Consider the following 218153-nt stretch of genomic DNA (forward strand, 5'->3'; position numbering starts at 1 on the left):
GCGCCATACCCACTCCACGATTGCGACCGGACAGGGAGGGCCCTCGGGCCCTCCCTGTCCGGCAGAGAAGAGGGGGCTCGGATCATGTGTCCTGCTTGATTGGCAGAAGAGGACAGAAAGGACACGTTATGGATGGGACCTACCACGAATTGACCCACGCGACCGGCCATTCCACCCGGCTGGACCGTAAGCTGGTGACGCAGTTTGGGACCAAGGATTATGCCCGCGAGGAACTGATCGCTGAAATGGGTTCGGCGTTCCTGTGCGCAGCGCTGGGTATCGTGCCGACCGTGCGCCATGCCGACTATATCGCCTCTTGGCTGGAGGTGCTGCGCGAGGACAGCCGCGCCATCTTCCGGGCGGCAAGCGCCGCCAGCAAAGCATCCGAATGGCTGCTTGCGAGGCATGGTCAGGCCTATGCCGACCGCATGGCGATGCTCGGGATGGGGAGCATCGCCGCATGAACCTCCTCACCGCGGACCTGCGCTATGCGCTGCGCGCCAACGCCATCATGGCCATCGCCGCCGAACGGGAGGCGCGCATGCTCGATCCTGCCCCGGTCGTCAAATTCTTCAATCCCATCGGGGCCGCGACGTGGATAGCCAGCGAACTCTACACCGATGGCGATACGCTTTTCGGCCTTGCCGATCTGGGTTTTGGCTGTCCCGAAAGGCACCTTTTCGCTGCGCGAGATCGAAGGGGTGCATCTGCCCTTTGGCTTGGCGATCGAGCGCGACCTTGGTTTTGCGACATCGCACCCGCTGTCGCGCTGGGCGCAGGCCGCGCGGCAAACCGGGTCGATCATCGCTGCCGAGCAACTTTTGCGCGCTACGCCCGGAGCTGGCCGGACCGACCTTCCCGTGCCCTCATAGGGGTGCGCGGATGACGCGCGGCGCGTGACGCCGCATCCCTAAACCGGTCCGCCTACCTAGCCAAAGACCGACGGACCGGCCCTCACGATGGAGTGCTACCCATGAAACTCGAATTTATTCCGCTCGACAAGCTTTGCGTCAGCAAGGCGAACATGCGTTACGCCAGAAAGGCGCCGGACGTGTCGGACATCCTGCCGACCGTCCGCAAGCGCGGCATCATCCAGACTCTGGTGGTCCGGCCCAATGCCCTGCCCGACCATTATGAAATTCTCGCAGGCGCGCGGCGCTATCATGCCGCGCTGATCGTAGCGGGCGAACGCATGGAGTCAGGCGATGCGGAAACCGACGCCGGTGTCGCGCTCCTACCCTGCGCCATCATCGAGGCGGATGACGATGCAGCAGCGGTCGAGGCATCGTTGATCGAAAATCTTGGACGGCTCGATCCCGACGAGGTCACCCAATGGGCAAGCTTCGTACGGCTGGTGAAGGAAGGCAGGGACGTAGCGGATATTTCCGCCACTTTCGGCCTGCCCGAACTTACCGTGCGGCGTGTTCTCGCGCTCGGCAACCTGTTGCCCCGTATCCGCGCACTCTATGGGGCGCAGGAGATCGACCGGACCACCATACGCCACCTCACCATCGCCAGTAAAAGCCAGCAGCGCGCGTGGCTGGCGCTTTATGACGATGCGCAAGCCTATGCGCCCACCGGCCATCAGTTGAAGGCATGGCTGTTTGGCGGCCAGTCCATCGCGACCCGCCACGCCTTGTTCGATGTCGCGACCTATGGCGGTCAGATCACTACCGACCTTTTCGGCGAGGACAGCTACTTCGCCGATACTGAGCAATTCTGGACTGCGCAGAATGCCGTAGTAGAGGCACGGCGCGCTGACTATCTGGAGGCAGGATGGGCCGACGCTGTGATCGTGCCGCCCACCGAGCGCTTCCATAGCTGGGAGTATGAGAAGGCCCCCAAGCGGAAAGGTGGCAGGGTCTATATCGAGATACGCTCCAATGGGGAGGTCAGCTTCCACGAAGGTTATGTTACGCGCAAGGAGGCGGCGCGGCTCGAACGCGGCGAAACGCTATCGGACGGCGCGAAACCCGTGCGACCCGAAATCACCGGCCCCATGCAAACCTATATCGATCTGCATCGCCACGCGGCCGTGCGCGCAACGCTCACGGGCTTTCCACAGGTGGCACTGCGGCTGATGGTCGCACATGCCATCGTCGGATCGCCGCTCTGGCGGGTCCAGCCCGATCCCCGGACCACGCGCAACGACCTTGTTGCCGAAAGCGTCGAGACTGCGGTCGGCGAAGCGCGTTTCGATGCCGTGCGCCGCAAGACGGTCGAGCGTCTGGGTTTTTCACCTGACGAGCCGCATGTGACGGGCGGCAACGGTGATGACTATTGCGTTTCCGGCCTGTTCCTGCGTCTCCTGCAGTTGGGCGATAGCGACATAATGGATATCGTCACGGTGGTTATGGGCGAAACCCTGTCCAGCGGCAGCGCGGCGGTGGAAGCCGTGGGCGCGGAAATCGGCATCGATATGGCTGATTATTGGGAGGCGGACGCCGCCTTTTTCGAACTTCTGCGTGACCGGGAACTATTGGGCCTGCTTGTCGCCGATGTCGTCGATCCGCAGGCGGCCAGCGTCAACGGCCATGAAAAGGCCAAGATATTGAAGTCCATCATTCGCGATGGTCTCGATGGCACGAACGGGCGAGACAGAAAATATCGCTGGGTGCCGCGCTGGATGGCCTTTCCGCCTTCCGTCTACACGCAGCGTGGCGGGGTGGGCACGGTCGCGGCCCACGCCAAGGTCGCGGCGGCGCGCGATATGCTCGCGCAGTCCGGATTGACCGACGACGTTGAGGTGCCGGAAAGCCGACTGGCGGCGTGACAGGCGCATGGGCAGCGCGGCGGCGCTGCCCAGCGTTTCATAATGGTGACCGCAAAAAAATCGCGCCACCGCCCTGTCAGGCGGCGGCGCGCGCTCGGTCCTGCGGTCGGCCGGTTTCAGCCGTTGACCTTGTCCTTGAGCGCCTTGGCAGGCTGAAAGCCTACCTTTCGCGATGCCGGGATCGTAATCGGATCGCCGGTGCGCGGGTTCTTGCCCTCGCGCGCCGCGCTCTGCTTCACTTTGAACTTCCCAAATCCGGCAATCGATACCTCCTCGCCCCTGGCGGCGGCGTTTGCGATTACGCCAAGCGCTGCATCGATGATCCGCTTGACCTCCGCCTTGGTGGCATTCTGTTGAGCGGCCACAGCTTCGACGAGTTCATTTCCGGTCATAGGGTCCTCCCGAGATATACGACAAACTGCCCACCTGCCAAAAATCTTGCTGCGGGTCGAGCGCGAACGGGACCGCTTGCCCCTCCAGGCGAGAATTGGAGGCGAATGTCGCAGCGTGCGCATACATCCATGCGTCGCCGACATAAGGGTGGCAACGGCGCGGGGCCACACTCCCGTCTGTCGGTCGCCATCCCCTCCTTGTCCTTCGCTGGAGACGCGTGACCGCCTCTCGCCGTCAACCCCACAAGGGGGTTCCCTGGCGCCGAGCGCCCGTGACGTCGGCTGTCAGCCTCTCCTTGGGCTAGGACATCGGGGACGGTCCCCGATCAACCAAGGAGATTAGCATTATGGCCACCACCGTCGCGCACCTCACCGTAAAGGGTGACAGTTTCGAAGGCACACTCACGACACTGACGATCAGTGCGCCGATCTCCCTTGTTCCCAATGCCGAGAAGGCGAAGGAATCCGAACCCGACTATCGCATCTTCAGCCGCAAAAACGGCTTCGAACTGGGGGCAGGCTGGAAGAAATTCTCCAGGCGCACAGGCGCTGAATATGTGTCCGTCGTCCTCTCGGCGCCCGAATTCGGTACGATTTACGGCACCATCGCCAACGCGCCGGGCGGCGATCCAGCCAAGAAGGTCATCATCTGGAATGCGCCGTCCTGACCGCCCAGCGCCCCGGCTCGCTTCCGAGCGGACCGGGGCGCAACGGCATCGGCGTCGATTTTCCCTGTTCACCGCGAGCGCGGCGACGTATAATTTGCGGGCAGGTTTGCGCTGTGGAGGTGGTGGGGAGCGCGTCCCTTATTCCGTCAAGGAAGGACGCTTATGACTCTGTTGCTCGTGGCTGGCCTCGCCGCCGCATTCTATGTTCTTTGGCTGCTGATGGCTTTGACCCTCCATGCGCTTCCGCTCGGCGTTGCGGTGGGATGCGGCTTCTGGTTGCTTGGCCATGGCATCAGCCTGGGTCCTGCGATCGTTGGCGCGTTCATGGCCGGGCTCGCTATCTCGTTGTGCGGGCCTTGGATCTTCGCACGGACGCATTCGCCGGTTTCAGGGCTGGTCGTGATGCTGCTGTTTGCCATTCCCGCCGGCGTCGCAGGCTACCAGATGGGCTATAGCATTGGCCGTATCATGCTCACACCGGGGCCGGCATTGTCGTTGCTGAGCATGTCAGGCGGCATCATCATTGCCGTCATGGCGGGGGAAAAAGCTGGCCCGTCATGGCAGTTCCCCGGCGATCTCGCGGGTTTGAACCGGAGGGCGGAGTGATCGGCAGGTCTCCCCAAATAGGGCCGCGCGAAACTTTGGTCGCGTACCTCTTGGCTGTCATCCGTCCTTGCCATAGCCACACCATGGCGGCCTCTTGGTGACGCGCAACTGGCAGCGGGATCGCTGATCGCTAGCCCGGCTTGCTGCAACGGCGCGGTCGCAGTTTCTTCCCCGCGGCGTGCCGCCGCTCCTCGCGGAACAAGAAACGGCGCCCGCGCCGTCCTCCACATGCGTTGCAGGCCTGCGGCTGCACAGCCGGTCACCCGCTGCCCTTCCGTGCGCATCGAGGCCGCAATGGCGCGGCTCGAGACAAAGGAAGGAATGTATCATGACGAAGATTGGCAGCTTCAAGAAGGTTTCGGGCGAATATCGGGGCCAGATCACCACGCTCAGCGTCCAGGCCAAGTCAGTCCGGATTGTCGAGGACAGCAACGCGACCGGCAATGCGCCAACGCACCGCGTGCATGTCGGTGATATCGAGGTCGGTGCCGCCTGGGTGAAGCGCTCGAACGACGACCGCCCCTATCTGTCGGTCAAACTGGACGATCCCAGCTTCGTCGCACCGATCTTTGCCCAGCTCTTCGAAGGCGAAAATGGCGAGCATGATCTCGTCTGGAGCCGCCCCGTTCGCCGCACCGCGGACTGACGCAGCAGGCCATCGCGCTACCCCAGCGGCAGCGCGATGGCTCCCCTTTTCGGGGGAGGACGCCCCCCAATTGATAGAATGGTCGGCCTGGGACTCGACCGTCAAGCTGGCCCTCCACAGGGACGGGGGCCGCGCATGGCGAAAGGCGAAACAGGAGACGAAGCGCGGCGTCAGCTTGATCTTCCCGGTTTCGCGCAGGAGTTTTTGCGGCGCAATCCGCGCTACCGATCGGACTATCGCAAGGTCACGCGCCAGTCTGCCCGCGAGGGCGGGACGCACGCGCGGGAGGTGATGGCCCGCCCCTGGGGTCTGAGCTTTCCCATGCGCGCCTGACGCGTTCGCCGCCACGCATCCGGCGCTCTGGCTCGCGTCCCAAGCGGCGGCGACCGTCGTCCTCGACGGTGCGCCAGACGCTGGCTGGGCCGCCAAGCCGATCGATGTCGATGCCTGGCCCGATATTCTTGTCGATCAGAAGCTGGAGAGCGGCCGGCATATGGTGCTGGGCGATATCGACGGACCCCATCGCCTGTGGGTGCGGGGTGGCTCCGGTAGTCCGCTCGCTTATGTGATCGTGCGCGACGACGCGATCGAACTGCGGCAGAATGTCATGCGCCGGCTCGACCGCCGCCTGACCGGCGCGCCGCCGATGCGGCCCCTGTCGGGCCTCCAGCCGACCGCCTTTCAGCGGCAGCGCCTCTCGATGCTGCTCGACATACTGGATGCCGTTCTGGGTCACGAAGGCGGCCGGATGACGACCCACGAAATCGCCCGCCGCCATGTCTACAGAGGACTGCGCATAGGACGCGGTGATGAATGGAAATCCTCCTCCGAACGTCGCCGTACCCAGCGCCTGATCGACGAAGCGATAGCGCTGATGCGGGGGGGATATCGTCGGCTGCTGCGCGGCTGAAGCGGTGCGACAAAAACCAGTCGTGCACAATAGCCGCTCCACCCTCCCTGCCCGGCTTCGCCATTCTTCTCGGCAAGGGTCCGGCGCCTGTCCAACGCCGTCCCGCAGTCGAAGGAGCCCGCCCATGAACGTGCCAGATGCCCGCGTGACGCCATATTATCTCACCACACCCGACGCCGCCGTACGACTGGGCCTTAGTCCCAGGACGCTCGAAAAGCATCGCTGCTACGGGACCGGTCCTCTGTTCCACAAGCTTGGCGGGCGCGTCGTCTATTCGATCGACGCGCTCGACAGATGGGCCGCACTGGGGCTTCGGCGCTCGACGTCCGATCCGGGCATGGGCGTCTGTCTGCCTGCCCGCCGGATTGACGGTCCGGTGCGGCGCTGACGTCATGATGCAGGACCGCTCCCCCCCCAAACGCACTGCCATCCGCGCCGCCGCCGACGGCACGCAGCTTGAGCTGTTCCGATCAGTGCGCGGTGACATCGCCCCGCGCGACGCGCAGGATCTCATGACCTGGCCTTTTTTCAGCCTCGCCAAATCCCCCCGGACCGCACCGATCGCATTTAAGATGGGTGAGACCTGGATCTCGGTCGAGGCGGTTCCCGAACATGGCATGGCTACCATCTGGGACGCCGACATCCTGATCTGGGCTGCCAGCCAGATCGTCGAGGCTCGGGACGCGGGCTGCGCCACATCGCGCCTTATAGCGACGACGCCGCATGAAATCCTGACCTATCTCGGTCGCGGAACGGGGCGCGACAATTACGACCGGCTGAAGGCAGCGCTGGACCGGTTGCAATCCACCACGGTCGCTACGTCCATCCGCCAGCAGCACCAGCGAAGGCGCCACCGCTTCTCCTGGATCAGCGAATGGAAGGAGCGCCTGGACGCCAGTGGGCGGCCCCTGGGCATCGAATTGATCCTGGCCGACTGGTTCTATGCCGGCGTCTTGGACAGCGGTCTCATCCTTACCATCGATCCAGCCTATTTTCGTCTGACCGGAGGCCTGGAGCGCTGGCTCTACCGCGTCGTGCGCAAGCATGGCGGCCGGCAAGTTGGCGGCTGGAGTTTCGATGTCGCGCATCTCCATAAGAAGTCCGCCGTGATGTCGCCGCTCAAACGCTTCGCCTTCGATCTGCGCGACATCGTCCGGCGACAGGCCATTCCCGGATATGTCCTTGAGATCGACCGCAGCCTTGGCCGCGAACGGCTGAACTTCGCGCCCGAGCCGATCGATCCCTTCATGGTCGCGACGCGTCGCGTCCGGTTGAAGTCTGCCCGATGAGAGGCCCACGACACGTCCTATCGGGAACCGGCGGACTCGTCCGATCAGGAACCGCGACATCGTCCTATCGGGAACCAAAATGTCGTTTAGTCCCTTGGAATTGCTCGCAGAATCGCCGTCTCTCTAACGGTGCTAATAGTAAAGAATCCTTCGGATTCTGCCTAACGCGCGCGGCTGCTCGCCGATCCGCCTTTTTCGGAGACCTCCTATGACGCACGCGACGCCATCAGCGCCCTTGCCGGCGCATGCGCTTACCGCTTTGCCCCACGATCGCACGGATATCGAACTGATCTGGATCGAAGGGCGGCTTGAACATTGGATACGCTTCGGCCGCGTAGCGCAGGAACGCATCCTGTCGCGCCGCAGTCGCACCTTGTCCTTTCTGCCAGACAGCATGATTGCCTTCGTCCGCTGGGCATCGAGCGACTATGGAACAGTCCATTCGCGTATCGATATCCTGCGCACCGTTCGTATCGGCGAAACCTTCAGCACGGCTCCGTTCGTACGGCCGGGCGGGGACCTCTGCCTCAGCATGGAGGGATGGCCGAAGGTCGCCAAGGTGCTTGCGGCCATTGATGCCGTGGAGGCCACCGGCGTCGATCCGTGCGACGCCGCGCCCGATCATTGGCGTCACGTCGCCAACCGGATATCCGCTGGGGAGAGCCCGCGATCCTATACGGTCGAACGGCACGAAGCCTGGCGCAAGCGCAAGGCGCTCGGACTGTGACAAGCCTGGGCTATTGTCTTGCGACGACGCTTGCCGCTGCGGTGTTTTCGCTCCTGTTCCTGCTGGTCGTCACCTTCCAGCCGCAGCCGCGTCTGCTCTGGAACGCCAGCGCGAGCGCGCCGATCGGACTCTATCGGATCCATCCCGGCGCGTCTCCGACCCCCGGCCGGTTCGCCGCCATCATGCCGCCGCCTGCCATTTCACGGCTCATGGCGAAACGGCATTATCTGGCCGAAGGCACGCCGCTGCTCAAAAAAATAGCTGCCACAGCTGGCGCGCGCGTTTGCCGCACGGGGCTGACCATCACGATCAATGGCAGGCAGGCCGCGATCGCCCGCGTGCAGGACCAGCGCGGACGGGCCCTGCCGATATGGTGCGGTTGCCGGACGCTCCAATCGGGCGAAATGTTCCTGCTCAATGCCGCGCCGGACAGTTTCGACGGCCGCTATTTCGGACCCGTCTCCGCGCGCAGCCTGATCGGCATGGCGACGCCTATCCTCACCCGCGAGACTGCTAACGCGCCGCTGCGCTGGCACGGGCCTTTATCCTGACTTCCGCCTTAGGAGACGAACCATGCACATCGGTACCTTCGAAAAAGTCGCAGACGGCTATGCCGGGCATCTGCGCACCCTGTCCCTCGACGTCGCGGTCAGGATACTGCCAGTCGACAGAAAGCCGACACTCAAAGCACCGGACTGGCGCGTCGTGCTCGCCGACGGCGAAGCGCGATCCGACATTGGCGCGGGGTGGTCGCAGGAGAGCGCGGCGGCTGGCGCCTACATTGTCCTGCAACTCGATTGCCCGACATGGCCGCGCCCGCTGCGCGCCAGTCTGCTGCAGTCAGACAGCGATCCTGCGACATTTGTGCTGCTCTGGTCACGCCGGTCGGTCCGCAGCAAGGAGGACCGGCCATGACGAAAGGTCATGCGCTGTGGCAACATGTCCGCGTACCGATGTGCATGATTTGGTGCGCGCTGGCCGGTGGCATCGTCCCCCCGGCGATCGCGCAATCGCGTGCCGATTTGGTGGCCGAAGCCGGGCAGCGCTTCGCCCTTCCGCATGCTCTGATATCGGCCGTCATGAAGGCGGAGAGCGGCAACGATCCAGCGGCGTTGTCTCCCGTCGGTGCGATGGGCCTGATGCAGATCATGCCTGCAACCTGGTCGATGCTAACGGCCCGGTACGCCCTTGGATCAAATCCGTTCGACCCGCGCGCCAATATCCTCGCGGGCGCGGCATATCTGCGCGAGATGCTCGATCGCTACGGCGAGCTCCCGCTCGCGCTCGCTGCCTATAATGCCGGCCCCGGCCGCGTCGACCGCTACCGCACGACAGGCCGCGCCTTACCGTCGGAAACCCGGACCTATGTTGCGCGGCTGATGCGTGACCACGCTCTGACCGTTCAGGCACCACCAGCCCGGCCGGTGCTCGACTGGCGGACGGGCGGGCTTTTTGCGGCGCGTTCTGTCGCGCCTGCCGATCGTGCAGCTATGGCCATATCCGACGGCCAGACAAGCGAGGTGCCGCAAAGCGAACGCGCGGCCCCCACGGTTGCACCCGCGCTCTTCGTGCCCGTTGCCAGCAGGCCCGTGCCATGACCCACAGCAACCTTTTCGATTTTAGCGGGCATCAGGTGTCGCAATTGGGTCCGCGCCAATTGGGGGAAGAAGGTGCCAATGGAGGATGGCGAGATAAAAGCGGCGCCGGACATCGGCACCTATGTGGTTGGCAAGACAGGTTTAATTCGTACGGCCCGCAAAGACGCCGTATGGCGCCTATTGTCCATTATCCCGCGAAATCAGCGGCCTGCCGTCTGGCAACGCCGAGAAAGCCGCCGCAATGACGGGCGCCGATGATGACTTCGCGGTCCAGCCCGGCAAATCCAGGGATCGGGGTCAACGGGCGGACGGACCCTCCCCGCGTCTTGCAGCGCAGGTCAAGCGCGCGGCGGCGAAAGCCGGTTTCACGCGGCGGGCCGCATCGGCTGCCAGAGGCACCGGCCGCCGCGGCCGGGGCAGGATTGCGCGGCTGCGGTTGCGCGGCGATCCGACAAAGCGCCGGGTCGTCGTCAAGGCCCGCGTCGTCCGGCACAAGGGTGCGCAGTTCCGCGCAGCGCCGCTTGCGCGCCATGTTGCGTATCTTCGCCGCGACGGCGTCACCCGCGACGGCGAAAATGCGCAGCTGTTCGATGCCGATACCGACACGGCGGACGGCGAGCGGTTCTCCGCGCGTTGTGCCGACGATCGCCATCATTTCCGGTTCATCGTCAGCCCGGAAGATGCCAGCGAGATGGAAAACCTGCGCGGCTACACGCGCGACCTGATGCGCGACATCGCCCAAGATCTCGGCACATGCCTGGACTGGGTCGCGGTCGATCATTGGAATACCGACAACCCCCATATCCATATCCTGCTGCGCGGAAGTGACGATAAGGGTGAGGATCTCGTCATCGACCGCGACTATGTGCGCGAAGGCCTACGCGCACGCGCAGAGGACCTTGCGACCATCGAGCTGGGGCCACGCAACGAACGGGACATCCATTCGGCGCTTGATCGGGAGATCGATGCCGAACGGGTGACCAGCCTCGACAGGACACTTCGTCGTCTTGCCGACGATGGCGCGGTCGATCTTCGCCCGACCCTTGACCCCGATCCCGATAGCCAGCGCAGGCTGCTGGGCCGAATGGCCACGCTTGAACGGCTCGGACTGGCCGAGCCGCTCGGGCCGGGCCAATGGTCATTAAGCGATGCGGCTGAGCAGACCCTGCACAACCTCTCGATCCGCACCGACATCATTAAGACCATGCATCGCGCGATGCTTGCCGATGGGCGGTCGTGCGATCCGGAACGTTTCGCCCTTCACACCACGCCACCCGCCGATCCGGTGATTGGCCGTCTGGTGTCGCGCGGCCTTCACGACGAACTGGCAGGCAGCGCCTATGTCGTGATCGATGGCACCGACGGCCATCTCCATCATCTGACGTTTAGCGACATGGACAGGACCGGCGATGCACTGCCGGGCGCCATCGTCGAATTGCGCAGCTGGCGCGATCAGGGCGGCAAGCATCATTCCGCGCTCGCCACCCGGTCAGACCTGTCGATCGAGGCGCAGATCGGGGCGCCCGGCGCTACCTGGCTCGACCGGCAACTCATCACCCAGGATCCGGTAGCAACGGGTCGTGGCTTCGGCCGGGAGGTGCGAGACGCGATGCGGGCGCGGGCGCGACATCTCGAACATCTTGGCCTTGCTACACGGAAGGGCGGGCGGGTCGTTCCGTCGCCTGGCCTCATAGAGCGGTTGCGCACTGGCGAGATCGAGACGGCGAGCGCCGCCATCGCCGCGCGCACCGGGCTGCCACGGCATGCGGCTGAGGCCGGCGAGCATGTCAGCGGCGTCTATCGCGAACGCGTGACGCTTGCCTCGGGTCGGTTCGCGATGATCGACGATGGCCTTGGGTTCCAGCTGGTTCCCTGGCGCCCCGCGCTGGACGCACAGCTTGGTCGCCACGTCACGGGCACGATGGGGCTAACGGGGCAGGTCGACTGGTCCTTCGGCCGCGGTCGAGGCCTTGGGCGATGATCCATCAACGCAGCGCAGGAAGGAAACGATCATGAACGCCACCCGCATATTATGGGGCCAGATCATGCTGGTGAGCCTAATGGTTCTGCTGTGCGTCTGGGGCGCCACCCAATGGACAGCCCATGCGCTGGGCTACCAGGCGGCACTCGGACAACCCTGGTTCCTGATCGGCGGTTGGCCGGTCTATCCGCCGCCCGCCTTTTTCTGGTGGTGGTTCAGCTATGATGCCTATGCACCCGATATCTTCAGCAAAGGCGCGACGATCGCGGCGTCGGGCGGCTTCCTCGCCGTCATCGTAGCGATCGCTTTGTCCGTCTGGCGCGCGCGCGAAGCGCGGACGGCGCAGACCTATGGGTCGGCGCGCTGGGCGGAAGCCGCCGAGATCCGCAAGGCCGGCCTGCTTGCCGACCGAGGCGTCGTGCTCGGTCGCTTCGGCGCGCGCTATCTTAGGCACGACGGGCCCGAGCATGTGCTGTGTTTTGCGCCGACGCGGTCGGGCAAGGGTGTGGGCCTGGTGGTGCCTAGCTTGCTGGCCTGGCCGGACAGCTGCATCGTCCATGACATCAAGGGCGAGAATTGGGAGCTGACCGCAGGCTTTCGCGCCCGCCATGGCCGCGTCCTGCTTTTCGATCCGACCAACCCGGCGTCAGCCGCCTATAATCCGTTGCTGGAGGTCCGTCGCGGCGAGTGGGAAGTGCGCGACGTGCAGAATGTCGCCGATGTCCTTGTCGATCCGGAAGGCAGCCTCGAAAAGCGCAACCACTGGGAAAAAACGAGCCACGCCTTGCTGGTCGGCGCGATCCTCCATGTTCTTTATGCCGAACCCGACAAGACGCTGGCTGGCGTTGCGGCCTTTCTTTCCGATCCGCGCCGACCGATCGAGACCACGCTGCGCGCAATGATGACCACGGCGCATCTGGGCAAGGCGGGCGTACATCCGGTGGTGGCGTCCGCCGCGCGGGAGCTGTTGAACAAGTCAGAGAACGAACGATCGGGCGTGCTCAGCACGGCGATGAGCTTTCTAGGTCTCTATCGTGACCCCGTGGTGGCGCGGGTCACCCGCGCCTGCGAATGGCGGATCGCCGATCTCATCAGCGGACCGCGCGCGGTCACGCTGTATCTTGTCGTGCCTCCGTCCGACATCAGCCGCACCAAACCGCTCATCCGGCTGATCCTCAACCAGATCGGCCGACGGCTTACAGAGGAGCTGAACCCGTCGGGTCAGCGCCGGAGGCTTCTTTTGATGCTTGATGAATTTCCAGCGCTCGGACGGCTCGATTTCTTCGAGAGCGCGCTGGCGTTCATGGCAGGCTATGGCCTCAAGGCGTTCCTGATCGCGCAAAGCCTCAACCAGATCGAGAAGGCCTATGGCCAGAGCAATGCGATTCTCGACAATTGCCATGTGCGCGTCAGCTTCGCGACCAACGATGAGCGCACGGCGCGGCGCGTGTCGGATGCCCTTGGTACAGCTACCGAAATGCGCGCCATGAAGAATTACGCCGGGCATCGCCTGTCCCCATGGCTCGGGCATCTCATGGTATCGCGCAGCGAAACGCCCCGGCCGTTGCTGACGCCAGGCGAGATCATGCAACTTCCTGCAGACCAGGAGATCGTCATGGTGTCCGGGCTCGCGCCGATCCGGGCGAGCAAGGCGCGCTACTTCGCCGATCCCCAACTGCGCGCGCGCGTACTCTCTCCGCCTGACACCGGCCTGACGGCACCGAACCCGCGACCAGCCGACGACTGGTCCACCTTGCCAGGGGTGGCACCGTCGATCGAGCCGGCCGCGCCTTCCGCTGAAGAATGCGGGAGCGAGAACGAAAGCAATGACGCGAACGCCGGCATCAGACAGGAGCCCGAACTGGGAGAGCATGAGGATATCGCGCCGTCTCCATCGCGACCAGAGTTCGATTTCGATCTGGATGACAGTGAGGAGGATGCCGTCGCGGCGCGACGGGCGGCTGACCGGATCATGACCCGCAATGCGCGCAACGCATCGCTGGATCCTGACGACGGCATCGCACTGTGACTATGTCCCGCACAAAGTTCACCGTGCGTTTGCCGCCCGACCTTCTGCGCCAGCTCGGAGACCATGCCCGCGCCAAACGAGTCTCACAGACAGCGGTCGTCGAAGCCGCGCTCCAATCTTTCCTGTCGCCCGATGGCCCGGAGCGGCTCGAAGCGGCTTTTGCCCGTCGCCTCGATCGCATGGCCCGCCAATATGATCGCCTCGCATGGAATGTCGATCTCACCACCGAAACGCTTGCGCTGTTTGTCCGCCTCTGGCTGATCCATAGCGTGCCCCTGCCCGACGCAAACGCCCCGGAGACGAAGGCGATGGGACGCAAGCGATGGGATGGTTTCGTCCAGTCGCTCATGCGAAAGATGGAACGCGGTACGAGGCTCGGCGCGGAAATCTCCCAGGACGTGGCAGCGAGGGCGGCCGCGGATAAGGATGGCTAGCCGAGAAGCCGGGGATCGAGCCTGAATGACTCTTCCCTTCGGACGGCCACGCGCACCATGTCGGGATGACGAACATTGATAAGCGCGTTCCACTCCTGCGGCACCACAACGCTGCGCACGAGCATCACTAACGCCTCACCGGACGCAAGAAATCGGTCTCCAGCCTCGATGCAGCCGGCGTCATCCCGGGGCGCGCCATCGAGCCGGAACGGGGCGATGTCATCGGGAACCTCGATTGTCAGCAACCGCAGGTCATCGGGCAGCAATTCGGCGGGCAGATCGAGGTGGACGAGCACCTCGAGGACAGCAAGGCTGGGTGTCGCTGCCGCATAGACCATCGGCATTCCGGCTGAATTCCATCGTCCGCCCCACAGGCGCGCGCCTTCACCGTCGAGCGCGACATGCGCTGCCTTGCACAATCGGTAGAGAATCACGCGGCAATGCCGTGCGCAATCCGCCCAAGTAGAGCCTCGACCGCCCGTACGCCCCTATCCGTATCCACCATGGCCAGAGGGGTCTCTCCGTCGAGCGCCCGGTTGTCCCGATGAAGCCAGGTCTGCGCCTTCTGCGCATTGCCGAAGGTCTCCTCAGCAGCCGCAACAATCCCAACCAGACGCAGGAGCCGATCCGATTCGTCCAGTTCAAGCGGCTGGGCGTTCTTCTGTCGGCGGCGGAAGGTGCGCAGATTGAGCACCGTTGGATCAAGCATGTTGAAGCTCAGACCTGCCATGCTGAGAAAATGATCGACCGACTGGGTCGAAACACCGCGGCGGATGAGGCGCACGATGTCACGCTCGTCATGCAACGGGCCCGTCATCGCCTCGCCGCCAAGCAATTCCTGTATTCGCGTCATTGCCGTCATAACCGACCTCACAAAATGCCGATCATTATTCGGCATTTTGTAGATATAGACGTGATTCGCATCCTCGGCAAGCTTTTGAGGCTCCTGCACACTGGGCGTTCATCAGGGTGGCTACGCCACCGCCTGTCTTTCTACGCCAGACTTTCCACTTCGAAAACAATGGTTGAAGCCAGTGATTTTCTGCGTCTCTTACTCATTCCCATCAGCCGGTAGACCCGTCCGGCGCCTTATGGGAATGTCGATGTCCGCCACTGTCGCACCGATCGAAACCTTGCCCCGCAGTGCTCGGATGCTCCGAACGGCGATGGGTGCCGACATCGCGCGGTGGCTGAGCGACCCTCTCATTATCGAAATCATGCTGAACCCGGATGGCCGACTCTGGATCGACCGGTTGGGCGAGGGCATGGCCCAAGGCGGTGCGTGTCTCTCACCTGCGGATGGAGAGCGGATCATCCGTCTTGTCGCCCACCATGTCGGGGCAGACGTTCACGCCGCAGCGCCACGGGTTTCAGCCGAACTTCCGACAACGGGTGAACGGTTCGAAGGTCTCCTCCCGCCCGTCGTTCAGGCGCCCATATTCGCGATCCGCAAGCCAGCGAGTCATGTTTTCACCCTGGACGATTATGTCACTTCGGGCATCCTCACCCAGAGTCAGGCCGCGCTCCTGCGCCAAGCCGTCGATGATCGGTGCAATATCCTCATCGCAGGCGGCACGGGTACCGGAAAAACGACGCTGGCCAACGCGCTGCTGGCGCAGATCGCGCATTCGTCAGATCGGGTCGTACTGATCGAGGACATGCGCGAACTGCAATGCGACGCGCCAAATAAGGTCGCGATGCGGACCAAGGACGGCGTGGCGTCCCTGCGCGATCTGGTGCGCTCTGCCCTGCGGCTCCGGCCCGATCGTATCCCCATCGGTGAGGTACGAGGTCCTGAAGCGCTGGACCTGCTCAAGGCCTGGGGCACAGGGCATCCTGGCGGCATCGCCACGATCCACGCGGGGACCGCGATGGGAGCCCTGCGCCGCCTGGAGCAACTGGTTCAGGAAGCGGTCGTCATGGTGCCCCGGCCGCTCATCGCCGAGACCATCGATCTTATCGCTGTGCTGGCGCGCGACGGATCGGGACGCCGCCTCACCGAGCTGGCCCGTGTCGCCGACATTGACCAAGCAACCGGCGACTATCGCCTGTCCCCCCATACATCTTCCCAAGGAGAAGCATTGTGACTCATTTTATTCGTCGTAACGCGCGCCGCGTGCACGGTCTTGCCGGCGCGGCATATCTTGCGCTGATGATGGCATCGGCGCCGGCACGCGCCAGTGGATCCTCCATGCCCTGGGAAGCGCCGCTCCAGTCCATCCTGGAGTCGATCGAGGGCCCAGTAGCAAAGATCGTCGCTGTCATCGTCATCATTGTCACCGGCCTCAGCCTCGCTTTCGGCGATACGTCGGGCGGTTTCCGGCGCCTTATCCAGATCGTCTTCGGCCTCTCGATCGCCTTTGCGGCATCCAGCTTCTTTCTGTCCTTCTTCAGCTTCGGCGGCGGAGCGCTGATCTGATGCGCGACGCTGGCGACATCCCGGGTTTTCGGGCGCCCGTACATCGCGCGCTTATCCAGCCCATATTGCTGGGTGGTGCGCCTAGATCCCTGGCGATCCTCAACGGCACGCTGGCAGGCGCGGTCGGGCTGGGGCTGCGGCTGTGGCTCGTTGGCCTGTTGCTCTGGGCTGTCGCCCATATGATTTCGGTCTGGGCGGCGCGCAGCGATCCCCAGTTCGTCGATGTGGCGCGGCGGCACCTCAAATATCCTGCCTGGATGCGGCCATGATATCTTTGAAAGAATATCGTTCGGGCACAGCCTGCCTTGCCGATTTCCTACCTTGGGCGGCTTTGGTCGACCGCGGGATCGTTCTTAACAAGGATGGATCCTTCCAGCGCACGGCGCGCTTCCGCGGCCCCGATCTCGACAGTTCTACTCCGGCGGAACTGGTCGCGGTAACGGCGCGGGTTAACAATGCGCTACGTCGTCTTGGTTCTGGATGGGCCATCTTCGTGGAAGCACAGCGTCGTCCCGCGTCGGCCTACCCCGACAGCCTGTTCCCCGATCCCGTGTCAGCGCTGGTCGATCTGGAGCGACGTGAGCAATTCCGGGAGGCTGGGGCGCATTTCGAAAGCGGCTACTATCTGACCTTGCTCTGGATGCCGCCGGCCGACGATAGCGCGCGGGCGGAAAGCTGGCTGTATGAAGGACGTTCCGGGGGTGCGACGGAGCCTTCGACGCTGATCAAGAGTTTCGTCGACAGGACAGATCGGCTTCTGCATCTGCTGGAGGGCTTCATGCCCGAAGCGCGTTGGCTCGACGATGCAGAAAGCCTGACCTATCTTCACAGCTGTGTCTCGACACGCCACCAGCGTGTCCGCGTGCCCGAAACGCCGGCCTATCTCGACGCGCTGCTCGCTGATGAAGGGCTGACCGGCGGTCTGGAGCCGCGCCTCGGCGACCATCATCTGCGCACGCTAACGATAACCGGTCTCCCGACCGCGACCTTCCCGGGCATATTGGACGAGCTCAACGCCCAGGCCTTCCCCTATCGTTGGAACAGTCGGGCCATCATGCTCGACAAGACGGATGCCACCCGTCTGGCGGTCCGCATCCGGCGCCAATGGTTCGCCAAACGCAAGTCGCTGGCCGCCATCCTCAAGGAAGTGATGACCAACGAACAGTCGGTGCTGATGGACAATGACGCCGCCAACAAGGCGGCGGATGCCGACCTGGCCTTGCAGGAACTCGGCGCGGACCATGCAGGCATCGCTTATGTCACGGCCAGTGTGACGGTATGGGATCGCGATCCGGCGCGCGCATCGCACAAGTTGCGGCTGGTCGAAAAAGTCATACAGGGCCGCGATTTCACCTGCGTTATCGAACGCGTCAACGCCGTTGAGGCCTGGCTCGGCAGCCTCCCCGGGCATGTATACGCCAATGTCCGCAAGCCCCCCATTTCCACGCTCAATCTCGCCCACCTGATCCCCCTGTCAGCTGTATGGGCGGGGGCGGAACGGGACGATCATCTCGGTGCTCCCTCCTTGCTCTACGGCAAGACCGAAGGATCGACCCCGTTCCGCTTTACCCTTCATGTCGGAGACGTCGGCCATAGCTTGGTCGTCGGTCCTACCGGCGCCGGCAAGTCGGTGCTTCTGGCGATGATGGCCCTGCAGTTTCGTCGCTATCGGGACAGTCAGGTTTTCGCCTTCGATTTTGGCGGATCGATCCGTGCGGCGGCGATCGCGATGGGCGGCGACTGGCACGACCTTGGCGGCACGCTCGATACCGAGCGCACGCCTGACGCCACGGTCGCGCTTCAGCCCCTCGCGCTGGTTCACGATGCAGCCGAGCGCAGTTGGGCGGCGCAGTGGATTGTGGCCCTGCTGGAAGGTGAAGGGGTTCCGCTCGACCCTGCCGACAAGGATCATGTCTGGACCGCGCTGGGCTCCCTGTCGTCCGCTCCAGTGCACGAGCGCACTCTGACTGGCCTCGCAGCGCTGTTGCAGACGCAGCGGCTGAAACAGGCTCTCTTGCCATTTTGCGAGGGCGGATCCTGGGGCCATTTGCTCGACGCAGAGAGTGAGCGGCTTGGATCACACGCCGTGCAGGCATTCGAGATTGAGGGATTGGTCGGGACCGCGGCGGCAGCCCCCGTCCTCTCCTATCTCTTTCACAGGATAGCGCGACGGCTCGACGGGCGCCCGACCCTCATCATGATCGATGAGGGCTGGCTTGTCCTCGATCACCCCGCTTTTGCCGGACAGTTACGCGAATGGCTCAAGACGCTACGAAAGAAAAATGCGAGCGTCGTCTTCGCAACCCAAAGCCTCGCGGATATCGACGGCTCCTCCATTGCGCCGGCCATCATCGAAAGCTGCCCGACACGCTTGTTCCTCCCAAACGAGCGGGCGATCGAACCGCAGATAGCCCTTATCTATCGCCGGTTCGGGCTCAACGACCGGCAGATCGAAATTTTGAGCCGTGCGACGCCCAAGCGCGATTATTATTGCCAGTCCCGACGTGGCAACCGTCTGTTCGAGCTTGGCCTCGGCGCCGTCGCGCTTGCTTTCGCCGCCGCCTCCTCGAAGGCAGATCATCGCCGGATTACCCAGACGCTCGTCCACGAAGGACGTGAGCGGTTCGCGGCGCGCTGGCTGACCGACCATGATCTTGGTTGGGCAGCCGATCTTTTGCCCAACATTGAAATCCTGCCCTCCTCCCACCCCGAACAGCCGTCCACTTCCCATGAGGCCCAAGTTCAGGAGACCCTTTTATGAAAAAATACCTTGCGCTCTGTGGCCTTGTCGCACCGCTGGCGACGTGCCTCGCCCCGCCGGCCTATGCAATCGTGGTCTATGACCCGACCAACTACGCCTCCAACGTCCTGCAGGCCGCGCGCGCCCTTCAGCAGATCAACAATCAGATCCAGCAGATCCAGAATCAGGCCAGTTCGCTCCTCAACGAGGCTAAGAACCTTGCGAGCCTGCCGCTTTCCACGCTTTCGACGCTTCAAGACCAGGTCCAGCAGACGCGTCGCCTGCTGGGTAGCGCACAGCGCATAGCCTATGACGTCCAGGATATTCAGAATGTCTTCGCCTCCCGCTATACCGGGGCTGGGCTACGCGGCGATGCGGCGCAGATGGTCGCAAATGCCGATGCACGATGGGAAGACAGCGTCGGCGCGCTGCAGGACGCCATGCGCGTACAGGCTGGCGTCGTCGGCAATCTCGAAGGCGTGCAAACCAGCGTAGAGGCGCTGGTTAATGCGAGCCAATCGGCAACAGGCGCGCTCCAGGTCGCGCAGGCAGGCAATCAAATGCTTGCTCTCCAGTCGCAGCAACTGGCCGACCTGACTGCCGCCATCGCGGCCCAGGGGCGCGCACAGGCATTGGATTCGGCGCAAAGCGCGGCCGTACAGGCAGAAGCGCGGGAGCGCTTCCGTCGGTTTCGCGGCAACTGATATGCAGCGTCCAGGCAGGCTCGTGTTCGCCACAGCGGTTGCCGGGTTCATAATGGCAGTCACGCTGGTCATGGCGATGTTGCCCGACCAGGAGCGCTCGCAACCGGACATTGATCAGACCGCCACGCCCGCGCCACCAAAAGGGGATACCGGGCATTGCCGAACGACCACCGTCCCTGATGCAGAATGCGGGGCAACCTGGGAAGAGCGGCGGCAGCGCTTTTTCGGTGGGGAAGCGGCATCATGAACGACACGGGCGTCATCGATCAGTTTCTGTCGGTCTTCACCAGCTATATCGATAGCGGTTTTGGACTTCTGGGCGGGGAAGTCGGGTTTCTCTCTTCGACCCTCATCGCCATCGACGTCACCATCGCGGCACTGTTCTGGGCCTGGGGCGCGGACGAGGACATCCTGCAGCGGCTGGTCCGCAAGACGCTCTATATCGGCACATTTGCCTTTATCATCGGCAATTTCTCGAACCTCGCCACCATATTGTTCGAGAGCTTCGCAGGCCTCGGCCTACAGGCGTCAGGCAGTGGCATGGCGATTGGCGACTTCCTGAAACCGGGCTTCGTCGCTGCAACCGGACTCGATGCCGGTAAGCCTCTCCTTGACGCTACGGCCGACCTGCTGGGCCCGGTCGGACTCTTCACCAATTTCGTCCAGATCGCGATCCTCCTTATCGCCTGGCTGATCGTCGTGCTCGCCTTCTTCATTCTCTCGATCCAGGTCTTCGTGACCATTATCGAGTTCAAGCTCGTGACACTGGCAGGCTTCGTCCTGCTCCCCTTCGCCTTTTTCGGCCGAACAGCCTTCATGGCGGAGCGCGTGCTGGGCCATGTCATTTCATCCGGCATCAAGCTTCTTGTCCTGGCTGTGATCACCGGGATCGGAACCACCCTGTTCGCACGTTTCACGAGTGCTGGCCTTGGCGCCGAGCCCACGCTCGAAGAGGTGATGGCCATCGCGCTGGCGGCGTTGACTCTACTGGGCCTTGGCATCTTCGGCCCGGGCCTCGCGAATGGCATCGTGTCGGGTGGACCGCAACTCGGCGCCGGCAGCGCCGCAGGCACGGCGGTAGCCGCAGGCGCCACGCTCGCCGGCGGCGTCGCGGGCGCACATCTGCCAGCTGGCGCCGCCGGCAACGCCTTGTCAGGCGCAGCGGCGGGCGGGGCGAGAGCCGCTGGCGCCGCTGCACAGGCTTATTCCGCTGGCGCATCCGGGAAATCGGGGATGGCTGCCGTTGCCGCTGGCACCGCCGAAGTCGCACGAAGCGCGGCCGCCACTATGTCCTCGCCGTTGCGGGCCAAGGCCAGCAGCATCCAGAAGAATTTTGCTGAAGGGCGCGGGGAACAAGGACGCGAGGCGGGGTCCCCCTCCCCCGAACACAGCGGCGCACTACCCTGGGCAGCCGCGATGAAACGCCGCCAGATGATGAGCCAAAGTACCGCTATCGCCAGCCAGACGCTCAAAAGTGGGGACAGCCACGGCGGTGGCGGCGGCCCCGACATCACTGACAGGAGCTGACCGATGTTCAACCGTTCTTCTACACATTATGGGAAATCGCCTGAACCCGTTACACCCTATCAGCGCGCCGCGCAGGTCTGGGATGACCGGATCGGATCAGCGCGGGTGCAAGCCCATAGCTGGCGGCTCGCCTTCTTCGGTAGCCTTGCCCTTTCGGCAGGGCTTACGGCAGGCCTGCTCTGGCAATCTATGCGGGGGACGATCACGCCTTGGGTCGTGGAGGTCGACAAGCTCGGCCAGACCCAGGCCGTCGCCCCGGCAACGCCCGACTATCGGCCGACGGATCCCCAGATCGCATTCCACCTCGCGCGGTTTATCGAAGAAATACGCAGCATCCCGACCGATCCCATCGTGCTGCGGCAAAACTGGCTTCGCGCCTATGACTTCACAACCGACAAGGGCGCCCTGGTGCTCAGCGACTATGCCAGGGCCAACGATCCGTTCGCAAAAGTCGGCAAGACCCAGATCGCCGTTGATGTCTCCAGCGTCATACGCGCCTCAAATGACAGCTTTCGGGTGAGCTGGGCAGAGCGCCGGTATGAGCAAGGCGCGCTTGTCGAGACGACCCGCTGGTCGGCGATCCTCACCATCGCTGTCCAGTCGCCACGTTCGGAAGAGCAGGTCACCAAGAACCCGCTCGGTATTTTCGTCAACGCTCTCAACTGGTCGAAGGAGTTCAGCCAATGACATCTACTCGCCCATCGTTTCTGGGTCTCGCCCTTACGCCGCTGCTGGCGTTGTCCTCAACTGCGTCCGCGCAGAAAATCGATCATAGCGGCGACCCGGATATGATTGCCGCGACGTCTTCCGTGCCAGCTGGCACGGCGCGGATCTTCCCGGTACCCGTTCCGCTTCCTCTCCCGGGGCAACTCAAGCCTTTGCCGCAGTTACGCGCGGACCCAGCCACAGTGGATCCGCAAAGCCGGGTGAGACGGGCCAATGCAGCGGCACGCATCCAGCCCGGCAAGGGTGGTTATCTGAATGCGATCCAGCGCTATCCTTATGCGGAAGGCGCACTGTATCAGCTCTATGCGAAGCCGGGGCAGATCACCGACATTGCGCTGCAGGAAGGAGAAGAGCTGGTCGGCGCGGGGCCGATCGCCGCGGGCGACACGGCGCGCTGGATCATTGGGGACACGGTGAGCGGCACGGGCGCAACACGCAAGGTGCATATCCTCGTCAAGCCTACCCAGGACGATATCGCTACCAACCTCGTCATCAATACCGACAGGCGCACCTATCATCTCGAACTGCACAGCACACCATCAACCTATATGGCATCTATCGCCTGGACTTATCCGCAGGACGCCCTGTTTGCCCTGCAAGGCATCGCTGAACGCGAGGCGCGCACGGTGCCAGCAGCCGGTGGCGTCGATCTGACCGCAATATATTTCAACTACCGGATCTCGGGAGACATGCCCGAGTGGCGTCCTGTGCGCGCCTTTGACGATGGTCGACAGGTCATGATTGAATTCCCTGCGGACGTCGGCGCTGGTGAAATGCCGCCGCTTTTCGTCAGCGGCGCAGGAGACACAGCGGAGCTCGTCAATTACCGGGTTCAAGGGCGCTATATGGTCGTCGACCGCCTGTTCACATCCGCTGAGCTGCGTCTGGGCGATAGGAAAAAACAAAAGGTCGTGCGTATCGATCGCGCCACACCGGAAAACCGGCGCCGGGGAAAGGCGTCATGAGCGATCCAAACCAAACAGGGCAGCCGTTGCCTGACAAGGAAGACGGACAGCCTGCTAGATCGCAGCTTCAGGATCCGCACAATATGGGCGGCACCGCCACGCCTGCGGATCCTTCGACAGATGTGCCATTTCGCTTGTCAGGCGAACCCCCGCGGATTGTTCGCCTGTCACGCAGGGGCATCGTCATTCTGGCTGCAACAGGATGTATCGGCATTGGCGGTATCGTGGTCTACGCCCTGCAACCCAAGGCAGGCAGGCTCGAACAGCTTCCCGTGTCGGAGGGGCGGACACGCGCTGAGAATATCACGTCAGCTCCAAATGACTATGCCAAGATTCCTCAACTGGGCGCACCTTTACCCGGTGATCTTGGACGACCGATCCTCGCCGCCCGGCAAAGACGCGAGACCGTTATTCCTGCCGGCTCCTCCCACGAACCGATTCGGACGGCTGCGCAATCGGCGGCGGAGCAAAAGGGCCTTGCACAAGTAGCCGCGAAAACCAGTAAGCTCTTTCTGGCCACGACACCCTCTTCGTCAGCGATCTCCGCCAGCGGCGGCTTTCTGGATCCCGACGGGCGAGCGACCATCCCATCGCTGCGCGATCCTGAAGCCTCCCCATCAAGCACGCTTGTTGCGGACAGACGCGACTTTCTCAAGTCGGGTAGGCCAGGCGAAGCGGCCAGTGCCCAAAGGATCATCTCCCCGGCGTCGCCTTACGTCGTTCAAGCCGGCACTTTCATTCCGGCCGCGCTGATCACCGGCATCCGCTCCGATCTTCCTGGACACATCACAGCCCAGGTCGTCGAGAATGTCTATGACAGTCCTACCGGCCGGATCCTCCTAATACCACAGGGGGCCAAGCTCATCGGCAAATATGACAGCGAGATTGCAGCCGGTCAGCGCCGCGTGCTGTTCGCCTGGGATCGCCTCCTCTTTCCAGATGGCGCCTCTATTCTCCTGGATCGTGCTCCGGGAACGGATGCCGCCGGTATGTCAGGCCTGCAGGATGGCATCAATCATCACTGGACCGGCATGCTGGGCGCCGCGCTGATCTCGACATTGCTCGGCGTGGGAACGGAACTGGCTACCGACAACGACGACACACTCATTCAGGCGTTACGCTACGGCACGCAGGGTACGATCAATCAAGCCGGGCAACAACTGGTCCAGCGGCAGATGGCCATCCCGCCGACACTCACCATACGGCCGGGTCATTCGCTCCGTGTGATGGTCACGCGCGACCTTGTACTGCATCCATGGGAAAGGAAGGACTAAATGGCCAAGCTGAAACTGGGGCCGATCGAAGACGATAAGCCAGTCAAGGTGACGATCGAACTGCCTGCGCTCGTGCATCGCGACCTTATTGCCTACGCCCGAGCGCATGCGGCTGACACGGGTCTCGCGCAGCCGCTGGCGGTGGAACGTCTGATAAGTCCGATGCTGGAACGCTTCATAGCGAGTGATCGCGGCTTCAAACGCAGCGCGTGAGGCGATGAGCCTGATAGGCATCAATGTGGGGGCGATTATCCTTGTCTCGATCATGGCCGAACAGCACTGTTGCGCCTTCTGCGGCATCGCTCGTAGACGTGACCGGGTGACTGCCGCGTATGTCCAGGCTTACTAGCTAAAGGCAGCAGTGCGCGCGCCCAACGCTCGCTCTCACTGCTCGGTCACGATTATTAAAAGCGCAAGTATTAGATCAGATGCGATCCAAGTTTATAATCTGATTATAAAATGGAAGATCGATGAAGACTATGAAAACTTCCAGTTTGCGACATGGAGTCGCAATCTGGAAGGAGAAATACTATGGAACGCGAAGAACATCAGCAAGACCTCGTTGACCTGGGCGATGCCCTGGACCTCACGCGCGGCGTGGCGCTGATTGGTGCCGACGATGGCAATGGCTCGCTACGGAAGGGCAATGGCATTTCCGACGACGACTGACGGAACGGGAGCACGTCACCCCAAGGGGTGGTGTGCTCCCACCACCCCTCGAGCGGGAGTTGTACATATGTATCGGCTCGCCCCCCATATTCACGCCTGCCTCGTGGGCGATACGCCTGTTCTGCTTGACACCGCGGAAGGGCAATATCGATTGGCGCGCGGCCTGACGGGGCGCCATCTCAGCGCGTTTCTCCATAATGAGGCGACCACCCGCATGTGCGAGACACTGGCTGCGGCAGGATTAGTTGTGCCGGCACCGCAGATCGACGATCGACAATCAGAGCCGGAAAAACCGCGCTATGCGCATCACCAGAATGTTCGTCTGAGCCAGGGCTGGGCATTACTCCCTTTTGCATTGATATTGCTAGTGATGGCGCGATCGCGGGTACGCCGACTGTCCCTCCAGCGCCTGTTGGAGACGCTTCATGACGAAGCGACCCGCCCGGCCAAGCTAAAGTTCGGGCGGATCAGCGAGGCGCGGATTGCGGCGGCCTTCTGCCTCGCACAACGCGTTTTGCCGCTCAGTGATCAGTGCCTCCCCAACAGCGTGGCGGCTTCGCGAATGCTGCGTCTGTTCGGCCATAAGCCAACGATCATCATCGGTGTGCGTCTTCCGATCGCTGCCCATTGCTGGGTCCAATGCCAACAGCGGCTGATTGGCGACTCGCCCGAAAATGTTGAGGGTTTTCAACCCATCCTCGCCATATGATGGCGCCTCGATTTGTCGCCTTTCTGGGCGCTGAAGAGACCAGTCCAGCGCATTCACATATGTTCGAAGGCATGTCCCGCATCGCTTTGGATGCACCTATAGAGCTGTGGGCGACCGACCATGTGCTGATGCTCGGTGACCAGGGCGCTATCATCGGCCATCTCTTCACGCGCTCGATACCGAGCGCAACTGTAACCGAACTTAATCCAGCGGAGGTCAATGCCGCTCTGGTCACGCGCGGACAAAGTCTGATCCGCGATTACTGGGGCGGTTATGTCGCGATATTCCGCGATCCCAAAGGGGATTTCGTGGTCGTGCGCGATCCGTCAGGGGCGCTACCGGCCTTCTGGCGGGATTTCGATGGGACGGTGGCGGTTGCCACACAGATCGGGGAGTACCCGTTTACCTTCGAGGACGGCGTTCGCATGGATGCAGACGGGCTGCTGGTGCATCTGTGGAACCCGCATTATGCCGGCGAGCAAACCTGCCTTGCGGGGGTAAGCGAGCTCCTGTCAGGTCAGCGATTGCAGGTGACATCCGCCAGCCGACGGACCGATGCCCTATGGAAACCCTGGTCTTTTCTGCCAAGCGATGGTGACATCGGGGTGCCGGAACCCGGCGATTTTCGCGGCATCATCCTGAATGCGATCAAAACCTGGGCCGACGCGTTTCCGGTCATCCTGTCGGGGATCTCAGGCGGACTGGATTCCTCGATCGTTACCTTCGGGATCGACCAGTCGCGCGCACAATTGCACGGCCTGCATATGAGTTGGGATGACCGAGAAGGTGATGAACGATCGTTCGCGCTAACGATGGCGAATGCGCTCGGATCGACACTGGACATCATCCCCTACGATCTCGGCATGATCGATATCGAACGCCCAATCGTAGCTTCCGTGGCGCGCCCCTTCACCGCCCATTATGCGCAGTGCACGGCGCTGGCGCAGGCCGCCGCCGCAAACCGGTTCGGCATCGACGCATTCTTCAATGGCGATGGCGGTGACAATGTCTTCTGTTTGATGTTGTCGATCGCCCCAATACTCGATCGCTTGCGCGCCCAACATAGCGTGAGGGCCCTCCTCAAGACAGCGGCAGATGTAGCGCGGCTAACTGGCGCCGACCTTCCTACGATCCTGCTGCACCTATGCCGGCGTCTGGGGCGCGATCCTCGCTCTCGTGCTACCAGCGGAGACCGCTCCTTTCTTGATCCTGCATGGCTTAAAGCCGCGATCGAAACGAGCAGGCGCCATTTCTGGTACGATCAACCCGACGGCATATCGCAGGGTAAGGCTGCGCATATTCGGGCGATTTGCCGGGCGATGGGTAACGACGGCTTTCACGATCGCCGATTTCATCCCCCATCGATTTCTCCGCTCCTGGCGCAACCGGTCATGGAGCAATGCCTCAAGATTCCGACCTGGACCTGGGTTGAAAGCGGCACCGACCGCGCAATGGCGCGCCGCGCATTCGAACATGATCTTCCCCCTTCGATCATCGGGCGTCGAACAAAAGGCGGCCCATCAGGCTTTCTCGATCGCTTCTTCTGGGAAAACGAAGGCCGGATAATCGCCTATCTGCGCACTGGGATCTTGGCCGAACGTGGAATCCTCACCGATCTGCCAGAGTCAACGTCCTCCGGCAGAATAGGACCATATGATAGATCGCACGCGCGGCGGCTGCTGGGTCTTACTGGCGCGGAGAGTTGGGCGCGCCAGTGGACGAGCTAGGGATCTTCAGTCGGGCATCAGTGCACGCATGGCCTCCCAGCGTTCGCGGCGATTCCCGTCGAGACCAGATGGTGGTGGAATATCCTTCAGCCAGTAATCGAACCACTGCACATTCTCTGTCATCGCAGCCAGTCGGTTGGATGGGATGTGGAAGAAGTGCGTTTCGTCCGATGCGATCGTCTCACCGGGATAGAGGGAGAGTTCCGCTGCAACATTCGCGGCGCGCAGAGCCTGATGGAAGTCGATCGCTGTTTCATGCGGTTCGGCTATTTGCTGCAGCACCGGCGCCCGCGCAAAACGGGCGCGATAAGAGGGCGCGAAAGCAGTATAGTTGGCCGAGGCCGCCGGATCTCCGGGAGGACCGCCAAATATCGCCTTGTAGGCGCATCGATGCGTGCGATAGGCCGCTGGCTCGAGAAAACCCCCGTCACCGCTCGATGCGGCCTTGAACAGCTTGGTCTGTGTCACCGCCACGTTGGCGATCTGCGATCCATAACTATACCCCGCAATACCAACATGATCTGCATCGATGACTCCGTCCGAGTTGAGCGCGTCGATAATACTCCGGAAGCTCTCGATCTGGTTGAACCATCCGAGACGCTGGATCTGCGCAGGCGAGGTTTCGCCGCCGCACATGTTACGATCTGCATCTGCCTTCTTCAGCAATGCGCTTTGCGAGGCGTGCGGCTCGTTCGCGAGTATAACGACATAGCCCCGCTCAGCGAACAACTGGACGGGATAATCCCATTGAAGGTCGAGCGCGCCGAACCGGTCATCGGCATCGGTGCTATGAGTGACAAGGATGGCAGGATAGCGGCGTCCCGTCCTATATTCCCGCGGAAATATAATGCGGTTGCGGGCCAGAAAGCCGAAGGCGTTGACCAGATCGCGCACTTCAGTTTTGAGAGGCGTAATCTGCTCATGGCGGGAGGACAGCGACTGGAGTGCCGATATTTTGCCATCGCCCGTCCTAACTCGGACGAACGCCGGAGCCCGCGCAATCCCTTCCCATATGCACACCCCCTCAGCAACTGATGGCGCGAAGCTGCAATGGGTAAGGCTTTCCGGCACTTCTATCCGCTTGATCCCCCCGTTTCGTTCAATCCGCACAAGGCCATATCTGCCCTCGAGTGGATAACGTACGGCGACGAGCGCAAAATCTCGATTCGGGGACAGCCAGTGTCCAGGAGATCGCCGGTCCGACAATGTTGCATTAAAAGCGCCAAAGTCGCGGGTCTTGCCGCCAGGTTGACGTTCCTTTAGCCGCGCTGCAACCCCCTCGCCTTCGACAAAGAGGTTCCCGCCCCCGGGTCCTGCAATGGCGTCTGAAAACAGCGTAGGTTCGTCATCCAAACGACGGGGCGTCTTGTCGCCGAAGTGCCATCGATAGCGCGCCACGTGAGGTGTGTTCAGATCATCTGTCTGGAGGGAGAAGTCGAGCGCATCGGAATGCCAAGCGGGCATCCCGCCCAGGAAGCGACCCACTCTGTCGGACGGTGGCACATCCGCAAGCCCGATCGGCGCCTTGCCGCCTTCTTTTACGAAAAACCGTGCGGTAACAGCCGGACCTCGTCGACGAAAAAGCGTCAGGCGCGTGACGTCCTCATCGTGCCGAACCCCATCCTTTTCTGTACCCTGCCTCAATTGCGAGTAGAACAGGCGGCGACCGTCTGGCGACCAGTCGTAATACGCAATCCCGAAGCGGACGGGTCCGGTGAAGCCGTAGCCAAATTCGCCACCATCGACGGATCCCACCAAGACGGTCTCGGGATTGACGATGATGGAGGACATCTGCGCGGCTCCATCGACGCGATAGAGTTGGACCCCCGCGCCCTGATCGGCAAGGACGCTCCAGGCCTTTTGACCCGGGACAGTTTGTAGGCGTTCCATCCAGAGTGATCGGGACACCACCTTGTCCCCTCCCGATCGAAAATCAGTGATATGGAGCTCGAACTCGGTCCGATCCGCAGCTTGGTTGGCTACCCGAAGGATGTAAGCGATAGTGCGGCCGTCGGCGGCGAGGGCCGTGTCGGTCACATGCGGAATGGAGAGCACATCCTCCAGCGTCCATGGGTGGATGGGTTCGGGAGTGGCGCACGCCACCCCCGAACCGCATAGCAATATGGCCGGGGCGATACACCGCGCAAAAGTCTGCAACCGATCCAGCATCACCAGGTCCGCCGCAACTGCACCGCGATGAAGCGCCCGATCGGGGAGAAATTCGTGGTGTCGAAAGGTGAATCATAGCCTGATCCGGTGCGGATGACGGGCGGTTTGGCATTGAGCACGTTCTGGACGATCACGCCCAGTTCAAGTCCGTCCGAAGGCTTTACGAGGGCTGTGAAATCGAACGTTGCAAGGCCATCAATGCGGTAGGTGGTCGCGGTGCGACTATCGAGCAGGCTTGAACTCAGATTGGCGAAACCCGAGAGGGTCAGCCGCGGCGTGACATAGGAAAGCCCGGCCCGGCCCTTGAGTTTCGGCGGATTGAACAAGGTGCCAGAGAGATCCGTGACCGGCAGACCTTCGAGCAATTGTCTTTTGCTGTCGATCCAGTTACAGTCAAAACTTATATCGAAGGAGTCCTGATCCGGGTCGCCAATGCGGTAGCGCAGCGACAGGCTGATACCCTTATATTTCTCCCGCGCCACATTTCGGTCGCGACGGTCAAGGATCGCGACAACGGCCGTGGGATCATAGGGCGTTGTCGTTTCATTTTCGAGGCCCAGAGCGGCGCCCGCGATAGCTGTCTGCTGCTGCGCGATGGTCGGATTGAATGTGATGAGTCCGGCATATAGCGGGTTGTTCAGCGCGCCGACCGACGAAGTCAGCGGTTCGGCTACGCGATCGGTATAATCAAAATTGAAATAGTTGATGCTCCCGCTGAATTCAGGATGCGCAACTGGCTTGAACTCGGCTGACACAGTCCAGTTCTCGGATCGTTCTGCCTTCAGGCCAGGGTTAGATCCGGTCAAGATGATAATGGTCGAGCCAGCGGGGAATCCGGTGGCGCGACCTTCTGTAGGGCCAAGGCCGGCGTAGGATATGGAATAGCGTTGGTAGAGCGTGGGCAATCGGAAGGACCGCCCCCAACTGCCCTTGAGTGTCAACCCATGCACGGGCTCGTAAATGATGCCAAGCTTAGGCACGGCAACCGAGTCTGTACCGGAGTTGGCCTCGTATCGAAAAGCGCCAGTAAGGCGCAGAGAGCGACCCAAGGGCGATTGCTGTGCAGGCGATAACAGCGGCACGAGAAGTTCGGCATAGCCATATGCATTATCGGCGCTTCGGTCGAATGCATTGCTGGTGACATCATTTGTCCTCGTCGTCACTTTGATGGCGGTACGACGATAGCCGCCGCCCATAGCCATCTGAACGGAGCCAGCCGGCAAAGCCAACAGCGATCCATTCGCGCCCAGTTCGATTGACAGAGCTTCGTTGTCATATTGACGGTAACTCGGCGGGAACGGCATGCCATCATAAAAGATCTGGGAATTGGAACGGCTCTTGTCGACGCCGTATGAAGAGGTCAGCTGGGCTGTCCACGATGGGGTCAGCCTAACAGTCAGCGACGGAGCAACGAGCCAGGACTTCGTGTCCGCCCGCACAGCGGCACCCAGAACGCTGTGCGGGAGCCCGGTGAGGAAGCCGAGCAGCATATCCTGGCGACCGCGCTTGAAAAGCATGTCGACTTTGGCCGTGACACTCGCGCCCACATCTTGATGCGCGCTAACAAGCGCACTGTGTCGACCAAGGCGCGGATAGAGGTAAGAGTCCGACGCCATTTGACTCGTATAGGAGCGACTGGCGGCAGAAATCGCGGTGTTTGCCGAGTAATCGTAGACAGCAAGGACTCCGCCGCTCGCCCATTGATGGCCTCCGGTCAGACTATATTGCTGTTGGAAATTGCCGCCATCGGACGATGCGCCGAGCCGCCCCAGCGCGCTTATGCCTTCATAGTCCTGCTTCAGCACGACGTTGACCACGCCCGCGACAGCATCCGCGCCGTAGATGGCCGACGCACCGTCCGCGATAATCTCAATGCGGTCGACAGCGATAGCTGGGATGGCAGCGATATCGACTGCAGAGTTAAGCCCGGTATAGCTGAGCCTGTTCCCATTGAGGAGCGTGAGCGTAGCATTTGGACCAAGGCCCAGAAGATTGATTGATGAACTGCCATTGACGTTCACGTCACTCGCGCCTTGGCCTTGGCCGACGCCGGGGTTCTGGCCGCCGCCAAAATTGAGTGGCGAGCTTCTCAGCGCTTCGCCCAGGTCCGCTTGGCCTGCGCGCCGCATGTCATCTGCGGTAAAAACCCGCACCGGGGCGGCCGGCGGTGCACCCGTAATCCGCGTCCCGGTCACGATGATCCCGTCTGCTTGCTCGGCTGCTGCGGTGTCTTCAGGCGCTGAGCGGTCGCTGATGATCACCGCGTCATCGAGAAAGCGCGCACGAAGGCCGGAGCCTTTGAGCAGTTTCTCGATCGCCTCTCGCGCGCTTAGCGCGCCATTTAGCGCCGGCGCTTTCAACCCCGAGACGCGCGCGGCCGGCATGTAGATCTCCCAGCCAGCGCGCCTGGCCACGGTGCTGAGCGCATCGCTTAAATTCTGCTCGGGCAAGTCAAAGATGAAGGGTGCTTTATCTTGTGCCAAGCTTCCTGGGATCGTCACGGTCGTGGCAGCGCCTAACATCAGTCCGACGATTGCTTGAAATCTCTTCCCTGTCATATTTTCCCCCTTTTTTGCTCATCGGCCCGCCGGTCGGCAGGCTCTGGGGGGTTGTTGACGTTTGATTTCGATCGACCTTAGTCGATCTTTGAATTTTTTATCGCCGCTGGAGATGAATGCCGCTTGAGCTGCGGCTTAGCGCGAGATCAAACAGGTCCGCGATGCGGGCAGAAAAGCGGTCTGCCTGGGTCAAGCGAAAGCGTCCTGACACCAGCAGGTCGCCCAATGCCGGGTCGTCCAGCACGATAGGCGGTCGCGCATAACGGTTTGCGTCCGCGATCAGGATGCGAAGCGGGATAGCCTCATATTCCGTCCAGCCCTGAGGCCAGTCGCGGCGATCAACACCATCGCGTAGCCCCGCCACGGGGCGAAAATTGCCAGCAGAGTAGACAATAGTCTGTCCAGCCTGGGCATGATGCGAGTAAGATCGGATAACCGCCGGCCGCAACAGCCGTCTGAGTTCGATCTGGCCGGACAGGACTGCAATCTCGATACGACCATCACTTTTTCGGCCAATGTCGAAACGCGCAGCCCGAGTCAGCAACTCACCCTGTCCGGCTTCAACGATAAATGGTCGACCATCGGACCTGACTGCTATGCGCGCCCTGCCCTGCTGGAACCGCAGCCGGCGTTCATTCCCTTTGATTGACACGGTGAGTCGGCTGCTTGCGTCCATAGTAACCTTGGAGCCATCGGCGAGATCGAATGTGTCAATTTGGCCCGGCAATGTCTTCAACACTGGCGCATTGTCGGACAGCTGTCTGTCGCCTTGCATCGGCGGGACGGACATGAAGCTGACGCCAATAGCAACGATAGTAATGATCGCAGCGGCTATGGCTGCGCGTGCCAACAGATTTCGCGGCCTGAATGCCCGGCGTCGGCCATGGCGACTGGATGTTTTAAGTATGATGGAGCTGTCGAAATGCCGCTTGGCCCAAGCATAGGCGCGGCGATGTTCGGCGGACTCGCGCAGCCAAGCCTTCAGTGCGGCAGGTTCCTGGTCCCCGCCGCCCAGACGCACCAGCCAGGCCACTGCTTCGTCTTCGATGGCTTCGCGCCGCTGTTCGTTTTCGCCGCCCGCATCTGTCATCGTGCCGCATCCACATGCCGGCCTATATGCGCGATCGCCTTGATCATGTGATATTCCACTGTAGCGATGCTGATCCCCAAGCGGTCATGAATTTCGCGATAACTCAAGTCATCGACCCGATGCATCAAGAAGACGCGGCGGGTCTTTTCAGGCAAGGTCTCGACGGCACTTTCATACAGGCGAAGCAAGTCGGCCGCCTCGAGGTTCCAGCTCTGCTGGGGCAGCGAGACCAGGTCTCGCTGTTCATCTATCGGAAAAAAGACGACGTTATCGCGCTTCTGTCGGCGCGCTCGATCAATGAGCAAGTTGCGCGCAATCCGCCTTATGAAGGCGGCTGGGTTGATCAGGCGCGACGCCTGATCGCTACTCGCCGCCCGCATGAACACCTCCTGGACCAGGTCAGCTGCGGCCTCATTACCTGCTCGTCTGCCCAAATATTGCAGAAGGCTGGCACGTTCAGTCTTGAACGCAACTTCAAGACCGAAGGCGGAAACCATCGGCTGCGGCGGCTCCACTGTGTCAGCAGGACTATTGTGGCAACCGGACGATGGGGATCTTGGCGGCCGGGGAGATGGACATCGCGTTCTGAAGGGAGGCACGTGGGGATCCAGGCACAGCAACGGCGGGCCGGATATTCCCGACCTTACGCCTTCCCACTGCTTTGCCGTCGTTCGACGCGATGGTTACGCGCCACATCCGATCCGGTCGCCGGTCCATCGCGGACCGACGCTCATAATGCCTGGCGGGTTTCAAGTTTGGCGAGCGCCAGAGGCCCGTCCTCAGCGAAAATGACAACCTTGCATCGGGAGCGCAAGACCCAAGTTGCTCATGGCTGCCGTTCCAAGAGACCTTCTAAAATAGTGCTATGCCGCCGTGGCAAGAGCCGTTCAGCAAGCGCACACGCCGGTGCCTCACGCGCCGTCCGCACCGAAAAGCAAGCCAGCTATTCGCTCCGAAGTGGCGTCTGCAGCGGACTGCAGGAGCTCGTCGATGTGGATATAGCCTTGTGTCACACCCCGCTTCCCATGGCCGAGAAGTGCCGCAATGGTAAGTTCCGAATATCCAAGATCGCCTGCGATACTCGCAAAGGTATGGCGAAACACATGGGGCGTAACGCCATCCAGCCGGGCGATTTGACATAGCCGGGCTACCAGGTCGGGCACTTGCTTGTAGTGGCTGTCGGTCCGGGCTGATGGAAAGAAGAAAGGACTACCGGACGTTTCGGGGTGTTCCATGAGGATCGCGAGGGCTCGACGACCGATAACTCTCACTTGTCCGTCGCTTTTGGTGTCAGGGAACGTGATGCATCCCCTATCATGATCTAGCCACTCTCGCCGGAGGCCCTGGGCCTCCATGAGCCTAAAGCCGGTCAACAAGATAAGAACGACTGCAGTAAGGCCACCAGGGTGGTCACCTTGAGCGGCTGCGGTTCTGATAGCCTGACCGATCGCGACAATTTCGGATGTGTTGAGCCGCCTTGTGCGCTGCTTGGAACCTATCCGACGCACGCCACGTGCGGGATTCGCTTCGATCTTGCCTAGCCTTACTGCATGTTCGAGTATCGAATGAAGGGTAGAAATCGAACGTGACGCCGCTCCTGCGCCGCCAATCGTATCCCGGCCTCGACCACTGCCTTTTGTTGATGCCGATTTGCCTGAAGCAATGTCGGCCTGCATTTCTGCGATCATGGGTGCACTTAGCGAACGCACCTTCTTGTTACCGACGAGCGGCTTAATATGTCGTTCGATACGGCTACGGTCCATGCGAAGTGTGGACGCCTTAATAGGGCGACGTCGGCTACCAAGTAAGCGTCCGCTCTCAGCCTCCTGAAGATACCAATCGCAGATTTCCGCTACTGTCGGTGCCCCGCGCGCATTGTTGCGATCGACAACTGGATCACCGCCTCGAGCAACAACACCTAATTTTACACGTGCTTCGGACCTAGCTTGTTCGACAGTCAAAACGCCATAGCGGCCAAGAACCATTCGCCTGCTTTGGCCATCGGCATTCCGGTACTGGAGCAGGAAGGCTTTCAATCCAGATGGTAACACCCTCACCCCGAACCCGCGCAACTCGGCATCCCACAGGTATTTTTGACCTGACTTTGGAGGCGCAAGGCTATCCACTTTGGCCTTAGTAATCTTTGACATTATGCGCCTCCTCCCCAGATATTGCTGACAATATCACCTATGCTCCAGTTTGTCAGCATATTGTCAGCAAATAGGGGCGAAATCTGGGCTACCATAGCGCAGTCCAGCGTAGTCAGTATCTCACAATATCGTTTGTTTTTAGTGATATAAAGTATATTGGGGTAAGCCGTCGTAGGTTAACAGTTATTTTGGTAAGGCTGAGGTCGGGAGTTCAATCCTCCCCGGCAGCACCATTTTCCCCTTGTTCAAATAGTATAGTTCAACGCTCCCAAGTCCAAGCGGCACGGCTATTCTGACGACGCCGCGCTCGGACGCAAATACGCAAACATATGTGCCACATAGTCGGCCTTGCCGAGATCGATCCCTTGTGCACGCAGGATCGCGTAAGCCGTCATCACATGAAAATAGAACTGTGGCAGCGCCCAGTCGCGCACATATTGCTCAGCCGTGAGATCGAACGTCATGCCTTGGGGCAATGTATGTGCAATCGTTGCCGTCGGTGCCAAATCGGATGCGTCTGCCGCTGCGGACTCTACTATGCGGATGGTTTCGGCGATCCTTGCGCGAGCATCGTCCATGGAACCCGGTCGTTCGTCGGCGTTGCGCCCCGCATCGAGCAGCACGTCGATTGACGCGGGAAAGGCCTCCTGCCGCAGTCTAAAGATACCCTCCTGCGCCTGAACGCATGCGAAGCAAATTTGAGTCGACAGCGGAAACATGTCTGCTGCGAGGCGTGCGGTCAGGAGTGGCTTCATCTCATTTTCCGGTATCGCGGTTTCGGCTTTTTCAAGCCACGCCGAAAGCGCCCGCAGCATTTGTACGTATGTCGGGACGAGAATATCTTGGAGTTTCATACTGGCGCTTCCTTGGCAATCGGACATGCAAAAACAAAACTACTGCCGAGACATCCCGGCCCATTAGTCATTGATGCAGCACGAGCTTTTTTGTTTCGCTTGGCGCTGGAGTTGCCACCAACGTCGACCCCCAACAAATTATGCTTCGGTATATTGCGATTCATTCCCAATAGCGTTATTCGCCCGTTTATTGAGATTAAATCGCAACAGGGGAACAATTATGTCTGTCACTCGCTCGATCGCTCTTTGCGGCGCGGCAATGATTGGCCTTTTCGCTACCGCAGCCCGCGCCGAAGAGCGGGTGCCCGAGGTCGCGGCCGAAACTGCGCCCGGCGGGGAAGAAGACCAGATCGTCGTTACAGCAGCCAATGCCGGAACTAAGACGGAAACCCCGCTCATCGAACTGCCCCAGCCGATCAAGGTCATCTCTGCCGAGCAATATCTCTCGCAGGGCGCGATCAGCATCAGCGACACCGTCAAATATGCTGCAGGCGTTCTCGCCGACCCCTATGGCCGTGACACACGTGTGGATGGGTTCAATGTGCGCGGCCTCAATGCCCTCCAGTTTCGAGACGGAATGCGCGACATCTTCTCTTATTATGCGAGTATCACGTCCGACCCGTATAATTTCGACCGCGTGGAGATCGTCCGCGGCCCAGCCTCGGTGCTGTTCGGTCAGGGATCGATCGGCGGTCTCATCAACCTGGTATCAAAGACGCCCGATTTCCAAACACGCGGCGAAGTCAGTCTCGTCTACGGCAGCTTCGATCGGAAGGAAGCCTTGGCCGACCTTAATCTGGCGCTGGCGGACAATCTGGCGATCCGTGCTGTCGGTCGCGTGCGGGATGCCGACACCTATGTCGACCATGTCCCCGACGACCGCGTGATGTTCGCTCCCTCGATCCGTTGGCAGCCGACGCCCGATACCGACATCGTGCTCACCGGACTCTATCAGAAGGATGAAACCGGCTCGACCTCACAATTCTTGCCGATTGTCGGCACCTTCCGTCCCAACCCCGCCAATCCCTCGGGCCGACTGGACCGATATACCTTTGTCGGCAAACCAGGGTGGGATCGTTACAATGGCCGCTCGCTTCAGGGCGGCGGTTCGGTGACCCACGACTTTTCCGACAGCATCCGGCTCAGCCTGAAGGCGCGCTATATCGACAGCGATCTGGAATATTTCACTCATTATGCTGACAGTTACACCAATCCTACCGACCCCTTCCTGGTCTATGCGGGGGCGGGCACTTATGGCCGGACCATTGGCCTGACCGCGGATGCCAGCGATGCCAGAATGAACGTCTTTTCGACCGACAATAACCTGCGCCTATCCTTCAACACCGGTGCGAATATTGAGCACAAGTTGTTGGTGGGCGTCGATTATAGCTGGAACAAGGTAGGCAAGCGCTACGCCGGCGGGTCCGAGACAGTCGATCTGTACGACATCGATGGCGATGCTTTGCGGACCTATGATCCCGGTGGTCCCTTCACCTACGCGTCGCAGAAACAGTTGGGCGTCTACGTACAGGACCAGATCCGGTTCTACGACCGCGTCTCCGTCGTGCTGGGCGCGCGCCGCGACCATGTCACCGGCTCATCGGGTCAGAAGGATAATGCCACCACCTTCCGCGCGGGGATAATCGGAGAAGTCGGAGCCGGATTGTCACCCTTCTTCAGCTATACGGAGAGCTTCCTCCTCGTTGCCGGCACTATTACCAACGCCGATGGCAGCTTTGGCAATCCCTACAAACCCCAGACAGGTACGCAGTTTGAGGCAGGGGTGAAGTGGCAGCCGGAACGCAACACACTCGTCACGGTCACCGCCTTCCACATCAAGGAACGTAACCGTGTGCGGTATCTGGCCAGCGGTGCGACGACGCAATCCGGCGAGTTAACGACCAAGGGTGTCGAGGTCGAAGCGAGCCACACCTTGCCGGGCAATTTCGAGCTGCTGGTCAACTACGGCTATAACAAGCTGCGTTCGGAAGTGAACACCGGTCTGGACTATATGCCGCGCCAGACGGCATCGATCTGGACCACCAAGACATTCGGGCTCGCGGATGGCGCGCAACTGCGTCTGGGTGCGGGAGCGGTACACAGCGGCAAAAGCAAATCGACCGGGCCGATAGACCCTTATGGTCTCAATCCGGCCATTCCCACAGGGACGCTTTACACAATTGTTACCCCGTCGCGTACCACCGTGGATGCATTGGCTGAAATCACATGGAGCAACTGGCGATTCGCGCTGAATGCCACCAACCTCCTCAACAACAGATATTACGCATCCTGCCTTGCCCGCGGCGATTGTTTCGCGGGCGCACCGCGCAATGTCATGGGTACTGTCGGCTATCGCTTCTGATCCGATGGGCACCAGCAAACCGGTATCTGGCTTCGCCGGATGCCGGTTTTCTACCTATCTCGCCCAAGGAAAAGCTAAATACGCTCGCCCGACAGACGCTGGCACAGCATGTCGAGCTGATCCAGAGTGGAGTAGCGCAAAGTAAGTGTGCCATTACCGCCAGTATTATGGGCAATCTCGACCTTCAGGCCGAGAATGTCGCCCAGATGCTGTTGCAAAGCCGTCAGGTCGGCATCCATGCCAGCGGGGTCATACTGCGTTTTGTAGGATGAACGTGCGTCGATATGCCCCGTCTTCGCCTTTCGAACGAGCTTCTCGGTATCGCGGACCGAAAGCCCCTTTTGTTCGATCGTACGGGCCAGTGTCTCGCAATCCGCCATTCCGATCAAAGCGCGCGCATGGCCCATCGTCAGGCGCTGTTCCATCACCGACGTTTGCACACTGGGCGGTAACTCCAGCAAGCGCATCAAATTGGCAACATGGCTACGCGATTTTCCTACAAGACGGCCGAGGGCTTCCTGGCTGTGGCCGAATTGTGCGATCAGCTTGCGATAGGCTTCGGCTTCTTCGATAGGGTTCAGGTCTTCACGCTGGATATTCTCGATCAGCGCAATTTCGAGTGTCTCGGCCTCATCAAAGTCGCGAACGATTGCCGGAATGCGGTGGAGTTGCGCTCGCTGTGCGGCCCGCCAGCGACGTTCCCCCGCTACGATCTGATAACCCGATCCCCGCGGACGCACGATAATCGGCTGTATGACACCCCGCTTGGCGATGCTGTCAGCCAATTCCTGTAACGCACCATCGTCGAAATGACGACGCGGCTGTTCTGGATGCGGCTGAATCAGCGCAATTTCAATGCTTTGTACAGACGATCCCTCACGTGGAGCCGAGGTAGTCGATTCTTCCTGCGCAGTGTCACCTAGCAAGGCGGAAAGCCCGCGTCCCAAGCCATGGGGCCGTTTCACAGTCTTAACGGGTACCTTTTGTGCGGTTTCCTCACTCACGCTGCAATCTCTTCCCTCTGCGGCAACCGACCGATCAATTCGCGTGCCAATTGCATATAGGCTTCCGACCCGGCGCAACGATAATCGTAGATCAGCGCTGGCATGCCGTGGCTAGGGGCTTCTGAAAGGCGGACATTCCGAGGAATGACCGTGTCGAACACCACATCGCCCAAGCATGCCCGGACATCATCTGCCACCTGATCGGTCAGCCGATTGCGGCGATCGTACATGGTGAGCGCCACGCCCATGATCGAAAGCCCCGGATTGAAACGGCCTCGAATGCGATCGACGGTCTGCAGTAACTGCGACAATCCTTCCAGAGCGAAAAATTCGCACTGAAGCGGCACCAGCAATGCATGAGCTGCCACCATAGCGTTGATTGTCAGCAGCCCCAAGGACGGCGGGCAATCGATCAGGCAGATATCCCACCGCCCCTGCTCGCCTTCACGAAGAGCCTTATCGAGCCGATGCGTCCGCTGTTCATAGTCGATCAATTCGATTTCAGCGCCTGATAGATCCTGTGTTGCCGGCATGATCTCAAGTTTCGGAACGCGCGTAGGAATAACCGCATCTTCCGCCGAACAATCCCCGATGAGCACGTCGTAGCTGGATCGGTTCCGCTCGGCTTGCGTAATACCCAGACCCGTCGATGCATTACCTTGCGGGTCCAGATCGATAAGAAGGGTGCGATGTCCCGTCGCTGCCAAAGCCGTTGCGACATTGATAGCCGTGGTGGTTTTACCCACCCCACCTTTTTGATTGGCGATCGCAATGCGCATCATCGACGGCCCTTTTTTCGTACCGACCGTGCGACCACAACGGCGCTGTCGGGATCGGTGACGCTGTGTTCCACGTGAAACGTACCATGCCATGACGGCGCAGCGTCTTCGATATCACTCTGCCAGCTTTTACCTTTGGGTAACAGCCAAAAGCTCTTCGCATCTGACAAATGATAAGCCGAGGCGAACAATTTAGGTAAAGGCGCAAATGCGCGGGCACTGATAACGGCGGCCGGTGTGCTGACAGTCAGAACTTCCGCTCTACCTCCAAACACCGAGGCATTGTCTATCCCAAGGCGGTCAATGACCGATTCCAGAAAATCGATCCGCTTGCGGCGCGACTCCACGAGGATGACGTCCCACCGCGACAGCAATGCGATCACAATCCCCGGCAATCCCGCCCCAGACCCTAGATCTATCCAAGGGCGTTGGCGTTCATTAGGTGTCGGGCCCAGAGGTAGCAGCTGCGCGGAGTCGACGATGTGCCGCGCCCACACATGGTCTCTCGTCGACTCAGCAATCAGATTCTGCCGAGACATCTCGTCCAGCAAAATAGCCACATACTCATTCAGCTTAATCCAGGTTTCACGTGAAACATCCAGATGAGTCAGCCAAGCGCGTGCTTCGTCTTCGGTCATGCCGCACGGCGCCTTACGTGAACCAGTATTGCGGCAAGAGCCGCGGGCGTTATTCCGCGTATCCGCCCCGCAGCGGCTAACGTCTCCGGTCGCGCGGCTTCGAGGCGCTCCTGCATTTCGCGGGACAACCCGCCGATCGCTCCGAAATCAAGGTGCGACGGTATCATGATAGATTCATTGGCACGCAGGTCGCGGACTTCTGCGGTTTGGCGCTCCAGATAGGGGGCATAATGGGCATCCTCCATAACCTCCCCCCGCAGGAGCGGATCAAACTGGCTCAGGTCCGGCAACAACCTATCGAGCACCGATGTAGGAACTTCGGGAAACCGCGCCCACTCAAACAGGGTACGGCGAACGCCATCCTGACGCACTGACGCACCGGCAGCGAGCATCGCGGATGCGGTAACCGGACGCTGCAGTGCGGACAATATCTCGACGCGATCTTTGCTCCGCTTTGCAAACCAATGCTGGCGGGCTGTCCCAATGAGCCCATGCGCCTCGCCGACCCCCGTCAACCGCGTAACGGCATTGTCGGCACGCAACTGCAACCTGTACTCCGCGCGCGCCGTCAACATGCGATAAGGTTCGGTAACGCCCTGCAACACAAGGTCGTCAACCATGACGCCAATGTAACTGCTGGCCCGATCCAAAATCAGTGGAGCTTCATTCAGCGCGAGCGCTGCGGCATTGGCACCCGCTATCAACCCTTGGGCTGCAGCTTCTTCATATCCAGTCGTACCGTTGATCTGCCCCGCGCAGAACAAGCCAGGTAATGCACGGACGGCCAATCGGGAATCCAATGCCCGCGGATCGATATAGTCATACTCCACCGCATAGCCAGGAACGACGATCTTCGCCCGCCCCAACCCCGCCATCGACTGCACCATCGCAATCTGGATGTCCGTCGGCAGGGATGTGCTGATCCCATTGGGATAGACCAAAGCATCGTCTAACCCTTCCGGCTCCAAAAATACCTGATGCCCATCGCGGTCGCCAAAACGGAAAATCTTGTCTTCGATGGACGGGCAATAGCGTGGCCCCTGCCCGGCTATCGCACCACTGAATAACGGAGAGCGATCAAGCCCACTGCGAATGATATCGTGCGTTCGCGAATTGGTGCGCGTTATCCCGCAGAATGTCTGCGGCAAGGGTCTGCCCGTCGACATGGGTGACATAGTCCATGGCTCCGGATCGGAAGACTGTTCTTCCAATGCGGCCCAATCAATCGTGCGACCATCGATCCGTGGCGGTGTTCCCGTCTTCAATCGCGCAATCGGCAACCCTATATCGCGCAATTGGCGCCCCATTTCGGTCGCGGCACGTTCGCCTGTGCGGCCGCCTATGCTGCGCTCCTCACCCCGAAACATCGTCCCGCCAAGGAAGGTGCCCGTTGCAAGAACGATTGCGCGTGTCGAGATAATGCTGTCATCGGCCAGCCGCAGCCCCGCCACTTCACCGTGCATAAGATCAATAGCGGTGGCTTCGCCCTCAACGATATCCAGCGTGCTATGCGCAGCCAATGCCGTCTGGATGGCGCTCCGGTATCGCCTGCGATCAGCTTGGATACGTGGCCCCTGAACTGCCGCACCCTTGCTGGCGTTCAACATGCGATAGTGAATTGCGGCCGCGTCAGCAGCTCGGGCGATCAGGCCATCCAGTGCATCGACTTCACGGACTAGATGCCCCTTGCCCAATCCGCCAATGGCTGGATTGCACGACATGGCCCCGACCGTGGCTTTATCGAATGTCACCAACGCAACGCGCGCACCCTTTCGGGACGCGGCGGCCGCAGCCTCGCAACCGGCATGGCCACCGCCTACCACGATCACATCATATTCGATTTCGCGCATTCATCGCCCATAGAACGTAACGCGCTTCCGGTCAAAATTACTGGAGATGTTTCACGTGAAACACCGCTTCACTTTCCGATGCAGAAGTTTCCAAAGAGGGCATCGAGCATATCCTCCGTTCCTGATCGGCCGGTTAGCGCGTCGATGGACTGCCGTGCACGGCGTAAACACTCGGCAACGATGAGCATGTCATGCACATGATGCGCTTGATCCAATTCGACAGCCAATAGGTCGAGAGCTTCTCGCTGGCGGGCATGCAGCGCATATTCTCCCTCTCGCGGTAACAGCCGCGCGGCTCGACCGACGATCATTTCGACAAGAGCGCTTAGCCCCTCGCCACCCTTCGCAGATACCGCGATGTCGGCCCCTTCAGGCATATTCCAATCCGGTCGATCCGATTGCGCTGCGATCTTTATCGCGTTGGAGGTGGGAGCATCTTCGGTCCTCCCCAGCCATAAAAGAATGTCTGCAGCTTCAATCGCGTCTTGCGCACGAGACATGCCGATTACCTCAATCGCGTCATCCGCCTCATCCCGCAATCCGGCCGTATCGGTCAGCAGAAATGCAACGCCGTTGAGCGCCACGGGTACATCTATCCGGTCGCGGGTGGTCCCGGCTATATCGGAAACGATGGCCGCATCTCGCCCCACCAAAGCATTCAGCAGCGTCGATTTACCTGCATTGGGCGGGCCGGCGATCACCACGCCAATGCCGTCGCGCAGTCGTTCGGCCGTCGGACGTTGACGTTCTACCATAACGGCCTCGACTAGCGCTTCGATTTCTTGAGCAATGTCCTTCTCTATTCCCTCCCCCGGTACATCGTCCTCGTCAGAAAAATCGAGCGCAGCTTCCGCCATCGCGGATAGGCGAAGTAGTTCGCTCTGCCACGACGTGACCAGTCGAGAAAAATGCCCTTGAGCCATCGCCATGGCGGCACGGCGCTGCCCCTCAGTCTCGGCCAACAGAAGATCGGCCAGCCCCTCGGCTTCGTTCAAATCGATCCGTCCGTTTTCAAATGCGCGTCTCGTGAACTCTCCAGGTTCGGCCATCCGGCATTCTGGCTGTCGGCTTAGCACGCGCAAAAGGGCTGCCGTCACGCCGCGCCCGCCATGGCAGTGTATTTCGCCCAAATCTTCACCCGTCGCAGTGGCCGGACCAGGAAACCACAGGAGCAACGCGGAATCGAGTGGATCGCCATCCTCAGGATCGCACAAAGTGGCCAATGTTGCATGGCGCGGTTTGGGCAAGCGCCCTGCCAGACGCTCAAGCACCGCCCCCGCTTGCGGTCCGCTGATACGGATCACTCCAATAGCTGCGGGAGGCTGTCCACTGGACAGTGCGAAAATCGTATCGGCCATCACGCCAGGGGCTATCCCTTTTTCGTCGTACCCATGCCGCTACTCGACAGCCCCAGATCCATCATCTGTTTGAAAAGACGCATTCCGGCATCGCCCATCGGCGAAAAACTTCGAAACAGGTTTTCCATCTGATCGAGGCTGACGGTGCCGTCCATCGTTTCAAGCATCGTTTGCACATATTTCTCGTGAATGGACGACACATCGGGCAAACCCATGAAGGCCCGCGCTTCTTCCGGCGTACATTCGACATTGACGGTAACATTCATGACCCGGCCCTTTGCGCAGTCCGTCACCTATACATATGGCGACCGGTCCCATTCATGCCGCAACCTGTCGGGAAATGCCAGTTCCCCATAATCTCAGCTATCGGCTGTCCTTGAACTGCCACGGGGATACGCCATTATGAGACCAGCACATAACGATATGGAGACGACCAATGGCTGACGGTATGACCCCTATTACGACGCTTGAAGGCGACGGCACATTCGACGCCTATTTCGCGCGCCCCAAAGGAACGCCGAAAGCGGCAATCATCGTCATTCAGGAAATCTTCGGCGTGAATGCGGGTATTCGCGCGAAATGCGATACGTGGGCCAAGGACGGATATCTTGCCTTCGCTCCCGATCTTTTCTGGCGCCTGCAACCGCATATCGAACTTGATCCCGACGTTGAACCGGAATTTCAGCAAGCTCTTGGTCTTATAGGGAAATTCAATCAGGATCAGGGCATTCGCGATATCGAGGCCACGATAAAGGCAGCGCGCGCAGCACTGGGCGGCGACGGCAAAGTAGGCTGTGTCGGCTATTGTCTGGGCGGTCGTCTCGCCTTCATGGCAGCATGCCGGACCGATGGCGATGCATTCGTAGGATATTATGGTGTCGGAATAGACAATCTGCTTGGCGAACAACATGCGATTGGCAAGCCGGTGCTGCTGCATATCCCTACTGACGACCATTTTGTCGATGCCACGGCGCAGGCCGCTATGCATACTGGCCTTGCCGACAACCGCCATGTCACGCTGTACGATTATGCGGGCCAAGATCACGGTTTTGCGACGGAAATGGGTAATCGTCGGGATGATGCCGCAGCGCAGCTTGCCGATGGCCGAACAGCCGAATTCTTCGCGAACCATTTATAAGCATGGACCCTTGGCGCCTGATCGTTCGCGCTCCGGGTGGGCCGAACGCAATCGAAAGAGAAAGCTTCGACCCAGGTGCTCCGGGACCGGATGAAGTATTGCTTGCCCATGAAGCTATAGGCCTGAACTTCATCGATATCTATGTGCGGACAGGCTTATACCCTGCAGTGTTACCCACAGGATTGGGTGGGGAAGCGGCGGGAATCGTCATTGCCGTTGGCGATGCTGTAAACACTGTCGCGGTGGGCGACCGTGTGACCTATGCATCCGCCGCACCCGGAAGCTATGCCACGCATCGCATCCTGCCTGCCAGTCGCTTACTCACGTTGCCCGACGATATTCCTTGCGACGTGGCCGCAGCGATAACGCTCAAGGGCCTGACAGCCGCTTTTCTCGCCGAGGATTGCGCGCGCATGACAAAGGGTCAAACCGCACTCGTTCATGCTGCAGCGGGGGGCGTAGGCGCTTTGCTGGTGTCGTGGCTGGCGGACATGGGCGTCACAGTTATTGCGCATAGCGGATCGCCCGAAAAGGCGGCACGCGCGCTATCGGCTGGAGCGGCCCATAGCCTGATCGGTGATTTCGATACGCTCGCGGCGCGCGTGCGCGATCTGACTGCCGGCAAGGGAGTGGATGCCGTATTCGACGGCGTGGGTGCGGCCAGTTGGAGTGAGTCGCTCGCTGCGTTGCGCCCACGAGGCCTGATGGTGAGCTTTGGCAATGCATCCGGTCCTGTGCCGCCGTTCAGCGTGCTGGAACTTAGCAAAGGCGGATCGCTGTTCGTGACCCGCCCTACCCTGTTCGATTATATTCGTGAAGATGCCGACTATCGCCGTCTGGATCAGCGCCTGTTCGACCAGCTTTCCCGAGGCGTAATAACGTCGGACATTCAACAGCGTTTTGCCCTGACCAATGCCGCCGACGCCCACCGCGCGTTGGAATCCAGGAAGACGGTAGGATCGACGGTGCTTATTCCCTAAAGTTCAGGAAAACAGCGTCATTATTCCAACATTGGTATCCGTAAAGCCTTCGTAGATCATCTTGACCGCAACGTAGACGATAACGACAAGACCAATGTAAGCAATCCACCGGAAACGCTCGATATATTTGGCGATGATATTGGCTGCAACGCCCATCAGCGCGACCGACAGGATCAAGCCGATGATCAGAATGCCCGGATGATCGCGCGCCGCTCCAGCCACGGCGAGCACATTGTCGAGGCTCATGCTGACATCGGCAACTGCAACCGCCCAAGCGGCCGCAGCGAAGCTCTTGGCAGGCTTTACGCCGCTATGCTCATCGCCTTCAATTTCCTCGGATCCCGCGCTCTGTCCTGCAGGATGCAGTTCGCGGTACATTTTCCACGATACCCACAACAGCAGCAAACCACCGGCAAGGATAAGCCCAACGATCTGCATCAATTGGCTGACCACGAGCGCAAAACCGATCCGCAGCACCAACGCCGCGATGATCCCGATCAGGATGACCTTCTTGCGCTGCGCTGTGGGTAATCCGGCGGCCAACGCACCAACTACGATGGCGTTATCGCCGGCCAGCATGATGTCGATCATCAACACCTGACCGAATGCCGCAAGCTGGCTTGGCGAGGTGATATTTGAGAAATCGTGGACGATATGCCCCCAGATGTCCGCGGGCGAACCGAGCGACGTCGCAGCGGCGCTGGCCATCATCAGCAAATCGATCAAAGCGAATCTCCGACATCATTCATGGGAAGCGCAGCTTGGCTTCCTGCGGCAAACGATATGCTTATGGAAGTGTTCCCGCCACTACGGGCCAGGACACTTCCATGTCAGCATTCTACTGATTCATTGAATCGAAGAAATCCTCGTTGGTCTTGGAATCCTTCATCTTGTCGAGCAGGAATTCCATCGCGTCGATCGTGCCCATCTGCATGAGGATGCGGCGTAGCACCCACATCTTGCTGAGCTTCGCCTTGTCGACCAGCAATTCTTCCTTGCGGGTGCCCGATTTGCCCACATCCAGCGCCGGGAAGATGCGCTTGTCGGCAACCTTGCGATCCAGCACGATTTCCGAGTTACCCGTGCCCTTGAACTCTTCGAAGATGACTTCGTCCATGCGGCTACCGGTATCGATCAGGGCGGTTGCGATAATCGAAAGCGAGCCACCTTCCTCAATATTACGCGCAGCACCGAAGAAGCGCTTGGGGCGTTGCAGCGCGTTGGCGTCCACACCGCCGGTCAGCACCTTGCCCGATGATGGGACAACCGTGTTGTAGGCACGGCCAAGGCGCGTGATCGAGTCGAGCAGGATGACGACATCCTTTTTATGCTCCACTAGACGCTTGGCCTTTTCGATAACCATTTCAGCAACTTGGACGTGGCGCTGTGCGGGTTCGTCGAACGTCGAGGAGATGACTTCGCCCTTCACGCTGCGCTGCATGTCGGTAACTTCTTCGGGGCGTTCGTCGATCAGCAGAACGATCAGGAACACTTCGGGATGGTTGTCGGTAATCGCCTTGGCGATGTTCTGCAGCAACACGGTTTTACCCACGCGCGGCGGCGCGACGATGAGCGCGCGCTGGCCCTTGCCCTGCGGCGAGATGATGTCGATGACACGGGCCGACTTGTCCTTGACGGTAGGGTCGAGCGTATCGAGATTCAGTTTCTCGTCGGGATAGAGCGGCGTCAGATTGTCGAAATTAACGCGATGACGGACGGCATCGGGGTCGTCGAAATTGACCGAGCTGATCTTGGTCAGGGCAAAATAGCGCTCGCCATCCTTGGGTGCGCGAATTTCGCCTTCAACGGTATCGCCGGTGCGCAGACCATGTTTGCGCACCTGGTTGGGGGACACATAGATATCGTCCGGACCGGCCAGATAATTGGCTTGCGGGCTACGCAGGAAGCCAAAGCCATCGGGCAGCACTTCGATCGTGCCTTCGCCCATGATCTGTTCGCCATTTTCGGCTTCCGCCTTCAAAATGGCAAACATCAGATCCTGTTTGCGCAGCGTCGAGGCGCCTTCGACACCCAGTTCCTCGGCCATAGAGACGAGTTCGGCGGGCGTATTCTTCTTGAGGTCTTTAAGGTGCATCGGGCTGATTCCGGCGAGTATGACGATAGGGAAAGCGCCTGCTCGGACAGATAACGGAAAAGAAATTCTCGCGCCCGAGCGGCAAAGGAGACTTGGCTGCGTTAGGCGGCAGCACGGATCAAGTCAAGGCGATGTGCGATAGATGGCGCGATTGTCAGAACGGCTTTACGATCACCAGGATGACGACGACGGCCACGGCTATCCCCGGCACTTCATTCAGCAAACGGAGCTTCTTGTCGCTCAATGTCCGCTGCCCACGCGCCAGTTTCTTGGCATAGCCGCCCAGCCAGCCATGATAGCCCGACAAGGCGACTACCAGCAGCAGCTTCGCATGGAACCAGCCCATCGTCCACGCGCCGATGTCGTAAGCCAGCAGCAATCCCAACACCCAGACGATGATGAGTGAGGGATTGAGGATTATTTTCAGTAACTTGGATTCGCGGTCGATCCACTTGCGATCTTCCTCGGAGCCGACTGGCACTTCCTGATGATAGACGAAAAAGCGCGGTAGCATAAACAGCCCGGCCATCAGGAAAATGACGAAAATCAGATGTGCAGCCCTCACCCAGAGATAGGCCGCTCCCAAAATTGTCATGCGTGCTTACTCATCTTCACGATCCCCGCACCAATGTAATCAGCGCCTCGACATGGTCAATCGGCGTGTCCTGCAAAATCCCGTGGCCCAGGTTGAAGATATGCGGCCGGTCCGGGAAAGCGGCACGGATGTTATCCACTGCTTCCTTGACGCCCGCCCCGCCCGATACCAGCGCCAGCGGGTCAAGATTGCCTTGCACCGGCAAGCCCTGAGGCAACACGGCGTTGGCCCAGTGCGGATCGACGGTTTCGTCCAGCCCCAGCGCATCGACGCCCGTGCCTTTTGCATAATCGGCAAGTTTGGCGCCAGCGCCTTTGGGGAATCCAATAATCGGGGTGCCAGGTCGCCTGGCTTTGACGGCCGCAACGATCTTGGCATTGGGAGCTATCACCCAACGGTCGAATTCTAGCGGGGCAAGACTGCCCGCCCAGCTATCGAACAACTGGATCGCTTCCACGCCTGCGTCGATCTGCCCACAGAGATATTCGACCGTCGCTTCGACGATCGCATTGATCAGCGCACCGAACCGCTCAGGATCGGCATAGGCCATGCGTCTGGCCGCACCCTGATCCTTGCTGCCCTGCCCCGCCACCATATAGGTCGCGATGGTCCAGGGGCTGCCGGCAAAGCCCAGCATGGTCACTTCCGGGGCAAGTTGCGCCTTAACCTGCCGCACGGTCTCATAGATAGCCTCAAACCGGCTGAAATCGGGCACCAGCGTAGAAAGCTCAGTCGTGTCGAGCGTCGGCGCCAGACGCGGCCCTTCACCTGCCTCGAACCACAGTTTCTGTCCCATGGCGTAGGGGACGATCAAAATGTCAGAAAACAGAATGGCGCCATCGAAGGCAAAACGCCGCAACGGCTGGATCGTAACTTCAGCAGCGGCGGCGCTGTCGTATACCAGTTCGAGGAACCCGCCCTTTTCTGCACGCAAAGCACGATATTCAGGCAGATAGCGCCCTGCTTGCCGCATAAGCCACATTGGTGGCGGATCGAGCCGCTCGCCGGCGACAACGCGCAACAGAGGTTTCGTCGCCGCATTGGCGAGAGGCACATCGCTATCAGGTCCGCTCATATACTCTATTCTAATAAGTTAATAAGGAATGAAGATGATGATAGTCAGTTGGCAACGGGGGTAATCCACTGCTCCACCATTTGCCAACAGTTTGACTCTGCAAAGTTCAAGATTCCGGACAGAGTCGTTCCACTTACCCCCGTTATCCACAGGCTGTGGATGAAAATATCGGCCTGTTGGGGGGCTGTGGATTGTTTTGCGGGCAGTGCGGAGCAAATCGGGCGACTTTTCCATCCACGGTTTCGTCCCTTGCTTTATCCACAGTTCCCCAACAGAGTCGCACCATGACGCGGCTGCATCTTCACCTTCTGTCGGACTCCACGGGCGAAACGCTGGAGAACATCGCCAAGGCGGGGATCGCGCAGTTCGAAAATGTTGAGGCGATCCGCCATTTCTGGCCGATGGTCCGATCCGAATTGCATCTCGACCGGATCATGGAGGAAATTTCCCACAATCCGGGGCTGGTGCTCTTTACGCTGGCGAACAGCGACTTGCGGCGTAAGCTCGAGAACCGGTGTCGCGCGCTTGGCCTTCCGCATGTAGCCGCGCTCGATACGGTAACCGACGCGATGTCCAACATTCTGGGACAGGAAACGCGCAATCGGCCTGGCCGCAAACATATTCTCGACGAAGCCTATTTCGCGCGGATCGAAGCGATCCAGTTCACCATCGCGCATGACGATGGAGTGGGGCATGAAAATTGGGAAGAAGCCGATATTCTGCTGGCCGGCGTGTCACGCGCATCGAAAACCCCGACGTCGATCTATCTGGCCAATCGCGGGTACAAGACGGCCAATATTCCCCTCGTGATTGAATCTCCGCCGCCTGAGAGTCTCTATCGGCTCAAGCATCCCATGGTGGTGGGCCTCACCATCAGCCCGGACCGGCTGGTGCAGGTGCGGCGTAACCGATTGCTTTCATTGAATCAGGCGCCCGAAACCCCTTATGTCGATCTCGACCGAGTACAAGCCGAAGTCGCCTTTGCTCGGCGGATTTTCGCGGATAATGGCTGGCCAGTGATCGAAATGACGCGTCGATCGATCGAGGAAGCAGCGGCGGCGATCATTAACCTGTTCAACGAACGTGTGCTGAAGGAAGGCGAACCGAAAACCGCATGAGTGCTTCCCTGATACTGGCCTCGCAAAGCAGCAGCCGTCGCGCATTGCTGACCGCGGCAGGCGTACCTTTCGATGCCGTGGCACCGGGTGTGGACGAAGATGCGGCCAAGGAAGCGTTGCGCGCCGATGGGCTGGATGCGCGGGCGCTTGCAGATGCCTTGGCCGAACTTAAAGCCTTGCGGGTATCGCGCCGCGCGCCGGGCGATCTCGTGCTCGGGTGCGATCAGACGCTAAGCCTCGACGATGGCGAAATGATAGACAAGGCCATCGACGAAGCTGATGCCCGACGTATCCTGATGCTACTGTCAGGTCGCACACATTATCTCCACAGCGCGGCAGTCATCGCGCAGGGCGGGACGCCGGTGTGGCGGCATATCGAACGTGTGAAGATGACCGTACGGCCTCTCTCACCCGATTTCATCGATGGCTATCTGGGAGAAGATTGGGAAGATTGCCGCTGGTGCGTAGGCTGCTATCGGATCGAAGGCCCAGGCGCGCAACTCTTCTCCCGCGTAGAAGGGAGCCAGTTCGCGATTCAGGGCCTTCCACTGCTCCCCTTGCTTGACTTCCTGCGCGTCCGTGGGTTTCTGCGTGCATGACCCAGAACATGCCCTATGCCGAAGTAATCGGCGATCCGATTCAGCACAGCAAGTCGCCTCTGATCCACAATTTCTGGCTGGAAAAGCTCGGGATCGAAGCGGAATATCGCAAGACGCATGTGAAACCCGAAAGCCTGTCGGCCTATTTCCTGCAGCGTCGCGCCGATCCCGACTGGCTGGGCTGCAATGTCACGATTCCCCATAAGATCGCAGTGATGGAGTATACTGACGATCCCGGTGGCGTGCGCGACCGGATCGGTGCGATGAACACGATTGCGAGCGAAACCGGCGGTCCGCTCATCGGCACTAATACCGATGCCGGCGGCTTTCTTCAGGCGCTGGTCGTCCGCAAGTGGAAGGGTGAGCATGCTCTGTTGATCGGGGCGGGCGGCGCGGCGCGTGCGATTCTGTTCGCGCTCTCGACATTTGGCGTCAAGACGATCACCATCATGGCGCGTGACGCGACCAAAGGGCAAGCTTTGCTGGATCGTGCCGGAATTACCGGCACAGTCATCGCAATGGACGCGATCCTTCCACCCGTCGATCTGGTTATCAACAGCACATCGTTGGGTATGTTCGGTCAGCCACCGCTCGATCTCGATCTATCGGCCCAACCGACGAGCGCCCTTGTTTATGACATCGTCTACGCACCGCTGGAAACAGGCTTGCTCACGGCGGCGAAGGCGCGCGGCCTTGCTACGGTCGATGGACTGGAAATGTTGATCGGGCAGGCGGCGCTGGCCTTCGACATATTCTTCGACGCCGACGCGCCGCGCGAGCATGACGCCGAACTGCGCGCCTTGCTGACGGCCTGATCGAGAACGTTATGGCGCAAGTCTGGGGTTTGACAGGATCGATCGGCATGGGGAAATCCGCGGTTGCCGCGATGCTGCGGCAACAGGGTGTGCCGGTGTTCGATGCCGACGCCGAAGTGCACAGGTTGCAAGGGCCGGGTGGGGCGATCCTTGCCGCGATAGAGGCGCGCTTTCCCGGCACCACCGGTCCGCAAGGTGTCGACCGCCCGAAGCTGGGCGCGGCAGTGTTTGGCCACCCCCATGAACTCAAGGCACTGGAAGCTATTGTCCATCCGGCGGTTCAGCAATCCCGAGCGGCCTTTCTGCGACGAAACCGAGCGCGGCGACTAGTCGTTCTGGATATTCCGCTGTTGTTTGAAACCCATGTGCAGGCGAAACTGGAGGGTGTTATCGTGGTCACCGCTCCGGCCTGGAAACAGCGCAAGCGCGTCTTGGCGCGATCCGGCATGACGCCGGCCAAGTTTCGTCGCATCCGACATCTGCAGACGCCCGATGCGGAAAAGCGGCGTCGCGCGGATTATCTTGTCGATACCGGTACGACATTCGATCGCACACGCGCGCAGGTCCGTCGTCTCGTCGCTTGCCTTCATGCCAAAGCGGGCCGATAGTATCCTTCCAGAGTCGGAAGGCCTATGCGCGAAATCATATTCGATACCGAAACCACGGGTTTCGACCCCGCCAGCGGCGACCGGCTTGTAGAGATCGGGTGTATAGAGCTCGTCAATCGCGTCCCGACCGGCGAAACGTTCCACGCTTATTTCAATCCGCAACGTTCCATGCCCGCCAGTGCAGAAGCCATCCACGGCTTGTCCGATACGTTTCTGAGCGACAAGCCGCTGTTCCTGCACGGCGCGGATGCGTTGCTGGAGTTTTTGGGCGATTCACCGCTGGTCGCACACATTGCCCGGTTCGATTTCGGTTTCTTGAATCATGAGCTGAAACTGATTGCGCGCGATCCGATTTCCCTGGATCGCATGGTGGACACAGTGGCGATGGCACGGATGCTGCACCCCGGTGCCAAGCATAGCCTTGATGCCCTTTGCACCCGTTACGGCATCGACCGCAGCCATCGTGTCAAGCATGGCGCGCTGCTCGATGCGGAACTGCTTGCGCAACTTTACATCGAATTGACCGGGGGAAGACAGATCGGTCTCATACTGGCCGACGAAGGTACCGGACAGGCTGACGCGATGGAACGCAGCCTTGTTTCGACCGTTCGTCCGGTCCGTCCGGCACGGCCGCATTGCGCCAGTGCCGAGGAACTGGAGCGACATGCAGCGTTCATCGCAACGCTCGACAAGCCGCTCTGGCTAAGCGGGGCAGCGGCCTGATTGGCTGCTCCGTATATATCCGGACTTGCCCTTCCTGGGTCGGTCCGGAACGTTCACCGGCCCGTCTTCCCCGACGGACCGGCTCGTAGAAGGAGAAGGCAAAATGGATATTCGTGTTTCCGGACATCAGGTCGACACGGGCGACGCGCTGAAGCAGCACGTCTGGACGCGGCTCGAAGCGGTGGCCGAGAAATATTTCGCGCGCGCCATTTCCGCGCAAGTGACTTTCAGCACAGCGCCGCATGGCGCTTTCCATTGCGATATCGTTTCCCATGTGATGACTGGCCTCATCCTTAAGGGTGCCGGCGAAGCCCAGGATGCGCATGTTGCTTTCGATCAGGCGGCTGACCGCATCGAAAAGCAGCTTCGTCGCTATATGCGACGCCTCAAGGATCGCCATACGCAGACCGCTGCCGCGGAAGACAAGCGCAGTAACGGTGTCGATGCCCTTGCGTTCGATGGTGCAGGTTACACGGTTTTTGCACAGCCTGAAGACAATGAGGAGCCTTCGGACGCGCCATTGATCGTCGCGGAAACGCGGGTCGATATTCCCGAGGCATCGGTGTCTGACGCGGTGATGATGCTCGACCTGCGCAACACCAATGCGTTGCTGTTTCTCAACGCGGGCACGTCTGCCTATAACATGGTGTATCGGCGCAACGATGGGACCATTGGCTGGGTCGAACCTCGCGTATAATAGCTTGTATGGGGCCGGGACATCATTGTTCCGGCCCACCTTTATTGACGTTCTGGCCGTCGGGGTCTACGGGCCATGCTTTGGTTCAGCGATGGCGTTCAGGATTGGTCAACACCGGTCTTTATAGAATGTGCGATTGACCCCATTAGGTACGACATGGTCCATTTTGACGATATATTAACGCCTGAAGCGCTGGCTACCAGCGTTTCGGTCAGCGGCAAGAAGCAACTTTTCCAAAAATTGGGAGACATGGCGGCCACCAATTATGGTTTGGCTGCAGACGTTGTGTTCGATCGATTGACTGAGCGTGAACGTCTGGGTTCGACTGGTTTTGGCGGTGGCGTCGGTATTCCCCATGCCAAGATTCCGGGGCTGGATCGGGTATGCGGTCTGGTGATTTTGCTGGAATCTGCCATTCCATTCGACGCGGTGGATAACGCGCCGGTGGATGTGGTGTTCGCTCTTCTTTCACCTCTCGATAGCGGGGCTGAGCATTTGAAGACGTTGGCGCGGGTGTCACGCTACCTGCGTAACGATGCACAGATTGCACGACTCCGGGGTGTCGGATCTCGTGAAGCGCTGTTCGCTTTGCTTTCGGGTAATGAGGCTCGTGACGCTGCCTGACGACGCTACGCCGCCCAGTGGGGAAGCAGCGCATTTTCGTGCGCTGGAGCAGCTCTATCGTTCGGCGCCCATCAATAGCTTGTTTCGTTCCGATTTGACGATCTCGAATGCGGGCGTATCGCATATCGACTTCGACGTTGATGAAACGCTGTTCCATGCTGCCGGTGCCGTACATGGCACCGTGTATTTCAAGATGCTGGACGATGCGGCTTTTTACGCTGCGAACAGTCTGGTCAGCGATCGTTTCCTTCTGACCACAAGTTTCAACCTACTGTTTACGCGCCCGATTCATCCGGGGCGATTGCGTGCCGAAGGGCGCTGGATCAGCGGGAAGCGCCGGGTCTATGTGGCCGAAGCGAGCCTGATCGACAGTGAAGGCGAGGAAGTCGGGCGCGGCACCGGCACTTTTATGCGGTCGCAATTTCCGCTGTCATCCTTGCCAGGATACCGCACCGCAGCATGACCGCGCGTTTGGCCACCCATATGCTGGTAGGTGCGCTTATCAGGCGGGTGCAAAATGAGGGAGGCTTTGCCATGGTCCTCCATCGCGGCGATCCGATCAGTGGCGTTATCCTGCTGCAATGTTTGGAAAAAGGCGAACAAACCGGCCTGTTTGAGCGTATTTCGGATTACACTGAGGGCTACACACTTGCGTCCTGTGGGCCAAAGGAGAGCTCAGCGCCGCACGAGATGGCAGAATATATTGCCCGTCGTCGCAGGTCCGATCCCGATCTATGGTTAATAGAGCTTGATATCGCGGATGCGGAACGGTTGGCCGCTGAATCGCTCTGTTGATCGTTGACTCCCCGGAACGGTCCATTCATAGGCGCGCCGACGCCAACGCGCAGGTTGCCGCAATTTCGTTCAATGGGGGGCGAAAACGGTAAACACGCAGACGGGGGGCGACCGGACGCAAGATAAGCTCGATACGGGCACGGTGTCCTGGCCGACTCACCGCATTATTCTGGGTTAGAATGAGTTTCCGTTTGAAGGCCGCAACACTGGCCGCATTTACTTTGTCTGCACTTGCCGCTGTAATGGCAAGTGACGCTTCCCAAGCGGCAGGATCTAACGAGACTATTCCCGTTACGCTCCGCGCGCTTCCCAATTCAACCGCTCCTCAGGCTGCAGGCGTTACCTTCGCCGCGCCGCAGGAAGTGGTTCAGCCAACCAGCACGACATCAACGTCCCAGTCGGCAAATGTTTCCCAGGACGCCCAGACTGCGTCCTCGCTTGCTGAGCTGGTCGACGAGCAGACGCTTCCCGCTGACATCAATGACGATATGCGCTGCCTGGCCAGTGCCGTCTATTATGAATCGAAAGGCGAGAGCCTGACTGGACAGCTCGCCGTAGCCCGCGTCATCATCAATCGCGCCCGCTCGGGCCGCTTTGCGGACAGCTTGTGCGGCGTCGTGCGTCAGCCCAGCCAGTTCAGCTTCGTGCGTGGCGGCAGCATACCGCAGCCGAGCACGCAGACCCGCGACTGGCACGAAGCCGTCGCCATTTCCCAAATCGCTATCAACGATGCCTGGAAGAACCCAGCCGAAGGCGCCCTGTTCTTTCATGCGCGTCGCGTATCCCCCGGTTGGGGCAAAGCACGGCTGGCCTCCATCGATAATCACATCTTCTATCGCTGAGATAGCTACCCCAGCCCGTCGCTTTTGCTGACAGTGGTCGTGGGAATGCGGGGAGAGCAAAAAAAGGCCGAGCAGGGATACCGGAATCGGCCTTTTATTTGTTCACTTCCTGTTCTAGTGTGAAGCATGGCTTCCATTCTTACAGATTGCCCTCCGGGAACGGCGCTGGCCGTCACGCGCGGGGTTCTTCGACTCTTTCAGCGCCACGACTTGTTCGGTATTTCCGAAGTGCCTTTGCCCAACGGGCGCCGCGCCGACATCATGGCGATCGATCTGGCAGGGCATATCGTCATCGTAGAAATCAAGTGCAGCCGCGCTGACTTGCTGGGTGACGCGAAGTGGGCGGACTATTTCGAGTATTGCGATCGCTATTTCTGGGCTGTACCGGCGGGCTTTGATTTGGCGCCGTTCGAAAGTGAAGTGCTATGGCCAACCCGCACCGGGTTGATCGTCGCGGACCAATATGATGCGGAAATCATCCGGCCTGCCCCGACGGAGCCGCTGGCGGCAGCGCGGCGCAAGGCGGAAACATTACGATTTGCCCGCCGAGCAGCCCGGCGCCTGACGGCACTGTCCGATCCCGATTATGCGGCCGAGATCGGCTTTTAGGACTCAGCCATGCGCGCGGCCGAAATCGGGTGCGGGATCGTCCTGCCCCTCTTCGATGATCGAACGGCGAATGGCGCGCGTGCGGGTGAAGAGGTTGAATAGTGCGTCGCCATCATTCCAGCGGATCGCGCGCTGCAAGGCAGACAGATCTTCCGAAAATCGCTGAAGCATTTCCAGCACCGCATCCTTGTTCGACAGGAATACGTCGCGCCACATGGTCGGATCGCTAGCCGCGATGCGCGTGAAGTCACGAAAGCCACCTGCGGAATATTTGATGACTTCGGATCGCGTCACGTTTTCCAGATCGCTGGCCGTACCGACGATGGTGTAGGCAATGAGATGCGGTAAATGGCTGGTAACGGCGAGCACCAGATCGTGATGCGCGGCATCCATGATTTCGAGGTCTGCACCGATTCGCTTCCACAATTCCGATACGCGCTCGACGGCGACAGGATTGGCGTCCGCTGGTGGCGTGATGATGCACCAGCGACCTTTGAACAAGCTGGCAAAGCCCGCTTCCGGTCCGCTGTTTTCGGTGCCTGCGACGGGGTGCGCCGGGATAATCGGATTATTGGGGAGCGCAGCCGTCAAAGCGGCAAGTATCTCCGCCTTACACGATCCTACGTCGGATATGATCGCATCGGCGGGCAGGTCGTCCGCAATGTCAGTGGCGACTGCCGCCATTGCACCCACCGGCACGCACAGTATCACCAAATCGGCATCCGTAACGGCTGCGCCTGCCGTATCGGTGATGTCGTCGGCCAAGCCGATCCGCCGCGCGGTCTCTCGCACTTCCGCGCTCGCATCGTGCCCGGTGAGTATTACGGTTGGCATCTCCGCGCGGATCGCGCGCAGGAGCGACGATCCGATCAAGCCCAAGCCGATGATCGTCACACGGGCAAAAGGCAACATCAGGCCGCTTCCACCAGGCTACGGACGATGCGCGCGACGTCGCGTGTCTGGTCCTCGGTGCCGATGGTGATGCGCAGACCGTTGGAAAGCCCCTGCCCCGGCAGCCAGCGCGTCGCATAGCCTTCGGCCATCAATCCGTTCAGTGCCTCTTCGGCCGTCAGCGTGCCTTCGAACAGAATGAGCAGGAAATTCGCCTTGCTCGGCACGACGCGCAGTCCATGATTGCTCAGTGCCGTCATTTCCGCCGCCAGCCATTCGCGCCAGCGCGTGTTATGTGCGCGGCTTGCGTCGATCCATGCATCGTCCGCTATCGCCGCAGCCGCAGCGGCCTGCCCAGCCGTCGTTACATTGAATGGCGCACGGATGCGATGCAGCACGTCTATCACCGGCTGCGCGGCATAACCCCAGCCGATGCGCTCTGCGGCAAGCCCATGAATCTTCGAGAAAGTACGTGTCACGAAGACATTGCCTGCGTCGCGCGCCAACGCCAGCCCGCCATCGTCCTCTTCGGGCTCCAGATATTCGGCATAGGCCTGATCGAGAACCAGCAATATGTCGGATCGCAATCCGGCATGAAGGCGCGCGATTTCGGCGACTGACGTCATGGTGCCTGTCGGGTTATTCGGGTTGGCAAGAAAGACGACACGGGTGCGGTCGGTCACCGCTGCCAACAGCGCGTCGACATCGGTCGCATAGTCCTGATCAGGTGCGACAACCGGTGTTGCGCCGACACGCCGCGCGGCGATATCATACACCGAAAAGCCATAGCGCACGTATAGCACTTCATCCCCCGGCCCTGCATAGGCGCTGGCGGCGAGGTGCAGCAGTTCGTCCGAACCGGTACCATATATGATACGCGCAGGATCCAAACCATGCTTGGCGCCTATCGCTTCGCGTAACCGGGTTGCGCCGGGATCGGGATAGGTGGTGAGGTCTACACTCGCCGCATCAAACGCGGCACGGGCGCTATCGCCGGTTCCCAGAGGATTTTCATTGGCGGAAAGCTTGATGAGCGGGCGGCCATCGGCGCTCGATGCCTTACCCGGTACATAAGCGGAGATACCCAGGATCCAGTCCTTGGGTTGCGGCGAATTCAATGTCGGTGATGGGGTCTTTGTCATGGCCCGCGCTTTAGCGGGAAAGCCTGCGCTACGCAAAGGGAGCCGAATCGGTGTGGTGCAATGATTGACAGCTTTCTCCGCGCACCCTAGCGGCCAGATATGGCTACCGTCCCTGCACCCAGCGACAGCCGCTTCGGCCTTGGCCGACAGGTGCGCTTGTCCGGCCCGCTACGGCTGGACAGCGGTGCGATGCTGACGCCGGTCGATATTGCCTATGAGACGTACGGGACGCTTAACGTGGACCGATCGAATGCGATTCTGCTGTGCCATGCCCTTACTGGCGATCAGTATGTCGCCTCACAGCATCCGCTGACCGGCAAGCCCGGTTGGTGGTGGCGTATGGTCGGCGAAGGCAAGCCGGTCGATCCCTCCCGACACTTCATCGTGTGTGCCAATGTGCTGGGAAGCTGTATGGGATCGAGCGGCCCCGCCAGCGTCGATCCGACGAGGGATGAACCCTATGCGATGCGCTTTCCCGTCATCACCATTGGCGACATGGTGCGGGCGCAGGCATTGCTGCTCGATCATCTGGGCGTAGATCGGCTGCGGGCCGTCATCGGTGGGTCGATGGGCGGGATGCAGGCGCTGACCTGGCCGACAATATTCCCCGAGCGAGTCGAATCGACGGTCGTCATCGCATCGACTGCTCGACACAGCGCACAGAATATCGCGTTTCACGAAGTGGGGCGGCAGGCGATCATGGCCGATCCACGCTGGCGCGGCGGCGACTATTATGCCGATGGTGATGTCCCAAGCGCGGGACTGGCGGTCGCACGCATGGCCGCGCACATAACCTATCTTTCCGAAGCTGGGCTGACGGAAAAATTCGGGCGTCGGCTTCAGGCGCGTCCCGATAGTCCCGGCGGGCAAAAGACGTTCGGCTTCGACGCGGATTTCCAAGTGGAAAGCTATTTGCGGCATCAGGGACTGAGCTTCGTCGAGCGGTTCGACGCGAACAGCTATCTCTATATCACTCGCGCCATGGACTATTACGACATTGCCGAGGATCACGAGGGCAGCCTCGCCCGTGCCTTTGCCAAAACGAAAGCGCGCTTTTGCGTGGTCAGCTTCGATACCGACTGGCTGTATCCCACAGCGGAATCGCGTGTCATCGTCCACGCGCTCAATGCGTCAGGCGCGCAAGCCAGTTTCGTCGAACTTGCCAGCCCTTTCGGTCACGATGCATTCCTGCTTGAGGCACCGGAACTCAATCGCGTAGTCGACGGCTTCTTACGGGCGGGGGAACAGAGATAGAGGTGCTACGCCCTGATCTGGCGCTGATTGCGCGCAATGTCACGCCCGGGGCACGGGTGCTTGATGTCGGCTGCGGCGATGGCGCGCTGATGGCGGCGCTACGCGACCAGCGCAACGTCGACGCACGCGGGTTGGAGATCGACCCGGTCAATGTGGCATCGGCGGTTGGGCGCGGGCTATCGGTGGTCCAGGGAGACGCGGACACAGACCTGCATTATTATGGCGAAGGGAGTTTCGATTATGCGATCCTGAGCCAGACGCTGCAGACGACGCGCCGCCCCGACCGGGTTGTCGAGGAACTGATGCGCATCGGCAGTCAGGCGTTTGTCAGCTTCCCCAATTTCGCGCACTGGCGCGGCCGACTGTCGCTGGCCTTTGGCGGTCGTATGCCGGTGACACGGCTGCTACCGGATACCTGGTACGACACACTCAACATCCACCACCTGACGATCGACGATTTTCGGGCACTGGTGAAGGATCGTGGCTGGTCGATCGACGGTCAGTGGTTTCTGAATGGCGTCAAGGAAACCACGCATACCAATGCGAACCTGTTCGCGCAGCATGCGGTGTTCCTGCTGCGACGTTAAGCGCCGATACCTCGCGCGAGCATGTCGTTTGCGATCCGGGCAACGTCTTCGGGAGTTTCGCTTTCGTCCCACACGCCATAGCGCAGGCCCAGAAAAACGTTCATCCCCATAATCGCCCATGCATGGACTTCGTTGACGTCTGAGCGAACTTCACCTCGTTCGGCAGCAGTTTTCAGGCGGCTCGTAATGCGTTCGGCGGTGGTTTCGTAGTGCGTTCGATAGGCCGCCTGATCAACGAACTCCGACTCGTCGATGATCCGGTAAATTTCCTTGTGCGCGCGGGCAAATTCCAGAAAGCTGAGTAAGCCTTCTTTCTCCGCTGCGATCTGATCCGGCGCGGCGGCAATGCGGGGTCCGACATAGTCGCGCACCTGTGCCGACATGTCGGTGACCAATGCGCGGAATACAGCGTCTTTCGTATCGAAATAGGTGTAGAAGCTACCCAGCGCACAGCCGGCCCGACGGGTGATCCCGCTGATCGACCCTTCATGGAAGCCCTTTTCGCCAAATTCAGCGGCGGCCGCATTCAGTATCGCACGACGTGTGCGTTCGCCACGCGCGGTGCGCGGTGCCTTCGCATCAGCCGATGGTTCCTCAACCTTCATCCGCCTTCACTCTCCCATGCGATGCGTATGTAACCGAACAGGAACGCCAGCCGGAACCTGTGCTCGTTTACACTGCGTGGCTAATTTGTCGCATTTTTCGCCCACGCGACCCCCTTTCCATTTTCAAGTTGAAAGGTGGTTCAACTTTCAGTATTGGATTTGAAAGCAACTGGCAACCCGTAACGCGCAGTTACAAACAGGGTGCCTTCAGGGAGAGGATTACATGATGGCTTTGCGTCATTCCGTTGGTATTTCGGCCGTTCGTACATTGGCTCTGGCTTCGGTGGCATGTTGCGGCATCCTGGCGTCCCCAGTCGTTGCGCAGGAAGCGGGTGTTTCGGATGACGACGGCGGCATCGTTGTTACGGCACGGCGTCGCGAAGAAAGCCTGTTGAATGTCCCGATTGCAGTAACCGCGATCTCCGGGGACACGTTGGAGCGCACCGGTGCCATCGACATCACCGACATTTCCAATTCTTCCCCTAATGTCACTCTCGAAACTTCGCGCGGCACCAATTCGACATTGACGGCCTTCATCCGTGGCGTGGGTCAGCAGGATCCTGTTGCCGGGTTCGAGGCGGGCGTGGGCCTTTATCTGGACGACGTGTATCTCAACCGTCCACAGGCTGCGGTGCTGGATATCTACGATGTCGAACGGATCGAAGTGCTGCGTGGACCGCAGGGCACGCTTTATGGGCGCAACACCATTGGTGGCGCGGTTAAATATGTGACGAAGCGGCTTGGTGACGACCCCATGCTGAAGATACGCGGCACGTACGGCAGTTATAATCAGGCGGATGGTGTCATCACGGCGAGCACGCCTGTAGGCAACGGTACGCTGAAACTGGGCGGCGCAGTCGCGCGCCTCAGCCGTGGCGGGTTCGGCGATAACCTTACGACGGGTGACGACAATTATAACAAGGACGTCTGGGCAGGTCGTCTGACGGCACAGGTCGAAGCGAAAGATGCATTCTTCCGCCTGACCGGCGACTATACCAAGGACAAGAGCAATCCACGTGGCGGGCATCGGCTTATTCCCGGCCTGTTCACCGGCGCTCCGGTTCTAAACGATGTCTATGATACACGTGGCGGGCTGCTCGATCCCAAGCAGGATATCGAAGCATGGGGCGTTTCGTTGTTCTCTGAACTGAAACCCACTGACATGTTCACGGTGCGCAGCATCACGGCCTATCGCAAAGATGACAGCGCAACCCCGATCGACTTCGATTCATTGGCGGCGGTCGATGTCGACGTCCCTGCTTTCTACAACAATAAGCAGTTTTCGCAGGAACTGCAGTTGCTGATCGACGCCGGCCCGTTCAACGGATTGATCGGGGGTTACTTCCTGGATGCCAATGCGCGCACCGCGTTCGATGTGCGCCTCCCCAATGGCGTGACGGCATTGACATTCGGCGACGTGGACACGGAAACCTTCGCGATCTTCGGCGACTTTACCTACGATCTCAGCCAGATGTTTAGCGTGTCGGTCGGCGGCCGCTATACGTGGGACAAGCGCAGCTCGACCGTTCTGCGCCGTACTTATCTGGGGGGAGGTTCCCCGTTCTTTGGGGGCAATGGCACATTGTTTGCCACCACGTCCGACTTCACCGGCGACAAGACGTTCAAGGAATTTACGCCGCGTGCATCGGTGAGCTTCAAGCCTTCGCCTGACCACACGATCTACGCCAGCTATGCCAAGGGCTTCAAGGGCGGCGGCTTCGACCCGCGCGGCGTCAGTACCGCTGCACCGGACACCAATCGCGATGGTGTGCGAAGCTATCAGGAAATTTTCGATTTCCTCTCCTTCGATCCGGAGACCGTCGAAAGCTATGAAGTCGGTTACAAGGCGTCTTTGTTCGACCGTCGCCTGACGATGGCGCTGGCGGCTTTTCATGCGGATTATAGCGATGTGCAGGTGCCGGGTTCCGTCGGCGCGATCATCAACGGGCAGCAGACATTTATCGGGGTCACCACCAATGCAGGAAAGGCGCGTATTCGCGGCATCGAATATGAAGGCAATCTAGCCATTGCCCGCGACTTCGGAACGGAAGGCGATCGCCTGAACTTCAACTGGGCATTGGGCTACATCGACGCCAAATATAAGCGGTTCATCGACTCACGCGGTATCGACGTTGCGGATCGCCGCAAGTTCCAGAACACGCCCAAATGGACGGCGAGTGGCACGCTTGCCTATTCTACGCCGATCGGCAGTGGCAACCTGAACGCCAGTTCGACACTTGCCTATCGCAGTGCTAGCCAGCAGTTCGAATTGCGTACGCCGGGTCTCGATCAGGGTAAGTTCGCCTTGTGGGACGCCAGCCTGGTGTGGAGTTCGGAAAGCGATCGATTCTCGCTGGGCGTCCACGGCCGCAACCTCACGAACAAGAAGTATATCGTGTCGGGTTATAATTTCCTCAGCCAGAACCCCGACACTGGCAACTTCAATCGGACAGGGGCCGGTGCGCTGATCCCGACCCTGGGTCGCGAAGGCGTGCTGACAGCCTATTATGGCAATCCGCGTCAGGTCTTCGTTACCGGTTCGGTCAAGTTCTGATACCGCGATCCAGTATGTATGCGCCAGGTGGGACATGTTTCCCATCCGGCGTATCTGGTTTACGCGGGGAAATTGAAGAATGAAGGCAGTCGAAATGCAAACTGCTCCGGCCATTGCCCCCAGCCGTCGCTATCGCGCAGTGGTTTTGGCAATGCTGCTGCTGGTCTACACCTTCAATTTCCTCGACCGGCAGATCTTGGGAATACTCGCCGGGCCAATCAAGGCCGAGTTGAACCTCACTGATACGCAACTGGGCGCGCTGGGCGGTATCGCCTTTGCGCTGCTCTATTCCACGCTTGGGATTCCCTTGGCATTGCTGGCCGATCGGACCAGTCGAACGTGGGTCATTACGATCTCGCTGACGATATGGAGCGGATTTACAGCGTTATGCGGTATGGCGACGAGCTTCCTCCAGCTTTTCCTGTTCCGTTTGGGCGTCGGGGTGGGAGAAGCTGGTGGCGTAGCGCCGTCCTACGCGGTCATCGCCGAATATTTTCCCAGCCATGAACGCGCACGGGCGTTGTCCATATACTCACTCGGCATCCCGCTGGGATCGGCCGCTGGCGTATTACTGGGCGGATATGTTGCCGCGCTCGTCGAATGGCGCAGCGCTTTCATCGCCGTGGGCATCGCAGGCGTTGTTATCGCCCCGCTGTTTCGCCTGATCGTGCGTGAACCGGCAAACGGGCAATTCGATACCGCTCCCGTCGAAAAGGCACCTATGAGCGCTGCGTTCGGGATACTTGCGCGAAAGCCCAGCTTCTGGCTGATTTCCTTTGGCGCATCGTGCAGCTCGATGTGCGGCTATGGCATCGCCTTCTGGCTGCCCAGCCTGATGCAGCGCAGCTTCGGTCTCGATCTTGTCCAGACATCGCAATTCTATGGCGCAGTGCTGCTGCTGGGTGGGGTCGTGGGTGTGCTTGCCGGCGGCTGGCTGGGCGACTGGATGGGATCGCGGGACAAGGCCGGTTATGTGCGTGTCCCCGCCATCGCTTATCTGCTGGCCGTTCCCTTCTTTGCAGCGGGCGTATTATCGTCTTCGGTGACGGCAGCGTTCCTGCTCTTTCTGTTGCCGCAGGCACTGTCCTATGTGTGGCTTGGCCCCGTCCTCAGCGCGATCCAGCATCTGGTCCCGCCGCAGATGCGTGCGACAGCGTCCGCGTCCTTCCTGTTCATCAACAATCTGATAGGTATCGGCTTAGGGACGATGATCCTGGGCGCGATGTCGGACGCGCTGACGGCAAGCTACGGCGCGGAAGCATTACGATACGCCATTCTCGCGGCGCTCAGCTTCTATCTGCTTGCGGCGTTGCTAATGGCTCTGGCGGCAAAATCTCTCCGCCGAGACTGGGTAGGATAAAGGCGGCGGCTATCATTCTAACCGCCGCCGCCTTTTCAGATTACAGTGCGATCCCGCCAGCTGCCAGCACAGCGAGCGTCACCAGTTCGCTGGCCGTCGAGGCCATCGTAGCGACCTGCACTGGCTTTTCCAGACCGACGAGCATTGGCCCAATCACCGAATCGCCACCAAGCTCACGCAGCAGCTTGGCCGACAGGTTCGCCGATTGCAGCCCGGGCATCACCAGTACATTGGCGGGACCGGACAAGCGGCTGAAAGGGTAATTCTTCATGACGGCCGGGTTTAGCGCCACATCGGGCGCCATTTCGCCTTCATATTCGAAGTCGACACTGCGCTCGTCCAGAATGGCAACGGCTTCACGCAGGTTGTTCAACCAGTTGCCCGATGGATTGCCAAAGGTCGAGTAGGATAGGAACGCCACGCGCGGATCATGCCCCATACGCCGCGCCACAGCTGCCGTATCTATCGCGATGTCGGCCAGTTCTGCCGCAGTGGGACGTTCGTTGACTGTGGTGTCGGCCATGAACACCGTATGGCTCTGCCCAACGAGAACGTGAATGCCAAAGGGCGTTCGGCCCGGAGCGGGGTCTATTACCCGACGCACTTCGCGCATGGTTTGCGAATAGGTGCGGGTCACGCCGGAGATCATGGCCTCGGCTTCGCCGAGCTTTAGCAGCAGCGCGCCGAAGATGTTGCGATCCCGGTTTACCATCCGCTCGCAATCGCGATACAGATAGCCGCGACGTTGCAGACGCTGATACAGCAAGTCCACCATCCTGGGCACCAGCGGCGAGTTTACGCTGTTATGCACTTCGAAGCTGTGGGGATCGCTGACGCCCAATGCGCGCAGCCGGTCGTAAACATCCTGCCGTCCGACAAGGACCGGAATGCCATAACCGCCGTCACGGAACTGGATCGCGGCGCGCAGCACCACTTCCTCTTCGCCTTCGGCAAAGACTACACGCTTGGGTTCGGCCTTTGCGCCTTCATACGCAAGCGTCAGGACCGAGGTCGTGGGGTTGAGGCGTGCCTTGAGCGACTGGCGATAGGCCGCCATATCGGTAATCGGCTTTTGCGCGACGCCGCTGTCCATCGCGGCTTGTGCGACCGCAGCAGGCACGATTTCCATCAGGCGTGGATCGAATGGCGCGGGAATGATGTAATCGGTGCCAAAGCTGTGCTGCTTGCCATAGGCTTTGGCAACTTCTTCAGGCACGGTTTCGCGGGCCAACGCGGCAATGGCCTGCGCAGCGGCAATTTTCATGGTTTCGTTGATGGCGGTGGCGCGCACGTCGAGCGCACCGCGGAAGATGAAGGGGAATCCGATGACGTTATTGACCTGGTTCGGATAATCCGACCGGCCTGTCGCCACGATGGCGTCCGGACGCGCAGCCTTGGCTTCGGGTGGCGTGATTTCCGGATCGGGATTGGCCATGGCGAAAATGATGGGCTGTGCGGCCATTTCCTTGACCATATGACCCTTGAGCGCGCCAGCGGCAGAAAGGCCCAGGAAGACGTCTGCGCCCTTTAGCGCTTCTTCCAATGTGCGGGCATCGGTTTTGGCAGCATGGGCCGATTTCCACTGGTCCATGCTCTCGGCGCGCCCCTGATAGATGACACCGCTGCGGTCGCACATGATGACCTGATCGTGCGGCACGCCCATTGCCTTGATCAGCTCCGTACAGGCGATTGCTGCCGCGCCGGCACCGTTGACGACGATCTTTACGTCCTTGATGTCGCGGCCGGTAAGGTGGAGTGCGTTGATAAGGCCGGCGGCGCAGATGATCGCGGTGCCGTGCTGATCATCGTGCATGACCGGAATTTTCATCCGTTCTTTCAGGGCCTGTTCGATAATGAAGCACTCAGGCGCCTTGATATCTTCCAGATTGATGCCCCCGAAGCTGGGTTCCATCAATGCGACGGCGTCGATGATGGCCTGCGGGTCTTCGCTGTCGAGCTCAATGTCTATGGAATCGACATCGGCAAAGCGCTTGAACAGCACTGCCTTGCCTTCCATCACCGGCTTGGACGCAAGCGCACCCAGATTGCCCATGCCGAGGATCGCAGTGCCATTCGAGATGACGGCCACCAGATTGCCTTTGGCCGTGTAATCATAAGCGGTCGCTGGATCTTCTGCGATCGCGCGTACCGGTACGGCCACACCGGGCGAATATGCCAGCGCCAGATCGCGCTGCGTCGCCATTGGTTTGGAAGCGATGATTTCGATCTTGCCCGGCCGTCCGCTCGAGTGGAAGAACAACGCTTCGCGTTCCGAAAACTCCACGTTCGATTTTTCGGTCATGTGTCTTGTTCCTTCGCCGCCGTGTTCATTGGTGCCCTAGCGGCTTTGATAGGCTTTCGACAAGCGTTGCGGCAAATTTCTGTCCCTTTCACGTCGGTGCCGGACCCGCTATCGCGTGATCATATGGCACAAAGCAGTTCTCCTCCCACGCCAATGATGGCCCAGTATCTGACGCTAAAGGCGGAAGCCCCCGATTGTCTGCTGTTCTACCGCATGGGCGACTTCTTCGAACTGTTCTTCGACGACGCAAAAGCGGCGGCGGCGACCCTTGACATCGCGCTCACTTCACGTGGAGAGCATGATGGCGCCCCCGTCCCTATGTGCGGCGTGCCTGTCCACAGTTCCGAGATGTATCTGGCGCGTCTGATCCGCGGCGGTCACCGGGTTGCGATAGCCGAGCAGACCGAAAGTCCCGCCCAGGCCAAGGCGCGTGGGTCGAAATCGCTCGTAGCGCGTGCTATCGTTCGCTACGTCACGGCAGGGACTCTGACCGAAGATGCGTTATTGGATGCCCGAACCGACAACATGCTGGTTGCGGTGGCGCAGGTCGGCCAGGAATATGGCATAGCCGCCGCTGACATTTCGAATGGTCGTTTTGAAGCTGTAGCCGTTTCGGCGGCGCAGCTTTCAGCCGAGATCGCTCGGCTTCGGCCCAGCGAACTGATTGTACCTATCGGCTTTTCGCTTGACCTTTCCGTGGTCGCACATCCGTTCGACCGCGCCGCGTTTGACAGCAGCCGGGCCGAGACCCAGATGAAGCGGCATTTCGGCGTCGCTACGCTGGACGGCTTCGGCACTTTTTCTAGAGCGGAACTGGCGGCGATGGGCGGCCTGCTGGGCTACCTGGATCATGCGGGTAAGGGGACGCTGCCTTTCCTCTCGCCGCCGGTGCACCGCAGTATGGACGCGCACATGGCGATCGATGCGGCAACGCGCGAAAGTCTGGAAATTGTTCAGACGATGGCGGGGCAGCGGGCCGGCAGTCTGCTGGCCGCGATCGATCGTACTGTTACGGGCGCTGGTGCGCGGTTGCTCGCTGCTGATCTTGCGGCGCCGCTGCTTGATCGTGGGCAGATCGATGCGCGGTTGGCGTTGGTGGCATGGCTGCACCGCGATGGGGGGACGCGGGATCACCTGCGCAGTGCGTTGCGGTCGTTGCCCGACATCGGTCGTGCGCTCGGGCGCGTAGCAATGGGTCGTGGGTCGCCGCGTGACCTGGGCCAACTTCGGGATGGACTGGGCGAAGCGCGCCAGTTGCGCGAACGTCTGATGCGATCGATGGACCGCCCTGCCCTGCTCGACGATCTTCTCCCCGCGCTGGATGGCCATGCTGCACTGGTGGATCATCTGTCCCGAGCACTTGTCGCCAGTCCGCCCACAGAATGCGCGAATGGCGGATACATCGCCGACGGCTACGATGCGGCGCTCGATGAGCTGCGCAGTATGGCGGGAGATGGCCGACGGGCGATCGCCGCGCTCGAAGCGCGCTATAGGGAACAGACGGGAATCGGGAGCCTCAAGATCCGGCATAACGCCGTGCTGGGTTATCATGTTGAAGTTCCCGCTAAACACGGTGATGCGTTGATGCGCGAGGACAGCGGATTTACTCATCGCCAAACCTTGGCCGGGGTGGTGCGTTTCAACTCCATCGATTTGCACGAACAGGCAAGCCGCGTCGCGCAGGCGGGGGGGCATGCGCTAGCCGCCGAAGCGGCGCATCTTGAAGAGCTGATCGAGGCTGTTCTCGTGCGAAAATCCGCTATCGACGCTGCCGCTCGCGCACTTGCCCGTTTTGACGTGGCCGCTGCATTGGCCGAACGTGGTGCGGAAGGCGGATGGTGCCGTCCCGATTTTGCAGAAGGCCGTTGCCTCGATATCGTCGGCGGGCGCCATCCGGTTGTCGAGGACGCGCTTTCGCGCAATGGTCAGGCCTTTGTGGCCAACGACTGCTGCCTTTCGGAAGTCGACCGGCTATGGCTCGTGACTGGTCCCAATATGGGCGGCAAGTCGACATTTCTTCGCCAGAACGCGCTGATCGTTATTCTCGCGCAGGCGGGCAGCTTCGTGCCAGCTACGTCCGCACGCCTCAGTCTTGTTGACCGCTTGTTTAGTCGTGTTGGCGCATCGGACAATCTGGCGCGGGGCCGTTCCACCTTCATGGTGGAGATGGTCGAAACCGCCGCGATCCTCTCACAAGCGACCGAACGCAGTTTCGTGATCCTTGATGAGGTCGGCCGCGGAACGTCCACTTATGACGGACTTGCGCTGGCATGGGCCGTTGTCGAGGCGGTGCACGAAGTGAATCGTTGCCGCTGTTTGTTCGCGACGCATTATCATGAACTGACGCGCCTCGCCGAAAAGCTCGATGCATTGTCCCTCCATCATGTTCGTGCTCGGGAGTGGAAAGGCGATCTGGTCTTGCTGCATGAACTGGCCAAGGGACCGGCTGATCGAAGCTACGGTCTGGCTGTGGCGCGCCTTGCGGGTTTGCCTCCAGCGGTTCTCGCGCGGGCGAAGGATGTGTTGGGGCGGCTCGAAGCAGGTAAAGCCAAGACCGGTGGAATTGCCGCAGGTCTCGACGACTTGCCCTTGTTTGCAGCTTCGATGGCTAAGGACGCACCCCCAGCCGACCCTGTTCGAGAGGCGCTAACCGCTATCGATGCCGATGCACTTAGCCCACGCGAAGCACTCGATGCGCTCTATCGCCTGAAGGCCTTGCTCGACGATAGTTGAAACAGCGGTTCCCTCGCCGCTGCACACGCCCTACATAGCGCGGATGCCTACCCTGTTCGATAATCTTCCCAATCGTCGTGCCATTATCGATCGCCGCCTGGTTGCTGACCGGATTGCTGCGATTGCTGGCGAAGAAGGGCGTGACATACAGTCGGTGCGAAACGCCGTTGTCGCTGAATTGCGCACCGCGCTAGACCTGGGTCGGGAGGAAGCTGCCCGGCGCCTTGCCGCACATCCAACGCGGGGGCGCGAAACGGTCTCGGCTTTTGCTTTCCTCATCGATCAAATTCTGCGCATCTTGTACGACGCGACGACGCTCTATCTGTATCCGGCCGGAAACCGCAGCACTTCCGAAAGGCTCACGTTGATTGCGGTGGGTGGCTACGGTCGCGGTGAGATGGCGCCCCACAGCGATGTCGATATCGGCTTCATCACGCCCTGGAAGCCTACCGGATGGACCGAACAGGTCATCGAATCAATGCTCTATTCGCTTTGGGATCTGGGCATCAAAGTCGGTCACAGCAGCCGGTCCGTCGATGAAACCGTCCGTATGGCGAAGAGCGATCTCACAATTCGCACCGCCCTGCTCGAAGCGCGTTTTATCTGGGGTGACCGCGCTCTTTATGAAGAAATTTCACGGCGCTTCGACGAGGACGTGGTGAAGGACACGGGCCGTGCCTTCGTTTCCGACAAATTGCAGGAACGCGATGAGCGCCACAAGCGGATGGGCGATAGCCGCTATGTGGTCGAACCCAATGTGAAAGAAGGCAAAGGTGGCCTTCGTGATCTGCACACGCTGTTCTGGATCGGAAAATATGTCAATCGCGTTCATTCCGTGGCTGAACTTGTCGAAGCGGGACTGTTAACGCGGCAGGAATTGCGCCAGTTTCAAAAGGCGGAAGACTTCTTGTGGGCCGTCCGTTGTCACCTGCATATGATTACCGGTCGGGCGGAGGATCGACTGACGTTCGACATGCAAGTCGAGCTTGCCGAACGCACGCATTTTTCGGCGCGCAATGGCCGGTCTGCTGTCGAGCGCTTTATGCGCTATTATTTTCTGAACGCCAAAATCGTGGGTGACCTGACGGCAGTTTTCCTCGCGCATCTGGATGATCGGCTTGCAGCGCGTGGACATCGCTACGTTCCCAGCTTCTTCCGACGACCCAAAAAGCTTGATGGTTACATTCTCGATCGGGGGCGGATCGCCCTCCCCTCCGATGATTTCTTTCAAACCGATCCGGTACGGCTCGTCGAGATATTTGCAGTTGCGGATCGTCATGGGCTTGCCATCCATCCTTCCGCCATTCGCGCCGCCAGCCGCGACGCGCATTTGATCGACCGCCGCATTCGTAAAGACCCGCGCGCGAACGCCGCTTTCCTCGATGTGCTCACTTCGCCGCGCGATCCGGAAACGGTGTTGCGCTGGATGAACGAAGCCAGCGTTTTTGGCCGCTTCATTCCTGATTTCGGACGAGTCGTCGCGCAGATGCAGTTCGATATGTATCATCACTATACTGTGGATGAGCATACGATCCGCGCCGTCGGTTTGCTGGCGCGCATTGAAAAGGGCGAAATCCAGGGCGACCATCCATTGTGCACCGCGCTTTTGGACAAGCTGCTGTCGAGGCGTGCGCTATATGTGGCGGTGTTGTTGCATGACATCGCCAAAGGGCGTGGCGGCGACCACAGCATATTGGGGGCCGAAGTCGCTTTGTCGCTATGCCCACGTCTTGGGCTGACGGCAGCGGAGACGGAGACCGTCGCATGGCTGGTGCGCTATCATCTGCTGATGTCGGCGACGTCGTTCAAGCGCGACTTGTCGGATTATAAGACAATTATGGACTTCACCGATGTGGTGCAAAGTCCCGAGCGTCTGCGCTTGCTGCTGATCCTGACCGTCGTCGATATTCGTGCGGTTGGTCCGGGTGTCTGGAACAGCTGGAAGCGGCAATTGCTGACCGACCTTTACGACGCAGCCGAAGAAGTGCTGCGTCTTGGACACAAGCAGAACGGGCGTCGCGAGAAGGTGGAAGCAAAGCAGGAAGCTTTGCAGGCGGCGATGAGCCTGCCCGACAAGGTGTTCGCCGGGTTGAAGAAGCGATTCCCTGAATCCTATTGGATCGCGGAGCCGGATGACATTCTGCAGCAGAACGTTCGCCATGTCATGGCGGCTGGTAAGGAAGCGCTGTCAATTGCTGCCGAAGTCTATCCGCAGCGCGGCGCGACTTTGGTAACCGTTTATGCCGCCGACCATCCCGGTCTGTTTTATCGCGTCGCCGGAGCCATTCATTTGGCGGGCGGCAACATTATCGACGCGCGTATTCACACTATGCGTGACGGCATGGCTATCGACAATTTTCTGGTGCAGGATCCCTTTGGCGGGCGGTTCGACAGTGACGACCAGCTCGCGCGGATAAAACGCATGATTGAGGAAGCGCTGGCGAATCGCCATAAGCTCATTACCAAGCTGGAAGCGCGGCCCTTGCCTCGCACCCGCGCCGAAGCATTTCACATAGTCCCCAACGTATTGATCGATAACAAGGCCTCCAATCGCTTTACCGTTGTCGAAGTGAACGCGCGGGACCGCCCTGCCCTGCTGTTCGCGTTGGCCAACGCGCTGTTCCAGTCGAAGGTTACGGTCCATAGCGCGCATGTGGCGACTTATGGCGAGCGGGCTGTCGATACCTTTTATGTTACCGACCTGCTGGGTGGAAAAATCGAGAGTAAGGCGCGCATCCAGACTCTCGAACGTCGTCTGCTGGAAGCGGCCGGCGCACAGTTTACCGAAGTGACGGAGCGCCGCCAGGTCGCCTAACGTATATCCACGACCGTGCCGGGCTCCAGCATAGGTAAAATAGCCAACATATCGGCCTTTGCGATGGCGACGCAGCCTTCTGTCGGCCGCGCTTCGACCCAGCAATGGAAGAATATCGCGCTGCCCGCGTTCGGTATCGGCGGCGTATCGTTATGGCCCAGCACGATAATCACGTCATAGGCTTCATCTTCGCGTTGCAGGGTTTCGGCGGAGTGGCCATGGGGCAGGTATACGGGGCGATTATAGGCGGGATCACCAACACCGTCCGACCAGCCATCATGGGGTCGGCTCCAGCGCCATGCAATTTGCGGCATTCTGTTCAGTGCCAAGCGCGCTCGCCGCAACAGCACTCCGCGCACCGGCCAACGACCCAGCGGTGTGCACCCATCCCCTTCCCGCTTTGCGCTGGCATGGCACACCCCGCTCTTTCCAATGGCGCAGGCGATGTCCAGATGACCGAACCGAAACCGTCGCGCGGCGCTATCGACCCGGATGATGCTCACAACTGGTGCCCGGTCCTGTCGCGCTTGGTGGCGAGATAGCGATCGTTATGTGGATTGGATGTAATCGAAAGCGGCAGTCGTTCGGACACTGTAACGCCCGCTGCTTCCAGCCCCGCGACCTTGGCCGGGTTGTTGGTCAGGAGCCGCACCGTGTCTATTCCCAGCAGATCGAGCATCCGCGCAGCCACAGAAAAATCGCGCGCGTCAATGGCAAAGCCGAGCCGTACGTTGGCGTCGACCGTGTCGAATCCCTGATCCTGCAAGGCATAAGCGCGCAGCTTGTTGACCAACCCGATACCCCGCCCCTCTTGGCGCAGATACAATAGCACGCCCCACGGGGCATCGGCGATCTGATGCAACGCCTCGTGCAATTGCGGGCCGCAATCGCATTTGAGCGATCCCAGCACATCGCCGGTGAGGCACTCGCTATGCAGGCGCACCACGGGAGGCGAAGCATCGCGCTTGCCCACGATCAGGGCGACATGCTCGCGCGGTTCCTCCGGACTGCGGAACGCAATGATCTCCGCGTCCTCACTCGCCGCCACGGGCAGGCGCGCTCGGGTGGCAATCAGCAGGCGTTTTGCGTCATCATATGCCGCGACATCCTGCGTGCTGACTTCCGCCTCGCCATGCGCTTCGGCTCTCACGAAGAACGCGGGCAGAATACCGGCCAGTCGCGCCAAACGCAGCGCCGTTGCGGCTGCATCGGGTGCGGTCAGCGGGCGCGCATGGAACGGGCCTTTGAGCGGGGTTGCAAGATCGCGAACCGGATCGGCAATGGCCATCGCCACGTCGCGGTCGATCCACGGCACCCGTGCGATCTGTACGGGCATTTCGGGGTCGGCGGCAGCGCGTTGATTGGTGAGTTTAAGAGTTTCGGCGCGCGCTGCTGAGATAAGCATGTCGGCCTGACCGTCGGGGTCGAAGGTTACAAGCGTAACGGCGTCGGCACCTTCGACAGCCAAGACGGTCAGCGATCCACTATCGGCACGGACCGTTACCGGCCATCCCCGGCGCAGCGCATCTATGGCGCGGGCTGCGGCCTTCGCATCGGTCATACGCGGATCAGAACGAAAACTCGGTGATGATGGGCACGTGATCCGAAGGGCGCGCCCAGCCGCGGATGGGTTCGACAACGCGATGGCTGACAGCTTTGTCTGCCAGTCCTGGGCTGACCCACATATGATCGAGGCGTCGTCCCCGATCGCTCTCCGACCAATCGCGCGCGCGATAGCTCCACCAAGTATAGAGCCGTTCCGGCGCGGGGAAAAATTTGCGGCCCAGATCGACCCAATCATGCGACGCCTGCAACCGGGCAAGGAGATCGATTTCGATCTGTGTATGGCTAACCACATTGATGAGTTGCTTGTGGCTCCACACATCCGATTCCAGCGGCGCGATGTTGAAATCGCCCGTCAGGATCGTGGGTTTGTCCGAAAGGCCCGAAGACCATTCGATCATGCGTTCGATGAAGTCGAGTTTCTGGCCGAATTTGGGATTGATCGTCCGGTCCGGCTCTTCGCCGCCAGCGGGCACGTAGACATTTTCCACGCGCACGCCATTGTCCAGCCGCACGCCAATGTGCCGCGCTTCGCCGTTCGCCTGCCAGTCGAGCCGGTCGTCTTCGCGGATCGGTATCTTACTGACGATGGCAACACCGTGGTGCATCGGCTGCCCGTTCAGCTTTTGGTGGTTGTAACCATATTGCCGGAACAGTCCGGCCGGGAAGGTGTCATTGACGACCTTGGTTTCCTGCAGGCACAGGATGTCCGGCCCTTCTTCTGCCAGGAAGCGCTCGACGATTTCCAGACGGGCGCGGACGGAATTGATGTTCCACGATGCGATAGTGACTGTTTCGGCCATGGCGATACCCACTAGGGTTCAAAGACCAACATCGCAAGCCACGCGCGCTAAATGACGGTGGCAAAGAAAGACCCCCGCTCCGGGGGCGTGGAACGGGGGTCTCGATTGCGCCTTTGTGCGCTTCGCGACACGAGCAGCAGCCGGGGTAACAGGGGGGAAATCCCAGGGGCTGCTCGTGCCGTGACTCCTATCTAGCGGCTGGCATATGAGCGCCAGATTAACAGGTTCGGAAAGAATCGCGGAGGGTCGATTTTTATCGCGTGGGCGTTTCGTTTCGTCAGCCGCCTGACCGTCCACGCGGCCTGGGATCGGTCCAGCGGAAGGCAGAATCGGCGATGGGAACGCCGTAACGGTGGTTGGTCAGGCGAATCGTCGTGCGGTTATTCTGCGAATCGAGTGCGACCCAGCCGTACAGTTCCAGCCCCGCGGGCGAAGCCGGTTTGCGTTTGAAGACCATCGTGATCGTACCGAATTCGGGGCGCTTTGGATCGCGCGCCTCGACACTCAGAACCGTGGGATCGCCCGTCTGGATGACTTTGCCGAATTTTGAGAGATCCTTGTTGGGATCTAGCAGCGCGCCCAGAGGCGAACTGCCGATCGGCCAGCGCTGCACCTGTCGCACTTCGTAGTCGATCATTGTGAGCGCCTTGCCATCGCCGACGATCAGGAGGGGAATGCCCTTTTGATACTGGAAGCGAATCTTGCCGGGTTGCTTGAGCGTGATCTTTCCGGTCACGACCTGACCGTTCTTGTCAGTCTGTGCAAAGTCAGCCGTCATGGAGGTGACGGCGCGGATGTATGCGCTGACCTTTTGCAGGTCGGATTGATCCTGTTGCGCGATGGCAGGGGCGGTCGGGAGGACCGCCGCTAGCGCCAAAGGTGTCGCCGCGAGGGCAAGCGCGATGCGCTTCATGAAGGTATCTCCGGTTTGTTAAACAGTCGGCATAAAGGGACGGCTTTGAACCTGTAGTGAACCTCCAATGTTCCCTAACTTCTCTAACATCGCGCATATGGACTAGCTCCGGACGCCGCAAGACGACCGACATGGAAAGACCCGAAACGAGTATGACGGCGTTTGCTCGTGTAGGACAGAGCCTTGCTTGCCAGCATCGGAAATAGAAATGCCCCCGGCGCGCAGGCACCGGGGGCATTGGTTTTGCTAGAACAGGATCAGCGGCAGCGCGCGCCGCTCTTGCTGATGGCCGATCCAGCCACGGCACCGCCCGCTGCGCCCAGCAATGTACCCAGCGTTTTGGAGTCGCCCGGCGCAATCAGGTTGCCCAGAACGCCACCGGCAATACCGCCTGCGATCAGGCCGGTCGTTCCATCGGGGCGACGGCAGTAATATTGCCCGTTCTGGCCGCGATAGACGCGATCGTTGCGGCTGAGACGGCGCTCCCGATAGCGTGCATCGTCGCGATAGTAGCGGTCGGCATAATAGCCGCCATAGGCCGGGTCAGGCCGGTTATAATCATATTGCCGGTACGAGGCCGATTGCGGCCCGTCGCCATACATCGACCCGGAACATCCGCCGACCAGCGTTGCCGCAGCGAGTGCCAGGCTCATCGATACCGTAAGCCGGGCTTTACCCGTCCTGCTTTTTGTCATCATCCGTCTCCTCAATCCCGCTCTTTTGTGAACGGCATGAGGAGGGGATTCGTTCCCTAAAGCGGGTTGCCCGCTTCGTCTCTCAACACTTCGCGGCGACCGACATGGTTGGGGGCGCCGACGAGGCCTTCGTTTTCCATGCGTTCGATGAGACGCGCGGCGCTGTTGTAGCCGACGCGGAGTTGACGTTGCAGCCAGCTTGTCGAGGCTTTCTGGTTTTCGAACACCAACTGGCAGGCCTTGCGATAGAGGTTCGCATCCGGGCTGTCGTCGCCAAGATCGACGCCATCCAGCGCGAAGCTGCCTTCTTCGGGTTCTTCGGTAACGGCGGAGATGTAATCGGGGCTGCCCTGTGAACGCCAGTGATCGGCGACGGCGCGGACTTCATCGTCGCTGACGAACGGGCCGTGGACGCGCGTCAATTGCTTGCCGCCCGCCATGTAGAGCATGTCGCCTTTGCCCAGCAATTGCTCGGCCCCCTGCTCGCCCAGGATGGTGCGGCTGTCGATCTTCGACGTTACGAAGAAGCTGATGCGGGTCGGCAGGTTCGCCTTGATAACGCCGGTGATGACGTCAACCGAGGGGCGCTGGGTTGCGAGGATCAGGTGGATGCCCGCCGCGCGCGCCTTTTGCGCGAGGCGCTGGATCAGGAATTCGACTTCCTTTCCCGCGGTCATCATCAGGTCGGCCAGCTCGTCGACTACGATCACGATCTGCGGCAGTGGCTGGAAATCGAGCTGTTCTTCCTCGTAGATCGGCTGGCCGGTTTCGGGATTGTAGCCGGTCTGGACGCGGCGACCCAAAGGCTTGCCTTTCGCCTTCGCGGCGCGGACCTTTTCATTGTAATTGGCGAGGTTACGGACGGAGATCGACGCCATCATGCGATAGCGATCCTCCATCTGTTCGACTGCCCATTTGAGGGCGCGGATGGCCTTTTGCGGTTCGGTGACGACCGGCGAGAGCAGATGCGGGATGTCGTCATAGGTCGACAGTTCCAGCATCTTCGGATCGATCATAATGAGGCGCAGCGAATCGGGCGTCATCCGATACAGCAGCGACAGAATCATGCAGTTGAGACCGACCGATTTACCCGAGCCGGTGGTGCCGGCGATCAGCAGATGCGGCATGGGGGCAAGATCCGCGATCACTGCGTCGCCAGAGATATTCTTGCCGAGCACGATAGGCAGCGACGCCTGCTGATCGGCGAACTGCTCGCTTTCGATCAGTTCGCGCAGGACCACAGACTCGCGCTTGATATTGGGCAGTTCGATACCGATCACGGTGCGGCCGGGAATGGTCGCGACGCGTGCCGACAATGCCGACATGTTGCGGGCAATGTCGTCCGCCAGCGCGATGACACGGCTGGCCTTGATGCCCGCCGCCGGTTCCAGTTCGTACATGGTGACGACCGGGCCGGGTTTTACTTCGGTGATGTGGCCCTTCACATGGAAATCGTCGAGCACGCTTTCCAGAAGGCGGGCGTTGCGCTCCAGCGCAGCCTTGTCGATCTTCACGACCTGACTGGGCGGTGCTTCGGTCAACAGATCGGTGGAGGGCAGGGAGCTGTGGCCGAACAGATCATCCTGCCGCGAGACAGGCGCGAAGGGGCGCGGCGCGGCGGCAGGCTTGGGCGTCTGGATGTTGATCGGCGGCTTGGGTTCGTTGGACACGGCGCGGCGCGGCGCGACTTCGCGCTCTTCCATCGCTGGCGCTGCTTCACCAGCAGGCGCGGGCAGGCGCTTTGTCAGGTTGAAGCGTGGCAGGCTGGGGCGCTTTAAGTGAATGAGCGGCTTTTCCAGAGCGAGGCTGCGATACCAGAGCCAGCCGCCGGTCACGAGTGTGAGGATGACCAGCAGGCCGATGATCCACGGCTGGCCTGCTTCGGGGGCCATGGCGGTCAGGCTCATCATGCCATTGGCGTTCAACATGCCGACGATGCCACCCCATCCGGCGGGGAGTGCCACCAGTGGCTGCGTCTGGAATAAGGACAGGCCGATGCCGACAAGGACGATGCCGGTCAGGCACTTGCCGACCTGCCCCTGCCAGCCGCTCATGTCCTGATCGCCCCACAGGCGTCGCGCGCAGACCAGAATCAGCGGAAGGAGAAGCGCAGCGGGTACGCCGAGCAGCCACAGGAGAAAATCGGAGGTGTACGCGCCGGGCGTCTGCATGACGTTCTGCGCAAAGCCGCCCGCGACGGTGTTGAGCGACGGATCGCTGGGATGATAGCTGAGAAGGGCCAGTAGCAGGAACAAGCTGAGCACATACAGCGCGCTCGCCCCGATCAGCGCGCCGCTGCGAATCAGGCTGCGCTTCAGCATTTGCCGCCACTCCGGCGTGCGCTTCGATGCCCGGCTGGCCACTATGATCCCCGTTTCGTGCTTCAAATGTTCTGGATGGCCCTTTGTCTCTTAACCACGAGTCCCCGTCAAGAGTCTGGGGTGGTGCATCTGTGATCCCATCCCGTTTGCAGTCATTCCCGCGAAGGCGGGAATGACGAAGGAGGTTGGCTATGCCGCTGCCAATGCGACCAGCGCATCGCCGTCCATGCGCTGTATCGTCCAGCCGTCCATGGGCCGTGCGCCGATGGCGCGGTAGAAATCGATGGCGGGCGTGTTCCAGTCCAGCACCGACCATTCGAGCCGCGCGCAATCGCGCTCTATCGTCAGGCGAGCGAGGGCGGCCAGCAACGCTTTGCCAGCGCCACAGCCGCGCGCCTGCGGATCGACGAAGAGGTCTTCGAGATAGATGCCCGGACGCCCCTCGAACGTGGAGAAATTGTGGAAGAAAAGCGCGAAACCGACAGGCTTGTCGTCCTGCTGCGCGATCAGCACTTCGGCCATCGGCCGCGGTCCGAAGAGGTGCCGGGCGAGGACTTCGCGGTCGGCGCGCACTTCGTGGGCGAGCTTTTCATATTCGGCCAGAGCAAGGATGAAGCCGTGGATCAGGTCGATGTCGTGCGGTTCGGCATTGCGGATGGTGACGGTCAAGTGACGCTTCCTTCGACATGAACAAGCTGCGGATTGCGGCGCGCGGCGATGAGGCATCCGGCCACGATCAGCACGGTTCCCGCAATGGTGGTGACGGTCAGCCGCTCTGAGAAAAACAGCCATCCCATGATCGCGGCCCAGATGAAGGCGCTATATTCCACGGGGATCAGGCTTTGCGCCTCGGCGCGGGCATAGGCCCAACTGAGGCACATGAGCGAAGTAAAGGCGATGGCGGCAGCGCCGACGATCATCGGCACATGGGCAAGGGCAGGAATCGCGGCGAAAAAGGGGGCAAAGACTGCGAATATGCCCAGCATCACGAGATGCTGGAAAAAGGCGACTTCGACAGGGGAGGCGACGTCTGCCTGCTGTTTCTGAATGATCAGATTCCACGCGAACAATATCGCGGAAAACAGAACGGCGGCGGCGCCCAAAAGCGCCTCCGGGTCATATGCGCCGCGCAGTCGTCCGGACACAATAATGCCCACACCGATCAATCCCAGCACCGATGCCCATATCGCATTGCGGCCGATCCGTTCCTTTAACAGTAGCGCGGCAAGATAGAGCGCGATCAGCGGAGCGATGAAGGACAGTGCGATGGCTTCGGCCAAGGGGAGTTTGGTCAGCGCATAAAAGAAGAACAGCGCCATCATCGCCACGACAGCGCCACGCAGCAGGTGAATGCGCAGAACGGACCCGGTGGGCCAGGGATTACGCAGCACGGCCATGCCGACGATCCCGATGATCGTTCCGGCAAGCGCGCGCCATAGCAGTGCGTTGTAGACGCCGATGGCGAGGCTAAGCCCCTTCATCACCGCATCCATGACGGAGAAGAACGCCACGCCAGCGCAGCACACGGCAAAGGCCAGTGCGAAAGGAACGGGGCGGGCGGTCATTTGGTGGTGGCTAGGGCGTTGCGGCGCAGCTTTACTCTGCCGCCACGCTCTCCGCTGCGCCCGCGTCCGTCGTTTCCGCTTCGATTTCGGCGGCTTTCGCTTCGACCAGCTTTACGATGTGGTCGATCATGCCTGCGTCCTGGACATGGTGGTCTGTGACGCCGGAGAGGTAGACCATGTGCTTGCCGTTGCCGCCGCCGGTGATGCCGATGTCGGTTTCGCGGGCTTCGCCGGGGCCGTTGACGACGCAGCCGAGGACGGAGAGCGACAGGGGTGTCTGAATATGTTGCAGGCGCTCTTCGAGGGCCTGCACGGTACGGATCACGTCGAAGCCTTGGCGCGCGCAACTGGGGCAGGAAACGACGCGGACGCCGCGGGTGCGAATCCCCAATGACTTGAGGATTTCGTAGCCGACGCGCACTTCTTCTTCGGGTTCGGCGGAAAGCGAAACGCGAATGGTGTCGCCCACGCCCGCCCACAGCAGATTGCCAATGCCGATCGCGCTTTTCACGGTGCCGCCGATCAGGCCGCCTGCTTCGGTAATGCCCAGATGCAGCGGGCAATCGACCGCGTCGGCCAGTTGCATATAGGCCGCGACGGCGAGGAACACGTCGCTGGCCTTCACCGCGACCTTATATTCGTGGAAATCCTGATCCTGCAGCAGCTTGATATGGTCGAGCGCGCTTTCGACCAGGGCTTCGGGGCAAGGCTCGCCATATTTTTCGAGAAGGTCGCGTTCCAGCGACCCGGCGTTGACGCCGATGCGGATCGCGCAGCCATTGGCTTTCGCAGCGTCGACGACTTCCTTCACGCGCGCCGATGATCCGATATTGCCCGGATTAATGCGCAGGCAGGCTGCGCCTGCGTCGGCGGCTTCCAGCGCGTGCTTGTAGTGGAAGTGGATGTCGGCGACGATCGGCACTTTCGACGCGCGCACGATCTGTTTCAGGGCCGTGGTCGATTCCTTGTCGGGGCAGGAGACGCGGATGATGTCCACGCCAGCCTCTTCGCACCGGCGAATCTGATCGACGGTTCCGCGCACGTCATGCGTCAGCGTGTTGGTCATCGTCTGCACAGTGACAGGCGCGCCACCGCCGACGGGCACCTTGCCGACCATGATCTGACGGCTTTGCCGCCGCGCGATGTCGCGCCAGGGACGCAGGCCGGGATTATGGTCGGACATGAAAAGCTCCAGTTGTTGAAGCCTCTATAGACGCTTTGCATGACGGTTAGAAGGGCGCGAGGTTGTCGATTATGCGTGTGACGTTAAAGAGGGCGCATCCCCCCAATGCGAGTCCCCAAATCATGCCCGACACTGTACATTCCCGCTGGACGCTGGCCATACACGGCGGTGCGGGCAGCATGACGCGCGACTTGCTGACGGTGGAACAAGATGCCGGCGCGCGGGCAGGGCTGTCGGCGGCGCTGGATGCGGGCGAAGCGATTCTGCGGGCGGGCGGCAGTGCGCTCGATGCGGTAGAGGCGGCGGTCCGTGTGCTGGAGGACGATCCGCATTTCAATGCGGGGCGCGGATCGGTGTTCACTTATGAAGGCCGCAACGAAATGGACGCGGCGATCATGGACGGGACGGACCGCAATGCCGGGGCGGTGGCGCGCACGACCGCGACGCGCAATCCGGTCAGTCTTGCCCGTGCGGTGATGACGCATAGCCCGCATGTGCTGCTGGGGAGCGAAGGCGCGGACCTGTTTTCGGTGGAGCAGGGGCTGGAGCAGGCGGGGCCGGAATGGTTCGCAACGCCCGAACGCCTGCGGCAGCTTGAGGAAATGAAAAGCCGGTCGGGCAGCGCGTTCGATATCGACATGAAATATGGCACCGTTGGCGCAGTGGCGAGCGATGTGCACGGCCATGTCGCGGCGGCGACGTCTACTGGTGGGCTGACCGGCAAGCGCTGGGGCAGGGTAGGGGACACGCCGCTGATCGGGGCGGGGACATATGCCGACGACCGGGCTTGCGCGGTGTCCGCGACCGGCGCGGGCGAGTTTTTCATCCGCATCGGGATCGCGCATGAAATTGCGGCGCGCGTGCGGTTTACCGGAGAGACGCTGGATCAGGCAGCGCAGGCCGTGTTTGCGGAGCTGGGCGAGATGGGCGGTGTCGGCGGGGTCATCATGGCCGCGCCGGACGGGCAGTGCGCGTGGCTGTTCAACACGACCGCCATGTATCGCGGGTCGGCCAGCGCCGACGGCGCGCGCCATGTCGCCATTTACGGCGATGAAGGCTGATGCGCGCGCGGATATTCACGCTGCTGGCTGCCATGCTGGCCCTTTTACCGACGCCTGCCTTTGCGTGGTGGGAATATGGTCATGAAACCGTCGCCAGTATTGCACAGGCGAATGTCAGTACCACGGCGCGGCGTGAAATTGCCGCGCTGCTGCGCCATGCGCCGGAACTGGCGACGCCCACGTGTCCGCTCAAGACCATCGAGCAGGCGAGCGTCTGGCCCGATTGCATCAAGACGCTGGGGGACCGGTTCAGCTACGCCTATAACTGGCATTATCAGAATGTCGGCATCTGCAAGCCGTTCGATGTGAAATCCGTGTGTCCGGACGGCAACTGCGTGTCGGCGCAGATCGACCGCAATGCGCGATTGCTGAAGGATCGCAGCGTTCCGGCGCGCGAAAGGCTGATGGCGCTGGCGTTCCTTGTCCATTTCGTCGGCGATCTGCATCAGCCGTTGCACGCAGGGGACGATGGCGATCTGGGCGGCAACCGGGCGAAGGCGGATTATGGCATCGTCGCCAATCCGCGCCTGAACCTGCACAGCATCTGGGACGGCTATCTGGCGGAACGCGGCATATCGCAGCCGCCGCCGCTGGTGCGCGCCTATAACGCCGAAGAGCGCGCTCAGATGGCGACTGGCACAACCGAGGACTGGAGCCGGGAAAGCTGGCAGATCAGCCGCGACGTCGCCTATGCCGCCATTCGCGGTGCCGATGTGTGTGCGCCGCATGGCGATGTGCGTGGCACAATGAGCGAGGCACAGATCGAAGCGCAGATTCCGGCGGTGCGGTTGCAGATCGAGCGCGGCGGCTTGCGTCTGGCGCGGTTGCTCGATGAGGCTCTGAGCTAGAGGGAAGCCATAGCCTGCGTCACGGCGTCGGCCACCTCTGCACGACAGATCAGCAAGTCGGGCAGATAGGGGTCGGCCCGGTTATAGACCAAAGGCTGCCCATCGAGCCTGACGCAATGGAGGCCGTACGCCAGAGCGACGGCAGCCGGGGCGCAATTGTCCCATTCATATTGGCCGCCGCTGTGGAGATAGATGTCCGCTTCGCCGCGGACGACGGCCATCGCTTTCGCGCCTGCCGACCCCATGGGGACGAGGTCCGCGGCAAGCGTCTGGGCAACGGCTACGGCTTCGGCAGCGGGGCGGCTGCGGGATACGAGCATCCGCAGGGGGGCGTTGAGCGGGGGCAAGGGTTGCGGCCGGTCCGATCGCAGGGTCAGGCCGAGCCCAGGGAGGGCAACCGCGCCGACCGTCGCCACGCCCTTGACCGCTAAGGCGACATGCACGGCCCAATCGTCGCGGCCTTCGCCATATTCGCGTGTGCCGTCGAGCGGATCGACGATCCATACACGCGATTTGTCGAGGCGCGATCCGTCGCACTTGCGCTCTTCGGACAGCAGGCCGTCGTCGGGCCGCTGTGCCATCAAAGCTTCGACCAGATAGGCGTTGGCGATACGGTCCCCCTCCGCGCCCATCGCCTTGCCCTCGAACCGGCCGCTTACGCGCACATCGAGCAGGATACGCCCGGCTTCCTCTGCCAGTTCGGCGGCCAGCGCGGCGTCGGCAGCAAGATCGTATACGGGGTCGCTCACAGATCGTGACTCCAGATGCCTATGACATTTTCGACGATGATATCCGCTGCCTGCTCTGCCGTCAGCCGGGTGGTGTCGATGCGGATTTCAGGGTTCACAGGTGCCTCATAAGGGGAGTCGATGCCAGTGAAGTTCTTGAGCGCACCGCTGCGGGCCTTGGCATACAGGCCCTTTACGTCGCGTGCTTCTGCGTCCGCCAGCGGCGTGTCGATGTGGACTTCGACGAACGTATCCGCCGGGAGCAAGGCGCGCACCATGTCGCGTTCGGCCCGGAAGGGGGAAATGAAGGCGGTGATGACGATCAGGCCTGCGTCGGTCATCAGCTTGGCGACTTCGCCCACGCGGCGGATGTTTTCCACACGGTCGGCATCGGTAAAGCCCAGATCGCGGTTGAGGCCATGACGGACATTGTCGCCGTCCAGCAGGAAGCTGTGCTTGCCCAGTGCATACAGCTTTTTCTCGACGATGTTGGCGATGGTCGATTTGCCCGATCCGCTGAGGCCCGTGAACCAGAGCAGCTTGGGCGACTGGCTCTTTTGCGCGGCATGGGCCTCGCGGCTGACATCGACGGCCTGCCAGTGGATATTCTCAGCACGGCGCAGCGCGAAATGGATCATGCCTGCGCCGACCGTGCGGTTGGTCATCCGGTCGATGAGGATGAAGCCGCCCAGATCGTGATTTTCTGCATAAGGCGCGAAGGGAATGGCCCGGTCGGTGGAAAGATTGGCCACGCCGATGGCGTTCAGTTCCAGCGTCTTTGCGGCGAGTTGCTCCAGGGTGTTGACGTTGACCTGATATTTGGGCTGCTGGATGGTTGCGGAGACCGTTTGCGTGCCGGTCTTCATCCAATAGGGGCGGCCGGGGAGCATTTCGGCTTCGTCCATCCACACGATGGTCGCTTCGAACTGGTCGGCGGTGGCGATGGGATCGGCGGCGGCGGCGATCACATCGCCCCGGCTGCAATCGACTTCGTCGGCGAGCGTCAGGGTTACGGATTGCCCCGCAACGGCCTGCGGCAGATCGCCGTCCAGCGTCACGATGCGCGCGACGGTGCTGGTCTTGCCGCTGGGCAGCACGCGGATGCTGTCGCCCGGTGCAATCGTGCCGCTGGCGATCATGCCGGAAAAGCCGCGGAAGTCGAGGTTTGGACGGTTGACCCACTGCACCGCCATGCGGAACGACTGATCCGCCTGCGCGTCGGTATCGACTTCGACGCTTTCGAGATGCTGCATGAGCGTCGGGCCAGTGTACCAGGGCGTGTTGTCGCTGGCGCCGGTGATGTTGTCGCCCTTGAACCCGCTGATCGGCATAGGCGTGAAGCTCTCTATGCCGATGCTCTTTGCGAAGGTCGCGTAATCGGCGACGATGGCGTCGTACGTCGCCTGATCGTACCCCACGAGGTCCATCTTGTTCACCGCCAGCACGATATGCCGGATGCCGATGAGGTGCGCCAGATAGCTGTGCCGCCGGGTTTGGGTGAGAATGCCCTTGCGCGCATCGATCAGGATGACGGCCAGATCGGCGGTGGATGCGCCCGTGACCATGTTGCGGGTATATTGTTCATGCCCCGGCGTATCGGCGACGATGAATTTGCGCTTTTCGGTAGCGAAGAAACGATAGGCAACGTCGATGGTGATGCCCTGTTCGCGTTCCGCGGCCAGACCGTCGACGAGCAAGGCGAAGTCGATCTCATGCCCCTGCGTGCCCATTTTCTTGCTGTCGGCTTCAAGGCTGGCAAGCTGATCCTCGAAAATCTGTTTGCTGTCGTAAAGCAGCCGCCCGATCAGCGTCGACTTGCCATCGTCCACCGACCCGCAGGTGATGAACCGTAGCATCGTCTTGTGCTGATGCGTTTCGAGATAGGCGTCGATGTCGGAAGCGATCAGCGCATCGGTCTTGTAGATTACGTCCGTCATCAGAAGTAACCTTCCTGCTTCTTCTTCTCCATGCCTGCGCCGCCCGAATCCTTGTCGATGGCGCGGCCCTGGCGTTCCGATGTGGTCGTCAGCAGCATTTCCTGAATGACCTGCGGCAAGGTGGTCGCTTCGCTCTCGACTGCGCCGGTGAGCGGATAGCAGCCCAAGGTGCGGAAGCGGATGGAGCGTTCGACCGGCACTTCGCCGGGGGCCAGCGGGAAACGGTCGTCATCGACCATCAGCAACATGCCGTCACGTTCGACCGTGGGGCGGGGGGCGGAGAAATAAAGCGGGACGATCTCGATATTTTCCAGATGGATATATTGCCAGATGTCGAGCTCGGTCCAGTTGCTGATCGGGAAGACGCGCATCGATTCGCCCTTCGCCTTGCGCGCATTGTAGAGACGCCACAGTTCGGGGCGCTGCTGCTTGGGATCCCAGCGATGATTGGCCGAGCGGAAGCTGAACACGCGCTCCTTGGCGCGGCTCTTTTCCTCGTCGCGCCGCGCGCCACCGAAGGCCGCGTCGAAGCCATGGAGGTCGAGTGCTTGCTTCAGCCCTTCGGTCTTCCACATGTCGGTGTGCAGGGGACCGTGATCGAACGGGTTGATCCCTTTCTCAATCGCTTCCGGGTTTTGATAGACCAGCAATTCCATGCCCGCGTCACGCGCGGCCTTTTCGCGCAATTCGTACATCGCCCGGAACTTCCACGTCGTATCGACATGAAGAAGCGGGAAGGGCGGCGGCGAAGGGTAGAAAGCCTTCTTGGCCAGATGCAGCATGACGGCGCTGTCCTTGCCCACGGAATAGAGCATTACCGGGCGCTCTGCCTCGGCCACCACTTCCCGCAGGATGTGGATGCTTTCGGCTTCCAGACGTTGGAGATGCGTTAGGGACATGGATATTGCCTTTAGTAATATGCTGCGCCTGTACAGCGCCCAGAGCCTTCCCTTCGACCAAGAATTTCTATGGCCGCGCAAATGGCCATTCGGGTAGGCCCGGCACATCAACGCGGAACGAGAAAATTGCGCCTGCCAATGGCTGGGTGGTCAGTTGCGCTTCGGTCAGCCCGGTGCGGGCGGTGGTGACAAAGGCGGTGCGGCGATCGTCTTCGCCGAACGCGATCATCGTCGGGCGAGTGACCGGCAATGCGACTTCCGCCAGAATCGCGCCGTCCGGCGCCAATCGGACAACACGACCGCCGTCGAACAGCGCCGTCCAGTAACAGCCTTCCTCATCGACCGATCCGCCATCGGGGCGTCCTTCACCCAAGGGAAACTGATGCAGGATGCAGCGACCGGACAGCGTGCCGGTGTCGGGATCATAGTCATAGGCGCGGGCCGCATGGGTGGGCGTGTCACTGTGGTAGAATCGTCGCCCGTCGGCGCTGAACGCTGCGCCGTTGCAGGTCAGCATACCGCTTTCGATCTCCTTGATCGTGCCATCGCCATCCAGCCGATAAAGGGCGGCATCCTGCGCGGACTTGGCCATGTTCACGCTGCCGGCCCAAAAGCGGCCCTGCGGATCGGTGCGCCCGTCGTTGAAGCGAATGTCGGGGCGATCGGCGAAGATCTGATCGCCGAACGGCACGGGATTGGCGTTCCAATCGGCCAGCGTCGCAAAGCCATCCTTCATTGCCAGCAACAGGCCACCTTTTGCGTCAAAGGCAAAGCATCCGACTGGCGCGTGAAAGAGGCGTGTTTCGTTCATACCCGTCGTCGGATCGAACCGATGAAGTGTGTTGGCGGCGATATCCACCCAGTACAGCCGGTGCTCGGCCCCATGCCAGCGCGGCCCTTCGCCCAGCAAAGCACACGCATCGAAGGCGACCTTGGGCAAAAATGTCTTAGATTGTGTCATAAAGGCTGCAATTCCGGAATTTGTGGCACTTCCACGGCTTAGCCCGATTGCATATTGCGAGAGGGGGGCTAAGCACAAGCGACACTATTTTTGTCCCGACCGCGAAAGGCTGGATATGGCAAAGCCCGCCCCCTGGCGCCTCGAAATCGATCGCTATCCCTTCGTCAAAACCATGGCCACACGGTTTCGTGATCTCGACATCATGGGGCACGTCAACAATGTCGCCATGGCCGGAATTTTCGAGACGGCACGCGTCCACTTTCATCGGCATCTGGGTCGCCATCCGCAGGATCAGGGTGTCCGCTGGCTCATCGCATCGGTGCATGTCGAATATCTGCAGGAAGCACACTTCCCTGACGAAGTGACCGTGGGCTGCTCCATTGCAAAGATCGGCAATACGAGCTGGACGATATATGCAGCCGCGTTCCAGAACGGTGAGTGCGTTGCGACTTGCGATTGCGTGGTGGTGACGCATGGTCCAGGCGGCAGGCGGGTTGTGGACGGGGCCTTGCGTACCGCAATGGAAGCCAACCGGTTTCGCGAAGGTTGATGCGGCGTTAACTATTTCTTTGCAGTCGGGTGACTAAACGTCAGGTTCCAAAAGCTTGGAATTGTCGCCATGTTCCGATTTCCCCGCAGCCAGAATATCACGCCAGATGTTCGAGATACCGCGTCGGCCCCGTCGCGCCGCCTGCGGTTGCTAGTGGTCGATGAAAATCCCACGGCGCTGTCCGTCATCGGGCGTCGGCTTTCGCACATGGGACATGACGTGGTGCTGGCCCAGAATGGCTTTGCCGGATTGTCCTTCCTGAATGCCCAGCGGTTCGATCTTATCATTCTGGACATGGGCATGACGGCGTTGTCCGGAGTGGACACGCTGCGCAAGATGCAGGCGTCCGGCATGATGGTAGGCGCCAGCACGCTGATGATCACGGGGCGAAGCGATTCGTCCGCCATTGTCGAAGCGCTGGAGGCCGGGGCGGACGACCAGATCGTCAAACCCTTCGATTTCGAGGTGCTGGATGCGCGCATCCGTCACATCGTTTCGCGCGCTCAGCGGATCGCGGATCTCAAGCGCCACAACGAAACGCTGGATGCCCGGATCGCCCGCCGCGCCGTCGAACTGGGCGAGGCGCGCACCCAGTTGGAGGAACTGACCGCCGACCGGACACGGATTGCGCAATCCATTCAGATGTTGACCGAACAACTCGCGCAACTCAACGCGGCGCGCGCGCAGGCCTAACCCGCCGCAATTTCCAGCCAGAGCGACAGGCCGGGACCCGGTTCGGTTGGGGCTATTTCGGTCATTATGCGCTGTGCATCGGCACGCGCACGCGTGAGAATCTCCGCCGGTACATTGGCAGCATGGTAGATGCGATCCGCTTCACCCATCAATCTGGCCGTGCCAAGCGTCAGGTCGTCGGGATCGCCCGATGTCAGCAGGATAGCGATCATCCGATCCGCCACAGGTTCCCCCGCAGACGCCAGCCAGCGCGCGGTTGCTTCGGCATCCTGCACGGCGAGCGGGTCCAGCATCCCACCGCTGGCGAGGGCAGCGTCCAGCGCCCGCCGCCTTTGCGCAGGAAGCGGCCAGCGTTCTTTCATCATGGGCCGCGCGGCTTCCAGTGCCAGCGCCAATGCGCCGAGTGTCGCGGGGAGCAACGCTTCGATCCGCTGCCTTACCACTTTGGCCAATCCCGCCGACGCGCCGCCGGTTCCCACGGCGATCAACACCGGATCGCGATCGACGATGGCGGGCAAAGTGAAATCGCACAGGGTGGGCCGATCGACGGCGTTCACCAATATGCCGCGCGCCTTCAGTCTTGCGATGGCGGCTTCCGCATCGGCATCGTCGTCAATGGCGACAATGGCGAGCGCCGCTTGCGCGTCTTCGTCGACGATCCGCGCGCCTGCCCGTTCCAGCAACCGGCGCTTGGCGTCTGCCGCTTCGCCTTCACCCAGCAGGATTACAGGCCGATCCGCCAGTCGAACGAACAGCGGCAGGCTATGCATTGGCCCTACTTGGCCCAGTCGGGGATGATGTCGCCGTCGATCAGCGTCTGGATCGGCGGGCGGGGGCGCACGATGGCCCATTTGTCGCCCGATACCAGCACTTCGGGCGTGAGCGCGCGGCTGTTATAGGTGTTGGCCATCGTCGCGCCATAAGCGCCTGCCGTCATGAAGGCGACGAGATCGCCGGCCTGCACATGATCCATCGCGCGGTTCGTCGCGAAAGTATCGCCGCTTTCGCACACCGGGCCGACGACATTGGCGGTGGTCGACTTTCCGCTGGGCTTCACGGCGCGAATATCATGCCATGCGTCGTAGAGGCTGGGGCGGAGGAGGTCGTTCATGGCCGCGTCGACGATCACGAAAGGCTGTGTCGCGCCCTGCTTCACCCGCACCACGCGCGAAATAAGGGCACCGGCGTTGCCGACGATGACGCGCCCCGGCTCGAACATCAGCCGTACGCCCCAATCCTGCGTCAAGCGCGTCACCATCGCGCCATAGTCGGCGGGGCTGGGGGGCACAGGCAAAGCCGGATCGTAGGGCACGCCCAGGCCACCGCCCAGATCAGCGGTGCGGATATCGTGGCCTTCGTCGCTTAATGCTTCGATGAGCGCGCCGACTTTCACGAAAGCCGCTTCCAAAGGTGCAAGGTCGGTCAACTGGCTGCCGATATGGACGGCAACGCCCTGGACATCCAGGCCCGGCAACTGCGCAGCGCGATCATAGGCGGCGATGGCGCGATCATAGGGAATGCCGAACTTGTTTTCCGACTTGCCCGTCGAAATCTTGGCATGCGTGCCAGCATCGACATCGGGGTTGATGCGATAGGCGACGCGCGCGACCTTGCCCATTGCCACCGCGACGGCATTGAGCATTTCGGCTTCCGGTTCGCTTTCCAGATTGAACTGGAAAATGCCCTTTTCGAGTGCGAGTCGCATTTCCTCTTCGGTCTTGCCGACGCCGGAAAACACGACGCGATCCGCCGGGATGCCTGCCGCCAAGGCGCGCAGCAACTCGCCCCCCGACACGACATCGGCGCCAAGCCCCAGCTTGGCGAGCGTGGCCAGCACCGCTGCATTGGGATTGGCCTTCACCGCAAAGGCGATGAGCGGATTGTCGAGCGCGCCAAGCGCTTCGCGAAACACGCCGACATGGCGCGTCAGCGTTGCAGTGGAATAGACGTAGACGGGCGTGCCGACGGCATCGGCGATGGCCGCCATCGGCACCTGTTCGACGTGCATGGCGCCGTCGCGATATTCGAAATGATCCATGAGCGTCGCTTAGTGGGCGCTGGGCGGCAAGTCGAATGGATCGTCAGTGCGTTCCTTCGATTGTGTCAATAATTCCGCATTGCGTTCGGGGCGGGACTGCGTGGAGGGCGTCATCAGTTCCTGTGCCGTTTGCGGGGCAGTGGCGCCGAGCGCTGTGGGGATTGGCCGCGCGCCCTCTGCGGGCTTGAGCGCCTGGCGTCCGCCACAGGCCGCAAGTGTCGCCAACAGAGCGAGGCTGATCGCCAGTTTACGGGTCATGCGGCATGCTCCTTGGCGCGGGCTTCGGCAATGCGGGCGCGCACCTGATCGGGGGCGGTGCCGCCATGGCTGCGGCGGCTGGCGACCGATGCGTCGACCGTCAGCACGGCATAGAGGCCGTCGGTGATTCGCGCGTCGATGTCCTGGAGGTCCGCGAGCGGCAGATCGGCAAGCTGCACCCCGCGATCCTCGGCCAGTTTGACGGCGCGACCGGTGATATGATGCGCTTCGCGGAACGGCACATTGGCTTCGCGCACCAGCCAGTCGGCCAGATCGGTGGCGGTCGCATAGCCGCTTTCCGCCAGGCCACGCATCCGGTCGGTGCGGAAGGTCACGGTTTCGATCATGCCGGTCATCGCGGCGATGGACAGACCCAGCAGGTCGTGCGCCTCGAACACTGGGGGTTTGTCGTCCTGCATATCCTTGGAATAAGCGAGCGGCAGGCCCTTCATCGTGATGACCAGCGCCGTCATGCAGCCTGCGATCCGTCCGGCATGGCCGCGCACCAGTTCGGCTGCATCGGGATTGCGCTTTTGCGGCATGATCGAACTGCCGGTGGAATAGGCGTCGGGCAGTTTGACGAAGCCGAAGGGCTGGCTTGCCCAGATGACGAATTCTTCGGCAAGGCGGGAGAGGTGAAGGCTGCATTGGGTCGCGGCCATCAGATAATCGAGCGCGAAGTCGCGATCCGATACGCTGTCGAGGCTGTTGCCGGTGGGCCGGTCGAAGCCGAGTGCCGCCGCCGTAGCGTGACGATCGATCGGAAAGCCTGTGCCTGCCAGCGCCGCTGCACCCAGCGGACATTCGTTCATCCGCACCCGTGCATCAGCAAAGCGCGACCGGTCCCGGCCGATCATCGCATGATAAGCCATTAGATGGTGCCCCAGCGTTACGGGCTGCGCCGACTGCAAATGTGTGAAGCCGGGCATCACCGCATCGGTATGGTCTTCGGCGCGCGTCAGCAACGTGGATTGCAAGGCGGCGAGGCCTGCTTCGACCTGATCGATGGCGTCGCGCACCCAGAGGCGGAAATCGGTCGCGACCTGATCGTTGCGCGAGCGCGCGGTGTGGAGTCGTCCGGCAACCGGCCCGATCAATTCGGCCAGCCGCGATTCGGTGACCATGTGAATATCTTCAAGGTCGAGATCGACGGGTACGCCGTTCGCCGCATATTCGCCGGCGACCTGATCCAGACCGGCGCTGATCGTTGCCGCATCCTCGGTCGAAACGATGCCTTGTTGCCCCAGCATGGCGACATGCGCCTTCGATCCGGCGATATCCTGTTGCCACAATCGCTTGTCGAAGGGGATGGAGGCGTTTATCTCGCGCATGACTGAAGCCGGGCCGGCGGCAAAACGCCCGCCCCACATGCTATTGGAGACTTCCTTGCGATCCGTAATGGCCTTGCTCCTGATGACCGGCGTGCTTGGCGCATGCGATAGGCAATCCCCGCCCTCCGGGCAAGACGCTGCGGCGAATGCGTCGTCAGCCAATGTCACGGCGGCTGCAACGCCCGACGAAGTGCCCAGCACAGGCAAGGCGGAGGACAGTGCTGCGTTCAAATTTACGCTGGATCGCAGCAAGGCTGGCACGCCCGCGCCGAAGTTCACCTTCGCGGCGCCCGGTGGCGGCGATGCGACGTTGCAGGATTTTGCGGGCAAACCCTTGCTGGTCAATCTGTGGGCGACATGGTGCACACCTTGCGTGGCGGAAATGCCGACGTTGGACGCCGTTGCGGGCAATTATGCGGCCAAGGGGTTGCAGGTGCTGACGATATCGCAGGACAGCCAAGGCGCGGCGCAGGTCGATCCCTTCTTTGCCAAGCGCAAATTCACACATCTCAAGGCGTGGTTGGACCCGGAAAATCAGTTCGGGTTCCACTATGCCACCGGCTTGCTGCCGACCAGTGTGCTCTATAATGCCGAGGGGAAGGAAGTAGCACGGGTGATCGGTGCGATGGATTGGCAGAGCAAGGAAGCCAAGGCGCTGCTGGACGAAACTGTAGGCTGAGGCACCTACATCAGGATGAAATGGCGTTCGCCTTCATCCAAACCAGCCTTCGTGCCATGATCCCTATCTTTGGAAGGTGATGCTTTGGCGCAGTCCTGTACCGTGTTCTTTTGCCCAGATCCTGGCAAAAGGCTGGCCAGCAGTGCGGCAACGATTACACTAAAAAGGGCGGAAAGGCTCATGGGCCATGACTATTGCGACGCGATAGCTGTCTGAAAGCTGAACGTTACGCAGTCGCATCGAATGGTACTCGGGCTCAGTCTGGCGCGAGGCTTTCCAATCGCCAGCCATGCGCCAGCGGCATTGCTGTCTCGCAAAAGGCGCATTGAGCCATCACGCGCCCCACGAGCCAATGGCTTTTCCCGCATCCGGGGCAGGGATTTGCTATGTTAGGGCGATACAAGGGCATAGGTCGCGCCACTTGCTGGGCACCCATTCGCTCTGGAGAAGAAGCGCTCAACATGTTCACGACGGGCCTCCCTTCACACATAATCCACACCAACACCTGGGCGGCGAGTTGTTTCCCTCTTGCGACGAAATCGATCGAATATTAAACTGCGGGGGCGTTTTCGACCGTGCGAGACTGCGCTTTCTCGTGTGTTTGGCCCTGCGCCCGTTGACTCCGTGTCGCCATGCGCTATGGCGCAGGCGCACCGGGATTTACCCGCTTTGACCGCCGGTTGATGTATGGTGCGACAGGGTTTCTGGGCGCCCTTCGTCTGACGTCCTATCGGCCCGGTCGCATCTTGTCGCATCCTCCCCCATCCGTGTGGTCAGCAGCCTTTGTGACGGAGACGCGCGACCTATGACAGCCATCGGACAGGACACCCTCAGCACCCGCGACACGCTCAGCGTCGGCGGCAAGGACATTGCCTTTTACAGCCTGAAGAAAGCGGCTGCCAAGCTGGGCGACGTATCCCGCCTGCCGTTCAGCATGAAGGTGCTGCTGGAAAACCTGCTCCGCTTCGAGGATGGCGTGACGGTCACGGTCGAGGACATTCAGGCGATCATCGATTGGCAGGCCGACAAGGGCAAGTCGCAGCGCGAAATCCAGTATCGCCCCGCGCGCGTGCTGATGCAGGATTTCACCGGCGTTCCCTGCGTCGTCGATCTGGCCGCCATGCGCGACGCGATGAACGCGCTGGGTGCCGACGCGACCAAGATCAATCCGCTGGTCCCCGTGCATCTCGTCATCGATCACTCGGTCATGGTCGATGAATTCGGCACGCCCAAGGCATTCGAAGACAACGTCGAACTGGAATATCAGCGTAACGCAGAACGCTACGACTTCCTGAAATGGGGCAGCAAGAGCCTGGACAACTTCAAGGTCGTGCCCCCCGGCACCGGCATCTGCCATCAGGTGAACCTTGAGAACATCGCCCAGGCGGTGTGGTCCTCGGTCGATTCTTCGGGCGCGACGGTTGCGTATCCCGACACCTGCGTAGGCACCGACAGCCACACAACGATGATCAACGGCCTGGGCGTGCTCGGCTGGGGCGTCGGCGGCATCGAAGCGGAAGCGGCGATGCTCGGTCAGCCGGTCTCGATGCTCATCCCCGAAGTCGTCGGCTTCAAGCTGACGGGTACGCTGGCCGAAGGCATCACCGCCACCGATCTGGTGCTGACCGTGACGCAGATGCTGCGCGCCAAGGGCGTTGTCGGTCGCTTCGTCGAATTTTACGGCCCGGGCGTGTCGGCTTTGTCGCTGGCCGACCGCGCAACCATCGCCAACATGGCACCGGAATATGGCGCGACATGCGGCTTCTTCCCGATCGACGGCAAGACACTGGATTACATGCGCCTCACCGGTCGTACCGAAGAGAACATTGCGCTGGTCGAAGCCTATGCCAAGGAACAGGGTTTCTGGCTGAACGTCGAAGACGCCGATCCGGTATTCACCGATACGCTGGAACTCGACATGGGCACCGTCCAGCCGTCGCTCGCCGGTCCCAAGCGCCCGCAGGACAAGGTCATCCTGTCGCAGGTCGACGATGTGTTCAACGCCGATCTGGAAAAGGTCTACAAGAAGAGCGCACCCGTGCGTGTCGATGTGGACGGAAAGGATCATGGCATTGGCGATGGTGACGTGGTGATCGCCGCCATCACCTCCTGCACTAACACATCGAACCCCTCCGTTCTTGTCGCAGCCGGCCTGGTCGCGAAGAAGGCCGTCGAATTCGGCCTGACGCCAAAGCCCTGGGTCAAGACTTCGCTGGCGCCGGGATCGCAGGTCGTGACCGATTATCTCAACAAGGCGGGTCTGACCGAATATCTCGATGCGGTTGGCTTCAACCTCGTGGGCTATGGCTGCACCACCTGCATCGGTAACTCCGGCCCGCTGGCGCCTGCGATCAGCGCCGCGATCAACAACAATGACATCGTCGCTGCCTCGGTCCTGTCGGGTAACCGCAACTTCGAAGGCCGCGTGTCCGCCGATGTGCGCGCAAACTTCCTCGCTTCGCCGCCTCTGGTCGTGGCTTATGCGCTGAAGGGTTCGGTCACGACCGATTTCGTCACGACCCCGATCGGTCAGGGCAAGGATGGGCAGGACGTGTTCCTGAAAGACATCTGGCCCAGCAACGACGAAATCCGTTCGGTCATGGACGGCGCGCTGACCCGCGAAATGTTCGTCAGCCGCTACTCGACGGTCTTCACCGGCGATGCGCGCTGGCAGGCAATCGACGTGACGGGTTCGGACACCTACACATGGCGTGCAGGTTCCACCTATGTCGCCAACCCGCCCTATTTCGAAGGCATGGGCATGACGCCGGCACCGGTTGCGGACATCATCGAGGCCAAGCCGCTGGCGATCTTCGGCGATTCGATCACCACCGATCACATCTCGCCCGCCGGCAACATCAAGGCATCTTCGCCTGCCGGTGTCTGGTTGCAGGAACATCAGGTCGCACAGGCAGACTTCAACAGCTATGGCGCACGCCGTGGCCATCATGAAGTGATGATGCGCGGCACCTTCGCCAACATCCGCATCAAGAACCAGATGCTGGACGGCGTCGAAGGCGGCATGACTCGCTACAATGGCGAAACGATGCCGATCTATGACGCAGCGATGCGCCACAAGGCCGACGGTACGCCGCTGGTCGTGATCGCAGGCAAGGAATATGGCACCGGATCGTCGCGCGACTGGGCCGCGAAGGGCACCAATCTGCTGGGCGTGCGCGTCGTCATCACCGAAAGCTTTGAGCGTATTCACCGTTCGAACCTGGTCGGCATGGGCGTGTTGCCGCTGCAGTTCGCCGAAGGCCAGAGCCGCGAAACGCTGGGTCTGACGGGCGACGAAACCTTCACCATCACGGGCGTCTCGGGCCTCAAGCCACGCCAGATGGTGCCGGTGCAGGTCACCCGCGCCGACGGTTCGACCTTCACCTTCGAAGCGCTGTGCCGCATCGATACCGTGAACGAACTGGATTACTTCCTGAACGGTGGCATCCTGCCCTACGTGCTGCGCAAGCTGGCAGCATAAGGCACCGGTCAGACGGTTTGCAAAAGGCCTTCGTCCCCCCGGACGGAGGCCTTTTCCGCTGCATGAGTTGCGCCGCGCAACTATATGACATTGTCATATCGCGCAGATTAGTCATGCCCAGTCGGGCATCCAGGCCAGTACCGTCATCTGAGGTCCGTTGGCCGAACGGGTGGAGGCACTTGTTGATCGGTCGCCATGCATCGATCAGCGAAGTCATACGCGCAGGCTCACGGCCATGGATCGGGAGGAGGCCGCGCTGGACGCGATGATGCGTGAGAAGATCGCGGAAGCTCTAGCGGATTCAAGACGTTCGATGCCGATTCCGCTCCTAATCAGAAGCGGTGATGGGGCGATCATGGTGGAGTGGCCGGAGGAAATGAACGCCTGATCGTTTATTTCCGGGCTGACGCGCTCTTGTCTCGAATCGCCTTGAACTCGCTGCCCGGTTTCCACTCCGGCCAGCGCGTTCCATTGGCCAGATCGCTGCCGATCCGCAGCATCAGGTCGATATCCTGCACCGCACCGTCCAGATTCCATGTCGCGTCCCACGCATCGCAGGCCTGATGATAGCATTTTCCTGTATAGCTATCGATCCACGCCTGCCCAGCGGCGCGTCCGCCCTGCGCCAGGTCAGCGGCACCGGCGATACCCATCATCAGCAGCACCGGCACACCACGCTTCGCCATCGAAAAGTGATCGGCGCGATAGAACAGGCCACGTTCCGGAAGATTTTCGGGCGTCACCGTCCGCCCCTGGGCCTTTGCGAAGGTGGCGAGATCGTCTTCCAGCGTGCCTTGGCCGACGCCAACGAGGATCACGTCCTTTGCTGTGCCTGCCGTCTGCAGGATATCGAGCGCAAGGTTCGCAACCGTTTTCTCCGGCGGGTAGACCGGATGCGTGGCATAGCTTTCTGATCCTAACAGCCCCCGTTCTTCGGCTGTCCATGCGGCGAACACCACCGATCGGGCAGGGGGCGGTCCTGACTTGATAGCACGCGCAATCTCAAACAGACCGGCGATGCCAAGCGCGTCGTCATTGGCCCCGGCGCGATAGATGCGGCCTTCCGCGTCGGCTGGTCCCTTGCCGTACGCATCCCAATGCGCGCCGAACATCACGATTTCATCGGGACGTTTGGTACCAGGGATCTTCGCCAGCACATTCTTGCTCTGCACTACTTCGCGCGTAACCGGGAAGGTCGCGGCGAAAGTTGCACTCGGCAGCGGCACAGGCTTGAACGTCTTGCTGCGCGCCGCCTTGCGTAAAGCCGACAGGTCCAGCCCGGTATCGGCAAACAGCTTCGTCGCGGCGCTGCCTTCGATCCAGCCTTGCAGCTGCAGGCTGGTCACCTTGTCCGCATCGCGCACCAGATCGTAGTTCTCGCCTTGCGGGCTGACGACTACGTTCCATCCATAGCCGGCCCCCGGTGTGTCGTGGACGATAAGCGAGCCAATGGCCCCCTGTCGCGCCGCTTCCTCGAACTTGTAGGTCCAGCGGCCATAATAGGTCATGGTCCGCCCGCCGAACTTGTCGAAGGCGTCGTCGCCCTTGATGGCTTCGAAATCGGGATCGTTGACGAGGAAGACGGCGACTTTGCCCTTCAGGTCCGCGCCCTTGAAATCGTCCCAGCCGCGCTCTGGCGCTTTTACGCCATAGCCTACGAACACCATAGGCGCGTTTGCCACGGCAACGGTGTCGGCGGGTTGCAGGGTGGAGAGATAGACGTCCTTCCCCACGTTCCAGGGCGTCGCCTTGCCCTTCACCGAAACGCCAAGCGCCTTCGCTGCGCCCAGTTTCGTGTGGAGCAGCGGCACCGGCTGCGTCCATTGGCCATCGGGTCCCCCGGGTTCCAGCCCCAGCGCCTGAAAGCGCGCGATCAGATAGCCGATGGTGCGATCTTCGCCCGCCGAACCCGGCGCGCGCCCTTCAAACAGGTCCGAAGCAAGCGTGCGGACGCTGCTTTCGATCTGTTTGGGATCGATGGGCGACGGCGCGGTTTGCGCAAGTGCGGGCGTGGCGAGGATCAGTGCGGCGATGGCGGGGATAATTTTCAACATGTGCGGCACCTTAGCAAGTGAGGCGGGCAGGGGAAGGGCGTTTCCTCTTCCGCCTGCCGCATGGATTGCTATGTGTCGGCTTATCTGTGTCGCTTCCCCAGCATGAAAGACTATCGTGACTGCCATCGCTTATCTCAATGGCGGCTTCCTGCCGCTTGCCGACGCCAAAGTGTCTATACTGGATCGCGGCTTTCTGTTTGCGGATGGCATTTATGAAGTGGCGGCGGTGCTGGACGGCAAGCTGGTGGACAGCGCGGCGCATCTGGCGCGGCTGGCGCGGTCGTGCGGGGAAATCGATCTGACGTTGCCGCTGTCGCTCGACGCTGTCGAAGATGCGCAGCGGGAACTGGTGACGCGCAATGGCATGACCGAGGGACTCGTCTATCTTCAGATTACGCGCGGCACCGATGCAGGGCGCGATTTTCTCTCGCCGCCTGATCTCACGCCGACCTTGGTGATGTTTGCGACGCATAAGGCCATCGTGGAGTCTCCAGCCGCGCGCCGGGGGATCGCAGTGAAGACCGTTCCCGACCTGCGCTGGGTGCGTCGGGATATCAAGAGCGTTGCCCTGCTGGCGCAGGTGCTGGCGAAGCGAGAGGCGCAGGTGGCAGGGTGCGATGACGCATGGATGGTCGATGATAGCGGCGAAGTGACCGAAGGCGCATCGGCCACTGCGTTCATCCTGACGCAGGATAATGTGCTGGTGACACGGCCCAATTCGCACGCTGTTCTGCCGGGGTGCACCGGCGCAGCGGTGGCTGCGCTGGCGCAGGAAACAGGCATAGCTCTAGAGCGGCGCAGCTTTACCGTCGCCGAGATTCACATGGCGCAGGAAGCCTTTCACACGAGCGCCTCGACCTTCGTCATGCCGGTGGTTCAGGTGGACGGGCAGGCGGTGGGCAATGGCGCACCGGGTCCGGTCGCCATGCGGCTGCGCGAACTCTATGTCGAATTCGCGCGCCGGACAGCCCTATAGCTACTCCCGCAGCGCGCTGTCGCGGATGCGAATGAGCGGGCCCAGAATATAGTCCATGATGCTCTGGCGACCCGATTTGATGTTCACTTCGGCGGTCATGCCGGGGATGACGGGTTTCCCTGCGCCAAATTGCGTCGTGTCGGCGCGCAGGCGGACGCGATAGAAGACTTCACCCTTCGTATCCTGAATGACGTCGGGCGATACATCCACGACCTTGCCTTCCAGACCGCCGTAGATGGCCGAATCATAGGCCGAAATCTTGATGTTGGCGGGCAGGCCGGACCATACTTGGCCACGATCCTTGGGCGCGATGCGAGCTTCGACCATCACGACCTTGTCGACCGGGACGATTTCCACAATGGGTTCGCCGCCGCGAATGACGCCGCCGACGGTCTGCACATAGAGTTTGTTGACGATGCCCGCCATCGGTGCGCGGATCTCTTCGCGCGATTCCTTGTCGGTATAGGCGCCCAGCGTCTCATCGGCCTTGGCCAGTTCCATGCGAAGCTTGGCCGCTTCGACTTTGGTTTCCTGCACCGATTTGGTCCACACTTCACCGCGACGGGCAGAGGTTTCGCTCAGTTGCGCCATCGCCTGCGGAATCTGGCTTTCAACGTCGGCGATCCGTGTCTGGAGTGCGAGAAGGAGCGAGCGCTTTTCCAGGACTTCGCGCTCCGAAATGGCTTCCGCTTCATAGGCCCGTTCCAGCTTGCCGAGCTGGGTCATCATCAACGTCTGTTCGCTGCGCAGGTTCTTGAGCCGCGATTGCAGACCGGCGATCTCCGCCCGGCGGGCGCGCGATTGTTCGGCAATGATGCCGGTTTCTTGGCCCCGCTGATTGCGACTGGAATAGAAGAGCGCTTCTTCCGATGCGGCGATATCCGGCGCGGCCTTCGCCAGATCGGCCGGAACGGTGAAGTTGGATGCGCCGCTGACTTCGGCGTCCATGCGCGCGAGGGCAATTCGCTTGGCGACGACGTCTGTGCGCGCATTTTCGAAATCGGCGGTGGTGAACTGATTGCTGACGCGCATCAGTATCTGGCCCTTGCGGACGCGCTGACCTTCGCTGACCAGCAGATCGGTGACGATGCCGCCTTCCAGATGTTGCACGACCTGATTCTGGACGGAGGGGAGCACCCGGCCCGCGCCGCGGGTAACCTTGTCCACCTGAAAGAAGATCGCCCAGGCAAGGAACGCGACGACGAGGACGGTCAGAACCTTGAGCACGCGCGTCTGGCGGTCGGTGCGGATGCGCGCGCTCCACGGTGCAATGCCGTCGATCGGTGCGTTGGCTACCTTTACATCGCCTGCGAAAGCGGCGGCAAGTTCGCGGCTGCTCACACCTTCGTAAAGGCTGGCGCCACCCATCGACCGGATGATTCGATCCCTTATCGCACTGAAGTTCATGTCGTGGTCCCCGAAAAATCTCAGCGGCGTTTACCACTCATTATCCTTAAGAATGTTTAATGATCCCACGACAGACGTGGGGACCGTACTAAAATGCATGCTTCAAACGATCAAAGCGGCGTTAGCCTCGTGGGGCGATTGATGGCGGCCATAGGATTGGGCGCGTCGCCCGATTCGCGTTCCGAGCGGGCGCGACACGCTTCTATAGCGGCGCGCAACTGGAACGGATCGATCGAACCTGCTTCGCTGGTGACTTGCCTGGAGCGGCTAAGTGCTCTCTGCGGAAAGCCGACACCGCGCGACATGCTGATCGCTGCGCTCCCCCTACCCAATGGTTTCATGGACCCGCGACTCGCCCCCATCGCGATGGCGCGCGCCGGACTGGATGCGCGGTGGGAGATCCGCCCCCTGCGTAGTCTTACGTCGCAAGATCTGCCTATCGTGCTGCAGTTGCGCGACGGCGGGTCGGTTTTGCTCATCGGCCTAGGTGACGATCCGCATGGTACGATTATCGATGCGACCGGCGAAAAGCTGGTGCCTATGCCGGTCCTTGAAGAAGTGGCGAGCGAGGATGTGTTGGTGTGCGGTCATGTCGATCCGGCCAATGGGCTTGACTTGGACGACGAACGGACCTTCGTGCGGCGCAACCCGCGGCTGTGGCTGGTCGGTACGTTCCTCAGCGAACGCAAGCGGCTGGGGCAGTTGCTCCTTGCAGCGGTGTTGCTCAACCTGTGCGCACTGGCGATCCCGCTATATATGCGCGCTGTGTATGATCGCGTCGTGCCCAATCTGGCGATCGAATCGCTTTGGGCTCTGTCGGCGGGTGTTGCCCTCGTCCTCGTGTTCGAATTTGTCTTCAAGCATGTCCGGGGCGGCTACATCGATGCCGTCGGGGTGCGTGTCGGGCAAGCGATCCAGAACCGGGCGATGGCGTCCTATCTCCACGCGCGAATCGGCCATGCCGACAACAGTGTAGGGGGATTGATGACGGCACTGCGCGATGTCGAGGGGCTTTCACTCCTAGTTCCGCAGGCAATCGTGACCTTCTGCGTCGATGTGCCGTTCTTCTTCGGCTATGTTGCGCTCATCGGCTTAATCGGTGGCTGGGCGGTTGCGGGGCCGATTGTCGGCGCTGGAGCCATGGTACTCGTCGGGATTACGGCAGCCTATGCTCTCAAACTGTCGAGCCGCCGGTCTTCCAAGTTGATGCACGCGCGCAGCAACCTGGTCGTCGACGTGACCGAAGGGCTGACGACGATCAAGGCGAATCAGGCCGAACGGCATTTTCTGCGCCAATGGGACATCGTGTCCGACCATATTGGCATCAGTTCGAAAGTCGCGCGCAAGTGGAACGACTTGCCGACTTCTATGGCAGGGCTGCTTGTGCAGGTCGTGACCGTGATGGTCGTCATCATCGGCGTGTTTCAGATCAAGGCCGGGATCATGACGACCGGTGCGCTCGTCGCGATCACGATGCTTACGGGCCGGGCAATGGTCCCGGTGTCCGCTGCCATCTCCATCGTATCGAAAGGCTATCAGAGCCTGTCGCAGTTCGCTGCGCTTTCAAAGATTCTGGGTGCCGAGCCGGAGCGTGAGACATCCGATCCCGCCGTCAAGACGCGCGCGATCAAGGGTGACATCCGCCTGCAGAACATCGTCTTTTCCTATAGCGAAGCGGCCACGCCGAGCCTGAAGGACATCACCCTGACGATCAAGCCGGGGGAGAAGATCGCGCTGATCGGACGCTCCGGGTCGGGCAAGTCGTCGCTGCTGCAGTTGCTGGCTGGTCTGCATCAGCCGCAGGGCGGTGCGATCACCATCGACGGCAACGCTATCGATCAATATGCCGTTAGCCATCTGCGGCAGAGCATTTCCTATTCGGCGCAGGACGCGACGCTGTTCAACACGTCGATCTGGGGCAATATCCTGCTGGGCTTGCCCGAGCCGGAAGCCGATATCGTCGAACGTGCTATTGCCGCATCGGGCCTCGACCGGTTCGTCAGCCGTAGCGTGGAAGGCTATGGCCGCAATGTCGGTCCCAATGGCGTCAAGCTGTCGGGTGGACAGCGCCAATCGGTGATTTTGGCCCGCGCCTTGCTGCGCGATCCGCCGATCTTGCTGCTCGATGAGCCTACGGCCGCGATGGACATCAACAGCGAACAAGCAGTGATGGAAGGATTGCGCGACGTCGCGAAGGACCGGACGCTAGTGATCGCCACGCATCGCATGGCGTTGCTCGATCTGGTGGACCGCGTGATCTGGCTGGAGGACGGCAAGATCTTTGCCGACCGCCCGCGCGCGGAAATCCTCATGATGATGCGCAATCAGCAAGCCGCCAGCCGGGCCGCATAGCCGGCGAATGCTGGTGAGGGTTTATTAAGGTTAATTGTCTACCAATCGCTCTTGAAACCGGTCCGCGTGCAGCCATGCGGCCAATATGTGGGGAATATTCGTGGCGGGTGCTTCAGCAGAAGGCGAAGTCAATCACTGGCCGGCGTTTGTCGACGTCCTGACGACCGTTATCATGGTCGTCACGTTCCTGCTCGTCATCATGAGCGCAGCGGTGATGGTTCTGTCCCAGCGTACCCTTCAGAATTTCAAGGCGCAGATCGAAGCGAAGCAGAAAAGCGCGCAGGACGATCCCGCCGGAGCCAATGGCAAAGGCGCAAAAAGCCAGACAGCCACGCAGCAGGTTACGGCAGAAGCCGGAAGCTCCAATGCCGAGCTGGGCGACATATTGCGCACTGACAAGCCTATCAACGGTAGCGAAGCCTTGACCATCCGGACGCGGGAAACCGCCGACACGCTGAAGATCCAGGTCAAGGCCATGGAGCAACCCGACGATTCCAAGGGCGTCGAAGTCAAGACTGCCGATGTTCTGTTGAAGGTATCGTTCGAGCCGATGGCAGTGCGTTACAATGACGAAACGTCCAAGCAGGTGCTCGACTTCCTCCAGACCCGTCAGGCCCCGGGCATGAAATATGAAATCTGGTCCTTTGCGCCGCAGAACTCCTCGATCACCGAAGCGCAGCGCCTTGCCTATTACCGGGCCGCGATGACGCGCAACCTGCTGGTTCGCGCGGGGATCAAGCCTGCCGATATCTACACCCAGATCCGCGTATCGGACCCGGCCTCCAAGGATGGCCACAACGTCCGTGTCGTTCTGAAACCCTGACGGGGCACTATCAGCGAAAGTATATGTGACGATGGAACAGAAAATCCGATCCGAACTGCTGAAAATGACCATGGTCATGCTGGTTCTGCTTGGCCTTGGCGTGTACGCGCACGAATTCGTGATTGCCGGCATCAAGGCCAAAGTCGCGCTGAACCTGTCGATCTTCGCAGTGTTCGGCCTCGCGGCGGGCATTGCGTTCCGCCATGTGCTGAACCTGCAGAACGAAGTGCAGGCGCTCAAGGCGCTGAAAGTCGACTATGGCGACCGATCACGCCGCCCGCTCGATCCCTATCGCCATCCTGCGATCGTGTTTCAGGAACCCGAATTGCTCGGGCAAGGCTATCGGCTGATTACCGAAGAGCTGGGCAAGAAGGACGGGTTCCAGATTTCCAATGCCACCGTCCAGGTACTGTTACACGATGTCGACCAGCGCATCAACGATCGCAAGTCGACGCTCATATACTTCTCCGGCCTGATGGTCTTCCTGGGCCTGCTCGGCGCGTTCATGGGTCTGATGAAGACCGTGCATTCGGTGGGCGATCTGATCGGCGGGATGGACGTGTCCGGCAATGCCGGTGGCGACAGCTTCGGCAAGCTGATCGAAGGTATGAAGGCGCCGCTGAACGGTATGTCCGTCGGCTTCTCCTCTTCGCTCTTCGGCCTTATGACGTCGATGGTTCTGGGTGCGCTGGAACGCTTCATGACCAGCGCGATGAAGACGCTGCGCAACGAATTCGAACATTGGTTGTCGAACCTTGCAGCGCTTGAAAACGCGCAAGGTGAGAGCCACTCGGGCGCTGGCGCCGACATGAGCGGCGTCGTGCGCGCTCTTGAAGTGGGCAGCAAACAATTGCGCGACTTGCGGGAGGCAGTCGCCGGTGGCGCGAACATCAATGCCGATGCGCAGCAGTCGATTGCGCATATGGCAAACGCCGTTACGACGCTGTCTCAGTCGGTGCAGAAGGTGTCCGATCCGACGCCGCTGCTCCAACCCATTGCCGATGTCGTGGCCGAATTGGCGCGTAATCAAACTATGATGGTCGGCCAGTTTCAGGGTCTGTTCGACATGGCCGAGCGCGACCGCGCAACGATTAGGCAGATGCTGGATGGCATGAATGCCGGTATCGACCGACAAGGTGCGCTGGACGGGCCGCAGCTTCACGCGCAGCTCGACCGGATGGTGGCGCTGCAATCCGAATTGCTCGATTACAGTACCGATGCGCCGTTGTCCGCGGCGCCCATGCCTGTCACGAGCGCTGCGCCGAGGCGCTGGTTCAGTTCGTTGTTCGCTGGAAATCCGATGCTGTCCGCACGGCGCGAGCGGAAGAAACTGCGCGCCGAAGTGCGCGACGTGATGTTGAGCCAGCGCAGCTTTGCGCGCTCGATCGAGAAAACTCTGGGTCAGTCCATCGGGAAGATCGAGGCGGGGCGCCGCAGCGATCATGGGATCCTCGCCGACATGATCGCGCAGAATGACCGCAATCAGGCACGTCTGACGGCATTGCTCGACCGTCTGAACGTGCTGGAAGGCGAAGGCGTGGCGGGCGAAGGTCCCGATCTGTCCAGTGGTCTGCAAGGGGCACGCCTGGAAATGGAAATGCTGCGGCGTCGCATGAACATCGCGCAGGAACAGCAATCGGTTGGCGAGGATATATCGCAAACCGACGACGTCGCCTATCGCACGCCCGACAGCAAAGCCGGTTGAACAGGAAAGCATCGCATCATGACTATTTCACTGCGTCGCCTCTTCGGTCCCAAGAAAACCTTCAGCCGCGCCGCTGCACGCTATGAGTGCACACTTGACGGCTCCCTGATCGTTATCGATCGTATGGTCACATTCGAAGGGCGTGTTACGGATATTTCCAGCGGCGGGGCCATGTTCCGCCCGCGTCTAGCCTATCTGATGGACCGGCGCGATGTGCCGATCTGCTTGACGATTGGGAATCTGGAAGTCTTCGGCCGCATTGTCAGCACCAGTCCCAAAGGCTTTGGCTTGCGATTCGACGAGCCAATCGATGACGCCGATCTGGCCCGAGTTGTGGGCATGACCGCGGAAGAGCCTGCGCTGGCCTAGGCGTCTACCGGCGGCGCGGGATCGAACACTGACCATCCCGTACGCTGCACTAGGCGTTCCAGCGCCAGCGTACCCAGTTGCGAATTGCCGCGCGCATTGAGGCCGGGCGACCATACCGCAACGGAAGCGATACCGGGCGCAATCGCCAATATTCCGCCGCCGACCCCGGATTTGCCCGGCAGACCGACGCGGAAGGCGAACTCCCCCGATCCATCGTAATGGCCGCAGGTCATCATCAGCGCATTGATGCGTCGCGCCCGTTGCCGTGAGACAATCGTGCGCCCAGTCTCCGGATTGGTGCCGCCGCACATCAGATAACGGCCCGCCAGAGCCAGTTGCCGACAGCTCATCGCCAGCGCGCACTGATGAAAATAGATTCCCAGCGTTCGTTCGACCGGATGATGGATGTTGTCGAATGCGCGCATATATTGCGCCAGCGCCATGTTGCGAAAGCCGGTATCCTGTTCGGCGCGGGCGACTTCCTCATCGATGCCGATGCTCTCGTCCCCGGCTAGCCCACGCACGAAGCGCAAAATCTCGCCGATTGTTTCGCGCGGTTCGTTACGCCCCAGCAGAATATCGGACACGACGATGGCCCCGGCGTTGATGAAAGGGTTGCGCGGGATGCCCAATTCGGTCTCCAACTGAACGATGGAGTTGAAGGCGCTGCCCGACGGCTCGCGTCCGACGCGCTTCCACAGCGCATCGCCGACCATGCCGAGTGCGAGGGTCAGGCCGAAAACCTTCGATACGCTCTGTATCGAAAAGGGCATGTCCGCGTCGCCCGCAGCGTGGCAGGTGCCGTCCGCCTCCACCACAGCGATACCGAATCGGCTGGACGGAACCTTGGCAAGCGGCGGGATATAATCGGCCACAGTCCCGCGATCCGACGCATCGGCCATTTCCCGTGCGATCTCGGCAACGATCGTTCCCAGCCAGCTCGTCATGCCCGTTTCCCCGCGTGCCGCTTGCCTGTTGGCGACATCATCCGCATTATGCCGGGATGCGTACGATTTCCAGCGATGTGGCCGTTAGGCTCTATCATCTTGACGATGCCGACGGCGGCGCGGCGGCGACGCTGCTGTATGGTACGCTTGCCGAGGCGCTCGCCCTGGCCGCAACGCAGAGCGAGGACGTGCAGATGGGTTTGTTTCTGCAAACCAGCAACGACGTGGTCGCTTATCTGGATCTGATCGAGGAATAGACCGACATGGTATCGCAAGCAGATTTGCAGGGTCGCGTCCTGCTGAACGTCGCCGATGGCGTTGCGCATGTTCGGCTCAACCGACCGGACAAGATGAATGCGTTTGACGATGTGCAGTTCAAGGCGCTGGCCGGGCGGATCGACGAGATAGCAGGGCGGCGCGACATTCGCTGCGTCGTGATTTCGGGCGAGGGCCGCGCGTTCAGCGTGGGGGTCGATCTGGCGGCGCTGGCAGAGTCTTCGGATCTGCGCGACTTGATGCCGCGCACGCATGGAGACGCGAACCTGTTCCAGCAATGCGGTTGGGGGCTGCGGACATTGCCGGTGCCGGTCATCGCTGCGGTGCATGGCTTTGCCTTTGGCGCGGGCTTTCAGGTGATGTTGGGCGCGGATATCCGGGTCGCGGCGCCCGACATGGAGTGCGCAATGATGGAAATCCGCTGGGGCATCGCACCCGACATGGGCGGCATCGCATTGCTGCGCGGGTTGGTGCGCAGCGATGTCGCGCGGGAGATCGTGTTCACCGGCAAGCGCGTGAAGGCAGCCGAAGCGGCGGCGCTGGGGCTTGTCAGCCATGTCGCCGACGATCCGCTGGCGGTGGCGATGGAAATGGCGCGGAGCATCGCGTCGTCCAGCCCGGATGCGATCCGCGCGGCCAAGCGTCTGCTCGATCTGCCGTGGGAAACCAATGCAGCGACGATTCTGATGGCCGAATCGCGCGAGCAGACTGCGCTGATGGCATCGGACAATCACCGCGAGGCGCTAACCGCGGCTATGGAAAAGCGACCGCCGGTGTATCGTGATTAGCAGAGACGCCATGTGTGAAGGCTGGACATCGTGAGGCTGCAGAAGGTCAGGTGAAGCCAAGTCATTGACTCGGAATTTTACCGAACACCGCCACTTGAAGGGGCAGGTTGGACAATACGTCCAGTTGCGTGACGGGGACCGAAGAACCATCTGCCTTTCTGGAGGCACTGGATGGATGGTTTTGATGAACGTATCGATGGGACTGCACCAGAGCATTGGGCACCACTCTCGCCCGTGTACACAGGGATTCGTGGCTTGTGCCCTCGTTGCGGAAAAGGTCATATATTCGACGGTTTTCTGACCGTCAGGGACGAGTGTGAAGTCTGCGGGCTGAATTATGCTTTTGCCGATCCAGCGGACGGCCCGGCCGTTTTCGTGCAGTTGTTCGCCTGCATTCCCGGTGTAATTTTTATCATAATGCTGCAAATTATGGCCCAACCGCCATGGTGGGTGCATTTTCTGACGGGTGTGCCCGTTTTGATACTGACGACGATCCTTCCCCTGCGTCCGATCAAGGGGTGGTTGATAGCGGCTCAGTATACGAACAAAGCGCAGGAAGCCGGCACCACGAAATTGTGGGATGAGCTTCACCGGCAAAAAGACTAGGATCGTTGCCTCCTATCTGCCGAACGCCGTTCGGCAGATAGGATGAGAAAGCCGCCGCCCCACATTCGCAGGGCGGCGGCTTTCTCGGTCAGCCCGTTACCGAGAGGCGCGCCACCTCGGTTGTCATGCTTGCGTCGCTGTAGAGCGTGTATTCGTTGCCGTTCTGGGCGTAATGGGCACTCGGATCGATGGTCAGGCCATCGTCGCCATCAAAGTTGACGGTAAGGTGCGAGCTATTGCCGTTGCCGACCAGAGACTGGATGAAGTTCGCGTCGATGGTCAGGTTCGCCTGCACGTCGCTGCCGCGGAAGTCGATGTCGTCGACATTGCTCAATACGCCGAGCAGATTGCTGGCACTGATCGACCCGCTGTTGTTCGCCATCGTCACGGTGTCATAGCCTGCGCCGCCATTGACCGACCAGTTCGCAGACAGGTTCAGCGTGAAGCCGTCGTCGAAGCTGGTGCCGATCACCTGTTCGATACCGCTCAGGCTATCGCCGCTGGCGTCGCCCAGCGATCCGGTGCCCGTCGTCGTGGACAGGTCGAGCGCGATGGCCGAAGAGTCATCGGAATAATCGGCCGTGTCAGTGCCATTGCCGCCGATGAGCGTATCCGCGCCAGCACCGCCGACCAGCGTGTCGTTGCCTTGTCCGCCGTCGAGTATGTTGGCACCGCCATCGCCGACAAGCATGTCGTCATACGTGGAGCCAGTCAGATGCTCGATGCTGGTATAGCTGTCGCCTGCGGCATCGCCGGTGTTCGATCCGCTGTTGGCAAGGTTGGCGACCACGCCCGCTGCGGCTGTCGAATAGTTTGCCGTGTCGGACCCTGCTCCGCCTTCCAGAACGTCGCCGCTGGCGCCGCCGGTCAGGATGTCGTCGCCCGCGCCGCCGGAAAGGCGGTTTGCGTTGCTGTCGCCGGAGAGCATGTCCGCAAAGGCCGAGCCGACCAGGCTTTCGATGCTGGCATAGCTGTCACCGGACGCTTCGCCGGTGTTGGCGAGGCTGTTGGCGAGGTTGGCCGTGATGCCGCCGCTTGCATTGGCATAGCTGGCGGTATCCGTACCCGATCCGCCGTTCAGCGTATCGGCTCCGACGCCACCCACCAGAGTGTCGTCGCCATCGCCACCGATCAGCGTATTGGCGCCCGCATCGCCGATCAGCGTATCGGTAAAGGCCGAACCGATGATGACTTCGATGCTGGAGAGGCTATCGCCGGCTGCATCGGAGCCGCTGCCCAGGGTGCCGTCCATATAGACGGTGACGCCTGCGCCTGCGCCGCTGTAGTCTGCCGTGTCCGTGCCTGCGCCGCCGGTCAGGGTGTCGCCTCCCGCGCCGCCGATCAGCGTATCGTCGCCCGATCCGCCGTCGAGGCGGTTCGCGCTGCCATCACCCGTCAACGTGTCAGCGGAGGACGTGCCGGTCAGGTTTTCGATGCTGGAATAGATATCGCCCGATGCGTCGCCGGTGTTCGATCCGCTGTTCGCCAGGCTGGCGGTGATGCCGCTGCCTGCGCCGGCATAGCTTGCCGTGTCGGAACCCGCGCCGCCGTTCAGCGTGTCTGCGCCTGCGCCGCCGACGAGCGTATCGTCGCCATTGCCGCCGTCCAGCGTGTTGGCATTGCCGTCACCCGTCAGCAAGTCGGCAAAGGCCGAGCCGATGAGGTTTTCGATGGCGGTCAGGGCATCGCCCTGCGCATCGCCGCCCGAACCGGACAGGCCGTTCAGATAAGCGTTTACGCCCGAAGCGGAGGAAGCATAGCTGGCGGTATCGGTGCCGCTGCCGCCGTCGATGCTGTCAGCCCCTGCGCCACCGATGAGCAGATCGTCGCCTGCTTCGCCGTAAATCGTGTCGGCGCCAGCCCCTGCCTGGATCGTATCGTTCCCATCGTTGCCATAGAGCGTGTCGGAGCCAGTGGTGCCGAACAGAGAGTCAGCGTAGCTGCTGCCGATAGCGATTTCAAAGCCGCTGATGGTGTCGCCAGCCGCATCGCCGCCGGTCCCGGCTGTACCGTCAAGATAGACGGTCACGGCCGAGCCGGATGCATTGTAATTGATGGTGTCGTTGCCGCTTCCGCCGATCAGCGTGTCGGCGCCTGCGCTGCCGTAGATTACGTCGTCGCCTGCATCGCCGTCCAGCCGCTCGCTGCCCGATCCGCCGGTGAGCGAGTCGGCATAAGTGGTGCCGACCAGACCTTCGATCGAGATATAGACGTCGCTGTTTGCATCGCTGCCGCTGACGACCAGCGATCCGCTGGCGAAGCTGGCGGTGATGCCCGAGGTGGCAGTGACATAGGAAACGCTGTCGGTGCCTGCGCCGCCGTCCAGCGTGTCCGCATCCGCGCCGCCGACGAGGATGTCGTTGCCGTTGCCACCGATGAGCGTCTGGCTGCCCGTGGTGCCGTAGAGAATATCGTCAAAGTCGGAGCCGATGACACGTTCGACGTTGGACACGCGGTCGCCGGTGGACTCGCCACCGCTGCCCAGCGTTGCGCCATCCAGATAGACTGTAACACCTGCCGTCGAGCCGGCATAGGTGACCGTATCGGTACCAGCGCCACCGTCGATGATGTCGGCGCCCGATCCGCCTGAAAGCGTGTCGTCTCCATCTTCACCGTTTAGCACGTCGTCGCCGACATTGCCGCTGATCGTATCGTCGCCTGCGCCGCCGCTCAGCGTTTCGTTCGCGTTGGAGCCGATGATGGTATCGTTATTGGCCGAGCCTATCGCGGTTTCGATGGACAGCAGCACATCGCCCTCTGCATCGCCACCGGCAGAGGTGGTGCCGTCGAGGTTGAGGGTCACGGCTGCGCCGGAGTCGGAATAGTCCGCCGTGTCGATACCCGTGCCGCCGTTCAGCGTATCTGCACCGGCGCCGCCGTGCATGACATCGTTGCCGCCGTTGCCGGTCAGGACGTTGTCGCCGCTGGTGCCGTAAAGTGTGTCGCCATTCCCGCTACCTGTCGCATTTTCGATGCTGACATAGGTATCGCCAGCCGCATCGCCGCCCGTGCCTGCACCGGTGTCGAGACGGACCGTCACAGCAGCAGACGATGCGGAATAATCGACCGTGTCGCGTCCCGCACCGCCGTCAAGCATGTCCCCGCCTGCGTCACCGCGCAATATGTCTGCGCCGTCATTGCCGAATAGCTGGTTTGCATTGCCATCGCCCGACAAAACGTCGTCATATTGCGTACCGCGCAGGATTTCGATGTTGGTCAAGACATCGCCTGCCGCTTCGCCGCCGGTTCCTGCCGCGCCGTTGAGGCCGATGGTCACCCCGCTTGTGCCGCCCAGATAGGAGACTGTGTCGGTGCCTGCGCCGCCGTCGATGGTGTCGGCGCCGCCCAGGCCGCGGAACCATTCGTCAGCGCCCGTGCCATAGGCCGTATCGTTTGAATTGGTGAGATAAACGATCTGGATGTTGGTGTAGGTGTCGCCTGCGGCTTCGCCACCGATGCCCTGTGTTGTGCCATTGAGGTTGATCGTCACCCCGGCCATCGCGCCCACGGCGGACGGATCGTTGGGATTCGTGCCAAAATACAGCGTATTGATGCCCGCGCCGCCATCGATGATGTCCGCGCCGGCCCCGCCGCTGATAATGTCGTTCCCATCGCCGCCGAGCAGCGTGTCGTTACCCGCCAGGCCGGATAGGCGGTCATCACCCGAACCGCCCTTCAGAACGTTGGCGTTGCTCTCGCCAATCAGCGTATCGAAATAGGCCGAACCGGTGAGGTTTTCGATCGAGATGAACGTATCGCCCAGTGCGTCGCCTCCGACGCCTGAATTATTGGCAAGATCGACGGAGACGGCCGACCCGCTCAGCGAATAGTCGACGGTGTCCGTGTCAGCGCCGCCGTCGTTCACGTCCGATTGCGCGCCGCCCAGGATGATGTCGTTGCCACTGCCACCGCGGAGCGTGTCGACGCCTGCACCGCCATCGATGATATCGTCGCCGTTATTGCCGGTGATGGTGTTCTGGTTGGCATCGCCTGTCAGCGTGTCGTTATAGTTCGACCCGGTAAGGTGGCTGAAGTTGACCAGCGTATCGCCATTGGCATCGCCCAGCGTACCTGTGCCGCTCAGCAGTGAGGCCGAAACAGCCGCCAGCGCGGAGATATAGGTGACAGTGTTGATGTCAGCGCCGCCATCCAGATAGTCGGCACCCGCGCCGCCATCGATGGTGTCGTTGCCAATCTGGCCGTAGACGAAATCGTCACCCGCGCCGCCATTGATCACGTCGTTGCCGTCTTCGCCGTACAGCGTGTCCGCGCCGCCGAGACCGTTGATCGTATCCCCGCCGTTGCCGCCCCAGATCGTGTTGACGTTGTTGTCGCCGCTCAAGGTGTCGGCACTGGCCGAACCGATCAGATTCTCAAAATTGCTCAACACGTCGCCATTGGCATCGCCCACCGTGCCGGTGTTGGTCGCCAGGGACACAGTGACGGCCCCTCCATTGGCATAGCTGACGGTATCGATGTCCGCGCCGCCATTCAGGACGTCGGCACCCGCGCCGCCGATGATCGTATCGTTGCCTGCACCGCCCTGGATGTTGTTCACGACCGACGAACCGACGATGTAATCGCCGAAAGCGGATCCGATGACATTTTCGATGGTGCCGCCGACGAAGATGTCGCCCTGCGCATGGCCACCGGTGTTGCCGGTACCGGTATTCAGGAAGATCGAGACTCCTGCGTCGCTGGCGCTGTAATCGATCGTATCTATGTTGTTGCCGCCTGACAGCGTATCGGCACCCGCGCCGCCGATCAGCGTGTCGTTGCCGTCGCCGCCATTAAGCGTGTCGTCACCGTCGCCGCCATCGAGCGTATCGTTGCCCGCGCCGCCCGAGACGGTTTCCGCATTGGCAGCGCCAACGAATGTATCGGCAAGGCCGGTCAGCGTGTAGTTTTCGATGCTGACATAGGTATCTCCCTGCGCCAGCCCGGTTGAAAGGGCCGCGTTGGTCACGTTTACGGTGAGGCCTGTCGACGAGCTGCTGTAATCGACAGTGTCGAAGCCGTTGCCGCCGTCCAGGGTATCTGCGCCGAGGCCGGGGCGGATGATGTCGTCCCCGTCGCCGCCGACGATGGTGTCGGCATTGGATGAGCCGGTGATGATATCGGCCAGTGAAGACCCGATCACACGTTCGATGCCGATGAGGATATCGCCATTGGCGTCGCCCGCCGTGCCGGCTGTCCCATCCATGCGGACGGAAATGCCGCCGGAAGACGAGTAATCCGCCGTGTCGAAGCCTGCGCCGCCGTCGAGTGTATCTGCGCCCGATCCGCCAACGAGCGTGTCGTCGCCCGATCCGCCTTCCAGCGTTTCGTTGACGCCGGTGCCGTAGATCGTATCTGCATAGGCTGACCCGATGACTCGCTCGACCGCCAGAATGCTGTCGCCCGCGGCATCGCCACCCGATGATAGTGTGCCGTCCAGACGTACGGTGACGCCGGCACTGGAGCCGCTATAGTCGACGATGTCGGTGCCGCTGCCGCCGTCGATGCTATCCGCCTGGCTGAAGCTGACGAAGGTGTCGTTGCCACCCCAGCCCCACAGGACGGTTGCCGTCGTAGTGTTGCCGCGCAGCGTATCGCCATAAGCAAGCGATCCTTCGATCCGCTCGATGCCTGTCAGCGTATCGCCCGCCGCCCAGCCGCCCGATCCTGCCGTGCCGTCGCTGGAAATGGTGACGGCGGCGCCGCTGTTGCGGTAATCTGCGGTGTCGGTGCCATTGCCGCCGATCAATTGATCCGCGCCAAGGCCGCTCTGGATCGTGTCGTCGCCGTCGCCACCGTTCAATATGTCGGCGCCGCCTGCACCGAACAGGAAGTCATTGCCGTCGCCTGCCAGGATCGTCGATCCCGATGCGCTGGCCGTGATTTCGTCGTTCTGGGCCGAACCGATGACGATTTCCGCATCGAAAATCTGGTCGCCTGCGGCGTCGCCACCGGTGCCGAAGCTGCCGTCGAGAAAGATTTTCATGCCGCTGGCAGACGACGCAGAATAATCCACCGTGTCGCTGCCATCGCCACCGCGATAGATATCGGCGCCAGCGCTGCTGATGAAGAGGTCGTCGCCTGCTGCGCCGGTAAAGTCTTCGGCTGCGCTGCTACCTTCGAAGCGGTCGGCGAAGGCCGAACCGATGATCTTTTCGATGCCGGACAGCGTATCGCCCTCCGCATCGCCGCCGCTCGATGTGCCCGAAGTGCGGATGGTAACAGCCGCGCCCGACGCGGAATAGTCGACTGTGTCGATGCCGCTGCCACCGGTCAAAACGTCTGCGCCCGCGCCGCCGATCAGCGTATCGTCGCCGATACCGCCAGTGAGGACGTCGTCGCCCGCTTCGCCGCGCAGCAAGTCGTCGCCGTCGAACCCGTCGAACGTGTCGTTACCCGCACCGCCGATCAGGGTGTCGCCCAGACGCGAACCGACGAACTGTTCGACGTTCGCGAAGGTGTCTCCCGCCGCGTCGCCGCCCGAAGCCGTACCCTGTGTCAGGTCGATGACGACGGCTGCGCCAGAGGTCGTGTAGCTGACGGTATCGATACCGGCGCCACCATCGATCTGATCCGCGCCGCCATCGCCACGCAGCGTATCGTTGCCATCCTGACCCTGCAGAATGTCGCTGCCAGTGCCGCCCGCCAAGACGTCGTCGCCCAGGCCGCCCAGCAGGGTATCGTCGGAGAATGTGCCGGTTATGGTGTCGGCATAGGCCGAGCCGATAACGGATTCTACGGTGGTCAGTCGGTCGCCTGCAGCGATGTCGCCGCTGCTCGATGAACCGTCGAGATTGACGGTAACGCCTGCGGCAGCCGATGCGTAGCTGACGGTGTCGAAGCCAGTGCCGCCGGTCAGCGTATCTGCACCAGCAGTGCCGATCAGCATATCGTCGCCTGCGCCGCCATCCAGAGTATCAGCGGTGGTGCTGCCGGTCAGCGTGTCGTTGAAGTCGGAACCCAGCAGACGCTCGATAGATACGAAGCTGTCGCCATTGGCTTCGCCTGCCGTCCCCGTGTTGCTGATAAGGCTTGCCGTGATACCGCTGGTGGCATGTTCATAGGATGCGGTGTCCATACCGACGCCGCCATCGATGATGTCCGCGCCCAAACCGCCTTCGATAACGTCATTGCCGTCCTGACCGACCAGTGTATCGGCGTTCGCGCCGCCGATCAGTGTATCGCCGAAGGCCGAACCGAGGATGCGTTCGATGTTGAGAAGGACGTCGCCGGAAGCCGAGCCGCCTGCGCCTTCATCGATGCCATTGTTATATACCGTGACCGCTGCGGTCGATGCCGAATAATCCGCCGTGTCGAAGTCGTTGCCGCCGTCCAGCGTGTCGCTGCCCTGACCGCCGACGAGCGTATCGTCGCCCGCGCCGCCATCAAGAGCGTCGCTGCCTGCGCCGCCGTCGATGTTGTCATTGCCTGCGCCGCCGATCAGCGTATCGTTATTGGCCGAACCGATCAGCGTGTCGGCGTTATCCGAACCGATGACACGTTCGATGCCGGTCAGCGTGTCGCCCTGTGCGTCGCCGCCCGTGCCTGTGCCGGTTGCCAGATTGACGGTGACGGCCGCTGCCGACGCAGCATAGCTGGCCGTGTCGATGCCATCGCCACCCGAAAGTGCGTCTGCACCTGCGCCGCCGATGAGCGTATCGTCGCCCGACTGGCCGATCAGGCTGTCGTTGCCGGTGCCGCCGTACAGCGTGTCGGCATTGGCCGAGCCGCGCAGCACTTCGATATTGGCCAGCGTGTCGCCTTCCGCTTCGCCGCCAACGCCTGCGGTGCCGTCGAGATAGACGGTGACGCCCGTCGTCGATGCCGAGTAATCTGCGGTGTCGGTGCCCGCGCCGCCGTCCAGCGCATCTGCGCCCAGACCGCCCGAAAGCGTATCGTTGCCGCCATCGCCGAAAAGCTGATCGGTGCCGTCCAGACCCCGCAGCAGGTCGTCGCCCGCACCGCCTTCGATGCGGTCATTGCCCGCGCTGCCGTCGACAGTGTCGCCGAAAGCGGAACCGATGACGCGTTCGATCGAACTGAGCGTGTCGCCCAGCGCATCGCCGCCGGAACTGGCCACGCCGTCCATACGCACCACAACGCCCGCGCTTGCCGCGGCGTAGCTTGCCGTATCGAAACCGGCACCGCCGTCGAGGATGTCGCCGCCCGTGCCCCCAACAAGGGTATCGTCGCCGCTGCCGCCCGACAGGCTGTCGTTAGCTGCGCCGCCGTCGAGAAGATCGTCGCCCGCGCCACCAAGGATGGTGTCGGCGTTGGCCGAGCCGATGACGCTGTCATTCTGGCTCGTGCCGATGACCTGTTCGATTCCGTTCAGCACATCGCCCGCAGCAAAGCCGCCAGTCGATGCCGTGCCATCCATATAGACGGTGACCGCAACGGCGTTGTTGGAATAATCGACGATGTCGAAGCCGGTGCCGCCGGTCAGGATATCCGCGCCCGCGCTGCTGTAGAGAACGTCGTCGCCGCCGCCCGCATCGACCTGATCGTTGCCGGTCGATCCGTATATGGTGTCGGACAGGCTGGAGCCGATAACCGATTCAATGGAGGTCAGCACGTCGCCCTCGGCGTCGCCGCCGAACGAGACCGTGCCATCCATGTACAGCGTTACGCCCGAAAGCGAGGTTGCATAGGTCGCGGTGTCGGTGCCGAGGCCACCGTCGATGACGTCCGCGCCAAGACCGCCGATAAGAACATCGTCGCCATCCTGCCCGCGCAGGATATCGTCGCCGCCTGCGCCCTGGATAACGTCTGCACCTGCGCCGCCCAGCAGCGTTTCTGCGCCATTGCCGCCGAAGAGACGATCGTCGAAGGCCGAGCCGACGAGCTGTTCAATGTTGACGAGAATATCGCCTGCTGCATCGCTCCGGCTGCCCGAAGTGCCGTCCAGATAGACGGTGATAGCGCTCAACGCGCCAGAATAGCTTGCCGTATCGAAGCCAGTGCCACCGTCGAACTGATCCGCACCAGCGCCGCCGGTCAAGATGTCGTCGCCTGCGCCGCCGGAGAGGATATCGTCGCCTGCGCCGCCCGAAAGCGTATCTGCGCCTGCGCCGCCCAGCAGCGTATCGTCGGTCGTCGTGCCGTTCAGCGTATCGTCGAACGACGAACCGACTAGGCGTTCGATGGTGAACAGTGTGTCACCTGCCGCTTCCGAGCCGGAGCCTGCCGTGCCGTCAAGCGAGACGGTGACCGCGCCAGTCGCGCCGCTGTAATCCGCCGTGTCGGTGCCTGCGCCGCCATAGAGCGCGTCCGCGCCAGCGCCGCCGACGAGGGTATCGTCGCCCGCGTTGCCATAGAGGCTTTCGTCGGCTGCACCGCCGTGGATGCTATCCGCCTGTGCTGAGCCCAGAACCCGCTCGATGTTGGTGAGCATGTCGCCATCGGCGTCGCTGCCGCTGCTCGCCAGTCCATCCAGATGCACGGTGACTGCGCCGACCGACGCGGAATAATCCGCCGTATCGATGTCTGCGCCGCCATCCAGGCTGTCTGCGCCTGCGCCGCCGATCAGTGTGTCGTCCCCGGTGCCGCCCTGCAGCGTGTCGCTGCCGAAGCCGCCCGAAATGCTGTCATTGCCTGCGCCGCCAATCAGCGTGTCGTCTGCGGTCGCGCCCGTCAGCACGTCGGCCAAGCCGGAACCTACGATGCGTTCGATGGAGGTCAACTGGTCGCCTGCCGCATCGCCGCCGATGCCTGCCGCGCCGCCCAGGCCGATTGTTACGCCCGATGCCGAGCCGGAATAATCGACGGTATCGAAACCGGCATTGCCATCAAGCTGATCAGCGCCTGCTGAACCGAGGATCGTATCGTCGCCGTCACCACCCGAGATGTTTTCACCCACGGAACCCCCGCGCAAGGTATCGGCAAAGGCCGAACCAACGAGCCGCTCGACGTTGCTAAGGGTATCCCCCGCTGCGTCGCCGCCGGTCTGTGTGCCGCCGTCGAGGCCAACGTTCACCGCGCTCGCGGAACTGGCATAGCTGGCGGTGTCGAAGCCTGCGCCGCCGTCGATGGCGTCTGCGCCTGCGCCGCCCAGCAGCATGTCGTCGCCCGCGCCGCCGAGCAGGCTGTCGTTGCCAGCGCCGCCGTTCAGCGTATCCGCGCCATCATTGCCTTCCAGAATGTCAGCGCCATCGGTGCCGTTCAGCGTATCGGCATTGAGCGAGCCGATAACCCGTTCGACATTGGTGAGGGCATCGCCTGCGGCGTCGCCGCCCAGCGATACCGACCCGTCGAGATTGACAGTGACCGCGGCAGCAGAAGCGGAATAGTCGGCCGTATCGGTGCCTGCGCCACCATCGAAAATGTCTGCGCCCGCACTGCCCATCAACACATCGTTGCCGCCGCCGCCACGCAGCGTATCGACGCCCGCGCGACCTGAGAGCGAATCGGCAAAGGCCGAACCTTCGAGGATTTCGGCGTTGGTGATGATATCGCCCGCCGCATCGCCACCGACACCGGCAGCTCCAGCCAGCGAGGCCGTTACGCCCGAAGCCGATCCGGCATAGCTGACCGTATCGATGCCATTGCCGCCGTCGATGCTGTCCGCACCTGCGCCGCCGGTCAGTATATCGTCGCCCGATCCGCCGGACAGGGTATCGTTGCCCGCGGCGCCGTTAATGCTGTCGTCGCCTGCCTGACCCAGCAGGATATCGTCGCCAGTGCTGCCCGTCAGGACATCCGCGTCGCCTGAGCCGACCACCCGTTCGATGCTGACATAGCTGTCGCCCTGCGCATCGCCGCCGATGCCGGTCGATCCGTCAAGCGTAACGGTGACGCCCGTAGTCGACGTGCTGTAATCGGCAGTATCTGTGCCTGCGCCACCTTCGAGCAAGTCAGCGCCCGATCCGCCCGCCAGCACGTCGTTGCCAGCACCGCCACGCAAGGTATCGCCGCCGCCATTGCCGGTCAGGGTGTCATTGCCGTCCGCGCCTTCCAGCGTTTCGCCTGCAGAACCGCCGGTGATGATGTCGTCGAACGCCGATCCGATGACGCGCTCGATACGCACCAACGTATCGCCTGCGGCATCACCGCCGGATGCGCTGGAACCGTCGAGGATGATTTGCACACCTGCCGACGAAGCTGAGTAATCCGCCGTGTCGAAGCCTGCGCCGCCATCGATGCTGTCCGCACCTGCGCCGCCCGCGATGATGTCGTCACCCGTGCCGCCGTCGATGCTGTCTGCGCCCGCGCCACCGCTCAGCGTGTCGATGCCCGCACCGCCGACGATGACTTCGTCGCTGGCGGAGCCGATTACAGTGTCGTCGAAATCGGAACCAATGATGTTTTCCACGCTCGCGAAGCTGTCACCCTGTGCGTCGCCGCCCGTGCCGGTGCCCGTTGCCAGATTGACCGTGACGCCGCTGCCCGCATTGGCGAAGCTCACAGTGTCGATGCCGCTACCGCCATCGAACGCATCTGCGCCTGCGCCGCCGTCCATGACGTCGTCGCCTGCGCCGCCCAACAGGCTGTCATTGCCTGCGCCGCCGCTCAGCGTGTCGTTACCCGCGCCACCGTCGAGGATGTCGTTGCCTGTCGATCCGGAAAGGGTATCGCCCTGCGTCGATCCGATGATGCGCTCGATCTGGACCAGGCGGTCGCCCGATGCGTCGCCGCTCGAACCGAAGCTGCCGTCCAGACCGATGGTGACCCCGGCAGCAGACGTGGAGTAGTCCGCCGTGTCGGTGCCAGCGCCACCGATCAGCGTATCGTTGCCGAGGCTGCCGACGAGTACGTCGTCGCCTGCGCCGCCATCCAGCGTTTCGCTGTCCATGCCGCCGATCAGGCGATCTGCATGACCCGAACCGACGATGCGTTCGATGCCCGATAGGGTATCGCCCGCCGCATCGCCGCCGATGCCCGTGCTGCCGTCGAGACCGACGGTCACGCCAGCGCTGGACGTCGAATAATCGGCCGTGTCGGTGCCGACGCCGCCGTCCAGCACGTCTGCGCCAACGCCACCGCGCAACAGATCGTCGCCGGTCCCGCCGCGTAGGGTATCTGCCCCTATGCTGCCCAGCAGCGTATCGTCATAGTCCGAACCGACCAGGATTTCGACGCCGTTCAGCGTGTCGCCCTGTGCCGTGCCGCCAGCGCCGACGCTACCGTCGAGGCCGATGGTGACGGCCGAAGCGGAGTCTGCATAGCTGGCCGTGTCGTTGCCTGCGCCGCCGGAGATTGCATCCGCACCGTCGCCACCCAAGATGACGTCGTTGCCCGCGTCGCCCGAAAGCGTGTCGTCGCCACCGCCGCCTTCAATGCGGTCATCGCCCGCGCCGCCAGCGATGGTTTCGGCAAGCGCCGCACCGATCAGCGTATCGCCATTGGCGGAGCCAACCAGGCGTTCGATGTTGAGCAGCACATCGCCGCCCGCATCGCCGCCGCTGCCCGCGCGGCCATCAAGATAAGCCGTAACTGCCGAGCCGGATGCCGCGTAGCTGACAGTATCGTTGCCCGCATCGCCGTCCAGCGTATCCGCGCCCGCGCTGCCCAGCAGAGTATCGTCGCCCGCGCCGCTCTGGATGGTTTCACTGTCGGCACCGCCGCCCAGTGTATCGGCAAAGCCCGACCCGATCAGGATGTTGATGTTATTCAGCGTATCGCCAAGCGCTTCGCCCGCCGTGCCTGCGCTGCCTGACAGGTCGACCGCTACACCCGCCGTTGCCGCCGCATAGCTGGCAGTATCGGTGCCGCCATTGCCATCGATGGCATCCGCGCCAAGGCCGCCGCTCAATACGTCGTCGCCGCTACCGCCGGTCAGCACGTCGTTGCCCGCACCGCCGGTGATGGTGTCGTCGCCGGCTGCGCCGTCCAGCACGTCATCGGCGTTACCGCCGACGATGACGTCGCTCTGGCCTGAACCGATGACGCCTTCGATGCCCGAAAGCACGTCGCCTTCGGCATCGCCGCCGGTGCTAGGTCCGCCGTCGAGGCTTACGTTCACGCCGACGCTGGAACCGGCATAGCTGGTCGTGTCGAAGCCTGCGCCGCCGGTCAGGACGTCTGCGCCTGCGCCGCCAATCAGCAGATCGTCGCCTGCACCGCCCAGCAATGTGTCGGACCCGGCATTGCCCCGCAACGTATCGTTGCCCGCGCCGCCATCCAGTGTTTCATTCTGACTTGTGCCGGTCAGCGTATCGTCGAACGCCGAACCCACGACATTTTCGATGGAGGACAGGGTATCGCCCTGCGCATCGCCGCCCGCCGAAAGCGAACCATCGAGATTGACGCTGATCGCTGCGCTGGAAGTCGAATAGTCTGCCGTATCGGTGCCCGCGCCGCCCGAAAGGGTGTCGCCGCCTGCGCCGCCGTTCAGGATATCGTCGCCCGTGCCGCCGTCGAGGGTATCGACGCCAGTACCGCCCGACAATATGTCGTTGCCTGCATTACCGCGCAGATCGTCGTCGCCGGTCGATCCGGCAATGGTATCGGCAAAGCCGGTGCCATCGACTATTTCGATGCTGACGAAGCTGTCGCCCGCCGCTTCGCCGCCGGTGCCGCCCGTCGCTAGGTTGAGCGTAACGCCCGCGCTGGCGAGCGAATAGTCCGCCGTATCGGTGCCTGCGCCGCCATCCAGAACGTCGGCACCCATGCCGCCGCGCAGGATATCGTCGCCTGCGTTGCCGTGAAGCTGTTCATTGGCCGCCGAGCCGGTAACGATGTCGGCAAAGGCCGAGCCGGACACGATTTCGATGCTGGTGAGCTGATCGCCTTCGGCCAGGCCGCCAAAGCTGACGGTGCCGTTCAGGTTGACCTGAACCCCGGTGCCCGATGCGCTGTAGTCGATCGTATCGGTGCCGGTGCCGCCGTCGATGGCGTCCGCGCCCGTGCCGCCGTCGATGACGTCGTTGCCTGCGCCGCCACGCAGCGTATCGTCGCCGCCCGCACCGGAAATGCTGTCGTTACCCGCGCCGCCCTCGATCATGTCGGCCGATGAGGAGCCCGCGATCGTGTCGTCAAAGCCGGAACCGACCACATGTTCGATGCTGTCGAGAATATCGCCTGCGGCGTCGCCCTGCGTACCTGTTCCGTTTGCAAGCGACACTGCGATGCCAGCGGTCGCGTCGGAATAGTCTGCCGTATCTAAGCCCGCGCCGCCCATAAGGCGATCTGCACCGCCGCGACCGCCCAGGCGATCGTCGCCTGCGCTGCCCGTCAGCGTATCGGCTGCGCCAGTGCCCAGCAGTACGTCGTCGAAATCCGAGCCGATGAGGTTTTCGACGTTGCTGAGCTGGTCGCCTTCGGCTGCACCGCCCGTCGAGGTGGTGCCATCGACCGAGACGTTTACGCCCGAAGTGGAGGTGGAATAGTCCACAGTATCGACGCCTGCGCCGCCGTCGATGCGGTCCGCGCCTGCGCCGCCGTCGATCAGGTCGTTGCCTGCGCCGCCGCGCAGGTCGTCGTCCCCGCCGCCGCCAACGACAACGTCGTTGCCGGCGCCGCCGTCCAGAACGTCGGCCTGATTGCTGCCGGTGATGCTGTCGTCCAGCGTGGAGCCGATAACGCCTTCGATGCTGATGAGCTGATCGTTGGCAGCGTCGCCACCGACGCCCTGGGATCCGTCCAGAACGATCTGTACGGCGCCCGCCGACGCGCTGTAATCGACCGTGTCGAAGCCTACACCGCCGTCCACGATGTCGGCGCCCGCGCTGCCCAGAATGCGGTCGTCGCCTGCGCCGCCGCGAACGGTATCGGCAGAGCCGCCGCCGCCGAGAACGTCGCCGAATCCCGACCCTTCGAGAATTTCGATGTCGGTCAGGCTGTCGCCCAAGGCATCGCCGCCCGTGCCCAGCGTACCGTCCAGCGATACCGAAACGCCAGCCGTCGCACCGGCATAGCTTGCCGTGTCGATGCCATTGCCGCCCTGAATGTCGTCAGCGCCTGCGCCACCGTTCAGAATATCGTTGCCGCTGCCGCCGCGAAGGCTGTCGTCGCCAGCGCCGCCGGTGATGATGTCATCGCCCGCGCCACCGGTCAGTACTTCATTCGCCGTACTGCCGTTCAGGATATCGTCAAAGCTGGATCCAGTCACATTTTCGATGCCGATAAGCTGATCGCCTGTCGCATCGCCACCGCTGCTGGCGGACCCGTCAAGGTTGATGGTGACGGCGACGGAGGACGTTGAATAGTCCACGGTGTCGCTACCCGCACCGCCATCCAGCACGTCCGCAGCGCTGCCGCCGCTTAGAATGTCGTCACCTGCGCCACCGCGCAGCGTGTCATTGCCAGCTGCGCCGCTGATACTGTCATTGCCTGCGCCGCCTTCCAGCGTGTCGTTCTGCAGGCCGCCAGTCAATGTGTCGTTGAAGTCGGAACCGATCAGGCGCTCGATGCCGGTCATCACGTCGCCCTGTGCGTCTCCGCCAGAACCCGTGCTACCGTCCAGCCCAGCGGAAATCGCCACCAGCGAGGAAGAGTAATCGACTGTGTCGAAGCCTGCCCCACCGTCCAGTATGTCACCGCCCGCGCCGCCTTCCAGGGTATCGTTGCCTGCGCCGCCCTGAAGCGTGTCGATACCGTCGCGACCGACCAGAAGGTCGTCGCCCGCACCGCCGGAAATTGCATCGTCGCTTGCCGCGCCGCTCAATATGTCTGCGCCGGACGAACCGACCAGCTTTTCGATAGAGACCAGCGCATCGCCTTGGGCGTCGCCGCCGGTGCCGGTGCCGGTGGCCAGATCGACGGTCACACCCAGTGCAGAGCTGCTGTAATCGGCCGTATCGATGCCTGCGCCGCCGTCCAGAAGATCCGCGCCTCCGCGACCCTCCAGGCGATCGTCGCCGCCGCCGCCGATCAAATCTTCGTCCGCCGCTCCACCCGTAATCGCATCGGCAAAAGCCGTACCGACCACCCGTTCGATGGACAGCAATATGTCGCCGGTCGCCTGACCGCCAAGACCGGTCGATCCGTCGAGCATCACGGTGACGCCGCCGCCGGATGCACTGTAGTCGGCTGTGTCCCGACCTGCGCCGCCGTCGATTACGTCAGCGCCTGCGCCGCCTTCGATAAAGTCATTGCCATCGCCACCGATCAGGGTGTCGTTGTTGGCGCCACCGCGCAACGTGTCGTTGCCAGCGCCACCTTCCAACTGATCGGCATTGTTGCCGCCTGTCAGGGTATCGTCAAAGGCCGAACCGATGATGGTTTCGATGCTGGACAGCACGTCGCCCTGTGCATCGCCGCCGGTTCCGGTGGATCCATCCAGTGCGACAGTCACGCCCGCTCTGGAGTCGGAATAGTCGGCGGCATCGATGCCCAATCCGCCGTCGATCATGTCGGCGCCCGCGCCGCCGTTAAGAACGTCGCTGCCTTCGCCGCCTTGCAGGGAGTCGATGCCTGCGCCGCCCGACAGACGGTCGTCGCCATTGCCGCCGATCAACGTGTCGTTACCGGCATTGCCGGTCAGCGTATCCGATCCGCCGCCGCCTTCCAGTACTTCGTCGGCGCCGACGCCGGTGATGGTGTCGGAATATTCGGAGCCGAGAATACGTTCGACATTACGGACGGTGTCGCCCGCCGCATCGCCGCCCTGGCCGACGCTGCCGTCGAGGATAAGGGTGATACCGCTGGTGCTGGCGGAATAGTCCGCGACGTCGAAGCCTGCCCCGCCGTCCAGAATGTCCGCGCCTGCACGTCCGGCCAGGCTGTCATTGCCAGCGCCGCCCGAAAGGCTGTCGGCATTGTCGCCACCGATAAGCGTATCGTCGAAGCTGGATCCGACAACGGCTTCGATGCTGACCAGCGTATCGCCTGCGGCATGGCCGCCCGAAGCGTTGCCCGTGCCCAGATTGACCGATACGCCTGCATCGGAGGCACTATAGTCGGCAGTGTCGAAACCGGCACCGCCTTCCAGCGTGTCGGCACCGGCAAAGCCGGTCAGGCGATCGTTGCCGCCCTGGCCGCGCAGGATGTCATCTTCGGCCGAACCGTAAAGCGTGTCGGCAAAGGCCGATCCGGAAATCCCCTCGATGTTTGCGAAGCTGTCACCCGCCGCGTCGCCGCCAGTGTTGGCACGACCGTCGAGGCCTGCAACAATCGCTGCGTTGGACAGGCTATAGTCTGCGATATCGACGCCTGCGCCGCCATCCAGCGCATCCGCGCCGCCGCCGCCCTGCAGCACGTCATTGCCCTGTCCACCTTCAAGAGTGTCGCTGCCGACACTGCCGGTGATACTGTCGTCAAAGGCCGAACCGACGATGCGTTCGATCTGCGACAGGCTGTCGCCCTGCGCGTCGCCGCCCAGGCCGATGGATCCGTCATTGGAAATGATCACGTTCGATGCCGACTGCGAATAGTCCGCCGTGTCGAAGCCTGCGCCGCCGATCAGTTCGTCACTGCCAAGGCCGCCACGCAGCACATCGTCACCTGCGCCACCCGTCAGGCGGTTCGCGCCGTCATTGCCGATCAGTTCGTCATTGAATGCCGATCCGGTGACACCTTCGATACCTGTCAGGCTATCGCCTGCAGCATCGCCGCCGGTGCCGAGCGATCCGTCCAGAGCGATTCGCACACCGCTGGCCGAAGTCGAATAACTCGCGATGTCGAAGCCCACGCCGCCGTCGAGGATGTCGGCGCCTGCCCCACCCGAAAGCGTATCATTGCCTTCGCCGCCCGCCAGCCGGTTGACCCCGGCGTTACCTGTCAGGCCGTCATCGTAGTTGGAGCCGGAAAGATTTTCGATACTGTCGAAGCTATCACCCTGCGCAGAACCACCGGTTGCCGTACCTGTGACAAGGCTGGCGGATATCGCCGCGCTCGAATCGCTGTAGTCGGCCGTGTCGCTGCCCGCGCCGCCGATGAGGGTGTCTGCACCCTGACCGCCGCGCAACAGGTCATCGCCGTCCCGGCCTTCCAGCGTGTTATCGCCACTGTTGCCGATGAGGGTATCGGCATAAGCGCTGCCCAGCACCCGCTCTACGCCCGAAATCTGATCGCCTTCGGCTTGGTCGCCTGAAGAGACATTCCCATCCAGTCGAACAGTAACGGCACCCTGTGCCGAGGAATAATCGACTGTGTCGAAGCCGTCTTCGCCCTGCAACTGATCGGCGCCCGCGCCGCCAATGAGCGTATCGTCGCCAAGCCCGCCCTTAAGAATGTTGTTCTGATCGTCGCCGGTCAGCCGGTCGGCATGGTCGGAACCGACCAAGCGTTCGATGCCGGACAGCACGTCGCCTTGCGCGTCTCCACCGATGCCGGTCGAGCCATCCAGAGCAACGGTGACGCCCGCTGCCGAGCCACCATAATCGGCGGTGTCGGAGCCTTCGCCGCCTTGCAGAATGTCAGCGCCTGCGCCTCCAGTGAGAACGTCGTCGCCGCTACGGCCTTCCAGCCGATCGTCGCTAGTACCGCCGATCAGGCTATCGTCGAGGGACGAGCCAACCACGCGCTCGATGCTCTGCAGCATGTCGCCATCGGCGTCGCCGCCTTCGGAAAGTCCGCCGTCGAGACGTACCGTCACGGCAAAGCGCGACAGGCTGTAATCGACGGTATCGTTACCCGCGCCGCCGTCCAGCGTGTCTGCGCCGCCCAGACCGAGCAGCGTGTCGTCTCCATCATTGCCCAGCAAGATGTCCGCTCTGGCAGTGCCGATCAGCGTATCGTCGAAGCGCGATCCTTCCAGCCCTTCGATGCTGACGAACACATCGCCAACTGGATCGCCGCCTTCCAGCGTGGATCCGTCCAGTGCCACGCGCACGCCGCTCGCCGCGCTGTCGTAGCTGGCGATATCGAAACCGTCGCCGCCATCCAGAGTGTCGGCACCCGCGCCGCCTTCGATCACGTCGTCGCCAAGGCCGCCCTTGAGCGTCTGCGCCCCTATGCCGCCAACCAGGCGGTCGCTGAAATCCGAACCCGTCAGATTTTCGATATTGCTGTAACGGTCGCCTTCTGCGTCGCCGCCCGATCCGGCACGCCCATCCAGGAAGACGGTGACGCCCACGGTGCTGTCGCTGAAATCGACCGAGTCTGTGCCTGCGCCGCCATCGATCGTATCCGCGCCTGCGCCGCCCTTAAGAATATTGTCGCCCGCGTCGCCGGTGAGCGTATCGTCGAAGCTGGAGCCGGTGAGCGCTTCGATGTTGCTCAGTACGTCGCCTTGTGCATCGCCGCCGATGCCGGGCGTGCCACTCAGCGCCACTTGGACGCCAGCACCAGCGCCGGAATAATCCGCGACGTCAAAACCTGCGCCGCCGTCCAGTCGATCGGCACCGCCGCCGCCCTTCAGAACATCGTTGCCTGCGCCACCGTCCAGTTGCTCATCGGCAGCACTGCCGACAAGAATATCCGCACCCCCTGTGCCGATGACATGCTCGACGCTGATCAGCTGATCGCCTTCGGCTTCGCCGCCGTGCGAAGCGGTTCCATCGAGATGGATTTCGACGCCTTTGCCATCCTTTCCGACCACGATCTTCGAATAATCGACCGTGTCAGAGCCTGCGCCACCGTCGATACGGTCGGCACCGGCGCCGCCATCGAAGCGGTTATCGCCAGCGTTACCCGTCAGATTGTCGTCATAAGCTGAGCCCGTCAGCCCTTCGACATTGACGTAGGTGTCGCCGCGTGCATATCCGCCCGATCCCGTTCCGGTGGCAAGATTGGCTTGCACGCCCACATTGGACTGCGCGTAGCTGACGATGTCGACACCCGTACCGCCGTCGATCTGGTCTTCGCCAGCACCTGCGACAATGCGATCATTGCCATCGCCTGCATTGACGACGGTGCCCGGCGGGTTGGAGAAAAGAACATAGACCGGATTGCCGCTGACCGGATCGGTAACCACCATATCCGAAGCGCTGTTGACGACCTTGATACCGAAATGGGTGGAGACTTCGACGCTGTTGGAACTGTTCTTCCCGTCGGTCGACAGGCCAAGCTGAACCGGCAGGAAGAATTCATCCTGAAAGCCGCTGGACGCCGCAGCCTTGCCCTCTGCAGGGATATTGTAAACAAGACTGACATCGAAGGCGAAATGCGATTGGTTTGTCGGCAACGGCACGGTCTTTCCCGTGGCATCGACAGTGGTGGTCAGCTTGGTAATGTTGCCTGCGTCAACCGCGACCAGCCATCCCTTGTCTGTCTGCGTGGCGTTGGCGATGGAATAGCCCGCAGGCAGGGACGGGATCAGAATCGACAGCAGCGACAGATCCTTGGCAGGAACCATCGCTTCGACATGCAGAACGCGCAGGGACGTGCCGGACGGCGTTATCGCTGGATTGTCGGCATAGATGGTGTCGTCACCTGCCGTTCCGCTGACCTGTTCCTTGGTCGATTGCGCGCCATAGCTGGCGTCCTTTGCCGATCCGGTGCCACCTGTGGAACCGCGCACGACGGTTTCCCCGGCTTCGGCGCCGGTTTTCACGCCTTCCTGGTTGAACAGGGTGAATTTAAGCTGAGGCACCAACTTGCCAATGCCGGCCTCGCCAATCGCATCATCCGGCGTAGGCTCGACGGAGCGCGCCGATGGCGGGCTGGCGGGGGCACCGGCACTGGAGGGTGTGTTGCTGATCTTCTGCGTCAGACGGCTCGCGTCTTCATCGGACTTGTGCTGGTTGTCTTCCTTGGCCGCCGCGTTGGCCTGCGACTGGGCGGAATCGGTGGGCTGAATGCCTCCGGCGTTCTTGTCCTTTTCGCCTACCGCCTGCTTCGTCGTTTCCTCGTCGGCGCTGGCAGACGACAGTCCGAATTTTATGGGCGAAGACTGTTCCTTGATTTCGCCGACGCCGTCCACGGCCGCTTCGGCCGCCATGGTCTTGTCCTTGAACACCAATTGAGGATTGCTACCGGAAAACACAGCAAGTGCCATGCCGGGGATAATGATCTTCGTGCCGTCTTCAAACAGCAGGACGACATCGACATCGATAATTTCTGCTTTGAACGCGCCGAAGAAGCGTTCCAACACGGCACGACCATCGTCGCCCAGATTGATAATCTTGGCATCGCCATAATTGGTCATGCCCTTCGCGACGTTCACGTCGATATCGGCGGGCACTTCGGCGGCATGCGCGACAGGCTCTTTGATAACGGCACCCTTGCCGCCCCGTCCCGTACTGCCTTTAATCCTGGCCATCGCGCGAAGTTCCTATTTGTTCAGATACAGCCTATCCGGCGGCGCGTTTAAAAATGGTAAACGACGCATTTACCGTATTGCCGCGACAGGGCGGCGCTTTGATATCCCGGCGTTTTTGCTCAGCGTTTTGCGCCGGGTGCGGGAACGACGAGCGGGGGCAGGGGCTCGCCGCCACTCACCAGGTCGAACAATCCACCCAGCTTCTGCAGCACGCGAAACTCGGTGGCAGTCTTTGCGGTCATGTTCGCAATCTGGTTGGCACGTGCGTTGAACAGGATTTGCTGGCTATCCAGCAGGTCGAACACAGTGCGACGACCTTCACGGAATTGCTGAGCATAAAGATCGACGACCTTTTCCGCCGAAGCAATTTCGGACTCGATAGTGACGATCTTGCCGCGCGCGGCTTCCAATGCGTTGAAGTCGATGCGTATGTCCTGCTCGACTTCGCGACGACGCCGATCCAGTTCATAATCGGCTTCGCGCAGCCGCGCGGAGATGCGATTGCGTACGGCGATATCCGCGCCACCGTTGAAGAAGTTGTAGGTGACGGTCAGCATCGCGCGCGCATCCTGATTCCTGCCGGTACGGCCCTGAACATCCTCTTTCCAGTTGCCCTGCGCCTGAAGGGCGACACGGGGAAAGAACGTGCCGGTCTGGCTGGCGCGCTGGCGATCCAGCGAGCGCCGGTCCTCCACCGCTTGCGCCATGCGAGGGCTACGATCGTCGATCAGGCCCACGGCCGCGTCGGATGACGTCGGCAGCGCGGCGGCAGGCGACGGCAGATCGATGGCGAGACCGGGCAAATGATTGGTCAGGCGACGATAAGACTCCCGTGCCTGCTGCAACGCGCTGGTACGGTCGAGCAAGGTGGCCTTGACGTTTTCGAGCCGCGCTTTTGCGCGACTGATGTCGGCAGGCGTGGTCAGCCCCAGATCGTTCTGGATGGTGACGATCTTCACGATCTTCTCGTTAGCCGTAATTTCCTGATTGGAAAGATCCACGAGTTTTTGCTGCTGGAGCAGGCTCAGATACGCTGTCGCGATATCGTAGGAGATGGCTTCGATCCGCTCGCGGGTTGCCCACTGCGCACTGCGATAGGAGGCACGTGCGCGCTTGATATCATTGATGGTGGTGCCGAAATCCCAGACATTCTGATTCAGGGTTACGACCCCTTCGCTGCGTCGCAAGGTGGTGTTCGCGCCGACCTGCGGCTGATTGAGTTCGCCACCCAGCGCTACGGTCGCATCAAGATGGGGCAGATAGCCTGAGCGCGCTTCGTCGACGCCAAATCGGGCATCGTCCTGCCGTGCGAGGGCAATCTGAATTTCCGGATTGCCCTTCAGGGATTCGACGATGGCATCGCGCAGGGATTCAACCGCGCCAGGGGGCGGTTCCATATTCTCGCGCTCGGCCTGCGCCGTTTCCGCCGGATCGGCGGGCATCGGGGGTAAAGTGCCATCGGGACCGGCGGCATAAGGATCATGAAGCGCGGGCGGCGCTACGACCGTCACCGGAACGGGCGCAGATGGCTGAGGCATTGCGGCTTGTGCAAGTTTGGGGGTGTTCAGAGCGGCAACGGGTGTTCCGTCAGGCAATGGCCCCGCCACATCCGCCGCCGAAGACGGTGCCCCTTGCATCAGCAGGGAAACGCACAGCGCCCCCATCGCAACGCTGCGCAAGCTGTTTGCTTTCGATTGTGTCATGCCCTGTGGACCTTCTCATTCCCAAGCACGCCTTTGATCAAGGCGGAACCGTTACGATCTTTGGGAAGGGAAATGAGGCAATATGGTTAACATCGAATTAAGCGTAAAAGTGACGTGCGCCGAGCCGTTAATAATTGTCCCCTAAAGCGCGTCGAAGTCGATGGGCTGATGCCGATCCAATGTCCGCGATGCGTCCGGCATCGGGTATTTGAGGCCTGTCGCGCAGTTGAAGAGCACAATGCGGGCGTCCGCCTCGATCCAGCCATGCGCAACGGCATGGCGGTAGGCCGCCAGCGTCGCCCCGCCTTCCGGGCAGAGCAGCAGGCCGTCCTTGCGGGCGGTGTCGTCGACGGCAGCCAGGATCGCATCGTCCTCCACCGCGATGGCCCGTCCGCCGCTTTCGCGCACTGCCCGCAGGATCAGGAAGTCGCCCACTGCGCGGGGCACCCGGATGCCCGCCGCCACGGTATGTGCGTCCTGCCAGCGTTCAGCATGTTCGACGCCATCGTCGAACGCCTTCACAATCGGGGCGCAGCCGCTGGCCTGCACTGCGAACATCTTCGGGCGCTGCGATCCGATCCAGCCGAGCGCTTCCAGTTCGTCGAACGCCTTCCACATGCCAATCAGTCCGGTGCCGCCGCCCGTCGGATAGAAGATCGCATCGGGCAGCGACCAGTCGAATTGTGCGGCCAGTTCCAGGCCCATCGTCTTCTTACCTTCTATCCGATAGGGCTCCTTGAGCGTGGAAAAGTCGAACCAGCGGCCCTGCGTCGCACCCTCGGCAATGATAGCGCCGCAATCGTCGATCAGGCCGTTAACGCGCCATACCCGTGCGCCCTGCATGGCGATTTCGCGGACGTTGATTTCCGGCGTATCGTCCGGGCAAAGGACGATAGTCTCGATCCCACAGCGTGTTGCATAAGCCGCCAGCGCTGCGCCAGCATTACCGTTTGTGGGCATGGCGATCCGGGTAATGCCCAGCGCCTTTGCCATGGCGACCGCCATCACCAGTCCGCGCGCCTTGAACGATCCGGTGGGCAGGCGCCCTTCGTCCTTCACCAGCACGTTGGGGCCGCCAGTGGCGGGGATGGGCACGAGCGGCGTTTCGATCTCACCCAAGCTGACGATGTCGTGGGTGTGGCGCACAGGCAGCAACTCGCGCCAGCGCCACAGGTCGGTGGGCCGCGCTGCGATATCGTCCCGGGTGACATGCGCTCGTACGGCGTCGAGGTCATAGCGGACCAGCAAGGGTCGCCCTGCCTGTGAGAGCCCCTGTATGACGTCCGCTTCATAGCGTTCGCCACTGATGGAACATTCAAGATGGGTGACGAAGGTAGTGCGGTCGGTCGTGAGATTGCTGTTCATGGTGCACAGCCTTGCCGGGCAAGGGGCCGTGCCGCAAGAGCAGCGTTTGACGTATCGGCTTAAGCTGCGCGCTGTCCTGCCGCAATTGCGCCGAGCCGATGGATCATATCATCGAGACGCGAAGGTTCGCGACATGCGGAGCCTCTGGGTTGCTCGCGCATCAGCGCCTGCATCCGGTAGCAAACACTTGCGAATCCGTCCTTTTTGTCGGCCATGCCCTGTCCTTCTATCCGAAGGCTCCGACCTAGCGGGACATGGTTAACAACGGCTTACGGTGTTGCCTTCGCCATGTCCCCCATCGTCACATAGTCGATCTTGCCCGTACCCAGCAACGGCAGCTTTTCGACGACACGAATATCGCGCGGGATGGCCAGTTCGGAAATGCCATTGGCTTTGCCCCATGCCTGCAGTTCTGCGGATTTCGTGCCTTGTCGCGTGGTGAACAGCACCATCTGTTCACCCTTGCGCGCGTCCGGTCGCGTGACCACGGCATGTTCAGCATCCGGCCAGGCGGCGGCGGCATAGCCTTCGACGGCGGGCAGCGAGATCATCTCTCCGCCGATCTTGGCAAAGCGTTTGGCGCGACCCCGGATAACGACGAAGCCTTCCTCGTCGATGGTGACGATGTCGCCGCTGTCATGCCAGCCGTTTTCCGGCGGTTGGAGGACGCCGGGTGCGTCGGCTTTCAGATACCCCGCCATGATATTGGGGCCACGGATGGACAGTCGTCCGCCTTCCTCGATCCCCGGCACCGGGTCCAGCTTCGCCTCTATCCCCGGCAGCAGGCGCCCGACCGACCCTGCGCGGAAGTGCATTGGCGTGTTGACCGCGATGACGGGTCCGGCTTCGGTCGCGCCATAGCCTTCCAAAATGCGCAGGCCGAATTTGTCCGAATAGGCTTTGCGCGTCTCATCGCGCACCCGCTCGGCTCCAGCGAAGATGTAGCGCAGCGAATAGAAGTCATAGTTATGCGCCATACGGGCATAGCCTGACAGGAAGGTGTCGGTGCCGAACAGGATCGTCGCATTGGCGTCATAAGCCAGTGCCGGGACCAGCCGATAATGCAGCGGGCTAGGATACAGCACCGTCTTCACCCCATGCAGAATGGGCAGCAGCGTACCGCCGGTCAGCCCAAAGCTGTGGAACACGGGCAGCGCGTTCAGCACGATGTCCGACGAATTGAAGTCGATCCGCGCGGCCAACTGGCGACAATTGGCCAGCAGGTTGCGATGGGTCAGCACGACGCCCTTGGGCAAGCCTTCCGATCCGCTGGTGAAGAGGATCACGGCGGCACTATCGGGCGTGATGTGCAGACGCTTGTGGCTTCGCGCGACGAAAGCCGACGCGATGAGCGCACGCAGTTTTGCGGATGCGCCAATGCCTGCGCCAATATCCTCCAGCCAAAGGATGCGAACGCCTTCTGCTTCAAGTCCCGCAACGATCTCACTTAGCTTGGCCTGCTCCACGAAAGCGCGTGCAGTAACGACCGTGCGTATTTCGGCAGCAGTGCAGGCGGCTTTCAGATTAGTGAGACCGGCCGTGTAATTCAGCATCGCAGTAATCCGGCCCTTCGCCTGCAAAGCAAAGAAGGTCGCGACCACGGCGGACACATTGGGGAGCATGATGCCCACCGCTTCGCCTTGCTTCGTGCCGGGCGTCAGCGCACGGCCAAGAGCGATGCTGCCGACAATCAGCTTGCCGTAGGTCATCGGCTGGCGCTTGATGTCCTCGACAACGGGCGTTTTGCCGCCGTGTATGTGCTTCGCTTCAAGCAGCGCCTCGAACAACGTCTCGTCAATATGCGACGTGGCGAAAATCATGTCGCTCATCTGGTCGTAGAGCTGGCGTCCGGCGATAGCGCGGCGCGCACGACCACTCATTTCACCTTCGATCCTGAAGCTGCGCGGGGGCAAGACCGTCAGCCGGATTTTCGGGAACATCCGCAGCCGTAATTTGCCGCGCAGGCGGGAGAAGGGCGTATATTGCGCGCCATCGATGCGGACGGCGATGATCGGCGCGTTGGACTTGTCTGCCACCATGCCGGGACCGTCGAAGATTTTCATCAGCGCGCCGGTTACGGTGATGCGGCCTTCGGGGAAGATCACCAATGTGCGGCCTTCGCGCACGGCCTTCACCATCGCCTTGGCAGCCATCGGGTTAGTGGGATCGACCGGGAATGCATCGAACAGGCCGAGGAACGGCTTGATCCACCAGGCATTGGCAATGTGCGTGTGGACGGCGAAGGTCGGCTTGCCTGGCAGGAACGCTGCAAGCAGCAGGCCGTCGAGGAAGGACACATGATTCACGACCACGACAGCGGGAGAGCCTTCGGCGGGTATGTTCTCAGCGCCATTGACCTCGACGCGATAGCACAAGCGCAACAGCCCCCGTACCATCGCCTTGATGAGTGTTTCAGGCAGCAGCCAGCAGGAAATCAGCGCCACCGCCAGCGTGGCAAATCCCATTGCCCCGATCACGCCCGGCACACTTTCGCCGCGCGCCAGCATGAATGTGACCACAGCGACGACGGTGACGGTGATGAGCGAATTGACGATGTTATTGGCGGCGATGGTCCGCGACCGTTCGGCAGGGGGGCTGAACGTCTGTAGAATGGCGTAGAGCGGCACGATGAACATTCCGCCGGAGAATGCGATGACGAACAGATCCGCCATGATCCGCCAGCTTCCCTGCGTGGCGACGAACGCGGCGATACCAGCCTCGGGAGTCTGAATTTGGTACACACTGGTGGACAGCCACAGGTCGATCATGCCGCCCGCCAGCCCAAGTGCGGCGATGGGGACATATTTCGCCGACACCTGTCCACGCAGCAGTCTGTTGACTAGCAGGGAACCGAACGCCACGCTGAGCGAGAATATAAGCAGGAACAGTGTCGCTACGGATTGTTTCGCGCCCAGCACGCCGCTGACCAGAGGCGCAAATTCCGACAGCAGGATCGCGCCGACCGCGAAGAACCAGCTTATGCCCAAGATCGACAGCCACACGCCGCGGCCTTTTTGTGCTGAACGCAGGATGGCCCAGGTCGATTTGAATATATTGCGCTGAATTTTAAGGCCGGGCACGACTGGGGGTGCCGACGGCACGAACAGGCTTGCGGAAAAGCCGATGGCCGCAATGCCGATGGCAACGAAGCCTGCGGTCATCGTCGGGATTACCCCAGCGAGCAATTGCCCGCCCAATATGGCCAGAAACGTCCCCGCTTCGATCAGGCCGGTGCCGCCCATGATCTCGTTCTTATGAACATGCTGCGGCAGGATCGAGAACTTCACCGGCCCGAAGATCGTGGAATGTAGGCCCATCATGAACAGCGACGCCAGCAGCATCGGGATCGACTGAAACCAGAATCCGGTCAGTGCCAGGCTCATGATGCCGACTTCGGCACCTTTGACGATCCGCACCAATTTCGCCTTGTCCAGCGCATCGGCCAATTGTCCGGCCAATGCGGGAAACAGGAAATAGGGGAGGATGAAGAGGCCCGTCGCGATGGTCGCAAGCACCTCGGCCTTGTCTGGTTCAGCCCGATACAGGCCGAAATTGGCGAGGAAGAGTAGCGCGAACTTCAGCAGATTGTCGTTGAAGGCACCCAGGAACTGAACGACGAAAAGCGGGGCAAAGCGCCGTTTGGTTAAAAGCGACAAGTCAGGTGCGGACATGCAGTACTCCAGAGCGAACCGTCACGATAACGCATGACCGCGGCTATGGGTCAATCGTAACCCGCAGTCAGGCCCATGCCCGAAATAATGGCATAGAAATCTTCCGTACCTTTTCGCATCCTGATACGTTGCTGGTCGATGTCGCAAACCACCCGTATCCTCTTCGCCCTGCTCGCGGGTATCGCAATCGGTATATTGGGCGCAAATTTGGGTTGGACTACGGCGGCAACCATCGCCGAGCCGATCGGCAATCTGTGGCTTGATGCCTTGCGGATGACCGTGGTGCCGCTGGTCGTGTCGCTGCTTATTACCGGGATCGCGCGCACCGCCGACAGCGCCCGTGGCGGCAAGCTCGCGTTGCATTCGGTGCTTCTGTTCGTCGGTTTATTGTGGCTGGTCACGGCGATTGCGGCATTTCTAGTGCCAGCTTTGCTCAAGCTCTGGCCGATGCCGCAGCAAGCCGCAGCGGCACTTAACGCCGCATTGGGCCAAACCCGACCAGAGGTGGGCGCGGCACCGGGCCTTGCCGATTTTCTGAAATCGGTGGTGCCGACCAACCCGATTGCGGCAGCGGCCAACGATGCGATGTTTCCCCTGATCCTGTTTGCGACCTTGTTCGCCATTGCCACCACCCGGCTGGATTCCGATGCGCGCGACAGGATCACCGGCCTGTTCAGCGCCATCGAACGCGCGATGTTGGAAATCGTCAACTGGGTGTTGTGGATCGCGCCGCTGGGCGTCTTCGCCCTGGCGTTCGTCGTGGGGATGAAGGCGGGGACGGCGGCCATCGGCGCTTTGGCGCATTACATCATCATCGTTTCTTCTGCGGGGTTTGTCGCGTGGGCGCTGGCCTATCCCTTGGCGGTATTCGGTGGCGGGGTGCGGCTGCGCGATTTCCTGCGGGCCGTTGCCCCGGCGCAAGCTGTGGCGCTCAGCACCCAAAGCTCGCTCGCGTCGCTGCCCGCAATGCTGCGTGGATGTCAGCAACTCGGCGTACCAGTGGAGGTGGCGGGCGTGCCTTTGCCGATTGCCGTTGCGATCTTCCGGGTGACAAGCCCCGCCATGAATCTGGCCGTTGCGCTGTATGTTGCGCACTGGATGGGAATGGACTTGTCGGCAAGTGCGATTGCCGCCGGTGCCGTTGTTGCCGCCATCACCACGCTGGGGTCGATCAGTCTGCCGGGCCAAGTCAGTTTTCTCACGTCGGTTACACCCATAGCATTGGCAATGGGTGTGCCACTGGCGCCACTCGGCTTGCTGGTGGCGGTGGAAATGATTCCCGATCTGGTCCGAACGGTAGGCAATGTGACGATGGATGTGGCAGCCACGACCGCACTGGGTCGGCGCCAGAGGAATGCAAAGGATGGGGAGCCGGACTTGTAATAATATTTACAATGTTACAGTGCTGCAATGCGCCATACGCACAGAGTTTCACGAATTTTGACGGATTCTCGCCATGCGAATCAGTAAATCCTTCTACTGATCTTTCATGATTTGAGCGAGGAGTGCCGCATGACCTATCAGGACAACATCCAAAAGACACGCCAGTTGATTGGCAGTTACAAAGGCACCTGGGACGGCATTGACGCTGAATCCGTGGCGCGCATGCGCACGCAAAACCGGTTCCAGACTGGCCTCGACATCGCCCGTTATACCGCGAAGATCATGCGCGCCGACATGGCTGCCTATGACGCGGACCCGAGCAACTATACGCAGTCGCTCGGCTGCTGGCACGGCTTCATCGGTCAGCAGAAGATGATCGCAGTGAAGAAGCATTTCGGCACCACCAAGGGCCGTTACCTGTATCTTTCCGGCTGGATGATTGCCGCCTTGCGCAGTGAATTTGGTCCGTTGCCCGATCAGTCGATGCATGAAAAGACCAGCGTGCCGAAGCTGATCGAGGAACTCTACACCTTTCTGCGGCAGGCGGACGCGCGCGAACTCGGCATGATGTTCCGCGATCTGGATGCCGCCCGCGACGCCGGGGACATCGCAAAGGAAAAGCAGCTTCAAAAGGCCATCGACAACTACGAGACCCATGTCGTTCCGATCATTGCGGACATCGACGCCGGGTTCGGTAACGCCGAAGCCACCTATCTGCTCGCCAAGAAGATGATCGAAGCCGGTGCCTGTGCACTCCAGATCGAAAATCAGGTGTCGGACGAAAAGCAATGCGGCCATCAGGACGGCAAGGTTACCGTGCCGCATGAAGACTTCCTCGCGAAAGTCCGTGCCTGCCGCTATGCTTTTCTGGAACTTGGCGTCGAAGAAGGCATCATTGTCACGCGCACCGACTCGCTTGGCGCAGGCCTCACCAAGCAGATCGCATTCAGCAAGGAGCCCGGCGATCTGGGCGACCAGTATAATGCTTTCCTCGATTGCGAAGAGATCGACGATATTGCGCAAGCCAATGGCGACGTCATCATCAACCGGGACGGCAAGCTGATGAAGCCCAAGCGCCTGCCGAGCAACCTTTACCAGTTCCGCCCCGGAACCGGCGAAGATCGCTGCGTGCTGGATTGCATCACGTCGCTTCAGCACGGCGCCGACTTGCTGTGGATCGAAACGGAAAAGCCGCACATCGAACAGATTGCCGGCATGGTCGACCGCATCCGCGAAGTGATCCCGAACGCAAAGCTCGTTTACAACAACTCGCCGTCGTTCAACTGGACGCTGAATTTCCGCCAGCAGGTGTACGATGCGTGGGTTGCACAGGGTAAGGACGTGTCGACTTACGACCGTGCGCGCCTGATGAGTGTCGACTATGACATGACGGCGCTGGCCGCCGAAGCCGATGAACGTATCCGCACATTCCAGCGGGATGCGGCCGCACGGGCGGGCATCTTCCATCACCTGATCACCTTGCCGACCTATCACACGGCCGCTTTGTCCACCGACAATCTGGCGAGGGAATATTTCGGGGACGCAGGTATGCTGGGCTATGTTCTGGGCGTGCAGCGGCAGGAAATACGCCAGGGCATTGCCTGTGTGAAGCATCAGAACATGTCGGGCAGCGACATTGGGGACGATCACAAGGAATATTTCGCCGGTGAAGCGGCCCTCAAAGCAGGCGGCGCGCACAACACGATGAACCAGTTCGCAGCCTGATAACGAAAGACTACAAACGGGACCGTTCTTCGGAACGGTCCCGTCTGTATGATTCAGGTTAAGCTTTTGGGGATATTACAATTTTTCGTCCTGAACGCGCTGCGACATTGAACCGGAGTGCTGCTGCTGCGTTGTGATTTCCGGCATCCGACGAGATGCGCAGGAGAGACGGCATGACGGTAGCAGTGGTATTTCCCGATGGGACGATCCGGAATGTCATGGGCATGTTGAAGCGCGATGGGCAACGGTTCGTGCAGTGCCCGATCAACTGCAATCCTCAATGGAAATATCTTTGGCGCGCGGGTCGCTGGGTGGCGATGCGGCGTAACAGCAAAGTTCGTGCACTGGCGTTACCGGAACATGGGGCCTGGTGGGAAACCATCCCGCAAATGGCCGATGGCAGTTTCGAAATCTCCCCTGACACTGCCGAATGGCGCAATGTAGGCTAAGCCATTTGCTTTTCGACGTAACAATGTCGAAACCATCCTATCCGGCACCTCCATTTTGGCTGCTAATGCATCCGAAACGGTGCATCGAAAATTAACCCTCCAACGCTAAAGATTGCGGCACCGAAGCTTGGACGGTGGTGCAATCATGCTATTGGAATATCTCAACATTGGTGCATCGCGGCGCGATTTTGTTCGTCCCGGTTCCCCCATCGGATGAAGGTCGCAATCGTCCATCCATGGTTCATTACCAATGGCGGCGGGGAAAAGGTCATAGAGGCTTTTGCGCGCCTTTACCCGCAAGCAGATTTCTTCGGCCTGATGGTGGCTCCAGCACAAATACCGCCCGCTTTGCAGGGACGCACGATCCATTCGACATTTCTGGATTATGTGCCGCGGTCCCATGAATATTACAAACATCTCTCGCCCCTCTATCCGGCAGCGGCACAAAGGCTGGATGTCACGGGTTATGATCTGATCATCAGTTCAGGCGGACCGGCCGCGAAAAACGTCAAGATCGCCCCTCACGCCGTGCATGTGCACTATTGTCACTCGCCGGTGCGGTTTCTGTGGGATCAGTTCACCACGTGGGAGGCGCGTCTGCCGTTCATTGCGCGACCGTTCTATCGCGCGAGCTGTGCCTATCTTCGCAAATGGGATTATGAAGCGGCCCAGCGGGTGGACGCTTTCATCGCCAATTCCAATTATGTGGGTGAACGTATTCGGTGTTTTTACGCACGCGACAGTACGACGATCTATCCACCGGTAGACACCCAGCAAAGCTATGTTCCTGCGCCAGTCGGAAACTACTATCTATCGGTCGGCCGACTGGTGGCGCACAAGCGCGTCGATCTGATCATCGAAGCCTGCAACCGTCTTCAGCGCCCGCTTCTCATTGTGGGTTCAGGCCCCGAAGAAGCAAAGTTGAAGGCGCTGGCAGGGCCGTCCATCCGATTTGCTGGCCGGGTCGACGATGCTACGCTGGAGCAACATTTTCGCAGCGCCCGCGCGTTTTTATTCGCAGGAGATGAGGATTTCGGCATCGCTACTGTGGAAGCACAATCCTATGGCTTGCCGGTAATTGCGTTAGGCATTTGCGGAACCTTGGAAATCGTGGATACCGCGCCAAAAAGCCTGCAACCGACGGGCGTATTATTTCCGAGGCAGGATTATAGCGCCGTTGTTCAGGCAATCCATGAATTTGAAGCATTCGAACACAGGTTCGATCGACAGCATATCTGGGCGCGTTCGACCCGTTTCGATACCAAGGTTTTCGACGCCCGCATAAGAGCGTTCATCGACCAAAGCATGGATATGAGGCGATCCAGCGTTGCAGCGGAATGATATCAGGATCGTCATATCCGCCCACTGGCTTCGATCGGGCCCGTCCCAGGCGCACGAAGGGGCAAGCAGGAGCCGCACCTGCGCCATCGAGAGCGGCGGTACGATTGCGAGGCGAAGATGCTGCTCCGATACAGGCCGCTAATATCACCGCTGGAGCACGGGCGCGTACCGAAGAAACGATGGCGTTCGACCCTGCGCGTTTCGCTTGGATGAAGCCCCCCGCACCTGCTAAAGCAAGGCTACTCTGGAGCAAGGTCGTTCTGCTGGTCTTGCTGCTGCCCCTGTTCGGACAGAGCTTTCACTATATCAAGGACGTGCCGCCACTCTGGGCCTTGTCCAAAATATGGCCCCTGATCGCTCTGCCCTTTGCGCCGGTGCTGCTGTATCGCCCTTATTCTGCTTTTTCGCGCCAGATGATTTTCACGTTCTTATGGCTTGTCGGCATATCCAGTGTCGCGGCTATCCCGGCATTTGGCCAAAGTTTCCTGATCGGGTTGACCGGCCAGATCAAGCTCTTGCCGCTGCTTTCCTTTTTCTCGTTCCTGGGTTTTCTATACTGGCAAAAGCCGACGCTGAGAGAGCTGACGGCCGCGTTCGTGATTTGCGCAGTGGCCACATTGCTGGTTTTGTTGGCGCTTTGGCTTATCGCGCCGCAAAGCTGGTATGTCGGCACGATCGACGTGGGCGACGCACCGTTGTTGTCCGCCGATGCGCGGGGCAATCGCATTCGCATGCCCATGTTCTTCGCGATGCTGGGGATGTTCTATTGGTATCGTCTGGCGAACCAGACCCAGAAGTGGCGCTGGTTTGTCCCGGTAGCCATCGTGTTGAGTTGCATGATGGGGCTCGTGCGGACGCGCGCGATGGTGCTGGGTGGCGCGGCAACATTGGCATTGGCATTGGCAATGCTCGTGGCGACCACACCGCGTCGCAGGCTGATCGTGATGCTTCTGGTGCCCGTCCTGCTCATCGCGATGTTCCAGATTCCCTATGTAGCCAGTGTATTCGATACGGATCAGAACTCAGGCCTGCAGGTAAGGGTCATCACCGCGCAAAAGGCGACATATTTCCTGGGTAATGACTGGATCAACTGGCTGTTCGGCGTGGGATCGATCAGTTCGATCAACCCGAAGGGCATGGCCGATTTCTTCAGCCATTATTTCTTTCTGGCGGACATTACCTGGCTGGGCATCGTCTTCGAATTCGGGCTTTTTGGTGCCGCGCTTCTGCTCGCGTTGCCGGTGCGTGGTATCTGGTATTTCAAGAAGTTGCGCAGAAGGATCGATCATCCGCTGTTGGCGGCCATGCAGGATTATCTGATATACGTCATTCTGATCTCCGGACTGTACCCCACCTTGACCCTGCAACCCGGTGAAGTGGCTATCCTGCTTTCCGTTGCCGTCTATTGCCGTTTTGCTGCGAAGGATTTTGCCGCGCAGCGTAGACGGTTCGCATGAGGCGGCTTCCTCCCGTCGCGGCTATCCTGCTGGCGGGGATGCTTGTGGCCGCGGCTCGTTCGCCCGAATCGGTCGTCCATATCCATGTGGATGCAAGCGCGCCGGGCTACCCCATCAGCCCGCTGATCTACGGCGTCAGTTTCGGATCGGCGCAGGTGCTGCGCGATTTGAATGTCCCGCTGAACCGGGCGGGCGGGAACAGCGCGTCCCTCTATAACTGGCGGATCGATGCGCGGAATGCAGGCGCGGACTATTTCTTCGAAAGCCTGCCTGTCCGCGATCCGGTGCGCGATCAGTTCGGGCGCGGCTTCATGGCACTGAGCCGGGCGGGCGGGGCGCAGGCGATGCTGACGGTGCCGCTTATCGGCTGGACGGCAAAACTCGGGCCGGGGCGGACGCCGCTGGCTGGCTTTTCTGTCGCCAAATATGGTCCGCAGAGGGCAACCGACCGCTGGATGCCGGACGCGGGCGATGGCATCGACAAAGAAAATAAGTCGATACGCGAAAACGATCCGCGCGATGCTGCCACACCAACGACGATAGCCGAGCAACAGGCATGGGTCCGCGCGCTGGTGGACGAATGGGGGACGGCAACGCGAGGCGGCGTGGCGTATTATCTGTTGGATAATGAGCCAAGTCTTTGGCATTTGACGCATCGTGCGGTTCGCCCGGTCGGCGCACATGCCAGCGAAATAGCCGATAGCGTTATTGCTGCCTCCGCCATGGTGAAGGCTGTCGATCCCACTGCGCGGATCATTGCGCCGGAAGAATGGGGTTGGGGCGGCTATCATGACAGCGGCTTCGATCAGCAGCTAAAGGCAACAGGCGGTGCGATGGCGCAATCTGACCGGCGCACGCAGACGGGTAGCATGGATTATCTTCCTTGGCTGTTGACGCGCTGGAAGCAGGCGGGCTCGCCGGTCGATGTGGTCAGCGTTCATTTCTACCCCCAAGGCGGCGAGTATGGCGGGGATCAAGGAGCCGGGTCGATGGAGATCCAGCGTCTGCGCAATCGTTCGACGCGGCTTTTGTGGGACAGGGCGTATCACGAGGAAAGCTGGATCGCGCAGCCGGTGGCGCTCATCCCGTTGTTGCGGCAATGGGTGGACCGATTTTATCGCGCGGGAACGCCGATTGCGATCACCGAATATAATTGGGGCGGCGAAGACAGCATGAGCGGTGCAGTGGCACAGGCCGACATATGGGGCATATTTGGGCGAGAGCGGCTGGACATCGCGAACCGCTGGCCCGCGCCTGCGTCCGGCACGCCGACCTATCTCGCGATGCGGATGATCCGCAACTATGATGGGCAGGGCGGCGCATTCGGCGATCGGAGCCTTCCAACGACCGTGCCGGACAGCGATCGCGTGTCGACTTATTCCGCGCGGCGCAGCGCCGACGGTGCGCTGACGCTGCTGATCGTGAACAAGCAAGTGGACCGTGCGGCGCAAGTGGCGGTCGATCTCACCGGAGCCGTAGCTTATAAGCGGTTGCGGACGATGCGGTTGGTCAATCGGAAGCTGGCGGCTTTGCCAGCGCAGGCATTTGCCGGACGCCGGATCGCCACCAGATTGCCGTCGCAAAGCGTGACGATGCTGGTGTTGGAGGATGCGCGCTGATGGGGATCGTCGCATCATTGCGCGCGCGGGAGGATTTCCTGAAGGCGGCGTTCGTGACTTTGGGATCGCGTTTTCTCGATCTGCCGAGCCGCTATGGCTTTCACCTGATCGTGGCGTTCCGGCTGGGCGTGCTGGACGCCGGGCTGTTCTACATCGCCTTCAGCGTTTTGACATTGGCCGCGGGTGGTGGTCGATTGGGTATCGACCGTGCGCTGACACGGGAAGTGGCGCGCGCCATGGCGCAGGATGCGCCCAATGACGCACGTGCGATCATCGCCGATGGCGTCAGGACCGTATTGCTGCTGTGCATCGGCGCGACGATCCTGATGCTGATGATTGCCGACCCGGTGGCCCGCCATCTGATCGGCAATCCTGCGCTGGCGCGCCCCTTGATGATCGGCGCACTGTCGATCCCGCCTCTGTGCATCAGCGTTGTGGCCGGGGGTGCGCTTTTGGGGCTGATGCGAGTGGGATATAGTCAGGCGATCTATTCCTGGCTCTGGCCCGCAATCTATTGCCTATGTGCCTTGGTTATCCCGCTGACTGTAACCAGCGCCCTGTGGTTGTTGCTTGCAGCGACGAGCATCAATGCGCTCATCGGCTTATTGCTGCTGTTCTGGATTCTGCCCAAGCGGGATGTGACAGCTCCTGCGGGGCAAAAGGTGCCGTTGTCCGGTCTTGGCTGGTCGCTCTTTACCAGCGAGATCGTGCAGTTGCTGTTGTCGTCTGCCCCGGCTTTGGCGCTGGGCATCGTCACCAGCGCGCGCGAAGTCGGCTACTTCGCATTAGCGTGGCGGGTCGCTCTTATCCTCAACCTTGTCAGCAGCGCGGTCGCCTCGATGGTGTCGCCCCGGTTCGCGCGGGCCCATACGCAGGGCAATCATGAGGAGTTGCAGACCATATCGGTTCAGGCACTCGGCATCGTTTTCGCGCTGGGGATTGTGCCGCTGCTGATCCTCACATTTGGTGCGCGACCGATACTGGAACTGTTTGGCAGTGGCTATGGCGATGGCGCGACGACGCTGCGCATCTTGCTGCTGGGGCAATGCATTGCGATGCTGTCGACCGGAGCGCCTGAATTATTGGGGATGACCGGGCATGGCAGCGTGTTGCGGCGGATAAATCTGGCGGCGGCGCTGTGTCTGGGCCTGTCGCTGGCGGCGCTGACCCCGTGGCTGGGCGCAAATGGCGCGGCGCTGGCGACTGTGAGCACGGCGGCGGCCATCGGGATCGGGGCGATGATGGCCATTCACCGTTATCTGGGATTCGTCCCGCTGGTGGCTCTCCGATCCGCATTGCGCAGACGCGGATAGCCCCTGCCGCTACGGCACGCTGGCCAAAGCACTTTTGCGTTTTCCTCTGGGTCCGAACAGGACATAACGCCTTCCAAACCACCGCACATCGATGTGGCCGACAAGAGGAATGACCTGCATATGGCGATACCCGCCCTGTTCGAAAACCGGTTGAAGATTCCTGCAATCGCATCGCCGATGTTCATCATCTCGCAGCCCGAACTGGTCATTGCGCAGTGCCGTGCAGGGGTGGTCGGGTCGTTCCCTTCGCTCAATGCGCGACCATCGGGCGTGTTCGAGGAGTGGTTGCAGCGGCTGCGTTCCGAGTTGACCGATCAGGATGCGCCGTTCGCCGTCAACCTTATCGTCCATCGTTCCAATACCCGGCTGGAGGAAGATCTGGCGCTCTGCGTCAAATATCAGGTGCCGCTGATCATCACATCGCTGGGCGCGCGACAGGATGTGAACGACGCGATCCACAGCTATGGCGGGTTGGTCTTCCATGATGTCATTGACGACCGTTTCGCGCGTAAAGCGGTTGAGAAGGGTGCCGATGGCCTGATCGCGGTAGCCGCCGGAGCAGGCGGCCATGCGGGGACGCTGTCTCCCTTCGCACTGGTGCAGGAAATACGGACGTGGTTCGATGGACCGCTGGCGCTGTCCGGGTCAATCGCAACAGGGGACGCGATATTGGCGGCGCAAGCGATGGGGGCGGATTTCGGATATATCGGATCAGCCTTCATCGCGACGCAGGAAGCCAATGCTACCGCCGATTACAAACAGATGATCGTGGATTCCTCGGGCAGCGACATCCTCTATACCAACCTGTTTACGGGCGTGCATGGCAACTATCTGCGGCCCAGCATCGTGCGGGCGGGGCTGGACCCCGATAATTTGCCTGTGTCCGATCCATCGAAGATGGATTTCGGCGCAGCGATGGAAGGCACGAAGGCGTGGCGCGACATATGGGGTTGCGGGCAGGGGATCGGCGCGGTGCATGATGTCGTGCCGGCGGCGACCCTCATCGATCGGCTGGCCGCCGAATATCAGGCGGCGCGGGCGCGCATTTGCGCGTAAGACAAGGGCGGTAGCATGGACTTTCCGATGCTCATGATGCGCTATTTCGGGACACCCGATCTGGAAGCCGTCAATCCCGCCGCATTGACGGACGGCGCGGAGCGGCTGCGCGTGGATTTCGGGATGGAGACGGACCGCAGCCGCCGATTCGCGCTGTGGACGTTGATGCACATGCTGGGTGTCGCGCCCGATCTGGACGTGGCGTTTGCCGATCCGGCGGACCGGGAGGCGGCGCGCAACTTCATGGATATCGCTGCCGCTGCAATGGAAGATCCGGAACATGGCTGAGATCGTCAATCTTCGTCTTGCGCGCAAAGCCCGCAAACGCGCGGATGCCGAACAGATGGCCGCCGAAAACCGCGCACGGTCCGGCCGTACCAAGGCGGAGAAACGCACGACGGACGATGCAGCCCATCGGCTGGCGCAGGCCGTCGATGGCGCAAAGCGTGAAACCTGAAAAACGGAAAATCGTTGCCCTTTGCAGTCGGTAATTATGCGGTTATGTCAGGGGTTTATTGTATAAAAACCTGGGGAGCATGGCTGTGAAATCATTGCACTGGATTGCCGGACTGATGGGCCTTTGCGCGGCTTCCGTTGCGGTGGCGCAATCGCCTGCGCCTGTCGAGACGACACGCTTCGTGCAGGCAGGTCGTTTGCTGGCCGATCCCGCGACCGGGCGCGTCGAACAGAACAAAACGCTGGTGATCCGCGACGGTCGCGTCGCCGAAATCCGCGACGGTTTCGTCGGGGAAGGGGAAGGCACCGTTGTCGATCTGCGTAATGCGTTCGTTTTGCCGGGGCTGATCGACAGCCATGTCCACCTGACGGGGCAGCAAAATCCCAACTCCCGGCTGGAGGAAGTGACGCAATCGTCCGCGGATCAGGCGATGGTCGGCGCAGGATTTGCACGCAAGACGTTGATGGCCGGTTTTACGACAGTTGCCGATCTTGGCGCGGAAAACAGCGCCATCTTTGCGCTGCGCGACGCTGTAAAGCGCGGTGACGTCGTCGGCCCGCGCATCATCGCGGCGGGATCTGCGGTGGCGGTGCATGGCGGTCATGGCGATGCCAATGGCTTTCGTGTCGATATTCTCCACCTTCTCTCGCCGGAAAGCGTGTGTTCCGGTGCGGACGATTGCATGCGCGCCGTCCGGCTGCAGGTGCGCAGCGGCGCGGACATTATCAAGATCACGGCGACCGGCGGTGTCCTGTCGAACACGGCGGCGGGTCTTGCCCAGCAATTCAGCGATGACGAATTGGCCGCCATCATCGGCGCGGCGCATCGCATGGGGCGGCAGGTGACGGCGCATGCGCATGGGGTGGATGGCATCAACGCTTTCCTCAAAGCGGGCGGCGATTCCGTCGAACATGGCACCTATCTGGACGCAGAATCCATTCGCCTGTTCAAGCGTCCGGGCACCTATCTGGTCCCAACCTTGCTCGCGGGCGATTTCGTTGCGCGGATCGCGGCCAGCCCTGGCAATTTCTTCACCCCCGCGCAAACTGCCAAGGCGTTGGAAATCGGACCCAAGATGCTCGATATGGCGCGGCGGGCGCATGATGGCGGTGTCCGCATCGCCTTCGGCACCGATACCGGCGTGTCGGCGCATGGCGATAATGCACAGGAGTTCGCACTGCTGGTGAAAGCGGGGCTTAGCCCGCTGGAAGCCATTCAGGCGGCGACGGTCGCTGCGGCTGAACATCTGCGGATCGGCGATCAGGCAGGGAAGATCACCGTCGGAATGCCCGCCGATATCGTTGCAGTCTCCGGCGATCCGCTGACCGATGTGCGGGTGCTGGAGAAGATGCGCTTCGTGATGAAGGGCGGGACCGTCTATCGCGCGGAGTGAGCGCGGCGCTCATTCGCCGGTGCGCTGGGGCACCTTGTTGGGCAGCTTCTTGCCCTTGGTCCGGCGCGACGGCACTTGAACGGGATTACGCTTTTTCCACGCTGCCCATGTCATTGGACCTTCGGGTGTCTCGATGATGTCGTCGTCGTTCACAGGTCTTCGTCCAGCGCTGCGTCCATCATGACGGTCCACAGCGCGTCTACGGTGATCCGTTCGCCCTGCGTCACATGATCGCCGCCTGCCTCGCACATCGCGTCGGTCGGATCGCGCAGCGACAGCAAAGCCGCGCGGGCATTGGCGCGATACATTTTGCGCAGCAACTCGGCATCGGGATCGTCCCAGCTCCATTCAGGCGAGACGGCATCATACATGGCGCGCGCGGCGCGTTCGATCGGTGTCATGGTATCGTATCTAGCACAGGCCGGTGCTACGGGTAGAGTGTTAAACCGGAAACCCGGTCAGGCCGATGCCGTCGGTTTGCCCTCTCCGACCAGATCCTGCAGCGCTGCTTCGCTGAGCGGACTTTTGAACGCCAGTCCGAATGTGCGGCCTTTGGCCCAGACGACTTTGCAGTCGAGTATCTTGCCCTTGCAGATCATCTGCACATCTTCGTTCAGACCGGGCGGGAAGGGCGCAGATGCGTTCGCGCCGGTGATAGACAGATTTTGTACCTGTGCACGAATTTGCTTCCCGCCGCGCATGATGGTGACATTCAATGCGGTTTCCGCGCGCTGGCCTATTCTCGACATTTCCGGGGCTTAGCATGATTTCCTTGCCCTTGTCGAAATGTCGCTGTTGTTTCACACTCGTCCGACCATAGCCGGAGACTATATCATGACCACCCGCCGCGACTTCCTGATTGGCACTGCCGCTATTGCATCGATGGCCGGCAAGCCTGTGCGTGCGGCCACCGGGGCGGATGGCAAGGCGCAAGCTGCGCTGGCGGATATGGCCGAGCAGATGCTGGCCGATTATCCCGAAAGCGCCACCGGGCTGGGGCTGGACAAGGATAAGCGCGCGGCGTTCAAATCGCAGCTCACCGATCGCTCCGGACCGGGACAGATGCTGAAGGCACGGCGCGCCGCCGACCGTCTCAAGACGTTGCAGGCCATCGATATGAAGGCGCTTAGCCCCGGTACGCGGACCGACGTGGACGTGGTGCGTACATCGCATGAAGTGGCGGCGGAGGGATCGGCTTTTCCCTTCGGGGACATGGCGGTGCTGAACCTCAACTTCTCCTATCGCAATGCGCCTTATGTCGTCGCGCAGAACACGGGTGCATTTGTCGAAGTCCCCGATTTCCTCGACAGCCAGCACATCATCGCCAACGCGGCGGATGCGGACGCCTATCTAGCCCGAGTCGAAGCCTATGCGGCTGCGTTGGACGGCGAAACGGAAAGGCTGAAGCATGATCGCGCGCTTGGAGTGATCGCGCCAGCGTTCCTGCTGGACAAGACATTGAAGCAGCAGCGCGGCGCGCGAGCGCAGCCTATCGACCAATGGGTGCTGACCACCTCGATTGCCAAGCGGACCAAGAATATGTCGGGCGATCATGCCGCCCACGCGCTCAGGCTGGTGGCCGAGAAGGTCGCACCCGCAATGGACCGGCAGATCGCCGAACTCGCCGCGCATCGGGACAGGGCGACGATGGACGCGGGCGTCTGGAAACTGCCGCAGGGCGACGCCTATTACGCATGGGCTTTGCGCGCCAGCACCACCACCAAGATGACGCCGGATGAAGTTCACGCCATGGGGCTGGAGCAGTTGAAGGCGCTGCAATCGGAAATGGACGGCCTGCTGAACGGCTTGGGCTATACCAAGGGTACGGTCGGCGAACGGATGACGGCGCTGGGCAAGGATCCGCAATATCTGTTCCCCAACACCGATGCCGGGCGGCAGCAGATCCTCGATTACATCAACGGTCGTCTCGCCGATGTGCGTACGCGCCTGCCGCGCGCCTTTGCGACGATGGTACCGGGGCGATTGCTGGTGAAGCGCGTACCGGTGGAGATCGAAGCAGGCGCGCCGGGGGGCTATGCTGGACCGGGCACCATCGACGGGTCGGTGCCGGGCAATTATTACATCAACCTGCGCGACACGAGCATCTGGCCGCGCCATGCGCTGCCGACGCTGAGCTATCATGAAGGGATTCCGGGCCATATCTGGCAGGGGGAATATACGTTCAAACTGCCGTTGGTCCGCTCCCTGCTGGCCTTCAACGCCTATTCCGAAGGCTGGGCGCTTTATGCCGAGCAACTGGCGAGCGAACTGGGCGTCTATGAAGGCGATCCGGTTGGGCGGCTGGGCTATCTCCAGTCGATAGCGTTCCGGGCCTGTCGTCTCGTCGTCGATACCGGCATCCATGCGAAGCGCTGGACGCGCGAGTACGCGATCAACTGGTTCGCAACGACCAACGGCTCCACGGTCGAGGAAGTGCAAAGCGAAGTGGATCGCTATTGCGCATGGCCGGGGCAAGCGTGCGGATACAAGGTCGGACATAGCGAGATTTTGCGATTGCGCGACAAGGCGAAGGCGGCGCTGGGCGACCGGTTCGACCTGCGCCTGTTCGACGATGCGGTCGTGCTGGGGGGTAATGTGCCGCTGACGGTGCTGGGCCGCAATATCGACGCGCATATCGCGGCTCGCACGGCCGCGTAATATCGCTTGCGGGGGGCGGATTGTGGGCCGATCCTTCGTTTCATAATCGAATCTGAACAGGGGACCATCATGCATCGATCGCCAAGCCGTATTTCCGTCCGGACCATGCTGATGTTCGCCGCCGCCAGCCTCGCGCTGGCGAGCGGCGCGGCGCAGGCTGGAGGGGCGCTCAATCCGGCGCATGAGGCGGCGTTGGATGCGTCGATCAGTTCGGCGGACCAGATGGCCTGGATGAAGGACATGGCCTCTGCCCCCAACCATGTCGGCGCGCCGCATGATCGCGCCAATGCCGAAGCGATCTTGGCCAAGTTCCGCGAATGGGGATGGGATGCGGAGATCGAGACGTTCGACGTGCTCTATCCCACACCGATCAGCACAACTGTCGAGATGGTGACGCCCGAAAAGATCGTGCTGGGTGGTCAGGAACCGGCGATCCCCGAAGATGCGACATCCGGCAACACTGCAACAGCGCTGCCCCCCTATGTCGCTTTTCAGGGCGACGGTGATGTCACCGCCGGGATCGTGTATGTGAATTATGGCCTGCCCGCCGATTATGATGCGCTGGAAAGGCGCGGCGTCAGCGTGAAGGGCAAGATTGCGGTGGCGCGCTATGGCGGCGGCTGGCGCGGTTTGAAGCCCAAGCTGGCGCAGGAACATGGCGCGGTCGGCTGCATCATTTATTCCGACCCCGCTGACGATGGCTATGGCGAAGGGGACGTCTATCCCAAGGGCGGCGCGCGGCCTGACTTTGGGGTGCAACGCGGATCGGTGGCGGACATGACCACCTATCCCGGCGATCCGCTGACCCCCGGCATCGGCGCGACCAAGAATGCCAAGCGGCTGACGCGGGACCAGGCAGCAACGATCCTGAAGATACCCGTGCTGCCCATGTCCTATGGCGATGCGCGCAAGCTGCTGGCGGCGATGGATGGCCCGATTGCACCGGACAGCTTCCGGGGCGGTCTGCCGATCACCTATCATCTGGGCGGCAGCGACGCGGTGAAGCTGCATCTCGCGGTCAAGTCCGATTGGTCGTTGAAGACTGTGTACAACGTCATCGCGAAGTTGAAGGGCAGCGAGCTTCCCGATCAGTGGGTGGTGCGCGGCAATCATCACGATGCCTGGGTATTCGGCGCGTCCGATCCGCTCAGCGGCAATGTCGCGATGCTGTCCGAAGCCAAGGCGCTGGGCGCGCTGGTCAAGTCCGGCTGGCGACCCAAGCGCACCATCGTCTATGCAAGCTGGGACGCGGAAGAACCGATGTTGCTTGGCTCGACCGAATGGGCCGAAGCACATGGCAAGGAATTGCAGCAAAAGGCGATCATCTACATCAACACCGACGGCAATGGCCGTGGCGTGCTGGGTGCGGAAGGCAGCCATGACTGGCAGCATATGGTCAATCAGGTGGCCGCCGATGTTACCGATCCGCAAACTGGCGCCAGCGTCGGCGAACGCCTGCGCGCGAAGATCCGCACCGATGCCTATGACAAGATCGGCAGGACCGATGCCGTCGCTTTGAAAGCCGCTGAAGCAGGCGACGATCTACCCATCGGGGCGCTGGGGTCGGGTTCGGACTTCTCGACCTTCCTGCAGCATCTGGGGGTTCCCGCGCTGAACATCGGCTATGGCGGAGAGGAGGAATCGGGCGGCGTCTATCATTCGATCTACGACAGCTACGATCACTTCACGCGCTTCGACGATCCCGGCCTTGCCTATGGCGCGACACTGTCGAAAACCATCGGGCGCATGGTGCTGCGCATTGCCGATGCCGACACGCCGCCGCAGCGCTTTGGCGACCTAGCAACGACCGTGGCGCGCTATCTCGACGAGGTGCGCAAGCTGGCCGACGACCGCAAGGCAGAGGACGATACCCGCGCCAAGCTGCTTACTGCAGGCGCGTTCAAGCTGTCGTCCGATCCGCGCAAGCCGGTAACCCCGCCGCGCGCCGATCCGACAACGCCTTTCATTGAACTCGCGCCGCTCGCCAATGGCGTGGATGCGCTCAAGAAAAGCGCGGCAGCGTTCGATGCAGCCTATGCTGCGCAAGGTGCGAAACTGACGCCAGCGGCCCGCACGAAACTCAATGCCATGCTGCAGAATATCGACCAGTTGCTCCTGTCGGAGCGCGGGTTGCCGATGCGGCCGTGGTACAAGAACCTGATCTACGCTCCGGGGCGCTTCACGGGATATGGTGCCAAGACGTTGCCCGGCGTGCGCGAAGCCATTGAAGAGCGCAGGTTCGATGACGCCAATCTCTACGCCAAACTGACCGGAGAGGCGCTGACAGCCTATGCGGCGCGGCTCGATGCGGCGCGGGCGTTGCTCCCCACGACGTAAGTTCATGTTCCGCCAGGGCAACATCCTCCCCGGCGGAACATTGTCCGCCATGCAAGCGTATCGCCTTCATTGCAAAGAAGGCATTTCAAAGCGTGACAACGCCCGCATCGTCCGACGCACAATCGGCACTCAATTTCGTTAGTGACGACATCCCGGGCATTACGCGCCGCCGATCCGGCACTGGCTTTTCCTATCGTGGTCCGGATGGATCGCCGATCAAGGACAAGGCGACGCTGGCCCGCATCCGCGCGCTGGCCATTCCCCCGGCCTATGGGGATGTGTGGATATGCCCGGACCCCGACGGTCATCTTCAGGCGACGGGGCGCGATGCGCGGGGTCGCAAGCAATATCGCTATCATGCGGCATTCCGGGCAGAACGGGATCAGGACAAGTACAAGCGGCTTATCGCCTTTGCAAAGGCGCTGCCCGAAGTACGTGCGACTGTCCGCAGCCATATGGCGAAGCGCGGTCTTCCGCGTGAGAAGGTTTTGGCGACGGTCATCCACCTGCTCGATATTTCCATGATCCGTGTGGGCAATGCCGATTATGCGCGCGACAACGGAAGCTTCGGTCTGACGACGTTGCGCAATCGCCATGTCGCCGTCGAACCATCCCGCTTGCGATTCCGGTTCAAGGGCAAGAGCGGGAAGCCGTGGGACATCACGATCCGCGACCACCGCGTCGCCCGTCTGATGAAATCGATCCAGGAACTGCCGGGCCAGCATCTGTTCCAATATCTCGATGAAGATGGCGAAGCGTGCGAAGTGACGTCCGCCGACGTCAATGCTTATCTGAAGGAGATTAGCGGCGCAGACATTACGGCCAAGGATTTCCGGACATGGCATGGCACGGTGATCGCTGCGCTGGAACTCGCTGCCTGCCCCCCATCTACGAGCAATGCCGCGACTAAACGGCAGTTGGTGGCGGCAATCGACCGCGTCGCGTCGCGCCTTGGCAATACGCGCAGTGTGTGCCGTGCCTGCTATATCCACCCGGCAGTCATGGACCACTATACCGAAGGCACGCTGCGGCTTTCCGTTTCGTCATCGAACACCGAGGCTCACGACGATCTGGATGCAGGGGAGCGGGCGGTCCTGGCTTTTCTTCGCCGCAACGCGCGCGAACAGGCCAAGGCCCAAGCAGCCTAGCCTTCGATGATCGCACGGACTCGCGTGGAGAGAGCTTCAATCGTGAACGGCTTCGTGACCATCGCCATACCGGGTCCCAGAAAGCCCGATGCCAAGGCGGCCGTCTCGGCATAGCCGGTCATGAAGAGTATCTTGAGGCCGGGACGCGCTGTGCGCGCAGCGTCGGCCACTTGCCTGCCGTCCATACCGGGCAGGCCGATGTCAGTGATCAACAGGTCGATTCTGCTATCGGATTGAAGCACCGCGATGCCTTCCAGGCCGTCAGCGGCTTCCATGACGCGATAGCCCAAGTCGTCCAGCGTTTCGACGATAAGGCCGCGGACGACCGGCTCATCCTCTACCACCAGCACCACTTCGCCTTCATCGGCGCGGAGGTCTTCGGCAATTTGCGATGTGGCATCTTCCGTCCTTGCCGCGCCATGATGGCGGGGAAGATACAGTGTGAAGGTGGTGCCCTTGCCTCGTTCGCTCGAAATCTGCGCATAGCCTTCCGACTGGCGCGCAAAGCCGTAGATCATCGACAGGCCTAGCCCGGTTCCCTGTCCCTGAGGCTTGGTGGTGAAGAAAGGTTCGAAAGCTCGGGCAATCGTGTCCGGATCCATTCCCGATCCCGTGTCGGTAACATCGATCGCGATATATTCGCCGCCCTTAAGTTCGCGATGCATAGCCACATCCGTCTCTTCGAAGCGGGCATTATGCGTTTCGATGGTCAATGTCCCGCCGTCCGGCATTGCATCGCGCGCATTGATGGCGAGGTTCAGGATCACATTTTCAAGCTGGTTGGGATCGCACAGGGTGAGCCAGAGATCGTCCGCAAGGTTCATATGGAGCGTAATGCGCTCGCCCATGGTGCGGCGCAGCAGATCATCCATCGATGCCATGAGGGGATTGGCGCGGACCGGTTGCGGATCGAGGGGTTGTCGGCGAGAGAAAGCCAGCAGCCGATGCGTCAGTGCGGCTGCCCGATTGGCGGCTGTCGTCGCACCGGTGATGAACCGATCAAGATCGGTCGTGCGTCCCTGCGCCATGCGCCGCTGGATAATTTCCAGGCTTCCGGTGATGCCCTGCAACAGGTTGTTGAAGTCGTGCGCGATGCCGCCCGTCAGTTGTCCCACGGCTTCCATCTTTTGCGATTGGCGCAAGGCTTCCTCAGTCGCCACCAGCGTTGCCGCGGCTTCCCGCTCTGCGGTGATGTCGCGGCCAAATCCATAAAGCGTGTCGTTTTCGGGAACCGTCGTCCACGAAATGGTCCGCCGCTCGCCGCTGGCGGTCAAAAAGACATTTTCAAATTCAATGACCGGAATGCCGCCCGCCAATTGGGCCATACCCGCAGCGCCGGTTTCCCGATCGTCTTCGGCAACGAAATCCATGACGTTGCGGCCGACGGTCTGTTGCGGCGTCCAGCCCAATACTTTCGTCCAGGACGGATTGACGGTCTGAATCTCCCCTCCCGTCGTAGCGACGACTTTCAGAACTGGCGAAAGCGTCCAGATGCGTTCACGATCTCGCGCAAGGGCGCGCTCGTCGGTAACATCGCGGCCGACAGCATGAATATAGCCCGAGTCCGAGACGGCGTTCCAATCGAGCAACCGATAATTGCCATCTTTGGTCCGGTAGCGATTTTCGAAATAGAGTGTAGCGGTGCCTTCAGCCAGTCTGGCTACATTTGCGGTAGTGGTCGGGATGTCTTCAGGGTGCAGAAAAGCCGAAAGCGATTGCCCGATCATTTCGGTTTCGGCCCAACCCAATAGCCGCTTTCCAGTCGGATTGACGGCAGTAATCACCCCTTCGCGATTGCAGATAAGCATCAAATCCTGGGACAATGTCCAAAGGCGATCGCGATCACGCGCAGTCTCTGCCTCGGCGGCTTTCTGGTCCTGAATATCGGTGTTGGTACCGATCCAGCGAAGAATTCTGCCATCTGGACTGCGTATCGGCAACGCACGGACAATATGCCAACGATACCCGCCATCGAAGCGACGGATCCGAAATTCGGTCTCATAGATTTCGCCCGTCGCTACTGACGTCATCCAACGTTTTGTAGCAGCGGGGCGGTCGTCGGGGTGCAGCATGTCGAGCCAGCTATGCTCCTGACCTGAAGCCATATCTGGGCCGAGATAGGCCAGCGTTCGGTCGTTGAACCAGTCTAGCACACCGTCGGCCTGCGCAGTCCAGACATGGTTTGGCATCGTCTGCGCGAAGGTGTGGAATTGTAACTCGCTCGCTGCGACGGCATCGCGGGCGATGACTTGCTCTGTTACATCTGCGCCTTGAATAAAGATGCCCGCGATCGTGCCGTCGGCATCCCGGATGGGCTGAAAAACGAAATTGACGAAATGCTCACACGCCGGTTGATCGGAGGAACTCTGCGTAACGTAGCGCGTATTTTCGCCCACGCGGGGTTCGCCAGTCCGATAAACCCTGTCCAGCAATGTCAGGAAACCCTGTTCGACCAGATCGGGCAATGCGTCGCTTATGGACTTTCCCAGAACCTGCCGTTCGCCGATCAACCGCGTGAAGCCGGGATTGACGCGCTCCAGAACATGAGAAGGACCGCGAAGCATCGCCATGAACGTCGGCGACTGTTCGAACATCTGCGCCAATTGCTCGCGTTCCGTCGCGAGGGCCCGCTGTGTTAAGACCTGATCGGTGATATCGCGCGCCACGCCGACAAAGCGCACGAAGCGACCGTCCGGGTCATGTTCCGTCTCACCCTTTCGCGCGATCCATCGGATCTCGCCGGTATCCGCGCGTCGGATGCGATATTCTACATCGGTCGTTACATCGCCCGCGATCCGCTTCGCACGGGTGGAAACCAAAGAAGAGTCTTCAGCAATGATAAGCCGCTCAAAAGCTGTCGCGTCCCGGGTTGCGCCTTCGGCAAAGCCGTAGAGCCGATAGAATGTCGGCGACCCTTCGATGATCCCGTGAGAATCGACCGAGAAAACCCCAATGCCGCCTGCTTCCTGTGCCCGCCGCAATTGCGCCTGCATGTCGCGTAGAGTGTCCTCGGCAATCCGTTGGCTGGTGTCATCGCGCAGGACATTTATGAAACCGGTGATGACACCATCGGGATCACGCAGAGGCGTTATCGCTCCACTGGTCTTGCTGTCCCTTTCAGATTGTCCGGGCAGATGAATGCCCTGCGTCCCCCGCTCAGCGAAAATGTCATCGATGATAGGACGGATTTGTTCCATCGCGACGCCCCAAACGTCATCGACGCTGGCACCCATTGCGCCTGAAGCTGGGGTAGCTAACAGCGGACAACATGCCGCGTTGAAGAAAAGCGCCGGATCGTCGCGGCCCCATATCAGGATCGTCGCCTCCGGGGCGTGGAGAACGATACTCAAGGCAAGCTTGAGTGCCTCAGGCCAGGTCTGTGGCAAACCGAGCGGATGGGTCGACCAGTCTCGCGCAAGAATAAGCGTCGTGGCATCGCCGCCGCCATCGAGGAAGCGCAAGGGAGGGGGGAGAGATGCTGCGACCGATGTCATGGGTTCTTCGATCATGACCCAAGCATTGGCAGCGGCTAAAGTCTAGCGCGATTTCATACCTTTCACGCCGTTGTCGCAATAGTGATAACGAAGATGAAACGAGTTGCCTGTATTGTGCGGAGCGGAACGGAGGAATGGGATGACCTTGTCAGCGGAACAGCCGCTTGCGCCGCGCAAACTGTCTGCGCCCAGCCGCCTTGAAGATCGCCGCAAAATACGGCGGTCGAAAATCTTCGTACCCTTGATATTGACGATGCCGCATGGTGAGGTTCGCGCGCATCTTCTTGACATCGGGACAGGGGGTGCTTTGTGCTTCAGCGAAACGCAGCCTCAGTTTGACTCCATAGTCGACATCTGTTGGTATTCCACGAGGTGGGCGGCCCGTGTCATCTGGATCAATGGCCGCCGTTTTGGACTACGTTTTTTGTCGCCGCTAAGTCTGGAGAGCGTACAGGGCGTCATAGAAGACGGTGCCCGCCGCAAGAGGGTGCACCATATCGATCAGGCCGCTGCTACGCCCTCTGCTTCGACCACATCTCCGCCGATCAGAACCCCTTGAACTCTTACACGTTTCTCGACGAGATCCACGGGCACTCGGTGTAGCAGCAATCGCCACGTGCCACCCACGTCGCGATCGAGCAGGAAACCGCCTGCATCGCGGATCAGCCGCCCCGTCTCATCGATCGGCACGTCGCGTGACGACAGAGCGTCCTCCGGCATCTCAGGCGACGGCTTCTTCCGCCGGGGTGTAAGGCAGGCCGAGATCCTGCGCGACGGCTTCGTACGTCACCTTGCCATCCCACACGTTCAGCCCGGCAAGAAGATGCGGGTCGCGTTTCAACGCTGCCTTCCATCCCAGATCGGCAATGCGGAGCGCATGAGGCAGTGTCACGTTGTTGAGCGCATAGGTGCTGGTGCGGGCCACTGCGCCGGGCATATTGGCGACACAATAATGCACGATGCCATCGACGATATAGGTCGGATCGGCGTGAGTCGTCGCATGGCTCGTCTCGAAGCAACCACCTTGATCGATCGCGACGTCGACCAGCACTGCGCCCGGCTTCATGGTCTTGAGCATTTCGGCTGTCACGAGCTTGGGCGCAGCGGCCCCGGGGATCAGTACCGCACCGACGACCAGATCGGCGTCCGCGACACATTCCGCCAGATTGGCACGGTTGGAAAAGCGCGTCTTGGCACGTGCTTCGAAATACATACCGAGCTTTTCAAGCACTTCCGGGCTACGGTCGAGTATCGTCACATCCGCACCCAGGCCTGCGGCCATCTGTGCGGCATTAAAGCCCACCACGCCGCCGCCGATCACCGCGACCTTCGCAGGCAGTACGCCCGGCACACCGCCCAGCAATACGCCACGCCCACCATGCGCCTTTTCCAGCGCGGTTGCTCCGGCCTGAATCGCCATGCGACCGGCGACCTGACTCATCGGCTTGAGCAGGGGAAGCCCACCGCTCGCGTCGGTCACAGTTTCATAGGCGATGCACACCGCACCACTTTTAACCAGATCGCGGGTCTGCTCGGGATCGGGGGCGAGGTGCAGATATGTATAAAGAATCTGGCCCGGACGCAGCATGGCGCGCTCCACCGGCTGGGGTTCCTTCACCTTCACGATCATCTCGGCGCGCGCGAACACTTCGGCAGCCGTTGCAATGATTTCCGCACCGGCCTTTATATAGGCGGCATCATTGGCCCCGATGCCATTGCCTGCATTGGCTTCGACCAGCACGCTATGGCCATGCGCAGTCAATTCATGCACGCTCTCAGGCGTCAGGCCGACGCGATATTCATGATTTTTGATTTCCTTGACGGTGCCGACGATCATCGCTCACTCCTTCAGGCGCTGTCAAACGCGCCGTAATTATATTACCTGTTTCGATAATATAATTCCGCCGTTCTGAAAACCCCGAATCGGCTGACAAAAAGCGTCCGGAAATGACCGCATGATGTGTGGTCGCACCCTTCAGAAGGGCCGGACCGTCAGTGCCATGGCCGCTATTTGCTTTCCTGCACCGCTAACTATGCGATTTTTTTGAGCGCGGCTCTACTGGTTCAGCCGACTCGTCTTTTTCCGGGTGCCGATTGCATGGCACGCCATGGCGCACGGGTCGTTATGCGGCCCCTTGTTGCGTGGCTGAGGCACAGGTGCGAAGCCGCCGCCGCACATGGCGACGAACATGATGTCGGAACGCGCGAAGACGGCGCTCGGAAACGCCAGTCCGGTCAAGGCGGCAACCGACAGGCTTAGAGCGAAGCGCCTATATGGCATTGCTGAATCGCGCTTGGCTGGGCTCCAGGCGGCCGTCGAAAATCGCAGCGATCGTTCTTCGATACGGCGTTGCGTCCGCCGCCAATAGTATACGATCGGCATCGTAGGTCAGAAGGTCTCGGCGTGCAAAATCGTCCAGCAACGCCGTTTCGTGTGGAGTGAGACGCGCCGCGAGCAAACGTGCTTCGCCATGACACAGCAGATCGAAGATGATCTGTCGCTGCAGACTATCCTGCATGTTGGCATGAACGCCGCGCTCCGCAGGAAGCTGACCAGCCGAAAGACGCATGCGATATCGCCCGACATTCTTCTCATTCTGAACGATCAGGCCGGGAAACTGGCTGATCGCCGATGCGCCCAGACCGATCAGCACGGATGAGGCGTCGTCGGTGAAGCCCTGAAAATTGCGACCGAGGCGTTTTTCGGCGGCTGCCATGGCAAGGGCATCGTGCGGCTTTGCAAAGTGATCGAAACCCACTGCGCGATATCCGCCATGGGTAAGCTGTTCATGGCCCAAAGCGGCCATCGCGAACCGTGCGGCGGCGTCAGGCAGATTGCTATCGTCGATCCTGCGCTGACGCGGGAGCAGCCTTGGCACGTGCGCATAGCCAAACAGCGCAATCCGGTCTGGCCCCAGTTGCATGGCCAGCGCCAACGTCTCGGCCAGATCGTCAGCACTTTGCCCCGGCAGGCCATACATCAGGTCGAAGCTCACAGTGGCCATGCCCGCACGGCGAAGCGCGGCCATGCTGTCCGATATGCGCTCGAATGGCTGGATGCGGCCGATCTTTGCCTGAACATGGGGCGCAAAGGTCTGTACGCCCATGCTGACGCGCGTGACGCCGGTCGCTTTCAGCGTGTCGATCCACCGCTGGTCCAAGCTACGCGGATCGACTTCTACGGCGATTTCAGCGTCGGTTTCGCCGAAACAGCGTGCGATCTGATCCAGTAGTCGCACGAAATCGACGGGTGGCAATGCGTTGGGGCTGCCGCCGCCCCATGCGATTCGCCGGATCTTTCCCCGTCCGCCCAGATGCTGGGCAACCAAGGCGATTTCGCTTTCCAATGCCTCGACATAAGCAGCCAGTCGATGGGCCTTGCCTGCGGCGCCTGTGTTGCAACCGCAATACCAGCATATCTCATGGCAATAGGGGACGTGAAGATATAGCGAGATATCTTCCTCCGGCTGCACCTTCGCGAGCGCACTTGCCATTTCCACCATGCCCACCGCAGAGCTGAAATCCACCGCAGTAGGATAGCTCGTATAGCGCGGTACCGCGCGTTCGAGCAGCTCAGGGTAGTATGTCCACATGCGGCATGTCTGCGCCGTCGGCGTCGATACCGCATTGATCCCGGTCAAAGTTTTTGTTGCGCACCGTCAATGCGGGTTGCGGCTGCCCGGCTCAGGAGATGCGGGAGACTTTTCGAGCATGGAATGGAGACTGATGATGACAAACCCCCGGTTCACTGCCGCCGCAGCACTGGCCATGGTGGCCTGCATGGTTGCACCGCAGGCATGGGCGAAGCAGGGCGACGTTCTGTTGCGGGCCCGGGCGATCATGGTCGCACCCAATGAGAAAAGCAGCGCCATCCTGCCAGCCTTCCCCGGCGAACAAGTCAAGGTGAACAACAGCGTGATGCCCGAAGTCGATGTCACCTATATGGCGACCGATCATATCGGCTTTGAACTGATCGCCGCGACCACGAAGCATTCGGCCAGCGGTATAAGCGGAACGACGGGATCGCTCGGCAAGCTGGCCTCCACCTGGGTGCTGCCCCCGACACTGACTATGCAGTATCACCCCATCGTGGACGGTCATGTTCGGCCCTATATTGGCGCCGGTGTGAACTACACTCTCTTCTATTCCGAAAAGCCGTCGGCGGCTTTGGTCGCCGCTGTCGGTCCCACCAAAGTGCATATGAGCAGCAGTTTCGGGCTGGCCGCGCAAGCCGGTGTCGACATCGACCTCAGCGAGAAGATGTTCCTGAACTTCGACATCAAATATATCGGCATCGACACCAACGCGCGGCTTAACACGACCGCAGCCGGGGTGCAGCGGGTGAAGATCAACCTCGATCCGATCGTCGTCGGAGTGGGCATCGGCATGCGACTCTAGTGACTAGGGATATTTACGGATGGGCAATAAATGGCTCCGGCCAGTAGCGTCTCCGTAAATATCCCGCCGGAGTTAAGTTCATGAAATCGATTCTCGTGCATATCCATGACGACTCCGGTCAGAAGGCACGACTACAAGCCGCACTGGATCTCACGCGGGCAAGCGGAGGCCATCTCACTTGCCTGCAGATTACGCCGTATAACGAAATGGTGACGCTTGACCCATTGGGCGGCGCCTATGCGCTTACAGTCGATATGGCGCAGATGCGTGAAGCGGAAGTGGCCAGCCAGCAGACACTGGAAGCACAGCTGCACCATGAGGACGTCAACTGGGATTGGCAGCATGGCGAAGGGGATGCCGCAACTTGCTTGCTGCGCGCATCACGCTTGGCCGATGTCGTCGTCGTAACGCTCCCGCGTGGCGACCGATACTATCCCGGTGCACCGCTCCCTATCGTGGGCGATCTGGTAACGCATTGCCGCAGCAGCGTTCTTGCCTTGCCGCCTGCTGTAAGCACCATCGACATAGCCGGCCGAGCCCTGGTGGCTTGGGACGGATCCCATGAAGCGGCCGTTGCACTTTTGCGAGCCACGCCCTTGCTCAAGCGAACGAGCGAGGTTCACGTCGTCATGATCGAGGAACGGGACAAGCCTGTTTTCCCGCCAACAGACGCCAGCATTTATCTTTCCCGGCACGGTATATATTCCGAACTGCATGAGTGGCCGCGCAAGGACCGAACGGTCGAGGAAGCGCTGATCCACGCGATTGGGGAATTGAAAGCGGACTGGATGGTGATGGGCGCGTTCGGCCACAGCCGCCTGCGCGAAACCATCTTCGGCGGCGTTACGCGCTATCTTCTGGCGGAAAGCCCGGTGCCACTGTTGCTCGCCCATTGAAACCGGGTCATAGTCGGACAAATGCCGATCGACCAACTGCCAGCAAATACGAAACTGGATGATACAGCGACCTTGGAACAGGCGCTGCTAAGCTCCATTTTGTCGACAATTCCCGATGCACTGATCGTCATAGATGCGCGTGCGCATATCGTTTCCTTCAGTGCGGCAGCGCAACGGATGTTCGACTATTCGGAAGCCGATGTGCTTGGCGAGAATATCATGATGCTGATGCCGTCCCCCGATCGGGAACGGCACGACAGTTATATGACCAACTATCTTCAGACTGGCGTGCGAAAGATCATCGGAATTGGTCGGCTTACGACCGCGCTGCGGCGCGACGGATCGACCTTTCCGATAGAGCTGCAGGTCGGGGAACTCCATGATGGCAGCGATCGGTTCTTTACCGGGTTCATCCGCGATCTGACCGAGCGGCAGCAGACCGAGCGGCGATTGCAGGACTTGCAGGCCGAGCTGGCGCATACGGCGCGTGTGACAGCGATGGGGACGTTGGCATCGGCGCTGGCGCATGAGCTTAACCAGCCGCTGACAGCCATTGCGAACTATATGGAAGCAGCACGCGATCTGCTGGCCGAGCCAGAACCGGACCGCGCACTGCTGGCCGAGGCGCTGGACGAGTCGGCGGCGCAGGCTTTGCGCGCCGGGGATATCATCCGATCGCTGCGCGAATTCATCAAGCGTGGCGACTCCCATCGTCAGCCCGAACCATTGCGTGCGGTCCTGGCGGAAGGGACGGCACTGGCCTTTATCGGTGTCGATAGCCGGGGCATCGACATGGATATCGCAACCGATGCCGGCGTCGATATGGTACTTATCAACCGTGTTCAGATTCAACAGGTCGTGATCAATCTGGTCCGCAATGCCGTCGAAGCCATGGCGGGCAAAACAGTCCGCCTTCTGCGAATCACGGCTGGTCTCGACGCGACCGGGCGCGTCGAAGTGAGCGTGTCGGACAGTGGAACGGGATTGTCGCCGGAAGTGGAGCGACAGATTTTTACACCGTTCCACAGTACCAAACCAGCAGGATTGGGGGTCGGCCTGTCGATTTGCCAGACCATCGTCGAAGCGCATGGTGGGCGCATATGGGCCACGCCATCGCGCTGGGGCGGCTCCAACTTCCATTTCACCATCGATCCGGCGGAGTGAACCCATGACCAGCGATACTCTGCCTATCTTTATCGTTGACGATGACGAAGGGATCCGCCGGTCGGTCTCTTTTCTGCTCAAGACCAGCGGTTATTCCGTCCAGACGTTCAGCGGCGGCCTGGAGTTTCTCAAGGTAGCGGCATCGCTCGATACCGGATGCGTACTGCTGGATGTGCGTATGCCGGACATCGACGGACTGGCCGTCCAGCGCAGACTGCACGAAGAAGGCATCATGCTGCCGGTCATCATCATGACAGGTCATGGCGATATCGACATGGCCGTCACGGCAATGCGCGCAGGTGCAATAGACTTTATCGAAAAGCCCTTCGACAAGGCGACACTGATCGCCAGTCTGGATCGCGCAAAGGCGCAGGCGCAGACCAGCCTGACGGTTATCACTCAGCGCGAACATGCCTTGTCACGGCTCAACATATTGACGGATCGTGAGCGCGACGTGCTCAGGGGACTTGTTGCGGGCCTGCCTAACAAGACTATTGCCTATGACCTGGGCATAAGTCCGCGTACGGTCGAAATCCATCGATCCAACCTGATGCTGAAGCTGAATGTGCGAAGCTTGTCAGAGGTCTTGCGCATCGCTTTTCAGGCAGGGGTCAGCTAACCGGATACGGACAATTACGGATTGGGCACTGCCCCATCCTTTGTATGTTGCCGGATATGAGCAACATCATTGATCTAACGCAACGGACATCGAAATTCCGGCAGTCAGCATTCCCGAACGGGCATGCCGCATGAGTGCCTGCAACAGCTGCGTGGTTCGTACGCAGGCAATGTGCTCCATTCTCAGTGATCGGGAACGCGAAGAATTCGCGCGACTGGGTCGGCAGATGGCGGTGCCCACAGGGCAGACGTTGATGTGGGAAGGTGCCGACTCGATGGTTGTGGCCAATGTGGTCTCGGGGGCGCTCAAATTGTCGACCTCGGTCCAGGATGGGCGTGAGCAGATCGTCGGTGTGGTGTATCCGTCCGATTTCATTGGCCGCCCGTTTGGCAAGACCAGCCCCCATAGCGTCACTGCCTTGTCGGACGCCCGGCTATGCGTCTTTCCGCGTGGCGCATTTGACATGTTCGCGCGCTCGCATCCGGATCTTGAGCATCGGTTGCTGCGGCGGACGCTGGACGAACTGGACCGTGCCCGAGGCTGGATGCTTCTGCTGGGGCGTGCGAGCGCCCGTGAAAAGGTCGCAACATTCATTCGGGACGTCGCAGGACGTCTTGCTGCCGAAGGAGACGCACCGCTCACCCGGTTTGATCTGCCTCTATCCCGCCAGCAGATAGCCGACATATTGGGCCTCACGATCGAGACGGTATGCCGTCAGCTCACCGCGATGAAGCGCGCTGGCGTGATCGATCTGATCGGGCGTCGCGGCGTAGCCATCCTCAATCCGGACCAACTGGAAGACATGGCACACGCCGCTTGAACCAGGTCGTGGCGTAGGGGCTTTCCCGTACAGACTGGCTTCCACGCAATTGACTAGGGTCAATGTATAGACGGACCGCGCCGTGCAGGGCGGGCGGGTAAATCGATCGCTTTGTGCGGGGGACCAGATGGAACAACTACTCAGTAAGGCCGGCGGCTGGTTCGCGCTGGGCATCGCCGCATTGCTCGCGGCGGCCTTTGCCGTGGATCAGGGATATGCCGTCCACATGAGCATTGTCGGCGGAGTAGCGCTGCTACTTTCAGTGCTGACGATGCGGGGCGGCGATTATGGCGCCATTGCGCGCGGCGCCTTGAAGATGCCGGTCGATCTTGGCCATTATGACGACGATCCGATACGCTGGGGCGTTATCGCCACGGTCTTCTGGGGACTTGCCGGCTTTCTAGTCGGGCTGTTCATTGCACTTCAGCTTGCGTTTCCCGCGCTCAACCTTGGGATCGAATATACCAGTTTCGGTCGGTTGCGGCCGTTGCACACGTCGGCCGTCATATTCGCATTTGGCGGCAATGCGCTGATCGCAACCAGCTTCTACGTCGTGCAGCGCACCTGCCGCGCCCGGCTGGCCTTCCCGGCGATGGCGCGTTTCGTGTTCTGGGGATACCAGATGTTCATCGTGCTGGCGGCTACCGGCTACATGATGGGCATTACCGAGGGCAAGGAATATGCCGAGCCGGAATGGTATGTCGACCTGTGGCTGACGATCGTCTGGGTCTGCTACCTGCTGGTCTTCGGCGGCACGATCATGCGGCGCAAGGAGCCGCATATCTATGTCGCCAACTGGTTCTACCTCGCCTTCATCATCACCATTGCGATGCTCCACATCGTCAACAACCTGTCCATGCCGGTCAGCCTGTTGGGATCGAAAAGCTACAGCGCTTTTGCAGGCGTGCAGGATGCGCTGACGCAGTGGTGGTATGGTCATAACGCAGTCGGGTTTTTCCTGACTGCAGGCTTCCTGGCGATGATGTATTATTTCGTGCCGAAGCAAGCCGAACGGCCTGTGTACAGCTATCGCCTGTCGATCATTCACTTCTGGTCGCTGATCTTCCTCTATATCTGGGCCGGTCCGCACCATCTTCACTACACCGCGCTGCCCGACTGGGCACAGACGCTGGGCATGGTCTTTTCGATCATGCTGTGGATGCCAAGCTGGGGCGGCATGATCAACGGCCTGATGACGCTGAACGGCGCATGGGACAAGATCCGTACCGATCCTATCATCCGCATGATGGTCATGGCGCTCGCTTTCTACGGCATGAGCACGTTCGAAGGGCCGATGATGTCGATCAAATCGGTCAACAGCCTGTCGCACTACACGAACTGGACGGTGGGCCATGTCCACTCCGGCGCGCTGGGCTGGAACGGCATGATCACCTTCGCCTGCCTCTATTACATGACACCGCGTCTGTGGGGGCGTGAGCGGCTCTATTCGCTGCGGATGGTCAACTGGCACTTCTGGTGCGCGACCATCGGTATCGTCCTCTATGCGTCGGCCATGTGGGTCGCGGGCATCATGCAAGGGCTGATGTGGCGGGAATATGGAGCGGACGGTTATCTCGTCTACTCCTTCGCCGAAGTCGTGAGCGCCATGTTCCCGATGTATGTAATCCGGGCCGCAGGTGGGCTGCTCTATCTGTCCGGTGCCATCATCATGGCGGTCAATATCGGCCTGACGATTGCGGGCAGCCTGCGCACCGAAAAGCCGATGCGCGATGCAGCCTACGACGCTGCGGCTGATCGTCCCTTCAGCGCCACCCCCGCATAAGGATCAGGGAACATGGCATCCAAATTTTTCGACCATGGCAAGCTGGAGCGGAACATCTCGCTGCTTGGCATTGCGGCCCTTATAACAGTAGCGATCGGCGGCATCGTGGAGATCGCACCGCTCTTCTGGATCGACAGCACGGTCGAGAAGGTCGAGGGGGTGCGGCCCTACACTCCGCTCGAACTGGCCGGACGCAATATCTACATTCGCGAAGGCTGCTACAACTGTCATAGCCAGATGATCCGGCCCTTCCGTGACGAAGTGGAACGCTACGGCCATTACAGCCTGGCGGCGGAAAGCATGTACGATCATCCGTTCCAGTGGGGATCGGAGCGCACCGGCCCCGATCTGGCGCGGGTCGGCGGCAAATATTCCGACGAATGGCATGTCCAGCATCTGAAGGATCCGCGTTCGGTCGTGCCGGAATCGATCATGCCGACATATCCCTTTCTGAGCGAACGCGAGCTGAAGCCGGGCGACATGCGCGATCACCTGACCGCTCTGAGCCGCGTTGGCGTGCCTTATTCGAAGGAAGCCATCGCTGCCGCCAATGACGACCTGACGACCCAAGCGGATGCCGACGCAGACAGCAAGGGTCTGGTCGCCCGATATCCCAATGCAAAGGTCCGGGATTTCGATGGCGATCCGGCCAAGCTGACGGAGATGGATGCGCTTGTCGCCTATCTCCAGCTTTTGGGCACGCAGGTCGATTTCGAAGCTGCCAAGGCACAGGAGAAGGCGAAATGAGCTACGACGCGCTCCGCCATTTTGCCGATAGCTGGGGACTGGTCGGGATGGGCCTGCTCTATTTGCTGCTCGTCGGCTGGCATTTCCGTCCCGGCGGCAAGGCACGCTCTCGCGACGCGATGATGACGATTTTCCACGAAGACTCACACAGCACGGAGGCCGATCATGGCTGAGCCCGGCAACGATAGCACAAAACCGCACATCGATGAGGTCACCGGCACCCCGACCAAGGGGCATGAGTGGGACGGGATCGTGGAACTGGACACGCCCCTGCCGCGCTGGTGGCTGTGGACCTTCTATGCCTGCATCGCCTTTGCGATAGGCTATGTCATCGCCTATCCGGCGATCCCAATGCTCAATAGCGCGTCGAAGGGTCTGCTGGGTTGGTCGAGCCGCGGTGACCTGACCGCTGAAATGGGCCGCGAACAGGCGCGGATGGCGCCCACCGTTCAGGCGATCGCCAGTGCCGATATCGAAAAGCTGGCGGGCCAGCCCAAGCTGATGCGCGCTGCCATCGAAGGGGGACGGGCCGCATTCCGCGTCAATTGCGTACAGTGCCACGGTTCGGGCGCTGCGGGCGCAAAGGGCTATCCCAATCTGAATGACGACGACTGGCTGTGGGGCGGCGATCTCAAGACCATTGAAAAGACGCTGACCGATGGCATTCGCAACCCCGATCATGATGCCACTCGCATGTCGCTGATGCCTGCCTTCGGGAAGGATCAGTTGCTGGCCGCTCCGGCTGTCGATGATGTCGTTGCCTATGTCCGCACGATCAGCCGCCAGCAGCCAGCCGATGCGGCGTCACGGCGGGGGGCCACTGTCTTCGCCGATAATTGTGCGGTGTGTCATGGCGCGCAAGGCAAGGGTAACCGTGATCTCGGCGCACCCAATCTGACCGATGGCATCTGGCTGTACGGTGGCGATACGGACGCGATCCATCAGACTGTCTGGAACAGCCGTCGGGGTGTCATGCCACGCTGGGGTGACAAGCTGTCGCCTGCGACCATCCGCATGCTGGCTGTCTACGTCCACAGCCTGGGCGGCGGCGAAGCCAGCCCGGCATTGGCGCCGGTCATCGCAGCAACGAAGGAAGAGGCCAATGTCCGGCCCTGATCTCCTGACTGTGGGGCGTTATGCCAAACGGCAACCCGTCTATCCCAAGGCGATAGACGGGACGTTCCGCCGTTTAAAATGGGCGATCATGGCCGTCACCCTCGCGATCTATTGGGTGACGCCGTGGCTCCGTTGGGATCGCGGCCCTTACGCGCCCGATCAGGCCGTGCTTATCGATCTGGCGCATCGTCGCTTCTACATGTTCGCGATCGAAATCTGGCCGCAGGAGTTCTATTATGTAGCCGGCCTGCTCATCATGGCCGGTATCGGCTTATTTCTGGTGACGTCGGCCGTAGGGCGCGCGTGGTGTGGCTATGCCTGCCCCCAGACGGTCTGGACCGACCTCTATCAGCATGTGGAACGGTTCATCGATGGTGACCGCAACGCGCAGGTGCGTTTGAACAAGGCACCGTGGGGCATGGCGAAACTTGCCAAGCGAATGGTCAAATGGAGCATCTGGCTTGCCATTGCCTTTGCAACGGGTGGCGCGTGGATATTCTATTTCGCCGACGCGCCTACGCTCAGCCATGATTTCTGGACGGGTCAGGCCGCTTATGTAGCATACGCAACGGTTGCCGTACTCACCGCCACGACGTTCGTCCTCGGCGGCTTCATGCGGGAGCAAGTGTGCATCTACATGTGTCCCTGGCCCCGTATCCAAAGCGCCATGCTGGACGAGAAGTCGCTGGTCGTTACCTATCGCCACTGGCGCGGCGAACCGCGCGGTAGCCTGAAGGCGGCTGCCACTACACCCACCGGCTTTGGCGACTGCATCGACTGCAACCAATGCGTAGCTGTCTGCCCAACCGGCGTCGACATCCGCCAGGGGCCGCAGATCGGCTGCATCACTTGCGGCCTCTGCATCGATGCGTGCGACCGGGTCATGGCGAAGACCGGCAAGCCGCGCGGCCTGATCGACTATCTGACCGAAGACGATGCGACAGCCGAAAAAGCAAGCGGACAGCCCAAATCGGTGTTGCGGTCGCTGCTGCATGTTCGCACCGTCGTCTATTTTACGCTTTGGTGCGCAATCGGGGCTGCCATGCTGTTCGCGCTTGGTGCGCGCGATCGCATCGGCATCGATGTGCAGCAGGATCGTAATCCGCTCTATGTCCAGCTTTCCGATGGCGCCGTGCGTAATGCCTTCACGGTGAAGCTGCGTAATATGCAAAGTCGGCCGCGCCGGATGGAAGTGGCTCTGTCAGGCTTGCCGGGTGCCAAGATGTGGAGCGAAGATTTGACGCGTGCTGCGGGCAGCACATCGGTCAGTTTCACCGTCCCAGCCGATAGCGTATTGCGGGCGCGCCTGTTCGTTGCATCCACAGCGCCTGCTGCCCACCGACAGGATTTCAGCTTCACCGTCCGCGCGCTCGATAAGGAGGGCGGTACGGCTCACGAATTCGTCCATTTCGAAGGGCCACAGCCATGACGCAGCCGGGCCCACAGGCTTTGCCGGAAAAGGTGCGCCGGTTCACGGGACGTCACATGACACTGATCCTCGTCTCATTTTTCGCGGTAGTGATCGCCGTCAATTTTACGATGGCTACCCTGGCGATTAAAGGCTTTGGCGGCACGGTCGTCGACAACAGCTATGTCGCCAGTCAGGCATATAATGGCTGGCTTGAGGCTGCGCGCGTGCAGGCAAGGCTGGGATGGACGGCGCAGGTGGCGCTCGATCCGTCGCGCCATGTTCGCGTTACGCTGAACGATGCGGCTGGTATTCTACTAAGCGGTGCACAGGTGACGGGCATAGCCGAGCACCCCTTGGGGCGGCTACCCGATCGTACGCTTGCCTTCAGAGAGACGACACCGGGCGTTTACACGTCGGCGGGTGCGCTGCCCAACGGTCGCTGGCAGGTCGCGCTGACGGTGCGCCACGATCGCGGCGTGATGCGGATCGCGCAGGAAGTCCGCTGATGGCCACTGCACCCGATCTTACATTGCTGCACATCGACTTCGCTGTCCCGGGGTTGCGTTGTGCCGGGTGCATTGCTAAGCTCGAAAATGGATTGGCCGCCGTCCCCGGCATCCATAATGCCCGTGTCAACTTCGCGGCCAAGCGCGTCACCATCGACCATGATGCCGCGTGCGATCCACCCGGTATCAAGGCGGCAATTGCCGCCATAGGCTTCGAAGCGGAGCCAATGGCCGTCGAAGGCGTGGACCGCGACGCGGAGGAAAGCCGTCGCCTGCTACGGGCGCTCGCCGTATCTGGCTTTGCAGCCATGAACATCATGCTGCTGTCGGTGTCCGTCTGGTCTGGCGCAGAGGGCGCCACGCGCACGCTGTTCCACTGGCTGTCCGCCATGATCGCGCTGCCCACCGTCGCATACGCAGGTCAGATATTCTTCCGGTCCGCCTGGGTCGCATTGCGCCACGGTCGGACAAACATGGATGTACCGATCTCCATTGGTGTGCTGCTGACCACGGGCATGAGCCTGTACGAGACAATCATCGGCGGCGCACATGCGTGGTTCGACGGTGCGGTGATGCTGATGTTCTTCCTGCTCGCCGGGCGGTGGATGGACAACGCCATGCGCCGTCGTGCACGCGATGGGGTGGCTGCGCTGTTGCGACAGAGCGCTCCGGGCGCCTTCGTTCGTGGCGGCGACGAAAGCCTCGTCTGGACGACTGCCGAGGCTTTGCGCCCAGAAATGGTGATGGAGGTTGCTGCAGGGGACAGGTTTGCTGCCGATGGCCAGATCTTGAGCGGAACTGGCAGCATCGACATGGCCTTCCTGACCGGCGAAAGTGCAGCGCGGCAGGTGGCGCCGGGCGATACTGTCTATGCGGGCGCGCTCAATCTCGATGGACCGCTCTCGGTAACCGTATCCGCGGCAGGGCGTGACACTAGCATCGCCGATATCGCCCGCATGATGGAGCAGGCGACACAAGGCAAATCGCGCTACGTTCGCATCGCCGACCGCGCAGCGCGGATCTATGCGCCCGCTGTCCATACGCTTGCCGCGCTCTCCTTCGCAGGCTGGATGATATCCGGGGCGGGTGTGCACCAGTCGCTGTTGATCGCCGCCGCCGTGCTGCTCATTACCTGCCCCTGCGCGTTGGGCCTCGCGGTGCCTGCTGCGCAGATCGTCGCTTGCGGCGCGCTGATGCGCAAAGGCGTGCTGATCAAGGATGGGTCGGCACTGGAGCGGCTGGCCGAAACCACCTTCGTCCTGTTCGACAAGACCGGGACATTGACGCTGGGCCGACCGGAGCCGGTTGGGCTGGAGACCCTATCCGCGAGTGACCGCGCCATTATTCGGGCACTGGCGCAATCGAGCCGTCATCCGCTCAGCAATGCGTTGCGTCTGGCGCTGGAAAAGACGCCGCTTCCAGCGATCCATCTGACCGATGTCCGGGAAACCGCAGGGACGGGAATAGAAGCTAAATATGAAGGACAAACCGTCGCCTTGGGTCGTCCGGCATCGACGCTCGACTGGGCAGGTCTTGCAACGGCCTATCGCGGACCCGACGGTCAGATCTTGCCGATCCTGTTCTCGGACCAGTTGCGCCCGCAAGCCGCCGACGCCATCGGGGCATTGAAGGCCGACGATCTGCAGGTGATGATCGCGAGCGGCGACCGCCTTGCCGCGCTTGATCCGATTGCACGAGAGCTTGGATTGACCGCAACGGCGAACATGTTGCCGGGAGAGAAAATGGCGCTGATCGAACGGCTGGCCAGCGCTGGCGAAAAGGTACTGATGGTCGGTGACGGACTGAACGACGGACCGGCACTGGCCGCGGGCCATGCCAGTCTTGCGCCTGCATCAGCAAGCGACGCCAGCCAGTTGACGGCGGATGCCGTATTTCTGGGAGACAGCCTGATGCCCGTCGTCGTCGCCATTCGCGCGGCACGCCGCACTATGCGCGTTGTGCGGCAGAATTTCGTGATCGCTGTCGGCTACAATGCCCTTGCCGTACCACTGGCAATAGCTGGCTATGTAACCCCGCTGATCGCCGCGCTTGCCATGTCCAGTTCTTCGCTGATCGTGGTCGCCAATGCGCTGCGGCTCAACAGAGCGGCGCGATGACCGGGCTTCTCATCCTCATTCCCATCGCTTTATTGCTTGGGCTGACAGGGCTCTGGAGCTTTTTCTGGGCGCTAGGCAATGGTCAGTTCGAAGACGGGGAGGGCGCTGCACTGCGCATTCTGATCGACGACGATCAGCCGATATGATGTCTTAGGAAATTTAAGCCTCACGCATTTTAGCGTAAAAGAAAATGGCCCCTTCCGGGTAGGAAGGGGCCATTTCTATATCAGATATTCAGCCGGGCCGATTACGCCCCAAAGGTGCGCTGCCACCAGCCGCGACGGGGATTGCCATCGCTATCTTCGCTTTCGCCAGTCTCCGTGGGGGCTTCCGCCGCAATAGGTTCGGGCGCAGACGCCGGTGCGGATGCAGCAGGCACTACCGGCTCGGCTTCAACCGCAGCCGATTCGACTGCCGGTTCCGCCGTTGCCGCAGCGGCCTTGCGCCGCGTGCGCTTGGGCTTCTCAGGCGCAGGTGCTTCGGCGACAGGCACTTCAGCAACAGGTTCGGCTTCCACCGCAGTATCGGCTTTCTTCTTGCGCGTCCGCTTGGGCTTGGGCGCTTCCTCGGCAGCAGCAGGTTCGCTCGGTGCGACAGCTTCTTCCACTGGCGCTTGTTCCACTGGTGCCTCTTCCACCGGTGCAGCTTCGGGTGTTGCTTCCGCTGCATTGCGCGCACGGGGACGACGACGTGTCTTCGGCGCTTCGGCTTCGGGCTCCGGAGCGGCATCCGCGACAGGCGCTTCCTCCGATACCGGTGCGGCGTCATCGACAACCACGTCCGCGTTGCTCGCGATCGCATCGTTCGCCACCAGCGATTCGCCTTCGCTCGGCTCACCGCGACGACGACGGCCACCGCGACGACCGCGACGTCCACGACGACGGGCTTCGGCTTGCTCTTCGCTCACCGGGCCGGACGCATCCTCGCCCGCTTCGCCATCGCTTGCGTCCAACTCGCCATTCTCAGCCTGATCGTCTGCTGCCACAGCATCGTCCGAACCGCCTTCGCTCGCTTCGGAGCCAGGGATTTCGTTGCCCTCTTCGTCGCGACGTCCACCGCGACGCCGACGACGGCGGCGGCGGCGGCGACCGCCTTCGCCTTCCTCGCCTGCCGGTTGGCTGCGTTCGCCACGGCCTTCGCGAGGTGCGCGTTCCTCGGCCTCTTCGGCTTCGATCTCTTCCTCGATCTCATCCTCTTCCTCGGGCAGATCGTCATCATCCTCTTCGATGATGGGAGAAAAGGTCACGACATGCGTCGGCTTCGGCCCACTGGCCTCGACGGACATGCGTGCGCCTTCGACTTCGCCGTCGGGCAGGATCGTGATGGTCACGCCATAGCGCGTTTCGATCTCGTCGATCTCATGACGCTTGTTGTTGAGGACGTAAAACGCCGCTTCCTGGCTTGCGCGCAGCACGATGAGCGTACCGCGACCGCGCGCCGCTTCTTCTTCCAGCATGCGCAGGGCGGACAGGCCCGCCGACGATGCGGTGCGGACAAGGCCGGTGCCTTCGCAATGCGGACATTCGCGGGTGGACGCTTCCAATACCCCGGTGCGCAGACGCTGGCGGCTCATTTCCATCAGCCCGAAGCCCGAAATGCGGCCGACCTGAATGCGCGCACGGTCGTCTTTCAACGCTTCCTTCATCGCCTTCTCGACCTTGCGAACATTGCTGTTCACTTCCATGTCGATGAAGTCGATGACGACAAGGCCCGCCATGTCGCGCAGACGCAATTGCCGGGCAATTTCGCGCGCCGCTTCCAGATTGGTGGCGACCGCCGTCTGTTCGATGCCATGCTCGCGCGTCGACCGGCCAGAGTTGATGTCGATCGATACGAGCGCTTCCGTCGGATTGATGACCAGATAGCCGCCCGACTTCAACTGCACGACCGGATTATACATCGCGGCGAGTTGGTCCTCGACGCCAAAGCGCTGGAACAGCGACACGGTGTCAGCATAATATTTCACCCGCCGCGCATGGCTGGGCATCAGCAGCTTCATGAAGTCCTTCGCTGCGCGATAGCCTTCTTCGCCTTCGACGATCACTTCCTCGATATCCTTGTTATAGATATCGCGGATAGCCCGCTTGATGAGGTCGCTGTCGTTGTGGATCAGCTCAGGCGCGGAAGCCTTCAGGGTCTTTTCGCGAATTTCGTCCCACAAACGCGCGAGATAGTCGAAGTCGCGGCGAATTTCCGGCTTGGTGCGCGCCAGACCGGCGGTGCGCACGATGCAGCCCATGGTTGAGGGCAACTGCATTTCGGCAATGATCGACTTCAATCGCTTGCGGTCGGCAGCATTGCTGATCTTCCGGCTGATGCCACCGCCATGCGACGTGTTGGGCATGAGCACGCAATAGCGACCGGCCAGCGACAAATAGGTCGTGAGCGCCGCGCCCTTGTTGCCGCGTTCTTCCTTTACGACCTGTACCAGCAGCACCTGACGGCGGCGGATAACGTCCTGAATCTTGTAACGGCGGCGCAGCGACATGCGCTTGCGACGCAATTCGTCGGCAGCTTCGTCGCCACCCTTGCGGCGGGTGCCGCCACGCGGCTTTTCCGTGCCCTCTTCGCCGCCTTCGCCCGCTTCGCTTTCTTCGTCGTCGTGATGCTCGTCATCATAGACGGGCGCATCCATTTCCTCGACGTCGCCACTCATGGCTGCGTCGTCGTCTTCCTCGGCGCGCAAAGCGGCCTCTTCAGCGGCATGTTCCCGCTCTTCTGCGAGAAGGGCTTCGCGGTCCTCCTTGGGAATCTGGTAATAATCCGGGTGGATTTCCGAGAAAGCAAGGAAGCCGTGACGGTTGCCGCCGTAGTCGACAAACGCCGCCTGCAGCGATGGTTCGACTCGCGTTACCTTGGCGAGATAGATATTGCCCTTGAGCTGTTTGTGCTCGGTGGACTCGAAATCAAATTCCTCGATTCGGTTTCCCTTGACGATGGCGACACGGGTTTCTTCCCGGTGGCGCGCATCGATCATCATACGCAGTGTCATTCAATATACTCCGGGCGTGGCGGCCGACGGCAAGGCGTCGGGCGGGCACGCGAAAGGTGGGGGACGGCCGGGGCCTGCGCGTCGACAATGGCAAAAGCCAAAGCGACGCGTGCTGGAGCATCGTCCGGGTTTGATGGATATTATGTGCGTCTGCTGCAGGGGCAGGGCCGGTATCGATTCCGGGCCGGGCAAGTGCCGTCCACGCCCCAAGGCCCGTTTCGGGCCTGATCGGGAACGTGGAAAAATGCCTCATGCAGCGTCAACCTGTTGGATCGCCCTCACGATTGGCGGCGATTCGTAAGCGTCTCGGGCGTCTCCCGCAGATATGCGGACTTTCCGGGACGTTGAAGGGGTAGCAGTCACAGGACGATGGGGCAACGGCGGCCCTGAATTTTTTGTTACAATCGTCTTTCCGACGTCCAGTCAGCACAATGCGCGCTTTATGGTAAACAAAAGGTTAAAGGAATTTGGGCTGGACGGGCCTACCCGATACCGGGCAGGATAATTCGATGCTGACTGCTCTTGCCTTGGGTTTCGTCCTGTCGACCGGAACGCCACCGGCACAGAGCCGCGCGCTGGCGCAAATTGCCCATAATGCGCGGCCCCCGCGCAAGACGCACAGCATTACTGTGCCAATCCCACCTGCTTCCAGTGCGGTGGCGCTGCCCACGGTCGAAGGGCCGCGCGATTCCTCACGACCGTTGGTGGTTATCGATGCGGGGCATGGCGGGCATGATCCGGGCGCGAGCAATGCCCAAAATGGCGTACGGGAAAAGGACGTGACGTTGGCCATCGCCCGGGCCATTCGCGCCAAGCTGTTGGCCACCGGTCGCATAAGAGTGGCGCTTACCCGCGACGACGACCGTTTTCTGGTGCTGCAGGAACGCTCCGGCATTGCGCGCCGCCTGAGTGCCGACCTCTTTATTTCCATTCATGCCGACGCTGCCGAGAATCTCGAAGCCCATGGTGCGACTGTCTACACCCTTTCCGAAACGGCGTCCGACCGGGAAGCGGCGCGCCTTGCTGCACGCGAGAACAAGGCCGACATCATTAACGGCATCAATCTGGGCGATCAGCAATCCGATGTCTCTTCGATTCTCATCGATCTGACCCAAAGGGAAACCATGACGCTGTCGGCAAACTTCGCGCGTCTTTTGCAGCGGGAGGCTGCACCGTTCGTCCCGTTCCGTAGCGCATCGCATCGCTTTGCCTCGCTGATCGTACTCAAGGCGCCGGATACGCCATCGGTGCTGTTCGAGACAGGCTATATCAGCAACACGCAGGACGCGGCTTTCCTCGAATCGCCTGCAGGCAGGCAGCGGATCGCCAACGGCGTGGCGCGGGCAATTGAAGTCTATTTCGCACGCAAAGCCACTGCGCCCTGATGCCAACCCGATGCGGCCACCCTTGTCCTCTTTGGGTTAGCGCCCTAAAGCCTCTTCCCGATGGATGAGGCTGCCCCGACCCCCCCGGATGATCAGGACTTCCGCTATCGCGTCCGCCGGGATGCGGGCGGTGCGTTTGCGCGTCTGAAGGAACGGCTGAGCGAGCGCTGGGACAATCGCTGGTTCCGGCTGGCCAGCTATGCCCTGGGCGGCGTGTTTTTGGCGATTGCGCTCTTCTGGCTGATCTTCGCGCGCGGACTGCCCGACGCTGCTACCTTGCTGCAATATGAGCCGCCGTTGCCCACCATCGTGCGCGATATCAATGGCCAGCCGATCCACAGCTACGCTCGCGAACGGCGGGTGCAACTGCAATATGCCGACTACCCTCCGATGCTGGTCAAGGCCTATCTGGCGGCAGAGGACAAGACGTTCTTCTCGCACCATGGTGTCGATTTTCCCGGATTTGCCGGTGCGGTGGTCGACTATGTCAGCAAGCTCGGCTCCGGCCAACGTGCACGCGGCGGCTCCACGATCACGCAACAGGTTGCCAAGAACCTGCTGATCGGTGACGAATATTCGCCCACCCGCAAAGTGAAGGAAATGATCCTGGCGTGGCGCATCGAAAATGCGCTGACCAAGCAACAGATCCTCGAATTGTATCTCAATCAGATTTTTCTGGGTCGCAATGCCTATGGCGTTCAGGCGGCCGCTCAGGCTTATTTCGATAAGGACGTGGGCGAACTGACGCTGCCGGAAATGGCGTATCTTGCCATTCTGCCCAAGGGACCGGCCAACTATCGGCCCGAAAGCCCCACGGGCCTTGCCCGTGCATTGGAACGGCGCAATTGGGCGTTAGGCGAAATGCTGAGCAATGGTTTCATTACGCAGCAGCAACATGCTGCGGCGGTTGCCACCGATCTCGGTACAGTCGCGCCGCATGGCTCGCCTTACGGCACGGCAGGCGGCTATTATATCGAGGAAGTCCGGCGTCGTCTGATTCAGCGGTTTGGGGAAAAGCCGGAAGATGGCCCGAACAGCGTGTACGCGGGAGGCCTATGGGTGCGGACGCCGATGGACCCGGAGATGCAGAAGCTCACGACAACCGCTCTGCGCGCCGGGCTGCAGCGCTATGACGCGGGTAAAGGCTGGTCCGGCCCCGTTGGGAAGATCAACATCGACAATGGCTGGCAGCGCGAAATGGCCGCCAGCTCTATCGGGATCGACTATGAAAACTGGCGGATTGCCGCGGTTTTATCGAGGGATAGTAATGCTGCACGTGTCGGCTTTTCCGGCGGCGAAACCGGCATCTTGCCTCGCGAAGCTGCCCAGACCCCCTATCGGCGCATCGGTGGCCCGGCGTTCAATGGCCTGAAACCCGGCGATCTGATCGCAGTGGCGCGCAACGGCGGCAACTGGATGCTACGCAACGTGCCCGAAGTGTCCGGCGCGATGGTCGTGGAGGAGACGCGCAGCGGTCGTATCCACGCCATTCAGGGCGGCTTCGACGCGCGCTTGTCGGCGTATAACCGCGCGACACAAGCGCAGCGGCAACCCGGCTCCACGATCAAGCCGTTCGTCTATGCCGCTGCCCTCGACAGCGGCATGACGCCCGCCTCGATCATCGTCGATGGCCCGTTCTGCGTCTATCAGGGTGGTCGCCTTGGCCAAAAATGCTTTAAGAATTTCTCCGGCGCTTCCGCCGGTCCGCAAACAATGCGCTGGGGCGTCGAGCAATCGCGCAACCTGATGACGGTCCGCGCGGCGTCGCAAACGGGCATGGAGCGCGTCGTCAAGACCATTAAGACGATGGGCATCGGCGATTATCAACCCTATCTGTCCTTCGCTCTGGGTGCTGGCGAAACAACGGTCGAAAAACTGACCAACGCTTATGCCATGCTGGTCAATCACGGCCGCGCGCTCAGCCCCAAGGTCATGGACTATGTGCAGGACCGCCGGGGTAAGGTGATCTGGCCGGATCGTTGGCGTCCCTGCGACAATTGCAACATGCCGAACTGGGACGGCAAATCGATGCCGCGCTTCACGCCCGAAGGTCGGCAGTTGATGAACCCCATGACCGCTTATCAGGTCGTCCACATCACCGAAGGCGTCGTTCAGCGTGGCACGGCTACCGTGCTGCGCGATCTCGACCGGCCTTTGTTCGGCAAGACCGGCACCACTAACGGTCCGACCAACGTGTGGTTCGTCGGCGGATCGCCCGATCTCGTCGCAGGCGTCTATCTGGGATATGATACGCCGCGCAGCCTTGGCGGCTATGCACAGGGTGGCCGGATTGCCGCGCCGATCTGGAAACAGGCGATGGCGCCGATTTTGGCCAAGATGCCCAAGACACCCTTTATCGCACCCAACGGTATCCGCATGGTCCGCATCGACCGCCGCTCGGGCAAGCGCGTATACGGTGCATGGCCGACCGACGATCCAAAGGCTGCGGTTATCTGGGAAGCGTTCAAACCCGAGTCCGAACCCCGCCGGACGATCCGCAAGGACGAAGTCGATGCGCAGGAAAAGGTAGCCGCGGCGCGCGCTGCCAGCGCGGCAGGACGTCCGAGAAACGATGGCGACTTTATCCAGCAGCAAGGCGGCATATATTAGTGTCCTAGGATGATTGAAGGCACATCAGTATTACCCGATCCGGGTTTGATGACTTCGGACGAATGAATTTGATTTTGGAGACCAGACATGCGCGCCGAAGCGCAGCAACATATCGACCGTATCGACGCCGCTCTCGACCTTCTGCGACGTTTTCTCGACTGGGACCGGGCGCTGCGGCGTCTGGACGAGCTGAACGCGCGCGTTGAGGATTCCAGCCTGTGGGACGATCCCAAAAAGGCGCAGGAAGTGATGCGTGAGCGCACCCGGCTGGACAGCGCGATCAACGCAACGCGCGCCATCGACAGCGAAAAGGCCGACACCGCCGAGCTCATCGAAATGGCCGAAGCCGAAGGCGACGAGGCCATGATATCCGAAGCGATCCAGTCGCTAAGGGATCTTGCAGACCGCGCCGATCAGGACAAGGTGAAGGCGCTGCTCGCCGGGGAAGCTGACGGCAACGACACCTATCTGGAAATCCATGCGGGCGCAGGGGGCACCGAAAGCCAGGATTGGGCCGAAATGCTCCAGCGTATGTATGTCCGCTGGGCCGAACGGCGTGGATATAAAGTCGAGATCGTCGATTATCATGGCGGTGAACAAGCAGGCATCAAATCGGCGACGCTGCTGATCAAAGGTGAGAATGCCTATGGCTATGCCAAGACCGAAAGCGGCGTGCATCGGCTTGTCCGCATCAGCCCTTATGACAGCTCTGCGCGTCGGCACACCAGCTTCTCGTCCGTCTGGGTCTATCCGGTGATCGATGACAATATCGATATTGAAGTCAACGAAGGCGATCTCAAGATCGATACCTATCGCGCGTCCGGCGCAGGCGGGCAGCACATTAACACCACCGATTCCGCCGTTCGTATCACGCATATCCCGACGGGTATCATCGTCGCCTGCCAGAACCAGCGCAGCCAGCACAAGAACAAGGCGGAAGCCATGAACATGCTGAAAGCGCGGATGTATGAGGCTGAACTTCAGCGTCGCGAAGCCGCCGCCAGCGCCGAACATGCGTCCAAATCCGATATCGGTTGGGGGCATCAGATCCGCTCCTATGTGTTGCAACCCTATCAGATGGTGAAGGATCTGCGCACCGGCGTCGTTTCGACGGCGCCGGACGATGTGCTCGACGGTGCACTCGATCCCTATATGGCCGCTGCTCTGTCGCAGAAGGTGAGCGGCGAAACGGTCGTCGTTGAGGATGTGGATTGACGATGCGCATTGGTCTGCTCGCCTCGATGGTGCTGCTGGCCAGTTGCAGCGCGTCCGGCGACGCCAACCGCCCTACGTCTGCGAATGCCTTCCCCAAGGCGGACCGCCCCGTTGCACCGATCGTGTCGACGCGGTGGTCGACTGAGGAAGCGCGCGACCGTGTCAACGAAGCGGAAGACATCATGGATTTGACGGGCATCCGCCCGGGCATGACGGTCGCCGATATCGGCGCGGGCGAAGGCTATTATACCGTGCGCCTGGCCAAACGGGTCGGGCCGAACGGGCGCGTGCTGGCCCAGGACATACTGGCCGAAGTCATCGACGCGCTGGGGCGTCGCGTGACCCGTGAAGACTGGAACAACGTCAGCGTCAAGCTGGGGACATCGGACGATCCCAAGCTGCCGGCCAATAGCTTCGACCGCGTGCTGATGGTGCATATGTATCATGAGATCGCGGAACCCTATGCCTTCCTGTGGAACCTGCATCCGGCACTCAAGAAAGATGGTGAGGTCATCGTCGTCGACGCCAATCGTCCGACACAGCAACATGGCACGCCGCCCCGTCTGCTGGCCTGCGAGTTTGCCGCAGTCGGCTATCGGCTGGAGCAGGTCATCGCGCGCCCCAGTGCAGGGGGCTATCTCGCCCGTTTCCGCAAAATAGCGGCGCGACCCAAACCCGAAAATATCGTTGCCTGTGCGTTACGAGAATGATGGGACGTGTCGGCTTTTAGCCATTCCCTAATCTTTGACCGATACAGGCAGGCGTTATGGATATGGCGCCCGACCCCGCCCTGAAGCCCGCAAAGGGCAACCTCTTGCCGATCCTGTCGGGCCAGACGCAGGATGCGCGCTGGGCTGCGCTGGCCGATGCAGCGGCCGAACCCAATGCCTTTTATGCGCCGGACATGTTCCGCGCTGCGCTCGATCATCTCGATGAAAGTAAGTCGGTTCGGCTGATCGAGGTTTTCGACGGCATTTTACTCATCGGCTTATTGCCTGTGATGGTCACCACGCGCCATGGACGATTACCCATGGCTACCGTCGCCAACTGGATGCATGCGCATTGTTTTCTTGGCACGCCAATGATCCGTTCGGGGCGGGAGCAAGACGCATGGGCGGGGTTCCTGCGACAACTGGACTGTGCGGATTGGGCACCACATTTTCTCCATCTACGCGGGCTCGACGCCGCGGGAGCCAATGCCGCTGCCCTCGAAGCAGTCTGTGTGACGCAAGGCCGCCCGTTCCGCGAAATCGGCCGCTACGACCGTGCGCTCTTGCGATCCGACCTGTCGGCGGAAGCCTATTGGGACGCAAATGTTCGGCCAAAAAAGCGCAAGGAAATTCGCCGCCTGCAAAAGCGTCTGGCCGATCTGGGTGCTGTGGAAAGCCGGATGCTGACAGACGCTGCAGACCTGTCGCACTGGTGCTCGGAGTTTCTTGCGCTGGAATCGTCAGGATGGAAGGGGCGCCAAAAGACGGCTTTGTCTTGTGCTTCCCATGACGCCGCATTCTTTCGTGCGGCCACCGCGGCGGCCATGGCGAACGGCAATCTTGAATTTCTGCGTATAGACCTTGATGATCGCGCCATCGCCATGTTGGTGAATTTTCGTCATCTCGATGGCGCCTTTTCGTTCAAGATTGCTATCGATGAGGAATTGGGGCGCTTTTCCCCGGGGGTATTGATCGAAATAGATAATCTGCGCGCTGTGCAGACAAGTTCGGCCATCTCGTGGATGGACAGTTGCGCCGCGCCGGACCACGCGATGATAGATAGCTTATGGGGCGAGCGACGCAGCATCGCGCAGTATCGTGTCGCTCTGCGCGGTTCGGGCGTGCAACGCGCCCATCGCGCCGCCGCTTTCACAATGGCCAACGCCCTTGAGCGGTTCACCGCCTTCATCAAAGGAAGATAGGCAGCACCCATGTCCGTCCAGAATCGTATCGACCGTTCAACTGCCACAACACCGATTGCATTCGGCGAGTCGGCGCGCGTCGCTTTTGCTGCCGCCTATCCCGATCAATCCACCAAATTGACGCACCAGCTTGCGGGGCATCCGCTATTTTCCCGCGAGGCGTTGGCGTTGCTTGCGGAGCGGATGCCCGAACGCCAGGTCGAATATAATCTGGGCAATTTGCCGCTCGGCGTACGACCCGAGGATACGCCCGCCAACGGTCTGACTTTGTCCGAGACTGTCCGCACCATCGACACCAATGGCAGTTGGGTCGTCTTGAAGAATGTCGAATGCGACCCGGAATATGCGGCCATGCTGGATGCGGCGCTCGCTGAACTCCTGCCTATCGTAGAACGCCGAACAGGGCCGATGCTGCACCGTGAAGCTTTCATCTTCCTGTCTTCCCCCGATAGCGTGACGCCTTTCCACATCGATCCTGAACATAATATCCTCCTCCAGATCGAAGGGGAAAAGACGATGACTGTCTTTCCCGCTGGAGACCCTGCTTTGGTGCCTGCTCAGCAAAGCGAAGGCTTTCACGCTGGCGGGCATCGAAATCTGGCATGGGATGCGGCGTTTGTAGCAAAGGGGCATGCGGTGAAACTGCTGGCTGGCGACGCGATCCACGTGCCGGTGAAAGCCCCGCATTTCGTGAACAATGGTTCGACGGTATCGGTCAGCTTTTCCATTACCTGGCGGTCCCTCCGCAGCATCGCCGAAGGGGAGTTGCATAGTCTGAATGCAATTTTACGCCGTCGTGGCTTGCCGACGATTACGGTCACTTCAAAACCCGAAGCCCAGGGCTTTCACCGCCTGCTTTACCGCATCATGCGGAAGCTGGCCGTTTAAGCATCCTGCGGAGCAGAGCCTCAGCCTCCAGCCGCGGCGCGAAACGTTCGAGCAGCCACCATTCCAGCGTCTCGTGTCCGGTCGCCAGGCTCTGCTTGTAGCGATCCTTGCCCGCCAGCAGCGAATATAGGTGCAGTCCTGCATCGACATAACGGGTCACCGCGGCGGCGTGGCACATCAGGCCTGGTTTTGCCTTGCTGGTAATCGGCGGGGCAAAAGCCGACTGGTAGTTCATGGCGCGCCCGCGATAGACGAAGTTCAGGAGATAGCCGAGCAGGGCATCACCGGAACTAATCCGCAGCAATTCGACTTCTCCTGTCGCCAGACCGCGCGCCACCAGTGCCTCGGCAAATGCGCGGAAACCGAGGTCATCCCATGCATTATCGGCATGCCGCCCCGCGTTGAGCGACTGCATTTCGGCCAGCCAAGAGGTTGCCGTCGTCTCGTCAGGTGCCACTTCAAGGGTGAGCTGCACATTGCCATAATCCTTGGCCGAACGTTTGATCTGACTGCGCGTATTGGCGCTGAGCAACGACAGATAGTCCCCCTGCGCATCGCGTACAGAGGCCAGGTCGATGAAGTACGCAGGCGAAACATCGAACCGCGATCGGCGACGAAATTGACCAGATGCCAGTAAAAGCGAATTTGTTTCGACACCGGCAATCTGCAACGCCCGCCAGTCGTTGCGCGCTTGCAGGGCTGTCATTGCAACTGCCTCAACACCTTCGGGTGCATCCGCGGCCTTCAAAAGCCCGTTATATTCTATAAAGCCGCGATCCTGCGCAGCGACCCCCGCCTGATTGAGGGCCAATGTTGCGACAGGCCCCAGCAAACGCGGCGCCATCGCCCGACCGACCAAGGCCAGCGCGACATCTGCTCCATCTGCCTGCACGCTCAATAGCTCGGGCGTTGCGCCGGTGGTGGAAAGCCAACTGCGCATCCATGTCCAGCCTAGGAAAAAGCTGCTACGCTCGTCTGGTGCTGAACGCGCTTCGAGCGCCTGCCATATTTCGCCCAGATCATCGAGGTTCGGCAAAGGCGCGAAGGTAGCCGTAAGGGTCATCCCGCCCTTTTTACATGGCAGCCGAAGGGGTCAAGGAAATAGCAGTTAAAGACGAAAACGGGGGTCGATTGTTCCATCCGCACGGATGCCGGCGCGGGTCAGATCCCCGCTCAGGCGACCCGTTACAAACCGGAACCACATCTTAAAATCTGCTGCGAGCGACCATAAGGGATAATGAAAGGTCGCTGGCCGATTATGTTCGATTATCAGGTGGGAGATCCAGGCGAAACCATAGCCAGCGACTGGCAAAGCGACCAAAGGCCAAAAGCGGCTTTCTGCCACAGCAAACAATCCCAATCCAATGGAAAGGCTGGTGCCGACATAGTGCAGCCCTCGCGTCATGGGACGCGCGTGCTCCTGAAGGTAAAAAGGCCAGAAATCCCGAAAAGTTCGGTAATGCTTCATCTCGTGACATCGTCTCCTGCTTCGAAGCTATGCCTTAAAGAAGCGGGTGATAAGCCTGTTTCGACCAACCACATGCAATAAGCCGATGAGTGGATGGCCGCGCATTGACATGTGCTTTCTCGCCCAGCCAAAGCAACAAGGGCAGGAGAAATATATGAGCGATACCGTGAAGCTGCATGACAGTTGGAAAGTCCCACTCGCGAATGAGTTTGACGAGCCGTATATGTTGGCACTGCGCCAATTTCTGTTGGCGGAAAAAGGGGCGGGGAAGCACATATTTCCAAAGGGCAGCGAGTATTTTCGCGCCCTCGACCTGACCACGCTGGATCAGGTGCGGGTGGTGATTCTTGGACAGGATCCCTATCATGGACCGGGACAGGCGCATGGCCTTGCCTTCAGTGTACAACCGGGGGTTCGCACGCCACCGTCATTGGTGAACATCTACAAGGAATTGCAAAGCGATCTCGGTATCGCGCCGCCGCGCCACGGGTTTCTGGAGCATTGGGCACAACAGGGCGTGCTCCTTCTCAACAGCGTCCTGACGGTGGAAAGGGCGCAAGCCGCCTCGCATCAGGGCAAAGGTTGGGAACGGTTTACCGATGCCGTGATCCGGCTGGTTAACGCTAAACCCGATCCCGTCGTCTTCATGCTGTGGGGCGCCTACGCCCAGAAGAAAGCGGCGTTCGTCGACAGCATCGACAAGGGCGGACGGCATCTGGTGATCAAATCCGCGCACCCTTCCCCTTTGTCCGCGCACAACGGCTTTCTGGGAAGCCGTCCGTTTTCAAAGGCCAACGCCTTTCTGGAATCGCATGGCGCACCGCCGATAGACTGGGCATTGCCACCCTTGTAATGCGATCTGCACCATCGCGCCCGGAGCATTGATATGACCCCCACTGCAAAACTTCTGCTGCTTGGCTCAGGTGAGCTGGGCAAAGAATTTACGATTTCTGCCAAGCGGCTCGGCTGTTACGTCATTGCCTGCGATGCCTATGACGACGCGCCCGCAATGCAGGTCGCGGACGAACGCGAAGTCTTTTCCATGCTTGATGCCGATGCGCTTCGGGCCACGATCATGCGGCATAAACCCGACTATATCGTGCCTGAAGTGGAAGCGATCCGGACCGAAGTGTTGCAGGATGTCGAAGCCGAAGGGTTTACTGTCGTGCCGTCGGCGCGCGCCGCGTTCATGACAATGAATCGCGACCGCATCCGTGATCTGGCTGCCGTCGAGCTCGGGCTGCGCACGGCGCGCTATCGCTATGCCGATACATGGGAGCAGATGCGGGAAGGCGCAGCTTACACCGGTTTTCCATGCGTCGTAAAACCCGTGATGTCCTCGTCTGGCAAAGGCCAGAGCACCGTTAAGGATGCCTCAGGATTGGAGGCCGCTTGGGAGTATGCGGTCGCGAATATGCGGGGGGATCGGCGCAAGGTCATCGTCGAGGAATTCATCGATTTCGATTATGAAATTACCTTGCTTACGGTACGAACCCGTCAAGGCGTGCTGTTTTGCCCGCCCATCGGTCATCGGCAGGAACGCGGCGACTATCAGGAAAGCTGGCAACCTACGCCGATGACGGACGCCTTTCTGGCCGATGCGCAGACTATGGCGAGCGCCGTCGTCGACAATCTGGGCGGCTACGGCATTTTCGGCATCGAATTCTTCGTGACGGGTAGCGAAGTCATTTTTTCCGAACTTTCGCCACGTCCGCACGATACCGGCATGGTAACGCTGATGTCGCAGAACCTGACGGAATTCGATCTTCACATTCGCGCAATTCTGGGCCTGCCAATTACGGATATTCGTTTGAACGGACCGACGGCGTCTGCAGTCATATTGGCGGATCAAGAAGCCGACACGTTCAGGATCGAGGGTGTCGCAGATGCCCTTGCTCTTGGTGCGGCGGACCATGACGTCGACGTGCGCATTTTCGGTAAGCCCGCCACGCGTGTGAATCGACGGATGGCTGTCGCCCTTGCTTCCGGGCAGACCGTGGAGGATGCGCGCGCCGTCGCTTCCCAAGCGGCGGGTTGTGTATCGATCGTCTACGGCTAATCGACACATAACCTGCCCGGATGGATCAGAATCGAAAGCTGATCCATGTCGCGAGGAAGGCGGAGTTACGGTAACCCGCGCGCTTTAGTACCTCTTGCGATTTGAGATATTCAGCCCGTGTGGTCAGGGTTAGCCGTGGGCTAATTGAATACACGATCTGCGCGCGGGCCAACTGGGCAACAGCTTTCCCCGCCACCCGTTCCGTTCCGACATAGGGCGTATAGTTGGCGCGATAGACCGCATCCTGCGCATCGTCACGCCATGTGAACTGGTACTCTAGGCTGGCACGTACACCGTCGATAGGCGTAAACGAGACGTTGGGCGCAATCACTTTAATGTTGGTGGCGGTCAGGAACAGGCCGTAGCTGAAATAGATGTTGTTGCCGAACGGGGCGTAGGCGTTGCGCAGCGTTCCCCTGTTATAGCCCCCGCCTCCGCTGCCATAATCGGCATGAATCCCGATACGCGGCGCGCTCTTGTCCGTTCCAAGCCGTAGCGTCTGTGCGGCGAAGACTTGCCACGCGCGGATCGGCCGGTCGCCGAAGTTTCCATATTGATGGACCAATGTCCAATCGAGCGCGACCGGTCCCACATCTCCCCACAGTCGCGCACCTGCATAATGGCGAACCGCAGGCGCCACGACGCCGCCCCAGGTTCCAACCCGATTGCGCCGTCGCCAGAGGAAGGGATCGAAATAGAGCTTCGATCCGCCCAGCCATCGGTCTGGCAGCACGAACCCGGCAGATATGCCGCTGAAGCGCCGGTTCTTGTCCGGCACGTCGTCGCCCAGTCCCCCATTGCCCAGATCGGTGGTTTCAAAGTCGAATAGCGTCGCGCGCATTGTGGATGTCCGCGCCCAGGCACGGGTGCCATTCAGGACAAAGCGAATGGTATTGTTGTCGCGCTGGGAGATCAAAAGATTGGGACCATCGGTAAATTCCTGCCGACCGTAGCGCACGCCAAGATCGACCGCGCCAACACTTCCCTTGGCTTCCGCGAAATATTGCTGGCGCACGAAACTGTTGCGCAACGATCCGGACGGCGTGCCGACATTCTTGCCCGAAAGCCGACCGTGGGCAATTTCCCCGTAGAAACGCAGATGCTCACCGATATGCAGATCCGCGCCGCCTACAAGGCGGAGGATGTCCTGCCGCTGCTCTGGGCTTTCGACGAGTTGGGGATTGCTGGTCAGGTTCATACGCAACCGGGCTTCGCCGCTCAGCGTTAGATAAATATCGCCATCGTCATCGAGCGGCAGATATTTCAGACGATCGAGAACATCGTCGCGCTTCGTGGGATCGCGATACGCGCGCCAGTCTTCGGCCCAACGCGATAGATTGTAGCCTTTGGCGGTCGCGCCATCGCCTTGCGCGGCCGCTGGATAAGTCGCTGGGTCGGCGGTTTGGGCATTGGCTGGCGTGGCGCAGACGAGCGTTACCGCACCGCACAGGAGGCGTGTCTTGAACATGAGTTTGGACCGATCAGTTGCAGAAGGGACGCTGATGCACAGCGCGCAGCTTCCGAAAGGATGAAATCAGGCGGCGGTCAGCGTAGGTGTCGTCGCTGCGGTGACAGCCGGTTCCACTGTCTTCCCGTCGAGCGCTGCATTGAGCATCTCGCGGTCCAGTCCGCCTTCCCATCGCGCGACCACGATTGTGGCGACGGCGTTGCCGATGAAATTAGTCAGACTGCGGCATTCACTCATGAAGCGGTCGACGCCCAGGATAAGGGCCATGCCTGCCAGCGGCACGGTCGGCACTATGGACAGCGTTGCGGCCAGCGTGATGAAGCCCGCGCCCGTCACACCCGCTGCACCTTTGGACGAGAGCATCGCTACACCTAACAAAAGCAGTTCCTGGCCCAGCGTGAGCTCGACCCCGGTTGCTTGTGCAATGAAGAGCGCGGCCAGTGTCATGTAGATATTGGTGCCGTCCAGATTGAAGCTGTAACCGGTCGGCACGACCAGCCCGACGATAGACTTCTCGCAACCTGCCCGCTCCATCTTTTCAATGAGATTGGGAAGGGCTGCTTCGGATGAGGACGTTCCCAGCACCAGCAGAAGTTCGGCCTTGAGATAGCGCAGCAGTTTGAAGATGGAGAAGCCGGTCAATCTGGCAACTGTGCCAAGCACTACGATAACGAACAGCAATGATGTCAGGTAGAAAGTCGCAACCAGAGATCGAAAGCAGTCCTGCTTGGCTGCAAGGTGCATTGCTGCGTGTCCTGGAAGAGCGCGAAGTCATGCCGGTGGGGGCCGAGCAACCGCTCGCCGTGGATCTGCGTGTTGTCGCCGCGACTAAACCGGGGATCGATGCCAGCGTCGCCGAAGGGCGCTTTCGCGCCGATCTTCTCTATCGGCTCGATATGGTGAGATTGCGTATCCCGCCCTTGCGGGAACGTCGCGCAGATATCCCGTTGTTGTTCGGATATCTGCTGCATCAGGCCGCGGATCAGATGAAGCGGGAAGTGCCACGGATCGGACCGGACATACGTGCGTATCTTGCCGATCACGATTGGCCGGGCAATGTTCGTGAACTGGCCAATTTTGCAAAGCGCGCGGTGCTTGGGATGCACGCGGACGTGGCATCCGCCGAAAGCCAAATGGCGCTCGCCCAGCAAGTGGAACAGTTTGAAGCGGCAGTGATACGTCGGGTTCTGGAGCGCGTACAGGGAGACGCCCGATCGGCAATGGCGGAACTGGAGCTACCTCGAAAGACCTTTTACGATAAGCTCAACCGCCACGGCATCGAGATCGACGACTATCGCAAGTGAGCTGAAAACGTCGGATGTGTGGGGCTTTGTAAAATCAGCGAAATTTCCAGTTAGGACTTGTCGGTTAGCTTCGGAGAGCCATATTGTGCAGTGCAGCAAAGAAAGCAGCACTGGACGGAGCGCCTAGCCGGCGGTTCTTCAGGACCGGAGATAATCGCATGAAGAAGCTATCCAGCACCATTGCCCAACTCGCCGCTCTGCGAGCCGCCGTCGCGCCGCTCAGCGGCGATAAAGTAACCAAAAAACTGCAGACGCTTGAGGGCTTTGGCACAAATCCTGGAGCTTTGGGCGCGAAGATGCATGTTCCCGTGAGTCTGGCCAAGAGGCCGGCATTGGTTGTCGTCCTGCATGGCTGCACACAGTCCGCCGATGGATATGATCACGGATCCGGATGGTCGCAACTGGCCGACAAACATGGGTTTGCCTTGCTCTTTCCAGAGCAGAAACGATCGAACAATCCTAATCTCTGTTTCAACTGGTTCTCACCGGCGGACAACAGGCGCGATCATGGCGAAGCGCTCTCGATTCGTCAAATGATCGAGGCAATGGTCAAAGCCCATGGCATCGATCCGACTAGCATTTTCGTTACCGGGCTGTCGGCGGGCGGCGCGATGGCATCCATCATGCTGGCGACCTATCCCGAGGTTTTCGCAGGAGGAGCGATTATTGCGGGTCTTCCACATGGCGCCGCTGCCAATGTGCCGCAGGCTCTTGAAGCTATGCGTTCGCCAAAGACAACGGATGGCAAGGATCTGGGCGATCAGGTGCGCAAGGCATCTGGTCACGCCGGTCCCTGGCCACGCATTGCCGTCTGGCACGGAACCGCCGACGCCACCGTCAATAGCGCCAATGCGGACGCGATCCTCGCGCAATGGATTTCGGTCCATGGCGTTGACGCCACACCTGCCACCACGAATGCGATTGCCGGACATTCCCATCGCGTCTGGAAGAATTCGGACGGTCGCGCGGTCGTGGAGGATTTCAGGATCGGCAATATGGGCCACGGCACCCCCTTGGCCACGACCGGCGCAGACGCATGCGGCGTAGCCATGCCGTATATGCTGGATGTGGGGATTTCCTCGACGCGGCACATCGCAGCCTCATGGAGCTTACTTGAAGAGCGTGCGTCTACCACGGCTTCCCCCATTGCCAGTCTGCGGTCAGTCGATGCACCGTTGGACCGCCCGATGAGCTCCAGGACCAAAGGGGGCGTGCAGAAAGTCATCGAAGACGCGCTTCGTGCCGCCGGACTAGTGCGCTGATAAAGGCTGTATTCGGTCGTCATGCTGAAAGCGCCCGCAATGAAGATGGGCTCGCCTGCTAGGCACGAGCCTTATCCTCTCGCCATTGAACCTGAGCGCAACTTCGCCCATAGCATCGCCATGGCTCCTGCCCCTGCCGTTCGCGCAATGATGCGCCTGTGTGTCGCGTTGCTGTTGTCCTGCGCCTTGCTGGTCCGTCCGGCGGTCGCACAGCAGATATTGCGCGATGCGGAGACCGAAGCGTTGCTCAATGACATCTCCGGCCCTCTGGTGAAGGCTGCGAGCATGGAACCGCGCAATGTCCAGGTCCTGTTGATTAACGACAAGGAAATCAACGCCTTCGTCGCTGGCGGGCAATATGTATGGATACATAGCGGGCTGATTGCCGCCGCAGACAACGTCAATCAGGTGCAGGGCGTCGTCGCACATGAGCTTGGCCACATCGAAGGTGGGCATGTTATCACCGGGGCCGATGGCGCTAAGGCGGCGACCAATATCACGCTGCTCAGCCTGGTACTCGGCGCAGCCGCTATCGCGGCGGGCGCAGGCGAAGCGGGTATGGGCATCATGGGCGCCGGTCAGCAGGCGGCGATGGGCAAATATCTCGCTTTTTCCCGCACCCAGGAAAGCTCCGCCGATCTGGCCGGTGCACGTTATCTGGGCGCGGCGGGCATAAGCGGGCAGGGCAGCCTGGAGTTCTTCAAGAAGCTGCAGAATCAGGAGTATCGCCTGGCAATACCGCAGGACGACAGTTACGGACGGACCCATCCACTGTCCGGCGAGCGAATTGCGGTGCTCACCAACGTCTATGAAAAAGACCCGGCGTGGAAGAAGCCGGTCGACCCTGTGCTCGAACGGAAGTTCGAGCGGGTGAAGGCAAAGCTCGTCGGCTTCGTGTCCGACCCGTCGCAGACGTTGCGAACTTATCCCGAAACCGATCAGTCGATCCCCGGCCATTATGCGCGCGCCTATGCCTGGCATAAAAGCGCTTATCCGGAAAAAGCCTTGTCGGAAGTGGCCGCGTTGCTGGCCGCGCAGCCGCACGATCCGTATTTTCTGGAGCTGAAGGGACAGGTGCTGCTGGAAAGCGGGCGCCCAGCCGAAGCGATTGCACCGTTGCGCGAAGCGGTCGCCGGGTCGGGTAACCAGCCGCTGATCGCGGTGCTGCTGGGCCATGCGCTAATCGCGACCGAGGATGAGAAGAATTTCGACGAGGCAGAGAAGGTGTTGCGCACCGCTGTTGCGCGCGACCGCGAAAACCCCTTCGCCTGGTATCAGCTTGGCGTGGTGTATGAACGGCGGGGGGATATTCCTCGCGCGGCGCTGGCGACGGCGGAACGCTATTCGATGCAGGGTCAGGACGGCCTTGCCCTGCGTAGCGCCGACGCAGCGATGCAGGGATTGAAGGAAGGCACCGCGGACTGGTTGCGCGCGCAGGACATCTCCATGGCATCGCGCGCTGCGGTCGAATCGCAAGGCAGGAAAAAACGATGAGCGACACCCCGGCGAGCTTTGGAGCCGCAATTAAGAATGGAAAGATACAGATGATGCTGGGTGGAACGTCCTTTGTCGCGGCGGCAGCGGTCGCGGCTTTCTTTTTGCAAAGCGCGGCCCCGGCTGCTGCGGTGGATACCAAGGATCGGGCGGCCATAGAAGCAATCGTGCGCGACTACATCTTGGAGCATCCCGAAATACTGCCGCAGGCGATGGAAAAGCTGGCCTCCAAGCGAATGGGCGCGGTGATCGACCAGAATCGTTCGGTCATCGAGACGCCCTATGCCGGAGCGTGGGAAGGCGCGGCTAAGGGCGATGTCGTGCTAGTCGAGTTTTTCGATTATGCCTGCGGATATTGTCGCGCGACTTTGCCTGAAATTGCCAAGCTGGTGGCGCAGGACAGCAATCTGAAGGTCGTGTACCGCGAACTGCCGATCCTGTCGGAGCAGAGCGCGGATGCGGCAAAGGTATCGCTGCTCGCCGCCGAGAAGGGGCAGTACATGCCATTCCACCGCGCGCTTTACGGTGCGGGCAAGGTAACACGCGATTCGATCTTCGGGGCGGCGGCGCAGGTGGGGATCGACCGCAAGGCGGCCGAGGCAGCGATGGTATCGACGAAGTACAATGCCGAGGTGGAGTCCAATATCCGTCTCGCGCAGACGTTGCAGGCAAGCGGCACGCCTACTTTCGTGATCGGCAATCAGGTACTGAACGGTGCTGTGGGCTTAGATACGCTGAAGGCCGCGGTGGCGACTGCGCGAGGGAAATAGCGTGAAGCGTGCCGTTTTTCTTGTGCTCGGGGTGGCATTTGCAATACCGGCAATTGCGCAGGACTTGCGTCCGCTTTGCCCGACGCGACCTGGGCTGGGGACACCACCCTGTATCGTCGACAAGGGCCACACTCTCGCCGAAGTTGGGGTTGGTGACTGGACCCGCGATCGTGATGGCGACATGCAATCCGATAGAGTGATCGTCGGCGACATGCTGCTGCGCTATGGTATCGATACGCAGAGCGAAATCGAAATTGGCTGGACAGCCTATGGGCATCAGCGGGACCGGGCAGGGACGTCGGTGAATCGGTCCAGCGGCACGGGGGACGTGTTGCTGGCGTATAAAAGAAGCGTTGCGAACCCGGATGGATCCGGTTTGTCGGCGGCGGTGCAGCCGTTCGTAACGTTGCCTGCAGGTGGAGCAGCGATTGGCGCAGGCGACTGGGGCGCTGGTGTAATCGTGCCGATCAGCACCGATATTGCCGAGGGCGTATCGCTCCAACTCTCTCCGGAAATCGATGCTGCCGTCGATGAGGATCGCAGCGGACGCCATTTGGCTTATGGCAGCGTAGCGGGGATCGGCGTCGATCTTTCAGAAGCTGTGAATGCCGCGCTTGAACTGTCGGCGTTTCGTGACGACGATCCGTCGGGCCACAGCACCGAATTGCTCGCGGCTGCTGCGCTGGCATGGCAACCCGTGGATGCGTGGCAACTTGACGTCGGTAGTGCCTTAGGTCTCAATCACAGCAGCCCGGATGCGCGACTGTATTTCGGAGTAGCGCGGCGATTCTGACTAGCTTGCCGGTTCATTATTCCCCTTGAACCCCTGCGCGACGACATACCATTCGCTCGATCCCTTGCGGCTGGCGGGGGGCTTGGCGTGCTTGACCGTGGTGAAGTGCTTTTTGAGCACGGCCAGCAATTCGCGGTCGGTGCCACCTGCGAACACCTTGGCCACGAAGACGCCGCCGGGTTTCAGCGTTTCGATGGCGAAATAGGCCGCTGCCTCTACCAGACCCATCGTGCGCAAATGGTCGGTTTGGGTATGGCCCACGGTGTTGGCCGCCATGTCCGAAAGCACAAGATCGGGCGCATCGCCAAGTTCCGCGCACAGCACGCCTGACGCCTTGTCGTCCATGAAGTCCATTTCGAGCAGGGTCACGCCTTCGATCTCATCCGTAGGGAGCAAGTCGATGCCGACGACGCGCGCTTTGGGTGAGAGTTTGCGCACCACTTGCGCCCAACCGCCCGGCGCGACGCCAAGGTCGATGACGTGGCGTGCCTGCTTCACGAAATGGAATTTTTCGTCCAGTTCGATCAGTTTGAAGGCGGCGCGGCTGCGCCATCCCTGCGCGCGTGCGGCATGGACATAGGGGTCGTTCAACTGGCGCTCGAGCCAGCGCGTCGATTGCGCGGTCCGCTTCTTGGCTGTCTTGACGCGGATATGGCCTACGCCGGTGCCTCTTGTCATGATCCTGCCCTTTGGCTGGGGATAACGTCGCGGTCCATCAGGCCGCGCAATATGCCTTCGCGAATGCCGCGATCCGCAACGCCGAGCCGCTCTGCGGGCCAGATGTCGAGGATACTTTCCAGTATAGCACAGCCTGCGACTACCAGATCGGCGCGTTCCGACCCTATGCAAGGCAGCAGTCGCCGGTCGGTAATCGCCATCGCGGCCAGCCGCCCGGATATGTCACGCATGGACGCCGATGGTACGATCAACCCGTCGATGGCGGCACGATCGTAGCGCGGGAGTTCGAGGTGGAGACTGGCCAATGTGGTGACTGTGCCGGACGTACCGAGCAGGCGGACGGAGCCGCGCTGTTTAGGTAGACGCGCAGCGAATGTGGCAAAAGCGTCAGCCACCCTTTGCCGCATCCCTGCATAAGCGGCCAGCCGCGCGTCCAGATCGTCCGGATCGAATTGTTCCGACTCGGTCAGCGATACGACGCCCCACGGCGCGCTCTGCCAATCGAGAATCCGTGGTGCCGGGCCTTCGGTATCGACCAGTACCAATTCGGTGGACCCGCCACCGATGTCGAAGATGAGCGCCGGGCCTTCGCCCGGTTCCAACAGTGCATGGCAGCCCAATACAGCCAGCCGTGCCTCTTCCTCGGCGGTGATAATATCGAGCGCGATGCCGGTTTCACGATAGACCCGTTCAATAAATGCAGGGCCGTTGACGGCACGGCGGCATGCTTCGGTAGCGACCGAGCGCGCGAGAGTCACATGGCGACGGCGCAGCTTTTCCGCACAGATCGACAGGGCGGCGATAGCGCGTTCTATGGCGACATCGCTGATGCGGCCGCTTGCCGCCAAACCTTCACCCAGACGTACGATACGGGAAAATGCATCGACGACGATGAATCCGTCGGCGGAAGGCTTGGCGATCAGCAGGCGGCAGTTGTTGGTGCCCAGATCGATCGCCGCATAGGATTTTCGGCTAGGCCAGCGGCTTCCCGTGACCGCTCGCGACATATCGCTCGCGCTGATCGACGAGGGCACCGTCGGGACGGCGGTGGACGATGCCACAGGGACGCCCATGCCCTTGTGTGCGGGGTTTGGCGCTGGCTGCGGCGATGGGCGGCTACGCTGCACCATGGCCATAAACTCACTGTTATGTTTTCCGTGCGCCGCGACAGGCACCGGTACTTGGGAACAAGAGTAAGGGCGGACGCGGCAAAGCGCAAGTTTGTGCATTTGCATCACGCGCCCATCATTGTTCCAATCCAGGAAGGTGCTGCGACGGCCGGTTCCAAAATCCCGTCATTGACAGGCCGGGGGCACCTGCTTATTTGCCGCACTCCGGTCGCCGACCCGCCATGGGGGGCGCCTTGGGCATGATGCCCCGTCGTCTAATGGTAAGACAGCGGATTCTGACTCCGCCAATCGAGGTTCGAATCCTCGCGGGGCATCCAGCCGGCACAGCTTGCCATCTCCAAAAAACAGATATGTTCTAAGCGGTTGGGCAACCGCCAAGCGTCTGTTGCATTTTTGCGACAGTTCCTTGTTTATCTCTGTTGCGATGCAACAACCCGGCGTGAAGGCAGTTTAGTCGTGCGACCGCTCAAGAAAAAGCGGGAAGTTCGCTTGGAGTTTTGTATGAAAAAGTTTCTATTGGCCGCCGCAGCGATCGCGCTGCTCCCCTCCGCTGCAATGGCGCAGGAAACCGCCCCCGATGGCACGGACGCATTCGGCCTTGAGCCTTATGTCGGTGTGCTTGGCGGCTATCACTCGTTCGATCGCGACAGCGAATTCGGTTCGCCCCGCGGTGGCAAAATGAACGGTGGCCTCGTCAGCGGCGTTGCCGGTGTGAACATTCCACTCGGCCCGGTTTTCGTCGGTGCAGAAGGTAATGCCACCAAGGGCTTCAACGACATCGATTGGGAATATGGCGTTCGTGGCCGCGTCGGTGCACGCGCTGGCGAAAGCGGCATGATCTTCGCATCGGCCGGTTACCAGTGGGTCAACGGCCGTCGCGCTTATAGCGACCAGAAGGACTGGATCTACGGTCTTGGCGTCGAAGTAGGCCCCAAGGACATCGGTCTTGGCGGCGTGACCGGCAATTCCGGCATTCGTCTGCGTCTGCAGGCGGAAACCTATGATTTCGACAGCATCCGTCCGATGGCTGGTGTGATCTTCCACTTCTAAGTGCGAAGCACTTCGTCGTGCCGAAAGGGGTGGGCCATTGGCCCGCCCCTTTTTGTTTGGGACACCGACATTGCCAATGTCGACCATTATCCGACAGTTGCATCGGGCATGCACAGCGGGTCCGGGACCTTGGCGGCAATAGGCTATTTTGTGGCGTCGTACGCCGATATACCAGATCGGCTGGTGGTCATGCGTTTCTCGATCGCGCTTCCTGATCCGTCGCAATATCGGCGCCGGTAAGCTCGCCTTGTTCACAAATGGTGCCCGCCCTCTCTACCGGCACCCCCGCACTGGTCGCCGTTAAAGGCCACCCCTGGCCCATCGAAGACAGCTTCGAGACCACCCAGAACGAACCCATCCCCGATCGCGACAAAACCCACCTAATCCGCGCAATCCGACGCAGCGTTTCTGTTCGAGCGGCCGGGAAAATTGATAAGTCAAGCACCACCGTCAGCCAAGGCGACCTATAATGGGGATTACCTACTTCCGGACGTCGGGTCCCGGGAATTGCTACGCTGTCAGGATTGATAAATGAAGATTTTGCAGAATGCGAAGATATCCACAAAGATCATATCACTATTGACCCTGTTGGGTGCCATCACGCTCTCGATCGCGTGGGACGGATCACGTCAAATGTCTGCGATAGACAGGACATATTCGGACCTTGTTGCTTCGCAGCAAGGAACAACGAAGTTGGTACGGGCCAACCGCAACACCGCCGACATGCTTTACGCGGCTTACCGCACGCTGGCTTACGATGGCAACAGCAAGACAGCGCGTATTGCAGCGAAGGAAGGGGAGGCTTCTTTCGAAGCCGCCAAGAAGAATCTCGCGGAAGTCATCGCCGCAGAGCCTGGCACATCCGCAAGCCTGACACCGTTTGCCCACCAGTTAGAGGGGATTCACGATCTCGTCACGAAGGCCATGGAGTACGGCTTGGCCAACCGAAATGACGAAGCCAAGACATTGCTCGCGCGCGCCGACGCGGAGATGATTACCTATTACAAGGGCTTGGCTGCATTCAACAGCGCACGCACCGATCTTGCAAACGCCACATCGGTTAAGCTATCCGCCAACGCCGATGCGACGTCATTCCGGATGCTCGCACTTGGCCTGGCCGGCGTCCTGGGCGGTATAGGATTGGCAGTCGTTGTCACCCGGATTGGGATCACCGGCCCGCTCTCGCGCCTTCAGTCATTGATGGGCGAAATCGCAGCCGGGGACTATCGCAAAGACGTTGCCGGAGTCGAGCGCGGTGACGAAGTCGGTGCTATGGCCCAGGCGGTCCTCGTGTTCCGCGAAAATGGCATTGCGAAAGACGCCGCCGACAAAATCAAGGCACAGGCCGATGCTGAGCAGAAGATGGTCGTAGATACCATCTCGCATCACCTTTCGGAACTGTCGGGCGGCGACCTGACGACGGCCATAAAGGCAGAGTTTTCGGGCGACTACGCCGTCCTGAAAAGCAATTTCAATGAGGCACTGGACAATCTGCGCGAATTGATCAGCAACGTTGGGGACAGCGCAGCAGCGATCCAGACCGGTTCAAGCGAAATTGCCCAGGCCTCGGAAGATTTGGCACGACGCACAGAAAGCAATGCAGCCTCTCTCGAAGAGACAGCGGCCGCTATTACCCAGATCGATAGCCGCCTGAAAGCCAGCGCCACCGCCGCATCGCAGACCGTGGAACGTGCAGATCAGGCAATCGTCACCGTAGGCGATGGCCGCGCGGTTGCTGACGAGGCGGTTCAGGCAATGGAGCGGGTATCGGACAGCGCCAAAGGCATTGATAGCGTCATTGAAGGGCTCGACAAGATCGCGTTCCAGACCCGGGTGCTCGCCATGAATGCCGCCGTTGAGGCGGGGCGTGCCGGCGATGCAGGCCGTGGCTTCGCGGTGGTGGCAGATTTGGTAAGTGCGCTGGCTATGCGCGCTGAAGAAGAGGCAAAGCGGGCGCGCGATCAGTTGACGGTAACCCAGACGGACATCGTTGTTGCTGTTCAGGCGGTGGTAAAGGTCGATGGTGCACTGACTACAATTACGAGCGATGTTGGCCAAGTGCACGAATTGCTCGAAACAATGGCTGCTGACAATCAAGCGCAGTCAGTCGCTATCGCTGAGATTTCTGCGGCGATCGTTACTATGGACAGTTCCACGCAGCAGAATGCCGCGATGGTAGAGGAGACCTCCGCTGCTGCCCGCAACCTGGCAAGCGAGGTCAACGGACTGACTGAACAGGCCACCAGGTTCAACGTCGGTAAGGCTGCCGCCCCTGTTAAGAAAGTGCCGGTAGCCAAGAGCCCCAAGCCCGCTGCGAAGGCTTATGTTGCGCCCGTCAAGCCGCTTCCTGCAGCGGCTGATCCTGAAATGGCGGACGCCGATGGCGACTGGACCTCGTTCTAGGCGAAGTTGAGCGGCCCGTCGGCACCGTGCGGTGCCGACGGGCTTCGCTTTAATTGCGACGGCGGTATCCGGGGGACCTATGATATCACGCTTATTATCGGTTGTGGTGCTTGGCGGCGCTTTGTTATGCAGCCCCAAGGTAAACGCACAGACGGTAGTGATGAAGCCGCTAGCCGACGCGCGACTGCGCTACGAATCGGTTGATCAAGCCCCTAATCCCGCTGATGCTGACGCCATCACCGCCCGTATCCGCACCGGCGTAAGCATCACGCGCGACCGGCTTTCGGCGCTTATCGAGAGTGAGGCGACACTGGCCATTGGCAGGCGGTATTTTGACGGTGTGCATGGCAATTCGGCGTACCCGACGGTTGGCGATCCCCAGAATATCGAGATCAATCGCGCGCAGCTCAGCTATGTGCTTCCCGGCCAGGGTTCGGTCACGGTCGGCCGCCAGCTTCTCGAACTCGCTGACCAGCGTTTTGTCGGGTCGGCTGCATTCCGTCAGAATGAGCAGACCTATGACGCCGTGCATGTGACATGGTCAGGCCTGCCCAAACTAACCGCCGATATAAGCTATGTCTGGAGCGTGCGGACGGTCAATGGTATCAACGGTCGCGGCGCCAAGCAGCAGGCCATATCGGGCAACAACCTGTTCGCGCTGCTTGGCTATGCCACGCCGGTCGGAACGCTCACCGGCTTCGCCTATGTCGTCGATGCCGATGAAGCGGCAACACAGTCCTTTCGGCTGTCGAGCCAGACCTATGGTGCCCGCTTTGCCGGTGCTGTCACCGTTAAACCAGGCCTCAAGCTGGGTTATGTTGCCAGTTGGGCGCGGCAGAGCGCTTACCATCGGAATCCGAATGCCTACACGGCACATTACTACCTTGCCGAAGGGTCGCTTAGTAGTTCCATAGTCACCGCAACCGTGGGTTATGAAGTGCTCAGCGCGGATGACGGCGTTGCCCTTACGAGTTTTCAGACGCCCTATGCGTCGCTGTTCAAGTTCCAGGGGTGGACCGATCGTTTCACGACAACGCCGCCTGATGGTGTGCGCGATCTCTACGTCACTGTCGGTGCCGGACGGAAGAAGAATGGCAGGGTCAGCGGCTTAAACATGCTTGCGAGCTGGCACCGTTTTGAAAGCGATCGGCGCGTTCGGCATTACGGTGATGAGCTTAACCTTCTCGTATCAGCCAGTTTCGGCCAAACCACGCTTTCCGCGCGCTGGGCGCGTTATCATGCGGATAGCTTTGCCACCGATACGCAAAAATCCTGGCTGACGGCGGAGTGGTCGCTTTAGCAGTATCTTTGGTGAAGCCACATACGGGGCAGCAGCGCCACGTCTCTCGCCAAAGTTCGCCTTCGCAATGATCGCGGTGCTGGGTGCCTCCATCTGATAAGCAATGGCACCGTACTTAGCGCATCTTTCGCAACAGCCCCATCGCACCCCATATCAGCGCCAATGCGCCCGCAATAATCGTGCCGACGATCAGCAGCGCCCAACCGCCCGCTTCGATCAAACCCGTCAGCAAATCGACCAATATCATCGTCAGGTGAATCATAGAGGGCGCCTGACGAACGGCGGAGGAACGCTATACGCTACTGGCCGGACTCCGGCGTGCCCAGTTGCTTGGCTTCCTGATATTTAAGCTCCAGAAAGCGCGTATGCGTCGACAGGCTATCAAGATTGCCCGCAGCCAGTTGCTCGGTCATCCGGTCGATCTCACTGTCGATGACGCCCAGCCCTTCGATCAATTGCTTTTCGGGGATGCGGCCATTGCGTTCCTGCCGCCGCATCGGTTCGGGAACGTTGCGGTAGCCGGTGACAAGTTCGGGTAGATGATCGGACAGCAGGCGCCGCACTTCGAGTGCCGCGGGTTCCTGAGGGTTGAGGGTGGCGAGCTGGGGAGCAAGTGTTTCCAGGCGTACGCCGATGCTATCGATCAACTGGACAGCGGGTGCAGGCAGTGCCTTGCGTTGATTGTCGAGCCAGATTTCGGTCTGGAGCGGGAGGGCTTTGAGGTCGGTCTCCGCCAGCTTCTCGGTCTTTACCTGCGGTTCGCCGGGGACCATGCCGAATAGCAGGATGGCCGCCAGGATCAGCGCAAGGACGATCATGATGCCGCTGGTGCCAAGGGGAATGAACCAGCCGACGACCGCCGCGCCAATGACTACGGTCAGGACGGCCGCGACGATGCGTTTGAATTTCCGGATCGCTGCGGCATTGCGCCGCTGGCGGGCGCGGGATGACAGGCTGCGATAGCGGTCCGACGTGCGGTTGAGGACGGCTTCCGCATCGGCAAGGACTTGGTTCGACCGAGTCATTACAATCCGTCCTCAGAACGGCGAAGGAGGCACGCTATCGACACGGTCGTCACTTACGCCTCAATCGCGCTCAACAAGGGATTGGACGCTGACCCGCCGCTCGCTTGTGCCTGCGCCTGACCTTCGGCGCGGGCGATATAGCCTTTGGACTTTTCGACTTCGCTCGACAGGGTGGTGACGGTCGTCTTCATCGATTCCAGTGCCTTGGCCTTGAACGTGTCGATGCTGTCCATTGTGTCGTAGATATTCTGGAATGCGCGTTGCAGCGTTTCGATGGGGATGGTGCTGGACGCGGCCTGTTCGTGGATCGCAGCGGTCTGCGTCTTCAGCAGATTGCCCGTCGAATCGATCATGTTGGCGGTCGTCGTGTTAAGCGCGGTGATCTGTTCCAGCACCAGCCGCTGTCCGACCAGCGCCTGCGCCACGGTCACTGCCGTGCGCAGCGCCGCAACCGTCGTGGTGCTGGCGCGGTCGACGCCCTTCACCAGCTCGACATTGTTCTTCTTCACCAGATCGAGCGCGAGATAGCCCTGCACCGTGACCGCCATCTGCGTGAGCAAGTCCTGCGTCCGCTGCCGCACATAAAACAGCGCAGTATCACGGATCGCCTTTGCTTTGGCCGGGTCCGTCGCGTCCAGTTCCAGCGCGCGGGTTTCGAGGCGGGCGTCCATCGTCTTGCTGATGTGGATCATCTGCTCCAGCTTGCCCATCGTCGCCCACATATTCTGGCGCTCTACGTCGATGGCGGCATTGTCCTTGATCAGCGTGTCTTTGCCGCTGGCGAGGCTACCCAGAATGCCGTTGATGTGGCTCTGCGCGCTTTTGTAGCTGTCGAAATAATTGCGCATCTTGTTGCCGAAGGGGATGATCCCGAAAAGCTTGCGCGGTGCGGTCAGGTTACCGCGCTTGCCGGGGTCGAGATCCTCCACCGTGCGGCGAAGCTGCGCGAGGTCGGCGCCTACCTGATTGTCCGAATCCATCGCGCGGACCGGGCGGTCGAGGAAGCGGTTGCTGTGGCCAGCGGCTTCGGAAATTTCCTTGCGGCCCATATTGGTAAGCTGATCGACGCGCATCCCGAATTCCGGGCTGTTCGCATCCTGCGCGACCAGATCGTCGACAAAGGCATCGACCTTTTCTTCCAGCTTCGATTTCTTTGCATCGTCGATGGGGACGAGGCCCACAGCCTTTTCCGGCGCAAGCGCAGCCACCGGTTCCGGCGCGGTCAGCGTGATCGTGGGTTCAGCGGTGGTCGTTGCAGTGGATGCCATGTTATCTCCTCAAGGTGCTATATTAGAATAGAACACCTGCTCTGCAATAGGGGTCTTGTGCGTGTTATAGGGCGGGCCACGGCAATAGCCAATGCGCGATGCGGCAGGCGTGCACCTGCATGTAGGATCGTCAAGGTTGCGGGATTGGCAAGTTTCCGTTATGGGGCCGCGACACCCGATACGGCTTTATGTCGATCGGAACCCTATATCCCAAAGGCATCTCATGTCCCTGCGTAATATCGCCATCATCGCGCACGTCGATCATGGCAAGACCACCCTCGTTGATCAGCTCTTCCGTCAGTCCGGCACGTTCCGCGACAATCAGCGCGTCGAAGAGCGCGCAATGGACAGCAACGACCTGGAAAAAGAACGCGGGATCACCATCCTTGCCAAGCCGACCTCCATCGAGTGGGAAGGCACGCGCATCAACATCGTGGATACGCCGGGCCACGCCGACTTCGGTGGCGAAGTGGAGCGCATCCTCTCGATGGTCGACGGCGTGATCCTGCTGGTCGACTCTTCGGAAGGCGCGATGCCGCAGACCAAGTTCGTGACTGGCAAGGCGCTGGCGCTGGGCCTGCGTCCGATCGTGGTCGTCAACAAGGTCGATCGTCCTGACGAGCGCATTCAGGAAGTGCTCGATGAAGTGTTCGACCTGTTCGTCAGCCTCGAAGCGTCCGACGAACAGCTCGATTTCCCTGTACTCTATGCGTCGGGCCGTAATGGTTATGCCAGCGAAGATCCGCAGGCACGCTCGGGTACGTTGACGCCGATGTTCCAGAAGATCGTCGATCACGTTCCGCCGCCGTCCGCCGATCCCGACGGTCCGTTCAAGTTCCTCGTGACGCTACTCGACCGTGACAACTTCCTCGGTCGCGTGCTGACCGGTCTGGTCTTCTCCGGCTCGGTAAAGACCAACCAGGCGATCCACGCGCTGGATAACGATGGCAAGATCATCGAAACCGGTCGTGCGTCCAAGATCATGTCGTTCCGTGGTCTGGAGCGCGTTCCTGTCGACGAAGCCAAGGCAGGCGACATCATCTCGCTGGCTGGCCTGACCGTCGCGACCGTGTCGAACACAATCTGCGATCCGCAGGTGACCGAGCCGCTGCACGCGCAGCCGATCGATCCGCCGACGCTGTCGATGCGTTTTGCCGTGAACGATTCGCCGATGGCGGGCCGTGAAGGTACCAAGGTGACGAGCCGCATGATCCGCGACCGTCTGGCGCGTGAAGCGGAATCGAACGTTGCGATCAAGGTGACCGAAAGCGCCGACAAGGACAGCTTCGAAGTGGCCGGCCGCGGCGAATTGCAGTTGGGCGTGTTGATCGAAACGATGCGTCGCGAAGGCTTCGAACTGGGCATCAGCCGCCCACGCGTGCTGTTCCGCGATGGCGAAACCGGTCTGGAAGAGCCGTATGAAACCGTCGTGATCGACGTGGACGAAGAATATTCGGGCACCGTCGTCGACAAGATGGCTGTGCGTAAGGCAGAACTGACCGACATGCGTCCTTCGGGCGGTGGCAAGACGCGCATCACCTTCTCCGCACCGTCACGCGGCCTCATCGGCTATCATGGCGAATTCCTGTCCGATACGCGCGGCACGGGCATCATGAACCGCCTGTTCGAGAAATACGGTCCGCATAAGGGCAAGATCGAAGGCCGTAAGAACGGCGTGCTGATCTCCAACGGTGCGGGCGAAGCGAATGCCTATGCACTGGGCCCGCTCGAAGAACGCGGTATCCTGATGGTCGGCGTGGGCGAAGCGCTCTACGAAGGCATGATCATCGGCGAGAATGCCAAGCCCGACGATCTTGAAGTCAACCCGATGAAGAGCAAGGCGCTCACCAACTTCCGCGCCAGCGGCAAGGATGACGCCGTCCGCTTGACGCCGCCGAAGAAGCTGACGCTGGAACAGGCCATCGCCTATATCGATGACGATGAAATGGTCGAAGTGACGCCCAAGTCGATCCGCCTGCGCAAGCGCTGGCTCGACCCGAACGAGCGCAAGAAGCAGGCGCGTTCGAAGGCGGCCGCTTAAGATTACAAAAGGCCCGGTGAGTGATCATCGGGTCTTTTTTGTGGGATCACGCTCGGTACAATTATACTCCGTCACCCCGGATTTGATCCGGGGCCCAGCTGGTTCTGCTTGCGACGGTTCAAGGTAGCGGGATCCCGGATCAAGTCCGGGATGACGAGGACATCTGACGTCTCGGCTCTACCCCTTCGCGCGCAATGCCTGCTCGGCCTCATGCATATAGTCCCGCGTGATCGGCAGCGTATGCCTGTCGCGGCTATACTGTAGCTGGAAATTGACCATGCCGCCGCTTTCGAACGCGGCTGTGGCCCCGGCCAGGTAAAAGCTCCACATCCGGAAGAAGCGCGCGTCGTAGAGCGCTTCGATTTCCGCCTGCTTGTCCTGCACGCGCTTGTACCATTCGCGCAGCGTGTAGGCGTAGTGGAGGCGCAGCACTTCCACATCGGTGATCATCAGCTTGTTGCGCTCGCTCGCCTTCATGATTTCGCTGAGCGATGGGCTGTAGCCGCCAGGGAAGATATATTTGCGCGTCCATGCGTCGGTGGTGCCGGGCTTGTTGATGCGCCCGATGGTGTGGAGCAGCATCACGCCCTGCGGCGTCAGGCGATTGTGGCAGGTGCGGAAAAATTCGCGGTAGTTGGGCGGCCCGACATGTTCGAACATGCCGACGGACACGATCCGGTCGAATTGCCCGGTAACATCGCGATAGTCGCACAGCTCGAAGCGCACCCGTTCGGACACGCCCGCCGCCACTGCGCGTTCCCGCGCGACCTTCAACTGTTCTTCCGAGAGAGTGATGCCCAACACGTCGACGTCGCAGGTGCGGTTTAGGTAAAGCGCCATCCCGCCCCAGCCACAGCCGATGTCGAGAACCTTCTGCCCTGCCGATAGATGCAGCTTTGCCGCGATATGCGCCAGCTTGTCGGCCTGCGCTTGTTCCAGACTGTTGGCCGGATCGGTCCAGTAGGCGCAGCTATATTGTCGGTCGCGATCCAGGAACAGGTCGTACAATCGGTCTGACAGGTCGTAATGATGCGCCACATTGGCGCGCGAACTGCGGCGCTGGTTCAGGCGATTGACGCGACCGACAATGCTGGTGGTGAGGCTGCGCACCGCTCCGGGGCGTTTCAGGCCATAATCGCCGCTTTCCCAAGGGCGGTTGGCGCGAACGAAGGTCACGAAGTCCAGTATGTCGCCGCCTTCTATCGAATAGCGGCCGTCCATATAGGCTTCGCCAGCACCCAGCCGCGGATCGCGGATTATGTCGCGCGCCACCTTGGCATCGTGCAGTCGCATGGTGAGAGCGGGCCAATCGGGATCGCCGTCGCCATAGCTTTTGGCCGTACCGACAGGGTCAATGACGGTCAGGCGGCCTTTGCGGATTAACTTTGGAAGAAGGCGATCGAGCAACCACATAGCGGAAACCTAGGAAGCCAATTGGCGTTCGTCAAATGCCTGCATACCATTGATAGCCAGCGACATCTTCCCAATAGCCGCCCTTGCCACCGTGGATGCCGGCAAGATTGTCGACTGCTTCGATGCCGATCAGATATTTGGCATGTTTATAACCCAGATGGCGCTCGACCCGCAGGCGCAAGGGGGCGCCGTTGGCAACGAACAGAGGTTTGTCGTTGAGGGCAAAGGCAAGGATTGTCTGGGGATGGAATGCGTCAACCATGTCGATGCTTTCATAATAAGGCCGCGCCCCGCCATTGGTATCGGCGCAATGGAAGACGAGATATTTGGCGTTGGTCTTGAGCTGCGCACCGTCAAGGATCGTACGCAACGGCACGCCGCGCCATTTTCCGATGGCGCTCCAGCCTTCGACACAGTCGTGGCGGGTGATCTGCTCCCGGTGCGGCAGCGCTTTGATCTGCGGTAGCGACAGCGACAGCGGACGGTTGACGAGGCCGGTGACCTTTAGTCGCCAGTCGGCAAAGTTATTGGCGGAGATCGCGGTATATTCCGCCGTTCCCGGATTGCGGGTGCCATTGGGGCGGAAATAGGGGGACATCTGGTCGGGCGTAAATTCCTGTGCCAAGGCTTGGCGATCGGTCAAGGCGCGCTGCGTCCAGCGGTGGACGTTCTCCGCGCTGAACAGGGCTTTGCGGAAATCCTCGCTCTGCGCGAGCTTGTCGCAGCCGGTGAGCAATCCGCCTGCCGTCGCTGCAAGGCCGGTCAGCAGGGAGCGGCGGGACATAAAGGTCATTGGCCATGCTCCCCGGTGCGACGTTCCGGCGGCACACGATACCAGCCGGTTATCATCGAGCGCACTTCGTTGAACGGCCCGGCCAGCAGCACCATCAGGATGTGCACCAGAAAAAAGCCGATGAGCGCAAAGGCGAAAATGAAGTGGATCGACCGTGCCGACTGTCGCCCGCCGAAAATCTGCGTCAGCCAAGGCCACGCTGCATCCATGCCTGGCGACATGGCGAGCCCGGTAAAGATGATGCCGGGGATCAGGATGAAAATGACGCCGATGTAGCTGGCCTTTTGCAGTACATTGTAGCGGAGCGCCGCTGCACCGGTGGGGAAACGCAGGCGGGCGTGGTCCCTGATATCCTGCCATATATGGCGCGGCGCGAGCTCTTCGCGCCGGAAAGCAAGATCGCGGCTGATGTGGCGGTTGATGAGGCTCCAGATCATATACAACAGCAAGGCGAAGGCGAAGATCAGGGCGTAGGCCAGATGCCACTGGCGCGACATCGACAGGCTGTAGCTTCCGGGCAGGGTAATCCAGCCGGGGAAGCGATCGAGTTCGAGCCAGGGCGTATCGAAATTGGCGCCGTAATTGCCCCAGTAGAGGCGCGGATGGGCGTTGAAGATGCCAAGACCGCTCATGAACAGCGTCGCGATGGCAATGGCGTTCACCCAGTGCCATATCCGTGTCGAAAGTCGGTGTCGCTTGACCAGCGATCCCGCCGCGATCCTGTCTTCATGGCTCATGAACATCGCCTCCCCAGCGCGGTATCGGCATCGGCCTTCGATGCTATCGTAACACAGATACGAAAGGAATGTGCGCGCGGTTACATGGGGGCAGGATTTTTCCCGCAAGGATGGGGGAGAGCCACCCTGACGTGTACTCAATCCCCCATGCCACAGCCTCGCCATGCCGGTCTTACCGGCGGCACCGCTCCAAATTATGTTATTCGGCGCGACAGCAGCGAGGTCGTCATAGAATAATCGGACGCCAAAAAAAAGGGCCGATCCGAAGATCAGCCCGAAAAGTTTTAGGAGAGGATGCCTGAAAGGCACGATCCTTGTGACAGCGGAGGACATTTGCTGCAAGTGCGAACGGCGATATTGCAGATGCAAAGATTGCAATCGCCAGCTTTTCCGCCATTTTTCAGAATGGTAGCGGTCGCAAATTTGGTGCTACCCATGTCGATCGGGCGGATGGATGCATTAGAATTTCCGGCGACCAATAGTGAAAAAGCCAGTTGGCGGTGCCACATGGCCCCGCCATCAGCGTGGCATGGACGCGATTCAGGGGCGTTTCGGGGGACGATTCCCCCAGATGCGCTCGGGCGGCCCGAATCGATGCCAGCGTAATCGTCTCATGATAACCGGCGTGCGCGCTGTTCACGCCCCCTGTCGCTGCATTATAGCGGCGGATCATATCGGGCATATCGCGTTCCGCATCCAGGTCCGGTCTATGGGCGAGCATCCACAGGCAGGCAGCAAAGTGCGCCGCGTGGGTCCACTCCTGCTTCGGCAGCGTCAGGTCAGCGAAGCGCTCGCCGACCGCTACGACTGCCGCGTCATCCGGATAGATCGGCGGCGCGTCAGCCAAGCGCCGCCTGCTTTTCCTCCGCCATCCGGTCGAGTTCGGCGCGGCTCTTTTTTTCCGATGCCGATTTGAGCTGACCGCAGGCCGCCATGATGTCGCGCCCGCGCGGGGTGCGGATCGGTGCGGATATGCCGGCAGCAAAAACCAGGTTGCTGAACGCCTTGATCCGTTCGGGCGAGGAACATTCGTAAAATGCGCCGGGCCATGGGTTGAACGGGATCAGGTTCACCTTTGCAGGCAGCTTGTAATGCTTGATCAGGCGGATGAGTTCGCGCGCGTCGTCATCGCTGTCGTTCTTGTCCTTCAGCATCACATATTCGAAGGTGATGCGGCGCGCATTGTTCGCCTTGGGATAGTCGGCACACGCCTGCAGCAGCTCTTCTATCCCATATTTGCGGTTGATCGGCACGATCTCGTCGCGCACTTCCTTGGTTACGGCATGGAGCGATACGGCAAGGTTCACGCCGATCTCTTCGGCAGCCCGCGCCATCAAAGGGACGACGCCGCTGGTCGACAGCGTGATGCGACGTTTGGACAGCGCAAGGCCGTCGCCATCCATGACAACCTTGAGCGCGTCGCGCACATTTTCGAAATTATAGAGCGGCTCGCCCATGCCCATCATCACGATGTTGGTCAGCATGCGTCCATCGGTGGTATAGAGCGGGGCGTCCTCATCCTCGTCTTCATCATCCACCGCGGCGGCCATGTTGCCCTTGGGCCATTCGCCCAGCGCATCGCGCGCCAGCATGACCTGTCCCACGATTTCACCGGGCGTGAGGTTGCGGACAAGCCGCATCGTGCCGGTGTAGCAGAAGCGGCAGTTGAGGGTGCAGCCCACCTGACTGGACACGCAGAGCGTGCCCCGATCCGCATCGGGGATGAACACCATTTCGTAATCCTGCCCATCATCGGATCGGAGCAGCCATTTGCGCGTACCGTCATTCGATACCTGCGCCTCGACCACTTCGGGGCGACCGACGATGAAGCGTTCCGCCATCCACAGCCGCATGGGCTTGGCAAGATCGGTCATCGCCGCGAAATCGGTTTCGCCGCGATGATAGAGCCAGTGGAACAGTTGCTTGGCGCGCAGCTTGGCTTGCTTAAGGTCCAGCCCCGCTTCGCTCAGCGCGCTTTGAATCTGCGCTTTGTTGAGGCCAAGCAGATCCACGCGCCCATCGGCACGGGGCGTCACGGTGCGCGGAACCGGCACCGGATCGATATGTCCGGGAATTTGCATGAGGGCGCGTATAAGGGGAAATTCCCTACATTACCAGTTTTCCGGCTTAGCGGCGGGAGCAGCCCAATGCGGCGGCGTCCATCGCCGTTGCCGCGCCCGGCAAGGCGTAGGTGTCGGCGAAGGCGCGGCCGGTGCTGGCGACGGTCTGCACGCTCATGCTCGTGCCCGATCGCATGGCGGCGACGATGGCGGCGTCCGTCTGTTTATCGGGCGCCCAGGCGTCGGCGTTTCCGGCCACCAGCGCGAAGCGGCGGTCGCCGATGCTAAGCGATACGCTGCTGCCGGACTTGCGCGATTGACTGAGGCGGATGTGCAGTTGGCCGCGAACATTCTGGCGCGGCCATGTCGCGATGGAAGCGAAGGGTTGCCACTTCGCGCCGCCGCCACTGCGGCGCGCCGGTTGAGCGATGGCGTAGCAGCGCAGCGCCATTACATTGCGGGCCGGATCGCGAAATGCGCCCCAGCTTTCGAAGATGCCGAGCGAATCCCGCGCCGCTGCTGCGCCTGGCGCTGCGAGCGCAAGCACGATCAGGAGAGCATAAAGACGGCGCACGCGGTTCATCACACCCTCGCAAAGCCTAAGCGGCACTTTTTTGCAAGCGGGACCGCTTGCCCCTCGTTGCATTGTTGGTAATGAAGGACTGGCATCTTGCCCGTCCACCCGGAATCGGGCGGCGCCCACGCAGGCAAGCAGAATAGAAGCGGGACCAGGGAATGAAGGCCACCATCGAACGCGCGACGCTCCTCAAGAGTCTGGGCCATGTCCAGTCCGTGGTCGAGCGGCGTAATACTATCCCTATCCTGTCCAACGTGCTGATCGAGGCGACGGCGGATGGCGCGATCAAGCTGATGGCGACCGATCTTGACCTGCAGGTGGTCGAAAGCGTGCAGGCGCAGGTCGAAACCGCCGGTGCGACGACGATTTCGGCGCATACGCTGTTCGACATTGCCCGCAAACTGCCCGAGGGCAGTCAGGTGTCGCTGCAGGCGGCGGAAGGCAAGATGCTGATCCAGGCGGGCCGCGCCCGGTTCAACCTATCGACCCTGCCGCGCGACGACTTTCCGATCATCGCGGAAGGCGACCTGCCGGTCAGTTTCGAACTGCCCGCCGAAGTGCTTAAGCAGATCATCGACAAGACGCGCTTTGCCATTTCGACCGAGGAAACGCGCTATTATCTCAACGGCATCTTCCTGCACGTGTCGGACGATCCGACGCCGGTGCTGAAGGCTGCGGCGACCGATGGCCACCGCTTGGCGCGCGTCACCGTGGCGCGGCCCGACGGCGCCGAAGGGATGCCGGACATCATCGTGCCGCGCAAGTGCATCGCGGAACTGCGCAAGCTGCTCGACGAAGTGGACGGCAGCGTGGCGGTGTCGCTGTCGGCGGGCAAGATCCGCTTCGGCATCGGCAGCGCGATCCTGACCAGCAAGCTGATCGACGGCACTTTCCCGGATTACAGCCGCGTCATCCCGACCGGGAACGACAAGCTGCTGCGGATCGACCCGCGCAGTTTCGAGCAGGGCGTGGATCGCGTCGCGACCATCGCCACGGAAAAGACCCGTGCAGTCAAGATGGCGCTCGACAAGGACAAGATCACGCTGTCGGTCACCAGCCCTGAAAACGGCACGGCGGCGGAAGAAGTGTCGGGCGATTATGCGGGCGACAATTTCGAGATCGGGTTCAACGCGCGCTATCTGCTCGATATTTTGGGGCAGATCGACGGGGACATCGTGGAACTGCACCTCGCCGATGCCGCAGCGCCGACGCTGATCCGGGAGAATGACAAAAGCGCGGCGCTGTATGTGCTGATGCCGATGCGGGTGTAGGCACGACCATGGGCATCAGCATCGAAGGCGGGTGTTTGTGTGGTGCCTGCCGCTACAGTTCCGATGCCGAGCCTATCAACATAAGGGCCTGCCACTGTCGGCGATGCCAGAAAGCCACTGGCGCGCCCTTTTACGCCAGAGTGATGGTGCCGCTCGACTCGGTTGCTATGTCCGGGCCGATTGGCTGGTTCGATGCCGATACCGGGGTAAGGCGCGGCTTCTGCACCGGATGCGGCACAAGCTTATTTTCCGAAAGGCAGAGTGCCAATACCGTCGGGTTGACCCTGGGCAGTCTGGACGATCCCGACCGCTTTGCGCCGTCCGAACATATCTGGATATCGTGCAAGCAAGCATGGCTTGTGATCGACGATGGCAGGCCGCAATATCCCGAAGGTCCACCTGCCTGACGGGTCTGCGCGGCCCATAGTGCCCGGGTAGCCCTCACCCCTTCCGCTTATCCTCGACCATGTCCGACGCGAGGTCCAGTCCGGCCATGCCGCCTGCCGCCGTGTGCGCCGGGGCGTGGGGCGGTTCGACATAGTCCGGCTCCTCGACTTCCAGCATGCCTTCCCATTTGGTGACCACCGATGTCGCGATGGCATTGCCGACGACGTTGGTGGCGGTGCGGCCCATGTCGAGGAACTGGTCGATGGCGAGGATGAACGCGACGCCTTCGACCGGGAGGTTGAACTGCGCCAGCGTGGCGGCGACCACCACCAGCGAAGCGCGGGGGACAGCGGCGATGCCTTTGCTGGTAATCATCAGCACGAGGAGGATCGTGATCTGCGTGCTCATCGGCAAGTCGATGCCATAAGCCTGCGCGATGAAGATGGTGGCGAAAGCCGCGTACATCATCGACCCGTCGAGATTGAAGCTGTAGCCCAGCGGCAGCACGAAGCTGGAGATGCGGCGCGGCACGCCGAAACGGTCGAGCTGTTCCAGCAGCTTGGGATAGGCGGCCTCAGATGAGGCGGTAGAATAAGCGATCAGCAGCGGTTCGCGGATATAGCGGGCGAGGCGGAAGATGCGCTTGCCCAGGACGAGGAAGCCCGCAAAGCCGAGGATCAGCCACAGGGTCGCGAGTGCAAGGTAGAACTCACCGATCAACTGGCCGAAGGTAACGAGCACGCCCAGCCCCTGCACCGTCACCACAGAGGCGATGGCACCGAACACCGCGAGCGGCGCCATTTTCATGACGTAGCTGGTGATCTGCAGCATCAGTTCGACCAGCGCTTCGACCGCGACGACAATGGGCTTGCCCCTTTCGCCAATGGCGGTGAGGCCGACGCCGAAGAAGAGCGAGAAGACGACGATCTGAAGGATGGCGTTGCTGGCCATCGCCTCCACCATCGACGTCGGGAAGATGTGCAGCACGAAGTCGCGGAAGTTCAGCGCCTTGGTATCGACGCCGGAATCCACGCCGCTCTGGACAAGGTTGAGGCCGACGCCCGGTTCGAAGAAGTTGACGAAGACGAGGCCTAGGCTAAGCGAAATCAGGCTGGCGGTGACGAACCACAGCAAGGCCCGCCCGCCGATCCGCCCCAGCGCGGCGCTGTCGCCCATATGCGCGATGCCGGAGACCAGGGTCGCGAACACCAGCGGGGCGATGATCATCTTGATCAGGTGCAGGAATATGTCGGCGAGCAGATGGAAATAGCTGGCAACGTCTTTCGCCTGATCCGCGTTCGCGCCAACCCATTGATTCGCGACATAACCGACGAGCACGCCAAGGATCATGGCGATCAGGATGATGGAAGTAAGGCGCTTGGCCATGCGGTCCCCCGGCAGAGTGATGTTCGCGGGATCGACCCCGATGCTGTTGCGTCCTGCCTATCAAGTCAGACGCGCTGCCGCAACGCAAGGTGGGAATGTGGTGCGGTGGGTGGGGGTGGACAGGGGGCACAGAGGTTGGCTGCTCCCCGCAGTAGCTTTTTGGGCAACCGGCATACCGCCGCCGCATGAGACCCCAGCTTTCGCTGGGGTGACGGAGGGTGGATGGCGGAACGGCTGCTTTTGGGCAGCCAAAAGGCACAATGCAGCTAACCAGCGGCTTCATCATCAAAGGTCATATGCCTTATCAGGGCTACTATCGCGATAAACGGGAAGAAGATTTTCACTATCACCGGGCCAGATGGAAGCACTTTAGACACGCTTATGACCGGGATCGAAATACCAAACAGCAAAACCAAATCATCAGGAGAGGTCCAGCTTATACCAAGGCCTAAAAATCCAACCAGCGAACCGATAATCCAAAGTGGTTTCCGCGTGAAATATGGCGATCGCGCGATCACTATTACGGCAAATATGCTTATCGCTGATACGATCAGCCCGCATATTACGACGATAATTTGATAGACGTTCATGCTCTCGGCCCCCTTGGATTGAGGATAGCAGCGCATTCGGAACGGCACAACGCGGGCAAGAATTCCGCTGGCGAGAGATGACCATCATTCCGGTCTTTCTGCTGTGGGCTTTCGGAAAATCGGGCCTAAACGTCCACAAACGGTCGGAAGCGGTCCGTTTGCTTTTGCGGGGTGCTAGAAAGAGCGCGCTACCTCCTGTCGTCTTGCCAGCGTAGGTCGTAAGAGGCACGTGACTCTCTACGACATCTCAGGCGAAGCGCGGGGCAGTGGGTTATGGCGCGACGTTTTTGGCCTTATCTAAAGGCCGCCTGAGATCCCAGCCTGCGCTGGGATGACGGCGGTTGTGGGTGGGGCGGATGTCTCTGCGCGTGTTGGATTTTCTCCAACGGGCGCGCGGGAGCGCTTTGTGCGGTGCACATGCAGAAAGTTGACGGTCGGCGCGTCCTTGCCTCGGTCACCCGGTGCTCGACGACTTGGTAACGGTAGTGTCTATAAAGCATCGAGGCTT

184 protein-coding genes, 1 tRNA gene and 4 pseudogenes are annotated in these 218153 nt (G+C 61.0%); 115 read left to right on the forward strand and 74 right to left on the reverse strand.

The genetic code is table 11. From position 1 onward, the window contains the following. Positions 1-143 precede the first annotated feature (143 nt). The 3 genes and pseudogenes from QMG56_RS09285 to QMG56_RS09295 all read left to right on the forward strand — a co-directional run. Positions 144-464: pseudogene (locus QMG56_RS09285) on the forward strand (zincin-like metallopeptidase domain-containing protein); the annotation flags it as partial. Then, positions 461-872, forward strand: a pseudogene (locus tag QMG56_RS09290) (DUF2958 domain-containing protein). The pseudogenes QMG56_RS09285 and QMG56_RS09290, both read left to right, overlap by 4 nt. Positions 873-973: 101 nt before the next feature. Then, positions 974-2773, forward strand: a complete 1800-nt coding sequence (locus QMG56_RS09295) for a ParB/RepB/Spo0J family partition protein (protein ID WP_281822272.1) — start codon at positions 974-976, stop codon at positions 2771-2773. Between the two features lie 116 nt (positions 2774-2889). Here QMG56_RS09295 and QMG56_RS09300 read toward each other — a convergent pair whose 3' ends face one another. Next, complete coding sequence (locus QMG56_RS09300; RefSeq protein ID WP_309298552.1) at positions 2890-3309, reverse strand: HU family DNA-binding protein; 420 nt, start codon at positions 3307-3309, stop codon at positions 2890-2892. Positions 3310-3512: 203 nt separating this feature from the next. Between QMG56_RS09300 and QMG56_RS09305 the strand changes: the two genes are divergently transcribed. From QMG56_RS09305 to QMG56_RS09370, 15 genes and pseudogenes are all read left to right on the forward strand, one after another. Further along, the gene (locus tag QMG56_RS09305; protein WP_281822275.1) at positions 3513-3833 is read left to right on the forward strand and encodes a DUF736 domain-containing protein; all 321 of its coding nucleotides are present in this window, start codon (positions 3513-3515) and stop codon (positions 3831-3833) included. A gap of 162 nt (positions 3834-3995) precedes the next feature. Further along, positions 3996-4439 carry a hypothetical protein gene (locus QMG56_RS09310; RefSeq protein WP_281822276.1) on the forward strand — a complete coding sequence of 148 codons (444 nt, stop codon included), beginning with the start codon at positions 3996-3998 and terminating at the stop codon, positions 4437-4439. Between the two features lie 328 nt (positions 4440-4767). Beyond that, complete coding sequence (locus QMG56_RS09315) at positions 4768-5085, forward strand: DUF736 domain-containing protein (RefSeq protein WP_281822277.1); 318 nt, start codon at positions 4768-4770, stop codon at positions 5083-5085. 135 nt (positions 5086-5220) lie between these two features. Then, on the forward strand, positions 5221-5418 hold the full coding sequence (locus QMG56_RS09320) for a transcriptional regulator domain-containing protein (protein ID WP_281822278.1): 198 nt from the start codon (positions 5221-5223) through the stop codon (positions 5416-5418). A gap of 61 nt (positions 5419-5479) precedes the next feature. Continuing rightward, positions 5480-5623: pseudogene (locus tag QMG56_RS23430) on the forward strand (DUF7012 domain-containing protein); the annotation flags it as partial. Then, positions 5618-5995 (forward strand): DUF2285 domain-containing protein, encoded by a 378-nt coding sequence (locus QMG56_RS09325; RefSeq protein WP_375713674.1) that lies wholly within the window; start codon positions 5618-5620, stop codon positions 5993-5995. The pseudogene QMG56_RS23430 and the gene QMG56_RS09325, both read left to right, overlap by 6 nt. 124 nt (positions 5996-6119) lie before the next feature. Next, positions 6120-6383, forward strand: a complete 264-nt coding sequence (locus QMG56_RS09330; RefSeq protein WP_281822280.1) for an AlpA family transcriptional regulator — start codon at positions 6120-6122, stop codon at positions 6381-6383. A gap of 4 nt (positions 6384-6387) precedes the next feature. Then, the gene (locus tag QMG56_RS09335; protein WP_375713669.1) at positions 6388-7284 is read left to right on the forward strand and encodes a replication initiator protein A; all 897 of its coding nucleotides are present in this window, start codon (positions 6388-6390) and stop codon (positions 7282-7284) included. Between the two features lie 208 nt (positions 7285-7492). Beyond that, positions 7493-8011, forward strand: coding sequence for a DUF2840 domain-containing protein (locus tag QMG56_RS09340; RefSeq protein WP_281822281.1), 519 nt, complete (start codon positions 7493-7495; stop codon positions 8009-8011). Then, the gene (locus QMG56_RS09345) at positions 8008-8562 is read left to right on the forward strand and encodes a S26 family signal peptidase (protein WP_281822282.1); all 555 of its coding nucleotides are present in this window, start codon (positions 8008-8010) and stop codon (positions 8560-8562) included. Before QMG56_RS09340 ends, QMG56_RS09345 begins: the two co-directional genes overlap by 4 nt. Before the next feature lie 22 nt (positions 8563-8584). Continuing rightward, on the forward strand, positions 8585-8926 hold the full coding sequence (locus QMG56_RS09350; RefSeq protein WP_281822283.1) for a DUF736 domain-containing protein: 342 nt from the start codon (positions 8585-8587) through the stop codon (positions 8924-8926). Continuing rightward, positions 8923-9609, forward strand: a complete 687-nt coding sequence (locus tag QMG56_RS09355) for a lytic transglycosylase domain-containing protein (protein ID WP_281822284.1) — start codon at positions 8923-8925, stop codon at positions 9607-9609. Before QMG56_RS09350 ends, QMG56_RS09355 begins: the two co-directional genes overlap by 4 nt. Positions 9610-9850: 241 nt before the next feature. Beyond that, positions 9851-11590, forward strand: coding sequence for a DUF3363 domain-containing protein (locus QMG56_RS09360; RefSeq protein WP_281822285.1), 1740 nt, complete (start codon positions 9851-9853; stop codon positions 11588-11590). Between the two features lie 31 nt (positions 11591-11621). Then, the gene (locus tag QMG56_RS09365; RefSeq protein WP_281822286.1) at positions 11622-13619 is read left to right on the forward strand and encodes a conjugal transfer protein TraG; all 1998 of its coding nucleotides are present in this window, start codon (positions 11622-11624) and stop codon (positions 13617-13619) included. A 2-nt stretch (positions 13620-13621) separates the two neighbouring features. Then, the gene (locus tag QMG56_RS09370; RefSeq protein ID WP_281822287.1) at positions 13622-14053 is read left to right on the forward strand and encodes a CopG family transcriptional regulator; all 432 of its coding nucleotides are present in this window, start codon (positions 13622-13624) and stop codon (positions 14051-14053) included. Here QMG56_RS09370 and QMG56_RS09375 read toward each other — a convergent pair. Both QMG56_RS09375 and QMG56_RS09380 read right to left on the reverse strand, forming a co-directional pair. Further along, positions 14050-14487, reverse strand: a complete 438-nt coding sequence (locus QMG56_RS09375; protein ID WP_281822288.1) for an RES family NAD+ phosphorylase — start codon at positions 14485-14487, stop codon at positions 14050-14052. The two genes, QMG56_RS09370 and QMG56_RS09375, sit on opposite strands and share 4 nt — an antisense overlap. Then, positions 14484-14915 carry an antitoxin Xre/MbcA/ParS toxin-binding domain-containing protein gene (locus QMG56_RS09380; protein ID WP_281822289.1) on the reverse strand — a complete coding sequence of 144 codons (432 nt, stop codon included), beginning with the start codon at positions 14913-14915 and terminating at the stop codon, positions 14484-14486. Before QMG56_RS09380 ends, QMG56_RS09375 begins: the two co-directional genes overlap by 4 nt. Positions 14916-15150: 235 nt before the next feature. Here QMG56_RS09380 and trbB point away from each other — a divergent pair, with 235 nt between their 5' ends. From trbB to QMG56_RS09450, 14 genes are all read left to right on the forward strand, one after another. Further along, complete coding sequence (trbB, locus tag QMG56_RS09385) at positions 15151-16140, forward strand: P-type conjugative transfer ATPase TrbB (protein ID WP_281822290.1); 990 nt, start codon at positions 15151-15153, stop codon at positions 16138-16140. Next, positions 16137-16472, forward strand: a complete 336-nt coding sequence (locus QMG56_RS09390; protein ID WP_281822291.1) for a TrbC/VirB2 family protein — start codon at positions 16137-16139, stop codon at positions 16470-16472. Before trbB ends, QMG56_RS09390 begins: the two co-directional genes overlap by 4 nt. After that, positions 16472-16741: a VirB3 family type IV secretion system protein gene (locus QMG56_RS09395; RefSeq protein ID WP_281822292.1), complete on the forward strand. Its 270-nt coding sequence runs from the start codon at positions 16472-16474 to the stop codon at positions 16739-16741. The genes QMG56_RS09390 and QMG56_RS09395 overlap by 1 nt, the downstream gene beginning before the upstream one ends. Further along, positions 16738-19233, forward strand: a complete 2496-nt coding sequence (gene trbE / locus QMG56_RS09400; protein WP_281822293.1) for a conjugal transfer protein TrbE — start codon at positions 16738-16740, stop codon at positions 19231-19233. The genes QMG56_RS09395 and trbE overlap by 4 nt, the downstream gene beginning before the upstream one ends. After that, positions 19230-19916 (forward strand): P-type conjugative transfer protein TrbJ, encoded by a 687-nt coding sequence (trbJ, locus tag QMG56_RS09405; protein WP_281822294.1) that lies wholly within the window; start codon positions 19230-19232, stop codon positions 19914-19916. Before trbE ends, trbJ begins: the two co-directional genes overlap by 4 nt. Positions 19917-19938: 22 nt before the next feature. Further along, complete coding sequence (gene trbK-alt, locus QMG56_RS09410; RefSeq protein ID WP_281822295.1) at positions 19939-20163, forward strand: putative entry exclusion protein TrbK-alt; 225 nt, start codon at positions 19939-19941, stop codon at positions 20161-20163. Then, positions 20160-21443: a P-type conjugative transfer protein TrbL gene (trbL, locus tag QMG56_RS09415; RefSeq protein ID WP_281822296.1), complete on the forward strand. Its 1284-nt coding sequence runs from the start codon at positions 20160-20162 to the stop codon at positions 21441-21443. Before trbK-alt ends, trbL begins: the two co-directional genes overlap by 4 nt. Before the next feature lie 3 nt (positions 21444-21446). Further along, positions 21447-22130 (forward strand): conjugal transfer protein TrbF, encoded by a 684-nt coding sequence (trbF, locus tag QMG56_RS09420; RefSeq protein ID WP_281822297.1) that lies wholly within the window; start codon positions 21447-21449, stop codon positions 22128-22130. Then, on the forward strand, positions 22127-23134 hold the full coding sequence (gene trbG / locus QMG56_RS09425) for a TrbG/VirB9 family P-type conjugative transfer protein (RefSeq protein ID WP_375713670.1): 1008 nt from the start codon (positions 22127-22129) through the stop codon (positions 23132-23134). Before trbF ends, trbG begins: the two co-directional genes overlap by 4 nt. Next, positions 23131-24408, forward strand: a complete 1278-nt coding sequence (locus QMG56_RS09430; protein ID WP_281822298.1) for a TrbI/VirB10 family protein — start codon at positions 23131-23133, stop codon at positions 24406-24408. The genes trbG and QMG56_RS09430 overlap by 4 nt, the downstream gene beginning before the upstream one ends. Continuing rightward, on the forward strand, positions 24409-24621 hold the full coding sequence (locus QMG56_RS09435) for a DUF2274 domain-containing protein (protein ID WP_281822299.1): 213 nt from the start codon (positions 24409-24411) through the stop codon (positions 24619-24621). A 318-nt stretch (positions 24622-24939) separates the two neighbouring features. Further along, positions 24940-25077, forward strand: coding sequence for a benenodin family lasso peptide (locus QMG56_RS09440; protein WP_281822300.1), 138 nt, complete (start codon positions 24940-24942; stop codon positions 25075-25077). Between the two features lie 67 nt (positions 25078-25144). Then, positions 25145-25786 (forward strand): lasso peptide biosynthesis B2 protein, encoded by a 642-nt coding sequence (locus tag QMG56_RS09445; protein ID WP_281822302.1) that lies wholly within the window; start codon positions 25145-25147, stop codon positions 25784-25786. Continuing rightward, entirely contained in the window at positions 25783-27513 is a 1731-nt protein-coding gene (locus QMG56_RS09450) for an asparagine synthase-related protein (protein ID WP_281822303.1), read from the forward strand. The genes QMG56_RS09445 and QMG56_RS09450 overlap by 4 nt, the downstream gene beginning before the upstream one ends. Before the next feature lie 6 nt (positions 27514-27519). Here QMG56_RS09450 and QMG56_RS09455 read toward each other — a convergent pair whose 3' ends face one another. The 6 genes from QMG56_RS09455 to QMG56_RS09480 all read right to left on the reverse strand — a co-directional run bounded on the left by QMG56_RS09455 (position 27520) and on the right by QMG56_RS09480 (position 36334). Further along, on the reverse strand, positions 27520-29682 hold the full coding sequence (locus QMG56_RS09455; RefSeq protein ID WP_281822304.1) for a prolyl oligopeptidase family serine peptidase: 2163 nt from the start codon (positions 29680-29682) through the stop codon (positions 27520-27522). Beyond that, on the reverse strand, positions 29682-32240 hold the full coding sequence (locus QMG56_RS09460; RefSeq protein WP_281822305.1) for a TonB-dependent receptor: 2559 nt from the start codon (positions 32238-32240) through the stop codon (positions 29682-29684). The genes QMG56_RS09455 and QMG56_RS09460 overlap by 1 nt, the downstream gene beginning before the upstream one ends. Before the next feature lie 97 nt (positions 32241-32337). Then, entirely contained in the window at positions 32338-33330 is a 993-nt protein-coding gene (locus tag QMG56_RS09465; RefSeq protein ID WP_281822306.1) for a FecR domain-containing protein, read from the reverse strand. Further along, a complete protein-coding gene (locus QMG56_RS09470) occupies positions 33327-33827 on the reverse strand; it encodes an RNA polymerase sigma factor (protein WP_281822307.1) in 501 nt (166 codons plus the stop codon). The genes QMG56_RS09465 and QMG56_RS09470 overlap by 4 nt, the downstream gene beginning before the upstream one ends. A 414-nt stretch (positions 33828-34241) precedes the next feature. Then, entirely contained in the window at positions 34242-35480 is a 1239-nt protein-coding gene (locus QMG56_RS09475; RefSeq protein WP_281822308.1) for a site-specific integrase, read from the reverse strand. A gap of 287 nt (positions 35481-35767) precedes the next feature. Then, entirely contained in the window at positions 35768-36334 is a 567-nt protein-coding gene (locus tag QMG56_RS09480; RefSeq protein ID WP_281822309.1) for a DUF1993 family protein, read from the reverse strand. 220 nt (positions 36335-36554) lie between these two features. Between QMG56_RS09480 and QMG56_RS09485 the strand changes: the two genes are divergently transcribed. Next, positions 36555-38696 (forward strand): TonB-dependent siderophore receptor, encoded by a 2142-nt coding sequence (locus tag QMG56_RS09485; protein WP_281822310.1) that lies wholly within the window; start codon positions 36555-36557, stop codon positions 38694-38696. 74 nt (positions 38697-38770) lie between these two features. On the opposite strand, the gene QMG56_RS09490 is transcribed toward QMG56_RS09485, so the two are convergent. From QMG56_RS09490 to QMG56_RS09515, 6 genes are all read right to left on the reverse strand, one after another. Then, positions 38771-39700, reverse strand: a complete 930-nt coding sequence (locus QMG56_RS09490) for a ParB/RepB/Spo0J family partition protein (RefSeq protein WP_281822311.1) — start codon at positions 39698-39700, stop codon at positions 38771-38773. Beyond that, the gene (locus QMG56_RS09495; protein WP_281822313.1) at positions 39697-40482 is read right to left on the reverse strand and encodes a ParA family protein; all 786 of its coding nucleotides are present in this window, start codon (positions 40480-40482) and stop codon (positions 39697-39699) included. The genes QMG56_RS09490 and QMG56_RS09495 overlap by 4 nt, the downstream gene beginning before the upstream one ends. Then, a complete protein-coding gene (gene rsmG / locus QMG56_RS09500) occupies positions 40479-41117 on the reverse strand; it encodes a 16S rRNA (guanine(527)-N(7))-methyltransferase RsmG (protein WP_281822315.1) in 639 nt (212 codons plus the stop codon). Before rsmG ends, QMG56_RS09495 begins: the two co-directional genes overlap by 4 nt. Beyond that, a complete protein-coding gene (mnmG, locus tag QMG56_RS09505; protein WP_281822316.1) occupies positions 41114-42967 on the reverse strand; it encodes a tRNA uridine-5-carboxymethylaminomethyl(34) synthesis enzyme MnmG in 1854 nt (617 codons plus the stop codon). Before mnmG ends, rsmG begins: the two co-directional genes overlap by 4 nt. A gap of 68 nt (positions 42968-43035) precedes the next feature. Beyond that, positions 43036-44325, reverse strand: coding sequence for a tRNA uridine-5-carboxymethylaminomethyl(34) synthesis GTPase MnmE (gene mnmE / locus QMG56_RS09510; RefSeq protein WP_281822317.1), 1290 nt, complete (start codon positions 44323-44325; stop codon positions 43036-43038). Positions 44326-44336: 11 nt separating this feature from the next. Continuing rightward, on the reverse strand, positions 44337-44591 hold the full coding sequence (locus QMG56_RS09515) for a DUF6489 family protein (protein WP_230186326.1): 255 nt from the start codon (positions 44589-44591) through the stop codon (positions 44337-44339). A 170-nt stretch (positions 44592-44761) separates the two neighbouring features. Between QMG56_RS09515 and QMG56_RS09520 the strand changes: the two genes are divergently transcribed. After that, complete coding sequence (locus tag QMG56_RS09520; protein ID WP_281822318.1) at positions 44762-45463, forward strand: dienelactone hydrolase family protein; 702 nt, start codon at positions 44762-44764, stop codon at positions 45461-45463. Between the two features lie 2 nt (positions 45464-45465). Then, the gene (locus tag QMG56_RS09525) at positions 45466-46443 is read left to right on the forward strand and encodes a quinone oxidoreductase (RefSeq protein WP_281822320.1); all 978 of its coding nucleotides are present in this window, start codon (positions 45466-45468) and stop codon (positions 46441-46443) included. 3 nt (positions 46444-46446) lie between these two features. Here the strand turns inward: QMG56_RS09525 and QMG56_RS09530 are convergent, their stop codons facing one another. The 4 genes from QMG56_RS09530 to hemE form a co-directional block, all read right to left on the reverse strand. Next, positions 46447-47169 carry a YjbE family putative metal transport protein gene (locus tag QMG56_RS09530; protein ID WP_281822321.1) on the reverse strand — a complete coding sequence of 241 codons (723 nt, stop codon included), beginning with the start codon at positions 47167-47169 and terminating at the stop codon, positions 46447-46449. A gap of 112 nt (positions 47170-47281) precedes the next feature. Continuing rightward, complete coding sequence (rho, locus tag QMG56_RS09535) at positions 47282-48538, reverse strand: transcription termination factor Rho (RefSeq protein ID WP_230186330.1); 1257 nt, start codon at positions 48536-48538, stop codon at positions 47282-47284. A 154-nt stretch (positions 48539-48692) separates the two neighbouring features. After that, complete coding sequence (locus tag QMG56_RS09540; RefSeq protein ID WP_281822322.1) at positions 48693-49133, reverse strand: CopD family protein; 441 nt, start codon at positions 49131-49133, stop codon at positions 48693-48695. A gap of 16 nt (positions 49134-49149) precedes the next feature. Next, positions 49150-50208 carry a uroporphyrinogen decarboxylase gene (gene hemE, locus QMG56_RS09545; protein ID WP_281822323.1) on the reverse strand — a complete coding sequence of 353 codons (1059 nt, stop codon included), beginning with the start codon at positions 50206-50208 and terminating at the stop codon, positions 49150-49152. A gap of 284 nt (positions 50209-50492) precedes the next feature. Between hemE and QMG56_RS09550 the strand changes: the two genes are divergently transcribed. The 11 genes from QMG56_RS09550 (at position 50493) to QMG56_RS09600 (ending at position 57638) form a co-directional block, all read left to right on the forward strand. Beyond that, positions 50493-51326, forward strand: coding sequence for a pyruvate, water dikinase regulatory protein (locus tag QMG56_RS09550; RefSeq protein ID WP_230186333.1), 834 nt, complete (start codon positions 50493-50495; stop codon positions 51324-51326). Then, entirely contained in the window at positions 51323-51925 is a 603-nt protein-coding gene (locus QMG56_RS09555) for a nucleoside triphosphate pyrophosphatase (RefSeq protein ID WP_230186334.1), read from the forward strand. The genes QMG56_RS09550 and QMG56_RS09555 overlap by 4 nt, the downstream gene beginning before the upstream one ends. Next, a complete protein-coding gene (aroE, locus tag QMG56_RS09560; RefSeq protein ID WP_281822325.1) occupies positions 51922-52740 on the forward strand; it encodes a shikimate dehydrogenase in 819 nt (272 codons plus the stop codon). Before QMG56_RS09555 ends, aroE begins: the two co-directional genes overlap by 4 nt. Positions 52741-52751: 11 nt before the next feature. Next, on the forward strand, positions 52752-53348 hold the full coding sequence (coaE, locus tag QMG56_RS09565) for a dephospho-CoA kinase (protein WP_230186336.1): 597 nt from the start codon (positions 52752-52754) through the stop codon (positions 53346-53348). Positions 53349-53372: 24 nt separating this feature from the next. Then, the gene (gene dnaQ / locus QMG56_RS09570) at positions 53373-54071 is read left to right on the forward strand and encodes a DNA polymerase III subunit epsilon (RefSeq protein WP_281822326.1); all 699 of its coding nucleotides are present in this window, start codon (positions 53373-53375) and stop codon (positions 54069-54071) included. Positions 54072-54174: 103 nt separating this feature from the next. Beyond that, a complete protein-coding gene (gene hpf, locus QMG56_RS09575) occupies positions 54175-54768 on the forward strand; it encodes a ribosome hibernation-promoting factor, HPF/YfiA family (RefSeq protein WP_230186338.1) in 594 nt (197 codons plus the stop codon). Positions 54769-54924: 156 nt separating this feature from the next. Then, the gene (locus tag QMG56_RS09580) at positions 54925-55392 is read left to right on the forward strand and encodes a PTS sugar transporter subunit IIA (RefSeq protein WP_230187207.1); all 468 of its coding nucleotides are present in this window, start codon (positions 54925-54927) and stop codon (positions 55390-55392) included. Continuing rightward, positions 55370-55855, forward strand: a complete 486-nt coding sequence (locus QMG56_RS09585; protein ID WP_281822329.1) for a PaaI family thioesterase — start codon at positions 55370-55372, stop codon at positions 55853-55855. Before QMG56_RS09580 ends, QMG56_RS09585 begins: the two co-directional genes overlap by 23 nt. Further along, positions 55852-56187, forward strand: coding sequence for a DUF1491 family protein (locus QMG56_RS09590; RefSeq protein ID WP_281822331.1), 336 nt, complete (start codon positions 55852-55854; stop codon positions 56185-56187). Before QMG56_RS09585 ends, QMG56_RS09590 begins: the two co-directional genes overlap by 4 nt. 179 nt (positions 56188-56366) lie before the next feature. Next, positions 56367-57029, forward strand: a complete 663-nt coding sequence (locus QMG56_RS09595) for a cell wall hydrolase (RefSeq protein ID WP_230186341.1) — start codon at positions 56367-56369, stop codon at positions 57027-57029. Between the two features lie 126 nt (positions 57030-57155). Continuing rightward, positions 57156-57638 (forward strand): MmcB family DNA repair protein, encoded by a 483-nt coding sequence (locus QMG56_RS09600; RefSeq protein WP_281822332.1) that lies wholly within the window; start codon positions 57156-57158, stop codon positions 57636-57638. 3 nt (positions 57639-57641) lie between these two features. Here the strand turns inward: QMG56_RS09600 and QMG56_RS09605 are convergent, their stop codons facing one another. Together QMG56_RS09605 and QMG56_RS09610 are read right to left on the reverse strand one after the other, a co-directional pair. Then, positions 57642-58550, reverse strand: coding sequence for a prephenate/arogenate dehydrogenase family protein (locus tag QMG56_RS09605; RefSeq protein WP_281822334.1), 909 nt, complete (start codon positions 58548-58550; stop codon positions 57642-57644). Then, positions 58550-59671 (reverse strand): histidinol-phosphate transaminase, encoded by a 1122-nt coding sequence (locus tag QMG56_RS09610; protein ID WP_281822336.1) that lies wholly within the window; start codon positions 59669-59671, stop codon positions 58550-58552. Before QMG56_RS09610 ends, QMG56_RS09605 begins: the two co-directional genes overlap by 1 nt. 99 nt (positions 59672-59770) lie before the next feature. Here QMG56_RS09610 and QMG56_RS09615 point away from each other — a divergent pair, with 99 nt between their 5' ends. Together QMG56_RS09615 and metW are read left to right on the forward strand one after the other, a co-directional pair. Then, complete coding sequence (locus QMG56_RS09615; RefSeq protein ID WP_281822337.1) at positions 59771-60925, forward strand: homoserine O-acetyltransferase; 1155 nt, start codon at positions 59771-59773, stop codon at positions 60923-60925. Further along, entirely contained in the window at positions 60922-61512 is a 591-nt protein-coding gene (gene metW / locus QMG56_RS09620) for a methionine biosynthesis protein MetW (RefSeq protein WP_230187208.1), read from the forward strand. The genes QMG56_RS09615 and metW overlap by 4 nt, the downstream gene beginning before the upstream one ends. Here metW and QMG56_RS09625 read toward each other — a convergent pair. Beyond that, complete coding sequence (locus QMG56_RS09625) at positions 61509-62117, reverse strand: TetR/AcrR family transcriptional regulator (RefSeq protein WP_230186346.1); 609 nt, start codon at positions 62115-62117, stop codon at positions 61509-61511. The genes metW and QMG56_RS09625 overlap by 4 nt on opposite strands. Positions 62118-62343: 226 nt before the next feature. Between QMG56_RS09625 and QMG56_RS09630 the strand changes: the two genes are divergently transcribed. Together QMG56_RS09630 and QMG56_RS09635 are read left to right on the forward strand one after the other, a co-directional pair. Continuing rightward, positions 62344-64671, forward strand: coding sequence for a TonB-dependent receptor (locus QMG56_RS09630; protein WP_281822460.1), 2328 nt, complete (start codon positions 62344-62346; stop codon positions 64669-64671). A gap of 79 nt (positions 64672-64750) precedes the next feature. Further along, the gene (locus QMG56_RS09635) at positions 64751-66031 is read left to right on the forward strand and encodes an MFS transporter (RefSeq protein ID WP_281822340.1); all 1281 of its coding nucleotides are present in this window, start codon (positions 64751-64753) and stop codon (positions 66029-66031) included. 40 nt (positions 66032-66071) lie between these two features. Here the strand turns inward: QMG56_RS09635 and QMG56_RS09640 are convergent, their stop codons facing one another. Next, positions 66072-68333, reverse strand: coding sequence for an NADP-dependent malic enzyme (locus QMG56_RS09640; RefSeq protein WP_230186348.1), 2262 nt, complete (start codon positions 68331-68333; stop codon positions 66072-66074). Positions 68334-68486: 153 nt separating this feature from the next. Here QMG56_RS09640 and mutS point away from each other — a divergent pair, with 153 nt between their 5' ends. Both mutS and QMG56_RS09650 read left to right on the forward strand, forming a co-directional pair. Next, positions 68487-71066 carry a DNA mismatch repair protein MutS gene (gene mutS, locus QMG56_RS09645; protein WP_375713671.1) on the forward strand — a complete coding sequence of 860 codons (2580 nt, stop codon included), beginning with the start codon at positions 68487-68489 and terminating at the stop codon, positions 71064-71066. Between the two features lie 43 nt (positions 71067-71109). Then, the gene (locus QMG56_RS09650) at positions 71110-73881 is read left to right on the forward strand and encodes a [protein-PII] uridylyltransferase (RefSeq protein ID WP_281822342.1); all 2772 of its coding nucleotides are present in this window, start codon (positions 71110-71112) and stop codon (positions 73879-73881) included. Here QMG56_RS09650 and QMG56_RS09655 read toward each other — a convergent pair. The 9 genes from QMG56_RS09655 to ispG all read right to left on the reverse strand — a co-directional run bounded on the left by QMG56_RS09655 (position 73878) and on the right by ispG (position 82924). After that, positions 73878-74384, reverse strand: a complete 507-nt coding sequence (locus QMG56_RS09655; RefSeq protein WP_281822344.1) for a L,D-transpeptidase — start codon at positions 74382-74384, stop codon at positions 73878-73880. The two genes, QMG56_RS09650 and QMG56_RS09655, sit on opposite strands and share 4 nt — an antisense overlap. After that, entirely contained in the window at positions 74381-75442 is a 1062-nt protein-coding gene (ribA, locus tag QMG56_RS09660) for a GTP cyclohydrolase II (protein ID WP_230186352.1), read from the reverse strand. The genes QMG56_RS09655 and ribA overlap by 4 nt, the downstream gene beginning before the upstream one ends. A gap of 7 nt (positions 75443-75449) precedes the next feature. Then, on the reverse strand, positions 75450-76247 hold the full coding sequence (locus QMG56_RS09665) for an exodeoxyribonuclease III (protein WP_281822345.1): 798 nt from the start codon (positions 76245-76247) through the stop codon (positions 75450-75452). Positions 76248-76524: 277 nt separating this feature from the next. Beyond that, positions 76525-77160: an outer membrane lipoprotein carrier protein LolA gene (locus QMG56_RS09670; protein ID WP_281822346.1), complete on the reverse strand. Its 636-nt coding sequence runs from the start codon at positions 77158-77160 to the stop codon at positions 76525-76527. Between the two features lie 257 nt (positions 77161-77417). Continuing rightward, positions 77418-77858, reverse strand: coding sequence for a glycine zipper 2TM domain-containing protein (locus QMG56_RS09675; protein ID WP_281822347.1), 441 nt, complete (start codon positions 77856-77858; stop codon positions 77418-77420). Positions 77859-77911: 53 nt separating this feature from the next. After that, positions 77912-80176 carry a DNA translocase FtsK 4TM domain-containing protein gene (locus QMG56_RS09680; protein WP_281822461.1) on the reverse strand — a complete coding sequence of 755 codons (2265 nt, stop codon included), beginning with the start codon at positions 80174-80176 and terminating at the stop codon, positions 77912-77914. A 189-nt stretch (positions 80177-80365) separates the two neighbouring features. After that, positions 80366-80845: a GNAT family N-acetyltransferase gene (locus QMG56_RS09685; protein WP_281822349.1), complete on the reverse strand. Its 480-nt coding sequence runs from the start codon at positions 80843-80845 to the stop codon at positions 80366-80368. Beyond that, positions 80842-81741 carry a DMT family transporter gene (locus tag QMG56_RS09690; RefSeq protein WP_281822350.1) on the reverse strand — a complete coding sequence of 300 codons (900 nt, stop codon included), beginning with the start codon at positions 81739-81741 and terminating at the stop codon, positions 80842-80844. The genes QMG56_RS09685 and QMG56_RS09690 overlap by 4 nt, the downstream gene beginning before the upstream one ends. A gap of 31 nt (positions 81742-81772) precedes the next feature. After that, a complete protein-coding gene (ispG, locus tag QMG56_RS09695; protein WP_230186358.1) occupies positions 81773-82924 on the reverse strand; it encodes a flavodoxin-dependent (E)-4-hydroxy-3-methylbut-2-enyl-diphosphate synthase in 1152 nt (383 codons plus the stop codon). 122 nt (positions 82925-83046) lie between these two features. Here ispG and QMG56_RS09700 point away from each other — a divergent pair, with 122 nt between their 5' ends. Then, positions 83047-83985 carry an isoaspartyl peptidase/L-asparaginase family protein gene (locus QMG56_RS09700; protein ID WP_281822352.1) on the forward strand — a complete coding sequence of 313 codons (939 nt, stop codon included), beginning with the start codon at positions 83047-83049 and terminating at the stop codon, positions 83983-83985. After that, a complete protein-coding gene (locus tag QMG56_RS09705) occupies positions 83985-84833 on the forward strand; it encodes a S1/P1 nuclease (RefSeq protein WP_230186360.1) in 849 nt (282 codons plus the stop codon). The genes QMG56_RS09700 and QMG56_RS09705 overlap by 1 nt, the downstream gene beginning before the upstream one ends. Here the strand turns inward: QMG56_RS09705 and QMG56_RS09710 are convergent. The 4 genes from QMG56_RS09710 to QMG56_RS09725 all read right to left on the reverse strand — a co-directional run bounded on the left by QMG56_RS09710 (position 84830) and on the right by QMG56_RS09725 (position 89358). Further along, the gene (locus QMG56_RS09710) at positions 84830-85582 is read right to left on the reverse strand and encodes a 3'(2'),5'-bisphosphate nucleotidase CysQ (RefSeq protein ID WP_281822354.1); all 753 of its coding nucleotides are present in this window, start codon (positions 85580-85582) and stop codon (positions 84830-84832) included. The two genes, QMG56_RS09705 and QMG56_RS09710, sit on opposite strands and share 4 nt — an antisense overlap. Then, entirely contained in the window at positions 85579-87498 is a 1920-nt protein-coding gene (gene cysN, locus QMG56_RS09715; RefSeq protein WP_281822355.1) for a sulfate adenylyltransferase subunit CysN, read from the reverse strand. Before cysN ends, QMG56_RS09710 begins: the two co-directional genes overlap by 4 nt. After that, the gene (gene cysD, locus QMG56_RS09720) at positions 87498-88397 is read right to left on the reverse strand and encodes a sulfate adenylyltransferase subunit CysD (RefSeq protein WP_230186363.1); all 900 of its coding nucleotides are present in this window, start codon (positions 88395-88397) and stop codon (positions 87498-87500) included. The genes cysN and cysD overlap by 1 nt, the downstream gene beginning before the upstream one ends. 67 nt (positions 88398-88464) lie before the next feature. Then, complete coding sequence (locus QMG56_RS09725; protein ID WP_281822356.1) at positions 88465-89358, reverse strand: SMP-30/gluconolactonase/LRE family protein; 894 nt, start codon at positions 89356-89358, stop codon at positions 88465-88467. Between the two features lie 115 nt (positions 89359-89473). Here QMG56_RS09725 and QMG56_RS09730 point away from each other — a divergent pair, with 115 nt between their 5' ends. Both QMG56_RS09730 and QMG56_RS09735 read left to right on the forward strand, forming a co-directional pair. Beyond that, the gene (locus QMG56_RS09730; protein WP_230186365.1) at positions 89474-89908 is read left to right on the forward strand and encodes a thioesterase family protein; all 435 of its coding nucleotides are present in this window, start codon (positions 89474-89476) and stop codon (positions 89906-89908) included. Between the two features lie 69 nt (positions 89909-89977). Continuing rightward, positions 89978-90601, forward strand: coding sequence for a response regulator transcription factor (locus QMG56_RS09735; protein WP_281822357.1), 624 nt, complete (start codon positions 89978-89980; stop codon positions 90599-90601). Here QMG56_RS09735 and QMG56_RS09740 read toward each other — a convergent pair. From QMG56_RS09740 to argH, 4 genes are read right to left on the reverse strand one after another with little or no spacing between them, the layout of a single operon-like run. Then, positions 90598-91371: a bifunctional precorrin-2 dehydrogenase/sirohydrochlorin ferrochelatase gene (locus tag QMG56_RS09740; RefSeq protein WP_281822358.1), complete on the reverse strand. Its 774-nt coding sequence runs from the start codon at positions 91369-91371 to the stop codon at positions 90598-90600. The two genes, QMG56_RS09735 and QMG56_RS09740, sit on opposite strands and share 4 nt — an antisense overlap. A gap of 5 nt (positions 91372-91376) precedes the next feature. Then, positions 91377-92639 (reverse strand): diaminopimelate decarboxylase, encoded by a 1263-nt coding sequence (gene lysA, locus QMG56_RS09745; protein ID WP_281822360.1) that lies wholly within the window; start codon positions 92637-92639, stop codon positions 91377-91379. 9 nt (positions 92640-92648) lie between these two features. Further along, the gene (locus QMG56_RS09750) at positions 92649-92897 is read right to left on the reverse strand and encodes a hypothetical protein (protein WP_230186368.1); all 249 of its coding nucleotides are present in this window, start codon (positions 92895-92897) and stop codon (positions 92649-92651) included. Next, a complete protein-coding gene (gene argH / locus QMG56_RS09755) occupies positions 92894-94267 on the reverse strand; it encodes an argininosuccinate lyase (RefSeq protein WP_281822361.1) in 1374 nt (457 codons plus the stop codon). The genes QMG56_RS09750 and argH overlap by 4 nt, the downstream gene beginning before the upstream one ends. Positions 94268-94295: 28 nt before the next feature. Here argH and QMG56_RS09760 point away from each other — a divergent pair, with 28 nt between their 5' ends. Then, positions 94296-94907: a TlpA disulfide reductase family protein gene (locus QMG56_RS09760; protein ID WP_281822362.1), complete on the forward strand. Its 612-nt coding sequence runs from the start codon at positions 94296-94298 to the stop codon at positions 94905-94907. A gap of 5 nt (positions 94908-94912) precedes the next feature. Here the strand turns inward: QMG56_RS09760 and QMG56_RS09765 are convergent, their stop codons facing one another. Next, a complete protein-coding gene (locus tag QMG56_RS09765; protein WP_230186370.1) occupies positions 94913-95089 on the reverse strand; it encodes a hypothetical protein in 177 nt (58 codons plus the stop codon). 623 nt (positions 95090-95712) lie between these two features. Here QMG56_RS09765 and acnA point away from each other — a divergent pair. Both acnA and QMG56_RS09775 read left to right on the forward strand, forming a co-directional pair. After that, the gene (acnA, locus tag QMG56_RS09770) at positions 95713-98388 is read left to right on the forward strand and encodes an aconitate hydratase AcnA (RefSeq protein WP_281822363.1); all 2676 of its coding nucleotides are present in this window, start codon (positions 95713-95715) and stop codon (positions 98386-98388) included. Positions 98389-98623: 235 nt separating this feature from the next. Continuing rightward, positions 98624-98776: a hypothetical protein gene (locus QMG56_RS09775; protein WP_281822364.1), complete on the forward strand. Its 153-nt coding sequence runs from the start codon at positions 98624-98626 to the stop codon at positions 98774-98776. Positions 98777-98780: 4 nt separating this feature from the next. Here the strand turns inward: QMG56_RS09775 and QMG56_RS09780 are convergent, their stop codons facing one another. After that, entirely contained in the window at positions 98781-100442 is a 1662-nt protein-coding gene (locus tag QMG56_RS09780) for a M28 family metallopeptidase (protein ID WP_281822365.1), read from the reverse strand. A 115-nt stretch (positions 100443-100557) separates the two neighbouring features. On the opposite strand from QMG56_RS09780, the gene QMG56_RS09785 reads away from it, so the two are divergent. Next, complete coding sequence (locus QMG56_RS09785) at positions 100558-101418, forward strand: D-amino-acid transaminase (RefSeq protein ID WP_281822367.1); 861 nt, start codon at positions 100558-100560, stop codon at positions 101416-101418. Here the strand turns inward: QMG56_RS09785 and QMG56_RS09790 are convergent, their stop codons facing one another. Beyond that, the gene (locus QMG56_RS09790) at positions 101419-102786 is read right to left on the reverse strand and encodes an HlyD family type I secretion periplasmic adaptor subunit (protein WP_281822368.1); all 1368 of its coding nucleotides are present in this window, start codon (positions 102784-102786) and stop codon (positions 101419-101421) included. Positions 102787-102966: 180 nt separating this feature from the next. Between QMG56_RS09790 and QMG56_RS09795 the strand changes: the two genes are divergently transcribed. The 4 genes from QMG56_RS09795 (at position 102967) to QMG56_RS09810 (ending at position 108074) form a co-directional block, all read left to right on the forward strand. Continuing rightward, positions 102967-105177 carry an ATP-binding cassette domain-containing protein gene (locus QMG56_RS09795; RefSeq protein WP_281822369.1) on the forward strand — a complete coding sequence of 737 codons (2211 nt, stop codon included), beginning with the start codon at positions 102967-102969 and terminating at the stop codon, positions 105175-105177. A gap of 100 nt (positions 105178-105277) precedes the next feature. After that, a complete protein-coding gene (locus tag QMG56_RS09800; protein ID WP_281822371.1) occupies positions 105278-106000 on the forward strand; it encodes a hypothetical protein in 723 nt (240 codons plus the stop codon). A gap of 31 nt (positions 106001-106031) precedes the next feature. Beyond that, positions 106032-107705 (forward strand): hypothetical protein, encoded by a 1674-nt coding sequence (locus QMG56_RS09805; protein WP_281822372.1) that lies wholly within the window; start codon positions 106032-106034, stop codon positions 107703-107705. An 18-nt stretch (positions 107706-107723) separates the two neighbouring features. Further along, positions 107724-108074 (forward strand): PilZ domain-containing protein, encoded by a 351-nt coding sequence (locus QMG56_RS09810; protein WP_230186378.1) that lies wholly within the window; start codon positions 107724-107726, stop codon positions 108072-108074. On the opposite strand, the gene QMG56_RS09815 is transcribed toward QMG56_RS09810, so the two are convergent. Continuing rightward, positions 108071-109021 carry a glutaminase gene (locus QMG56_RS09815; protein WP_281822373.1) on the reverse strand — a complete coding sequence of 317 codons (951 nt, stop codon included), beginning with the start codon at positions 109019-109021 and terminating at the stop codon, positions 108071-108073. The two genes, QMG56_RS09810 and QMG56_RS09815, sit on opposite strands and share 4 nt — an antisense overlap. Positions 109022-109077: 56 nt before the next feature. Here QMG56_RS09815 and QMG56_RS09820 point away from each other — a divergent pair, with 56 nt between their 5' ends. The 3 genes from QMG56_RS09820 to QMG56_RS09830 all read left to right on the forward strand — a co-directional run bounded on the left by QMG56_RS09820 (position 109078) and on the right by QMG56_RS09830 (position 110691). Further along, positions 109078-109278: a hypothetical protein gene (locus QMG56_RS09820; RefSeq protein WP_230186380.1), complete on the forward strand. Its 201-nt coding sequence runs from the start codon at positions 109078-109080 to the stop codon at positions 109276-109278. Between the two features lie 6 nt (positions 109279-109284). Then, on the forward strand, positions 109285-110085 hold the full coding sequence (locus QMG56_RS09825) for a crotonase/enoyl-CoA hydratase family protein (RefSeq protein ID WP_281822374.1): 801 nt from the start codon (positions 109285-109287) through the stop codon (positions 110083-110085). 171 nt (positions 110086-110256) lie between these two features. Continuing rightward, the gene (locus QMG56_RS09830; RefSeq protein WP_281822375.1) at positions 110257-110691 is read left to right on the forward strand and encodes a DUF983 domain-containing protein; all 435 of its coding nucleotides are present in this window, start codon (positions 110257-110259) and stop codon (positions 110689-110691) included. A gap of 88 nt (positions 110692-110779) precedes the next feature. Here QMG56_RS09830 and QMG56_RS09835 read toward each other — a convergent pair whose 3' ends face one another. The 4 genes from QMG56_RS09835 to QMG56_RS09850 all read right to left on the reverse strand — a co-directional run bounded on the left by QMG56_RS09835 (position 110780) and on the right by QMG56_RS09850 (position 138509). Continuing rightward, positions 110780-131770: an S-layer family protein gene (locus tag QMG56_RS09835; RefSeq protein WP_281822377.1), complete on the reverse strand. Its 20991-nt coding sequence runs from the start codon at positions 131768-131770 to the stop codon at positions 110780-110782. A 119-nt stretch (positions 131771-131889) separates the two neighbouring features. After that, positions 131890-133473 carry a TolC family protein gene (locus QMG56_RS09840; protein ID WP_281822378.1) on the reverse strand — a complete coding sequence of 528 codons (1584 nt, stop codon included), beginning with the start codon at positions 133471-133473 and terminating at the stop codon, positions 131890-131892. Between the two features lie 141 nt (positions 133474-133614). Then, positions 133615-134838 carry a threonine synthase gene (locus QMG56_RS09845; RefSeq protein WP_281822379.1) on the reverse strand — a complete coding sequence of 408 codons (1224 nt, stop codon included), beginning with the start codon at positions 134836-134838 and terminating at the stop codon, positions 133615-133617. A gap of 269 nt (positions 134839-135107) precedes the next feature. Next, a complete protein-coding gene (locus QMG56_RS09850; protein ID WP_281822380.1) occupies positions 135108-138509 on the reverse strand; it encodes an acyl-[ACP]--phospholipid O-acyltransferase in 3402 nt (1133 codons plus the stop codon). 138 nt (positions 138510-138647) lie between these two features. Here QMG56_RS09850 and QMG56_RS09855 point away from each other — a divergent pair, with 138 nt between their 5' ends. The 11 genes from QMG56_RS09855 (at position 138648) to QMG56_RS09905 (ending at position 150702) form a co-directional block, all read left to right on the forward strand. After that, on the forward strand, positions 138648-139892 hold the full coding sequence (locus QMG56_RS09855) for a dicarboxylate/amino acid:cation symporter (RefSeq protein ID WP_281822382.1): 1245 nt from the start codon (positions 138648-138650) through the stop codon (positions 139890-139892). 129 nt (positions 139893-140021) lie between these two features. After that, entirely contained in the window at positions 140022-141617 is a 1596-nt protein-coding gene (locus tag QMG56_RS09860) for an isocitrate lyase (RefSeq protein WP_281822383.1), read from the forward strand. 173 nt (positions 141618-141790) lie between these two features. Then, on the forward strand, positions 141791-142066 hold the full coding sequence (locus QMG56_RS09865) for a hypothetical protein (RefSeq protein WP_281822384.1): 276 nt from the start codon (positions 141791-141793) through the stop codon (positions 142064-142066). Positions 142067-142279: 213 nt separating this feature from the next. Then, positions 142280-143407, forward strand: coding sequence for a glycosyltransferase (locus QMG56_RS09870; protein WP_281822386.1), 1128 nt, complete (start codon positions 142280-142282; stop codon positions 143405-143407). A 179-nt stretch (positions 143408-143586) separates the two neighbouring features. Next, complete coding sequence (locus QMG56_RS09875; RefSeq protein ID WP_281822388.1) at positions 143587-144864, forward strand: hypothetical protein; 1278 nt, start codon at positions 143587-143589, stop codon at positions 144862-144864. Beyond that, complete coding sequence (locus tag QMG56_RS09880) at positions 144861-146483, forward strand: glycoside hydrolase family 44 protein (protein ID WP_281822389.1); 1623 nt, start codon at positions 144861-144863, stop codon at positions 146481-146483. Before QMG56_RS09875 ends, QMG56_RS09880 begins: the two co-directional genes overlap by 4 nt. Next, the gene (locus QMG56_RS09885) at positions 146483-147796 is read left to right on the forward strand and encodes an oligosaccharide flippase family protein (protein ID WP_281822391.1); all 1314 of its coding nucleotides are present in this window, start codon (positions 146483-146485) and stop codon (positions 147794-147796) included. Before QMG56_RS09880 ends, QMG56_RS09885 begins: the two co-directional genes overlap by 1 nt. Before the next feature lie 120 nt (positions 147797-147916). Continuing rightward, positions 147917-148852 carry a nitronate monooxygenase family protein gene (locus QMG56_RS09890; protein WP_281822393.1) on the forward strand — a complete coding sequence of 312 codons (936 nt, stop codon included), beginning with the start codon at positions 147917-147919 and terminating at the stop codon, positions 148850-148852. A gap of 15 nt (positions 148853-148867) precedes the next feature. Next, entirely contained in the window at positions 148868-149140 is a 273-nt protein-coding gene (locus QMG56_RS09895; RefSeq protein ID WP_281822394.1) for a hypothetical protein, read from the forward strand. Beyond that, entirely contained in the window at positions 149133-149309 is a 177-nt protein-coding gene (locus tag QMG56_RS09900) for a DUF4169 family protein (protein ID WP_281822396.1), read from the forward strand. The genes QMG56_RS09895 and QMG56_RS09900 overlap by 8 nt, the downstream gene beginning before the upstream one ends. A gap of 85 nt (positions 149310-149394) precedes the next feature. Further along, on the forward strand, positions 149395-150702 hold the full coding sequence (locus QMG56_RS09905) for an amidohydrolase family protein (protein WP_281822398.1): 1308 nt from the start codon (positions 149395-149397) through the stop codon (positions 150700-150702). Between the two features lie 9 nt (positions 150703-150711). Here QMG56_RS09905 and QMG56_RS09910 read toward each other — a convergent pair whose 3' ends face one another. The 3 genes from QMG56_RS09910 to QMG56_RS09920 are packed head-to-tail and all read right to left on the reverse strand — an operon-like array spanning position 150712 to position 151451. Further along, entirely contained in the window at positions 150712-150855 is a 144-nt protein-coding gene (locus QMG56_RS09910; protein WP_230186397.1) for a hypothetical protein, read from the reverse strand. Continuing rightward, a complete protein-coding gene (locus QMG56_RS09915) occupies positions 150852-151103 on the reverse strand; it encodes a hypothetical protein (RefSeq protein ID WP_230186398.1) in 252 nt (83 codons plus the stop codon). Before QMG56_RS09915 ends, QMG56_RS09910 begins: the two co-directional genes overlap by 4 nt. A 57-nt stretch (positions 151104-151160) precedes the next feature. Continuing rightward, the gene (locus QMG56_RS09920; protein ID WP_281822400.1) at positions 151161-151451 is read right to left on the reverse strand and encodes a PilZ domain-containing protein; all 291 of its coding nucleotides are present in this window, start codon (positions 151449-151451) and stop codon (positions 151161-151163) included. Between the two features lie 82 nt (positions 151452-151533). Here QMG56_RS09920 and QMG56_RS09925 point away from each other — a divergent pair, with 82 nt between their 5' ends. From QMG56_RS09925 to QMG56_RS09935, 3 genes are all read left to right on the forward strand, one after another. Next, positions 151534-153360, forward strand: a complete 1827-nt coding sequence (locus tag QMG56_RS09925) for a DUF885 family protein (protein WP_281822462.1) — start codon at positions 151534-151536, stop codon at positions 153358-153360. 69 nt (positions 153361-153429) lie between these two features. Beyond that, positions 153430-155697 carry a transferrin receptor-like dimerization domain-containing protein gene (locus QMG56_RS09930; protein WP_281822402.1) on the forward strand — a complete coding sequence of 756 codons (2268 nt, stop codon included), beginning with the start codon at positions 153430-153432 and terminating at the stop codon, positions 155695-155697. A gap of 92 nt (positions 155698-155789) precedes the next feature. After that, the gene (locus QMG56_RS09935; RefSeq protein ID WP_281822403.1) at positions 155790-156845 is read left to right on the forward strand and encodes a DNA topoisomerase IB; all 1056 of its coding nucleotides are present in this window, start codon (positions 155790-155792) and stop codon (positions 156843-156845) included. On the opposite strand, the gene QMG56_RS09940 is transcribed toward QMG56_RS09935, so the two are convergent. Further along, positions 156842-160354, reverse strand: coding sequence for a PAS domain-containing sensor histidine kinase (locus QMG56_RS09940; RefSeq protein ID WP_281822404.1), 3513 nt, complete (start codon positions 160352-160354; stop codon positions 156842-156844). The genes QMG56_RS09935 and QMG56_RS09940 overlap by 4 nt on opposite strands. 124 nt (positions 160355-160478) lie before the next feature. Between QMG56_RS09940 and QMG56_RS23435 the strand changes: the two genes are divergently transcribed. Then, the gene (locus QMG56_RS23435; RefSeq protein ID WP_354956654.1) at positions 160479-160898 is read left to right on the forward strand and encodes a PilZ domain-containing protein; all 420 of its coding nucleotides are present in this window, start codon (positions 160479-160481) and stop codon (positions 160896-160898) included. Here QMG56_RS23435 and QMG56_RS09945 read toward each other — a convergent pair. The 4 genes from QMG56_RS09945 to hemN all read right to left on the reverse strand — a co-directional run bounded on the left by QMG56_RS09945 (position 160841) and on the right by hemN (position 163932). After that, positions 160841-161059 carry a DUF5818 domain-containing protein gene (locus tag QMG56_RS09945; protein ID WP_230186404.1) on the reverse strand — a complete coding sequence of 73 codons (219 nt, stop codon included), beginning with the start codon at positions 161057-161059 and terminating at the stop codon, positions 160841-160843. The genes QMG56_RS23435 and QMG56_RS09945 overlap by 58 nt on opposite strands. A gap of 1 nt (position 161060) precedes the next feature. Further along, on the reverse strand, positions 161061-162176 hold the full coding sequence (gene ald / locus QMG56_RS09950; RefSeq protein ID WP_281822406.1) for an alanine dehydrogenase: 1116 nt from the start codon (positions 162174-162176) through the stop codon (positions 161061-161063). Between the two features lie 219 nt (positions 162177-162395). After that, complete coding sequence (locus tag QMG56_RS09955; protein WP_281822408.1) at positions 162396-162620, reverse strand: hypothetical protein; 225 nt, start codon at positions 162618-162620, stop codon at positions 162396-162398. Then, positions 162610-163932, reverse strand: coding sequence for an oxygen-independent coproporphyrinogen III oxidase (hemN, locus tag QMG56_RS09960; protein WP_281822409.1), 1323 nt, complete (start codon positions 163930-163932; stop codon positions 162610-162612). The genes QMG56_RS09955 and hemN overlap by 11 nt, the downstream gene beginning before the upstream one ends. A 175-nt stretch (positions 163933-164107) precedes the next feature. Here hemN and QMG56_RS09965 point away from each other — a divergent pair, with 175 nt between their 5' ends. From QMG56_RS09965 to ccoS, 13 genes are all read left to right on the forward strand, one after another. After that, a complete protein-coding gene (locus QMG56_RS09965; RefSeq protein ID WP_375713675.1) occupies positions 164108-164737 on the forward strand; it encodes an OmpW family protein in 630 nt (209 codons plus the stop codon). An 80-nt stretch (positions 164738-164817) separates the two neighbouring features. Then, positions 164818-165633, forward strand: coding sequence for a universal stress protein (locus tag QMG56_RS09970; protein ID WP_281822410.1), 816 nt, complete (start codon positions 164818-164820; stop codon positions 165631-165633). Between the two features lie 21 nt (positions 165634-165654). Next, the gene (locus QMG56_RS09975; RefSeq protein WP_281822411.1) at positions 165655-166797 is read left to right on the forward strand and encodes a sensor histidine kinase; all 1143 of its coding nucleotides are present in this window, start codon (positions 165655-165657) and stop codon (positions 166795-166797) included. Positions 166798-166801: 4 nt separating this feature from the next. Then, positions 166802-167416, forward strand: a complete 615-nt coding sequence (locus tag QMG56_RS09980) for a response regulator transcription factor (protein ID WP_281822412.1) — start codon at positions 166802-166804, stop codon at positions 167414-167416. Positions 167417-167546: 130 nt separating this feature from the next. Beyond that, positions 167547-168236 (forward strand): Crp/Fnr family transcriptional regulator, encoded by a 690-nt coding sequence (locus QMG56_RS09985; protein ID WP_230186409.1) that lies wholly within the window; start codon positions 167547-167549, stop codon positions 168234-168236. Between the two features lie 127 nt (positions 168237-168363). After that, the gene (ccoN, locus tag QMG56_RS09990; protein ID WP_281822413.1) at positions 168364-170019 is read left to right on the forward strand and encodes a cytochrome-c oxidase, cbb3-type subunit I; all 1656 of its coding nucleotides are present in this window, start codon (positions 168364-168366) and stop codon (positions 170017-170019) included. Between the two features lie 12 nt (positions 170020-170031). Beyond that, complete coding sequence (ccoO, locus tag QMG56_RS09995) at positions 170032-170766, forward strand: cytochrome-c oxidase, cbb3-type subunit II (protein ID WP_281822415.1); 735 nt, start codon at positions 170032-170034, stop codon at positions 170764-170766. Continuing rightward, positions 170763-170939, forward strand: coding sequence for a cbb3-type cytochrome c oxidase subunit 3 (locus QMG56_RS10000; protein ID WP_230186412.1), 177 nt, complete (start codon positions 170763-170765; stop codon positions 170937-170939). The genes ccoO and QMG56_RS10000 overlap by 4 nt, the downstream gene beginning before the upstream one ends. Beyond that, positions 170932-171882, forward strand: coding sequence for a cytochrome-c oxidase, cbb3-type subunit III (gene ccoP / locus QMG56_RS10005; protein ID WP_281822417.1), 951 nt, complete (start codon positions 170932-170934; stop codon positions 171880-171882). Before QMG56_RS10000 ends, ccoP begins: the two co-directional genes overlap by 8 nt. Then, positions 171869-173311 carry a cytochrome c oxidase accessory protein CcoG gene (gene ccoG / locus QMG56_RS10010; RefSeq protein ID WP_281822418.1) on the forward strand — a complete coding sequence of 481 codons (1443 nt, stop codon included), beginning with the start codon at positions 171869-171871 and terminating at the stop codon, positions 173309-173311. Before ccoP ends, ccoG begins: the two co-directional genes overlap by 14 nt. After that, positions 173308-173799 (forward strand): FixH family protein, encoded by a 492-nt coding sequence (locus QMG56_RS10015; RefSeq protein WP_230186415.1) that lies wholly within the window; start codon positions 173308-173310, stop codon positions 173797-173799. Before ccoG ends, QMG56_RS10015 begins: the two co-directional genes overlap by 4 nt. Beyond that, on the forward strand, positions 173799-175916 hold the full coding sequence (locus tag QMG56_RS10020; RefSeq protein ID WP_281822420.1) for a heavy metal translocating P-type ATPase: 2118 nt from the start codon (positions 173799-173801) through the stop codon (positions 175914-175916). Before QMG56_RS10015 ends, QMG56_RS10020 begins: the two co-directional genes overlap by 1 nt. Continuing rightward, entirely contained in the window at positions 175913-176062 is a 150-nt protein-coding gene (ccoS, locus tag QMG56_RS10025; RefSeq protein ID WP_230186417.1) for a cbb3-type cytochrome oxidase assembly protein CcoS, read from the forward strand. Before QMG56_RS10020 ends, ccoS begins: the two co-directional genes overlap by 4 nt. Before the next feature lie 101 nt (positions 176063-176163). On the opposite strand, the gene QMG56_RS10030 is transcribed toward ccoS, so the two are convergent. Then, a complete protein-coding gene (locus tag QMG56_RS10030) occupies positions 176164-178908 on the reverse strand; it encodes a ribonuclease E/G (RefSeq protein ID WP_281822421.1) in 2745 nt (914 codons plus the stop codon). A gap of 467 nt (positions 178909-179375) precedes the next feature. Here QMG56_RS10030 and QMG56_RS10035 point away from each other — a divergent pair, with 467 nt between their 5' ends. The 6 genes from QMG56_RS10035 to QMG56_RS10060 all read left to right on the forward strand — a co-directional run bounded on the left by QMG56_RS10035 (position 179376) and on the right by QMG56_RS10060 (position 186918). Continuing rightward, complete coding sequence (locus QMG56_RS10035) at positions 179376-180293, forward strand: N-acetylmuramoyl-L-alanine amidase (protein ID WP_375713672.1); 918 nt, start codon at positions 179376-179378, stop codon at positions 180291-180293. A gap of 60 nt (positions 180294-180353) precedes the next feature. Continuing rightward, complete coding sequence (locus QMG56_RS10040; RefSeq protein WP_281822423.1) at positions 180354-182903, forward strand: penicillin-binding protein 1A; 2550 nt, start codon at positions 180354-180356, stop codon at positions 182901-182903. A gap of 87 nt (positions 182904-182990) precedes the next feature. Next, positions 182991-184118 (forward strand): peptide chain release factor 2, encoded by a 1128-nt coding sequence (gene prfB / locus QMG56_RS10045; RefSeq protein ID WP_281822424.1) that lies wholly within the window; start codon positions 182991-182993, stop codon positions 184116-184118. Positions 184119-184144: 26 nt separating this feature from the next. Continuing rightward, complete coding sequence (locus QMG56_RS10050; RefSeq protein ID WP_375713676.1) at positions 184145-184828, forward strand: class I SAM-dependent methyltransferase; 684 nt, start codon at positions 184145-184147, stop codon at positions 184826-184828. A gap of 56 nt (positions 184829-184884) precedes the next feature. Beyond that, the gene (locus QMG56_RS10055; RefSeq protein ID WP_281822425.1) at positions 184885-186030 is read left to right on the forward strand and encodes a GNAT family N-acetyltransferase; all 1146 of its coding nucleotides are present in this window, start codon (positions 184885-184887) and stop codon (positions 186028-186030) included. Between the two features lie 9 nt (positions 186031-186039). After that, entirely contained in the window at positions 186040-186918 is an 879-nt protein-coding gene (locus tag QMG56_RS10060; protein WP_281822426.1) for a cupin-like domain-containing protein, read from the forward strand. On the opposite strand, the gene QMG56_RS10065 is transcribed toward QMG56_RS10060, so the two are convergent. Both QMG56_RS10065 and QMG56_RS10070 read right to left on the reverse strand, forming a co-directional pair. After that, positions 186896-187981, reverse strand: a complete 1086-nt coding sequence (locus tag QMG56_RS10065; protein ID WP_281822427.1) for a GNAT family N-acetyltransferase — start codon at positions 187979-187981, stop codon at positions 186896-186898. The genes QMG56_RS10060 and QMG56_RS10065 overlap by 23 nt on opposite strands. A 45-nt stretch (positions 187982-188026) precedes the next feature. Beyond that, on the reverse strand, positions 188027-188386 hold the full coding sequence (locus QMG56_RS10070; RefSeq protein ID WP_281822428.1) for a DUF962 domain-containing protein: 360 nt from the start codon (positions 188384-188386) through the stop codon (positions 188027-188029). Positions 188387-188540: 154 nt separating this feature from the next. On the opposite strand from QMG56_RS10070, the gene ung reads away from it, so the two are divergent. Further along, a complete protein-coding gene (gene ung / locus QMG56_RS10075; protein WP_281822430.1) occupies positions 188541-189239 on the forward strand; it encodes a uracil-DNA glycosylase in 699 nt (232 codons plus the stop codon). Positions 189240-189272: 33 nt separating this feature from the next. Further along, positions 189273-190445: a formate-dependent phosphoribosylglycinamide formyltransferase gene (purT, locus tag QMG56_RS10080; protein WP_281822432.1), complete on the forward strand. Its 1173-nt coding sequence runs from the start codon at positions 189273-189275 to the stop codon at positions 190443-190445. A 25-nt stretch (positions 190446-190470) separates the two neighbouring features. Here purT and QMG56_RS10085 read toward each other — a convergent pair whose 3' ends face one another. Continuing rightward, complete coding sequence (locus QMG56_RS10085; RefSeq protein WP_281822433.1) at positions 190471-191913, reverse strand: alginate export family protein; 1443 nt, start codon at positions 191911-191913, stop codon at positions 190471-190473. A 66-nt stretch (positions 191914-191979) separates the two neighbouring features. Further along, a pseudogene (locus QMG56_RS10090) lies at positions 191980-192621 on the reverse strand (cation:dicarboxylate symporter family transporter); the annotation flags it as partial. 35 nt (positions 192622-192656) lie between these two features. On the opposite strand from QMG56_RS10090, the gene QMG56_RS10095 reads away from it, so the two are divergent. The 5 genes from QMG56_RS10095 to QMG56_RS10115 all read left to right on the forward strand — a co-directional run bounded on the left by QMG56_RS10095 (position 192657) and on the right by QMG56_RS10115 (position 197536). Beyond that, a complete protein-coding gene (locus tag QMG56_RS10095; protein ID WP_281822435.1) occupies positions 192657-193217 on the forward strand; it encodes a sigma 54-interacting transcriptional regulator in 561 nt (186 codons plus the stop codon). 158 nt (positions 193218-193375) lie between these two features. Further along, on the forward strand, positions 193376-194479 hold the full coding sequence (locus QMG56_RS10100; RefSeq protein WP_281822436.1) for a PHB depolymerase family esterase: 1104 nt from the start codon (positions 193376-193378) through the stop codon (positions 194477-194479). Between the two features lie 120 nt (positions 194480-194599). Continuing rightward, entirely contained in the window at positions 194600-195973 is a 1374-nt protein-coding gene (locus QMG56_RS10105; protein ID WP_281822438.1) for a M48 family metalloprotease, read from the forward strand. 50 nt (positions 195974-196023) lie between these two features. After that, complete coding sequence (locus QMG56_RS10110) at positions 196024-196743, forward strand: DsbA family protein (protein WP_375713677.1); 720 nt, start codon at positions 196024-196026, stop codon at positions 196741-196743. A 1-nt stretch (position 196744) separates the two neighbouring features. Further along, on the forward strand, positions 196745-197536 hold the full coding sequence (locus QMG56_RS10115; protein WP_281822440.1) for a transporter: 792 nt from the start codon (positions 196745-196747) through the stop codon (positions 197534-197536). On the opposite strand, the gene QMG56_RS10120 is transcribed toward QMG56_RS10115, so the two are convergent. Beyond that, complete coding sequence (locus QMG56_RS10120; protein ID WP_230186434.1) at positions 197537-198214, reverse strand: RlmE family RNA methyltransferase; 678 nt, start codon at positions 198212-198214, stop codon at positions 197537-197539. It lies immediately after the preceding gene. Then, positions 198211-199221 carry a Ppx/GppA phosphatase family protein gene (locus tag QMG56_RS10125; RefSeq protein WP_375713678.1) on the reverse strand — a complete coding sequence of 337 codons (1011 nt, stop codon included), beginning with the start codon at positions 199219-199221 and terminating at the stop codon, positions 198211-198213. Before QMG56_RS10125 ends, QMG56_RS10120 begins: the two co-directional genes overlap by 4 nt. Before the next feature lie 366 nt (positions 199222-199587). On the opposite strand from QMG56_RS10125, the gene QMG56_RS10130 reads away from it, so the two are divergent. The 4 genes from QMG56_RS10130 to QMG56_RS10145 all read left to right on the forward strand — a co-directional run bounded on the left by QMG56_RS10130 (position 199588) and on the right by QMG56_RS10145 (position 204097). Next, positions 199588-199661: transfer RNA gene (locus tag QMG56_RS10130), tRNA-Gln, on the forward strand. A 184-nt stretch (positions 199662-199845) separates the two neighbouring features. After that, complete coding sequence (locus QMG56_RS10135) at positions 199846-200394, forward strand: opacity protein (protein ID WP_230186436.1); 549 nt, start codon at positions 199846-199848, stop codon at positions 200392-200394. Positions 200395-200925: 531 nt separating this feature from the next. Then, positions 200926-202797 carry a methyl-accepting chemotaxis protein gene (locus QMG56_RS10140; RefSeq protein ID WP_281822442.1) on the forward strand — a complete coding sequence of 624 codons (1872 nt, stop codon included), beginning with the start codon at positions 200926-200928 and terminating at the stop codon, positions 202795-202797. A 160-nt stretch (positions 202798-202957) separates the two neighbouring features. After that, the gene (locus tag QMG56_RS10145; RefSeq protein ID WP_281822443.1) at positions 202958-204097 is read left to right on the forward strand and encodes a hypothetical protein; all 1140 of its coding nucleotides are present in this window, start codon (positions 202958-202960) and stop codon (positions 204095-204097) included. Between the two features lie 115 nt (positions 204098-204212). On the opposite strand, the gene QMG56_RS10150 is transcribed toward QMG56_RS10145, so the two are convergent. The 3 genes from QMG56_RS10150 to QMG56_RS10160 are packed head-to-tail and all read right to left on the reverse strand — an operon-like array spanning position 204213 to position 206390. Next, positions 204213-204359 (reverse strand): hypothetical protein, encoded by a 147-nt coding sequence (locus tag QMG56_RS10150; protein WP_230186439.1) that lies wholly within the window; start codon positions 204357-204359, stop codon positions 204213-204215. Between the two features lie 37 nt (positions 204360-204396). Next, positions 204397-205122, reverse strand: coding sequence for a hypothetical protein (locus QMG56_RS10155; protein ID WP_230186440.1), 726 nt, complete (start codon positions 205120-205122; stop codon positions 204397-204399). Positions 205123-205175: 53 nt separating this feature from the next. After that, on the reverse strand, positions 205176-206390 hold the full coding sequence (locus QMG56_RS10160) for a toxic anion resistance protein (protein WP_281822446.1): 1215 nt from the start codon (positions 206388-206390) through the stop codon (positions 205176-205178). A gap of 223 nt (positions 206391-206613) precedes the next feature. Between QMG56_RS10160 and typA the strand changes: the two genes are divergently transcribed. Next, on the forward strand, positions 206614-208431 hold the full coding sequence (gene typA / locus QMG56_RS10165) for a translational GTPase TypA (RefSeq protein WP_230186442.1): 1818 nt from the start codon (positions 206614-206616) through the stop codon (positions 208429-208431). 177 nt (positions 208432-208608) lie between these two features. Here the strand turns inward: typA and QMG56_RS10170 are convergent, their stop codons facing one another. From QMG56_RS10170 to QMG56_RS10195, 6 genes are all read right to left on the reverse strand, one after another. Next, entirely contained in the window at positions 208609-209844 is a 1236-nt protein-coding gene (locus QMG56_RS10170) for a cyclopropane-fatty-acyl-phospholipid synthase family protein (protein ID WP_281822448.1), read from the reverse strand. Positions 209845-209875: 31 nt separating this feature from the next. After that, positions 209876-210637, reverse strand: coding sequence for a molybdopterin-binding protein (locus tag QMG56_RS10175; protein WP_281822449.1), 762 nt, complete (start codon positions 210635-210637; stop codon positions 209876-209878). Next, entirely contained in the window at positions 210634-211374 is a 741-nt protein-coding gene (locus tag QMG56_RS10180) for a cytochrome b/b6 domain-containing protein (RefSeq protein WP_281822450.1), read from the reverse strand. Before QMG56_RS10180 ends, QMG56_RS10175 begins: the two co-directional genes overlap by 4 nt. Positions 211375-211774: 400 nt before the next feature. Continuing rightward, entirely contained in the window at positions 211775-212221 is a 447-nt protein-coding gene (locus QMG56_RS10185) for a hypothetical protein (protein WP_309298553.1), read from the reverse strand. Continuing rightward, a complete protein-coding gene (rlmN, locus tag QMG56_RS10190; RefSeq protein WP_230186446.1) occupies positions 212214-213455 on the reverse strand; it encodes a 23S rRNA (adenine(2503)-C(2))-methyltransferase RlmN in 1242 nt (413 codons plus the stop codon). Before rlmN ends, QMG56_RS10185 begins: the two co-directional genes overlap by 8 nt. A gap of 46 nt (positions 213456-213501) precedes the next feature. Continuing rightward, entirely contained in the window at positions 213502-214017 is a 516-nt protein-coding gene (locus tag QMG56_RS10195) for an invasion associated locus B family protein (protein ID WP_375713673.1), read from the reverse strand. 152 nt (positions 214018-214169) lie between these two features. Between QMG56_RS10195 and dnaN the strand changes: the two genes are divergently transcribed. Both dnaN and QMG56_RS10205 read left to right on the forward strand, forming a co-directional pair. Continuing rightward, complete coding sequence (dnaN, locus tag QMG56_RS10200; RefSeq protein ID WP_281822451.1) at positions 214170-215282, forward strand: DNA polymerase III subunit beta; 1113 nt, start codon at positions 214170-214172, stop codon at positions 215280-215282. A gap of 8 nt (positions 215283-215290) precedes the next feature. After that, positions 215291-215689 carry a GFA family protein gene (locus tag QMG56_RS10205; protein ID WP_281822453.1) on the forward strand — a complete coding sequence of 133 codons (399 nt, stop codon included), beginning with the start codon at positions 215291-215293 and terminating at the stop codon, positions 215687-215689. Between the two features lie 34 nt (positions 215690-215723). Here the strand turns inward: QMG56_RS10205 and QMG56_RS10210 are convergent, their stop codons facing one another. Together QMG56_RS10210 and QMG56_RS10215 are read right to left on the reverse strand one after the other, a co-directional pair. After that, positions 215724-217055: a dicarboxylate/amino acid:cation symporter gene (locus QMG56_RS10210; protein ID WP_281822455.1), complete on the reverse strand. Its 1332-nt coding sequence runs from the start codon at positions 217053-217055 to the stop codon at positions 215724-215726. A 266-nt stretch (positions 217056-217321) separates the two neighbouring features. Then, positions 217322-217645 carry a hypothetical protein gene (locus QMG56_RS10215; RefSeq protein ID WP_281822456.1) on the reverse strand — a complete coding sequence of 108 codons (324 nt, stop codon included), beginning with the start codon at positions 217643-217645 and terminating at the stop codon, positions 217322-217324. Positions 217646-218153 lie beyond the last annotated feature (508 nt).

It is taken from the genome of Sphingobium sp. BS19 (assembly GCF_027925545.1).
In the GTDB taxonomy this organism is placed as follows: Bacteria; Pseudomonadota; Alphaproteobacteria; order Sphingomonadales; family Sphingomonadaceae; genus Sphingobium.

What these genes read in the sequence shown, in the direction of transcription:
- QMG56_RS09795 (WP_281822369.1), top strand. Translation starts at nt 102,967, where the DNA reads ATGGCGGCCATAGGATTGGGCGCGTCGCCCGATTCGCGTTCCGAGCGG.
- coaE (WP_230186336.1), top strand. Translation starts at nt 52,752, where the DNA reads ATGGCGCAAGTCTGGGGTTTGACAGGATCGATCGGCATGGGGAAATCC.
- QMG56_RS09440 (WP_281822300.1), top strand. Translation starts at nt 24,940, where the DNA reads ATGGAACGCGAAGAACATCAGCAAGACCTCGTTGACCTGGGCGATGCC.
- QMG56_RS09705 (WP_230186360.1), top strand. Translation starts at nt 83,985, where the DNA reads ATGCGCGCGCGGATATTCACGCTGCTGGCTGCCATGCTGGCCCTTTTA.
- ccoS (WP_230186417.1), top strand. Translation starts at nt 175,913, where the DNA reads ATGACCGGGCTTCTCATCCTCATTCCCATCGCTTTATTGCTTGGGCTG.
- QMG56_RS09855 (WP_281822382.1), top strand. Translation starts at nt 138,648, where the DNA reads ATGTCGCAAACCACCCGTATCCTCTTCGCCCTGCTCGCGGGTATCGCA.
- QMG56_RS09515 (WP_230186326.1), bottom strand. Translation starts at nt 44,591, where the DNA reads ATGAATGTTACCGTCAATGTCGAATGTACGCCGGAAGAAGCGCGGGCC.
- QMG56_RS09825 (WP_281822374.1), top strand. Translation starts at nt 109,285, where the DNA reads ATGGTATCGCAAGCAGATTTGCAGGGTCGCGTCCTGCTGAACGTCGCC.
- hemE (WP_281822323.1), bottom strand. Translation starts at nt 50,208, where the DNA reads ATGAGCGGACCTGATAGCGATGTGCCTCTCGCCAATGCGGCGACGAAA.
- QMG56_RS09835 (WP_281822377.1), bottom strand. Translation starts at nt 131,770, where the DNA reads ATGGCCAGGATTAAAGGCAGTACGGGACGGGGCGGCAAGGGTGCCGTT.
- QMG56_RS09945 (WP_230186404.1), bottom strand. Translation starts at nt 161,059, where the DNA reads ATGCCGGAGGACGCTCTGTCGTCACGCGACGTGCCGATCGATGAGACG.
- purT (WP_281822432.1), top strand. Translation starts at nt 189,273, where the DNA reads ATGACCCCCACTGCAAAACTTCTGCTGCTTGGCTCAGGTGAGCTGGGC.
- QMG56_RS09675 (WP_281822347.1), bottom strand. Translation starts at nt 77,858, where the DNA reads ATGATGACAAAAAGCAGGACGGGTAAAGCCCGGCTTACGGTATCGATG.
- QMG56_RS09380 (WP_281822289.1), bottom strand. Translation starts at nt 14,915, where the DNA reads ATGACGGCAATGACGCGAATACAGGAATTGCTTGGCGGCGAGGCGATG.
- QMG56_RS10145 (WP_281822443.1), top strand. Translation starts at nt 202,958, where the DNA reads ATGAAGCCGCTAGCCGACGCGCGACTGCGCTACGAATCGGTTGATCAA.
- QMG56_RS09470 (WP_281822307.1), bottom strand. Translation starts at nt 33,827, where the DNA reads ATGGTTTCCGCCTTCGGTCTTGAAGTTGCGTTCAAGACTGAACGTGCC.
- QMG56_RS10085 (WP_281822433.1), bottom strand. Translation starts at nt 191,913, where the DNA reads ATGTTCAAGACACGCCTCCTGTGCGGTGCGGTAACGCTCGTCTGCGCC.
- QMG56_RS10040 (WP_281822423.1), top strand. Translation starts at nt 180,354, where the DNA reads ATGGATGAGGCTGCCCCGACCCCCCCGGATGATCAGGACTTCCGCTAT.
- mnmE (WP_281822317.1), bottom strand. Translation starts at nt 44,325, where the DNA reads ATGGCCGATACGATTTTCGCACTGTCCAGTGGACAGCCTCCCGCAGCT.
- trbJ (WP_281822294.1), top strand. Translation starts at nt 19,230, where the DNA reads ATGAAAAAATACCTTGCGCTCTGTGGCCTTGTCGCACCGCTGGCGACG.
- acnA (WP_281822363.1), top strand. Translation starts at nt 95,713, where the DNA reads ATGACAGCCATCGGACAGGACACCCTCAGCACCCGCGACACGCTCAGC.
- QMG56_RS09525 (WP_281822320.1), top strand. Translation starts at nt 45,466, where the DNA reads ATGGACCCTTGGCGCCTGATCGTTCGCGCTCCGGGTGGGCCGAACGCA.
- ung (WP_281822430.1), top strand. Translation starts at nt 188,541, where the DNA reads ATGAGCGATACCGTGAAGCTGCATGACAGTTGGAAAGTCCCACTCGCG.
- QMG56_RS09765 (WP_230186370.1), bottom strand. Translation starts at nt 95,089, where the DNA reads ATGAGCCTTTCCGCCCTTTTTAGTGTAATCGTTGCCGCACTGCTGGCC.
- QMG56_RS09985 (WP_230186409.1), top strand. Translation starts at nt 167,547, where the DNA reads ATGAGTGCCTGCAACAGCTGCGTGGTTCGTACGCAGGCAATGTGCTCC.
- QMG56_RS09310 (WP_281822276.1), top strand. Translation starts at nt 3,996, where the DNA reads ATGACTCTGTTGCTCGTGGCTGGCCTCGCCGCCGCATTCTATGTTCTT.
- QMG56_RS09920 (WP_281822400.1), bottom strand. Translation starts at nt 151,451, where the DNA reads ATGTCGAGAATAGGCCAGCGCGCGGAAACCGCATTGAATGTCACCATC.
- QMG56_RS09595 (WP_230186341.1), top strand. Translation starts at nt 56,367, where the DNA reads ATGAGTTTCCGTTTGAAGGCCGCAACACTGGCCGCATTTACTTTGTCT.
- QMG56_RS10015 (WP_230186415.1), top strand. Translation starts at nt 173,308, where the DNA reads ATGACGCAGCCGGGCCCACAGGCTTTGCCGGAAAAGGTGCGCCGGTTC.
- dnaN (WP_281822451.1), top strand. Translation starts at nt 214,170, where the DNA reads ATGAAGGCCACCATCGAACGCGCGACGCTCCTCAAGAGTCTGGGCCAT.
- aroE (WP_281822325.1), top strand. Translation starts at nt 51,922, where the DNA reads ATGACCCAGAACATGCCCTATGCCGAAGTAATCGGCGATCCGATTCAG.
- rsmG (WP_281822315.1), bottom strand. Translation starts at nt 41,117, where the DNA reads ATGACCGAAGACGAAGCACGCGCTTGGCTGACTCATCTGGATGTTTCA.
- QMG56_RS10070 (WP_281822428.1), bottom strand. Translation starts at nt 188,386, where the DNA reads ATGAAGCATTACCGAACTTTTCGGGATTTCTGGCCTTTTTACCTTCAG.
- QMG56_RS09555 (WP_230186334.1), top strand. Translation starts at nt 51,323, where the DNA reads ATGAGTGCTTCCCTGATACTGGCCTCGCAAAGCAGCAGCCGTCGCGCA.
- QMG56_RS09665 (WP_281822345.1), bottom strand. Translation starts at nt 76,247, where the DNA reads ATGGCCGAAACAGTCACTATCGCATCGTGGAACATCAATTCCGTCCGC.
- QMG56_RS09630 (WP_281822460.1), top strand. Translation starts at nt 62,344, where the DNA reads ATGGCTTTGCGTCATTCCGTTGGTATTTCGGCCGTTCGTACATTGGCT.
- QMG56_RS10065 (WP_281822427.1), bottom strand. Translation starts at nt 187,981, where the DNA reads ATGACCCTTACGGCTACCTTCGCGCCTTTGCCGAACCTCGATGATCTG.
- cysD (WP_230186363.1), bottom strand. Translation starts at nt 88,397, where the DNA reads ATGTCCCTAACGCATCTCCAACGTCTGGAAGCCGAAAGCATCCACATC.
- trbG (WP_375713670.1), top strand. Translation starts at nt 22,127, where the DNA reads ATGACATCTACTCGCCCATCGTTTCTGGGTCTCGCCCTTACGCCGCTG.
- QMG56_RS10170 (WP_281822448.1), bottom strand. Translation starts at nt 209,844, where the DNA reads ATGTGGTTGCTCGATCGCCTTCTTCCAAAGTTAATCCGCAAAGGCCGC.
- QMG56_RS09870 (WP_281822386.1), top strand. Translation starts at nt 142,280, where the DNA reads ATGAAGGTCGCAATCGTCCATCCATGGTTCATTACCAATGGCGGCGGG.
- QMG56_RS10120 (WP_230186434.1), bottom strand. Translation starts at nt 198,214, where the DNA reads ATGACAAGAGGCACCGGCGTAGGCCATATCCGCGTCAAGACAGCCAAG.
- QMG56_RS09670 (WP_281822346.1), bottom strand. Translation starts at nt 77,160, where the DNA reads ATGAAGCGCATCGCGCTTGCCCTCGCGGCGACACCTTTGGCGCTAGCG.
- hpf (WP_230186338.1), top strand. Translation starts at nt 54,175, where the DNA reads ATGGATATTCGTGTTTCCGGACATCAGGTCGACACGGGCGACGCGCTG.
- QMG56_RS09350 (WP_281822283.1), top strand. Translation starts at nt 8,585, where the DNA reads ATGCACATCGGTACCTTCGAAAAAGTCGCAGACGGCTATGCCGGGCAT.
- QMG56_RS10050 (WP_375713676.1), top strand. Translation starts at nt 184,145, where the DNA reads ATGGTGCTGCTGGCCAGTTGCAGCGCGTCCGGCGACGCCAACCGCCCT.
- QMG56_RS09315 (WP_281822277.1), top strand. Translation starts at nt 4,768, where the DNA reads ATGACGAAGATTGGCAGCTTCAAGAAGGTTTCGGGCGAATATCGGGGC.
- QMG56_RS10055 (WP_281822425.1), top strand. Translation starts at nt 184,885, where the DNA reads ATGGATATGGCGCCCGACCCCGCCCTGAAGCCCGCAAAGGGCAACCTC.
- QMG56_RS09330 (WP_281822280.1), top strand. Translation starts at nt 6,120, where the DNA reads ATGAACGTGCCAGATGCCCGCGTGACGCCATATTATCTCACCACACCC.
- QMG56_RS09940 (WP_281822404.1), bottom strand. Translation starts at nt 160,354, where the DNA reads ATGATCGAAGAACCCATGACATCGGTCGCAGCATCTCTCCCCCCTCCC.
- QMG56_RS09875 (WP_281822388.1), top strand. Translation starts at nt 143,587, where the DNA reads ATGGCGTTCGACCCTGCGCGTTTCGCTTGGATGAAGCCCCCCGCACCT.
- hemN (WP_281822409.1), bottom strand. Translation starts at nt 163,932, where the DNA reads ATGTGGACATACTACCCTGAGCTGCTCGAACGCGCGGTACCGCGCTAT.
- QMG56_RS09690 (WP_281822350.1), bottom strand. Translation starts at nt 81,741, where the DNA reads ATGACCGCCCGCCCCGTTCCTTTCGCACTGGCCTTTGCCGTGTGCTGC.
- QMG56_RS09430 (WP_281822298.1), top strand. Translation starts at nt 23,131, where the DNA reads ATGAGCGATCCAAACCAAACAGGGCAGCCGTTGCCTGACAAGGAAGAC.
- QMG56_RS09520 (WP_281822318.1), top strand. Translation starts at nt 44,762, where the DNA reads ATGGCTGACGGTATGACCCCTATTACGACGCTTGAAGGCGACGGCACA.
- QMG56_RS09635 (WP_281822340.1), top strand. Translation starts at nt 64,751, where the DNA reads ATGAAGGCAGTCGAAATGCAAACTGCTCCGGCCATTGCCCCCAGCCGT.
- QMG56_RS09890 (WP_281822393.1), top strand. Translation starts at nt 147,917, where the DNA reads ATGGCGATACCCGCCCTGTTCGAAAACCGGTTGAAGATTCCTGCAATC.
- QMG56_RS10215 (WP_281822456.1), bottom strand. Translation starts at nt 217,645, where the DNA reads ATGAACGTCTATCAAATTATCGTCGTAATATGCGGGCTGATCGTATCA.
- QMG56_RS09760 (WP_281822362.1), top strand. Translation starts at nt 94,296, where the DNA reads ATGGCCTTGCTCCTGATGACCGGCGTGCTTGGCGCATGCGATAGGCAA.
- ribA (WP_230186352.1), bottom strand. Translation starts at nt 75,442, where the DNA reads ATGACCGATGCGAAGGCCGCAGCCCGCGCCATAGATGCGCTGCGCCGG.
- QMG56_RS10160 (WP_281822446.1), bottom strand. Translation starts at nt 206,390, where the DNA reads ATGGCATCCACTGCAACGACCACCGCTGAACCCACGATCACGCTGACC.
- QMG56_RS09480 (WP_281822309.1), bottom strand. Translation starts at nt 36,334, where the DNA reads ATGAAACTCCAAGATATTCTCGTCCCGACATACGTACAAATGCTGCGG.
- QMG56_RS09775 (WP_281822364.1), top strand. Translation starts at nt 98,624, where the DNA reads ATGGATCGGGAGGAGGCCGCGCTGGACGCGATGATGCGTGAGAAGATC.
- QMG56_RS09600 (WP_281822332.1), top strand. Translation starts at nt 57,156, where the DNA reads ATGGCTTCCATTCTTACAGATTGCCCTCCGGGAACGGCGCTGGCCGTC.
- QMG56_RS10105 (WP_281822438.1), top strand. Translation starts at nt 194,600, where the DNA reads ATGGCTCCTGCCCCTGCCGTTCGCGCAATGATGCGCCTGTGTGTCGCG.
- QMG56_RS09580 (WP_230187207.1), top strand. Translation starts at nt 54,925, where the DNA reads ATGGTCCATTTTGACGATATATTAACGCCTGAAGCGCTGGCTACCAGC.
- QMG56_RS10210 (WP_281822455.1), bottom strand. Translation starts at nt 217,055, where the DNA reads ATGGCCAAGCGCCTTACTTCCATCATCCTGATCGCCATGATCCTTGGC.
- QMG56_RS10110 (WP_375713677.1), top strand. Translation starts at nt 196,024, where the DNA reads ATGATGCTGGGTGGAACGTCCTTTGTCGCGGCGGCAGCGGTCGCGGCT.
- QMG56_RS09895 (WP_281822394.1), top strand. Translation starts at nt 148,868, where the DNA reads ATGGACTTTCCGATGCTCATGATGCGCTATTTCGGGACACCCGATCTG.
- QMG56_RS09930 (WP_281822402.1), top strand. Translation starts at nt 153,430, where the DNA reads ATGCATCGATCGCCAAGCCGTATTTCCGTCCGGACCATGCTGATGTTC.
- QMG56_RS09915 (WP_230186398.1), bottom strand. Translation starts at nt 151,103, where the DNA reads ATGACACCGATCGAACGCGCCGCGCGCGCCATGTATGATGCCGTCTCG.
- QMG56_RS09955 (WP_281822408.1), bottom strand. Translation starts at nt 162,620, where the DNA reads ATGCCATATAGGCGCTTCGCTCTAAGCCTGTCGGTTGCCGCCTTGACC.
- QMG56_RS09625 (WP_230186346.1), bottom strand. Translation starts at nt 62,117, where the DNA reads ATGAAGGTTGAGGAACCATCGGCTGATGCGAAGGCACCGCGCACCGCG.
- QMG56_RS09980 (WP_281822412.1), top strand. Translation starts at nt 166,802, where the DNA reads ATGACCAGCGATACTCTGCCTATCTTTATCGTTGACGATGACGAAGGG.
- rlmN (WP_230186446.1), bottom strand. Translation starts at nt 213,455, where the DNA reads ATGCAAATTCCCGGACATATCGATCCGGTGCCGGTTCCGCGCACCGTG.
- QMG56_RS09335 (WP_375713669.1), top strand. Translation starts at nt 6,388, where the DNA reads ATGATGCAGGACCGCTCCCCCCCCAAACGCACTGCCATCCGCGCCGCC.
- QMG56_RS09750 (WP_230186368.1), bottom strand. Translation starts at nt 92,897, where the DNA reads ATGACCCGTAAACTGGCGATCAGCCTCGCTCTGTTGGCGACACTTGCG.
- QMG56_RS09540 (WP_281822322.1), bottom strand. Translation starts at nt 49,133, where the DNA reads ATGACAATTTTGGGAGCGGCCTATCTCTGGGTGAGGGCTGCACATCTG.
- QMG56_RS09735 (WP_281822357.1), top strand. Translation starts at nt 89,978, where the DNA reads ATGTTCCGATTTCCCCGCAGCCAGAATATCACGCCAGATGTTCGAGAT.
- QMG56_RS09850 (WP_281822380.1), bottom strand. Translation starts at nt 138,509, where the DNA reads ATGTCCGCACCTGACTTGTCGCTTTTAACCAAACGGCGCTTTGCCCCG.
- QMG56_RS09965 (WP_375713675.1), top strand. Translation starts at nt 164,108, where the DNA reads ATGGTGGCCTGCATGGTTGCACCGCAGGCATGGGCGAAGCAGGGCGAC.
- QMG56_RS09455 (WP_281822304.1), bottom strand. Translation starts at nt 29,682, where the DNA reads ATGCTGGATCGGTTGCAGACTTTTGCGCGGTGTATCGCCCCGGCCATA.
- QMG56_RS09805 (WP_281822372.1), top strand. Translation starts at nt 106,032, where the DNA reads ATGGAACAGAAAATCCGATCCGAACTGCTGAAAATGACCATGGTCATG.
- QMG56_RS09780 (WP_281822365.1), bottom strand. Translation starts at nt 100,442, where the DNA reads ATGTTGAAAATTATCCCCGCCATCGCCGCACTGATCCTCGCCACGCCC.
- QMG56_RS09740 (WP_281822358.1), bottom strand. Translation starts at nt 91,371, where the DNA reads ATGCATAGCCTGCCGCTGTTCGTTCGACTGGCGGATCGGCCTGTAATC.
- QMG56_RS09730 (WP_230186365.1), top strand. Translation starts at nt 89,474, where the DNA reads ATGGCAAAGCCCGCCCCCTGGCGCCTCGAAATCGATCGCTATCCCTTC.
- QMG56_RS10000 (WP_230186412.1), top strand. Translation starts at nt 170,763, where the DNA reads ATGAGCTACGACGCGCTCCGCCATTTTGCCGATAGCTGGGGACTGGTC.
- QMG56_RS09485 (WP_281822310.1), top strand. Translation starts at nt 36,555, where the DNA reads ATGTCTGTCACTCGCTCGATCGCTCTTTGCGGCGCGGCAATGATTGGC.
- trbE (WP_281822293.1), top strand. Translation starts at nt 16,738, where the DNA reads ATGATATCTTTGAAAGAATATCGTTCGGGCACAGCCTGCCTTGCCGAT.
- QMG56_RS09445 (WP_281822302.1), top strand. Translation starts at nt 25,145, where the DNA reads ATGTATCGGCTCGCCCCCCATATTCACGCCTGCCTCGTGGGCGATACG.
- QMG56_RS09460 (WP_281822305.1), bottom strand. Translation starts at nt 32,240, where the DNA reads ATGACAGGGAAGAGATTTCAAGCAATCGTCGGACTGATGTTAGGCGCT.
- QMG56_RS10135 (WP_230186436.1), top strand. Translation starts at nt 199,846, where the DNA reads ATGAAAAAGTTTCTATTGGCCGCCGCAGCGATCGCGCTGCTCCCCTCC.
- QMG56_RS09700 (WP_281822352.1), top strand. Translation starts at nt 83,047, where the DNA reads ATGCCCGACACTGTACATTCCCGCTGGACGCTGGCCATACACGGCGGT.
- QMG56_RS09370 (WP_281822287.1), top strand. Translation starts at nt 13,622, where the DNA reads ATGTCCCGCACAAAGTTCACCGTGCGTTTGCCGCCCGACCTTCTGCGC.
- QMG56_RS09840 (WP_281822378.1), bottom strand. Translation starts at nt 133,473, where the DNA reads ATGACACAATCGAAAGCAAACAGCTTGCGCAGCGTTGCGATGGGGGCG.
- ald (WP_281822406.1), bottom strand. Translation starts at nt 162,176, where the DNA reads ATGATCGTCGGCACCGTCAAGGAAATCAAAAATCATGAATATCGCGTC.
- QMG56_RS09435 (WP_281822299.1), top strand. Translation starts at nt 24,409, where the DNA reads ATGGCCAAGCTGAAACTGGGGCCGATCGAAGACGATAAGCCAGTCAAG.
- QMG56_RS09300 (WP_309298552.1), bottom strand. Translation starts at nt 3,309, where the DNA reads ATGTCGGCGACGCATGGATGTATGCGCACGCTGCGACATTCGCCTCCA.
- QMG56_RS09605 (WP_281822334.1), bottom strand. Translation starts at nt 58,550, where the DNA reads ATGTTGCCTTTTGCCCGTGTGACGATCATCGGCTTGGGCTTGATCGGA.
- rho (WP_230186330.1), bottom strand. Translation starts at nt 48,538, where the DNA reads ATGCACCTTAAAGACCTCAAGAAGAATACGCCCGCCGAACTCGTCTCT.
- QMG56_RS09830 (WP_281822375.1), top strand. Translation starts at nt 110,257, where the DNA reads ATGGATGGTTTTGATGAACGTATCGATGGGACTGCACCAGAGCATTGG.
- QMG56_RS10175 (WP_281822449.1), bottom strand. Translation starts at nt 210,637, where the DNA reads ATGACCTTTATGTCCCGCCGCTCCCTGCTGACCGGCCTTGCAGCGACG.
- ccoP (WP_281822417.1), top strand. Translation starts at nt 170,932, where the DNA reads ATGGCTGAGCCCGGCAACGATAGCACAAAACCGCACATCGATGAGGTC.
- QMG56_RS10140 (WP_281822442.1), top strand. Translation starts at nt 200,926, where the DNA reads ATGAAGATTTTGCAGAATGCGAAGATATCCACAAAGATCATATCACTA.
- QMG56_RS09395 (WP_281822292.1), top strand. Translation starts at nt 16,472, where the DNA reads ATGCGCGACGCTGGCGACATCCCGGGTTTTCGGGCGCCCGTACATCGC.
- mutS (WP_375713671.1), top strand. Translation starts at nt 68,487, where the DNA reads ATGATGGCCCAGTATCTGACGCTAAAGGCGGAAGCCCCCGATTGTCTG.
- QMG56_RS09885 (WP_281822391.1), top strand. Translation starts at nt 146,483, where the DNA reads ATGGGGATCGTCGCATCATTGCGCGCGCGGGAGGATTTCCTGAAGGCG.
- QMG56_RS09975 (WP_281822411.1), top strand. Translation starts at nt 165,655, where the DNA reads ATGCCGATCGACCAACTGCCAGCAAATACGAAACTGGATGATACAGCG.
- QMG56_RS09585 (WP_281822329.1), top strand. Translation starts at nt 55,370, where the DNA reads ATGAGGCTCGTGACGCTGCCTGACGACGCTACGCCGCCCAGTGGGGAA.
- QMG56_RS23435 (WP_354956654.1), top strand. Translation starts at nt 160,479, where the DNA reads ATGACCTTGTCAGCGGAACAGCCGCTTGCGCCGCGCAAACTGTCTGCG.
- QMG56_RS09365 (WP_281822286.1), top strand. Translation starts at nt 11,622, where the DNA reads ATGAACGCCACCCGCATATTATGGGGCCAGATCATGCTGGTGAGCCTA.
- QMG56_RS09340 (WP_281822281.1), top strand. Translation starts at nt 7,493, where the DNA reads ATGACGCACGCGACGCCATCAGCGCCCTTGCCGGCGCATGCGCTTACC.
- QMG56_RS09725 (WP_281822356.1), bottom strand. Translation starts at nt 89,358, where the DNA reads ATGACACAATCTAAGACATTTTTGCCCAAGGTCGCCTTCGATGCGTGT.
- QMG56_RS10150 (WP_230186439.1), bottom strand. Translation starts at nt 204,359, where the DNA reads ATGATTCACCTGACGATGATATTGGTCGATTTGCTGACGGGTTTGATC.
- cysN (WP_281822355.1), bottom strand. Translation starts at nt 87,498, where the DNA reads ATGACGGACGTAATCTACAAGACCGATGCGCTGATCGCTTCCGACATC.
- argH (WP_281822361.1), bottom strand. Translation starts at nt 94,267, where the DNA reads ATGTGGGGCGGGCGTTTTGCCGCCGGCCCGGCTTCAGTCATGCGCGAG.
- typA (WP_230186442.1), top strand. Translation starts at nt 206,614, where the DNA reads ATGTCCCTGCGTAATATCGCCATCATCGCGCACGTCGATCATGGCAAG.
- QMG56_RS09865 (WP_281822384.1), top strand. Translation starts at nt 141,791, where the DNA reads ATGACGGTAGCAGTGGTATTTCCCGATGGGACGATCCGGAATGTCATG.
- dnaQ (WP_281822326.1), top strand. Translation starts at nt 53,373, where the DNA reads ATGCGCGAAATCATATTCGATACCGAAACCACGGGTTTCGACCCCGCC.
- QMG56_RS09900 (WP_281822396.1), top strand. Translation starts at nt 149,133, where the DNA reads ATGGCTGAGATCGTCAATCTTCGTCTTGCGCGCAAAGCCCGCAAACGC.
- QMG56_RS09815 (WP_281822373.1), bottom strand. Translation starts at nt 109,021, where the DNA reads ATGACGAGCTGGCTGGGAACGATCGTTGCCGAGATCGCACGGGAAATG.
- QMG56_RS09590 (WP_281822331.1), top strand. Translation starts at nt 55,852, where the DNA reads ATGACCGCGCGTTTGGCCACCCATATGCTGGTAGGTGCGCTTATCAGG.
- trbL (WP_281822296.1), top strand. Translation starts at nt 20,160, where the DNA reads ATGAACGACACGGGCGTCATCGATCAGTTTCTGTCGGTCTTCACCAGC.
- QMG56_RS10195 (WP_375713673.1), bottom strand. Translation starts at nt 214,017, where the DNA reads ATGAACCGCGTGCGCCGTCTTTATGCTCTCCTGATCGTGCTTGCGCTC.
- QMG56_RS09495 (WP_281822313.1), bottom strand. Translation starts at nt 40,482, where the DNA reads ATGATGCGCATTGCGATCGCCAATCAAAAAGGTGGGGTGGGTAAAACC.
- QMG56_RS09790 (WP_281822368.1), bottom strand. Translation starts at nt 102,786, where the DNA reads ATGGGTGGCGCCAGCCTTTACGAAGGTGTGAGCAGCCGCGAACTTGCC.
- QMG56_RS09475 (WP_281822308.1), bottom strand. Translation starts at nt 35,480, where the DNA reads ATGTCAAAGATTACTAAGGCCAAAGTGGATAGCCTTGCGCCTCCAAAG.
- QMG56_RS09360 (WP_281822285.1), top strand. Translation starts at nt 9,851, where the DNA reads ATGACGGGCGCCGATGATGACTTCGCGGTCCAGCCCGGCAAATCCAGG.
- QMG56_RS10100 (WP_281822436.1), top strand. Translation starts at nt 193,376, where the DNA reads ATGAAGAAGCTATCCAGCACCATTGCCCAACTCGCCGCTCTGCGAGCC.
- QMG56_RS09295 (WP_281822272.1), top strand. Translation starts at nt 974, where the DNA reads ATGAAACTCGAATTTATTCCGCTCGACAAGCTTTGCGTCAGCAAGGCG.
- QMG56_RS09465 (WP_281822306.1), bottom strand. Translation starts at nt 33,330, where the DNA reads ATGACAGATGCGGGCGGCGAAAACGAACAGCGGCGCGAAGCCATCGAA.
- QMG56_RS09680 (WP_281822461.1), bottom strand. Translation starts at nt 80,176, where the DNA reads ATGCTGAAGCGCAGCCTGATTCGCAGCGGCGCGCTGATCGGGGCGAGC.
- QMG56_RS09650 (WP_281822342.1), top strand. Translation starts at nt 71,110, where the DNA reads ATGCCTACCCTGTTCGATAATCTTCCCAATCGTCGTGCCATTATCGAT.
- QMG56_RS09640 (WP_230186348.1), bottom strand. Translation starts at nt 68,333, where the DNA reads ATGACCGAAAAATCGAACGTGGAGTTTTCGGAACGCGAAGCGTTGTTC.
- prfB (WP_281822424.1), top strand. Translation starts at nt 182,991, where the DNA reads ATGCGCGCCGAAGCGCAGCAACATATCGACCGTATCGACGCCGCTCTC.
- QMG56_RS09550 (WP_230186333.1), top strand. Translation starts at nt 50,493, where the DNA reads ATGACGCGGCTGCATCTTCACCTTCTGTCGGACTCCACGGGCGAAACG.
- QMG56_RS09615 (WP_281822337.1), top strand. Translation starts at nt 59,771, where the DNA reads ATGGCTACCGTCCCTGCACCCAGCGACAGCCGCTTCGGCCTTGGCCGA.
- QMG56_RS09355 (WP_281822284.1), top strand. Translation starts at nt 8,923, where the DNA reads ATGACGAAAGGTCATGCGCTGTGGCAACATGTCCGCGTACCGATGTGC.
- trbF (WP_281822297.1), top strand. Translation starts at nt 21,447, where the DNA reads ATGTTCAACCGTTCTTCTACACATTATGGGAAATCGCCTGAACCCGTT.
- QMG56_RS10020 (WP_281822420.1), top strand. Translation starts at nt 173,799, where the DNA reads ATGGCCACTGCACCCGATCTTACATTGCTGCACATCGACTTCGCTGTC.
- QMG56_RS10030 (WP_281822421.1), bottom strand. Translation starts at nt 178,908, where the DNA reads ATGACACTGCGTATGATGATCGATGCGCGCCACCGGGAAGAAACCCGT.
- QMG56_RS09320 (WP_281822278.1), top strand. Translation starts at nt 5,221, where the DNA reads ATGGCGAAAGGCGAAACAGGAGACGAAGCGCGGCGTCAGCTTGATCTT.
- trbB (WP_281822290.1), top strand. Translation starts at nt 15,151, where the DNA reads ATGTCGATGTCCGCCACTGTCGCACCGATCGAAACCTTGCCCCGCAGT.
- QMG56_RS09610 (WP_281822336.1), bottom strand. Translation starts at nt 59,671, where the DNA reads ATGACAAAGACCCCATCACCGACATTGAATTCGCCGCAACCCAAGGAC.
- QMG56_RS09450 (WP_281822303.1), top strand. Translation starts at nt 25,783, where the DNA reads ATGATGGCGCCTCGATTTGTCGCCTTTCTGGGCGCTGAAGAGACCAGT.
- QMG56_RS10155 (WP_230186440.1), bottom strand. Translation starts at nt 205,122, where the DNA reads ATGACTCGGTCGAACCAAGTCCTTGCCGATGCGGAAGCCGTCCTCAAC.
- QMG56_RS09970 (WP_281822410.1), top strand. Translation starts at nt 164,818, where the DNA reads ATGAAATCGATTCTCGTGCATATCCATGACGACTCCGGTCAGAAGGCA.
- ispG (WP_230186358.1), bottom strand. Translation starts at nt 82,924, where the DNA reads ATGTCCGACCATAATCCCGGCCTGCGTCCCTGGCGCGACATCGCGCGG.
- ccoN (WP_281822413.1), top strand. Translation starts at nt 168,364, where the DNA reads ATGGAACAACTACTCAGTAAGGCCGGCGGCTGGTTCGCGCTGGGCATC.
- ccoG (WP_281822418.1), top strand. Translation starts at nt 171,869, where the DNA reads ATGTCCGGCCCTGATCTCCTGACTGTGGGGCGTTATGCCAAACGGCAA.
- QMG56_RS10060 (WP_281822426.1), top strand. Translation starts at nt 186,040, where the DNA reads ATGTCCGTCCAGAATCGTATCGACCGTTCAACTGCCACAACACCGATT.
- QMG56_RS09820 (WP_230186380.1), top strand. Translation starts at nt 109,078, where the DNA reads ATGCGTACGATTTCCAGCGATGTGGCCGTTAGGCTCTATCATCTTGAC.
- QMG56_RS10125 (WP_375713678.1), bottom strand. Translation starts at nt 199,221, where the DNA reads ATGTCGCGAGCGGTCACGGGAAGCCGCTGGCCTAGCCGAAAATCCTAT.
- QMG56_RS09305 (WP_281822275.1), top strand. Translation starts at nt 3,513, where the DNA reads ATGGCCACCACCGTCGCGCACCTCACCGTAAAGGGTGACAGTTTCGAA.
- QMG56_RS09860 (WP_281822383.1), top strand. Translation starts at nt 140,022, where the DNA reads ATGACCTATCAGGACAACATCCAAAAGACACGCCAGTTGATTGGCAGT.
- QMG56_RS09810 (WP_230186378.1), top strand. Translation starts at nt 107,724, where the DNA reads ATGACTATTTCACTGCGTCGCCTCTTCGGTCCCAAGAAAACCTTCAGC.
- QMG56_RS10180 (WP_281822450.1), bottom strand. Translation starts at nt 211,374, where the DNA reads ATGAGCCATGAAGACAGGATCGCGGCGGGATCGCTGGTCAAGCGACAC.
- lysA (WP_281822360.1), bottom strand. Translation starts at nt 92,639, where the DNA reads ATGGATCATTTCGAATATCGCGACGGCGCCATGCACGTCGAACAGGTG.
- mnmG (WP_281822316.1), bottom strand. Translation starts at nt 42,967, where the DNA reads ATGCGCGAAATCGAATATGATGTGATCGTGGTAGGCGGTGGCCATGCC.
- QMG56_RS10205 (WP_281822453.1), top strand. Translation starts at nt 215,291, where the DNA reads ATGGGCATCAGCATCGAAGGCGGGTGTTTGTGTGGTGCCTGCCGCTAC.
- QMG56_RS09845 (WP_281822379.1), bottom strand. Translation starts at nt 134,838, where the DNA reads ATGAACAGCAATCTCACGACCGACCGCACTACCTTCGTCACCCATCTT.
- ccoO (WP_281822415.1), top strand. Translation starts at nt 170,032, where the DNA reads ATGGCATCCAAATTTTTCGACCATGGCAAGCTGGAGCGGAACATCTCG.
- QMG56_RS09880 (WP_281822389.1), top strand. Translation starts at nt 144,861, where the DNA reads ATGAGGCGGCTTCCTCCCGTCGCGGCTATCCTGCTGGCGGGGATGCTT.